The sequence below is a fragment of the Spirillospora sp. NPDC000708 genome (genome assembly GCF_040299565.1).
Taxonomy (GTDB): domain Bacteria; phylum Actinomycetota; class Actinomycetes; order Streptosporangiales; family Streptosporangiaceae; genus Spirillospora.
In genome coordinates, this window is sequence record NZ_JBEPCJ010000009.1 from 1 (window position 1) to 176391 (window position 176391).

The 176391-nt window shown below is 73.1% G+C and carries 142 protein-coding genes and 2 pseudogenes; 63 read left to right on the forward strand and 81 right to left on the reverse strand.

The window, feature by feature from the left end; genetic code table 11:
* From ABT299_RS09165 to ABT299_RS09180, 4 genes are all read left to right on the forward strand, one after another.
* The coding region (locus ABT299_RS09165; RefSeq protein WP_500250297.1) for a hypothetical protein at positions 1-414 on the forward strand (414 nt) is incomplete at its 5' end.
* A gap of 36 nt (positions 415-450) precedes the next feature.
* Positions 451-669 carry a hypothetical protein gene (locus ABT299_RS09170; protein ID WP_190853079.1) on the forward strand — a complete coding sequence of 73 codons (219 nt, stop codon included), beginning with the start codon at positions 451-453 and terminating at the stop codon, positions 667-669.
* A 113-nt stretch (positions 670-782) separates the two neighbouring features.
* Positions 783-2066 (forward strand): MFS transporter, encoded by a 1284-nt coding sequence (locus ABT299_RS09175; RefSeq protein ID WP_500250298.1) that lies wholly within the window; start codon positions 783-785, stop codon positions 2064-2066.
* 60 nt (positions 2067-2126) lie between these two features.
* The gene (locus ABT299_RS09180; RefSeq protein WP_500250299.1) at positions 2127-4181 is read left to right on the forward strand and encodes a hypothetical protein; all 2055 of its coding nucleotides are present in this window, start codon (positions 2127-2129) and stop codon (positions 4179-4181) included.
* Positions 4182-4199: 18 nt separating this feature from the next.
* On the opposite strand, the gene ABT299_RS09185 is transcribed toward ABT299_RS09180, so the two are convergent.
* A complete protein-coding gene (locus ABT299_RS09185) occupies positions 4200-5792 on the reverse strand; it encodes an MFS transporter (RefSeq protein ID WP_500250300.1) in 1593 nt (530 codons plus the stop codon).
* Positions 5793-5948: 156 nt separating this feature from the next.
* On the opposite strand from ABT299_RS09185, the gene ABT299_RS09190 reads away from it, so the two are divergent.
* From ABT299_RS09190 to ABT299_RS09200, 3 genes are all read left to right on the forward strand, one after another.
* A complete protein-coding gene (locus ABT299_RS09190) occupies positions 5949-6542 on the forward strand; it encodes a helix-turn-helix domain-containing protein (RefSeq protein WP_500250301.1) in 594 nt (197 codons plus the stop codon).
* Positions 6543-6671: 129 nt separating this feature from the next.
* Complete coding sequence (locus ABT299_RS09195) at positions 6672-7568, forward strand: class I SAM-dependent methyltransferase (protein WP_500250302.1); 897 nt, start codon at positions 6672-6674, stop codon at positions 7566-7568.
* 66 nt (positions 7569-7634) lie between these two features.
* Entirely contained in the window at positions 7635-7793 is a 159-nt protein-coding gene (locus ABT299_RS09200) for a helix-turn-helix transcriptional regulator (protein WP_500250303.1), read from the forward strand.
* Positions 7794-7885: 92 nt separating this feature from the next.
* Here ABT299_RS09200 and ABT299_RS09205 read toward each other — a convergent pair whose 3' ends face one another.
* Both ABT299_RS09205 and ABT299_RS09210 read right to left on the reverse strand, forming a co-directional pair.
* A complete protein-coding gene (locus tag ABT299_RS09205; protein ID WP_500250304.1) occupies positions 7886-8377 on the reverse strand; it encodes a pyridoxamine 5'-phosphate oxidase family protein in 492 nt (163 codons plus the stop codon).
* Between the two features lie 303 nt (positions 8378-8680).
* Positions 8681-9082 carry a roadblock/LC7 domain-containing protein gene (locus ABT299_RS09210; protein ID WP_190853094.1) on the reverse strand — a complete coding sequence of 134 codons (402 nt, stop codon included), beginning with the start codon at positions 9080-9082 and terminating at the stop codon, positions 8681-8683.
* 231 nt (positions 9083-9313) lie between these two features.
* Between ABT299_RS09210 and ABT299_RS09215 the strand changes: the two genes are divergently transcribed.
* The 5 genes from ABT299_RS09215 to ABT299_RS09235 all read left to right on the forward strand — a co-directional run bounded on the left by ABT299_RS09215 (position 9314) and on the right by ABT299_RS09235 (position 14079).
* Entirely contained in the window at positions 9314-11848 is a 2535-nt protein-coding gene (locus ABT299_RS09215; RefSeq protein WP_500250305.1) for a sensor histidine kinase, read from the forward strand.
* Positions 11845-12261, forward strand: a complete 417-nt coding sequence (locus tag ABT299_RS09220; RefSeq protein ID WP_190853098.1) for a roadblock/LC7 domain-containing protein — start codon at positions 11845-11847, stop codon at positions 12259-12261. The genes ABT299_RS09215 and ABT299_RS09220 overlap by 4 nt, the downstream gene beginning before the upstream one ends.
* Positions 12262-12268: 7 nt before the next feature.
* Positions 12269-12637 carry a DUF742 domain-containing protein gene (locus ABT299_RS09225; RefSeq protein WP_190853100.1) on the forward strand — a complete coding sequence of 123 codons (369 nt, stop codon included), beginning with the start codon at positions 12269-12271 and terminating at the stop codon, positions 12635-12637.
* Complete coding sequence (locus ABT299_RS09230) at positions 12618-13226, forward strand: GTP-binding protein (RefSeq protein WP_190853102.1); 609 nt, start codon at positions 12618-12620, stop codon at positions 13224-13226. The genes ABT299_RS09225 and ABT299_RS09230 overlap by 20 nt, the downstream gene beginning before the upstream one ends.
* Before the next feature lie 88 nt (positions 13227-13314).
* Positions 13315-14079 (forward strand): glucose 1-dehydrogenase, encoded by a 765-nt coding sequence (locus ABT299_RS09235; protein WP_387025292.1) that lies wholly within the window; start codon positions 13315-13317, stop codon positions 14077-14079.
* 19 nt (positions 14080-14098) lie between these two features.
* Here ABT299_RS09235 and ABT299_RS09240 read toward each other — a convergent pair whose 3' ends face one another.
* From ABT299_RS09240 to ABT299_RS09280, 9 genes are read right to left on the reverse strand one after another with little or no spacing between them, the layout of a single operon-like run.
* Positions 14099-14842, reverse strand: coding sequence for an SDR family NAD(P)-dependent oxidoreductase (locus tag ABT299_RS09240; protein ID WP_387025290.1), 744 nt, complete (start codon positions 14840-14842; stop codon positions 14099-14101).
* Positions 14839-15816: an amidohydrolase family protein gene (locus ABT299_RS09245; RefSeq protein WP_500250306.1), complete on the reverse strand. Its 978-nt coding sequence runs from the start codon at positions 15814-15816 to the stop codon at positions 14839-14841. The genes ABT299_RS09240 and ABT299_RS09245 overlap by 4 nt, the downstream gene beginning before the upstream one ends.
* 25 nt (positions 15817-15841) lie before the next feature.
* The gene (locus tag ABT299_RS09250) at positions 15842-16858 is read right to left on the reverse strand and encodes an ABC transporter permease (protein ID WP_387025286.1); all 1017 of its coding nucleotides are present in this window, start codon (positions 16856-16858) and stop codon (positions 15842-15844) included.
* A gap of 2 nt (positions 16859-16860) precedes the next feature.
* On the reverse strand, positions 16861-18411 hold the full coding sequence (locus tag ABT299_RS09255; protein ID WP_500250307.1) for a sugar ABC transporter ATP-binding protein: 1551 nt from the start codon (positions 18409-18411) through the stop codon (positions 16861-16863).
* Positions 18408-19586, reverse strand: a complete 1179-nt coding sequence (locus tag ABT299_RS09260; RefSeq protein ID WP_387025282.1) for a sugar ABC transporter substrate-binding protein — start codon at positions 19584-19586, stop codon at positions 18408-18410. The genes ABT299_RS09255 and ABT299_RS09260 overlap by 4 nt, the downstream gene beginning before the upstream one ends.
* Positions 19583-20470 (reverse strand): SMP-30/gluconolactonase/LRE family protein, encoded by an 888-nt coding sequence (locus tag ABT299_RS09265; RefSeq protein ID WP_500250308.1) that lies wholly within the window; start codon positions 20468-20470, stop codon positions 19583-19585. Before ABT299_RS09265 ends, ABT299_RS09260 begins: the two co-directional genes overlap by 4 nt.
* Positions 20467-21978, reverse strand: coding sequence for a bifunctional 3-(3-hydroxy-phenyl)propionate/3-hydroxycinnamic acid hydroxylase (locus tag ABT299_RS09270; RefSeq protein WP_500250309.1), 1512 nt, complete (start codon positions 21976-21978; stop codon positions 20467-20469). Before ABT299_RS09270 ends, ABT299_RS09265 begins: the two co-directional genes overlap by 4 nt.
* Before the next feature lie 29 nt (positions 21979-22007).
* Positions 22008-22931 carry a VOC family protein gene (locus ABT299_RS09275; protein WP_500250310.1) on the reverse strand — a complete coding sequence of 308 codons (924 nt, stop codon included), beginning with the start codon at positions 22929-22931 and terminating at the stop codon, positions 22008-22010.
* Positions 22931-23791: a fumarylacetoacetate hydrolase family protein gene (locus ABT299_RS09280; RefSeq protein ID WP_500250311.1), complete on the reverse strand. Its 861-nt coding sequence runs from the start codon at positions 23789-23791 to the stop codon at positions 22931-22933. Before ABT299_RS09280 ends, ABT299_RS09275 begins: the two co-directional genes overlap by 1 nt.
* A gap of 117 nt (positions 23792-23908) precedes the next feature.
* On the opposite strand from ABT299_RS09280, the gene ABT299_RS09285 reads away from it, so the two are divergent.
* Together ABT299_RS09285 and ABT299_RS09290 are read left to right on the forward strand one after the other, a co-directional pair.
* On the forward strand, positions 23909-24601 hold the full coding sequence (locus ABT299_RS09285; RefSeq protein WP_387025273.1) for an FCD domain-containing protein: 693 nt from the start codon (positions 23909-23911) through the stop codon (positions 24599-24601).
* Positions 24598-26580 (forward strand): acetoacetate--CoA ligase, encoded by a 1983-nt coding sequence (locus tag ABT299_RS09290; RefSeq protein ID WP_500250312.1) that lies wholly within the window; start codon positions 24598-24600, stop codon positions 26578-26580. Before ABT299_RS09285 ends, ABT299_RS09290 begins: the two co-directional genes overlap by 4 nt.
* 79 nt (positions 26581-26659) lie before the next feature.
* On the opposite strand, the gene ABT299_RS09295 is transcribed toward ABT299_RS09290, so the two are convergent.
* Positions 26660-27325, reverse strand: a complete 666-nt coding sequence (locus tag ABT299_RS09295) for a TetR/AcrR family transcriptional regulator (protein ID WP_387025269.1) — start codon at positions 27323-27325, stop codon at positions 26660-26662.
* 133 nt (positions 27326-27458) lie between these two features.
* Between ABT299_RS09295 and ABT299_RS09300 the strand changes: the two genes are divergently transcribed.
* Positions 27459-28079, forward strand: a complete 621-nt coding sequence (locus ABT299_RS09300; RefSeq protein ID WP_500250313.1) for an NAD(P)-dependent oxidoreductase — start codon at positions 27459-27461, stop codon at positions 28077-28079.
* Between the two features lie 194 nt (positions 28080-28273).
* Here the strand turns inward: ABT299_RS09300 and ABT299_RS09305 are convergent, their stop codons facing one another.
* A complete protein-coding gene (locus ABT299_RS09305; RefSeq protein ID WP_500250314.1) occupies positions 28274-29215 on the reverse strand; it encodes an AraC family transcriptional regulator in 942 nt (313 codons plus the stop codon).
* Positions 29216-29339: 124 nt separating this feature from the next.
* Here ABT299_RS09305 and ABT299_RS09310 point away from each other — a divergent pair, with 124 nt between their 5' ends.
* Positions 29340-29738, forward strand: coding sequence for a Dabb family protein (locus ABT299_RS09310; protein WP_387025263.1), 399 nt, complete (start codon positions 29340-29342; stop codon positions 29736-29738).
* Here ABT299_RS09310 and ABT299_RS09315 read toward each other — a convergent pair.
* Both ABT299_RS09315 and ABT299_RS09320 read right to left on the reverse strand, forming a co-directional pair.
* On the reverse strand, positions 29672-31009 hold the full coding sequence (locus ABT299_RS09315; RefSeq protein ID WP_500250402.1) for a nucleotide disphospho-sugar-binding domain-containing protein: 1338 nt from the start codon (positions 31007-31009) through the stop codon (positions 29672-29674). The two genes, ABT299_RS09310 and ABT299_RS09315, sit on opposite strands and share 67 nt — an antisense overlap.
* 60 nt (positions 31010-31069) lie before the next feature.
* Positions 31070-32059, reverse strand: coding sequence for a glutathione S-transferase C-terminal domain-containing protein (locus ABT299_RS09320; RefSeq protein WP_433153634.1), 990 nt, complete (start codon positions 32057-32059; stop codon positions 31070-31072).
* Between the two features lie 178 nt (positions 32060-32237).
* Here ABT299_RS09320 and ABT299_RS09325 point away from each other — a divergent pair, with 178 nt between their 5' ends.
* On the forward strand, positions 32238-33302 hold the full coding sequence (locus ABT299_RS09325; RefSeq protein ID WP_360741297.1) for a glucose-1-phosphate thymidylyltransferase: 1065 nt from the start codon (positions 32238-32240) through the stop codon (positions 33300-33302).
* The gene (rfbB, locus tag ABT299_RS09330; protein ID WP_500250315.1) at positions 33299-34264 is read left to right on the forward strand and encodes a dTDP-glucose 4,6-dehydratase; all 966 of its coding nucleotides are present in this window, start codon (positions 33299-33301) and stop codon (positions 34262-34264) included. The genes ABT299_RS09325 and rfbB overlap by 4 nt, the downstream gene beginning before the upstream one ends.
* Here rfbB and ABT299_RS09335 read toward each other — a convergent pair.
* Positions 34218-35234 carry a Gfo/Idh/MocA family protein gene (locus ABT299_RS09335; RefSeq protein WP_500250316.1) on the reverse strand — a complete coding sequence of 339 codons (1017 nt, stop codon included), beginning with the start codon at positions 35232-35234 and terminating at the stop codon, positions 34218-34220. The two genes, rfbB and ABT299_RS09335, sit on opposite strands and share 47 nt — an antisense overlap.
* Before the next feature lie 211 nt (positions 35235-35445).
* On the opposite strand from ABT299_RS09335, the gene ABT299_RS09340 reads away from it, so the two are divergent.
* A complete protein-coding gene (locus tag ABT299_RS09340) occupies positions 35446-36891 on the forward strand; it encodes an NDP-hexose 2,3-dehydratase family protein (protein ID WP_500250317.1) in 1446 nt (481 codons plus the stop codon).
* A 24-nt stretch (positions 36892-36915) separates the two neighbouring features.
* Here ABT299_RS09340 and ABT299_RS09345 read toward each other — a convergent pair whose 3' ends face one another.
* Positions 36916-38784, reverse strand: a complete 1869-nt coding sequence (locus ABT299_RS09345; RefSeq protein WP_500250318.1) for a multicopper oxidase family protein — start codon at positions 38782-38784, stop codon at positions 36916-36918.
* Positions 38785-39034: 250 nt separating this feature from the next.
* Between ABT299_RS09345 and ABT299_RS09350 the strand changes: the two genes are divergently transcribed.
* Positions 39035-41785, forward strand: a complete 2751-nt coding sequence (locus tag ABT299_RS09350; RefSeq protein WP_500250319.1) for a helix-turn-helix transcriptional regulator — start codon at positions 39035-39037, stop codon at positions 41783-41785.
* Here the strand turns inward: ABT299_RS09350 and mhpA are convergent.
* The 8 genes from mhpA to ABT299_RS09390 form a co-directional block, all read right to left on the reverse strand.
* Positions 41769-43367, reverse strand: a complete 1599-nt coding sequence (gene mhpA, locus ABT299_RS09355) for a bifunctional 3-(3-hydroxy-phenyl)propionate/3-hydroxycinnamic acid hydroxylase MhpA (RefSeq protein WP_500250320.1) — start codon at positions 43365-43367, stop codon at positions 41769-41771. The two genes, ABT299_RS09350 and mhpA, sit on opposite strands and share 17 nt — an antisense overlap.
* Complete coding sequence (locus tag ABT299_RS09360) at positions 43364-44191, reverse strand: arylamine N-acetyltransferase family protein (RefSeq protein ID WP_500250321.1); 828 nt, start codon at positions 44189-44191, stop codon at positions 43364-43366. Before ABT299_RS09360 ends, mhpA begins: the two co-directional genes overlap by 4 nt.
* A gap of 3 nt (positions 44192-44194) precedes the next feature.
* The gene (locus tag ABT299_RS09365; protein WP_500250322.1) at positions 44195-47284 is read right to left on the reverse strand and encodes a type I polyketide synthase; all 3090 of its coding nucleotides are present in this window, start codon (positions 47282-47284) and stop codon (positions 44195-44197) included.
* Positions 47281-52434 (reverse strand): type I polyketide synthase, encoded by a 5154-nt coding sequence (locus ABT299_RS09370; protein WP_500250323.1) that lies wholly within the window; start codon positions 52432-52434, stop codon positions 47281-47283. Before ABT299_RS09370 ends, ABT299_RS09365 begins: the two co-directional genes overlap by 4 nt.
* A 10-nt stretch (positions 52435-52444) precedes the next feature.
* The gene (locus ABT299_RS09375) at positions 52445-65524 is read right to left on the reverse strand and encodes an SDR family NAD(P)-dependent oxidoreductase (protein ID WP_500250324.1); all 13080 of its coding nucleotides are present in this window, start codon (positions 65522-65524) and stop codon (positions 52445-52447) included.
* 128 nt (positions 65525-65652) lie between these two features.
* On the reverse strand, positions 65653-66330 hold the full coding sequence (locus tag ABT299_RS09380; RefSeq protein ID WP_500250325.1) for an HAD-IA family hydrolase: 678 nt from the start codon (positions 66328-66330) through the stop codon (positions 65653-65655).
* A complete protein-coding gene (locus ABT299_RS09385) occupies positions 66323-67432 on the reverse strand; it encodes a Gfo/Idh/MocA family protein (protein WP_500250326.1) in 1110 nt (369 codons plus the stop codon). The genes ABT299_RS09380 and ABT299_RS09385 overlap by 8 nt, the downstream gene beginning before the upstream one ends.
* The gene (locus ABT299_RS09390) at positions 67429-68580 is read right to left on the reverse strand and encodes a DegT/DnrJ/EryC1/StrS family aminotransferase (RefSeq protein ID WP_500250327.1); all 1152 of its coding nucleotides are present in this window, start codon (positions 68578-68580) and stop codon (positions 67429-67431) included. Before ABT299_RS09390 ends, ABT299_RS09385 begins: the two co-directional genes overlap by 4 nt.
* 190 nt (positions 68581-68770) lie before the next feature.
* Between ABT299_RS09390 and ABT299_RS09395 the strand changes: the two genes are divergently transcribed.
* The 5 genes from ABT299_RS09395 (at position 68771) to ABT299_RS09415 (ending at position 74814) form a co-directional block, all read left to right on the forward strand.
* Entirely contained in the window at positions 68771-69202 is a 432-nt protein-coding gene (locus ABT299_RS09395; RefSeq protein WP_433153592.1) for a type II 3-dehydroquinate dehydratase, read from the forward strand.
* Positions 69199-70098 carry an ROK family protein gene (locus ABT299_RS09400; RefSeq protein WP_500250328.1) on the forward strand — a complete coding sequence of 300 codons (900 nt, stop codon included), beginning with the start codon at positions 69199-69201 and terminating at the stop codon, positions 70096-70098. Before ABT299_RS09395 ends, ABT299_RS09400 begins: the two co-directional genes overlap by 4 nt.
* Complete coding sequence (locus ABT299_RS09405; RefSeq protein WP_500250329.1) at positions 70082-71131, forward strand: 3-dehydroquinate synthase family protein; 1050 nt, start codon at positions 70082-70084, stop codon at positions 71129-71131. Before ABT299_RS09400 ends, ABT299_RS09405 begins: the two co-directional genes overlap by 17 nt.
* Position 71132: 1 nt before the next feature.
* Positions 71133-71930 (forward strand): shikimate dehydrogenase family protein, encoded by a 798-nt coding sequence (locus ABT299_RS09410; RefSeq protein ID WP_500250330.1) that lies wholly within the window; start codon positions 71133-71135, stop codon positions 71928-71930.
* A 79-nt stretch (positions 71931-72009) separates the two neighbouring features.
* Positions 72010-74814 (forward strand): ATP-binding protein, encoded by a 2805-nt coding sequence (locus ABT299_RS09415; RefSeq protein WP_500250331.1) that lies wholly within the window; start codon positions 72010-72012, stop codon positions 74812-74814.
* On the opposite strand, the gene ABT299_RS09420 is transcribed toward ABT299_RS09415, so the two are convergent.
* Positions 74805-76232 carry an MFS transporter gene (locus tag ABT299_RS09420; RefSeq protein WP_500250332.1) on the reverse strand — a complete coding sequence of 476 codons (1428 nt, stop codon included), beginning with the start codon at positions 76230-76232 and terminating at the stop codon, positions 74805-74807. The genes ABT299_RS09415 and ABT299_RS09420 overlap by 10 nt on opposite strands.
* A 155-nt stretch (positions 76233-76387) precedes the next feature.
* Between ABT299_RS09420 and ABT299_RS09425 the strand changes: the two genes are divergently transcribed.
* On the forward strand, positions 76388-76945 hold the full coding sequence (locus tag ABT299_RS09425; RefSeq protein WP_500250333.1) for an NADPH-dependent FMN reductase: 558 nt from the start codon (positions 76388-76390) through the stop codon (positions 76943-76945).
* A 64-nt stretch (positions 76946-77009) separates the two neighbouring features.
* Here ABT299_RS09425 and ABT299_RS09430 read toward each other — a convergent pair whose 3' ends face one another.
* The 10 genes from ABT299_RS09430 to ABT299_RS09475 form a co-directional block, all read right to left on the reverse strand.
* The gene (locus ABT299_RS09430; protein ID WP_151595713.1) at positions 77010-77414 is read right to left on the reverse strand and encodes a TIGR03618 family F420-dependent PPOX class oxidoreductase; all 405 of its coding nucleotides are present in this window, start codon (positions 77412-77414) and stop codon (positions 77010-77012) included.
* 50 nt (positions 77415-77464) lie between these two features.
* Complete coding sequence (locus ABT299_RS09435) at positions 77465-78349, reverse strand: SDR family NAD(P)-dependent oxidoreductase (protein WP_500250334.1); 885 nt, start codon at positions 78347-78349, stop codon at positions 77465-77467.
* A complete protein-coding gene (locus ABT299_RS09440) occupies positions 78346-79554 on the reverse strand; it encodes a macrolide family glycosyltransferase (RefSeq protein WP_387025226.1) in 1209 nt (402 codons plus the stop codon). Before ABT299_RS09440 ends, ABT299_RS09435 begins: the two co-directional genes overlap by 4 nt.
* Positions 79555-79603: 49 nt before the next feature.
* Positions 79604-81277 (reverse strand): hydantoinase B/oxoprolinase family protein, encoded by a 1674-nt coding sequence (locus tag ABT299_RS09445; protein ID WP_500250335.1) that lies wholly within the window; start codon positions 81275-81277, stop codon positions 79604-79606.
* Positions 81274-83394 (reverse strand): hydantoinase/oxoprolinase family protein, encoded by a 2121-nt coding sequence (locus ABT299_RS09450; RefSeq protein ID WP_500250336.1) that lies wholly within the window; start codon positions 83392-83394, stop codon positions 81274-81276. The genes ABT299_RS09445 and ABT299_RS09450 overlap by 4 nt, the downstream gene beginning before the upstream one ends.
* A complete protein-coding gene (locus ABT299_RS09455) occupies positions 83391-85028 on the reverse strand; it encodes an ABC transporter substrate-binding protein (protein ID WP_500250337.1) in 1638 nt (545 codons plus the stop codon). Before ABT299_RS09455 ends, ABT299_RS09450 begins: the two co-directional genes overlap by 4 nt.
* Before the next feature lie 35 nt (positions 85029-85063).
* A complete protein-coding gene (locus ABT299_RS09460; protein WP_500250338.1) occupies positions 85064-86746 on the reverse strand; it encodes a dipeptide ABC transporter ATP-binding protein in 1683 nt (560 codons plus the stop codon).
* Positions 86743-87648 (reverse strand): ABC transporter permease, encoded by a 906-nt coding sequence (locus ABT299_RS09465; RefSeq protein WP_190853196.1) that lies wholly within the window; start codon positions 87646-87648, stop codon positions 86743-86745. Before ABT299_RS09465 ends, ABT299_RS09460 begins: the two co-directional genes overlap by 4 nt.
* A gap of 5 nt (positions 87649-87653) precedes the next feature.
* A complete protein-coding gene (locus ABT299_RS09470; protein WP_433153561.1) occupies positions 87654-88628 on the reverse strand; it encodes an ABC transporter permease in 975 nt (324 codons plus the stop codon).
* A gap of 95 nt (positions 88629-88723) precedes the next feature.
* Positions 88724-91477 (reverse strand): family 78 glycoside hydrolase catalytic domain, encoded by a 2754-nt coding sequence (locus tag ABT299_RS09475; protein ID WP_500250339.1) that lies wholly within the window; start codon positions 91475-91477, stop codon positions 88724-88726.
* A gap of 201 nt (positions 91478-91678) precedes the next feature.
* On the opposite strand from ABT299_RS09475, the gene ABT299_RS09480 reads away from it, so the two are divergent.
* Both ABT299_RS09480 and ABT299_RS09485 read left to right on the forward strand, forming a co-directional pair.
* Complete coding sequence (locus ABT299_RS09480) at positions 91679-92698, forward strand: LLM class flavin-dependent oxidoreductase (protein ID WP_500250340.1); 1020 nt, start codon at positions 91679-91681, stop codon at positions 92696-92698.
* 83 nt (positions 92699-92781) lie between these two features.
* A complete protein-coding gene (locus ABT299_RS09485; protein WP_500250341.1) occupies positions 92782-93237 on the forward strand; it encodes a winged helix-turn-helix transcriptional regulator in 456 nt (151 codons plus the stop codon).
* Positions 93238-93255: 18 nt separating this feature from the next.
* Here the strand turns inward: ABT299_RS09485 and rfbH are convergent, their stop codons facing one another.
* The 3 genes from rfbH to ABT299_RS09500 all read right to left on the reverse strand — a co-directional run bounded on the left by rfbH (position 93256) and on the right by ABT299_RS09500 (position 95680).
* On the reverse strand, positions 93256-94560 hold the full coding sequence (gene rfbH / locus ABT299_RS09490; RefSeq protein ID WP_500250342.1) for a lipopolysaccharide biosynthesis protein RfbH: 1305 nt from the start codon (positions 94558-94560) through the stop codon (positions 93256-93258).
* Between the two features lie 168 nt (positions 94561-94728).
* The gene (locus tag ABT299_RS09495) at positions 94729-95235 is read right to left on the reverse strand and encodes a GNAT family N-acetyltransferase (RefSeq protein WP_500250343.1); all 507 of its coding nucleotides are present in this window, start codon (positions 95233-95235) and stop codon (positions 94729-94731) included.
* Between the two features lie 34 nt (positions 95236-95269).
* Positions 95270-95680 carry a winged helix-turn-helix transcriptional regulator gene (locus ABT299_RS09500; RefSeq protein ID WP_190853210.1) on the reverse strand — a complete coding sequence of 137 codons (411 nt, stop codon included), beginning with the start codon at positions 95678-95680 and terminating at the stop codon, positions 95270-95272.
* 47 nt (positions 95681-95727) lie between these two features.
* Between ABT299_RS09500 and ABT299_RS09505 the strand changes: the two genes are divergently transcribed.
* Positions 95728-96597 carry an MBL fold metallo-hydrolase gene (locus tag ABT299_RS09505; RefSeq protein ID WP_500250344.1) on the forward strand — a complete coding sequence of 290 codons (870 nt, stop codon included), beginning with the start codon at positions 95728-95730 and terminating at the stop codon, positions 96595-96597.
* Positions 96598-96613: 16 nt separating this feature from the next.
* On the opposite strand, the gene ABT299_RS09510 is transcribed toward ABT299_RS09505, so the two are convergent.
* Both ABT299_RS09510 and ABT299_RS09515 read right to left on the reverse strand, forming a co-directional pair.
* The gene (locus ABT299_RS09510; RefSeq protein WP_500250345.1) at positions 96614-97990 is read right to left on the reverse strand and encodes an NtaA/DmoA family FMN-dependent monooxygenase; all 1377 of its coding nucleotides are present in this window, start codon (positions 97988-97990) and stop codon (positions 96614-96616) included.
* Positions 97991-98003: 13 nt separating this feature from the next.
* A complete protein-coding gene (locus ABT299_RS09515) occupies positions 98004-99092 on the reverse strand; it encodes an LLM class flavin-dependent oxidoreductase (protein ID WP_500250346.1) in 1089 nt (362 codons plus the stop codon).
* Positions 99093-99332: 240 nt separating this feature from the next.
* Between ABT299_RS09515 and ABT299_RS09520 the strand changes: the two genes are divergently transcribed.
* The gene (locus ABT299_RS09520) at positions 99333-100550 is read left to right on the forward strand and encodes an SfnB family sulfur acquisition oxidoreductase (protein WP_500250347.1); all 1218 of its coding nucleotides are present in this window, start codon (positions 99333-99335) and stop codon (positions 100548-100550) included.
* On the opposite strand, the gene ABT299_RS09525 is transcribed toward ABT299_RS09520, so the two are convergent.
* The gene (locus ABT299_RS09525) at positions 100547-101554 is read right to left on the reverse strand and encodes an LLM class flavin-dependent oxidoreductase (protein WP_500250348.1); all 1008 of its coding nucleotides are present in this window, start codon (positions 101552-101554) and stop codon (positions 100547-100549) included. The genes ABT299_RS09520 and ABT299_RS09525 overlap by 4 nt on opposite strands.
* Positions 101555-101620: 66 nt before the next feature.
* Here ABT299_RS09525 and ABT299_RS09530 point away from each other — a divergent pair, with 66 nt between their 5' ends.
* Positions 101621-102931: an LLM class flavin-dependent oxidoreductase gene (locus tag ABT299_RS09530; protein ID WP_500197801.1), complete on the forward strand. Its 1311-nt coding sequence runs from the start codon at positions 101621-101623 to the stop codon at positions 102929-102931.
* A gap of 47 nt (positions 102932-102978) precedes the next feature.
* Here ABT299_RS09530 and ABT299_RS09535 read toward each other — a convergent pair whose 3' ends face one another.
* The 10 genes from ABT299_RS09535 to ABT299_RS09580 all read right to left on the reverse strand — a co-directional run bounded on the left by ABT299_RS09535 (position 102979) and on the right by ABT299_RS09580 (position 116365).
* On the reverse strand, positions 102979-104409 hold the full coding sequence (locus tag ABT299_RS09535) for an NtaA/DmoA family FMN-dependent monooxygenase (RefSeq protein ID WP_500250349.1): 1431 nt from the start codon (positions 104407-104409) through the stop codon (positions 102979-102981).
* On the reverse strand, positions 104406-106103 hold the full coding sequence (locus ABT299_RS09540) for a dipeptide ABC transporter ATP-binding protein (protein WP_500250350.1): 1698 nt from the start codon (positions 106101-106103) through the stop codon (positions 104406-104408). Before ABT299_RS09540 ends, ABT299_RS09535 begins: the two co-directional genes overlap by 4 nt.
* Positions 106104-106143: 40 nt before the next feature.
* Positions 106144-107025, reverse strand: coding sequence for an ABC transporter permease (locus ABT299_RS09545; RefSeq protein WP_500250351.1), 882 nt, complete (start codon positions 107023-107025; stop codon positions 106144-106146).
* Positions 107022-107978 carry an ABC transporter permease gene (locus tag ABT299_RS09550; RefSeq protein ID WP_500250352.1) on the reverse strand — a complete coding sequence of 319 codons (957 nt, stop codon included), beginning with the start codon at positions 107976-107978 and terminating at the stop codon, positions 107022-107024. The genes ABT299_RS09545 and ABT299_RS09550 overlap by 4 nt, the downstream gene beginning before the upstream one ends.
* Positions 107979-107980: 2 nt before the next feature.
* Complete coding sequence (locus tag ABT299_RS09555) at positions 107981-109603, reverse strand: ABC transporter substrate-binding protein (RefSeq protein ID WP_500250353.1); 1623 nt, start codon at positions 109601-109603, stop codon at positions 107981-107983.
* 14 nt (positions 109604-109617) lie between these two features.
* A complete protein-coding gene (locus ABT299_RS09560; RefSeq protein WP_500250354.1) occupies positions 109618-111012 on the reverse strand; it encodes an NtaA/DmoA family FMN-dependent monooxygenase in 1395 nt (464 codons plus the stop codon).
* 67 nt (positions 111013-111079) lie between these two features.
* Positions 111080-112279: a GNAT family N-acetyltransferase gene (locus tag ABT299_RS09565; RefSeq protein WP_500250355.1), complete on the reverse strand. Its 1200-nt coding sequence runs from the start codon at positions 112277-112279 to the stop codon at positions 111080-111082.
* Positions 112276-113619, reverse strand: a complete 1344-nt coding sequence (locus tag ABT299_RS09570; protein ID WP_500250356.1) for an acyl-CoA dehydrogenase family protein — start codon at positions 113617-113619, stop codon at positions 112276-112278. The genes ABT299_RS09565 and ABT299_RS09570 overlap by 4 nt, the downstream gene beginning before the upstream one ends.
* A gap of 37 nt (positions 113620-113656) precedes the next feature.
* The gene (locus ABT299_RS09575) at positions 113657-114790 is read right to left on the reverse strand and encodes an LLM class flavin-dependent oxidoreductase (protein ID WP_500250357.1); all 1134 of its coding nucleotides are present in this window, start codon (positions 114788-114790) and stop codon (positions 113657-113659) included.
* Between the two features lie 42 nt (positions 114791-114832).
* A complete protein-coding gene (locus ABT299_RS09580) occupies positions 114833-116365 on the reverse strand; it encodes an APC family permease (RefSeq protein WP_500250358.1) in 1533 nt (510 codons plus the stop codon).
* 402 nt (positions 116366-116767) lie between these two features.
* Here ABT299_RS09580 and ABT299_RS09585 point away from each other — a divergent pair, with 402 nt between their 5' ends.
* The gene (locus ABT299_RS09585) at positions 116768-117241 is read left to right on the forward strand and encodes a flavin reductase family protein (protein WP_190853242.1); all 474 of its coding nucleotides are present in this window, start codon (positions 116768-116770) and stop codon (positions 117239-117241) included.
* A 98-nt stretch (positions 117242-117339) separates the two neighbouring features.
* On the opposite strand, the gene ABT299_RS09590 is transcribed toward ABT299_RS09585, so the two are convergent.
* Complete coding sequence (locus ABT299_RS09590) at positions 117340-117894, reverse strand: TetR family transcriptional regulator (RefSeq protein ID WP_206699809.1); 555 nt, start codon at positions 117892-117894, stop codon at positions 117340-117342.
* 134 nt (positions 117895-118028) lie between these two features.
* On the opposite strand from ABT299_RS09590, the gene ABT299_RS09595 reads away from it, so the two are divergent.
* Positions 118029-119024: a zinc-dependent alcohol dehydrogenase family protein gene (locus tag ABT299_RS09595; protein ID WP_500250359.1), complete on the forward strand. Its 996-nt coding sequence runs from the start codon at positions 118029-118031 to the stop codon at positions 119022-119024.
* 78 nt (positions 119025-119102) lie between these two features.
* Here the strand turns inward: ABT299_RS09595 and ABT299_RS09600 are convergent, their stop codons facing one another.
* Together ABT299_RS09600 and ABT299_RS09605 are read right to left on the reverse strand one after the other, a co-directional pair.
* The gene (locus ABT299_RS09600; RefSeq protein WP_500250360.1) at positions 119103-120122 is read right to left on the reverse strand and encodes a CU044_5270 family protein; all 1020 of its coding nucleotides are present in this window, start codon (positions 120120-120122) and stop codon (positions 119103-119105) included.
* Positions 120119-120808, reverse strand: coding sequence for an RNA polymerase sigma factor (locus ABT299_RS09605; protein WP_500250361.1), 690 nt, complete (start codon positions 120806-120808; stop codon positions 120119-120121). Before ABT299_RS09605 ends, ABT299_RS09600 begins: the two co-directional genes overlap by 4 nt.
* A 325-nt stretch (positions 120809-121133) precedes the next feature.
* Between ABT299_RS09605 and ABT299_RS09610 the strand changes: the two genes are divergently transcribed.
* From ABT299_RS09610 to ABT299_RS09620, 3 genes and pseudogenes are all read left to right on the forward strand, one after another.
* Entirely contained in the window at positions 121134-121631 is a 498-nt protein-coding gene (locus ABT299_RS09610) for a hypothetical protein (RefSeq protein WP_387025159.1), read from the forward strand.
* A complete protein-coding gene (locus ABT299_RS09615; RefSeq protein ID WP_500250362.1) occupies positions 121628-124885 on the forward strand; it encodes a tetratricopeptide repeat protein in 3258 nt (1085 codons plus the stop codon). Before ABT299_RS09610 ends, ABT299_RS09615 begins: the two co-directional genes overlap by 4 nt.
* Positions 124886-124896: 11 nt before the next feature.
* Positions 124897-125731 (forward strand): annotated as a pseudogene (locus tag ABT299_RS09620) (MFS transporter).
* An 11-nt stretch (positions 125732-125742) separates the two neighbouring features.
* Here the strand turns inward: ABT299_RS09620 and ABT299_RS09625 are convergent.
* The 3 genes from ABT299_RS09625 to ABT299_RS09635 form a co-directional block, all read right to left on the reverse strand.
* Positions 125743-126144 carry a hypothetical protein gene (locus ABT299_RS09625; RefSeq protein ID WP_500250363.1) on the reverse strand — a complete coding sequence of 134 codons (402 nt, stop codon included), beginning with the start codon at positions 126142-126144 and terminating at the stop codon, positions 125743-125745.
* A gap of 122 nt (positions 126145-126266) precedes the next feature.
* The gene (locus ABT299_RS09630; protein ID WP_500250364.1) at positions 126267-126752 is read right to left on the reverse strand and encodes a PH domain-containing protein; all 486 of its coding nucleotides are present in this window, start codon (positions 126750-126752) and stop codon (positions 126267-126269) included.
* A 177-nt stretch (positions 126753-126929) separates the two neighbouring features.
* Positions 126930-129176, reverse strand: coding sequence for a hypothetical protein (locus ABT299_RS09635; protein ID WP_500250365.1), 2247 nt, complete (start codon positions 129174-129176; stop codon positions 126930-126932).
* A gap of 265 nt (positions 129177-129441) precedes the next feature.
* Between ABT299_RS09635 and ABT299_RS09640 the strand changes: the two genes are divergently transcribed.
* Together ABT299_RS09640 and ABT299_RS09645 are read left to right on the forward strand one after the other, a co-directional pair.
* Positions 129442-130011 (forward strand): sigma-70 family RNA polymerase sigma factor, encoded by a 570-nt coding sequence (locus ABT299_RS09640; RefSeq protein WP_190853265.1) that lies wholly within the window; start codon positions 129442-129444, stop codon positions 130009-130011.
* Entirely contained in the window at positions 130004-131128 is a 1125-nt protein-coding gene (locus ABT299_RS09645; RefSeq protein WP_500250366.1) for a hypothetical protein, read from the forward strand. The genes ABT299_RS09640 and ABT299_RS09645 overlap by 8 nt, the downstream gene beginning before the upstream one ends.
* 66 nt (positions 131129-131194) lie before the next feature.
* On the opposite strand, the gene ABT299_RS09650 is transcribed toward ABT299_RS09645, so the two are convergent.
* On the reverse strand, positions 131195-131386 hold the full coding sequence (locus tag ABT299_RS09650; protein WP_500250367.1) for a hypothetical protein: 192 nt from the start codon (positions 131384-131386) through the stop codon (positions 131195-131197).
* Positions 131387-131586: 200 nt separating this feature from the next.
* On the opposite strand from ABT299_RS09650, the gene ABT299_RS09655 reads away from it, so the two are divergent.
* Both ABT299_RS09655 and ABT299_RS09660 read left to right on the forward strand, forming a co-directional pair.
* Complete coding sequence (locus ABT299_RS09655; protein ID WP_500250368.1) at positions 131587-131727, forward strand: hypothetical protein; 141 nt, start codon at positions 131587-131589, stop codon at positions 131725-131727.
* A gap of 104 nt (positions 131728-131831) precedes the next feature.
* A complete protein-coding gene (locus ABT299_RS09660) occupies positions 131832-132854 on the forward strand; it encodes an LLM class flavin-dependent oxidoreductase (RefSeq protein ID WP_500192277.1) in 1023 nt (340 codons plus the stop codon).
* Between the two features lie 35 nt (positions 132855-132889).
* Here ABT299_RS09660 and ABT299_RS09665 read toward each other — a convergent pair whose 3' ends face one another.
* Entirely contained in the window at positions 132890-134158 is a 1269-nt protein-coding gene (locus ABT299_RS09665; RefSeq protein ID WP_500250369.1) for a barstar family protein, read from the reverse strand.
* 43 nt (positions 134159-134201) lie between these two features.
* Here ABT299_RS09665 and ABT299_RS09670 point away from each other — a divergent pair, with 43 nt between their 5' ends.
* Complete coding sequence (locus ABT299_RS09670; protein WP_500250370.1) at positions 134202-134669, forward strand: DUF6624 domain-containing protein; 468 nt, start codon at positions 134202-134204, stop codon at positions 134667-134669.
* On the opposite strand, the gene ABT299_RS09675 is transcribed toward ABT299_RS09670, so the two are convergent.
* Positions 134642-135391 (reverse strand): SAM-dependent methyltransferase, encoded by a 750-nt coding sequence (locus ABT299_RS09675; RefSeq protein ID WP_500250371.1) that lies wholly within the window; start codon positions 135389-135391, stop codon positions 134642-134644. The genes ABT299_RS09670 and ABT299_RS09675 overlap by 28 nt on opposite strands.
* A gap of 670 nt (positions 135392-136061) precedes the next feature.
* Here ABT299_RS09675 and ABT299_RS09680 point away from each other — a divergent pair.
* Positions 136062-136739: a DUF4328 domain-containing protein gene (locus ABT299_RS09680; protein WP_500250372.1), complete on the forward strand. Its 678-nt coding sequence runs from the start codon at positions 136062-136064 to the stop codon at positions 136737-136739.
* A 129-nt stretch (positions 136740-136868) separates the two neighbouring features.
* On the opposite strand, the gene ABT299_RS09685 is transcribed toward ABT299_RS09680, so the two are convergent.
* Positions 136869-137618 carry an SDR family NAD(P)-dependent oxidoreductase gene (locus tag ABT299_RS09685; RefSeq protein WP_433153458.1) on the reverse strand — a complete coding sequence of 250 codons (750 nt, stop codon included), beginning with the start codon at positions 137616-137618 and terminating at the stop codon, positions 136869-136871.
* Between the two features lie 23 nt (positions 137619-137641).
* The gene (locus ABT299_RS09690; protein ID WP_500250373.1) at positions 137642-138556 is read right to left on the reverse strand and encodes an NADP-dependent oxidoreductase; all 915 of its coding nucleotides are present in this window, start codon (positions 138554-138556) and stop codon (positions 137642-137644) included.
* 150 nt (positions 138557-138706) lie between these two features.
* Between ABT299_RS09690 and ABT299_RS09695 the strand changes: the two genes are divergently transcribed.
* The 5 genes from ABT299_RS09695 (at position 138707) to ABT299_RS09715 (ending at position 144045) form a co-directional block, all read left to right on the forward strand.
* Positions 138707-139267: a MarR family winged helix-turn-helix transcriptional regulator gene (locus ABT299_RS09695; RefSeq protein ID WP_500250374.1), complete on the forward strand. Its 561-nt coding sequence runs from the start codon at positions 138707-138709 to the stop codon at positions 139265-139267.
* A 664-nt stretch (positions 139268-139931) separates the two neighbouring features.
* A complete protein-coding gene (locus ABT299_RS09700) occupies positions 139932-141161 on the forward strand; it encodes a hypothetical protein (protein WP_500250375.1) in 1230 nt (409 codons plus the stop codon).
* An 85-nt stretch (positions 141162-141246) separates the two neighbouring features.
* Positions 141247-141915 carry a hypothetical protein gene (locus ABT299_RS09705; RefSeq protein ID WP_500250403.1) on the forward strand — a complete coding sequence of 223 codons (669 nt, stop codon included), beginning with the start codon at positions 141247-141249 and terminating at the stop codon, positions 141913-141915.
* Positions 141916-142185: 270 nt separating this feature from the next.
* Positions 142186-143061: a helix-turn-helix transcriptional regulator gene (locus tag ABT299_RS09710; RefSeq protein ID WP_387025127.1), complete on the forward strand. Its 876-nt coding sequence runs from the start codon at positions 142186-142188 to the stop codon at positions 143059-143061.
* A gap of 132 nt (positions 143062-143193) precedes the next feature.
* A complete protein-coding gene (locus ABT299_RS09715; protein ID WP_500250376.1) occupies positions 143194-144045 on the forward strand; it encodes an oxidoreductase in 852 nt (283 codons plus the stop codon).
* A gap of 283 nt (positions 144046-144328) precedes the next feature.
* Here ABT299_RS09715 and ABT299_RS09720 read toward each other — a convergent pair whose 3' ends face one another.
* On the reverse strand, positions 144329-144724 hold the full coding sequence (locus ABT299_RS09720) for a VOC family protein (protein WP_387025123.1): 396 nt from the start codon (positions 144722-144724) through the stop codon (positions 144329-144331).
* Between the two features lie 85 nt (positions 144725-144809).
* Positions 144810-145610 (reverse strand): helix-turn-helix domain-containing protein, encoded by an 801-nt coding sequence (locus ABT299_RS09725; RefSeq protein ID WP_500250377.1) that lies wholly within the window; start codon positions 145608-145610, stop codon positions 144810-144812.
* A gap of 185 nt (positions 145611-145795) precedes the next feature.
* On the opposite strand from ABT299_RS09725, the gene ABT299_RS09730 reads away from it, so the two are divergent.
* On the forward strand, positions 145796-148066 hold the full coding sequence (locus ABT299_RS09730; RefSeq protein WP_500250378.1) for a catalase: 2271 nt from the start codon (positions 145796-145798) through the stop codon (positions 148064-148066).
* 227 nt (positions 148067-148293) lie between these two features.
* Positions 148294-149169 (forward strand): YhjD/YihY/BrkB family envelope integrity protein, encoded by an 876-nt coding sequence (locus tag ABT299_RS09735; RefSeq protein ID WP_190853301.1) that lies wholly within the window; start codon positions 148294-148296, stop codon positions 149167-149169.
* A 75-nt stretch (positions 149170-149244) separates the two neighbouring features.
* Here the strand turns inward: ABT299_RS09735 and ABT299_RS09740 are convergent, their stop codons facing one another.
* The 4 genes from ABT299_RS09740 to add form a co-directional block, all read right to left on the reverse strand.
* On the reverse strand, positions 149245-150165 hold the full coding sequence (locus tag ABT299_RS09740) for a cyclase family protein (protein ID WP_500250379.1): 921 nt from the start codon (positions 150163-150165) through the stop codon (positions 149245-149247).
* A gap of 260 nt (positions 150166-150425) precedes the next feature.
* Positions 150426-151076 (reverse strand): TetR/AcrR family transcriptional regulator, encoded by a 651-nt coding sequence (locus tag ABT299_RS09745; protein WP_500250380.1) that lies wholly within the window; start codon positions 151074-151076, stop codon positions 150426-150428.
* A 40-nt stretch (positions 151077-151116) separates the two neighbouring features.
* Complete coding sequence (locus ABT299_RS09750; RefSeq protein WP_500250381.1) at positions 151117-152172, reverse strand: LacI family DNA-binding transcriptional regulator; 1056 nt, start codon at positions 152170-152172, stop codon at positions 151117-151119.
* Complete coding sequence (gene add / locus ABT299_RS09755) at positions 152169-153203, reverse strand: adenosine deaminase (protein ID WP_500250382.1); 1035 nt, start codon at positions 153201-153203, stop codon at positions 152169-152171. Before add ends, ABT299_RS09750 begins: the two co-directional genes overlap by 4 nt.
* A gap of 120 nt (positions 153204-153323) precedes the next feature.
* Here add and ABT299_RS09760 point away from each other — a divergent pair, with 120 nt between their 5' ends.
* From ABT299_RS09760 to ABT299_RS09785, 6 genes are all read left to right on the forward strand, one after another.
* Positions 153324-153947, forward strand: coding sequence for a hypothetical protein (locus ABT299_RS09760; protein ID WP_500250383.1), 624 nt, complete (start codon positions 153324-153326; stop codon positions 153945-153947).
* A gap of 107 nt (positions 153948-154054) precedes the next feature.
* Positions 154055-155008, forward strand: a complete 954-nt coding sequence (locus ABT299_RS09765; protein ID WP_387025105.1) for a nucleoside hydrolase — start codon at positions 154055-154057, stop codon at positions 155006-155008.
* A gap of 11 nt (positions 155009-155019) precedes the next feature.
* Positions 155020-155628 (forward strand): response regulator transcription factor, encoded by a 609-nt coding sequence (locus tag ABT299_RS09770; protein ID WP_500250384.1) that lies wholly within the window; start codon positions 155020-155022, stop codon positions 155626-155628.
* Positions 155629-155746: 118 nt separating this feature from the next.
* On the forward strand, positions 155747-157720 hold the full coding sequence (locus tag ABT299_RS09775) for a serine hydrolase domain-containing protein (RefSeq protein WP_500250385.1): 1974 nt from the start codon (positions 155747-155749) through the stop codon (positions 157718-157720).
* 10 nt (positions 157721-157730) lie between these two features.
* The gene (locus tag ABT299_RS09780; RefSeq protein ID WP_500250386.1) at positions 157731-157931 is read left to right on the forward strand and encodes a hypothetical protein; all 201 of its coding nucleotides are present in this window, start codon (positions 157731-157733) and stop codon (positions 157929-157931) included.
* Positions 157919-159352 (forward strand): M1 family metallopeptidase, encoded by a 1434-nt coding sequence (locus tag ABT299_RS09785; protein WP_500250387.1) that lies wholly within the window; start codon positions 157919-157921, stop codon positions 159350-159352. Before ABT299_RS09780 ends, ABT299_RS09785 begins: the two co-directional genes overlap by 13 nt.
* 935 nt (positions 159353-160287) lie before the next feature.
* Here ABT299_RS09785 and ABT299_RS09790 read toward each other — a convergent pair.
* From ABT299_RS09790 to ABT299_RS09805, 4 genes are all read right to left on the reverse strand, one after another.
* Positions 160288-160770 (reverse strand): hypothetical protein, encoded by a 483-nt coding sequence (locus tag ABT299_RS09790; RefSeq protein WP_500250388.1) that lies wholly within the window; start codon positions 160768-160770, stop codon positions 160288-160290.
* A gap of 317 nt (positions 160771-161087) precedes the next feature.
* A complete protein-coding gene (locus ABT299_RS09795) occupies positions 161088-161729 on the reverse strand; it encodes a hypothetical protein (protein ID WP_500250389.1) in 642 nt (213 codons plus the stop codon).
* Between the two features lie 63 nt (positions 161730-161792).
* Positions 161793-162239: a hypothetical protein gene (locus ABT299_RS09800; protein ID WP_500250390.1), complete on the reverse strand. Its 447-nt coding sequence runs from the start codon at positions 162237-162239 to the stop codon at positions 161793-161795.
* Positions 162240-162367: 128 nt separating this feature from the next.
* Positions 162368-162859 carry a winged helix-turn-helix transcriptional regulator gene (locus tag ABT299_RS09805; RefSeq protein ID WP_139578314.1) on the reverse strand — a complete coding sequence of 164 codons (492 nt, stop codon included), beginning with the start codon at positions 162857-162859 and terminating at the stop codon, positions 162368-162370.
* Positions 162860-162953: 94 nt separating this feature from the next.
* On the opposite strand from ABT299_RS09805, the gene ABT299_RS09810 reads away from it, so the two are divergent.
* Positions 162954-163451: a tautomerase family protein gene (locus tag ABT299_RS09810; protein WP_500250391.1), complete on the forward strand. Its 498-nt coding sequence runs from the start codon at positions 162954-162956 to the stop codon at positions 163449-163451.
* A gap of 145 nt (positions 163452-163596) precedes the next feature.
* Here the strand turns inward: ABT299_RS09810 and ABT299_RS09815 are convergent, their stop codons facing one another.
* Positions 163597-163773: a hypothetical protein gene (locus ABT299_RS09815; RefSeq protein ID WP_241755276.1), complete on the reverse strand. Its 177-nt coding sequence runs from the start codon at positions 163771-163773 to the stop codon at positions 163597-163599.
* A gap of 820 nt (positions 163774-164593) precedes the next feature.
* Between ABT299_RS09815 and ABT299_RS09820 the strand changes: the two are divergent.
* The 3 genes and pseudogenes from ABT299_RS09820 to ABT299_RS09830 all read left to right on the forward strand — a co-directional run.
* Positions 164594-164845 (forward strand): annotated as a pseudogene (locus ABT299_RS09820) (alpha/beta fold hydrolase); the annotation flags it as partial.
* Positions 164846-165132: 287 nt separating this feature from the next.
* The gene (locus ABT299_RS09825; protein ID WP_500250405.1) at positions 165133-165324 is read left to right on the forward strand and encodes an alpha/beta fold hydrolase; all 192 of its coding nucleotides are present in this window, start codon (positions 165133-165135) and stop codon (positions 165322-165324) included.
* A 411-nt stretch (positions 165325-165735) separates the two neighbouring features.
* Positions 165736-166395, forward strand: coding sequence for a hypothetical protein (locus tag ABT299_RS09830; RefSeq protein WP_500250392.1), 660 nt, complete (start codon positions 165736-165738; stop codon positions 166393-166395).
* 1369 nt (positions 166396-167764) lie between these two features.
* Here the strand turns inward: ABT299_RS09830 and ABT299_RS09835 are convergent.
* The gene (locus ABT299_RS09835; RefSeq protein WP_500250404.1) at positions 167765-168619 is read right to left on the reverse strand and encodes a LysR family transcriptional regulator; all 855 of its coding nucleotides are present in this window, start codon (positions 168617-168619) and stop codon (positions 167765-167767) included.
* Positions 168620-168729: 110 nt separating this feature from the next.
* Here ABT299_RS09835 and ABT299_RS09840 point away from each other — a divergent pair, with 110 nt between their 5' ends.
* Positions 168730-169122: a tautomerase family protein gene (locus ABT299_RS09840; protein ID WP_500250393.1), complete on the forward strand. Its 393-nt coding sequence runs from the start codon at positions 168730-168732 to the stop codon at positions 169120-169122.
* 569 nt (positions 169123-169691) lie between these two features.
* On the opposite strand, the gene ABT299_RS09845 is transcribed toward ABT299_RS09840, so the two are convergent.
* The 4 genes from ABT299_RS09845 to ABT299_RS09860 all read right to left on the reverse strand — a co-directional run bounded on the left by ABT299_RS09845 (position 169692) and on the right by ABT299_RS09860 (position 172037).
* Positions 169692-170030, reverse strand: a complete 339-nt coding sequence (locus ABT299_RS09845; RefSeq protein ID WP_500250394.1) for a protease complex subunit PrcB family protein — start codon at positions 170028-170030, stop codon at positions 169692-169694.
* A 152-nt stretch (positions 170031-170182) separates the two neighbouring features.
* Positions 170183-170884, reverse strand: coding sequence for a hypothetical protein (locus ABT299_RS09850; protein ID WP_500250395.1), 702 nt, complete (start codon positions 170882-170884; stop codon positions 170183-170185).
* A gap of 14 nt (positions 170885-170898) precedes the next feature.
* On the reverse strand, positions 170899-171471 hold the full coding sequence (locus ABT299_RS09855; RefSeq protein WP_500250396.1) for a carboxylesterase family protein: 573 nt from the start codon (positions 171469-171471) through the stop codon (positions 170899-170901).
* 89 nt (positions 171472-171560) lie between these two features.
* The gene (locus ABT299_RS09860; RefSeq protein ID WP_500250397.1) at positions 171561-172037 is read right to left on the reverse strand and encodes a MarR family winged helix-turn-helix transcriptional regulator; all 477 of its coding nucleotides are present in this window, start codon (positions 172035-172037) and stop codon (positions 171561-171563) included.
* A gap of 54 nt (positions 172038-172091) precedes the next feature.
* Here ABT299_RS09860 and ABT299_RS09865 point away from each other — a divergent pair, with 54 nt between their 5' ends.
* Together ABT299_RS09865 and ABT299_RS09870 are read left to right on the forward strand one after the other, a co-directional pair.
* The gene (locus tag ABT299_RS09865; RefSeq protein WP_500250398.1) at positions 172092-173084 is read left to right on the forward strand and encodes a quinone oxidoreductase family protein; all 993 of its coding nucleotides are present in this window, start codon (positions 172092-172094) and stop codon (positions 173082-173084) included.
* A 480-nt stretch (positions 173085-173564) separates the two neighbouring features.
* On the forward strand, positions 173565-174893 hold the full coding sequence (locus ABT299_RS09870) for an outer membrane protein assembly factor BamB family protein (protein WP_500250399.1): 1329 nt from the start codon (positions 173565-173567) through the stop codon (positions 174891-174893).
* Here ABT299_RS09870 and ABT299_RS09875 read toward each other — a convergent pair.
* A complete protein-coding gene (locus tag ABT299_RS09875) occupies positions 174868-175146 on the reverse strand; it encodes an NUDIX domain-containing protein (RefSeq protein ID WP_500250400.1) in 279 nt (92 codons plus the stop codon). The two genes, ABT299_RS09870 and ABT299_RS09875, sit on opposite strands and share 26 nt — an antisense overlap.
* Positions 175147-175459: 313 nt before the next feature.
* Here ABT299_RS09875 and ABT299_RS09880 point away from each other — a divergent pair, with 313 nt between their 5' ends.
* Positions 175460-176167: a hypothetical protein gene (locus tag ABT299_RS09880; protein ID WP_500250401.1), complete on the forward strand. Its 708-nt coding sequence runs from the start codon at positions 175460-175462 to the stop codon at positions 176165-176167.
* Positions 176168-176391: the final 224 nt, after the last annotated feature.

The window sequence follows — 176391 nt, forward strand, 5'->3', positions numbered from 1 at the left end:
GTCGCGGCGGACGAGGTCCTGGACGACCCGCGCGGCCTCGCCCGGCTGTTCGCCGAGGCGATGGACGCGGCGGCCGGCCGCGCGGGCGCCGCCGGCGCGGTGGACGTCACCGTGCAGGTCTGGGAGGCCGGCCACGGCGTCCCCGCGGAGGCCCGGCCCGCCGAGTGGGCGGGCTGGTGCTACCTCGCCGCGACCCCGGCGCCCGCCGCCCACGAGTCGGGATGCCTGGCGCTGGCCGACCCCCGGCCCGCCAGCGACCAGACGGCCGTGCCCGGCCTGCCCTGGGGCCGGGCGATCCTGGCCCGCCCCGCGCGCGGCGTCATGGTCGTCGCCCCCGGATGGCTCACCACCTCGGTCGTTCCCGTGGAGAACGGCCAGCGGCTCATCGTCGCGATCGCTGCTTCGGCCCGGTAACACCGCCGGACCGAACGTCCAGAAAGGAAACGCACCATGGCACAGCCCACCGAACGCGCCGCCACCAGCCTGCGGCTGGCCGGCCCGGCGCTCGGCCTCGGCCTCGAGGAGACCGACGTCGACGCCTACCTGGAGGCCGCCCGCTCCGGCGCCATCATCCCCGAGACCAGCTGCGACAAGGGGATGCAGGACAACCACGCGCTGCGCACCGCGACCAGGACCAGCCTCCCGGCCGCCGAGCTGCAGTCGGCCTGACCGGCCCGTTCTCCGACGGCCCCGGTCCCATCGCGCGACGATGGGACCGGGGCCCTCCCACGTCCGCCGCGCAGAGAGGTGACCACTGTGAACGCCGATCCAGGGAGCAGCCGGTGAGGACCACCCCGCACCTCCCCCGCCGACTGGCCGGGGCCTTCGCCCTGGCACGCGGGAACCCGGCATGGAGGCGCTACTTCGCGGCCCGCTGGGTCTCGGTGACCGGGTCGACGGTCGCGCCGATCGCCGCCGCCTACGCCGTGCTGGGCATCGGCGGCGGCGCCACCGGCATCGGCCTCGTCCTGGTGGGCGGCCCGATCGTGTTCATGGCGATGTCCCCGGTCGGCGGCGTCGTCGCGGACCGGTACCCGCGCCGGACGGTGCTGGCCTGCTGCCAGTACGCCAGCGCCGCCGTCCAGGGCACCGTGGCAGTCCTGGTGCTGACCGGGTCGGCGTCGGTGCCGTCGCTGGCGGCCTTGCAACTGCTCCAAGGCGCCATCGCGGCGTTCTTCGGCCCCGCCGCGCGGGGCCTGCTGCCGCAGCTGGTGGACAAGGAGGCGCTGCCCGACGCCAACGGCCTGGCGCAGATCTCGAACAACATGGTCGCGATCGGCGGGCCGCCGATCGCCGGCGTCGTGATCGCCTTCAGCGGCCCCGGCTGGGTGCTGGCGTGGGACGCGGCCTCGTTCCTGCTGTCGGGCCTGCTGTTCGGCGGCCTGGCGGTGCCGCCCGTCCGGCCGCGCCCCGCCGCCCGCTTCCGCACCGAGATCGCCGAGGGCTGGCGGGTGCTCGTCGGCCTGCGCTGGGTCGCGGCCATCGCGCTGCTCTCGGCGACGTCCTCGGGCCTGTGGGCGGCCTCGATCACCGTGCTCGGGCCGGTGTGGGCGGCCGACCGCTATGACGGGGCGGTGACCTGGGGGCTCTTCGGCAGCGCGCTGGGCGCGGGGCTCGCCGTGGGGTCGATCACCGCGGTGCTGGTCCGCCCGCAACGCCCCGGCCTGGTCTGCTGCCTGGTCATGCTGCCCGAGGCGGCGCTGCTGGGCGCCATGGCCGCGGGGCTGCCGTTCCCGCTGGTCGCCGCCGCCGCCGTGGTGTGCGGCGCCGGGGGCACGCTGGAACTGGTCGTGTACCAGTCGGCACTGGGCGCGTGGCTGCCCGAGGAGCACATCAGCCGCGTCCAGTCCTTCATCGCCCTCATCGGCACCGTCCTGGTGCCGGTCGCGATGGTCGGCGCGGGCCCCGCCGCCGAGCTGCTGGGCACGCCGGTCGTCCTCGGCGGCTGCGCGGCCGTCGCGCTGCTGGCCGCGGCCGCCGCGTACAGCATTCCCGACGTCCGCGCGCTGCGCGCCGCGCCCCGGCCCGTTCCGGTTCCGGTCACATCCGACCGGGCCGCGGACTGAACCCGGGCGGGATCGTCGCCGTGCCCTAGACGTCAGCGGTCTCGCACCGGGGGTAGGGCTGTGAGGACATCGCCAGGGCCGCGTCCGGTCGTCGCAAGCGACGGCGACCTGGACGACGGCGGTACGGAAACCGGGACGGCGGCCTTGCTGGCGGCCGAACACGCGCTGCTGGTGGACGGCGACCCGTGGACGGCCCGCGGCCGCTTCGCGGCGGCCTACCGCCAAGCGGAACGCGGCGGCGACCCGGAGATGCTGGCCCGCGCGGCGCTCGGCCTGGGCGGGCTCTGGGCGCAGGAGCAGCGCACCGTGGCGGACGCGGCGGCGACCCGGACCCGGCAACGCGCGGCGCTGGGCCGCCTGGACCCCCGGTCCGTGCTGGCGCTGCGCCTGCGCATCAGGCTGACCGCCGAGCAGGCGTACCGCACCGGAGAGCCCGGCCCGATGCTCGCGCGGGTCGCCGAGGCCCGCGCTTCCGGGGACGGCGTGGCGCGAGTGGAGGCTCTCACGCTGGCGCACTACTGCGCCATGGGCCCCGGGCACGGGCCGCTGCGGCTGGAGCTGGCCCAGGAGCTGATCGGCGAGGCGTCCGGGACGGGCCGTCCCGGCGACCTGCTGGTGGGTCTGCTGCTGCACACCGTCGACCTCTTCCTCGACGCCCACCCGCACGCCGCCCGCAGCCTGGCCGAGCTGCGGGAGCACCTCGCGATCCATGACCATCGAGCCGTCCGGGCCGTGGTGGAGGTGATCGAGGTGATGCTCGGCATCCGCGCGGGCCGGCTCGCGGCGGCCGGCGCCCTGGCCGACGAGCGGGCCGAGCGCGGCGCCACGGCCGCGGGCGTCAACGCCCGGGCGTGGTACGGCGGGCAGCTCGGCACGATCCGCTGGTTCCAGGGCCGCATCGCCGAACTCCGGCCCATGCTGTCGGACCTGGTGGACTCGCCCACTCTCAGCGAGACCGACTACTCCACGTACGCGTCCCTGGCGCTCGCCGCGGCCTCGGGAGGCGACCGCCCCCTGGCCACGAGCATGCTCGCCCGACTGAGCGGCCGCGGTCTGGCGGCCCTTCCGCAGGCGGCGACCTGGCTGCTGACGATGTACTGCGTGACCGAGACGGCCTGGCTGCTCAGGGACCCCGCGGTCGCGGCCGAGGCGGCGGCCCTGATGGCGCCGCACGCCCGCCTCCCGGTGATCGCGGGGCACGGGATCACCTGCCTGGGCTCGCTGCACCACTGCCTGGGGACGGCCGCGCTGACCACCGGCGACGCGGACGCCGCCGCCGGGCACCTGCGCGCGGCCCTCCAGGAGAACCTGTCGCTCGGGCACCGGCCCGCCACCGCGCTGTCGCGGGCCCGGCTCGCCCAGGCGCTCGCGCTCCCGGGCCGGTCGCAGGACCTGGCCGAAGCCGACGCGGAGCTGGCCGCAGCGGTGAAAGAGGCCGCGGAACTGCACATGCCGCTGCCGCCCGGCACCGAACGAGGCACCGTACGCCTCCAGGACGGCGCCGCTGGCGCACCCGGCGCACCCGGCCGAGCGGCGCCGGTGGTGTGCCGGCGCGACGGCAGGCGCTGGCACATCGAGCTGGGTGGGCGGACCGCAACCGTCGACCACTGCGTGGGCCTGGAGCACCTGGCGGTGCTGATGGCCAACCCGGGCCAGGAAATACCCGCGGTCGAACTCGCGGCCGGGCAGGGCGCGGCGAGCCCTGTTCCGGCAGGCCAGCCGCTGCTGGACGAGGCCGCGAAGCGCCAGTACAAGAAGCGGCTGGCCGAGTTGCAGGACCAGGCCGACCGTGCCGACCTGGCCGGCGATCCGGACCGCGCCGCAGAACTCCTGCGCGAGCGGGACTGGCTCATCGCGGAGCTGGCGTCGGCCACGGGTCTGGGCGGCCGAACGCGCCGGTTCGCCGACGACGAGGAACGAGCCCGGATCGCCGTCGGGAAGGCGATCCGGCGTGCCCTCGACCGCGTCGCCGCCGCCGACCCGGCCCTCGGTGCCGAGCTGCGCGCACACGTGCGGACCGGGTTGCGGTGCTGCTACCTCGGCCCCCGACCAGAACCGCGTCAGCGTGCGGCGCCCTGGCGGGCTCACCGTGACATGAGGCGCACCATCACCTGACGCCCGGCTCCTGTGCGGTCATCGCGCGGCGCCGCCCTCGGCGGGTTCCGTCTCGTCCGCGACCGCGGCGGGTGTGCTCTCGGGACCGCGAAGGGCGATGGAGAAGAACAGGACGCCCATGATGGCCGCGCCTGCCCACATGGCCTGCTGCCAGCCGTCGACGAAGGACTGCCGGGCCGCGTGGATCAGGTCCTGTGCGTGCGGACCTGCGCTGCCCGCCGCCTCGACGGCGTTGGCGACGCCTTGCCGGGCGGTGTCCGCGGCGCCCTGAGGGACGCCGTGCAGCCTCTCGTCGATGGCGTCGCGGTAGCCGGCGGACACGAGGGCGCCGAGCAGTGCGACGCCGAGCGCGGTGCCGAATTCGCGGGTGACGTCGTTGAGGGCGGAGGCGACGCCCTGCTTCTCGCGCGGCAGGGAGGCGGTGATGGCCTCCGTGGACGGGGTCATCGACAGGCCCATGCCGAGGCCCATGGCGAGCAGGCCGGGCAGGAGGGGCGGATAGCCGCCGCCGGCGGAGACGAACAGGGCCATGAGCGCCATGCCGGCGCCGGCCGCCCCGATGCCCACCGCCATGGTCGCGCGGGCGCCGATACGTCCGGCGAGCGCGGGGGCCAGGCCGGAGGCCGTCATCATCATGACGGCCATCGGCATCATCGCGACCGTGGACTGCAGGCCCGACCAGCCGAGCACGGCCTGGAAGAACGGGAAGAGGACCACGCCGATGCCCGCCTGGACGCCGAAGACCACCAGCAGCGTGATCGAGCCGCCGGCCAGGCCCCGCTTCCGGAACAGCCGCACGTCCAGCAGCGAGGCGTCGCGGCGGTGCAGCTCCCAGGCCACGAAGCCGATGGCGGCGATGAGGCCGACGGCGAGACCGATCAGCGTCGCGGGGGCGGTCCAGCCGCGTTCGGGGCCTTCCTGCAGGACGAAGATGAGCCCGACCACGGCGACCGCGGAGGCCGCCGCCCCGGCCGTGTCGAAACGGTGAGCGGAGGTTTCGCGGGAGTTGGGAACCGATGTCAGCGTCATGGCCAGCGCCGCGAGGACCAGGACCACCGGCAGGGCGAACAGCCAGCGCCAGTCGGCGACGTCGACGAGGAGCGCGGCCAGGAACATGCCCAGGACGCCGCCGCCTCCGGCGACACCGGTCCACACCCCGATCGCCTTGCCGCGCCGTTCTTCGGGGAAGGTCGAGGTGATGACGGCGAGCGTGATCGGCATGATCATCGCGGCGCCGGCGCCGCCGGCCACGCGCGCGGCGAGCATCACCTCCGCCGTCGGGGCCAGGCCCGCGACGACGGTGGCGATGCCGAAGACGCCCAGGCCGGCGACGAGCATGGGCTTGCGGCCCAGCCGGTCGCCCAGGGCGCCGAGCGGCAGCAGCAGCGCGGCCAGGGCGAGGGTGTAGACGTTGATGATCCACAGGATCGTGCTCTGGGAAGCGCCGAATTCCACGGCCATGTGGGTCTGCGCGACGTTGAGCCCGGTCACCGAGGCGATGACCGCCATCAGGGCGAGGGACACGGCGATCAGGATCGTGCGCAGCCGGCGCGCGTCGGGGACGTCTCCGCCGCCGGCCGGTGCGGCCTGCGCGGTCTGGTTCATGCTCATGGGTTCCTCTCGAAACGGGCGTGCCGAGTCGGCGCCGGAGCAGTGCCGGTCGCCGAGCGAAGGAAGAGGTCGGCGCCCGGGCATGGCCTCGGGCGTCGCGGACCGTCCGCAGACGACGCTAAGGCCGGCTTGCATTCCAGGCATACGATGTTGCCTATGACGCAAGAAGATGGAGATCTGGACAGCCTCGTACGCAAGCGCATCCGCGCCTTGAGGGTGGCGCAGGGCTGGTCCCTGGAGGAGCTGGCCGGCCGCGCGCACCTCAGCCAGTCGTCGCTGAGCCGCATCGAGAACGGCCGGCGCCGCCTCGCGCTGGACCAGCTGGTCACCCTCGCCCGCGCGCTGGACACCACGCTGGATCAGCTGGTGGAGACCGCCACCGACGACGTGGTCACCAGCCCGACGATCGACAGCGTCCACAACCAGATGCGCTGGACCATCAAGGCCAGCCCCGGGATGAGCGTGGTGCGGCAGCGCATGACCGAGCCACCTCACGAGAACCCGGCGCGCATGCGCGCTCACCCGGGGCACGAATGGCTCGTCGTCCTGTCCGGCACGGCGGTCCTCATGCTCGGCCACAGCCGCATCCGCCTCGAGACGAACCAGGCGGCCGAGTTCCCCACGATGACGCCGCACGCCATCGGAGCGGACTCGGGCCCTTGCGAGATCCTGGGCATCTTCGACCGCGACGCCCGCCGCGGCCACCAGCGCGACGCCGGCGGCGACAGCGCTCAGCGCGCTCCCGAATGATGGCGCGGGGCCACGTCACGGCCTGCGCAGCGGCGGCCTCTTGCGCCTCGGGCAGCGACAACGGCCAACGTCTTGCCTGTACGGCAAGGTTTTGTGCCGGAGACGCATGACCGTCTTAGTGTGAAGAGAATGAACCGACCACACACGCACGCCACCCACCATGGCCCTTCGCACGATCACCACCACGACCACGGATCCGACGGCCTGGCGGAGATCCTCGACCTGGACGCCGAGGTCCTCGCCGAACACACCGCGTCCATCACCGCATGGCTGCCGCTGCGGAGCAGCCCACGCCGCATCGTGGACCTGGGCTGCGGCACGGGCGCGGGGACCTTCGCCCTCCTCGACCGCTTCCCCGACGCGCACGTCACCGCCGTCGACGCGTCCGCCGAACACCTTCAGCGCCTGCGCACCAAGGCGCGCGCCCGCGGCGTCGACGAGCGCGTGCGCACCGTGCGGGCCGCCCTCGACGAAGCCGTCTGGCCCGACCTCGGCTCACCGGACCTGGTATGGGCGTCGGCCTCGATGCACCACATGGCGAACCCCGACCACGCGCTGCGCGCCGTCCACGACGCCCTCGCGCCCGGCGGCCTGTTCGCCGTCGTCGAGCTGGCCGGCCACCCCCGCTTCCTGCCCGAGAACGCTCCCGAGGGCAGGCCCGGTCTGGAAGAACGCGCCCACGCCGCCGCCGACCGCCTCCAAGCCGAGCACATGCCCCACCGCGGCGCCGACTGGGGCCCGATGCTGGCCGCAGCCGGCTTCACGGTCGAGGGCGAACGCACCATCACCGTGGACATCGCAGGCGCGCGGAGCGAGGTGATCGGCCGCTACGCCCTGAGTGTCCTGCGGCGGATCCGCGACGCCGTCGCCGACACGCTCTCCCCCGAGGACCTCACCGCGCTCGACCGGCTCCTCGACACCGGCGGCCCGCACGGCATCCTGCGCCGGGACGATCTGGCGGTGCGCACCGAGCGCACCGTCTGGGCGGCCCGCCGCGTCAGCCGCGCGGGAACGCGAGGCGGATAGGCGCGGCGGGTCACGGCCGCGAGCCGGAGGTCGGTGGGCCTTCCGGCGGCGGCTCGTGATCGGTCTGTGCTGGGCGTCCTGGTGCACGCCGGTGCCGCCGCCCATGCCGACCTGCGGACCGCCGATCCGGCCACCGCCACCGTCACCGGTATCGCCGCCTGCTGGGGCTTCCTGCACGCGGGACGGTTCGCCGCCGTCTACAAGGCCGTCTACGGAGGGCCGTGAGCGCGTCGAACTGCCAGGCCGACAGGAGGTGGCCGGAGCGTTCACGACGGACCGGGTCCAGGAGAACCGGTCGAGAGGTGGGGAGGGGAGCCTCAGGCGCGGCGGAGGGTCCGCAGGCCCTGGTCGGGCCGCCAGAGATCCATGACCATGGCGGGGCCCTCGATCCGGGTGAGGACGACCTCAGCGATGTCCGCCGTGAAGAAGTGGGACTCGCTGAAGGAGTCCGGGGCCAGCCCTCGCGCGGTCAGCATCGCGCCGATCCGCTCGCGGTCGGCGACCTCCACCGCGCAGCCGGTCACCTTCGCGTCGCCCGGCGCCGTCGCGGGGTCGTCGGCGCTCAGGATGACCGGCGGCCCGTGCAGCGCGAAGCGCGGGTCGCGCTGCAGGTCCCGGGCCTTCAGCGCGCCGGGCATCGACCCGAACCACAGGTCGTCCCCGACGAAGTACGCCTCGATGCCGCTGACCCGCGGCGTACCGTCCTTCCGCAGCGTCGCCAGGGTCTTGTGCTTGTGCGCCTCGAAAGCGTCCCTGACCTGGGCGGCGAACTCCGGCGCCGATTCGGTGACCTCATGCCAGCGGGCCAACGAGCCCTCCCATCCATCGCATCCGTCACAGGAGGCGCCCAGCCTGCCATCCGGGTCCGACAATCCGACGCGGGGCGCTCCCCCCGCACGGCATGCCGGCCCGATTCGCGTCTTCCCCTCGGCTCGGATAAGACGCGCACAAGCATTTCCTTGGCGAAAATCGCCGATAAGTGTGCGGCAGGTCCACGCAAGCCGACCCGGCTGCTCATGAAATTCGGCCGAGGCCATTCGACGGCATTACCAGAAGCCCTGCCGCCGCACTCAGAGGCTCACCGGGAATCCCGCGGGCATGAGATGACCCACTCAGTTCAGGCGGGGCCTGGAGGAGAGGTGCTCGCCGACCTGGTTGACCAGGAGGGTCATCTCGTAGCTGATCTGGGCGGGGTCGACGTCGGCGCTGCTCAGCACGGTCAGCGACGCGCCCTCGCCGGCCGCGGTGACGAAGAGGAAGGCGTCGCTCATCTCGATGATCGTCTGATGGACCTCGTTCGCGCCGAACTGGAGCCGCGCGCCTCGCGCGAGGCTCTGCAGCCCGGCGGCCAGGGCGGACAGGTGTTCGGCGTCGTCGGGGGTGATGCCGGAGGACGCCCCCATCAGCAGGCCGTCCGCGGACTGCACGACGGCCCTGGTCACCTGGGGTACGCGTTTGACGAACCCGTCGATCAGCCAGTCCAGCCGGTCGGTCGACGCGTCGCGCGGTGTCATGTGGCTTCTCCTCCTGGGCGGTTGACGCGGTGACATCGTGCCACCCGGCGCACCCGCCCTCAGCCAAATCCACCAGAGTGTGAAATATGACCCGAAAACGCCGCGCAAGATCAAAGTGATGGCTATGGTGTCACGGACCTCGTCCCGACCGGACCGTCACCGACGCTTGAGAGAAACGAACATGAATGAGCTGAACAGCCGCGTCCGCCCCGCTCACCTCCGTTGCGGCCAGTGAGGGCCGCGCGCCGGCGCTCGTTCCGGTTGTCGCTGTACGGCATGCTCGTCGTCCCGGTCGTCTCGCTGATCACGCTGTGGGTCTTCGCGGCGCAGAGCACCGCGTCCGAAGCACTCCACCAGCGCAACATCGACACCGCCAACGAGGTCTACGGCGACGCCGTGCAGCCGATGCTGGTGACCGTCGCCCAGGAGCGCCAGGAGTCGGTGGTGTGGCTGGCCGGCCGCGGCCGGCTGCCGCGCACGTCGCTGGACGCCGTCCGCAAGAAGGTCGACGGGACGATCGTCCAGATGAACAAGGCCGCGGACTCCGGCAGGTTCCGCGGCACCCTGACCGGGCCGATGAAGCAGCGGCTGTCGGTGCTGATCGGCAAGCTCAACACGATCGCGAAGGTCCGCGGCGAGGTCGACTCCGGCGCGCTGACCAAGCTCGACGCGTTCAACGCCTACAACGACATCATCGACTCCCACTTCCGGTTCATCTACCTGCTGGTCGCCGACAACGGCTACCAGCAGGCGTACCACCTGACCGGCATGTCGCGGGCGATCGAGCTGAGCGGCCGGGAGGCGACGCTCGTCGGCGGCGTCCTCGTCGGCGGCGGCAAGATGACCCCCGCCGAGTACGCCGCGATCAACCAGCTGGTGTACGAGCGGCGCTACCTGGAGACGACGAGCCTGTCGGACTTCACGCCCGCCAACGGCGCCCCCTTCCGGCAGGCGCTGGCCTCCCCGCCGGCCACCGCCTTCACCTCGGTGGAGGACCGCATCCTCGCGGCCGGTCCCAAGGGCCGGCTGACGATCCCGCCCGCCACCTGGGAGCAGGAGTCGAAGGGGTTCATCGGCGCGCTGGACGGCGCGCTGCTGAAGTCCCGGACCGTGCTGGCCGGCGACGCCAAGAAGACCTCGGACCGGACGCTGTGGAGGCTCGGCCTCGTCGGGGGCCTCGGGCTGGTCGCGGTCCTGCTGACGCTGTTCCTCGTGATCCGGTTCGCCCGCCGCATCGGCCGCGACCTGCTCGGCCTGCAGAGCGCCGCGCGGACGCTGGCGGAGGAGCGGCTGCCGGGCCTGGTCGGCAGGCTCAGCCGCGGGGACGAGGTGGACGTGGCGGTCGAGGCGCCGCCGCTCGAGGTCGGCAAGACGGCCGAGGTGGCCAACGTCGCCGACGCGTTCTCCAGCGTCCAGCGCACCGCGGTCGCGGCCGCCGTCGGCCAGGCCGACCTGCGCAAGGCGGTCAACCAGGTGTTCCAGAACATGGCCCGGCGCAACCAGTCGCTGCTGCACCGCCAGCTGGCCATGCTCGACACGCTGGAGCGCAAGGCGTCCGACCCGGAGGCGCTCGCCGACCTGTTCGCCATCGACCACCTGACCACCCGCATGCGGCGGCAGGCCGAGGGCCTGGTCATCCTGTCCGGCGCCGCGCCCGGCCGCGGCTGGCGCCACCCCGTCGGCATCGTGGACGTGCTGCGCGGCGCCGTCGGCGAGATCGAGGACTACTCCCGCGTGGACGTGGTGACCTCGGCGCAGGAGGGGATCGTCGGCGCCGCGGTCGCCGACGTCATCCACCTGATGGCCGAGCTGATCGAGAACGCCGCCGCCTTCTCGCCGCCGAACACGCCGGTCGAGGTGGACGCCGGGCTCGTCGGGCAGGGCTTCGTGGTGGAGATCCAGGACCGCGGCCTCGGCATGGCGCCCGAGAAGCTCGCGGCCATCAACCGGCGGCTGTCCCGCGAGCCGGAGTTCGACCTGGCCGACGGCGACCAGCTCGGGCTGTTCGTGGTCACCAGCCTGGCGTACCGGCACGGGATCAGGGTGGTGCTGGAGCCGAACGCCTACGGCGGCATCAAGACGATCGTGCTGCTGCCGCACTCGCTCGTGGTCCCCGCGGACAGGATCGGCCGGGACGCTTCCGAGGACGCCCGCGCCGCGGACGCGCCCGGCGCGGACCCCGCCCACGCGAACGCCCCGGCCATGGCGGCCGCCCACCCCGGGCCGCAGGACCCGGGCGCCTACCCGGCGCAGCCCGCCGCAGGGACCGGCGGGTTCACCGGAACCGGCCCATTGCCCGTCACCGGAACCGGCCCCGTGCCCGTCACGGGTACCGGCCCCATTTCGGTCACCGGGACCGGGCCCCTGCCGGTCGCCGGGCACGTCCCGCCGGGCCACGCGCAGGACTCCGGCGGACGGCACCGGTTCGGCGGAGAGGAGCCGGGCCCCGGAGAGGGACCGTCCGCTCCCCCGCCCGCCGCCCCGCCGCCTCCCGGACCGGTGCCGGACGCGCCGGGCTCGCAGATCGGCGGCACCCACGCGGGCATGCCGCGCCGCGTCCGCCGCGCCAATCTCGCGCCGCAGTTGCGCGACACGCCCCCGTCCCCCCGCGACAGCGGCGAGCAGCAGCGGCCGCCGGGACGCGGCACCGGGCGCTCGCCGGAGCGCGCCCGCTCGGTCATGACGTCCATGCAGAGCGGATGGCGGCGCGGACGGGTCGAGACGTCCGGGCCCATCCGGCCCGACGAGGGTGAGGAGAACCGATGACGCCGGCGCCGATGACGGACCGGGAAGTGCAGCGGCTGCTCGACGACATGGTGCTGCGCGCCGGCCCGGTGCGCGGCGCGGTCGTCCTGTCCAACGACGGGCTGCTGGTGGCGTCCTCCACCCGGTTCGGCCGGGAGAACTCCGAGCACCTGTCCGCGCTGGTCGCGGGCGTCCAGGGCCTCGCGCGCGGGGCGTGCCGCAGGTTCGGCGGCGGGCGGCTGCTGCAGACCTTCATCGAGATGGACACCTACCTGGTGTTCATGGTGCCGGCCGGGGAGCACGCGTGCCTCGCCCTGGTCGGCCCGCCGCACGCGGACGCCGGCACGATCGCCTACGAGATGACCGAACTCGCCGAGCGGATCGCCGAGCGGCCCCCGGCGATCGCCCGGCTGTCGGGTCCGAGTACGAGATGAGACCCCGGTGAGCAGCGACCGCTGGCTTGACGACGACGCGGGGCCGGTCGTGCGGCCCTACACCGTCACCCGGGGCAGGACCCGGTTCCGCGAGGACGGCCTCGACCTGATCTCCGTGCTGGAGGCGACGGGCGTCCCGGTGTCGCGGCGGATGCGGCTGGACCCCGAGCACCGCACCCTGCTGGCCCTGTGCCGCCGCCCGATCACGTTCGCCGACCTGACCTCCGAGATCGACCTGCCCGTCGGGGTCGTCCGCGTCCTGGTCGACGACCTGCGCGACGAGAACCTGCTCAGGGCGCTGCGGCCGACCAGCACCGGCGACATCCCTGACGAGCTCGTACTAAGGAAACTGCTCAATGGACTACGTGCACTCTGACGCCGCCGTCCGTGACCCGGCCCCGGCCGGCGGCCGGCGGCCGATCGCCGCGAAGATCCTCGTCGCGGGCGGGTTCGGGGTCGGCAAGACCACGATGGTCGGTTCGATCAGCGAGATCCGGCCGCTGCGCACCGAGGAGATCCTCACCGACCGGAGCGTCGGCGTCGACGACACCAGCGGCGTCGACGGGAAGATCAGCACCACCGTGGCGATGGACTTCGGCCGCATCACGCTCCCCGACGACCTGGTGCTCTACCTGTTCGGGACGCCCGGCCAGCACCGGTTCTGGTTCATGTGGGACGAGCTGGCGCTCGGCGCGCTCGGCGCGGTGGTGCTCGCCGACGTGCGCCGCCTCGCCGACAGCTTCGCCGCGGTCGACTACTTCGAGGACCGCCGCACCCCCTTCGTCGTCGCGGTGAACTGCTTCGACGGCGCCGAGCGCAAGGACCCCGAGGACGTCCGCATCGCGCTGGACCTCGAGGACCGCGTGCCGCTGCTGATGTGCGACGTGCGCGACCGGGAGTCGGCGAAGCGCGTGCTGATCACCGTGGTCGAGCACGTCCTGGCCCAGACCGCGGCCCGCTCCTGAGCGACCGCGCCCGGCGGGACCGTCCCGCCCCGTGTACCGGACGGGCGGCGATCCGCCGCCCGGTCTTCCCCTGGAGAAGGAGAGCGACATGAGTGAAGTGCTCGAAGGCAAGTCCGCGCTGATCACCGGTGCCGCGCAGGGCATCGGTGCCGCGACGGCGCGCCTGTTCGCCGCGCGCGGCGCGCGCGTGGTGGTCGCCGACGTCAACGAGGAGGGCGGCAAGGAGACCGTCGCCGCGATCGAGGCGGACGGCGGCGAGGCGGTCTTCGTCCGGGCCGACATCACCTCCGGGGCCGACGTCGAGGCGGCGGTCGCCGCCGCCGTGCGCTCCTTCGGCCGTCTCGACTGCGCGGTCAACAACGCGGGTATCGAGGAGCAGGGCTCGGCGCTGCACGAGATCACCGAGGAGGCGTGGGACAAGCTCGTCGCGGTGAACCTCAAGGGCGTGTGGCTGTCCATGAAGTACGAGATCCGGCAGATGCTCGCGCAGGGCGGCGGCACGATCGTCAACATGGCGTCCGTGGCCGGGCTGGTGGGCCTGCCGCTCGGCATCTCGGACTACTCGGCGACCAAGGGCGGCGTCGTGTCGATGACCCGCACCGCCGCCATCGAGTATGTGAAGCAGGGCATCCGGATCAACGCGGTCTGCCCCGGGGTGGTCCGCACCGCGCTGCTCGCCCAGGCGATCCAGGGCGGCATGTTCACCGAGGAGCAGGCGGCGGCGCTGCACCCGTCGGGCGTCCTGATCGACCCGGAGGACGTCGCCGAGACGTTCGCCTTCCTGTGCTCGGACGCGTCCCGGCACATCACGGGCCAGTCGATCGCCGTCGACTGCGGCATGTCCGCCGGCTGACCGGCGGCGGGCTCCGGGTTCAGGCACGTCGCCCGCCGTCGATCGACATCGCGATCCCGGTGACGTAGGTCGCGGCGTCCGAGCAGAGCCAGACCGCCGCGGCCGCCACCTCCTCCGGTGCGGCCAGCCGCCCGAGCGGGGTGGCCGCCGCCTGCCGCTCGATGATGTCCGTCCCGGCCGCCCATCTCTCGAACCCGGGGGTGAGGGTCGGGCCCGGGCAGACGGCGTTGACCCGGATGCCGTCGGCCGCGTAGTCCACCGCGGCGACCTTGGTGAGCCCGACGATGCCGTGCTTGGCGGCGACGTATGCGGGAGCGTTCGGGATCGCGGCGAGGCCGCCGTTGGAGGCCACGTTCACGATCGCACCGCCGCCTTTGAGCAGGGGCAGTTCGTACTTCATGCACAGGAACGTTCCCGACAGGTTGACGCGGACGACGCGCTCGAACTCGTCCAGGGTCATCTGGTCGAGCGGCCTGCGGGACGACATGCCGGCGTTGTTGACGGCGTAGTCGAGACGGCCGTAGGCCGTGACCGTGCGTTCGACGGCCGCCCGCACGGAGCGTTCGTCGGCGATGTCGACGGTGGAGGCGACGGCCTGCCCGCCGGCCTTCTCGATCATCTCGGCGGTCTCGGCGGCCGTGCCCTCGTCGATGTCGAGCACGGCGACCGCGGCGCCGTTCCCGGCGAGCGCGATCGCCGTGGCGCGGCCGATGCCGCTGCCGGCGCCGGTGACCAGTCCCGCCTTCCCGGAGAGGTCGATCATGCCGCTCCCCCGTCCAGCCCCAGGACGCGGCGGGCGTTCAGGTGGGCGATCTTCTCCTTGACGGCGGCCGGCAGGTCGGCCTTCTCCACGGAGGCGACCGCGGCGGCCGTCTCTTCGAAGGGGTAGTCGATCGAGAACATGACGGCGTCCTCGCCGGCGGTCAGGACGGCCGCCTGGACGGCCTCCGGTGCGAGGACACCGCTCGTCGTCAGGAGGATGTTGCTCCCGATATAGGCCGAAGGCATGCGTTCCAGCGGTTCCTCCACGTTCAGCGTGGCGTAGCGGCTGTCGAGCCGCGATTTCTGGAACGGCAGGAACTCGCCGAGGTGACCGAGGATCAGCGTCGCCTCGGGGTGCCGGTCGAAGACTCCGGCGTACACCAGCCGCATGGCGTGGCCACCGGTCTCGGCCTGCCAGCTCCAGCTGGCGCCGTACATCTCCGGCCTGCCGGCCATGACCCGCCAGTCGTCCAGCGGTACGGAGCCGGGGTGCAGGTAGAGCGGCACCCCGAGTTCCTCGAAGGCACTCCACAGCTCGTCGTAGGAAGGGTCGTCCAGGTAGCGGCCGTGGGTGTGGTCGTTGACCAGCGCGCCGCGGAATCCCAGCTCGCGGACCGCGCGGGTCAGCTCGGCCACGGCCGCGTCCGGGTCCTGGGTCGGCAGCGCCGCGAACCCCTGGAACCGGGCGGGGTGTGCGGCGACCACCTCCGCGAGGAAGTCGTTGGCGAAACGCGCGTTGTCGCGCGCCGCGGCGGGATCGGTGTCGGCCTGGATCCCCGGGACGGTCAGCGACAGCACCTGGACGTCGATGCCATTGGCGTCCATGTCGGGCAGCCGGTGCCGCTCGAAGTCGACGAGGGTGCGGCCGCACATCTGGGCGTAGTCGCTCGTCACGCGGATGCGCATCTCGGCGGCGGGCTGCCGTGCGGCGAGCTCGGGAATCGCGAACGCCTCTTCGAGGGCGATGTAGGTCATTGATGGTGCTCCCTTCCGTGGAGGGTCAGTTGGAGGCGGTGCGGCGGCGGACGATGGTGGCCAGCGAGACCGCGACGACCAGGGCGGTGCCGTAGAAGACGTTCTCGATCCAGCCGCTGTATCCGAGCAGTTGGAGGCCGAGGATGCCGGTGGCGAGGAAGTAGATGGCCACGAGCGTGCCGATCGGGTTGAACCGGCCCGGACGGACCGCCGCCGTGCCGAGGAACACCGCGGCGAACGCCGGCAGCAGGTAGGTCCCGGACGACGTCGGGTCGAAGCCGCCGATCGAGGCGACCAGCACGACGCCGCCGAGGCCGGCGAGGGTGCTGCCGGCGACGAAGGAGCCGATCCGGATCGCGTCGACGGGGACTCCGGCCAGCCTGGCCACCTCCCGGTTGGCGCCGACGAAGGTCATGTGGCGGCCCAGCGGTGTGAAGGTGAGGACGTACCCGATCGCCAACGCGAGTGCGATGCCGTAGTAGAAGCTGACCGGCAGGCCGAGGATCTCGTAGAGCGCGAGGTCGCTGAACCTCACCGAGAGGCCGGAGACGGTGGTCTGGGACGAGGCGAGCGAGGCGAGGCCGAGCAGCAGGGTGGAGCTGCCGAGCGTCACGATCAGTGCCTGGACGCCGACCTTGACGATCAGCAGGCCGTTGACCAGGCCGGAGAGCGAGGCGCACAGGACGGCCGCCGCGCAGGCGAGGGGGAGGCTCCAGTGGTGCAGCACGGCCAGCACCGGCACGAGGGTCGCGGACAGCCCCATCGTGGAGGCGATGGACAGGTCCAGCTCGCCCACGACGAACGTCATCATCGCGGCGAGCGCCAGGAAGACCAGCGCCTGCTGGGAGGCGAAGACGCTGTGGAAGGTGCTCGCCTGCAGGAACTTGCCCGGCATCAGGGCGGCGTACAGGGCGCACATCAGCGCCCAGAAGCCGACGATGGCGTACCTGCTGGTGAAGCGTCGCCAGTCGAAGGCCTCGCGGGAGAGGGCCGGGACGGATTCCGCGCGGGGTTCGCGGCCCCGGACATCGGTCTGCGGCATGGTCACGCCTTTCTGGGCGGCGGGGCGGTGGCGAGGCGGCCGGCGTAGACGGCCTCGACGATCGCGTCCTCGCCGGGCCGGAGGAGTTCGGCGACGACGCGGCCGGCGCCGAACACCAGGACCCGGTCGCAGACCGCCGCGAGGTCGGCCGGCTGGATGGAGGCGAGGAGGACGGCGACCCCGTCCCCCGCCGTGGTGGAGATGGCGTGGAGGATGTCCTCGCGCGCCCCGACGTCGACGGCCTGCGTCGGCTCGTGCAGCACCAGCAGGCGCGGCCGGCCGGTGAGCCACTTGCCGAGCATGACCTTCTGCTGGTTGCCGCCGCTGAGCTGCCCGACCGGCCGGGCACGGTCCGGGGGGCGCACCCCCAGCCGCTCGATGACCTGGTCGGCTTCGCTCCGCTGCCAGGCGAGGCCGGTCCACCACGGGCGGCCTTTCCGGCGCACCCTGGGCAGCGTGATGTTCTCGGTCACCGAGAGTCCGAGCGCCAGCCCGTCATCGATCCGGTGTTCGGGAATGAACGCGATTCCGGCGTCGATGCAGCGCCTGCTCGTCGCGCCGCGCAGGTCCAGCCGCCGCTCCCCCAGCCGGACGGTCCCGGCGGCGCGGCCGCGGGCACCGGTGATCAGGTAGGGCAGCTCGTCCCAGCCGGATCCCGCGACGCCCGTCACCCCGAGCACCTCGCCGGGGCGGACGTCGAGGTCGAGGTCGCGCACCACCGTGCCGGTCACTCCGCTGATCCGCACGGGCGGCGGTCCGTCCGCGATCGCGGTGCGGGCGTGCACCCGCCGCTCGATGTCGCGGCCCAGCATCCGGCGGGCGAGCTCGCGCTCGGTGGTGGACGCGGTCTCCACGGTGCCGTCCACCACGGCGCCGTCGCGCAGCACCGTGACCCGGTCGGTGAGCAGCATCACCTCCTCGAGGTTGTGGGAGATCAGCAGCGCCGACCCTCCGGCGGCGGCCACGCCGCGCAGCGTGCGGTAGAAGTCCTCCAGCGCGTCCTTGGGCAGCGCCCTGGTGGCCTCGTCCAGGACGATCACGCCGCTGCCCTCGCGCTGGTCGCGCAGGGCCCGCGCGATCGCCACGATCGAGCGGTCGGCCGGCCCGAGGCCGCCCACCATCGCGGACGGTGCGATGGAACGGGCTTCGAGCCGCTCCAGGATCTCGGCCGCGATGCGCTCCTCGCGCCGCCAGTCGATCGGCCGGGCCCAGCCGCGGGTGTGGAAGCCGCCCACCGCGATGTTCTCGGCCACCGACTTGCCCGGAACCAGGCCGAGGTCCTGGTGCACGATCGTGATCCCGGCCTCGCGCAGGTCGCGCAGCCGCGTCGGCGAGCCGAGCCGCCTGCCCGCCACGGCGATCCGGCTGCCGCGGTCGGGGGTGTGGAGACCGGCGAGGATCTTCACCAGCGTCGACTTGCCGGAGCCGTTCTGGCCGACGACGCCGTGGATCTCGCCTCGCCGTACCGTGAGGTCGACCTGGTGCAGGGCTCTGACGGTGCCGAAGGACTTGCTGAGCGAACGCAGTTCGAGCGGCGGGGCCGCCGGCGTCATTTCGCGCTCCACAGGCCGGCGAACGCCTGCTTGTAGCCGGTGGAGCCGAACCACTGGCCGCCGGCCTCGGCGGCTGCGGTCAGGTCGAGGCCGTCGACGTTCTGCTTGGTGAACACGCGGTTGAGGACCGGGTACGCCTTGGGCGGCGCCTGCCCGGCCAGCATGCGGAACACCGAGTCGGCCATCGTCCAGGCCAGGTACGGCGGGTTGGTGCCGGCCATCGCGAGCAGCCGCGGGTTCGATTTCACCTGCTGCACCGAAGCCAGTACGTCTCCGCTGCTGGAGACCTTGACCGAACGGGTCTTGCCGGCGGCCTGGATGCCGGAGACGGCCGCCGCGAGGTAGGTGTCGGTCTGGGGGACCACGTAGCCGATGCCGGGATCGCGGACCAGGGCGCTGCTCACAAGCGACGGGATGGTGCTCATGATGCCGAGGTTGACGCCCTTCACCGTGACGACGCAGCGCGGGCAGGCCGTCTTGAAGTAGTCGAGGGCGTGCCGCCCTTGGGCCTGGATCGCGGTCGAGGCGTTCAGCTGGAGGAAGAGGACGTGCGCCTTCCCGTCGGAATCGGCGATCACGGCGTCCGCCTCGCCCTCCACCGCGTCGAAGCCGTAGGGCTCGGGGTCGCCGAACGCGAACGCCTTGGACGTCGCGACTCCCCGCGGCTGCTCGGCGCCGGCGATGAGGACGGGGATGCCGGCCGAGCGAAGCTTCTCGTAAGCCGTCGATGCCAGCTCGTAGGGGATGTAGTCGGTGATGACGGCCGCCGGCCTCTGCTGCACCGCCTGGCCCAGGCAGGCGCCGAACCCGCTCGGGTTGCCCTGGCCGTCGCAGGTGTGGAGGCGGGCGCCGACCTTGGCCAACGCCTCCTCGAGGTTCTTCTGGACGAAGGGGAAGTGGCCGGCCTTGAGCGCGATCGGCACGTAGAAGACGGTCTTGCCGGCGACCTTGGACGTGTCGACGGGATCGCCGAGGTCCGGCGCTCCCGGGACGGGCCGCGACAGCTTCTCCAGATGCGCCTTGGCGGCCTTGGCCGCGCCGGAGGAGGCGCTGCCCGAGGCGTCCGATGACGCCCCGGAGGCGCCACAGGCGCTGAGTGCGAGCCCGGCCGCCAGGGCCAGCCCGGCCGCGAGGCTCCGGACCGGCCGGCGCTGCCCGGCGAAGGACGTGTTCATGCGGGTTCTTCCTGTTCCTCGATCCGGTGGACGTGCGGCCGGGGAGCTGCTCGGAGCGGGGCGAGCACGACGCGGGTGCGCACCTTCTGGGCGGCGATCGCCTCCATGAGCGGGCGCCCGCCGGTGTCGGCGAGCGTGACCAGCAGGTCGCCGCCGCCGTCGAGGCAGCAGGCGATGGGCAGTTCCGGCGAGGTGTCGATGGACTCCACCAGTTCGCCGTCCCGGACGCGGACCACGCGGCACCCCGAGGTGGTCGCCGCCCAGACACCACCGCCGGCGGCGGGCCAGATGCCGTCCGGGCGGGCGTCCGGCCCCGCCAGGGCCGCGATGTCGGCGTACGGCCGCGGAGCGCCGAGCAGGCCGTCCTCCCCGACGGTGAACGCGACGAGCCGCTGCCGCAGCGTCTCGGCGACCACGAGGGTCCGGCCGCCGTCGACCAGCGCCATGCCGTTGGGGAACTCGACCTGCTCCGCGGCCACCGAAGCCGTGCCGTCCGGCCGGACGAGGATGATCCGCCCCGGACGCGGCGCCTCTCCCCTGGCCGCGTCGAAGCCGACGTCGTCCACGTACAGATTGCCGGCGTCGTCGCCCACGACATCGCCCAGCGGCCCTACGCCGAGATGTCCGAGGTCGGCGTAGGGCGACCAGCCCGAACCGGTCCATACGCCGAGCCGGTGCGCGGACATGAGCGCGCCGACGAGGCGGCCGTCGGGCAGGAACCACAGCCCGTTCGACACAGGGGAGGTGTCCGTGGGCGTCCAGGAGCCGCTCGCGTCGGTCCACAGCCGCGACCCTTGGGTGTCGGAGAGCCAGAGAGCGCCCTCGTGCCAGCGCGGGCCTTCGCCCCACCGCATACCGGCGGCGTACTCCCGCAGGAGGCTCATGCCGTGACCCCGGCACGCAGCACCCGGCCGGCCAGCGCGCGGGTGGCCTCCTCCAGATCGGAGGTGCCGGCCGCCAGGGCATGGACATAGCGGTCAGGACGGACCAGCGCGACGGCAGCGCCGTGCGACGCCAGCCAGGCGGCGTAGTCGTGTCCGCCGCCCGGCAGCACGACCGCGTCCAGGCGCCGCCACAGGGCCCGCGTGGCGTCGTCGACACCGGCGATCACGCCGTCCGCGCCGACGACCGCGAAGCGGTAGCCCGTGACGTCGTCGAGGCGGGCCCCGTCGCCGTCGCGGGGCTGCGGTGCGAGCTGCCCGATGGCCCCCGCCGGCTCGTCGACCAGACCCGGGCCGAGCAGCGGCCGATGGCGCTCCAGCACCTGGGGCGCACCCGCCGGCGGCGGTACGTGGCCGTGGCCGAAGTCCTCGATCATGTTCGCCTGGCGCGCGGACTCCACGATGTAGGGGGTCACGTGCGGCGCGCGCTCGCTCTCGTAGGTGTCCAGCAGGGACTCGGACGCCTGGCCGCGCACCACCATCGCGAGCTTCCACGCCAGGTTCATCGCGTCGCGCAGACCCGAGCACAGGCCCTGGCCGAGCATGGGCGGCATCGTGTGGGCGGCGTCGCCGGCCACGAGCACGCGCCCGTTCCGCCATCCGTGCACCAGATGGGCGTGCCACTGATAGGCGTCGGTACGAGTGATCCGGTAGCTTCCCGGCGCGAGCCAGGGCGAGAGCAGCTCGTAGACCGAGTCGGGCCGCTCCATCTCATGGACGTCGTGATGATCGCCGAGCATGAACTCGAACCGCAGCAGCGGCGGGAAGAGCGGGCAGTAGGTGACGGGCAGGTCCTTCGCGCACCGGATGAAGCCCGTCGTCCTCGGCAGGCCGTCTGGGTGCTCGAACGGGTGGACGTCGATGATGAGCGACGTCTGCGTGCCGTGCAGGTCCTCGACCTCCATCCCCATGGCGTGCTGCACGAACGAGCCCGCGCCGTCCGCCCCGACGGCGTAGGAACCGCGGATCTCCTGGACACGGCCCGTGTCCCGCTCCTGGAGCCGCAGTGTCACCTGGTGGTCGTCCTGGTCGACGCCGGTCGCCTCCCAGCCGAGCCACAGCGCCGCGCCCTCGCCTCCGGCGAGCAGTCCGCGGAGGCGGGACTCGATGTCGGGCTGATGCGACTGGTAGTCCGTCGCCCAGCCCTGGTCGGACTCGGCGTCCGGGTGGGAGAACTCGAGGAAGGGGACACCGTCGGCGTCCTCGAGGATCCAGCCGCTCTGGCGCAGGTAGTCCTTCTCGAAGTCGGCGGCACCGAGCGTCTGCAAGGTCCGCATGGTCTCGTCGTCCAGGTGGGTGGCACGCGGGTGCTGGCACACGATGCGCTGCGGGTCGACCACCGCGACGGTGACGCCGCGCAGGGCGAGGAGGCGGGCGGCGGCCAGGCCGACCGGGCCCGCTCCCACGACGACGACGTCGTAGGAGTCGGGGCGCGTTGCTGGTACGAACACGGAGGGTCTCCTGATCTGGGCGAACCGGGTCAGCGGGGCGAGTGGGCGCCGGCCATCAGGGCGGCGAGGTCGTCCGGCTCCACGAAGGACGGCGGAGGCGGCGGCCCCCAGCTGAAGAGGCTCTTCGCCCCGTCCCATACCTCCGGCTTCCAGAGGGCGTCGTCGACGACGCAGTCCATGTCGGAGTAGTACTCGGCGAAATTGCCGGCGGGGTCCTTGAGGTACCAGAAGAAGTTGGAGCCGACGTGGTGCCGGCCGAGACCCCACACGTGCCGCTCCGGATGCCCGGCGAGCATCGCCGTCGCCCCGCGGCCGATCTCGTCGACATCGTCGACCTGCCAGGAGGTGTGGTGGACGAAGTTGACCGGCGCGCCCGACACCAGCACGTTGTGGTGATCGGTCGAGCAGCGCATGAAGGAGGCCACGCCGGGCACCTCGTCGCTGATCTTCAGGCCGATGCCCTCGGTGAAGAACCGCCGGCCGGCCTCCTGGTCGACCGATCCCATGACGACGTGGCCGAGCCTGCGCGGGCGCACCCGGCCCTCACGGAGGATCCCGGGCGCGCGGCCCGTGCCGCGGTCGGCGCGGCCCGGTCCGTTGTAGGGCGTCGCCGCGACCTCGGGCTGAGCGACGCGCGGCGACACGGCGACCTCGACGCGCACGCCGGTGACCGGCTCGATCGCGGCGACGCGGGAGTCCGTGACCTCCACGGCGAGGCCCAGCGCGCGGAGCCTGGACTCGACCGAGCGGACGTCGTCGGGATCGTCGGCGCCGATCGACAGCCCCGCCAGCCGCCGGGTCGGCGCCGGGACCAGCCGGAGCTGGCGGCCGCCGTCGGTGGTCGAGAGCCAGCCGTCCCCTTCCCGGGTGAGCCCGAACTCCTCGTAGTAGGCGGCCACGGCGCCGACGTCGGGAACGCCGATGGTGACCGAGCCGAGACGATGCAGTGCCATCAGGACTTCTCCTTGCTCGCGCCGGCGACGAAGCGCTGGTGCAGCTCGCCGATTCCCTCGACGTAGGAGACGAGCTCGTCGCCCGGCGACAGGAAGCGCGGCGGGGTGCGGGCGGCGCCGACCCCGGAGGGCGTGCCGGTGAAGACCACGTCGCCCGGGTAGAGGGTCGTCACCGCGGAGAGCCGCTCCACCAGGGCCTCGACGCCGAAGAGGAGCTGCGACGTGCGGCCCTTCTGGACCTCCTCGCCGTTGAGGGTGCAGCCGAGCCGGAGTTCCCGCGGGTCGGCGACCTCGTCCGGGGTGACCAGGAAGGGGCCGGTCGGGCTGAAGCCCGGGTACGACTTGGCGAGGCTGAACTGGGCGGGCGTCGCGGCGTGCTGCAGGCGGCGCTCGGAGAGGTCCTGGCCGACGGTGAGCCCGGCGACGTGCCGCCAGGCGTCGGCGGCGCGGACGCGGGTCGCCGCACGCCCCATCACGACCACCAGCTCGACCTCCCAGTCGACGGTCGCGGCGGGCAGGGCGACCTCGGTGACGGGACCGGTGAAGGACGAGACGAACTTGGTGAAGACCGCCGGCTCCTCGGGCGCCGCCAGACCGGCCTCGGCGGCGTGGTCGCCGTAGTTGAGACCGATGGCGAAGACCTGCCTGGGGGCGGGTGACGGCGGGCCGAGATCGGTGGCGGCGAAACGGACCTGCGGGCCCTGCGGCGCACCGGCCGCCCAGGCCGAGAACTCCGGCCAGTTCGCGTAGAGGCCGCTGATCGACGGACCGAACCGTCCCCCGCTGGCCTGCGCGATGTCGATGCCGAGCGCGTCCCCGGTGACGAGGACGGCGCGCTCTCGGACATGGGCGATGCGCATGAACGCTCCTTGTGGTCGACAGGAGTGGCGTACACCACAAGATGATCCACCGAATATTCGTATGTCAAGAAAGATTCGAAAGTTGTACGGAACATCCGAACCTTCTAGGGTGGTGTCATGATCAGGCCAAGCAAGCCACGGCAGACGAGAACGGCCGAGGTCTACGAGCGCATCCGCGCCGACATCTTCGCCGCGCGCCTGAAGCCGGGTCAGCGCCTCAAGTTCCCCGACCTGTGCGCCGCCTACGAGACCAGCGTGGGCGTCGCCCGCGAGGCCCTCGTGCGCCTCGCCGCGGACCGGCTCGTGAGCGTCCAGGCGCACCAGGGCTACACCGTGGCCGAGCTCTCGATCGAGCAGCTCACGGACCTCACCGCCGCGCGGGTCGAGCTGGAACCGCTGACCTTCCGCAAGGCGATACTCGAAGGCGACGAGCACTGGGAGTCGGGCGTCGTCGCGACCCATCACCTGCTGGCGCTGCGCGAGCAGGCCGCCGGGGCGTCGAAGGTCCGCGACGACTCGTGGTACGAGGCGCACGAGGACTTCCACGCCGCCCTGCTCGCCGGCTGCGGCAGCCGCCGGCTGCGCGAGGTGACGCAGATGCTGCGGGCGGAAGCCGAGCTCTACCGGCACTGGGCCGCTCCCCTGGGCGCCGACGTCAAGCGCGACCTCGCGGGCGAGCACCGCGCGCTGGCCGATGCCGCACTCGCGCGCGACGCGGAGCTCGGCCCCGAACTGCTGCACCGGCACATCGCCTGCACCACCGAGATCCTGACCCGCGGGATCAGCGAAGGAACCGAGGTCGAAGCGTGAACGGCACCCCGACCCCGGCGCCGGCCTGGACGCCCGCGCCGGACGACCTGGAGAAGAGCCGGCTGGCCGACTTCGCGCGCTTCGCCTCGGCGCGCACGGGTCACCGCCTCACCGCGGACTACCGGACGCTGTGGGAGTGGTCGACCGACGACCTGCGCGGCTTCTGGTCGGCGGTCTGGGACTTCTTCGGACTGCCCGCGAGACCGGACGGCTCCGAGGTGCTCACCGACGAGGCCATGCCGGGCGCGCGCTGGTTCCCGGGCACCGAGCTCAACCTCGTCGACCAGGTCTTCAAGGACCGCGATCCGAACGGCGTGGCGCTGGTCGCCGCGACCGAGGACGGCGGCGAGGTCGGCCTGACCTGGTCCGCGCTCGCGACTCGGGTGGCGGCGGCGGCCGAGGGCCTGCGGCGGCTGGGCGTGAAGCGCGGCGACCGGGTGGCGGGCTATCTGAGCAACGGGCCGGAGGCGGTCGTGGCCTTCCTCGCGACGGCCGGCATCGGCGCGATCTGGGCGGTCTGCGGGCTCGACTACGCGCCCGCGGCGGCCCAGAGCCGGCTCGGCCAGCTCGAACCCCGGGTGCTCATCGCGGGCACCGGCTACCGGTACGGGGGCAAGGACGTCGACAGCGGCGACGCCGTCCGGCGGCTCGCCCGGTCGCTGCCCGGCCTGGCGGCGGTGGTGATCGTCGGGGATCCCGAGGCCGTGCCCGGCGCGATCGGCTGGGACGACCTGACCGCCGACGCGTCGGTCCCGCTGGAGCCGGTCCCCGTGCCCTTCGACCACCCGCTCTGGGTGCTGTTCTCCTCCGGCACGACCGGGCGCCCCAAGGGCATCGTCCACGGTCACGGCGGCGTCCTGCTGGAGCAGCTGAAGTGCAACGGGCTCCACTTCGACCTGCGCGAGGGTGACCGGATGCTCTGGTACACCACGCCCAGCTGGATGATGTGGAACGCGCTGGTCTCCAGCCTGCTCGTCGGCACGACGATCGTCTGCCTCGACGGGAGCCCGGGGTTCCCCGACCCGGACGCGCTGTGGGCGCACGCCGCGCGGCTGCGGGTCACGCTCCTCGGCACGAGCCCCGCCTACGTCGGCGCCTGCCGGAAGGCCGGCGTCGACCTCTCCCGGCACGACCTCTCGGCCCTGCGCACCGTGGGCATCACCGGCTCGGCGTTCCCCGCCGACGGCTTCCGGTGGCTGAACGCGCAACTGCCCGACGGCGTGCGGATCGTTTCCAGCAGCGGAGGGACCGACGTGGTGACGGCGTTCGTCGGCGGCGCGCCGAACCTGCCGATCTGGGCGGGCGAGCTCTCGGCACCCCTGCTCGGGGTCGCCCTCGCCGCCTTCGACGGCGAGGGCCGGCCGGTGCGCGACGAGGTCGGCGAGCTCGTCGTGACCAAGCCCATGCCGTCGATGCCGGTCTCATTCTGGAACGACCCGGACGGCGGCCGTTACCGCTCCGCCTACTTCGACACCTATCCCGGTGTGTGGCGGCACGGGGACTGGATCACCATCACCGACCGCGGCTCGGTCATCATCCACGGCCGCTCCGACGCCACCCTCAACCGCCGGGGCGTCCGGATCGGAAGCAGCGACATCTACGCCGCCGCGGAGTCCATCCCGCAGGTCACCGAAGGTCTGGTCGTCGGCCTCGAACAGGACGACGGCGGCTACTGGATGCCGCTGTTCGTGACGCTCGCCGACGGCGTCGAACTCGACGACCCGCTCCGCGCGGCCATCGGCGACGAGATCGCCGCGCGGGCGTCACGGCGCCACGTGCCGGACGACATCATCGCCGCGCCGGGCGTCCCGCACACGCGCACCGGCAAGAAGCTCGAGGTCCCGGTGAAGCGGATTCTCCTGGGCCACCCGGTGGCCGACGTCGTCGATCCGACGAGCGTCGATCATCCCGAACTGCTGGAGTGGTACGCCGAGGTCGGCGCGCAGCGTCGCGCGCGACGCGACCGGTCGGCCCTCTAGGCGACGCTGCGGCACCGCCGTGCCGGACCTGCCGCCCCTCCCACCGCGCTCGCACCCTCGGGCGTGGTCCCGGTCGGGTTCACCGGCGCTCGGCGTTCTGGGCCAGGAGGGCCGCGATCTCGGCCGCCGGGCGCGCGGTGTGCAGGCCGATCAGGTCGGCGAGCAGGCCGTCCAGCGGCGGCCAGGGGATGTTCCCGTGGTCGTTGTAGAGGGTGATCAGACCGTGCATGGCGGTCCAGAGCATCAGGCCGGCCTGCCATTGCTCCTCCGCCGTCCGGGTCCGGTCCGTACCGGTGACGGCCGCCAGGGACGCGACGACGGAGTCGAGCAGGTCGGCGCCGGCACTGTGGGCCGATCCGGGGAGCAGGTCGGCGGGCATGCGGCTGCCGAAGAGCGTCCGGTAGTGACCGGGCTGCTCGACTCCCCAGTGCACATAGGCCCCGCACCGGGCCACGAGGTCGGCCAGCGGGTCCGGGGCCGTTCGGGCGGCCTCGCTCATCAGCAGGGCCAGCTCGTCGTAGCGCAGCCGCAGCACATGCTGGATCAGCGCGCCGAGGTCCGGGAAATGACCGTAGATGCTGGCCGGCGCCACCCCGACCTCGCGCGCGACCTGCCGCAGCGTCAGCGTCTCGGGGTGGTCGGACGCGGCCAGGAGCCTCGCGGCGGCCTCCACGAGCTGGGCGCGAAGGACCTGGCCCTGACCCCGCGGATTGCGCCTGCGGGTGGCGGCCCGCTCCTCGGACACCCTGTCCTCCCCTGACCGGCGCGAACGATCGGCAACGCCTGCTCACCTTACCCGGCCGCCCGGTTGACAACCGTTGACCAACAGTTGTTCACTTAGGTAACCAACACCTGTTCAGTTAAGGAGCTCGTCCATCATGCGCATCGCTGTACTCGGCGCGTCCGGCAAGGTCGGCCGCCTCCTCGTGGACCAGGCGATCGAGCGGGGCGGGCAGGTGGTGGCCCTCGTCCGCGCTCCGGACCGCTACGAGGTCCCCGCGTCCGCGAAGGCGGGGCGGATCGAGGTCCGGCACGCGGACGTCTTCCAGCCGGAGGGCTTCCCGGACCTGGGCGACGTCGACGCCGTCGTCTCGGCGATCGGCATCGGCAAGGGCGACGGGCCGGGCGCCCTGGTCGCCGGAGCGAAGGTCCTGGCCGGCGCGCAGGTCCGCACCGTATGGCTGGGTGCCCTGGGCTCGGGCGTGTCGACCAATGCGGGCGGGCGGATCTACCAGGCGATCATGCGTCTGGCGGTGGGCAAGGAACTCGCCGAGAAGGCGGAGGCCGACCGGATCGCCCTGCAGGCGGGCGCCGCGGTCTTCCATGCGCCGGACCTGAAGGGCGGGCCCATCAGCCCCGCCCGCCACATCGTGCCGCTCGCCGACCTGCGACGCCCTTTGCTGCCGCCCAGGATCTCCCGCGCTTCGCTCGCCTCCCTCATGCTGGACGAGGCCGAGAACGGCCGTCACGCCGGAGGCATCGTCGTGCCTCTCCCGTGAGGCCGCAGCGCTCTCAGCCGGTGGCCCCGGCCCAGATGTCGCAGTGATGGTCGCGGGTGAACGTGGTGACGGCCCGGTTCCCTGGGAGGTCAGGCGCTGTATGGGTGACCGTCCGCGAGCTGCTCCCCCGCCCCGCGACGAGCCTGCAGAGAACCGACTGAAGTCCTTCGGCCGCGACAGCGGGCTCTGGGCGGTCAGCGGGGTGATGGCGAAGCGTGAAGTGCGGGCTTGCGGCGGTACTGGCCCGGCGGGACGGTGAACGCGCGTTTGAAGGCGTTCGCGAAGGCGTATTCGGAGCCGTAGCCGACGCGTTCGGCCACCACGCTGAGCGGTGAATCGGAATCGCGGAGCATCCGGGCCGCCACGGTCAGGCGCCACCAGGTCACGTACGCCAGCGGTGGCCGGCCGACGAGCGAGGTGAAACGCCGGGCGAACGCCGCCCGTGACAGGCCCGCGCGGGCGGCCAGTTCCGCGACGGTCCAGGGCTGGGCAGGGTCGTCATGGATCGCGTCGAGCGCCGCGCTCACCGAGGGGTCGGCGAGGGCCGCGGCCCATCCGGTCGTCCCGCCGCATGCCGGCTGCTCCTCGAGCCAGGTGCGCAGGACGTAGACGAGCAGTGTGTCCAGAAGCGAAGGCACCACCGCGGCGGCGCCCTGGCGGGGCTCCTGCAGTTCGGCGCCGAGCAGGTCGACCGCGGCGCGCAACCGGGAATGACGGCCGACGCCGGCGGGGATGTGGACGATGCCCGGCAGTTCCTCCAGCAGGGGGTGCCCGCGGTCCGCGTCGAGCTGGTAGGCGCCGCACAACACCACCGCGCTCGGCCGGGCGGAAGCGTCGTGACCGGTGGGCGCCTGATGGTCCTGCGACGGGGAAGGGAGATCGACGAATCGCGCGGTGGGGGCGTCGGTCAGGCCGTACTCGCCTCCGCGCGGAAGGAACAGCACGTCCCCGGCGCCGAGCGCCACCGGGTCGCCGTCCGGCGGGATCAACCGGTAGGACCCGGCGAGCACGACTTCGAAGCCGGCGGTCCCGGGCGGGATCCGGAACCGCTGCCCCCAGGGCGCATGCCGTTCCACGCGGGCGGAACGGGGGTCCCCGGTGCGCATGACGGCGATCACGTCGCTCAGCACGTCCACACGGTGAGGCTAGCTGGAAAGACGATGACGTATGAGAACGAGACCATGGCGCATTGGTCGTCTCGTGCGATCGGCCTACCGTCGTGATCACATCAGCGAAGGGACGGCCGAAGTGATCGTGCTCATGCTGCGTTTCAGTTTCCAGGCGGGGACCACGCCCGAGCGGAAGGAGTCCGTGCTGGCCGCGATGAGGCGCACCTCCCAGGTGGAGTCGACCTCGTTCTCGTTCGTCGGAGCGGACCTGGGCGACCCCGCGGAGGGCTATACGCACGGATACTGCGTCGCGCTGGAAGACCTCGACGCGCTCGACCGCTACATGTACGACCCGGTGCATCTCGAAGGCGACTTCGAGATCCTGCCGTACCTGTCGCGGCTCACCCAGGTCCGGCTGTCGGACGGCGCCGATCCCGGCCTCAACGACAAGATCTTCGCGATGCACCGGAGGAAGCTGGCGGCCTATCCCGAATGGGACCGCCTGCTCAGCACGGTCCCCGGCGGCGGCGCCCCACCCGTGCGCGCCTGACGCGCACCGGGCGCGGCCTCGGCCGCTCGGTCGCCGCCGGCCCCGTCACCGGCTCCCCGTGCCGCGATGTTCTCCAGAGTGCCGACGAGCTGGGCCGGGGTCGGCTGGGCCAGCATCTCCTTGCGCAGTCCGGCGGCGGCGTCGCGGTACGCGGTGTCGGTGAGAAGGTCGTGCAGGGCCGCCCGCAGCGCGTCGGGGCCGGCCTCGTGACCGGGCAGGTGGCGGCCCGCGCCGGCGGCGGCGACCCGGCTGCCGGTGGCCGCCTGCTCGGAGGCGAACGTGGTGGTCAGCTGCGGGACGCCCGCCCACAGCGCGGTCATGGCGCTCCCGCTTCCGCCGTGATGGATCACGGCGGAAGCACCCGGCAGGACGGCCCGCAAAGGCGCGTTCTCGGCGACGCGGACGCCGTCCGGCACGGGGCCGAGGGCGGCCGCGTCCGCAGCGGTGGCCAGGACGATCACCTCGCAGCCCAGGCCGTCCACCGCCCGGAGGATGTCCGGGAGCAGGTAGGAGCCGGGTCCCGCGGTCGCGGTCAGCGCCGTCGACCACGTCACGCAGACGCGCGGGCGGCCGGGCGCGGGCGGTTCGATCGCCCAGCGCGGGACCGGCGCGGTCCCGTTGAAGGGGACGTAGCCGAAGCGCACGCGCTCGGCCGTGGTCGGGGGCGCCAGCGACGGCGGGCAGGGGTCCAGGACGCGCTCGATCATCTCCGGGGCGAACGCGGCCAGGCCGTGGCGCACGAACGACCCGCTGTGGTCGGTCGGGATGATGCGCATGTGGTCGGGTTCGCGGGTGCCGACCGGGCCCCACAGGCACAGCGCCGCCGGCACGCCCGTGACGCGGGCCGCCACCAGCCCCTCCAGGCTGCCCGGGTCGTGCAGGACCAGGTCGGGCCGCCATGCGCGGGCGAACGCGACGGCCGCGTCGAAGCCGCGCGCGGCCCGCTCCGCCAGAACGGGGGCGACATCGTCCCGGAAGCCGGCGGCGTCGAAGTCGGCGAGATCCCTCAGGGGTTCCCCGGTGAGGGGGTGCGGGGGCGGCCACGGGTAGGGCCGCTTCCCTTCGACGGCCTCCCTGTAGGCCTGCAACCGGAGCCTCGTGATGACCTTCATGCCGTCGAGCACGGGCACCGGGAGCAGGCCCGTCCGGCCGACCGCCGCCGTCTGGTCAGGCGTGCACAGGACCCGCACCTCGTGACCCGCCGCCTGCAGAGCCCAGCCGAGGGGGACCATCGCGGAGTAGTGGGTCGCCTGTGAGGACACGGTGAACATGACCCGCACTCGAGGCTCCTCCGTTCGCCCGTCGGGGGTGTCGGGTCCGTCCGGCGACGCTCATGCGGCGAGGCGGTGGCGGTCCTGCGGCTCGTCCCAGTCGGCCCGGTGGGGTTCGACGTCGATGCGGGTCACGGCCGGGTCCAGGAACGGCGGGCCGAGGTGGGTGAAGGCGCTGAAGTCGGTGGTGTCGCGGAAGGCGGGGAGCGTGTAGAGGTCGCGGGCGTAGGGCCACAGGTGGGGGAAGTCGACCAGCCGCCGCTCACTGATCTTGGCGAACGGGTTGTAGGTGAGGTCGAACCGCGCCAGCGTCACCCAGAAGCGCACGTCGGACTCGGTGACCGAGTCGCCGAACAGGAAGCGCCGGGTGGACAGCCGCTCGTCCAGCCGCTCCAGGGCGGAGATCACGCGGCCGCGCAGGTCGGCGTAGGCCTCGTCGGAGGCGGCGCCGGCGACCCGGTAGTTGCCGTCGTTGAAGTTGACGTAGATGTACTCGTTCAGCTCGTCGATGTCGCCGCGCAACTCCTCGGGGTACAGGTGGACGTCGGGATCGCCGTACGCCTCGAACTGGGTGCCGAGATCGATGGTGATGTCGAAGAAGTTGTTGCTGACGATCCGGCCCGTCTCACGGTCCCACAGGACGGGTACCGACACGTGCCCCTCGTAGCCGGGCTCGGTCGCCTCGTAGGCCTCGCGCAGGAACCGGAAGCCGTTGACCGGGTCGGCGCCGCGCTTCTCCCGGAACGCCCAGCCCCGCCCGTCGCGCTCGTCGTCGACATACGAGAGCGACACGACGTCCTGCAGCCCCTTCAGGATCCGGACGATCGCGGTGCGGTGCGCCCAGGGGCAGCGGTGCGAGACGTACAGGTGGTAGCGCCCCGGCTCGGCCTTGTATCCGCTGGAGCCGTCGGCGGTGATGCGCCCCTGGAACGGGTAGCGCGGCCGGTTCCAGCCGCCGTTCTCCACCTTCAGCGCGGTCGCCCCGTAGACACCGTGCTTGTCCAGGTCCACAGGGTCGGCATACACGGCACCACCGGTCGTCGCGGTCATCGGACGGGCCTCCAAGGGGTTCGAGGAGATGGAACGGGAGCAGTGGTAGCGAATCACCGGCCCGGACGAGCAGTCAATTGTTCCTACCGTTTAAATGGGGAATGCGCCCGCCCTTCTAGGGGTTCCGGGGTGGACGTCAGGGGCCGGAGCATCGGCGCCTCACCCGACGATGGGCACCATGAAAGCCCTGGTCCTCTCGGGCGGGTCCGGAACACGGCTGCGCCCCATCACGCACACGTCCGCGAAACAGCTCGTGCCCGTCGGGAACAAGCCGGTCCTCTTCTACGGGCTGGAGGCCATCGCCGAAGCCGGGATCACCGAGGTCGGCATCGTCGTCGGCGAGACGGAAGCCGAGATCCGGCGGGCGGTCGGCGACGGCTCGCGCTTCGGCCTGCGCGTCACCTACCTGCGGCAGGAGGCGCCGCTCGGCCTGGCGCACGGGGTCCTCATCGCGCGCGACTTCCTCGGCGACGAGGACTTCCTGCTCTTCCTCGGCGACAACTTCATCGTCGGCGGCATCGCCGACATCGTCGCCGGGTTCCGCGCGAGCCCGGCCGACGCCCGGCTGCTGCTCACCGAGGTGCCCGACCCGGGCCGCTTCGGCGTCGCCGAACTCGGGCCGGACGGGCGGATCGTCGGCATCGAGGAGAAGCCGCAGCGCCCGAAGAGCGACCTGGCGCTCGTGGGCGTGTACCTGTTCGGCCCCGCGATCCACCGCGCCGTCCGGGCGATCGCGCCGTCCGCGCGGGGCGAGCTGGAGATCAGCGACGCCGTCCAGTGGCTGCTGGACGCCGGCCTGGACGTGCGGTCCACCGTCATCACGGGTTACTGGAAGGACACCGGGAACGTCGATGACATGCTGGAGGCCAACCGCACCGTCCTGGAGGGGCTGGAGCACGGCGTCGAGGGCGAGGTCGACGGCGACACCGAGATCATCGGGCGGGTGCGCATCGCCTCCGGCGCGATCGTGAAGGGGACCCGGATCGTGGGCCCCGCGATCATCGGCACCGGCGCCCGGATCGTGGACTCCTATATCGGACCGTTCACCTCCATCGGCGACGGCGTCCGCGTCGAGGACAGCGAGATCGAGTACTCCATCGTGCTCGACGGGTCCACCATCCAGGGCGTGCGGCCCATCGAGGCGTCCCTGGTGGGCCGCGCCGTCGAGGTCACCCCCGCCGCGCGCACCCGCGCCGCCCACCGCCTCGTCCTCGGCGACTACAGCCGGGTGCGGATCGCATGACGAGGATCCTGGTCACCGGCGGCGCCGGGTTCATCGGGTCGCACTACGTCCGTCGCCTCCTCGGTCCCGACGGCCCGGGGGACGTGTCGGTCACGGTGCTGGACGCGCTCACCTACGCGGGGAACCTCGCCAACCTGGCCGCCGTCGAGGGCCGTCCGGGCTTCCGGTTCGTGCACGGCGACATCTGCGACGCCGGGCTCGCGGGCCGGCTGGTCGCCGAGCACGACGAGGTCGTGCACTTCGCGGCCGAGTCCCATGTGGACCGGTCGATCGCGGCGGCCTCGGCGTTCGTGCGCACCAACGTGCTCGGGACGGGCACGCTGCTGGACGCGGCGCTCCGCTCGGGTCTGCGGACGTTCGTGCACGTGTCCACCGACGAGGTCTACGGCTCGGTGGACGCGGGAGCGACGCCGGAGACCGCGCCGCTCAGCCCCAACTCGCCCTACGCGGCGTCCAAGGCCGCCGCCGACCTGCTCGCGCTGTCCTACCACCGCACCCACGGCCTGGACGTGCGGGTGACGCGCTGCTCCAACAACTACGGTCCGTACCACCACCCGGAGAAGATCATCCCGCTGTTCGTGACGCGGCTGCTGGACGGGGGGCGCGTCCCGCTGTACGGCGACGGCCTGAACGTGCGGGACTGGCTGCACGTGGACGACCACGCGCGCGCCCTGGAACTGGTGCGCACCAAGGGGGCGCCGGGCGAGGTCTACAACATCGGCGGCGGGACGTCCCTGACGAACCGGGAGCTCACCGGCCTCCTCCTCGAGGCGACCGGGACGGGCTGGGACAGGGTCGAGCGCGTCCCCGACCGCAAGGGGCACGACCGGCGGTACGCGGTCGACGACACCAGGATCCGCGCGGAGCTGGGCTACGAGCCGCGGACCCCCTTCCTCGAGGGGCTGGCCGCGACCGTCAGCTGGTACCGGGAGAACCGGCGCTGGTGGGAACCGCTGGTCTGACCGGCCCGCCCGCGCCGGCGGCGCGCCGGCGCACCCGGTCCACCAGCCGCGCCTGCTCCACCACCGCCTCGCCCTCCAGGACGGAGGGCACACCGTCGCGGACCCGGTCGACGAAGGACGCGACCGCGCCGGCGAAGTGGTCCTCGGCGGGGAGCGTCAGCTCCTCGACGTGGTCCTGGCGTTCGATCCGCACGACCGGGCGGTGCGCCGCCGACGGGGTGAAGGCCCAGGTCAGCTCGGCCCGGCCCGCGCTCCCCCACAGCGCGTACCGGGACCGGTAGGCGTGCTCGACGCCCCAGGTCAGGTGGGCGGTGCGGCCGGACGGGTCGGCCAGCAGGGCCGCGCCCGCCACGTCCACGCCGCGCGCCTCGTCGACCCGCAGGTGCGCACCGCGCACGTCCAGAGCGGTCCCGAGGTGGAGGAGGGCGGCGCGCAGCGGGTAGACGCCGACCTCCGCCAGCGCGCCTCCGCCGAGGCCCGGGTCGTAGAGGTTGCGGCCGTCGGCCGACGGCGGGAACGCGAACTCGGCGGTGAGCGTGCGCGGCTCCCCGATGGCGCCCTGCGCGACCAGGTCGCGGAACCGGGCGTGCTGGGAGTGGCACAGGAACATGAAGTTCTCCAGCAGCGCCAGCCCGCGCGAGGCGGCGAGCGCGACGAGCGCCTCGGTCTCCGCCGCGGACGCCGTCAGCGGCTTCTCCGCCAGCACGTGCCGCCCGGACCGGAGCGCCCGCCCGACCCACTCGGCGTGCAGGTGCACGGGCAGCGGCACGTACACCGCGTCGACGTCCGCGCGGTCCAGCAGCGCCTCGTAGCCGTGCACCGGCTCGCCGCCGAACCGCCCGGTGAAGCGCGCCGCCTTGGCCGGGTCCCGGCTCGCGATCGCGGTCAGCCGGACGCCCGGATGGGCCGCCAGCGCGGGGAGCGCCCGCCTCCAGGCGATGTCCGCGCAGCCGATGACGCCGATTCTCAACGGTCCAGAATTCACTGAACACCTTTCCTTTGCCCACCTCGTCAATTCAGGACGAGGCTAGGCACGGCAGGCGGCGACGTTACCCCTGACATGGCATTATCGCCCCCGGACGACCCCCCTGAACACCCCCTGTCAATTATTCCGCGGCACCCGCGAATGGACCGGCATCGGCATATTGGAATCCTTGCCGCGACCATTTCCAGGAGGAGCGATGTCGGGGATCATCACGGCGTTGACGGCCGACCACCGGAGGGCCGTGCGGATCGCCGAGTCGGCCGGGGCGGCCGCCGGGGCCATGACCGGGGAGCAGGTCCGCGCATGGTTCGCCGAGCGCCGCCGCGGCGACGTCTCGCGGGTCGACCGGGTGCCGCTGGACCGGCTGGAGCGCTGGGGCACCGATCCCGGCACCGGCGACATCCGCCACGACAGCGGCCGGTTCTTCACGGTGACGGGCCTGGCGGCCGAGGTCCCCGGCGCCGCGGTCCCCGCGTGGACGCAGCCCATCCTGCTGCAACCGGAGATCGGCATCCTCGGCATCCTGGCCAAGGAGATCGACGGCGTCCTGCACTTCCTCATGCAGGCCAAGAACGAGCCCGGCAACCCCGAGGGCGTGGAGATCTCGCCCACCGTGCAGGCGACGCGCAGCAACTACATGCGCGTGCACCAGGGCGCCCCGGTCCCCTATCTCGACTACTTCCGCGACACCCGCCGGCACCGCGTGATCGCCGACGTGCTCCAGTCGGAGCAGGGGGCCTGGTTCTTCCAGAAGCGCAACCGCAACATCATCGTCGAGACCGACGACGAGGTGGAGCCGCTGGAGGGCTTCGCGTGGCTGACGCTCGGCCAGCTCCACCGGCTGCTGGCGGACGACACGGTCGTCAACATGGACGCCCGCACGGTGCTGTCGTGCCTGCCGTTCTCGGGCGTCGGGCTGTCGTCGTCCTCCCCGTCCGGCGAGCAGGAGTTCCGGCGGTCGGTGCTGCGCTCCTGCAGCGAGGAGTTCGCGGGGCTGCACGGCATCGGCGACATCCTGAGCTGGATCACCGAGTCCCGCAGCCGGCACGAGGTGCTGGCGCACCGCGTGCCGCTGCGCGAGGCCCGGCTGTGGCACCGCGGCGAGGAGGCCATCGAGCACGAGTCCGGACTGTTCTTCCGGGTGATCGGGGCCAGTGTGCGGAGCGGGCACCGCGAGGTCTCCCACTGGCACCAGCCGCTGGTGGAGCCGATCGGGGTCGGCGTCAACGCGTTCCTGGTGAAGCAGGTGGACGGCGTGCTGCACGCGCTCGTCCACGCCGGCGTCCAGCCCGGCTATCTCGACGTCCTCGAACTCGGCCCGACCGTCCGGTGCACGCCCGGCAACTACGCCTGGCTGCCGGACGCGGCGCGGCCGCCCTTCCTGGACGACGTGCTGTCCGCGCCGCCCGGCCGGGTCCGGTTCTCGAGCGTGCTGTCGGAGGAGGGCGGCCGGTTCTACCACGCCCGCAACCGCTACACGATCATCGAGGTGGACGCCGGGTACGCGCCCGACCCGGGCCCCGACTACCGGTGGCTGACCCTCCACCAGCTCGTCGGGCTGCTGCGCCACAGCCACTACGTCAACGTCGAGGCCCGCAGCCTGGTCGCCTGCCTGCACAGCCTGGCGGGCCGGCCGGAGTGACGCCGGGCCGGCCCGCCCGGGCGGTCAGCCGTGGTGGTGGCCGAGGGGCGAGGCGGGCCGGGCCGCCGCCCGCATCTTGGCCGCCATCGCGGTCTGGACCGTCTTGGGCGCCACGACGAACGGGCGCATCATGCCGTGGTCCTCGTGTTCGAGGATGTGGCAGTGGTACACGTAGTTCCCCGTCCCGCCGTGGAACCGCCCGGCGACCGCCACGTGCTCGTGCTCGTCCATGCGGATCGTGTCCTTCCACCCCTGCTCGTCGGGCCCGAGGCCCTTCGGAGCGCTGTAGGTGGCGGTGTAGGTGTAGATGTCGTTGGCGGTGTCGGACGTCACGGCGACCGTGTAGGTGTCGCGGGCCAGCGCCTGGAACGACACCAGGTGGATGTGCATCGGGTGGTTCGGCCCGGCGAGGTCGATGAAGTTCCAGACCTCCCAGCCGTCGAGGGAGACGTGGAACGTCACGGCCTCGTCGAAGGTGCTCGCCGCCTTCCGGTAGGTGGTGCTCTTGCCGTCCTTGACGATGGTGACGATGCGGTCGCCCTTCTGCGGGACGTAGCCGGCGGGCGTCTCGGCCAGCTCCCACATCTCGGGGTGGCCGCTGCTCGTGCCGTCATGGGTGGCGGTCGCGACGTACCGCTCCGTGTAGCCGGCCGGGACCTTCGCCGCGGTCAGCCGGGTGAACGTGGGCGACAGCTTGGCCGGCAGGGCGAAGGGGTCGGTCACGGCCGTGCCGCCGACCCGGAACTGCATGACCTCCGGGCCGAGCGGCGAGGTGACGGTGTCGGTGTTGGACAGCCGGAGCCGCGCGCCCCTGAACGCGGCGAAGTCGATCAGGATGTCGGCGCGTTCGGCCGGCGACAGCGTGAGCCGGTCCAGCTTGGCCGGGGCGCCGAGCAGCCCCTGCTCGGTGCCGATCTGGACGAGCGCGCCGGTCACCGGCGTGCTGGTGCCGTCGGCGTTCTCCTTGCTCAGCTCCAGCGTGTAGGTGCGCCCGTTCGCGCCGTTCAGGACGCGGAACCGGTACCAGCGCGGCTCCACGTTCAGGTACGGCCAGATCTTCCCGTTGACGAGGTTGTAGGGGCCGGCGAACGGCAGCGAGACCCGCCGGCCGTTGGTGTCGTAGTAGCCGACCTTGTGCAGCAGCCGCCCGTTGAAGGCGTCGTCGGCGTCGGTGTCGAGGTTGCGGTCCGCGATGATCAGCGGGATCTCGTAGGCGCCGGACGGCAGCCCCAGGGCGCTCTCCTCGGAGTCGCGCACGAGGTAGAGGCCCGACAGGCCGGCGAACACGTTGAAGGCGGTGATGTCCATCGCGTGGTCGTGGTACCAGAGCGTCGCGGCCCGCTGGGCGTTGGGGTACTCGGCGGCCTGGGCCTGGCCGTAGGAGATCCCGTTCTTGGGCCAGCCGTCGCTGTCGCCGCTGATCTCGCCGCCGTGCAGGTGGGTGACCACCCACGGGGCGAGGTCGGCGACGTCGGGAAGCGGCTCGGCGCCGCCGCGCCCGGGGCTGAGGATCGAGTCGAGCCCGGTGAAGGGGACCTCGACGGCGGTCACCGGGAACGTGCCCTGGATGCGGTTCTGCCAGCTCACCTTGACGCGCCGGCCGCGCCGCACGTCGATGACCGGCCCGGGGTAGGCGCCTTCGTAGCCCCAGACGGGCGTGTCGGGCAGTTGCGAGTGCAGCTTCACGGTGCCGGCGCGCTGCCGGAGGGTCAGCGCGGTGTCGGGCTTCAGCACCGCCGGGATGGGCAGCGGGTCGGCGAACTTGGCGAGGTCGGCGGGAGCCCCGCGGAACACCCGGGAGGCGGCGGCTAACGCGGACAGGTTCGCCTGGACGGTGACGGCCACGCCGATACCGGCGGCCGATCCGGCGATGAACTGACGGCGGCTGGGCATGGGGGGACTCCTCTGCGGGCATGGGCGGCGCAGCCGATCCTTCGCCCGCGCCGGCGCCGGCTCCATCGGCGGGCCGGAATTCAGGGGTTCGCGCGCCGGCCTCTCGGGTTTACGGCGGCCCCGACAGTGGAAGAACGTGCGCGTCACGGGTGAACCGGAGCGGGCCGGCCGGCGTCCCACCCCGGGATTCGGTCGTCCGATAGGCGGGCGATTGCCGGGCAGTGGGCGGGCGTCTTCGATCATCGGATCCGTGGTCGCACTGGTGGAACGAGACGAACAGATCCAGCAACTCGACAGCCTGCTCGCGGACTGCACGGCGCGCCGCGGCCGGGTCGCGCTCCTCGAGGGGCCGATCGGCACCGGCCGGACCGCGCTGCTGCGCGGGCTCGCCGAACGCGCCGAACGGTCCGGATTCCGGTGTCTGCGCGCCTCCTGCTCCCCCGCCGAACAAGAACTCCCCTACGGCGTCGCCGGCCAGCTCCTGCGGGACGTGCCCCGGCCGGAGGACCCGGACGATCCGTCCGGCCGCCTCCTGGAACGGCTCGCGGCGACGGCGGACGCCCCGGACGCCGGCCCCGCGTCGCCGCACGCGGTGCGCACGCACCACGAGCTCGTGCTGGCCCTGCTCGGGCACGCCGAGCGCGAGCCGCTCCTGATCACCGTGGACGACCTGCGCTACGCGGACGTCCCGTCCCTGCACCTCCTGCTCCACCTGGTCCGGCGGCTGGCGTCGGCGCCCGTCCTGGTCGTGCTCGCCGACGAGCCGGTCCCGCGGCCGCGGCACCTGACGTTCCTGGCGGAGCTGTTCCGCAGGCCGGAGCTGCACCGGCTGCGGGTTGGACCGCTGTCGCCCGCCGGGACCGCCCGCGCGGCGTCCGGGCCGTCCGGCGCCCCGCCGGCCCCGGCGGCGGACCTGCACGCGATCAGCGGCGGCAACCCGCTGCTGCTGGACGCGCTGGCCGAGGACGTCAGGGCCGCCGGCGCTCCCCGCGCGGAGGGGTACGGGCTGGCGTTCCTCGGCTGCCTGCACCGGGGCGATCCCGCGACACCGGCGGTGGCGCGAGCGCTGGCGGTCATGGGCGAGGACGCGAGGCCGGCTGAGCTGTGGCGGCTCGTCTCGCTGAAGCCCGAGGACGGCGAGCGCGCCCTCGGCGCGCTCAACGCGGCCCGGCTGCTGGACGGCGGCCGGTTCCGCCATCCGGTGGCGCGGGACGCGGTGCTCGACGACCTGGCCCCGGCGGAGCGGGCCGAGCTGCACCGCCGCGCCGCGCGCCTGCTGCACGACCAGGGCGCGGCCGCCACCCGGGTAGCCCGGCACCTCGTCCACGCCGACCACGCCCAGGAGCCCTGGGCGGCGGCCGTGCTGTCCGAGGCGGCCGAGCACGCACTGCTCGACGGCCGGACCGAGGAGGGGGCGCGCTTCCTGCGCCTGGCGCACCGCGGCCTGTCCGACGAGGGGGAGCGCGCCGCGGTCCGGACGCGTCTCGCCGGCGCCGAGTGGCAGACCGCGCCGGCGTCGGCCGCCCGGCACCTGGCCCCGCTGGTGACCGCGGCCCTCGGCGGCCGGCTCGGCCTCGCCGACGGGCTGGCCCTCGCCGGCCGGCTGCTCTGGTTCGGGCGGGGCGAGGAGGCGGTGCGGGTGCTGGACCGGCTGCGCGCGGACGCCCGCGCCGAGGGCGGCGGCCTCCGGGACGCCGAGGTGTGGCTGGCCTACGCGCACCCGCCGCTCGCCCGCGACCGGCGCACGCCGGTGCTGGCCGCCGAGAAGGCCTTCGCCGTCCCGGCCCTCGGCGGCGACCCGCAGCTGCACGCGGCGGCGATCCTGGCCGACGGGCTCACCCGGCGCCGGAGCCACGCGGTGGCGGGCCGCGCCGAGCAGGTGCTGCGCGACCTCCCGCTGCACCCGCGCAACCCGTGGACGGTCGAGGCGGCCCTGCTGGCCGTGCAGGTGCTGCTGCGCGCGGACCGGCTCGACGCCGCTGCGGCGTGGTGCGAGGCGCCGTCCGGTGAGGGGCGGGACGGCGAGGCCGGGGGCGGCGGCACCCAGGCGGCGTTCTTCGCGGCGGCGCGCGCGGAGGTCGCGCTGCGGACGGGCGACCTGCCGAGCGCGCTGCGGGAGGCGCGGGAAGCGCTGGCGCGCCTCAGCCCCAAGTCATGGGGCGTCGCGATCGGGTACCCGCTCGGCACCTGCGTCCTGGCCGCGACGCGCGCCGGCGAGCACGACGAGGCCGCCAGGTGCCTGGCGCTGTCGGTCCCCGAGGCGATGTTCAAGAGCCGCCACGGCCTCTACTACCTGTACGCCAGGGGCCATCACCACCTCGCGTCCGGCCACGCCCACGCGGCCCTGGCCGACTTCCTCAGCTGCGGCGAGCTGATCCGCGGCTGGGGCCTGGACACCGCCGGGCCGGTGCCGTGGCGCACCGACGCGGCCGAGGCGTGGCTGCGGCTCGGCAACCGCGACCAGGCCCGCCGGCTCGTCCGCGAGCAGCTCGCGCGGACCGACGGGCGCGGCCCCGCGCTGCGGGTCCTCGCCGCCGCGAGCCCGGCCGGGCGGCGGCTGCCGCTGCTGACCGAGGCGGTCGACCTCGCCGAGGCGTCGGGCGACCGGTTCGAGCAGGCCCGCGTCCTCGCCGACCTCAGCCGCGTCCACGCGGTGGGCAACCGGCGGCGCGCCCGCCTGCTGCTCCGCCAGGCCCTGCACGTCGCGAACATGTGCGGGATGCGGCCGCTCGCCCGGGAGCTGCTGTCGGTGCAGGCCGACCTGGGCGGCGCGGAGGCGATGGCGGACGGGCTGGAGGGCATCGCGTCGCTCACCGACTCCGAGCGCCGGGTCGCGTCCCTGGCGGTGGTCGGCAACACCAACCGGGAGATCGCCGCGAAGCTCTACATCACCCCCAGCACCGTCGAGCAGCACCTCACCCGCATCTACCGCAAGCTCGGTATCCGGCGCCGCAAGGAGCTGCCCGCCGACCTGTGGGCGGGGCTCAGGAAGACCGGCTGACCGCGCCGCCCGCGTCGAGGTCCGTGCCCGCGCCGGGGTCCGTGCCCGCGCCGAGCCCGGCGAGCAGTTCCTCGACGAGGGCGTTCGCGGCGTTCCGGTCGGCGGCCGTCCCGAACAGGTAGAAGTCGGGGCGGACGAGCGCCGCGACCGCCCCGGCGCGCGCCAGGTACGGCAGGTGCACCCCGTCGAGGTCGGACGCCGCGTCCAGCCGCACGAACCGCGTGCCGAGCCGGGCCAGGGCCGCGGCGAGGGCAGGGTCGAGCAGCTCGCCGGGCGGTTCGGTGGTGAGCAGCACGAAGCCGGGGGCGCCGGCGACCTCGTCGAGGAGCCCTTCGCGGCCGCCGATCCGGACGCGGCCCTGCGGGGTGAGCCCGCCCGCCGCGCCGCGCGGGCCGCCGCCGGCGTCCCGGGCGATCAGCCCCCGGGTCAGCGGGTGGACGGCCGACGGCGGCGGCGCGGCGAGGCCCCGCTCCCGGACGCCGATCATGACCTCGTCGCGGTCGCGGGCGGCGGCCGGGTCGGTCTGGCAGATCACGCGGCCGAGGTCGACCGACATGGTGACGGCGTGCCGGACGTGCTCGCGGCGCTCGTCGGTGTAGGTGTCCAGCAGCGCCTCGCCGGCCCGGCCGGCGAGGACGAGGTCCAGCTTCCAGGCCAGGTTGGCCGCGTCCCGGAACCCCGAGCACATGCCCTGCCCGGCGAACGGCGGCATCAGATGGGCCGCGTCGCCCGCGATGAGGATCCGGCCGGCCCGCCACCGGTCGACGTACCGCGCCTGGAAGGTGTACACGGCGTGCCGCTCCAGCGTCGCGCTGCTCTCGTCGATGCCGAACAGCGCGAGGAGGCGCCACACGTTCTCGGCGCGGCCGAACTCGTCCGGCGGTTCACCGGGCAGCCGCATGAACTCCCAGCGGCGGTGGCCGGGCCCGGCCGAGACGGCGGTGCGCGGCCGCGCCGGGTCGCAGACCTGCAGGTTGTTCGGGACGAAGCGGCGCGGCTCGTGCAGCCGCACGTCACAGGTCAGCCAGTCGTCGAAGAACCGCAAGTCGGTGGCAGTGGCGTCGAGGGCGTCGCGCACGATGCCGTTCGCCCCGTCGCAGCCCACGACGTACCGGGCGGTCAGCACGCCGCCCTCGGGGCCGTCGACGGTGACCTCCACCCGGTCGCCCTCGTCGCGCAGGCCGGTCACGCGGTGGCCGCGCAGCACGCGCAGCGTGGGCTGCGCCGCACCGCGCGCGGCCAGGGCGGCCTCGATCCCGGGCTGGTACATCGAGAGCGAGTCCGGCCATCCGGACCAGCCGCGCTCGGCCACGTCCACCTCGAACAGCGTCGCGCCCGCCCCGTTCGTCCAGACGTAGTCGCGGGACGGTTCGGCGACGGTGCGCAGGGCCTCGCCGATGCCCGCGGCGGCGAGGATGCGGGCGGACTCGCCGTCGAAGGACACCGCCCGCGGCATCGGGTAGGGCTCCGGCCGCCGCTCCACGACGGTGACGCGGTGCCCGCGCCCGGCCAGCAGCGTGGCCGTCACCTGCCCGACGGGCCCGTACCCGACGACGAGGACGTCGGTGCCCGCCCGGCTCACCGCCCGCTCCCCGCGGCGGTCGCGCCGCTCGCGTTCGCGGCCGTCGCGGCGGCGGGCGAGCCGAGGATCTCGGCGACGACGCGCTCGTGCTCGGCCGGGTCGGTGAGCACCCGGACGGTCTCGTGGCCGTCGTCCACGGTGAGCAGGCGTTTGCCGATGAGGACGCGCTGGCCCGTGGCGGAGGACCGTCCCCGCACCAGGATCCCGGCTCCGGCCAGCGCCCGGGCGAACGCCTCCAGTTCGGCCGAGGGGTCCTGCCATTCGGCGAGGTCGCGGGGCTTGTCGCGGAACCGGTACACCGGCTGCCAGGTCCCGGACCGGCCGCTGCGCTCGACCACGTGGTAGCCGTCCGCCGGGACGACGCGGAACCGGTTGCCGTGCTGCCGCTGCACCTGGTCGGTGACGCGCAGCGGCTCCAGGTAGGACGGGCCGACGAAGCCCACGTCCACGAGGTACAGCTCGCCGTCCAGGCGGGCGTGGTTGAAGACGTGCTCCAGGTCGGGGCCGAACGATCCGTCCATCTGCCGGATGCCGGCGCCGAACACGCCGACGTCGAAGCCCAGTTCCTCCAGCAGGGCGCGGAACAGTCCGTTGAGCTCGTAGCAGACGCCGCCGCGCCGGCCGACGACGATCTCGTCGAACGCGGTGTCCAGGTCGATGTCGACCCCCGCCCACAGCGCGGTGCCCCGGCCCGCGTTGAGCGCGCTGTCGTACGGGAAGGTCCGCAGGTGGCGGTGGTGCAGGGAACGCAGCGTCTCCAGCGTGGGCGCGGCCGGCCCGCGATGGCCGAGCGCCTCCAGGTAGGTGCCGGCGTCGAAGCCCATGGGTCAGTCCTCCGCGGTCTCGGCGGGTGCGGTCTCGGCGGGTCCGGTGGCGGTCAGTTCGGCCAGCAGGTGGTCGGCCAGCTCGGCCGGGGTGGCCCGATCGAAGATCAGCATCGGGGGGAGCTCCAGTCCGGTCGCGGCCGAGAGCCGGTTGCGCAGCTCCACCGCGGTCAGCGACACGTATCCGACCTCGAAGAACACGTCTCCGGGCGCGAGCGTCTCGGCGGGCGGCCGCCCGAGCACCGCCGACGCCTCCGTGCGGACGAGGTCCAGCAGCGCGTTCCGGCGCCCGTCCTCGTCGAGCTCTTCGAACCCGTCGAGCGGGGACGGCGCTTCCTCCGCTTCCTCCGGAGGGGACGGGGCCGGGCGGGCGGGGGCGGTGGGCGCGGATTCCAGCCAGTAGTGACGGTGCTGGAAGGCATAGGTGGGGAGGTCCACGCGGGGCCGCCCGGCCAGGGACGCCGACCAGTCGACGCCGCCGCCGCGGACGCGCAGTCCCGCCGCGGAGAGCAGGAACGTCCGGAGCCCGCCCTCGCCCCGGCGCAGCGTGCCGGTGACCGCGGCCGCGGCCCGCCCGGCGGCGTCCTTGATCTCGGCCGCCAGTACCGGGTGCGCGCCGACCTCCACGAACGACCGGAAACCGTCGTCCAGGAGGGCGCGGGCGGCGGCGTCGAACCGCACGGTGCCGCGCAGGTTGCGGTACCAGTAGGCGGCGTCCAGCCGCGTGGTGTCCAGCCATCCCCCTTCGACGGTGGAGAAGAAGGGGACCTGGGACGGCTTTGGGGCGAGGCCGTCCAGGAGATCGTGTAGCTCGTCGCGGATCGCCTCGACGTGCGAGGTGTGCGAGGCGTAGTCCACGGGGATCCGGCGGACCCGCACGCCCTCGTCCTCGCAGGACTCGATGAGATCGGCCAGGGCGCCGGCGTCGCCGGCGACGACGACCGACGCGGGCCCGTTGACGGCGGCGATCTCCAGGCCGGGCGCGAGCCGCGCGGCGACCCGGTCCTCGGGCAGCGCGACCGACGCCATGCCGCCGCGTCCGGCCAGGCCGCGGGCGATGGCCTTGCTGCGCAGCGCCACCACGCGCGCCGCGTCCTCCAGCGGCAACGCCCCGGCGACGTGCGCGGCGGCGATCTCGCCCTGCGAGTGCCCCACCACGGCGTCGGGCACCACACCGAACGACTCCCAGAGGCGGGCGAGGGCCACGTTCACCGCGAAAGAGGCGGGCTGCACCACGTCCACCCGCTCCAGCGGGCCGCGCAGTTCCTCGGCGAGCGACCAGTCCACGTACGGCTTCAACGCCGCCTCGACCTCCGCCAGAGCGGCGGCGAACACGTCGGACTGGTCGGCCAGTTCGGTTCCCATGCCCGCCCACTGCGTCCCCTGGCCGGGGAACACCAGGACCGTGCGCCCCTCGACGTCCGCGACGCCGGTGACGATGGTCGGTGCGGGCTCTCCCGCCGCGACCGCGCGCAGCCCGGCCAGCGCCTCGTCGCGGTCGGCCGCGACGACGACGGCGCGGTGCGCGAGGGAAGCCCTGCCGGACGCCAGCGAGGCGGCGACGTCGGCGGGTTCCAGCGCGGGACGCTCCCGGAGGTGGGAGGCGAGCCGCGCGGCCTGTGCCCGCAGCGCGTCCGCCGTCGCCCCGGAGATCTCCCAGGGCCGGGGCGCCGGGCCCGCGTCCGGCGGCGGGGCCTCGTCGGTGCTCACCGGCGCCTCTTCGATGATCACGTGCGCGTTGGTGCCGCTGACGCCGAAGGACGACACCCCGGCCCGGCGGGGACGTCCCGGATCGGGCCAGTCCCGCGGCTCGGTGAGCAGCCGGACCGCGCCCGCGTCCCAGTCGACGTTCGTGGACGGCGCGTCCACGTGCAGCGTGGCGGGCAGCGCGCCGTGCCGCAGCGCCTCGATCACCTTGATGATCCCCGCGGCGCCCGCGGCGGCCTGCGCGTGCCCGATGTTGGACTTCAGCGACCCCAGCCAGAGCGGCCGGTCGGCCGGGCGGTCGCGGCCGTAGGCGGCGAGGAGGGCCTGCGCCTCGATCGGGTCGCCCAGCGGCGTGCCGGTCCCGTGCCCCTCGACGGCGTCGACGTCGGCGGGCGCCAGGCCCGCCGCGTCCAGCGCCGCGCGGATCACGCGCTGCTGGGACGGCCCGTTGGGGGCGGTGAGCCCGTTGGAGGCGCCGTCCTGGTTGACGGCGCTGCCGCGCACCAGCGCGAGCACGGGATGGCCGTTGCGGCGGGCGTCCGACAGCCGCTCCAGGAGGAGGACCGCCGCGCCCTCGGCCCAGCCGGTGCCGTCGGCGGCGTCGGCGAACGCCTTGCAACGACCGTCGGGCGCGAGGCCGCGCTGCCGGGAGAACTCGACGAAGGGCGATGGCCGCGCCATGACGGCGACGCCGCCCGCGAGCGCGAGCCGGCACTCGCCGTCGCGCAGCGCCCGCGCCGCCAGATGCACGGCCACCAGGGAGGACGAGCAGGCGGTGTCGACGGTGAGGGCGGGCCCTTCGAGCCCGAACGTGTAGGAGACGCGCCCGGACACGACGCTGCCGGACGTCCCCGTCCCGAGCAGCCCTTCGAGGTCGTCCGGCACCTCGGCGAGCCCGGCGGCGTAGTCGTGGTACATGACGCCGGTGAAGACGCCGACGCGCTCACCGCGCAGCGCCGTGGGCGCGATGCCGGCGCGTTCGAGCACCTCCCACGAGACCTCCAGCATGAGGCGCTGCTGCGGGTCCATGGCGAGCGCCTCGCGCGGCGAGATGCCGAACAGCGCGGCGTCGAAGGCTCCCGCGTCGTGCAGGAAGCCGCCCCGCCGCACGTAGGAGGTGCCGGGACGGTCCGCGTCGGCGGCGAAGAGGCTGTCGAGGTCCCAGCCCCGGTCGCCGGGGAAGGGCGAGAGGCCCTCGCGTCCCTCGGAGACGAGCTCCCACAGGTCCTCGGGTGAGGCGATCCCGCCGGGCAGGCGGCACGCGGCCGCGACGACGGCGACGGGGTCGGCGGCGGCGGTGCCTCTCAGCCGGTCGTTCTCCTCGCGGAGCCGCTCGTTGTCGACCAGCGCGGCACGCAGCGCGCGGACGACCTTGTCGTCGGTCATCGGTTCCCTCCCAGAGCCCGTTCCACCAGGTCGTCCACGTCCATCTCGGCGATCGCCGCGGCGATGCCGGCGGTCTCGCCCGCCCCGCCGGGCGGTTCCGGCGCGAGCTCCTCCAGCAGCCGCCGCGCCAGGTCCGCCGGGGTCGGGTGGTCGAAGACGAGCGTGGCGGGGAGCCGCACCCCCGCCGCCCTGGCGAGCCGGTTGCGCAGCTCGACCGCCGCGAGGGAGTCGAACCCGAGGTCCTTGAACGCCCGCGCCGCGCCGACGTCGTCCGGGGCGTCGTGCCCCAGCACGGCGGCCGCGTGCCGCCTGACCAGGTCGAGCACGGTGCTCGTCCGCTCGGGGGAGGACAGTCCGGCGAGCCGGTCGGCGAACGACGCGGCGGGCGCCCCGCCGGTCGGCGGCGCGTCCCGGCGAGGCGCCCGGACGAGACCGCGGAGCACGGGCGGCAGGTCGCCGTCGGCGGCGAGCGAGCGGAGCGCGGCGGCGTCGAACCGCGCCGGGACGACGACGGCGTCCCCGGCCGCGAGGGCGGCGTCGAACAGCGCCAGCCCTTCGGCCGTGGAGAGCGCCCCGAGGCCGCCGCGCGACAGCCTGTCCAGCGCGGCGCCGCCGAGATGGCCGGTCATGCCGCTGGCCTGCGACCACAGTCCCCATGCGAGCGACACGGCGGGCAGGCCCTCGGCACGCCGCATGCGGGCCAGCCCGTCGAGGAATCCATTGGCCGCCGCGTAGTTGCCCTGCCCGGCGTTGCCGAGCACCCCGGCGCCGGACGAGAACAGCACAAACGCCGCCAGGTCCAGGTCGCGGGTCAGCTCGTGCAGATGCCAGGCGGCGTCCGCCTTCGGCCGGAACACCGGGGCGAGCCGCGACGGGCCGAGGTCGTCCAGCAGGGCGTCGTCCAGGACGCCGGCGGCGTGGACGACGGCGGTCAGCGGATGCCCGGCCGGGATCGCCGCGATCACCTCCGCCAGCGCCTCCCGGTCGGCGGCGTCGGCCGCCGCCACGGTCACCTCGGCGCCGGCCTCGCGCAGCTCCGCGTACAGCTCGGTCGCGCCGGCGGCGGCGAGGCCGCGCCGGCCGACCAGGACGAGCCGGCGGACGCCGTGCTCCCGCACCAGATGGCGCGCGACCAGGCCGCCGAGCGTCCCGGTGCCGCCGGTGACCAGGACCGTGCCGTCCGGATCGAGGGACGCCCGGCCCGTCGCGCCGGCACCGGCGTGGGCGAGCCGGGGCGCGTGCGCGCGTCCCGCGCGCAGCGCGACCTCGGGCTCACCGGAGGCGACGAGGCGCGGCAGCAGATCCCCGGCCTCCTCCCCCGACTCCGCCTCCACCAGCACGATCCGCCCCGGCTGCTCGCGCTGCACCGCGCGCACGAGGCCGCGGACGGCGGAGGCGGCGAGGTCGTAGGGCGCGTCGCCGGTGAGCACCGCGACCGGTCCGCCGTCGCGGGCGAGCCGGTCGCGCAGGAAGGCGACCGCCTCCGCGGTCAGCTCGCGGGCCGCGCCGGGGGTCCAGCCGCCGCGGTCGGTCAGGTCGAGGACGTCCTCGCCCGGGACGGGCGCGGCGGCCGCGCCGGGAAGGGCGACCGGCACCCGGTCGATCCGGTGGAGCAGGTCGTGCGCGGGCGTCAGCCGGCCGGGGTCCACGTCTCGGAGCCGCAGGGAGTCGATGGAGGCGACGGGCTTTCCGTCCCGGTCGGCGAGGGTGATCGCGTATCCGGACGCCGGGCCCTGGAAGGTCGCGTGCACGCGCAGCGCCGAGGCGCCGGGCGCGTGCAGGCGCACGCCGGTCCAGGCGAACGGCAGCGGTATCCGCCCGTTCGCGGGAGGGGTCGCGCCGAGCAGGCCGGTGGCCTGGAGCGCGGCGTCCAGCAGGGCCGGGTGCAGGCCGAAGCCCCCGGCCTCGCTCCCGCCGGGCAGCTCCACCTCCGCGAAGACCTCCTCCCCGCGCCGGTAGGCGGCCCGCAGTCCCTGGAAGGCGGGCCCGTACTCGTAGCCCTCCGCGGCCTTCCGCTCGTAGAAGTCCTCGACGGGGACGGGTTCGGCATCCGCGACCGGCCACGGGAGCCGCTCCGCGACGTGGATCCCGTCGGACAGCCGGCCCGTGGCGTGCCTGGTCCAGCCGCCCTGGCCGCGCCGCGCGTGGATCGCCACGTCCAGATCGGCGACCACGACCCTGATCTCCACGTCGTCGTCTCCTGGAACGGTCAGCGGCGCCTCGATGACGAGCTCGTCCAGCGTGGTGCGACCCGTCTCGGCGCCGGCGCGCAGCGCCAGCTCGACCAGCGCCGATCCGGGCAGCACCGTCGTGCCCGCGACGGCGTGGTCGGCGAGCCATCCGTGGTCGCGGAGCGAGAGGCGGCCGGTGAGGACGGCGCCGTCGGGCAGCGGGACGGCGGCGCCGAGCAGCGGGTGCCGCGCGTCCTCGATCCCGGCGGCGGTCAGGTCGCCCTGGCCGCGCCCGCCCTCCAGCCAGTAGCGCCGGTGCTGGAAGGCGTAGGTGGGCAGGTCCGGGCGCCTGTGCGGGCCGGGCCCGAACGCGCGGCTCCAGTCGACCGCGACCCCGGCGACGTGCGCCTCCCCGGCCGAGCGCAGGAACCGGTCGAGGCCGCCGTCGTCGCGGCGCAGCGTGCCGACGGCCACGGACGGTTCCGCGACGATCTCCGCGATGCCCGGTACCAGGACGGGGTGGGCGCTGACCTCGACGAACGCCTGGAACCCGTCGCCGGCGAGGGTCTCGACGGCGTCGGCGAAGCGGACTTGGCGCCGCAGGTTGCGGTACCAGTAGCCGCCGTCGAGTTCGGTGGTGTCCAGCCATCGTCCTTCGACCGTGGAGAAGAACGGGATGTTCGACGCTCGCGGAGCGATCCCGTCCAGCAGATCCGCCAGTTCGCCCTGGATCGCCTCCACGTGCGAGGTGTGCGAGGCGTAATCCACAGGGATCCGGCGCGTTCGCACGCCCTCGGTTTCCAGCGCCGCCTGGAGGGTGTCCAGGGCCTCCGGTTCCCCGGCGACGACGACCGAGGCGGGCCCGTTGACCGCGGCGATCTCCAGTCCGGGCGCCAGGCGGGCGGCGGCCTCGCCAACCGGGAGCGCCAACGACACCATGCCGCCGCGTCCGGCAAGGCCGCGCGCGATGGCCTGGCTCCGCAGCGCCACCACCCGCGCCGCGTCCTCCAACGACAACGCACCGGCGACGTGCGCGGCGGCGATCTCGCCCTGCGAATGCCCCACCACCGCGTCAGGACGGACACCGAACGACTCCCACAACCGGGCCAGGGCCACGTTCACCGCGAACGACGCCGGCTGCACCACGTCCACCCGCTCCAGCGGGCCGCGCAGCTCCTCGGCGAGCGACCAGTCCACGTACGGCTCCAACGCCGCCTCGACCTCCGCCAGGGCGGCGGCGAACACCGGGGACGACTCGGCCAGCGCCACGCCCATCGCCGTCCACTGCGCGCCTTGCCCGGGGAAGACGAAGACGGTCTTGCCGTCGGCCTCCGCCGGACCGGCGGACTCGACTTCGGCCAGGGCCGCGATCGCCTCGGCGCGGTCGGCCGCCACCACGACCGCCCGATGCTCCAACGTTGCCCGCCCGGTCGCCAATGCATGCCCGATCTCCGCCGGGGCGAGGTCGCCGTGCTCGCGCAGGAACGACGCGAGCCGCTCCGCCTGCGCACGCAGGCCCTCGGCCGTCCGGGACGAGAGGAGCCACGGGACCGCGCCGGGTGCCACGCCGTCCCCCGCCTCCGGCCGGGGCTCTTCGGCGGCCTGTTCGATGATCACGTGGGCGTTGGTGCCGCTCACCCCGAACGACGACACCCCGGCCCGGCGCGGCCGGTCCACCTCGGGCCACGCGCGCGCCTCGGTCAGCACGCGGACGGCACCGGTCTCCCAGTCGACCTGCGTGCTCGGCGCGTCCACGTGCAGCGACTCGGGCAGTAGGCCGTGGCGCAGCGCCTGCACCATCTTGATCACACCCGCCACGCCCGCCGCCGCCTGCGCGTGCCCGATGTTCGACTTCAACGACCCCAGCCACAACGGCCGGTCGGCGGGACGGTCCCGGCCGTAGGTCGCCAACAGTGCCCGCGCCTCGATCGGATCGCCCAGCCGCGTCCCGGTCCCATGTCCTTCGACGGCATCGACATCGGCGGCGCTCAGACCCGCGTTGGCCAGCGCCTGCCCGATCACCCGCTCCTGCGAAGGCCCGTTCGGCGCGGTCAGGCCGTTGGACGCGCCGTCCTGGTTCACCGCCGAACCGCGCACCACCGCCAGCACCTCATGACCGTTGCGGCGCGCATCCGACAACCGCTCTAGGACGAGCACCCCGACGCCCTCGGAGAGGCCCGTCCCGTCGGCGGTGTCCGCGTACGCCTTGCAGCGACCGTCCGGGGCCAGGCCGCGCTGCCGCGAGAAGTCGATGAACACCTCGGGGGTCGCCATCACCGCCACTCCCCCGGCCAGGGCGAGCGAGGACTCCCCCGACCGCAGCGACTGCGCCGCCAGATGCAACGCCACCAGCGACGACGAGCACGCGGTATCGACCGTCACCGCCGGCCCTTCCAGACCGAAGGTGTAGGACACGCGGCCGGAGGCGACGCTGCCGGAGTTGCCGATGCCGAAGTAGCCTTCGAGTCCCTCCGGGAGGGCGCCGAGGTTGTCCCGGTAGTCGTGGAACATCAGTCCGGTGAAGACCCCGGCGGGCGTGCCGCGCAAGGAGGTCGGGTCGATGCCCGCGCGCTCCAGGGCCTCCCACGACACCTCCAGCAGCAGCCGCTGCTGCGGGTCGACGGCGAGGGCCTCGCGCGGCGAGATCCCGAAGAGCGCGGCGTCGAACCCGCCGGGCTCGGCGAGGAAGCCGCCCTCCTTCGCGTAGGTCCGCCCGGTGCGGTCGGGGTCGGGGTCGTAGAGGTCGTCCGGGTCCCAGCCGCGGTCGCGGGGGAACGGGCCGATCGCGTCGCGCCCTCCGGCGACCAGCCGCCACAGGTCCTCCGGCGAGGCGATCCCGCCCGGCAGGCGGCAGGCCATGCCCACGATCGCGATCGGCTCGGTGCGGCGCGCCTCGGCGTCGTGCAACCGCCGGCGGGTGCGCTGCAGGTCGGCGAGGGTCCGGCGCAGGTACTCGCGCAGCTTCTCGTCGTTCGCCATGTGCCTTTCCTCAGCCCTGTCCGAGTTCATGGTCGATGAGCGCGAAGAGCTGGTCGTCGGTCGCCGCCGCCAGGTCGGCGCCGGGCTCGGCGGGCCCGGCCAGGCGGGCGGTCAGCGCGTCGAGCCGCGCGACGATCCGGTCCCGGAGCGCGCCGTCCTCGGGCGGCTCGCCGAGCGCGCGTTCCAGCCGTTCCAGCTCCGCCAGCGCGGGCGGGACGGCCGCGCGCGGTGCGACGCCGAGTTCGGCGCGCAGGTGCTCGGCGAGCGCGGCCGGGGTGGGGTGGTCGAACACCGCGGTGGCCGCGAGCCGCACATCGGTCGCCTCGGCGAGGCGGTTGCGCATCCGCACGGCCGTGAGCGAGTCGAATCCGGCGTCCTTGAACGCCTGGTCCGCGCGCAGGGTCTCGTCGGCGGGCAGGCCGAGCACGTCCTCGGCGGCGGCGCGGACGATCCCGACCAGCTCGCGCCGCTGGTCGGGCTCCGGCAGCCGGGCCAGCCGGTCGGCCAGGGGCTCGCGGGCCGGCTCCGCCGCGTCGTCGGTCGTGGTCGCGGTGGCGGTCCGGCGCGGAGCGGTCCGCACCAGGCCGCGCAGCAGCGCGGGGAGCGTGCCCTCGCCGGCCCGGCCGCGCAGGGCCGCATGGTCGAGGCGAGTGGGGACGAGCACCGCCTCGCCGTCCACGCGCAGCGCCAGGTCCAGGAGCGAGAGCGCCTCGTCGGTCGGCAGCGCCAGTTGCAGGCCACGGGCCAGACGGTCGCGGCCCTCCTCCCCGAGGCGGCCGGTCAGCCCGCTGGCCTGTTCCCAGAGACCCCAGGCCAGGGAGAGGGCGGGCAGCCCCTCGGCGCGCCGGAGCCGGGCCAGGCCGTCCAGGAACCCGTTGGCCGCCGCGTAGTTGCCCTGCCCGGCGTTGCCGAAGATCCCCGCGCCCGAGGAGAACAGCACGAACGCGGCGAGGTCCAGGTCGCGGGTCAGCTCGTGCAGGTGCCAGGCGGCGTCCGCCTTCGGACGGAACACCGCCTCCACCTGCTCCGGGCTCAGCGACGCGAGCACCCCGTCGGCCAGCGCGCCCGCCGCGTGGACGACGGCGGTCAGCGGATGTTCGGCCGGTATCTCCGCGAGGACGCCCGCCAGCGCGCCCCGGTCGGAGACGTCGGCGGCGACGATGCGCACGTCGGCGCCCGCCGCGCGCAGGTCGTCCGCCAGTTCACCCGCGCCCGGGGCCGCCGGGCCCCGCCGTCCGGCCAGCACCAGGTGGCGGACGCCGTGGGAGGCCGCCAGATGGCGGGCGACCAGCCCGCCCAGCGTCCCCGTGCCGCCCGTGATCAGCACGGTGCCGTCCGGGTCGAGCCGGGGCGGCTCCCCGGTGGCGCGCGCACGGGCCAGGCGGGGCGCGTACAGGCCGCCCTCGCGGACCGCGAGTTCCGGCTCCCCCGAGGCGACCGCCGCGGGCAGCAGCGCCCGCGCGGCGCCCGGGTCGTCGGCCTCCACCAGCGTGATCGGGTCCGGGACTTCGAGCCGGGCCGTGCGGACCAGGCCCGCCACGGCGGCGCCCGCCGGCCCTCCGGCGGTCAGGACGGCCTTCGGCGGGTCCTCGGCGATGCGCCGCATCGCCCGGACGACAAGGTCGCGAGCCGCCTCGGCGGGCGGCCCCGCCGGGACGCCGGTGAGGTCCAGGACGTCGCCGGCCGCGAGCGGCGCCGCGTCCGATGCCGCCTGGACCCGCGTCCACGTGATGCGGTGGAGCGCGTCGGAGTCCGCGCCGGCGGCGGGCAGGGCCGCCGGCCGGAGCACCAGCGACCCGATCTCGGCGACGGGCCGGCCCGACCGGTCGGTGATCGCGAAGGTGACGGCGTCGTCGCCCGCCCGTGCGGCGCGCACGCGGAGCGCGGTGGCGCCGGTCGCGTGGAGCGCGACGTCGTTCCAGGCGAACGGGAGGAGCGCTCCGCCGCCGGCCGGACGCGGCGCCGCGCCGAGGTTGGCCGCTTGCAGGGCGGCGTCCAGCAGGGCCGGATGCAAGGCGTAGCCCTCCGCCTCGACTCCGTCGGGCAGTTCCACCTCCGCGAACACCTCGTCCTGGCGCGTCCAGGCGGCGCGCAGCCCGCGGAAGGCCGGACCGTACTCGTACCCGCGTTCGGCGAGACCGGCGTAGAAGGAGTCGACGGCGGCCGGTTCGGCACCTTCCGGCGGCCACTGCGAAGGCGCCGGCGCGGCGTCGGGGACGTCCGCCGAAACGCGGCCCGTGACGTGCCGCGTCCACGGGCCGTCCGGTTCGCGACGCGAGTGGACGCTCACGGGGCGCCGCCCGGACCCGTCCTCCTCCCCGACCGTGACCGAGACGCGGACGGTCCCGTGCTCAGGCAGTTCCAGCGGCGTCTCGATGACCAGTTCCTCGATGGTCGCCGCCCCGGTCTCGGCGGCGGCCTGGAACACCAGTTCGTTGAAGACCGCACCCGGCAGCAGCACGCGTCCCGCCACCGTGTGATCGGCGAGCCAGGGGCGGCTTCCCAGTGACAGCCGGCCTCCGGCGATTACGCCTCCGGTGTCGGGGTCAGGAGCGATGGTGTCCAGAAGGGAGTCGGCCTCCTCGATCCAGTAGCGGCGGCGCTGGAACGCGTACGTCGGCAGCGGCACCCGCCGTCCACCACGAGGCACATGGACCGGCGACCAGTCGACGGCCACGCCGCGGACCTGGAGTTCGGCGAGGGAGAGCAGGAAGCGCCGCAGGCCGCCGTCGTCGCGGCGCAGCGTCCCGGCGGCAACCGACGTGCGCTCGTCCACGAGTTCCTGCACGCTCGGTACCAGGACGGGATGGGCGCTGACCTCGACGAACGTCCGGAACCCGTCGCCGGCCAGCGCTTGGACGGCGTCGGCGAAACGGACTTGGCGCCGCAGGTTGCGGTACCAGTAGCCGCCGTCGAGTTCGGTGGTGTCCAGCCAGCGCCCTTCGACCGTGGAGAAGAACGGGATGTTCGATGCTCGCGGAGCGATCCCGTCCAGCAGGTCCGCCAGCTCGGCTTCGATCGCCTCCACGTGCGAGGTGTGCGAGGCGTAATCCACCGGGATTCGCCGCACCCGCACACCCTCGGCCTCAGCCCGAAGAATGAGGTCGTCCAACGCATCCGGCTCACCCGCGACCACCACCGACCCCGGGCCGTTGACCGCCGCGACCTCCAACCCACCCGCCAACCACGACGAGACCGCCTCCACCGGCACCGCCAACGACACCATCCCGCCACGCCCCGCCAGACCACGCGCAATCGCCTGGCTCCGCAACGCCACCACCCGCGCCGCATCCTCCAACGACAACGCCCCGGCCACGCACGCCGCCGCGATCTCACCCTGCGAATGCCCCACCACCGCGTCAGGACGGACACCGAACGACTCCCACAACCGGGCCAGCGCCACGTTCACCGCGAACGACACGGGCTGCACCACGTCCACCCGCTCCAGCGGGCCGGTGAGCGCCTCCTCGAACGACCAGTCCACGTACGGCTCCAGAGCCGCTCCCACCTCCGCCAGCGCATCGGCGAAGACCGGCGACGCGCCGGCCAGCTCGTCCGCCATCCCGGCCCACTGCGCTCCCTGGCCGGGGAAGACGAAGACGGTCTTGCCGGTGACGTTCGCCGTCCCGGTGACGGCGGCCGGTGCGGGAGCGCCCTGGGCCAGCGCTTCGAGTGCGGCCACGGCCTCCTCCCGGTCGGCCGCGACGACGACCGCGCGCTCGTCCAGCGCGGCGCGGGCGGTGGCCAGGGCGTGCCCGATCTCGGCAGCCGTGAGGTCCCCGCGGTCGGCGACGAACGAGGCGAGCCGCGCGGCCTGCGCCCGCAGCGCTCGCGCGCCGCGCGCGGAGACCGGCCACACCACGGCGGCGGGCTCCTCGTCCGGAGCGGAGGCGTCCGCGCCGACGCCGGGGGCCTCTTCGATGATCACGTGGGCGTTGGTGCCGCTCACCCCGAACGACGACACCCCCGCCCGCCGGGGCCGATCGGCCTGGGGCCAGTCGCGCGCCTCGTCCAGCAGCCGCACGCCGCCCGCCGACCAGTCGACCTCCGACGTCGGCTCCTCCGCGTGCAGGGTCCTGGGCAGCGCGCCGTGGCGCAGCGCCTGCACCATCTTGATCACGCCCGCCACGCCCGCGGCCGCCTGGGTGTGACCGATGTTCGACTTGACCGACCCCAGCCACAGCGGCCGGTCGGCCGGGCGGTCCTGGCCATAGGTCGCCAGCAGCGCCTGCGCTTCGATCGGATCGCCCAGCCGCGTGCCCGTGCCGTGCGCCTCCACGGCGTCGATCTCGGCGCCCGTCAGGCCCGCTCCGGCGAGCGCCTGCCGGATCACCCGCTCCTGCGACGGCCCGTTCGGCGCGGTCAGGCCGTTGGACGCGCCGTCCTGGTTGATCGCCGAGCCGCGCACCACCGCCAGCACCTCGTGGCCGTTGCGGCGCGCATCCGACAACCGCTCCAGCACCAGCACGCCGACGCCCTCCGACATGCCGAAGCCGTCGGCGGACTCCGCGAACGCCTTGCAGCGCCCGTCGGCGGCCAGCCCGCGCTGCCGGCTGAAGCCGATGATGCCCTCCAGCGTGGACATGACGGACACCCCGCCCGCCAGCGCCAGCGAGGACTCCCCCGACCGCAGCGACTGCGCCGCCAGATGCAACGCCACCAGCGACGACGAGCACGCCGTGTCGACCGTCACCGCCGGCCCCTCGAAGCCCAGCGTGTAGGACACGCGGCCGGTCAGAACGCTCGCCGCGTTCCCGGTGACGAGGTATCCCTCGTCCGCCCGGCCGCGCGCGCCGCCGGTCCCGTAGTCCTGGCCGTGCGTCCCGACGAAGACGCCGGTGGGCGTTCCGCGCAGGGACGTCGGGTCGAACCCAGCGCGTTCCAGGGCCTCCCACGACACCTCCAGCAGCAGCCGCTGCTGCGGATCCATCGCCAGAGCCTCGCGGGGGTTGATGCCGAAGAAGCCCGCGTCGAAGTCCGCCGCGCCGCGCAGGAAACCGCCGCCCCGCACGTAGGTGCCGCCTGGCGCGTCGGGATCGGGGTCGTGGACGCCGTCGAGGTCCCAGCCGCGGTCCGTCGGGAAGCCGGTGATAGCGTCGCCGCCCTCGGCGACGAAGCGCCAGAGGTCCTCGGGCGAGTCCACGTCGCCCGGGAAGCGGCACGCCATGGCGACGATGGCGATGGCGTCCCCGTCCGGGCCGGCCGTGGTGGTCGGCGCCGCTGCTGCCTCGGGCGCCGTCCCGGACAGTTCGGTTCGCAGCCGCTCGGCGAGACGGGCGGGTGTCGGGTGGTCGAACACCAGGGTCGCGGGCAGGCGGAGGCCGGTGGCCTCGGACAGCCGGTTGCGCAGCTCGACCGCCGTGAGCGAGTCGAGACCGAGGTCCTTGAAGGCGCGTCCGGGCTCGACGGCGTCGGCGCCGCTGTGCCCGAGCACGGCGGCGGCCGTCGCGCGGACGACGCCGAGCAGGTCGGCGGGCGCGACCGCTTCCGGGCCGGCGGGCGCCGCCGCCTCCGGCCGCCGGGGCCGGGCGGGTGCCAGGGCGCGCAGCAGCGGGGGCGCCTCCCCGGCGGCGTGGACGGCCGCGAGGTCCAGCCGGATCGGCACCAGCGCCGGCCGGTCGCTCTCCAGCGCGGCGTCGAACAGCGCCAGGCCCTCTTCGGCGGTCAGCGGGCGCGTACCGGAGCGGGCCATCCGCGCCAGGTCCGTGCCGGAGAGGCGGCCGCCCATTCCGGCTGCGCCGCCCCACAGCCCCCACGCGAGGGAGACCGCGGGAAGGCCCTGCTCGCGGCGGTGCCGGGCGAGCGCGTCGAGGAAGGCGTTGCCCGCCGCGTAGTTCCCCTGCCCGGGACTGCCGAACGTGGAGGACGCCGACGAGTACAGGACGAAGGCGGCCAAGTCGAGGTCTCTGGTGAGGTCGTGCAGATGCCAGGCTCCGTCCACCTTCGGCGCTAGGGCGGCGTCCCATTCCTGCGGGCCGAGCGAGGCCAGGACGCCGTCGGCGACGACCCCGGCCGCGTGCACGACCCCGGTCAGGCGGTCCGCGACCTGTTCGACGATCTCGGCGAGGGCGGCCCGGTCGGCCACGTCGGCGGCGACGGATCGCACCTCCGCCCCGAGATCGGACAGTTCCACGATCCATTCGGCGGGGGCGCCCGTCCGGGACAGCAGGACCAGCTCCGCGACGCCGTGCGCCCGCACCAGATGCTCGGCGACGAGGCGGCCGAGACCGCCCGTCGCGCCCGTCACCAGCACGGTCCCGCCGGCCAGCCGCGACCGCTCCGGCGGGGCCGGGAGCGGCGCGCGGGCCAGCCGCGGCACGAGGACGCGCCCGTCGCGCACCGCGATCTGCGGTTCTTCGGGGATCAGCGGCAGCGCGGCGGCGACCGGCCCCTCGCCGGGATCGTCGGTGACCAGGGACGCGAAGAGGCCGGGGTGCTCGGACTGCGCGCTGCGGAGCAGGCCCCGCACCGCCTCGTGCACCGGGTCGTCCGGCGAGGTGACCACCAGGAGGCGGGCCGACGCGGCGCGCGGGCCGTCCGGCCAGTCGCGCAGCAGGCGCAGGGTCTCCCACCCCACCGCGCGGACGCGCTCGGGCAGGGGCCGCCCGGCGTCACCGCTCCCGACGCGGTGGACGACGACGTCCGGCGCCGCGTGCCCGGCCTTCCCCGCCGGGACCCACGCGACCTCGAACAACCGGTCGCGCACCCCGCCCGCCGCGAACCGGCCGGGGTCGAGCGGGCGCAGCGCGAGCGACTCGACGCCGACCACGGGGACCCCCGACGGGTCCGCCGCGCTGATGGCCACGCTGTCGGGCCCGGTCGCGGTCAGGTGGACGCGCAGTGCGCGGGCACCGGTCGCGTGCAGGCGCACGCCGGACCAGGAGAAGGCGAGGCGCGGCCGGTCGGGGTCGGGCAGCAGCGCCGCGGCGGCGATCGGGTGCAGGGCCGCGTCGAGCAGCGCGGGATGCAGGCCGAATCCGTCCGAGTCGGCCTCCTCCGGCAGCCGGAGCTCGGCCCACGCCTCCCCGTCGCCCGCCCAGACGGCCTGGACGGCGCGGAAGGCGGGACCGTACTCGACGTTGAGGCTCTCGTAGAAGCCGTCGAGGTCGAGAGGGCGCGCGCCGGCAGGCGGCGGCCAGGGGACGGCGGCGCCCGGCCGGTCGTCCTCTCCGAGCGTCGCGGTGGCGTTCTCGGTCCACTCCCCGTCGGGTCCGCTGCGGGTGTGGACGCGGACGGACCGCTCCTCCACGCGGACCTGGACGTCGAGCGCCCCGCCCTCGAGCAGCACGATCGGCGTCGAACCGGTGAGCTCGGCGACGGCCGGGGCGCCGCGCAGGGCGCCGATGTGGTGGAGGACGTCCAGGAGCGCGGTGCCCGGCAGCAGCACGGCCCCGGCCACCCGGTGGTCGGCGAGCCAGGGGTGGTCGCGTTCGGTCAGCCGCCCGGTGAACACCGCGCCGCCGGAGCCGGCGAGCGGGACGACCGCGTCGAGCAGCGGATGGCCCGCGGGCTCGGGCCCGGCCGCCGGGCCGCGGGCGGGTAGGAGCCAGTACCGCTCGCGCTGGAACGCGTACGTCGGGAGCGCGACCCGCCGCGGGTCGGATCCGGCGAAGACGGCCGTCCAGTCGACCGGCACGCCGCGCACGTGGAGTTCGGCGAGGGAGAGCAGGAAGCGCCGCAGGCCGCCGTCGTCGCGGCGCAGCGTCCCGACCGCTACGGACGGCTCCGTGACCATCTCCGCGATGCTCGGCACCAGGACGGGATGGGCGCTGACCTCGACGAACGTCCGGAACCCGTCGCCGGCCAGCGCTTGCACCGCATCGGCGAAACGGACTTGCCGCCGCAGGTTGCGGTACCAGTAGCCGCCGTCCAACTCAGCGGTGTCCAGCCAGCGCCCTTCGACCGTGGAGAAGAACGGGATGTTCGATGCTCGCGGAGCAAGCCCGTCCAGCAGACCCGCCAGCTCGGCCTCGATCGCCTCCACGTGCGAGGTGTGCGAGGCGTAATCCACCGGGATCCGCCGCACCCGCACACCCTCGGCCTCAGCCCGAACCACCAGATCGTCCAGCGCATCCGGCTCACCCGCGACCACCACCGACCCCGGGCCGTTGACCGCCGCGACCTCCAACCCACCCGCCAACCACGACGAGATCTCCTCGACCGGCACCGCCAACGACACCATCCCGCCACGCCCCGCCAGACCACGCGCAATCGCCTGGCTCCGCAACGCCACCACCCGCGCCGCATCCTCCAACGACAACGCACCCGCAACACACGCCGCCGCGATCTCACCCTGCGAATGCCCCACCACCGCATCAGGACGGACACCGTGCGCGCGCCAGACCTCGGCGAGCGCCACCATGACCGCGAAGGCGACCGGCTGCACGACGTCCACGCGGTCCAGCGGCCCGCGCAGCGCCTCGGTGAGCGACCAGTCCACGTGGGCGGCGAGCGCGTCGGCGCATTCGGCCAGCCGGGCCGCGAAGACGGGGGACGTCTCCAGCAGCTCCGCGCCCATGCCCGCCCACTGCGTCCCCTGCCCGGGGAAGACGAACACCGTCCTGCCGTCGACGTCGGCGACGCCGGACACGACGGTCGGCGCCGGCTCGCCCGCCGCGAGCGCGCCGAGGCCGGCGAGCGCCTCGCTCCGGTCGGCCGCCACGACCACGGCGCGGTGGTGGAGCGCGGCGCGGGCGGTGGCCAGCGAGGACCCGAGGTCGGCCGGCCGCGTCTCCGGGCGCGCGAGCATGTCGTCCCGCAGCCGCTCCGCCTGCGCGCGCAGCGCCGGGACGGCACGGGCGGAGACCGGCAGCACCACCGCCTCCGGATCGGGCGCCAGGGCATCGCCGGCGGGCGCGGCGTCCGGCCCCTGTTCGATGATCACGTGGGCGTTGGTGCCGCTCACCCCGAACGACGACACCCCGGCCCGGCGCGGCCGGTCCACCTCGGGCCACGCGCGCGCCTCGGTCAGCAGCCGCACACCGCCCGCCGACCAGTCCACCTGCGTGCTCGGCGCGTCCACGTGCAGGGTCCGGGGCAGCACACCGTGGCGCAGCGCCTGCACCATCTTGATCACACCCGCCACGCCCGCCGCCGCCTGCGCGTGCCCGATGTTCGACTTCAACGACCCCAGCCACAACGGCTGATCGGCGGGACGGTCCCGCCCGTAGGTCGCCAGCAGCGCCCGCGCCTCGATCGGATCCCCCAGCCGCGTCCCCGTCCCATGACCCTCGACGGCATCGACATCGGCGGCGCTCAAACCCGCGTTGGCCAGCGCCTGCCCGATCACCCGCTCCTGCGAAGGCCCGTTCGGCGCCGTCAGACCATTTGACCCACCGTCCTGGTTCACCGCCGAACCACGCACCACCGCCAGCACCTCATGACCATTGCGGCGCGCATCCGACAACCGCTCCAGCACCAGCACGCCGACGCCCTCGGACCAGCCCGTCCCGTCGGCGGCCTCGGCGAACGCCTTGCACCGGCCGTCGGCGGCGAGGGCGCCCTGGCGGGTGAACTCGACGAACGAGGTGGGCCGGGCCATCACGGCCACTCCCCCGGCCAGGGCGATCGAGGACTCCCCCGACCGCAGCGACTGCGCCGCCAGATGCAACGCCACCAACGACGACGAGCACGCCGTATCGACCGTCACCGCCGGACCCTCGAAGCCCAGCGTGTAGGACACGCGGCCGGAGGCGACACTGCCGGAGTTGCCGGTGCCGAGGTAGCCCTCAAGGTCGGCGGGCACCTCGGCGAGGTCGGTGGCGTAGTCGTGGTACATCAGGCCAGAGAAGACCCCGATGTCGCGGCCCCGCAGGGAGGTCGGGTCGATGCCCGCGCGCTCCAGGGCCTCCCACGACACCTCCAGCAGCAGCCGCTGCTGCGGGTCCATGGCGAGGGCCTCGCGCGGGGAGATCCCGAAGAAGCCCGCGTCGAAGTCACCGGCGTCGTGGAGGAATCCGCCGTGCCGGGTGGCGGTCCGCAGGGAGTCGACGTCCCAGCCGCGGTCGGCGGGGAACTCCGTGATGGCCTCGGCGCCGTCGGCGACGAGCCGCCACAGGTCCTCCGGCGAGGCGATCCCGCCCGGCAGTCGGCAGGCCATGCCCACGATCGCGACGGGCTCGCCGGACAGGGCGTGCGGCACGGCCGCGTCCCGGGTGGCGGGCTCGGCGAGCAGCGCCGACCGCAGGTGGCGTGCGACGGCCAGCGGGGTCGGATGGTCGAAGGCGAGCGTGGCGGGCAGCGGCAGCCCGCAGGCGGCGGCCAGCCGGTCGCGCAGGGCGACGGCGGTCAGCGAGGTGAGCCCGAGGTCGCGGAAGGCCGCGTCGGCCGGGAGGTCGCCGCCGGCTCCGAGCAGGTCGGCGACCGCCGTCCGGACCAGGTCCGTCAGCAGCCGGTCGCGGTCGGCCGGGCCGGGCAGGTCCAGCAGCCGGCGGCGCAGGTCCGCGGCCGCGCCGTCGTCCGCGGCCACCGGACGGGCCGGGGCTTCGATCAGATCGCGCAGCGGGGCCGGGACCCCGTCGGCTCGCACCGCCGCCGGGTCGAGGCGGAAGGCGGCGAGGCAGGTCTCCTCCGAGGCGAGAGCCGCGTCCAGCGCCGACATGCGGTCCCGGGCCGTCAGGCGCCCGACGCCCGGCGGCGGCGGACGATCGTCGCCCTCGACGGGCCCCAGGGCCAAGGACAGCGCGGGCAGCCCGTCGGCCGCGCGGCGGCGGGCCAGCGCGTCGAAGGAGGCGCCGAGGGCGGCCTCCTCCTCCCCTTCGCGCCCCGCGGCTCCGAGCAGTCCCGTGGCGGGCGAGAGCAGTACGAACGCGTCGAGGTCGTGGGCCGCGGTCAGCTCGGAAAGGTTCACCGCCCCCGCCCGGGCGGCCTCGGGGTCCCGTCCGCCGGGCGCGTGGACGACGGCACCGATCGGGCCGCTCGCGGCGAGCAGTGCGACGAGGGCGTCCCGGTCTGCGGCGTCGTCGGCGATGGTGGCGACATCGGCTCCGTGGGCCACGGCCAGGTGGCGGGCCACGGCCGCGCCGAGTTCGCCGTCGGCGCCGGTGACGAGCACGGTCCGGCCGGCCCCGATCGGACCGCGCGGGGCCGCGTCCGGCGGCGCGGCGGCACGGACGGCGCGCGGCACCAGGAGGACCCCCGAGCGGACGGCCGCCTGCGGTTCCCCCGCGGACAGCGCCTCGGCCGCCCACCGCTCGGCGTCGGCCCCGGCGTCCAGGTCGAGCAGCGTGAACCGGCCCGGGTACGCGGCCTGGACGCCGCGCACCGCCGCCCACACGTCCGCCTGGGCGCGGTCGACCGCGGTGCCGGCCCCCTCCACGGCGCCCGCCCCGCGGGTGACGACGACCCGGTGGGCGCCCGCGTCGCCGTCGCCCGCCGCCCAGGCCGCGAGCCGGGCGGAGAACTCGCCCGCGTCCGAGTCCGAGTCCACCGAGGTCACCACCAGTTCGGGCCGCGCGTCTCCCATGCCGGAGCGACCCGGCACCGAGGGAAGCGGGATCCAGTCCAGGCGGAACAGCGACTCGTGGCGTCCGCCGCCCATCGCGCGCAGCCGGGCGGGACGCTCCAGCAGCAGGCGGCGCGCGACCTTGCCGGAGGCCGTGCGCGGGACCTCGGCTATCTCGTACAGCTCCTCGGGCACCTTGAAGTAGGCGAGGCGCTCCCGGCAGGCGGCGAACAGCGCCTCGGGGTCCAGGCCCTCGGGCCCCGGCACGACGAAGGCCACCGGAACCTCTCCGAGCACCTCGTGCGGACGGCCCGCCACCGCGACGTCCGCCACGCCGGGCCGCCCCCGCAGGACCTCCTCCACCTCGCCGGGGTGGATGTTCTCCCCGCCCCGGATGATGAGTTCCTTGATCCGGCCGGTGATGGTGAAGTAGCCGGCGGCGTCGCGCCGGGCCAGGTCGCCGGTCCGGTACCAGCCGTCGCGGAACGCCTCGGCGGTCTCCTCCGGCCGGCCGTGGTACCCGACCATCACGCTCGGGCCGCGGACCCAGACCTCGCCCTCCTCCTCCGCCCCGACGTCGGCGCCGGTCTCGGGATCCACCAGCCGCACGCCGAGCCCCGGCACCGGCAGCCCGCACGACCCCTCGACGCGGGCGCCCGTCGGCCAGTTGATGGTGATCGACCCGCACGTCTCGGTGCTGCCGTAGGCGTCCAGCAGCGGCGCGCCGAACGCCTCCTCGAACGCCCGGCGCAGCTCCGCCGTGGTGACCGCGCCGCCGACCAGGCACATGCGCAGGTGCGGCGCCGTGAAACCCTCCTCGCGCGCGGCCCGGACGAGATGGTGGTACATCGTCGGGACGCCCGCGAGGAAGGTGATGTCGTCCTCGCGGAGCGCGCCGAGCACCTCGCCCGCGCTGAAGCCGTCCAGGATGCGGGCGGTCGCGCCGACCGCGGTGACGGCGAGCACGCACGCGATGTGCGAGAGGCTGTGGAACAGCGGCAGCGGCCACAGCACGCGGTCGTCGGCGGACAGGCCGGGGACGGGCACGTAGCAGGCGGCGACCGACCACAGGCAGTTGCGCTGGGTGGAGACGACGCCCTTGGGCCGCCCGGTGGTGCCGGAGGTGTAGAGCATCCACGCCGGCTCGTCCAGGCCGAGGTCGTCGCGGGCGGGCGTGCCGGGCTCGGTGCCGGCGAGCGACTCGAAGGGCACCGCCGCGGGCAGCGCCTCGGGCGGCGCGTCGCCGGTGACCACGACGGCGACGTCCGGCCGCCCGGCCAGCACCCGGGCCAGCGGCGCGGCGTGCGCCGGGTCGGTGATCACCAGCCGGGCGCCGCTGTCGTCCAGCAGGTAGGCCAGCTCGGCCTCGGTGACGCGCGGGTTCACCGGGACGCCGATCGCGCCCGCCCGGACCAGGGCCAGGTAGCCCTCCACCGTCTCGACGCGGTTGCCGAGCAGGAGGGCCGCGCGGTCGCCGGGCTGCAGCCGGCGTTCCGCGAGATGGCCCGCGAGGCGCCGGGTCCTCGTGTCCAGCTCGGCGTAGGTGACGCCGCGCCGGGCGTCCCGGAAAGCGATCTTCCGGGGCGCCCGGCGGGCGTGCTCGTCCAGCAATTCGGGCAGTGGCCGAATCAGCTCCGTGCGCAGCATTCCGGCGCATCCCCCAATGCGAAGGTGACGGTGCGGAACCGCCCGCAAGAAATGTGCCGGCGGCTGCGCCCAGTCTCATCAAGGAATGGTCGGGACAATCCCCTAACCGCCCCCCTAATGGTCCTTACTCACGTCCGGACCGGGGGACGGGGCGGGGTCAGCAGGCCGAGCAGGTCGGCAGGGCTGCGCAGCACCGCGTCAGGCCGTTCGGCCAGCAGCGGCGCGGGGTCGCTCTCGCCCCACAGCGCGGCGATCGCGCCGACGCCGGCGGCCCGCGCGCTGCGCAGGTCGGTGACGGCGTCGCCGACCATCACCGCCTCGTCCGGGCGGGCGCCGAGCAGGCCGAGGGCGCGCTCGACGATGTCGGGCGCGGGTTTGGGCCGTGCCACCTCGTCCGAGCCGATCACGTGCTCGAAGTACCCGGCGATGCCGAGGACGGCGAGCAGCGAACGCGCCCGGGGCCCGCTCTTGCCGGTCGCGACGGCGAGCCGCAGGCCGCGCCGGCGCAGCCCGGCCAGCAGCGGACCGACGCCCTCGAAGACGGTGACCTCGCCGGCGAGCCGGTAGCTCTCCCGGACGAACGGCTCCTCGATCTCGGGCGGCAGGCCCATGATGCGCATGATGTCGGGGAAGTAGCGGCCGAGGTGCCGGCTGTACTCCTCGAAGGGCGCCGGGCCGTCGCCCAGCACCTCGGCGTAGGCCGTCTGGAACGCCCGGCGCATCACGTCGAAGCTGTCGACGATGACGCCGTCCAGGTCGAAGATCACCGCGCGCACCGCGGGGCGGCCCGTGACGGCGTCAGACATGGCCCGCCCCCGCCGCCACCGGCGTCCGGGCCGCGGGCCGGGCCGAGTCGTACAGCCGGCCGATCGCCGCGATCATCTCCCGGGCGCGCGCGACCGCGGCGCCGCGGCGCCCGGGGTCGGCCAGCAGGGCGGGCAGCTCGTCCAGCTGGCGCGAGTACTCCGCGCCGATCGGCTCCCGGGGGACGGGAACGGGCCGGGCGACGCCGTGCCGGGTGCGGACCAGCGTGGGCTCCTCCTGCCGGTTGGTGCTGAACCCGAACGTGCAGCGCAGCGCGGCCGTCCCGGCGGCGCCCTCCACGGTGATCGCGGTGACGTCGCGGGTCTCGTGCGACGCCCAGCTCGCCCGCAGCGCCACCGAGACGCCGCGGTCGGTCACCAGGAACCCGCGCGCGGTGTCCTCGACGTCGCCGGCGGCCGCGGCACCGTCCGCGGCGGGAGCGCCGGGCCCGGCCTGCTTCCACCGCGCGCGGCGCGAGGGGTCGTTGACGAAGTCGGACGAGACCGTGCCGAGCACCCGGTCGAAGGCCGTGGGCCCGAGCAGCGGCTCCACGGCGTCGAACAGGTGCCAGCCGAGGTCGAGCAGCGCGCCGCCGCCCGCCTGCTCGCGCCGGACGAACCAGCTGCTCGCCGTGGGCACGCCGTGCGCGCGCACCCAGGACAGGTCGACGTGGCGGATCGGGCCGAGGCCGGCGGCGACGTCCAGCAGCGCCCGGACGTCGGCGCGGTACCGGGCGGCGCTGCCCGCGAGGAGCACCGCGCCGCCCGCCAGCTCGGCCTCCTCGAGCCGGTCCGCCTCGGCGACGCTGAGGCAGACCGGTTTCTCCAGGAACACCGGCACGCCCTTGGAGAGCAGCCGGGTCGCGACGGGTGCGTGCAGGTGGTTGGGGACCGCGACCACCGCCAGGTCCACGGTCGCGGGGTCGAGCTCGTCGACCGTCGCGAGCGCGACCGGCGCGCCCGCCGCGGCGCGCGCGGCCGGGTCGGGGTCGACGACGGCGGTGACGGTGTGGCGCTCGTGCTCGCGCAGCCGGGGCAGCCAGATCCGGCGCCCCGCCCAGCCGAGCCCGACCAGGGCGACGCGGACGCGCGCGGGGCCGCTCATGCCGCCCTCACCGCGTCGGCCACGATCTCGGCGACCCGGTGGAGCTGCTCCTCGGTGCCGAGCAGCGTCCGGTGGTGCAGCCAGATCCCGTCGCCGGTGAGCGCCTCGGCGTTCGGGCAGCGCGCCGCCAGCTCCTCGGGCGTCGCGTCCGGCGCGCCGGTCTCCCAGAAGGCGGCCGTGCGGTAGACGGCGCGGAACACCACGAAGGCGGGCACGCCGCGCGCCACGAGCGCGTCGACGAGCGCGTCGCGGCGCTCGCCCGCCAGCTCCGGCACCCGGAACATCGCCATGTAGTGCGGCACCCGGTCGGCGCGGACGTCCCGGTCCTGGGGCACGACGCCCGGGATCTCGGCCAGGAGCCGGGCCAGCACGGGCGCGCGCCGCTCCCGCGTGTCGATCTGCTCGTCCAGGCGGCTCAGCTGGGCGCGCAGCACCGCGGCGGAGAACTCGTTCAGGCGGAAGTTCGAGCCCGAGGTCCGGTGGTGGTAGCCGCGGTCGTCGCGCGGGCGCCCGCAGCTGTGCCGCAGGAAGCCCTCCTCGTAGGAGTCGCGGTCGGGGAAGGTGACCGCGCCGCCCTCCCCCGCCGTCATGAGCTTGCCGTTCTGGAAGCTGTAGGCCGCGATCGTGCCGAACTCCCCGACGCGGCGGCCGTTCCAGCGGGCCCCGTGCGCGTGCGCGGCGTCCTGGACGAGCGGGACGCCGCTGTCGGCGGACAGCTTGGCCAGTGCGTCCATGTCGGCGAGCTGCCCGGCGATGTGCACCGGCATGATCGCCCGGGTGCGCGGCCCGACCGCCGCCGCGGCGGCCGCCGCGTCCAGGTTGTAGGTGCCGGGGTCGATGTCCACCGGTACCGCCACCGCGCCGAGCCGCTGCACGGCCTGCGACGAGGAGATGAAGGTGAACGCCGGCACCAGGACCTCGTCGCCGTCGCCGATCCCGAGCACCTGCAGGGCCAGTTCCAGCGCGTGCGTGCCGTTCGTCACCGCGAGCGCGTGCGCGGCGCCCTCGTGCTCGGCGAACTCGCGCTCGAAGGCGTCGACCTCGCCGCCGCCCATGCGCCACCACTGGCCCTGCTCCAGCGCGCGGACCAGTCCCGCGCGTTCCCGCTCGTCGTACTGCGGCCACTCCGGCAACCCGATATCACTCATGTGCTCCACATCCTCCGCGTCATGCGTTCCGACCGTTTCGCAAACCGTCCCCAGCGGGGATTTCTTCGGCACGGTACCCAAGCGAGGAGGGCATTTCCCATCCCCTATCGCACCCCCTATATTTCCCTTGCCCGAATGTCGCACGGAGATTCTCCGCGCCAAATGCGCAGCGCATGTTATAACGGCGGACGTGCAGTTGCTTTTGCTGAACGGACCGAATCTGGGGATTCTCGGGCGCCGGGAGCCGGAGATCTACGGGACCGACACGCTGGCCGACATCGAGGCGTCCGTCCGCGCGGAGGTGGCGGCGCGCGGCTGGGAGGTGGTGCCGGTGCAGCGCGAGTCGGAGGGCGCGCTGATCGAGACGTTGCACGGCCGGTGGGACACCGTCGGCGCGATCGTGAACCCGGGCGCGCTGATGATCGCCGGCTGGGGGCTGCGGGACGCGCTGGCCGCCTATCCGCGCCCGTGGATCGAGGTGCACCTGTCGAACGTGTGGGCGCGCGAGTCGTTCCGCCACGAGTCGGTGCTGGCTCCGGTGGCCGACGGGGTGATCGTCGGGCTCGGCGCGCTCGGCTACCGGCTCGCCGCCCGCGCCCTGCTCGCGCTGGTGCCGGAATGACCCGCCTCGGGATCGACGTCGGCGGGACCAAGGTCGCGCTCCGGCTGGCCGCCGCGCACCGGCCGCCGCGCGACGCCGCGTTCCGCTGGCCGGCACCGGCGGACCCCGCCGAGGACTGGGCGGCCTTGGCCGGGGAGGTGGCACGGCTGCGCGCCGGGGCGGACCCGCCGATCGCGGCCGTCGGGGTCGCGCTGCCCGCCGCCGTCGACCCCGCCGGGCGCGTCACCGCCTGGCCCGGCCGCCCCGCCTGGGTCGGTCTCGACGTGGGGGCGCGGCTGCGCGCCCTGTTCCCCGGGGCCGCCGTGCGCTGGGCCGACGACGGCGACGTGGCGGCGCTCGCGGAGGCCGAGCGGGCGCGGGCGCGGAACGCGGTGTACCTCGGGGTCGGCACGGGCGTCGGCGGTGGCGCGGTGCTCGACGGCCGGCCGGTGCCCGGATGCGAGGCCGGCCACCTCGTGGTCGACCGGTCGGCGCGGGACGAGCGGTGCGACTGCGGCCGGTTCGGCTGCGTCCAGGCCGCCGCCTCCGGTCCCGCGATCCTCCGGCGGGCGGCCCGGCTGCGGGGTTCGCCGGTCCCGTTCGCCGGGCTCCGCGACGGGCTGGCGGACGGGGCGCGGTGGGCGGCGGCCGCGCTGGAGCCGGCATGGGACGCGCTCGCGGCCGCCGTCACGGGCCTCGGCGAGCTCCTGCGTCCCGAGATCGCCGTGATCGGCGGCGGCGTCGCCGCGGGGCTGCCCGGCTTCACCGAGGCGGTCGCCGAGCGCGTCGCGGGATACGCCCGTCCGGGGTTCGCGCCGCCGTCGGTGCGGCCCGCGGAGCTGGGCGCGCTGTCGTCCCTGCACGGAGCACTGCTGCTGGCGGAGCGGGAGGAGGCCCGGAGTGACCGGACGGGATGAGGGGACGGCCACGGCGTCACGGTGCGTGGACGTGGCGCTGGGCGAGCGTTCCTACCAGGTGCGCATCGGGGCCGGGGTGCGCGCCGCACTCCCCGGCGTCATCGCCGGGATCGGAGCGCGGCGGGCCGTGGTCGTCTCGGCCAGGCCCGCGGAGTGGGCGCCCGATCCCGGGGTGCCGTCCACGGTGGTCCCCGTGCGCGACGGCGAGACCCACAAGACGCTGTCGCAGGTGGAGGAGCTGTGCCGGCGCTTCGCCGACCTCGGGCTGACCCGCGCGGACGCGGTCGTGTCGTGCGGCGGGGGCACCACCACCGACCTGGTGGGCCTGGCGGCGGCGCTCTACCACCGGGGCGTCCCCGTCGTGCACCTGCCGACCTCGCTCCTGGCGCAGGTGGACGCGAGCATCGGCGGCAAGACGGCGGTGAACCTGCCGCACGGCAAGAACCTCGTCGGGACGTACTGGCAGCCGCGCGCGGTCCTCTGCGACACCGACTACCTCGCGACCCTCCCCCGCCGCGAGTGGACCAACGGGTACGGGGAGATCGCGCGCTGCCACTTCATCGGCGCGCCCGGCCTGCACGGGCGTCCCGTGGAGGAGCAGATCGCGGCGAGCGTGGCGCTCAAGGCGTCGGTGGTGGCCGCCGACGAGCGCGACGCGGGGCGGCGGCACCTGCTCAACTACGGCCACACCCTGGGCCACGCGCTCGAACGCGCCACCGGCTACCGGCTGCGGCACGGGGAGGCGGTGGCGATCGGCACCGTCTACGCGGGGCGGCTCGCCGGCCGGCTCGGCCGGATCGGCCCGGCCCGCGTCGCCGAGCACCATGCCGTCGTCGCGGCCTTCGGGCTCCCGACCGGCCTGCCCGCGGACGCCGACCGGGACGCGCTCGTGCGCCTGATGCGGCTGGACAAGAAGGCCGCGGACGGGCTCGCGTTCGTGCTGGACGGCCCGCGCGGCGCGGAGCTGGTGACGGGGGTGCCGGAGTCCGAGGCCGCCGCCGCGCTCGCGGGGATGCCGGCCGGAGAGGACTGACATGGGGCGCATCACCGGCACGACCCGGCTGCTGGCCGTCCTCGGCGATCCGGTCGAGCAGGTGCGGGCCCCGGCGCTGGTCAACCCGCTGCTGGAGCGGCTCGGCCGGGACGCCGTGCTGGTCCCGGTGCACGTCCGGCCGGCGGACCTCGCCCCGGTGGTGGGCGGGCTGCGGCGCGTCGGCAACCTCGACGGCCTGCTGGTCACCGTGCCGCACAAGATCGAGATCTGCCGGTACGCCGACGAGCTGGCCCCGGCGGCCGCGTTCACCGGCAGCGCGAACGCCCTGCGCCGCGAGCCGGACGGCCGCTGGCACGCCGACAACTTCGACGGCGTCGGCTTCGTCCGCGGGCTGCGCGCGTGCGGCCACGACCCGGCGGGCCGGCGCGTCTCGCTGGTGGGCGCGGGCGGAGCGGGCGCCGCGCTGGCGGCGGCGCTGCTGGAGAACGGGGCGGCCCGCCTGTCGGTCTGCGACACCGACGCCCGGCGCCTCGGCGCGCTGCTCGCCCGCCTCGCCGCACGCTGGCCGGGCCGCGCGTCCGGCTCGGCCGTCCCCCGGGTCGAGGACGCGGACATCGCCGTCAACGCCACCCCCCTCGGGATGCGCGCGGGCGACCCGCTGCCCTTCGACCCCGCCCTGGTGCCGCCGGGCGGGGTGGTCGCCGACATCGTCATGAGCCCCGCCGAGACGCCGCTGCTGCGGGCCGCGGCCGCGCACGGCCGAGCGGTCCATCACGGATCCCACACGCTCGATCACCAGCTGGAGTGTTACGCGTCCTACTTCGGCCTCGGGGGTTGACCGCTTCCAATTGCAGCCAATATCGATAGAATTAGTATGAAATACCCGCCAAGACGAGACGGTCGACAGGGGGACCCCCTTGCGATTCAGCCTGCTCGGTCCGCTGGAGGTGGTGCGGGACGGCCGGCCCGTCCCGCTCGGAGGGGTCAACCAGCGCGCGGTCCTGGGCTATCTGCTGCTGCACGCCGGGACCGTGGTGTCCACCGGCGACCTCATCCGCGCCCTGTGGCACGATCCCGTGCCCCCCACCGCGCGCAAGATGGTGCAGAACGCCGTCGCCGGAGTGCGCCGCGCGCTCCCCGCCGACGGCTCCTGCGCGCTGGAGACCGCCTCGCCCGGATACCTGCTCCGCCTCGACCCCGGCCTCATCGACGTCACCCGTTTCCGCACGCTGGTGGAACGGGGCCGCGCCGACTTCCGCGCGGAGGCGTGGGAGCCCGCGGCCCGGCGCCTGCGCGAGGCCCTCGCGCTGTGGCGCGGCCCCGCGCTGGCCGACGTCATCGACTCCGTCACCGCGTGGCCCGAGCTGACGGTCCTCGAGGAGGCGCGGCTCGCCGCGCTGGAGGACTGCCTCGAGGCCGAACTCGCCCTCGGCCGCCACCACGAGCTGATCGGCGAGATGACGTCCCTGGTCGACGAGGAGCCCGCGCGCGAGCGGCTGTGCGGCCTGCTGATGCTGGCGCTCTACCGGGGCGGGCGCCAGCGCGAGGCGCTGGCGGTCTACCAGGACCTCCGCGACGTCCTGCGGGACGGCTTCGGGCTGGACCCCGGCCCCGAGCTCAGGCGGCTGGAACGCGACATCCTGAACCAGGACCCGCGGCTCGCCCTCGCGCGCGGGACGGCGCCCGGCATCGCGGGCGGCACGCTTCCGGAGGGCGCGGCCCCCGGCGCGGCGGGTGCACAGGGCGCGGCGGGTGCGCAGGGCGCGCCGGACCGCCCCGCGATCGCGCCGCCGGCCAGGACACCGTGCGGCAAGGCCGCCGACGCGCGCGACCGGGTCCCCGGCGGCGGTCGCGCCGGCGACGCCGAGCGCCCCGCCTCCGAGCGTCCCGTCTCCGAGCGCAAGCGGGCCAGCGTGCTGCTGGTGCGCACCCGCGTGGACGTGGTGCACGGCTCGTCCGAATGCGTCGACGAGACGCTCAACGACCTCGCCCGGATCATCGCCGAGGAGGCCCGCCGCTTCGGCGGGGCCGTGCGCGAGACGCTCGGCTCGGTCCGCCCCGTGCTGTTCGGCTTCCCGCGCTCGCACGAGGACGACCCCGAGCGCGCCGTCCGCACGGCCCGCGCCGTCCGCGCGCGGATCGACGACCGGGTCGCGGCGTTCCTCGGCGTCCGGATCGCCGTCGCCACCGGCGACGTCCTCGCGACCTACCGGGACGAGCACGACCCGTCTCCCGCGCAGCTGGCGGGGACGGTGCCGCACTCCGCCGAGCGGCTGCTGGCCCACGCGCCGCCCGGCGGTATCCGGGTCTGCCCGGTGACCGCCCGCGCCGCCGGCCTGCACGCCGCCGCGCCGGAGGACGACCCGGCCGGCGGCGTCCCCGTCGCACCCGGGCACGGACCGCTGCCGTGGACGCCCGTCCCGGCGCGCACCGGGCCGCTGGTCGGCCGGGACCGGGACCTGGAGATCCTCCGCGGCCTGCTCGGCGACGTGCGCCGCAGGCAGCGCCCGCACCTGGTCACCGTCCTCGGCGAGCCCGGCATCGGCAAGAGCCGCCTGATGGCCGAGTTCGCCGCGGACGTCCCCGGGTCCGTGCTCGTCGGCCGCACCCCGCCGTACGCGGGCGGGGTCCTCGCCCCGCTCGCCGACGCGGTGCGGTCGCGGCCGGACGGCGCCGAGACGGCCCGGCTGATCGAGCGCCTTCCCGCGGAGGCCGGAGCGGCCGCCTGGCGCCGGCACGTCGCCGACCTCGCGCTGGACGGCCCCCTCACGATCGTCCTGGAGGACCTGCACCGCGCCGGCACGGTCCTGCTGGACCAGGTCGAGGACCTGACCGAGCAGCTCGCCCGGGTGCCGGTCCTCATCGTGGCGACCGCCCGGCCCGAACTGCGGCAGCGCAGGACGCGCTGGGGATGCGGGAAGCGCGACGTCACCACGCTCACCCTGGACCCGCTGTCCGACGAGGAGGCGCGCGCGCTCCTGCCCCGGCCCGCCGACCCCGCGATGCTCACGCTGGTCGGCGGCAACCCGCGGCACGCCGAGGAGTACGCGCGGGCCGTGCGCGGGTACGCCGGCGACGCCTGCCACGGCGCCTACGACGGCGCCCCCGTCCCCGGGCCGCTGCGCGCCCTCGTCGCCGCCCGGATCGACACGCTCCCGCTCCCCGAACGGGCCGTCCTGCGGGACGCCACGACCTTCCCGGAGAGCGGGTTCCGGGCCGAGGGCGTGGCCGCCGTCTCCGCCCGCACCATCGAGGAGACCGCCGAGACCCTGCACGCCCTGGAGCGCAAGGACTTCCTCGTGCGGCGGCCGTCGGACCGCTCCGGCGCGCCGGAGTACGCCATCCGGCAGCCGCTCCTCCGCGAGGTCGCCCATGCCCAGTTGCCGCGCAGCCAGCGGATCGCCCGGCACCGGCGCGCCATCGACTGGGTCGACACGCTGCCCGCGGACCAGGCCGACCTCCTCGTCCACCACTACCGGCTCCTCGTGATCCTCAACTCGCCCGACCTGGCGTACGACACGGCGCGGCAGGCCCATCACGCGCTCCTCGCCGCCGAGCGCCGGGCCGCCGCGGCAGGCGCCCACGACACCGCCGCCCGGTGCCGGCGCGCCGCCCACGACCTGCGCCGCGGGCGTGCCCGCGCCGCGCCGTCCTGGGCCGCCGCGTTCCACCGCCCGCTGCCCCGGCGCGTGGACGGGTCACCGGTCGCCACCTACCGCTGAGCCGCCGCCGGGCCGCCCCGCGACAGCAGCAGGGCGATCACCAGCGCGAGCGCGAGCAGCACCGCGCCCGCGGCGAAGCCGATCCGGTACCCGTGCGCCAGCGCGGCCGGCCCGTCCGCCGCTCCGGCGTGCCGGGTCCCGGCCGCGGCCAGCGCCGCCATGCCCGCGAGCCCCAGCGCCCCGCCGACCTGCTGCGCGGTGCCGATCACCCCGGAGCGGACCCCGGAGTCGGCGGCGGACGCGCCCGTCATGGCGAGCGCGGTGGCCGCCGGCAGGACCAGGCCCGCCGAGACGCCGAGCGCCAGCATCGCGGGCAGCACGTCCACCGCGTAGGTGCCCGACGCCGGTGCCCGCGCCAGCCAGCCGAACGCCAGGATCCCGGCGGCGAGCCCCGCCGGCAGGACGCGGCCGACCCCGAAGCGGACGATCAGCGGCTCCGCGAGCGCCAGCGAGGTCGCCCCGATCACGGCGGACGCCAGCAGGTAGGCGAGCCCGGTCTCCAGCGGGTCGAGGCCGAGCACCTCCTGGAGGTACAGCGTGACCAGGTACTGGAAGCCGAACATCGCGCCGACGAACAGCGCCTGCAGCGCGTTCCCTCCCGTCCAGGCCCGCGAGCGGAAGACCGCCAGGTCCAGCAGCGGGGCCGCGGCCCGCCGCTGGCGGAGCACGAAGCCCGCGAGCAGGGCGAGCCCGGCCGCGGCCGGCACGGCGGTGACCGCCGCGCCGGAGCCGCCGGGTCCGAGGGAGCCGATCGCGAAGACCAGGAGCATCAGCCCGGCGGTGACCAGCGCCGCGCCGAGCAGGTCGGCGCCCGCCGCCCAGCCGATGCCGCGGTCCGGGCGCAGCGTGCGGCGGCCGAAGAGCAGCAGCAGCGCGCCGATGGGCACGTTGACCAGGAACATCCACGGCCACCCGAGCAGCTCGGTGAGCAGCCCGCCGCCGAGCGCGCCGACCGACCCGCCGCCCGCCGCGACGAACGCGATCACCGTGATGGCCCGGACCCGCTCCCGGCCCTCGGGGAACAGCACCACCGCCATGCCGGTGATCACCGAGCCCGCCATCGCGCATCCGACGCCCTGCACGAACCGCGCGACCACCAGAGCCGTCGCGCCGCCGGCCGCGCCGCACGCCGCCGAGGCCGCCGTGAACACCGCGATGCCGCCGAGGAAGACCCGCCGCCGCCCGAGCAGGTCGCCGAGCCGGCCGCACAGCAGCAGGAGCCCGCCGAAGGCGACCAGGTACCCGTTGACGACCCAGGACAGCTGCGCGCCGGCGAGGCCGAGGTCGGCGCGGATCCGCGGCAGCGCCACCGCCACGCCCGTCCCGTCGACGATCAGCATCAGCTGCCCGGTGGCGAGCACCGCCAGGGCGGGCCAGGGGGAGCGCCCGGTCCGTACCGCGGTCTCCGCGACGTCCATCCCGCCTCCCATTCTTTTGCCGTGATCGTGCCACCCGGAGCCGCATTCGAAAAGAAGGAACATCGATGTAACCACGGGAAGGAAAAGTGCCTTCTTCCGCCCTTCTCGGAGAGTGGTGAAGGATGGACCCACCCGAAGCACAGGGAGTGGAAGAAATGACGAAGATCGCCATTATCGTGGGCAGCACGCGGCCGGGCCGGATCGGGCGCCCGGTGGCCGAGTGGGTGCACAAGGTCGCGGCCGGGCGCACCGGGGCCGAGTACGAGATCGTCGACCTCGCCGAGCAGGGCCTGCCGCTCTACGACGAGCAGATCCCCGCGGCCGTCGGCCAGTACGCCGGCGAGCACACCAAGCGCTGGGCCGGGATCGTCGCCGGGTACGACGGCTTCCTCGTCATCACGCCGGAGTACAACCACGCGCCGCCCGCCGCGCTGAAGAACGCGTTCGACTTCGTGCACGCCGAGTGGGCGAACAAGGCGGTCGGCTTCGTCGGTTACGGCGCCGTCGGCGCCGCCCGGGCCGTGGAGCAGCTGCGGCTCGTCGCGACGGAGCTGAGCGTGGCGTCGGTGGCCGCGCAGGTCACCCTGCTCATCCCGGGCGACTTCCCGAACTACCCCGAGTTCGCCCCGCAGGAGTTCCGCGAGGCCGAGCTGGAGCGCGTGCTGAACCAGCTGGAGTCCTGGTCGAAGGCGCTGGCCACCGTCCGGCAGTGAGCCCCGCACGGCGAGGGCGGGCGCCCGGTCGGGCGCCCGCCCTCGCCGTCGTACGGCCCGGACGTCACTTCGCGGGCTCCGGCGGGAAAGCGATGACCTTGTGCGGGACGATGCGGACGACCACCCGCGAGACGTCGTCCACGTCGTGGACCTCGTCGAGGTACTTCAGCGTGAGCTCGTCGGCCAGCTCCTTGCCGCCGCCCTCCAGGACCTTCGCGGTGCCGCGGATCTCGATCGAGGTGACCGGGTTCTCGATGTCGAACACCGAGAGGTTGACCCGCGGGTCGCGGGAGATGTTGCGCTCGGTGCGGCGGCCGGCGTGCGTCACGAACAGCAGGGAGTCGTCCTCGTCGCGCTTGATCAGCACGATCGAGGAATGCGGGCTCCCGTCCTCGTTCACGGTGGCGACCACGGGGAAATTCTTGTTGTCGACGAATGCCCGGGTCTTCTCATCGAGTTTCTCAGCCATGCGGCAAAGGTATATTCGGGAACGGTCCCCGGGCTCCCCTGATCACCCCCCTATTCCCCCGGTCCGGGAGGGGCGGCGTCCAGCCACCGGCCGATGACCGCGGCGGCGGCCGAGCCGTCCACGTCCGCGAGTTTCCGCGCGACGAGGAGGCGGGCGCCGGCGGAGGTCTGGCAGCGGAACGGCGGATCAGCGGACGCCAGGAGATCGGCGATCGCGGAGGCGACCTCGGCCGCCGTCTGGGCGGTGGGCAACCCCGGCAGCGCGCCCTGCCCCGCGGCCGCGTGGTCGACGTACTGCCGCAAGATCCGCTCGTACGGCCCGGCCCCGGCGAAGACGCGCGCCCAGTCCGTCTTCCGGACGGCGTCCGTGTCGATCGGACCCGGCTCCACGACCGACACCGCGACCCCGACGCGCCGCGCCACGGGCGCGAAGCCTTCGAGGATCCCTTCGAGCGCGAACTTCGACCCGGCGTAGGCCTCCTGGAACGGCAGCCCGAGCACGCCCGCGACGCTGCCGACCGCGATGAACCGGCCGCCGCCGGCGCGCAGGTGCGGGAGGCCGCTCTTGAGCAGCTTGACCGGGCCGAACACGTTCACCTCGAACATCCTGCGGTAGCTCGCGAGGTCCTCGTTCTCGAACGTGTCGACGCCCGTGACGCCCGCGTTGCTGACGACGGCGTGGAGGCCGCCGTGGCGGGCCGCGACGCCGTCCACGAACGGCGCGATCGACGCCTCGTCGGTGACGTCGAGCTCGGCGACGTGGATCTCGGCGCCGGACCGGGCGGTCAGCGCGTCGAGGCCCGCGACGCGGTCGAGGGAGTGGACGGCCGCCACGACCCGGAAGCCGCGCTCGGCGAGCGCGACGGCCGTGCTCGCCCCGACCCCCGACCCGGCGCCGGTGACGATCACCGCTCCGGCGGGCGGCCGCGCGGTCACGACGCCGCCTTCCGCGCCGGGACGCCGAGACGGGCCTCGATGACGTCCGCCGCGCGCCGCGCGCCCCCGGCGGCCCGGGCGTGCGCCTGGAGCTCCAGCATCCGCCGGACCACCGCGGCGTCCGACGCGACCGCGGTCGCCTCGGCGACGAGCCGGTCCGCGTCCAGCTCGGCGGGGTCGATGACGCGGCCCGCGCCCAGCTCCACGGTCCGGTCGGCATACGGGAGGAAGTCGGCGGCCGGAGGGACGATGACGACCGGCGTCGCGGTGTACCAGGCCTCGACCAGCGAGCCGCTGCCGCCGTGGGTCACGAACACGTCCGCGTGCTCGAGGACGCTGACGTTGGACGCCCAGCGGTGGACCTCCACGTTCGGCGCGAGGCCGGCGAGCCGCTCGACGTCCGCGTCATCGAGGCCGTCCCCCACGGTCACGACGACGTGCCACGCCGTCCCGGCGAACGCGCGGGCCACCGTCTCGAAGAATCCGGCGTCGCCGTTGCGGACGCTGCCCAGGGACACCAACGCCACGCGGCCGGCGCCCGCCGGCGGGGTCCAGGCGCCCAGGAAGTCGCGCTTCTCGACGCTCGGCCCGACGAACACGACCTGCTCGGGGTCGAAGGTCTCGTGCTCGGGCTGCATGCGGGGCGGGACGAACGAGATCGTCAGCTCCCGGACCCGCCGGGTGCTCCACAGGAAGTCCTCCAGCCGGTCGCCGAGCCCGAACCCGGCGAGCGCCTCGGCGATCTCCTCGACCGGGTCGGCCAGCCGGTGGCCGGGCGCGAGGCGCTCCATGTGGTCGAAGTAGGAGTAGTGCTCGTTCGACACGACGCTCGGGGTCAGCAGGACGGGCGGCAGCCCCCACAGGCCGGACAGGAGGCGTCCCGCCTGGAAGGCCGCCTCGTCGTAGGCGACGGCGTCGGGGCGCTCGTCGCCGAAGTGCTCGCGCGCGGCGCGCAGGATCTCCAGGTTCTCGCGGAAGAACGCGCGGGTGGCCGCGGCCGGGTCGTCCTCGGCCAGGCTCGCCAGAGGGTTCAGGGAGGGATAGGTGACGACCTCGGCTCCGAAGCGCCGCACCCGGTCGGCGGGGCCGCCCGCCACCACGTAGGTGATCCGGTGACCGCGCCGGACCAGACGGTCGACGAGGTCGAGCTTCGGCAGCACGTGCCCGTTGGACGGGATGTCGAGGACGAGGAGGTGCAGGGTCATGGCGATGCTCCGATCCGCCGCCGCGCGGCACGTCAGGCGAAGAGGCACGTCAGGGGGAGAGGCCGTACACGTCCCGGGCGGCGGCCTCCGACACCAGGCCGTCGCGGACGTCGGCGAGGACGGCTTCGCGTGACCGCTCCCGGGGATCGCCGTAGCCGCCGCCACCGGAGGTGTGGATCTCGATGACGTCGCCGCGCTCCAGCACGAGCGTGCTGTTGGTGCGCGGCACCGTGACCCGCCCGTCGCGGTGCCGCACGACGCCGCGGTTCGCCGGAGCGGGCAGGCCGCCCGCCAGGCCGTACGGCACCGTCTGCTCCAGCGCGCCCGAGCCGATGCAGACGACGCGGACGCCGTCCTGGTCGATGCGCCACCGCGAGAACCCGCCGAGCCCTCCGCGCCACCGTCCCGCGCCCGCCGAGTCGGTCGCGAAGCCCTGGTGCAGGATGGTCGCGGGCGCGGCGAGCTCGTGCAGCTCGACGTCCACCTCGCGGCCGCCGCCCATGGCGACCGGCGGCCCGATCGCGTCCCATCCGTCGAACCCGAGGACGGCCCCGGAGCCGCCCTTGAGCGCGCCGGTGGCGCCGAACGGCCGGCCGGTCCGCTCGTCGATCCCGACGGCGGCGAACGCGTACCCCCGGCACCAGCCCGCGTGGGTGAGCGCCGGGTCGGCCTGGGCGAGGGCCAGCCACACCGCTTCCACGATCGCCTCGCACGCGGTGATCGTGCACAGCGTGGTCGCGGCGGGCTCGACCGCGTGCGCGATCGTGCCGGGGCGGGTCAGCACGTCGATCGCCGAGAGGGCGCCGCTGGTGCGGCGCTGCGCGGGGTCGGTCACCGCGAACAGCGCGACGAGCGCCGAGGCGACGGTGTTGGCGCGGGTCGAGTTCGCGTACCCGGTCACCTGCGGGTCGGACCCGGTGAAGTCGAAGACGGCGCGCTCCCCCGCCACGGTGAGCCGGAGCCGCACCGCGATCGGCTCGCGGTGGTGCTCGCCGCCGTCGTCGAGGTGGCGGACGGTCTCGTACACCCCGTCCGGCCAGCGGGCGATCTCCGACCGCATGTGCCGGGCCGCGGCCGCGAGCTGGAACCGCACGGCCTCCAGGACCGGTTCGACGCCGAACGCGTCGAGCATCGCGACCAGCTCGCGCTCGCCGAGCGCGGCCGCCCCGATCTGGCAGTGCAGGTCGCCCTCGACCGCGTCGCGGAGCCGGAGGTTCAGCAGGATCAGGTCCCAGACGTCGTCCTGCCGCACGCCGCGCCGGTACAGCCGGACGGGCGGGATCCGGAGCGCGTCCTCGTAGCAGTCGCGGGCGCCGGGGTTGTAGCCGAGCTCGCCACCGCTGCCGCCGACGTCGGCGTGGTGGCCCTTGGTCGCGGTCCAGAAGCGGAGCACGCCGCGGTGGAAGACCGGTTTGAGGACGGTCACGTCAGGCGGATGGTTGTTGCCGTGGTACGGGTCGTTGAGCACGAAGACGTCGCCTTCGCCGACGTCGCCGGCGAACTTGGCGAGGACGCCCTCGTAGGCGCTGGGCAGCGACCCGGCGAGGACCGGGATGAAGTCCTTGGTGGCGATCCACGCGCCGTCGGCGTCGAAGATCCCGGTCACGAAGTCGCGGCTCTGGAACGCCGCGGACCGGCAGGACCGCAGCATCGCGTCGGCCATCCGCGCGGCGATGGCGTGCAGCCGGTTGTCGACCACCGAGGCCAGGATCGCCGCCGTCACCGGACCGCCTCCTTCACGCCGCGCAGCGCGGCCAGCACCTCGGCCCGTTCGCGGCCGGCCGCGAACATCAGGGTCGTTCCGCCTGCGGTGACCTCGTACGCGAACCCGGGCGGGACCACGATGGTCGTGCCCGAGCCGGCCAGCAGCGCGGGCCCGTTCTGACGTTCGTCCACCGGCACCGCCTCCAGGCTCCGGACGGGCACCTCCTGGAAGGCGCCGTCGAACCAGGCCCGCTGCGTCCCGTCCCCGCCCGGCCGTGCGCGGGCGGTCGCCGGAACGCCCGTGGACGGGGGCGAGGGGGTGGGCGCGCGCGCTTCCAGCCGGAGGTTGACCAGTTCCGCGGGCGCTTCCGGCTGCGCGAAGCCGTACAGCCGTTCGTGGCTCTCGTGGAAGGCGGCCATGAGCCCGTCCAGCGCCGCGGCGCCGTCGCGGGTTCCGGGCGGGAACGCCACCGTGACCTCGTGGACCTGGCCGACGTACCGGACGTCGGCCAGCCGGGTGAACCGGAGGTCCGCCGGCGCCGGCCCGCCGGCCGCCGAATCCGCCTTCGCACGCTCCTCCAGCCCGGCGAACGCGGCGGCGACCTCGTCCGGGCCGGCTCCGGTGGCGCGCGGGTCGCGCCCGCGCCCGAGCAGCGTGTGCACGTAGTAGCGGACCAGGTCGGCGCGGAGCATGCCGCGGGCGCACAGCACCGAAGCGCCCGCCGGCACCACGACCAGCGGGATCCCCAGGTCGCGGGCCAGCTGCACGGCGTGCACGGGCCCGGCGCCGCCGGCCGCGACGAGCGCGAGCCGGCGCGGGTCCAGCCCGTGCCGGGCGATCACCAGCCGCAGGCCGTCGGCCATCTCCGCGTCGACCGCGCGGCGGACGCCCGCCGCCGTCTCGACCGTCCCGAGCCCGAGGCGCCGCCCCAGGTCCCCGATCGCGCGGCCCGCCGGCTCGGCCGACGGTTCGAGGCCGTCCCCGAACCCGCCCGCGAGATGCCCGAGGAGCAGGTCGGCGTCGGTGACCGTCGCGTCCCGGCCGCCGCGCCCGTAGCAGGCCGGGCCGGGGTCGGCCCCGGCGCTCGCCGGGCCGACGCGCAGCAGGCCGCCCGGGGTCGTCCAGCCCACCGAGCCCCCGCCCGCGCCGATCGTGGCGATGTCGAGCATCGGCACCGAGACGGGGTGGCCCGCCGGTTCGGCCCGCGTGGTGATCCCGGTGGCGCCGCCCGACGACAGGCTGACCTCGAAGCTCGTGCCGCCCATGTCGATCGTCAGGGCCTCGGGCACCCCGAACTCGGCGACGACGCGCGCCACGGCGGCGGGCGCGCCCGCCGGTCCCGACAGGAGCGTGTCCACGGCGCGCTCGGCGGCCCGGTCCAGATCCACGACCCCGCCGTTGGACTGGACGATCAGCACCCGTCCTGCGTGGCCGAGGTCCGCCAGGCGCCGTGCCAGCCGGTCCAGGTGGTCGCGCAGCACCGGGCCGACGTAGGCGTTCAGCACCGCCGTCGAGGTGCGTTCGTACAGCCGGACCTCGGGCGCCACCCGCGACGACACCGACAGGAACGTCCCGGGCAGCTCCGCCGCGAGGATCCCGGCCGCCCGCCGCTCGTGCGCGTCGTTGAGGTAGGAGAAGGCGAAGGCGACGGCGACCGCCTCGACGCCGGCCTCCCGGAACCGCCGCGCCGCGCGCCGCACGCCCTCCTCGTCCAGCGGCACCGTCACCTCGCCGGTGCGGTCCACCCGTTCCCGGACGGTCTCGATCAGGTGGCGTGGCACGAGCGGCGCGGGCGGCGCCGACCGCGACTCGAACTGCTCGGCACGCGCTCCCTGCCGCGCGAGCAGGACGTCGCGCAGGCCCTCGGTCGCCAGCAGCCCGGTCCGCGCGCCGGTGCCGGTGACCAGCGCGTTGGTGGTGATGGTCGTGCCGTGGACGATGACGCCGGTGCGGGCGAGCAGCCCGGCGAGCGGCAGCCCCGCCTTCTCGGCCAGGCCGCCGAGGCCCGCGACGACCCCGTCCGCCGGCTCGTCCGGCGTGGAGCCGGTCTTGTGGTCCAGCTCCACGCCGTCCGGGCCGAGCAGCGCCAGATCGGTGAACGTGCCTCCGACGTCCACGGCGATGCGGTAGGTCACGACAGCCAGACGTCCTGCAGGGTGGGCAGCCGGGAGTCGGCGTCGAGGGCGAAGCCGTGCACCTTCTTGCCGACCGCGACCACGGCGGTGTCCTCCACCAGCGGCGTGTACAGCCCCTGGGAGATGATGCGCTGCTGGGCGTCGGCCAGGATCTTGGCGCGGGCGGCCTCGTCGGTGGTGGTCGCCTGCTTCGCCAGCAGCGGCTGCAGCGGGGCGTCCTGGACGTTGTAGAAGTTCGGCGGCGCGGTGCTGAACGTGCCGAGCAGGCTCACCCCGGCGTCCAGGCCGCCGGCGACGCCGGACAGGAACAGGTCCCACTTGTGCGCCTTCAGCGCCTCCACCGACTGGGCCGCGGTCGCGAGCTGCGGTTTCAGCTCCACGCCGATCTTCTTGTACTGGGCGGTGACGAGCTCGACGAGCGGCTGGTCCCACGGGTTGCCGCGGTCGAGCCAGCCCAGGGACAGGGTGAGGCGCTTGCCGCCCTTGGCCCGGATGCCGTCGCCGCCGGGAACCCAGCCGGCCTTGTCGAGCAGCGCAGCCGCGGCCTTCTGGTCCGGCTTGAGGAGCGCGCTCTCGTCGGCGTGGCCGACGACCGCGCCGGTGACGACGCTGTTGGGCACGCCCCACTCGGGGGTGAGCAGCGTGTCGCGGATCTGCCCGGTGTCGACGGCCTTCACCAGCGCCTGCCGGACGGCCGCGTCGTCCAGCGGCGGGCGGTCGGCTCCGGTCACCACCAGGCCCTCGGCGAGCCGCGGGTTGCGCTGCGCGACGATGGAGAACCCGGCCCTGCGGACCGGCGCGATGTCGGAGGGGTTGAGCGCGCCGGCGAGCTGCACCTGGCCGGTCTTCAGCGCGCCGGTGCGGACGCTCGGCTCGGTGATCACCTTGTAGACGACCTTGTCGAGGTAGGCGTCCCCGTCGTGCTTAGCGGTCCGCGGGCCCCAGGCGTAGCCCTTGCGCTTGGTGAGCACCACCTGGCTGTTGCGCGTGTACGACTGGAGCACGAACGGCCCCGTCCCGACGATCTTGTCGAAGCGGTCGGCGACCGGCAGCGCGAGCGTCTTCGGGGCGAGGATGCCGAAGGCGGTGCCCGCCGCCCAGAGCGGCCACGTCGGGTACGGCTTGGCGAAGTGCTGGACCACCGTGTGCTCGTCGGGCGCGTCCGTCCCCTTGTAGCCGCCCTGCTCCAGCAGCGAGACGGACGTGGAGCCCGCGGCCTTGGCCTTGTTGGCGATGACGTCGTCGAAGTTGTCCTTGACGACCTTCGCGGTCAGCGGCGTGCCGTCGGAGAAGGTGACGCCGCTGCGCAGCTTGAAGGTGAACTCCGTGGCGTCGGCGTTGGCCTTGAAGGACTCGGCGAGCCAGGGCACGGGCTTCTTGGTGGCCGGGTCGAGCGCCAGCAGCGAGTCGACGATGGGGCGCGAGACCTCCCGGACGAGCGGCGTGACGGCGCGCGGGTCGATGCTGACCGGGTCGCCGGCGAGCGCGACGGTGAGGGTGCCGCCCGCCTTGGGCGGACCGCCTGCCTTGGAGCCCCCGTCCGACGAGCCGCCGCCGCACGCGGCCAGCAGCAGCGCCGCGGCCGCGGCGGCCGGCGCTATCTTGAATATTCCGACCGTTTTTATCTGGAACACGGTCCGGGTTCTCCTTGTCATGAGGGTCGGCCGCGTCAGCGGCGGCCGGGGATGGCGTCGAGCAGCTCCCGCGTGTGGCCGTGCCGTGCGGCCGCGAAGATCTCCTCGGTGGGGCCGGACTCGACGAGCCGGCCCCGGTGCAGCACGCCCACCTCGTCCGCGATGTGCCGGACCACCGCCAGATCGTGGGAGATGAACAGGTAGCTCACGCCGAGCTCGGCCTGGAGCGCGGCGAGCAGGTCGAGGATCTGGGCCTGCACGGAGACGTCGAGCGCGGACACCGGTTCGTCGCACACGACCAGCTCGGGGTTGAGCACGAGCGCCCGCGCGATGGCGACGCGCTGGCGCTGCCCGCCGGACAGCTCGCCCGGCCGGCGGCCGAGCACCGAGGCCGGCAGCGCGACGAGGTCCACCAGCTCCCTCGCCCGGCCGCGGCGCCGCGCCCGCGAACCTAGCCCGAAGGACGCCAGCGGGTCGGTGACGATCTGCTCGACCGACCGCCGCGGGTCCAGCGACGCGAACGGGTTCTGCTGGACGATCTGGATCCGGCGCCGCAGCAGGCGCTGCGCGGACCCCCGCGTCCCGGTGATGTCCTCCTCGCCGAGGAACACGCGCCCGCCGGTCGGATCGGCCAGCCGGAGGATCAGCCGCGCCGTGGTGGACTTCCCCGATCCCGACTCGCCGACCAGCCCGTAGGTCCGCCCCCGGGGGATCGTGAAGCTCACTCCGTCGACGGCCCGGATCGCCCCGGCGCGGCCGCCGGCGCGGGGCGGCCGGAACTCCTTGACCAGGTCCTCGACGCGCAGGACGGGCGCGTCCGGCCCGTCGCCCGTCTCCGGCGGGCGGGCGGGGCGCGCCTCGGCGAACGGGTCGCCGGGGGCGCCGCCGGGGATCGCGGTCAGCCGGACGCGGTGCCGGCGCGGCGTCCGCGCGAGACCGGGCGCGGCGTCGATCAGGGACCTGGTGTACGGGTCGCGCGGGTCGGACAGCACCTCCCCCGGCGTGCCCTGCTCCACGATCGCGCCGGACCGCATCACCAGGACGCGGTCGGCGCGCTCGGCGGCGACGCCGAGGTCGTGGGTGATCAGCAGCATGCCGGTGCCCGACTCGCGGACCAGCGCGCCGATGTGGTCGAGGATGCGGCGCTGGACCGTGACGTCGAGCGCGCTCGTCGGCTCGTCGGCCACGATGAGCCGGGGGCGCGCCGCGATGGCGATCGCGATGAGGGCGCGCTGGCGCATGCCGCCCGACAGCTGCGACGGGTACTGCCGCGCCTGGACCTCGGGGTCGGGAAGCCCGGCGTCGGCGAGCAGCTCCAGCGTGCGCGCGCGGGCGGTGCGCCGGTCCGCGCCTCCCGACAACCGGAGCGCCTCGGCGACCTGGGCGCCGATCCGCTGCACCGGGTTGAGCGACGTGCCGGGGTCCTGCGGGATGAGCGCGATCTCCCGGCCGCGCAGCTCGCGCCACCGGCGTTCGGGCAGTCCCGCGAGGTCCCGGCCGTCGAAGCCGATCCGCCCGCGGACGACGCGGGCCGACCGCGGCAGCAGGCCGAGCAGCGCGTACGCCGTCGTGGACTTGCCCGACCCGGACTCGCCGACGATCGCGACCGTCTCGCCCTCCCCCACCGCGAAGCTGGCGGATTCCACCGCGCGGACGGCCGAGCGGCGCGTGCGGTACCGCACCGCCAGGTCCTCGACCTCCAGGAGACGCGGGCTCATCGCGGTCCCGTCCTTTCACCGTCGAAGGCGCGCGACACCCGGTTGGCGGCCAGCACGGTCAGCGCGACCACCGTGCCCGGCAGGATGGACAGCCACCAGGCGCTGCCGAGGAAGTCGCGCCCCGAGGAGACCAGCGACCCCCATTCCGGCGTCGGCGGCTGGGCGCCGAACCCCAGGAAGCTGAGCGTGGTCACGCCGAGGATCGCCTCGCCGAACAGCAGCAGGGTGAGCACCCACACCGGCCCCATCGAGTTCGGCAGCACGTGGCGGAGCACGACGCGCGTCCACCGCGCCCCGCCCGTCCGGGCGGCCTCCACGAACCCGCTCTCGGAGACGCGCAGCACCTCGGCGCGCATCACCCGCGCGGTGCTGGCGATGGCGGCCACGCCGATGGCGATCCCGACGTCGACCGTGTCGCCCTTGCCGAGCACCGAGACCAGCATCAGTGCCAGCAGCAGGCCGGGGATCGCCAGCAGCACGTCGACCAGGCGCATGATCACCAGGTCGGCCGCGCCGCGCAGGAACCCCGCCAGCAGGCCGAGCACCGTGCCCGCGCCGAGGCCGATCACCGTCGCGAGCGCCGCCGCCGGCAGCGTCCGGCCGGTCCCGTGCACCGTCTCGGCGAACAGGTCGCGGCCGAGCCGGTCGGTGCCGAACGGATGGCCGGGCGACGGGGCGTGCAGGTGCGCGGCGGTGTCGACGGCCAGCGGGTCGCCGGGGGCGAGCAGCGCCGGCGCGACGGCCGCGACCACGACGAGGCCGACCCAGAGGAGCGCCAGGGCGAGCCCGGGGTCGCGCAGCAGGTGCGCCAGCGAGCGCAGCAGGCCGCCCGCGCTCCGCGGCGCGGGACCCGGCTCCGGGAAGCGCTCGCCGGCCGGCAGGGCGACGTCGGTGACCGACATCCCGCTCACCCCCGGCCCGCGAGGCCGGACAGCGCGAAGCGCCCGGCGGGGCGCCGCGCGACCGCGAGCCGCGGATCGAGGACCCGGTAGAGCAGGTCGACGGCGAGGTTGACGCTGACGAACACCAGCGCGCCCAGCAGCACCACGCCCTGCACGACGGGCAGGTCCTCGGCCGCCACCGCGCCCTGGGTGACCTGGCCGAGGCCGTTGCGGGAGAACACCGCCTCGACCACGATCGCGCCGGTGAGCAGCCCGCCGACGAGCAGCCCGGCCAGCGTCAGGGCGGGGAGCGCGGCGTTGCGCAGGACGTGCCGGACGTTCGTCCGGAGCGGCCCCGCGCCCTTGGCGCGGGCGACGGCCACGTAGTCCTTGCCGAGCTCGTCGCCCATGCTCTTCGCCAGGACCTGCCCGATGAGCGCCGCGGGCTGGACGGCGATGGTGACGGCGGGCAGCACCAGCCCGCGGAGCCCGCCCTCCCCGATCGCGGGGAAGACGTTCCAGGTGAAGGAGAGCCACTGCAGCAGGAGCAGCCCGATGACGAAGGCCGGGATCGCGACGCCGAGAGGCGGCAGGCTTAGCAGCGTCCGCCGGAGCCGGCGGGAGCCGGTCACGGTGGCCAGCACCGCCAGGGCCGTCCCGAGGAGCACCCCGAGGACGAGCCCCGCCCCCGCCACCGCGAGCGTCGGCGGGAGCGCCCGCCCGATCAGGGACGTCACCGGCTCGCCGGACTGGAGCGACCGGCCGAGGTCCCCGTGCAGCGCCCCGCCCAGTTTGGTCAGGTACTGCTCCATCAGCGGGCGGTCGAGGCCCATCTCATGCCGGAGCTGGGCGAGCTGCTCCGGTGTGACGCTGTTGTTGGCGCCGGCCGCGATCGCCGCCGGGTCGCTCGGCAGCGCGTACAGAACGGCGAACGAGAGCGTGTAGGCCGCCCAGAGCACGAACAGCCCTTGGAGCACTCGTCCGCCCAGAAACCGCGCCATCGATTCGAAGCCCTTCCTCCGCCGGCGGTTCCGGCGATTCCGATCCATGCCCAGGCTGCCGTGAACGGCAGATGCGGACCCCCTTCCGCGACCCCCTACGCCACCCCTGAATCGGCGGGCGCCGCCCGCGCGGCGAACGCATGGGCGCCGGGGCCTGCCTCCGCCCGCGTGCCGTCGGGGAGCACCACCTCGGCCGTCGTGCCGGGCGGGACCGTGACCTCCAGCGAGAAGCGGCCCCGCTCGGCGCGCCACCCGGCCTCGATCCGGCCGTAGGGGCAGTCGTATTTCACCTCGGCCCAGGTCAGGCCGCCGCCCGGCCGAGGCTCGACCCGGAACCGCCGGTAGGCGGGCAGCTCGGGGTCGAGCCGCACGCCGGCGACGTGGCCGTGCAGGAACTCGACGACGCTCGCCCGCGTCGGCATGTTCAGCGCCAGCATCGTGGCGCCGTTCGGGGCGATGCCGTCCCAGGTCTCCCAGAACGTGGTGCCGCCGTTGTCGATCACCGACATCCAGGACCGGGGCCCGGAGCGCAGCAGGAGTTCGTAGGCGAGGTCGAGGTGGCCGTTGTCGGCGAGGACGGGCAGCAGCAGATGCGTCGTCGGCAGCCCCGTGCCGGGCCGCGTGCCGGCGGCGCGGATCAGCTCCGCCAGCCGGTCCGCGGTCCGCGCCCGCAGCGCCTCGGGCACCAGGCCGTAGGCGAGCGCGCGCAGGTGCGTCGCCTGGGTGTCGCAGGCCAGCCGCCCGTCGGCGGTGATGAACTCGGCCTGCCACGCGGCGCGGACGTCATCGGCGAGGCGCCCGTACCGCTCGGCGTCCCCGGTCCGGCCGAGGACGCCCGCGATCCTGGACAGCAGCCGGGCCGACCGGTGGAAGTAGGCGGTGGCGAACGCCGCGTGGTCGCGGGACTCCATCTCCTCGACCACGGCGGCGGTGAAGGAGTCCAGGTCGGTGGCCCAGGTGGTGCGCCGTCCGCCGAGCGACGCCGGCCGCTGCGGCGACACCGGGCGCTGCGGCGGCGCGGGTTCGAGGTGCTCCCCGAAGTGGTAGCCGGTGTCCCAGAGGAACTCCTCGTGCGGTGCCGGGACGGGCCGCACCTCGCGCCGGTCGGGGTGCCTGCGGTCCCGCGCGATCCGGGCCACGCGGTCGACCCACGCGGTCATCGACGGGTACTGCCGCTCCAGCAGGCCGTCGTCGCCGTAGGCCCGCCACGTCTCCCAGGGCACCACCACGGCCGCGTCGCCGAAGCCCGCCTGGCCGTGCGGGATCGCGAACCGCGCCGTCAGGCTGCGCGGGCCGAGGGGGTCGGGCGCGTAGTTGCGCACCGTCCCGTCCTGCCACTGGTCGGCGGCGAGGTCCGCCAGCCACTTGGCGCTCAGCCCGGACACGTCGTTCAGCAGCCGGGCGCCCCGGATGTTCCACCCGAAGTCGGTCCAGCCGGCGAGCTCGCGGGTGATCTCGGCCGTCGGGACGTCGCACGCCTGGTTGCGGTAGGTCCAGTAGGCGATCTCGTGGAGCCGGTCGAGGCGCTCATCGCTGCACCGGAACCAGCCCGTGCGCGGGAGGTCGGAGCTCACCGCGACCGCCGTCGCGGCGTCGGCGGTGAGGGGGCCGGGATGCCCGTCGACGCGCAGGTAGCGGAAGCCGTGCCGGGTGTGCCGCGGCTCGAAGGCCGGGCCGTCCGGACCGGCCGAGACCACCCGGTCGGTCTGGATCCCGCGCGCCGGCGTGTACCAGTGCAGGGTGGCCTGCCCGCTGGCGGTGTTGACGTCGGTGCCGTCCGGTGTGAGCGCCTCGGCGTGCGTGAGCGACAGCACCGTCCCGCGCGGTCCGAGGTCGGTGAGCCGCACCCATCCGCCGAGGTTCTGGCCGAAGTCGATGATGTGCCGGCCCCGCTCCGGCCGGGTGATCGCGACCGGGCGCAGTTCCTGGAGCCGCCGCACCGGCGGAGCGGGCGAGGACACCAGCCGGGCCGCCGGGCGCTCGCGCACGGCGACCGGCGCCCAGCCGCCCTCGACCGGCCCGGGGGCGCTCCACCCGGCCGGCTCGTCGCGGAGGTCGGCGGCGACGCCGTCGAAGAAGTCGGCCGCCTTGACGGCCCCGACCGCCGACCGCCAGCGCGGGCCCGTCCCCGCCACCGTGGACGTCCCGTCCTCATGGTCGGCGTGCAGCTGGACCAGCAGCGCGGTGCGGTCGCCGAACCCGTCGGGAAGGCGGTGGTAGGAGGTCCGGCCGCGGAACCAGCCGTCGCTGAGGACCGCGCCGAGCACGTTGGCGCCGGCGCGGACCGCGGCGGTCACGTCGTACGCCTGGACGTGCAGGTGGTCGCGGTAGGCGGTGAAGCCGGGGGCGAGTTCGGCGTCCCCGACCCGTTCGCCGTTGAGGAACAGCTCGTACAGGCCGTGCGCCGTGGCGTACACCCGCGCCCGGACCACCGGGCGGTCGACCGTGAACTCGCCGCGCAGCAGGTAGCCGGGCCGGAAGCCCGCCGGCGGCACCTCGTCCTCCGCGGGCCCGACCCACGCGGCGGCCCAGTCGTCCGGATCGAGCAGGCCCATCTCCCAGGCGGCGGGCTCGGACCAGGCGCTGGTGCCGGCGTCGGTGCGGACCCGCACCGCGCATCGCACGGGCTCCCGCGACGCGAGCGGCGGGCCGCCGTAGGGGACGAACAGGCTGCGGTCCGACGCGACCCATCCGGTGTCCCACGGCCGGTCGCCCGCCCGGCCGCGGATCCGGTAGGCCCGCTGCGTCCGGGTCCCGGGCGGCAGCCGCCAGCTCAGCCGGGGCGACCGCTCGGTCAGCCCCAGCGCCGCGGGCCGGTGCTCCAGCCGCAGATCGGTCGGCGCGGACACACCCCACCCCCTTTCGGACCATTCCAGATCGCGTGTGCGCACAGGAAAGCACGGGACGGGGTGGTAACAGCAATGTTCCTTCTTCCGGCGCCGTCGCCCACCGCCTACGTTTGGCGACTGGAGAAAGGCGATCCGCCTTCAACTGAATCGCGGGCGCGCACGAATGGGAATACGGCGGTACCGATCGTGAAGTTCTTCGGGGTGGCTCCCATCCGTTTCCTGGATTCCGCGGGCGCGGACGAGCCCGCCGCGACGCGCGCGAGCTTCGGCCGCACGGTCGCCACCGCCCGGTACATGGAGGAGCTCGGCTTCGACGGCTTCGGGGTGGGCGAACGCCACCACTGGCCGTTCCTCTCCAGCGCGCCCCCGGTCGTCCTCGCCCACGTGGCGGCGCTGACCAGCAGGATCCGGCTGTTCACCGGGGTGACCCTGCTGTCGATGCTCGACCCCGTGCGGGTCGCCGAGGACTACGCGACCCTGGACCAGCTGTCCGGCGGGCGGCTGGAGCTGATCGTCGGCAAGGGCGCCGGGCCGGGCGGCGCGATGTTCGGCCTGGCGCCCGACGAGCAGCGCCCCGCCCTCGCGGACAACTTCCGGCTCCTGCACGAGCTGTGGACCAGGGACGAGGTCTCCTGGCCGGCGGGGCGGCGGCCGCGCCTGGACGGCGTGCGCACCCTCCCCCGGCCGCTGCGCGGGCGCCCCAGGATCTGGCACGGGAGTTCGTCGTCGGCGGAGTCGGTGGCCCTCGCCGCCGAGTACGGCGACCCCGTGGTGTTCTCCAACGCGGGCCTGTCCAGCGAGAGCGCCCGTCCCCTGGTCGAGCACTACCGCGCCGAATGGGCGCGGCGCGGCCGTCCCGCCGACCGGCTCTTCACCGGCGCGGGCACGCCGGGGTTCCTCGTGGCGAAGACCTCGCAGGCGGCGGTCGCCGCGTACCGTCCGGCCTACGAGCGCCTGGTCGCGATGCAGCGCGGCATCGGCGCCCGCCCGGCGTTCCCCACCGTGGAGGAGTTCGTCGCGCGCTCGCCGGCGCTCGTCGGCAGCCCCGAGCAGATCATCGACAAGGTGCACCGCCAGCACGAGGTGTTCGGCCACTCGCTCATCGTGGTCAGCGTCGACCCCGACGGCCTGTCGGAGCACGACCACCGGACCTCCCTCGAACTGCTCGCGACCGAGGTGGCGCCGGTCCTGCGCACCGCACTCCCCGATCCGCCCCCCTGACCCGCCCCTGCCGGGCGGGCATCGGTTGCCCGCACGGACGGGCGCGTGCGACGCTGAGGCGTCCGCACCGGGGAAGGGAACCGATGACAGCAGGATCTCGGCTGCCCGACGACGTCGAGCCCGACACGTGCGCCGCCTTCCGCGACGCCCTCGACCGGGTCGGCAGCAAGTGGGGAATCGCGATCATCGCGGCGGCGAGCGACGGGCCCATCCGGTTCGCCGAACTGCACCGGTCGATCCCCGGCATCAGCCGCCGCATGCTGACCCTCACGCTGCGCACGCTGGAGCGCGACGGGCTCATCACCCGCACCGTCCACCCCACCGTGCCCCCGCAGGTCGAGTACACCGCAACGGCCCTCGCCGAGGAGCTCTTCGCCTCCACCCGCGCCCTCTCGGCCTGGGCCGAGAACAACCACGCGAAGATCGCCGCCGCGCGCGCCGCCTACGACGGCGGCGAGGCCGCCCGGCAGGACGAGCACGCCGGGCAGGACGAGCACGCCGAGCCCGCGGCCCGGGTCCCGACCGAGCCGCGGGCGTGACGCGCGGCGTGCCGCGGGCTACCGCCGGCTCGTGACGAAGTCCCTGATCGTGCCGATCACGTAGTCGATCATCTCGTCGGTGAGGCCGGGGAAGACCCCGATCCAGAAGGTGCGCGCGGTGATGACGTCGCTGTTGGCGAGGCTCCCCGACACCCGGTACTCCCGGCCCCGGTAGGCGGGCTGCCGGGTGAGGTTGCCGGCGAACAGCATCCGGGTGCCGATCCGCCGGTCCTCCAGGTGGGCGACGATCTCGTCCCGGTCGAACGGCGCGTCGCCGGCGACGGTGATGACGAAGCCGAACCAGCTGGGATCGCCGCCGGGCGTGGGCTCGGGCAGCAGCAGGCCCGGCAGGCCGTCCAGGCCCTCGCGGAGCCGCCGCCAGTTGCGGCGCCGGGCGGCGCCGAACTCCGGCAGCCGCTTGAGCTGCGAGAGCCCCAGCGCCGCCTGGAGGTCCGTCGTCTTCAGGTTGTAGCCCACGTGCGAGAACGTGTACTTGTGGTCGTAGCCGTACGGCAGGTCCCCGAACTGCTGGGTGTAGCGCTTGCCGCAGGTGTCGCAGGCCCCCGGCTCGCACCAGCAGTCCCGGCCCCAGTCGCGCAGCGACTCCACGATCCGCGCGAGCCTCGGCCGGTCGGTGGTGACGCAGCCTCCCTCGCCCATGGTCAGGTGATGGGCGGGGTAGAAGCTCACGGTGCTGAAGTCGCCGAACGTCCCGGTCGGCCGCCCCCGGTACTTCGCGTCGACGCCGTCGCAGTTGTCCTCGACGAAGAAGAGGCCGTGCTCGGCGGCCAGCTCGGCCACCTCGGCCGCCGGGAAGGGGTTGCCGAGCGCGTGCGCGATCATGATGCCGCGGGTCCGGGGGCCGATCGCCTCGGCGACCCGCTCGGCCGTGGTGTTGTAGGTGCCGAGCTCGACGTCGACGAAGACCGGCACCATCTGGTTCTGCAGGATCGGGTTGACCGTCGTCGGGAAACCCGCCGCGACCGTGACGATCTCGTCGCCGGGCTTCAGCCGGTCGGCGCCGATCTCCGGCTGCGTCAGCGCGGTCAGCGCCAGCAGGTTGGCCGAGGACCCCGAGTTGGTCAGGTGGACCTTGCGGCGCCGCAGGGTCCGTCCCAGCTCCCGCTCCAGCGCGAGCGCGCTCGGGCCCGCGGCGATGCGCATGGTGAGCGCGGCCTCGACCAGCGCGACGCGGTCGTCCTCGTTCAGGTCGGCGCCCGAGGGCATCACGAGCGTCTCGCCCGGGACGAAACGCCGGCTCCGTTCCCTCTCACGGTGGTATTCGCGGACCAGTTCCAGGATCAGGTCCTGGGAGTCACCCATCATCGCCTCCAGGCGGCGCCACGAAGCACGCTCCTCGCCCCATCAAAGCGATGGACCGCGCTTCCGCGTCCCCTGTAGGCCCCCCTTATCGTCCGGATGAAACGCGAACGGTGAATTCGCCGGGGTACCGCAATCCGGCCGCCCGTCGCCGGTCGCGGGGCGGCACCGTCAGAGGGTTTTCTCCATGCAGATCGAGAAAGTCAGCCACTCGTACGGCGGAAAGACCGGAATACGGGTGTAGCCCTCGCGCTCGTACAGCCGGACGGCGTCCGGCTGCCGGTCCCCCGTCTGCAGGACGACGCGGGACGCTCCGAGGGACCGGGCGGCCCTCTCCGCCGCGGCCAGCAGCGCGGTGGCGGCCCCCGAACCGCGATGCGCGGGCGCGACGTACATCCGCTTCAGTTCGACGCCGTCGCCGTAGCGCCGCAACGCGACGTGGCCGATCGCGGTCCCGCCGGCGTAGGCGACGCCGACGTACACCACCTGCTCGGCCTCGACGCCGAGCGTGCCGTCCACCTTCCGCTCCGGGTCCGCCGCCGCGGCGAGGATCTCCGCGACCCGGTCGGCGTACCGGCTCTCCATCTCCGCCTGCATCGCGTCCCGCAGTTTCGCGGCGTCGGGATCGTCCCACCCGGTGGCGCGAACCTCGTAGCCCAGGTCATCCGCCATCCGCATCGGACATCCCCCAGAGGATCGAGGCTTTTCCAAGTTAATCAGTAGGAATATATGCCATCCGGGGCAGCTCGGCGGCGTGCTCGGCGGCCCACCGGCCCAGCGCGGCGAGCTGCTCGCGCAGCGACGCTCCCACCTCGGTCAGGGCGTACTCCACGCGGCCCGCCCTGCCGGGAGCAGGAGTGCGGCTCACGAGCCCCTCCTCCTCCAGCGTCCGCAGGGTGCGGGTGAGCACGCGGCGGCTGATCCCCTCGATGGCGCGGTCCAGCTCGTTGAAGCCGTGCGGCCGGTCGGCGAGCAGCCGGATGACCGCCGGGCTCCACTTGTCGCCGACGCGCCGCAGGACGCCCGTCACCGGGCACGCGCCGTACTCGGCGGCGGTGACGACGACCCCGCGCTCCACCGCTCCGGACGTCACCGGGCGAGCGGACGGCACGTCAGTGGACATGAAAGTTCCTTCTTCCGGTCCCGCCTGGGCGTCACGAAGATCAGCGTATGCGCACGTTCGACATCGGCGCGGTCTCGGTGACCCGGATCCCGCATTTCGAGAATCTGCCCCTGACCCCCGCCGAGCTGCTCCCCGGCACCGGCCCGGATCTCTGGGAGGCGAACCGCTCCTGGCTCGCTCCCGACCACTGGGACCCCGGCTCCGGCCGCGTCCGCGTCTCCGTGCACAGCTGGCTGCTGCGCAGTGCCGGGCGCACGATCCTCATCGACACCGGTCTGGCCCCCGACCCCCGCCAGGAGGGCGTGCCGGCCGGCGGCGACCTGCCGGCGGCGCTCGCCGCCGCGGGCGTGGCGCCCGGCGACGTCGACCTCGTGGTGTGCACCCACCTGCACGCCGACCACGTCGGCTGGAACACCCGCGAGGACGACGGCGGGCACGTCCCGTTCTGCCCCCGGGCCCGGTACCTCTTCTCCGCCGCCGACCTCGCCTTCTTCGCCCCGGACACGCTGGTGGAGGAGCCCGGGCGCAGCGCCGCCGTCCACGCCCGGTCGGTGGAGCCGGTGCTGCGTTCGGGGCAGGCGGTCGTCTGGGAGGACCACTTCCTCATCGACGAGAACCTGCGGCTCGACCTCGCCCCCGGGCACACGCCCGGGCACGGGGTACTCGCCGTGGAGTCCGAGGGCGAGCGCGCTCTGTTCGTCGGCGACCTGCTCCACACGCCCGTCCAGCTTCTGGCGCCGGACGCCTCCAGCTGTTTCTGCCACGACCCGTCCGCCGCCGCCCGGACCCGCCGCCGCCTCCTCGAACGGGCCGCGGACACCGCCGCGCTGGTCGTGCCGGCCCACTTCTGCGGGCCGGGCGCCGTCGAGATCGGCCGCGACGGGACGCGGTTCACGGCCCGCCGCTGGGTCCCCTGACCATCCGGGCCCCTTCCTACGGGTTCAGCGGCGGCAGGTCCAGGTGCTCGCGCAGCGTCTCGCCCTCGTAGGCGGTGCGGTACGCGCCGCGCTCCTGCAGTTCGGGGACGAGCTTGTCGACGATGTCCTCCAGCGCGGAGGGGATCAGGTACGGCGTGATGTTGAACCCGTCGACGGCGCGGGTGCGGACGTAGCGGACCCACTCGTCGGCGACCTGGGACGGCGTGCCGACGAAGGCGGGGTGCCCGGGCGCGACCTCCCGCGCCAGCTCCAGCATCGACAGGCCGCGCTGCTCGCTCTGCTCACGCCACCGGGCGATCAGCGCGTGCTTGCCGGTGCGCCGCTCGATGGGGATGGTGCCGCGCGACGGGTCGAGCTCGCCCTCGACGGGGTCGACGTCGGGAAGCGGCCCGTGCGGGTCGTACCCGGACAGGTCCGTCCCCCAGTACTGCTCGAAGAACGTGATCGCGCGCGGTGCGGACATCTGCTCCTCGCGCACCCAGCGGGCGCGCTCGCGGGCCTCGTCGGGTGTGTCGCCGAGGACGACGGAGGCGCCGGGAAGGATCCGCAGCGAGTCGGCCGAGCGCCCGTACCTGGCGAGCCGCGCGCGCAGGTCCGCCGCGTAGGCGACGGCCTTGTCGTACGAGGTGTTCGCCGAGAACACCACGTCGGCGCGGGACGCGGCGAGCTCCCGGCCGCCGTCGGAGTCGCCGGCCTGGAAGAGGACCGGCCGGCCCTGCCGGCTCGCGGGCACCGTGGCGACGGCGCGGAGGTCGACCAGGTCGGTGCTGCGGGCGACCTCGCCGATGGAGCCGGGCCGGGCCCAGCTCTTCGCCTCCCCGGTGGCGGCGACGGCGTCCGGTTCCCAGGCGTTCCACAGCGCGGTGACGGCGTCGACGAACTGGCCGGCCCTGTCGTAGCGGCGCTCGTGCTCCAGCCAGCCGCCGTGGCGGAAGTTCGCGCCGGTCCAAGCGTTGTCGGTGGTGACGATGTTCCAGCCGGCGCGGCCGTCGGACAGCAGGTCCAGGCTGGCGAGCCTGCGGGCCAGGTCGGCCGGGAAGTTGTAGGTGGCGTTCTGGGTGGCGACCAGCCCGATCCGCTCGGTGACCGCGGCGAGGGCGGACATCTGCGTGATCGCGTCGGGACGGCCGGCCACGTCCTGGTCGTGGACGCGGCCGCGGTTCTCCCGGACCCGCAGCCCCTCCCCGAGGAAGAACGCGTCGAACAGCCCGCGCTCCAGCAGGCGGGCGACCTCGACGAACGTCTCGATCGCGACGTGGTCGGCGGCGGCCGGATCGTTCCACACGAGTTGCGGGCCGACACCGGTGTAGAAGACGCCGAGGTGGACCCGGGCGTGCGGATCGTAGGGGGCGCCCGTGGCGGCTTCGGTCATGGTCGAGTTCCCCTCAGGAGGCGGCGGTGAACCTGTTCGCGGGGCGGGGCAGTCCGAGGGCGTCCCGCAGCCTCGCGCCCGTCGCGGGCGGGCGGTGCAGGCCGGCCGCCGCGAGGGCGGGCAGCACGTGCTCGGCGAGCAGGGGCAGGTCGGCGGCGAGGACGGCCGGATGCAGGCGCACCCCGTCGACGGTGCCGGCGAGCGACCGCAGCAGGCGGGCGAACCCGCCGGCGGACCCCACGTACCGGAACCGGCCGGTGTCCGGCCAGGCGGCGGACTCCTCCAGCCGGGCGGCGCGTCCGGCGGCGGAGGCGTCGGTCCCGCCCAGGACGGCCTCGATCTCGGCGAACGCCAGCGGGGCGCCGGCCTCCCGCGCCTCCGCCGCGCGTTCGGCGAGGGCGGCCGTGTCGTGCCCGCCGACGAGGGCGATGTCGGCGCGGGCTCCGAGGCCGAGGGCCGCCGGGGCGAGGACGACGACCTGCCCCTGCGGCGGCCGGGGCGTGATCAGCGGGCCCTTGACCGTGAACCGGGCCCCCGCGAAGTCGATGTGGTGGACCCGGTCGGCGTCCAGGAACCGTCCGGTGGCGGCGTCCTTGATGACGGCGCCGTCCTCCCAGGAGTCCCAGAGGAGCCGGGCGGCGTCGACGACGTCGCGCACCTCCCGCCGCAGTTCCTCCGGGGCGAGCGGGGCCGCCCCGATCGTCGCGAGCGACTCCGGGGCGTTCGCGGCGCCGACCAGCCACGCCGCCCGGCCGCGGCCGGCGTGGTCGAGGCTCGCGAGCTGGGTGGCGAGATGGAACGGCTCGGTGGTCGTCACGTGCAGGGCCGGCGCGAGGCCGATCCGCTCGGTGATCGTCGCGGCGAACGCCGCCCGGGTGCCGGCCTCCAGCCGCCCGGCGGCGTTGACGCCCGCGTGCGGCGGGACGGGCGCGTCGTCGAACGTGGCCAGCGTGAAGCCGGCGGCCTCGGCGGCGGCCACGCCGTCGCGCAGCGCTCCCGCGGTGAGGACCGCGCCGGGTGGTCGCCCGGAGTACCGCCATGCGGCCGGATGGGCGCCGTCGCCGTCGAGTTCGATGGCCGTCGGCAGGCGGGGTTCACTCATGCGGCACCCTCCGGTTCGCGGTCGGGAGCCGTCCTCCGCCGGGCGGCCCGAACCTCTGCGGGGAACAGTAGGCACGGCTCGCTGTTACCGTCAATACCTACCGTTAAAGTAGGAAATCACCACGGCCCGGCATGGACACCCCGCCCCCTCCCCCGACGGCACCCCTCCCGGAGGGTGCGGGCGATGGCCGCCTCGGCTAATTCCATGTATAACCGACCTAGTTAATAGGAAAGGATGACGATGACGAGTCCGACCACGACAGCGCCTCCGGCGCTCTCCGACGCCGCGGCGGTCGAGGCGGCGCGCGCCTATGCCGCCCGGATCGCGCCCGGAGCGATCGAGCGGGACCGCGAGGCCCGGCACCCGGCCGCCGAGCTGGACGAGCTGGCCGCCAGCGGGCTGCTGGCCGTCTCGGTCCCGCGCGAGCACGGCGGCGGCGGGGTCGCCGCGAGCACCGTCGCCGAGGTGTTCCGGATCATCGCCGCGGCCGATCCGTCGGTGGCGCAGCTGGTGCTCGCGCACTTCGTGCTGACCGCCCTGCTCGGGCAGGCCGGCACCGAGCCGCAGAAGGAGTTCTTCTACGGGCGGATCACCGCGGGTGCGCGGATCGGCAACGCGACCGCCGAGCGCGGCACCAAGCACGTCTTCGACCGGCTGACCGCGGTGACACCCGATCCGGCGGGCGGGTACCGGCTCGACGGCCGCAAGTACTACACCACCGGCGCGCTCGGCGCGCAGTGGATCGGCGTGGCCGCCTCCCTGGAGGGCGACCAGAACCTTCCGGTCACCGCGTTCGTGCCGGGCGACGCCGAGGGCGTGGAGTTCGCCGACGACTGGACGGCGTTCGGGCAGCGCGCGACGGCCAGCGGATCGATCGTGTTCACCGGCGTCCACGTCCCGGCCGAGCGGGTCCTGCACCTCGGGCCGGTGCCCGCCGACCCGCCGCCGCTGATCCTCGGCGCCTACGACCAGCTCCTGCACCTGGCCATCGACGTCGGCATCGCCCGCGCGGCGCTGGAGGAGGGCGCCGCCTTCGTCCGGGACCGCTCGCGCCCGTGGTTCGAGTCCGGTGTCGAGCGGGTGTCGGACGAGCCGCACGCAGTCCTGCGCTTCGGCCGGCTCACCACGCTGCTGCACGCGCTGGAGGCGCTGTTCGAGCGCGGCGGCCGCGCCGTCGACGCCGCACTGGCCGCCCCCGCGCTGACGGACGAGAACACCGCCGCCGCGTCGCTGGCGGTCGCCGAGGCCAAGGCGTACGCGCAGGAGGTCGCCGTCCAGATCGCCACCGACGTCCTGGAACTCGCGGGGACCAGCGCCGCCGACGCGAGCCACGGCCTGGACCGCCATTGGCGCAACGTCCGCACCCACTCGCTGCACGACCCCGCCCGCTGGAAGTACGTCCACATCGGCAACCACACCCTGAACGGGACGAACCCGCCGCGCTACCCGCTCATCTAGGGCTGGGGGACGGGGGCCGGGAACACGCCGGGGCCGTCGGGCAGCAGGTCCGCGGCCTCCGGCAGTCCCAGCCGGGCGCGCAACGGGCCCGCGGGGAGACGCTCGCCGGCGTGCAGCCCGCCGGCGAGTCCGATGGCCTCGCTCGGGTCGGAGCCGGTGGGACGCAGCACGATGCCGTCCGCCTCGGACGCGGCGGCGATCGAGGCGCGCACGTCGGCGACCGTCGTGCCCGGCGGGACGTCGACCACCGTGAACAGCAGGGGACGGCGGCCCGGATCGGCGAAGTACCGGCCGGAGGCCGCGTCGACCGCGGACCGCGCGCCGGACACGAGCCCCTGCGGGACGATCACGACGTCGGCCACGTCGGCGGCGGCCTCGAGTTCGTCCGCACGGTTCGCCCACCAGCCGACGACGGACGCGCCGTCGCGGGGCGCGGGGAGCGTCAGCGGGCCCGCGACCGAGTAGACGCCCTGGTGGTCGGCGCGGCGGATCCGGTCGCCGCGGGCGAAGATCCGCTGCTCGCGGTCGGCGACGATGGCGTCGTACGGCCAGGTCTGCTCGAGTTCGCGGGTCGCCGACGCCAGGTCGTGCGCCTCCTCGGCACCGGCGCGCCGGGTGAGCTCGGGGCCCTCGCCGCGAGCCCGGCCGGCGGCGGCGAGCGGATCGGCGACGCCCAGGACGAGCCCGGCCCGGCCGCGCGTCAGGTGGCCGAGGGAGGCGACCCGACGCGCGAGGTTGTACGGGTGGTCCCGCACCGGCGACGACGCGAAGAGGAACGCGGCGGTGGTGGTGCGGGCCGCGAGGACGGTCGCGAGCATGCTCGGGTCCACGGTGCGGTCGGCACCGGCCTCGGCGGGCGCGACGCGGTCGGCGCCGACGACGGTGAAGGCCAGCGGGGCGCGGTCGAGCAGCGAGGCGAGCGCGTCCTCCGCCTGCACGGCGAGCGCCTGATCGCCGGTCAGCGCCAGCGCGAGACGCGGCCGTGCGCCGTCGAGATCCGGCATGAGAACTCCTAATTTCCTATATTGTCGGTAGAGTTAGTAGAGTTTATGGCATCGAGGAGAGCGTCCGTGTCCCGACCCCGCACCGGCCATGTCCTGCTCGGCGTCAACGTCCTGGTCCTCGGCTACCTGCCCGCCGCGTGGCAGTCGCCCCGGCTGGGGCCGGACGCCTTCGTCGATCCCGAGTACTGGCGCACGATCGGGCGCCTCGCCGAACGCGGGACGCTCGACGCCGTGTTCCTCGCCGACGGCCCCGCGCTCGGCGACCCCTCCCACGACGCCAACGCGGGCCGGCTGGAGCCCACGGTCACCTGGGCGCACGTCGCGGCCGCCACACGCCGCGTCGGCCTGGTCGTCACCGCGTCCACCACCTTCAACGACCCGTTCGAGCTGGCCGAGCGGCTGCTGTCCCTCGACCTGCTCTCCGGCGGGCGCGCCGGCTGGAACATCGTGACGACCCGCGGCGCCGCGGCCGCCCGCAACTTCGGCCTGCCCGACGTGCCCGGACGCGACGACCGCTACGACCGCGCCGAGGAGTTCGTCGAGGCCGTGCTCGCGCTGTGGGAGTCCGCGCGCACCGGGGAGCCGGTCGACCACCACGGGCGCTTCCTCGACCTGGCCGGACGCCTGCGAGTGCCGCCGTCGCCGCAGGGCCGCCCCGTGCTGCTGCAGGCCGGCGGCTCCCCGAAGGGCCGCCGGCTCGCCGGCCGGTTCGCCGAGGGCGTCTTCGCCGCCGAGCTGACCAAGGAGGGCGCGATCGAGCACTACCGCCAGGTCAAGCGGAACGCCGTCGCGTTCGGCCGGCGCCCCGACGACGTCAGGATCCTGCCGGGGCTGCTGCTCAGCCTCGGCAGCACCGAGGAGGAGGCCCGGCGCCGCAGCGACGAGCTGCACGACCTCGGGCCGGCGTCCTACTCGGCGCAGTGGCTGTCCCAGGCGATCGGGTTCGACGCGTCCACCCTGCCGCTGGACGAGCCGTTCCCCGAGGAGGTCCTCGCGGCGCCCGCCGACCCGCAGACCTTCACCGGCAGCCTGGGGTTCCGCGAGTCGATCGTCGAGCAGATCCGCCGGACGAACCCGACGGTCCGCGAGTACCTGCGGCAGACCCGCTACACCGGGTCGGGGCACGCGGGGTTCGTCGGGACGCCCGAGCAGCTCGCCGACCACATCGAGGACTGGTTCCGCTCCGGCGCGATCGACGGCTTCAACCTCCAGCCCGACCGCCTCATCGACGGGCTGGAGGTCATCGTCGACGAGGTGGTGCCGCTGCTGCGCGCGCGGGGCCTCTACCGGCACGAGTACGAGACCCGCACGCTGCGGGAGCACTTCGGGGCCGCCTCGCCCACGCCCGGCCCCTCCGCGGTCGCCCTCCCCGCCTGAGCAGGCCGGCGGGGAGGGCCGGGCGCCGGAGGCGCCGGTCGTCATGGTCAGCCCTTCGTGCCGGTGGTGGTGAGGAGCGGAGGCGCCGCGGACGGCCGGCCGGCGAACGCGCCGCGGTAGCGCGCCGCCGGGTGGTCGGCGGGGAGCAGCGGCGACGGCGCGCCGGACAGCGCCTCGCGGAGCGTGCGGCCGGGCGCCTTCTCGCTGACGCGGCCCCGCTCGGCGAGGACGGGCGTCACGTACTCGCCGAACGCCCGGTAGTCCTCGATGGCGACCGCTCCGGCGATGTTGAAGCCGTCGAGCCCCGACTCGTCGGCGAGCGCCTCGAGCCGGTCGGCGACCGTCGCGCCGCCGCCGACGATGGGCCGCCCGTAGCCTCCGACGCCGTCCGGGGACCCGAACACGTCGCGGAGCGACCACGAGGTGCCGGGGACGTCCTTGGTCAGGCTCGCGAGGATCGACCGGTTGCTCTCGGTCTCGATGTACTCCAGCGGCGCGTCGAGGTCGTACTGCGCCCAGTCGATGCCGGTGATGGCGGAGAAGTGGGCGATGGCGCCCTCGACGCTGCGGTAGCGCTGGTAGTCGCGCAGCTTGGCGTGAGCGGCCTCGTCCGTCGCGTCCGCGATGACGGTGACCAGGCCGACGAACCGGATCGCGTCCGGCCCCCGCCCCTCCAGCGCCGCCAGCCTCCTGATCTCCTCGATGTTGCGGCGCAGCGCCACCGGCTCGATCCCCGCCACGAACACCACCTCGGCGTTGCGGGCGGCGAACGCGCGCCCGCGCGGCGACGAGCCCGCCTGGAACAGCACGGGCGTGCGCTGCGCCGACGGCTCGGACAGGTGCGCGCTGGGCACGGAGAAGTACTCGCCGGAGTGGCCGATCGCGTGCACCTTCGACGGGTCGGCGTAGACGCCGCGCTCCCGGTCCTTGACCACCGCGCCGTCGTCCCAGGACCCCTCCCAGAGCTTGTAGGTGACGTCGAGGAACTCCTGCGCGAGCTCGTAGCGCCGGTCGTGGGGCAGCTGGCGGTCGAGACCGAGGTTGCGCGCGGCGCTGTCGAGCTGGGACGTGACGATGTTCCAGCCGATCCGCCCGCGGGTGAGGTGGTCGAGCGTGGTGAACTTGCGGGCCAGCAGGTACGGCTGCTCGTAGGTCGTCGACACCGTGACGCCGATGCCCAGGGTGCTGGTGGCGGCGGCGATCGCGGACACCACCAGCAGCGGATCGTCCAGGGGCGTCTGGACGGCGTCGGTGAGCGCCCGGTCGGCCGAGCGCTCGTAGGTGTCGAGCTGGCCGAGCGCGTCGGCGAGGAACAGCGCGTCGAAGCCGCCGTCCTCCAGCACCCGGCCGAGCTCGACCCAGTAGCCGACGTCGGTGTAGTCGCGCGCCGCCGGCGAGTGGCGGCGCCACAGGCCGAAGGCGATGTGGCCCGCCGTGCTCATCTCGACGGCGTTGAGGATGAGCGGACGCGTGGTCATGAGATCTCCTTGGCTTCGTGCGCGGCGCCGATCGGGAGGACGGCGTCGAGCAGGGCGCGGGTGGCCGGATGGCGGTCCTCGGCGGACAGGTCGTCCACCGGGAAGGTCTCGACGAGCGACCCGCGGCGCATCACGCCGATGCGGTCGCAGACCGACTCGATCACCGCGAGGTCGTGGCCGATGAACAGGTAGGTGAGGCCGAGCTCGTCCTTCAGGTCGAAGAGCAGGTCCAGGATGCTCGCCTGGGTGGACACGTCGAGGGCGGACGTGGGCTCGTCGAGGACGAGCAGGTCGGGCTCCAGCGCGATGGCCCGCGCGATGCTCACCCGCTGGCGCTGCCCGCCGGAGAACTCGCGCGGGTAGCGGTCGGCGTGCGCGGCGTGCAGGCCGACCAGCTCCAGCGCGCGGGCCGTGAGGGCGGCGGCCTCCCGGCGGTTCGCGGCCTTCCCCAGCCGGACGAGCGGCCGGGCGATCTGGTCGCCCGCCTTGAGCCGGGGGTTCAGGGCGGTGGCCGCGTCCTGGAAGACGTACTGGAAGCGGCGCCGCAGGTCGCGGCGGCCCCGGGCGTCCGCGGCGGCGACGTCGGCACCGTCGAACAGGACCGACCCGGCGGTGGGCCGGAGCAGGGCGCCGGAGAGCCGGGCGAGCGTCGACTTGCCCGACCCGGACTCGCCGATGAGCCCGAACGTCTCGCCGCGCCGCACGCTCAGCGAGACGTCGCCGACGGCGCGGACCACGCTCCGGTGGCGTCCGGTCCCGAAGCCGCCGACGGCGAACTCCTTCGACACGCCCCGCAGTTCCAGGATCGCCTCGCCGGAGGACGCGCCGCCGGACCGTGCCCCGCCGGGCGGCGACCCGCCCGCGCGCCGGGCGGCGGGCGGGCGGCGGCCCGCGCCCGGCCGGCCCCGCCCGATCTCGGGCACCGACTCGATGAGCGACCGCGTGTAGGGGTGCGACGGCGCGCCGAGCACCCGCCGGGTGTCCCCCACCTCGACGATCGCGCCCTCGCGCATCACCGCGACGCGGGAGCCGGTGTGCGCGACCACGCCGAAGTCGTGGGTGATCAGCAGCACCGCCGTCCCGGTCTCGGCGGACAGGCCGAGCAGCAGGTCGAGGATCTGCTTCTGCACGGTGGCGTCCAGCGCGGTCGTCGGCTCGTCGGCGATGAGCAGGTCCGGGCCGGACAGCGCGGCGAGCGCGATCATGACGCGCTGCCGCATGCCGCCGCTCAGCTCGTGCGGGTAGGAGCGCAGGACGCGGTCCGGGTCGGGGATGCCGACCCGTTCCAGCCAGCCGCCCGCGACCCGTGCCGCCTCGCTCCGGGAGACGCCCAGGTGCAGGCGGGCGGTGTCGCCGAGCTGGCCGCCGACGGCGAACGAGGGATCGAGCGAGGTGACCGGGTTCTGGAAGATCATTCCGATGCCGGAGCCGCGGTGGGCGTTGAGCCGCCGCTCCGGCAGCCCGACCAGCTCGGTGCCGCGGAAGCGGACGCTGCCCGCGGTGACGCGGGCGCCGCGGGGCAGCAGCCCGAGGATCGCGGCGGCCGTCACGCTCTTGCCCGATCCGGACTCGCCGACGAGCGCGAGCACCTCGCCCTCGCCGATCTCCAGGTCGACGCCCCGCACCGCCTCGACCCGGGCGCCGGGCAGCGTGAACTCGACGCTGAGGCCCTGCACGGTGAGCACGGCGTTCATTTCCGACCTCCGGGGTCTCGTGGCGCGGTCATGGCCGGGATCACGGGTTCAGGACGTCGCGCAGGCCGTCGCCGAGCCAGTTGAAGGCCAGCGAGACCAGCAGGACGGCGGCGGCGGGGAACGTGGCGACGCCGGGGCTGCCGGTGACCAGCACCTTGGCGCCCTCGGAGATCATCCGGCCCCAGTCCGCGTCGGGCGGCTGGACGCCGAGGCCGAGCGCGCTGAGGCTGGCGGTGAAGACGATGTTCACCCCGACCAGGCTCGTCCCGTAGATCACGACGGACGAGGCGAGGTTGGGCAGCACCTCGGTGCACACGAGGGCCGCCTCGGAGGCGCCGAGCGAGCGCGCCGCCTCGACGTAGTCCTTCTCGCGCTCGACCCGGGCCTCGGCGAAGACGATCCGGGCGACGTACGGGACGGCGCCGAACACGACGGTCCCGGCCAGCACCCACGCGCCCGGCCGGACGACCGCGGCGAGCGACAGGGCCACCAGGATCACCGGGAACGCGAACATCAGGTCGACGAGCCGCATCAGCGCCCCGGACGCGCGGCGCCCCGCGAACGCGGCGAACAGCCCCACGGCCGTCCCCGCGACCAGGGCGGCCGTGACGGACGCGACGGACACGACGAGCGCGGTCCGGCCGCCGTAGACCAGGCGGCTCAGCACGTCCCGGCCCTGCTCGTCCGTGCCGAGCAGGTGCCCCGCCGATCCGGCGGGCGCCAGGACGCTCTCGGCGTCGGCGGCGTTCGGGTCGTGCGGCGCCAGCCACGGGGCGAGCACCGAGACCGCGACGACGACGGCGATCACGGCGAGCCCGAGCACGGCCTGCCGGTCGCGCGCGAACCGCGCGAGGGCGGAGCGCCGCGGCCGCGGCGGCGCCGTCCCTTCGGCGCCGGCGGTGGAGACGGTGGGCGCGCTCATGCGGCACCGTGCCTCAGCCGCGGGTTCAGCAGGTCGAGCGCGACGTCGGTGGCGAGGTTGACGAGCACGAACGTCACCGCGACCAGCAGCACGCCCGACTGGATCACCGGGTAGTCCGACGCGGCGATGGCGTTGAGCAGGACGCTGCCGATGCCCGGCCAGGAGAAGATCGTCTCGACGAAGACCACCCCGGTGATCACCGAGCCGACGGTGAGCCCGGTGATGTTCACGATCGGCGGCAGGACGTTGCGGCCGACGTGCTTGCCGAGGATCGCGGCGCGGCCGAACCCCTGGGACCGGTAGGTGCGGACGTAGTCCGACCGCTCGCTCTCGATGACCGCCGCCCGGACGAACCGCGCGATGATCAGCGTCGACACCAGCGACGCGGCGAACGCGGGGGCGACCAGGTGCAGCAGCAGGTCGCCGAAGCCGCCGTCGCCGCGCAGGTCGTGCATGCCGCCGGCGGGCAGCCACCGCCGTTCGACCGCGGTCAGGTAGATGATGATCAGACCGAGCCAGTAGATGGGCAGGTTGCTGCCGACCTGCACGAACAGCATCGTGACCCGGTCGGCGAGCCGGCCGTGCCGGATCCCCGCCACGAAGCCGATCGCGACCCCGAGCACGACCGTCAGCAGCGTGGCGCCGGCGACGAGCAGGAGGGTGTTGCGGAAGGCCGGGAACACGATCCCGGAGACGGGGCTGCGCAGGCTGAGCGAGACGCCGCCGCCGTGCGCGACCATGTCCTTCAGCCAGCTCAGGTACTGCGCCCAGGCCGGCCGGTCCAGCCCGTACGCCTGCCGGATCCGCTCGATCTGCGCGGGCGACATCTTCTGGCTGAGCGCGCCGCGGACGGGATCGGCCGGGCCCGCCTGCGAGATGAAGAACACCAGGAGGCTGATGACGAAGAGCAGCGGGACGACGTTCACCAGCCGCCACAGGATCCGACGCGCCATCGTCAGCTCGCCACCCAGATCCTGGACAGGTCGTAGTGGTCCTGCTGCGGCCAGACGAACCCGCCGACGCGGGACGAGACGGCGTAGTAGCGGTTGAACGACAGCAGCGGGAGGATCGTGGCGTCCTTGGCCCACGCCTGAGCGGCGTCCTGCCACAGTCCGGTGGCCTTGGCCGGGTCGGCGTTGTGCGCGGCCGCCTCGATCGCCTTGTTGGTCGCGTCGCTGGTGTCGGAGTACTTGTCACCGTCGTGGGCGACCACGCTGTGGTCGTGCGCGATCCGCACCCAGTTCGCCGCGACGTAGCCCCACTCCCCCAGGTACATCCCGTCGGTCGGGGTGAGGTTGGCGGTGCGGGTCCCGTAGGTGATCCACTCGAAGGACTCGACCTTCGCGTCGATGCCGACGGCCTTGAGGCCCTGCTGGATGAACTCGGCCGTGGGCTGCCCGGTCGTGTCGCTCAGGATCGTGAACTTGACCTGGCCGGGCCGGTAGCCGGCGTCGGCGATGAGCTTCTTCGCCGCCGCCGGGTCGTACGGGTAATCGACGGCGGAGGGGTCGTAGGCCTCGTTGCCCTGGTTGATGATCGAGGTCGCCGCCTCGGCGTAGCCCTTGTAGATCTTGGCGGCGAGTTGCCTGCGGTCGACGGCCTGGGCGATGGCCTGCCGGACGCGCTTGTCCCGCAGGTAGGGGTTCTGGAAGTTGTAGCTGTAGTAGATGATCTGCGGGACGTTCTTGTTCTCCGGGACGGTGAAGCCGGCCTTCTCCAGCGACGCCACCGAGTCCGGCGGGACGCGGCTGATGAGGTCGACGGCGCCGCTGCGCAGCGCGGCGACCCGGCTCTGGTCGTCGCCGACGGGCTTGAAGACCACCTTGTCGAGGTGGGGGCGGGCGCCCCAGTAGCCGGTGTTGCGCACCAGGGTCGTGTGGTCGCCGCGGACCCGTTCCTGGAAGGTGAACGGCCCGGTGCCCACCGGGTGGTCGGCGAGGCCGTCCTGGCCGTACTTCTCCAGCGCGGCCGGGCTGAAGATGCCGGACGCCGCGTTGCCGCTGTTCGGGATCTGCCGGAGGAAGTCCAGGAAGGGGTGCTTGAACGAGTACCGCACCGTGTGGTCGTCGACGACCTCGACCGACGCGAGGTCGCCGTAGACCAGCGACATGGTGGCGGCGCTGACCTTGTCGTAGTACTTGAACGCGGGGTCGGAGAAGCGGCGGACGTTGAACCGCACGGCCTCGGCGTCGAACGGTGTCCCGTCGCTGAACTTCACGCCCTGCCGCAGGGTGAACGTGTAGGTCCTGGCGTCGTCGCTCACCTTCCACGACGTCGCCAGCCTGGGCACGATCTTCGGCACGCCGGTGGGCGAGGACAGGTCCTCGTCGACGAGCGTCTCGTAGATGTTGCGGTCGATGCGCCAGGTCTCCCAGGAGTACTGGCGGTTCGGGTCGAACTGCGTCACCTCCTGGTACTGGCCGACGACGAGGGTGCCGCCGTCGCGGGGCCGGGAGCCCGCCGCGGCGCCGCTCCCCGACCCGCCGCACGCGGACAGGAGGAGGGCCGATACGGCGAGCGCGGCGGTCCACGCGAACGCGGCGCGCCGAGGGGGCGTGGACGAGCTCTTATTCTTCATTTTTCCTACCGTTTTTATCGAGTAGAGGCCGGTCGAAGGGCGCGATGGCGGAAGGCGGTGCCCGGATGGTCGTCGGGAAGCCGGGGGCCCGTGCCGAACAGCGCGTCGCGAACGGGACGCGGCGCGCCGCGCTCCCGCACCCGGCCCCGCCTGCCCAGCTCCGGGACGAGGTGCTCGGCGAGGTCGTCGAAGCTGCCCGGGGTCACCAGGTAGGCGAAGTTGAACCCGTCGACGCCCGTCCTCGCCGCGTAGTCCTCCAGCGCGTCGGCGACGGTGGACGGTCCGCCCACCAGCGCGTCCCCGCCGAACCCGCCCAGCCCGTCGACGTAGTCGCGCAGCGTGAGCCGCTCGCGGACGGCGGGGTCCGCGACGGAGGCCAGCACAGAGCGGCTGGCGTCGGTGTCGAACTCGCCGATCGGCCGGTCGAGGTCGTGCCCGGACCAGTCGACGCCGCTGAGCGCCGACAGCAGCACCAGGCCGCCGCGCGTGTCGCGGAACCGGCGCAGGTCGCGGGCCTTGGCCTCGGCGGCCCGGTCGTTCTCGTCCACGACCACGGTGACGGAGGTGATGAACTTGATGTGCTCGGGCCTGCGCCCGAGTTCCACCGCGCGCCGCCGGATGTCGTCGATGTTGCGGCGCAGCGCCTCGGGACGGGGGTCGGCGGCGAACACGAGCTCGGCGTTGCGCGCCGCGAACGCGCGGCCCGCGGCCGACGTCCCCGCCTGCAGCAGCAGCGGCGTCCGCTGCGGTGACGGTTCGACCAGATGGGCGCCGGGGACGGAGAAGTACCGCCCGGCGTGACCGATGCCGTGGACCCGGTCGGGGTCGGTGAAGACACCGCTGTCGCGGTCGCGCAGGACCGCGCCGTCCTCCCAGGATCCTTCCCAGAGCTTGTACACGACCTCCAGGAACTCCTGGGCGATCGCGTACCGCTCGTCGTGGCCGATCTGGCGTTCGCGGGCGATGATGTTGCGCGCCGCGCTGTCCAGCAGGGACGTGACGATGTTCCAGCCGATCCGCCCGCCCGTCAGGTGGTCGAGCGTGCTGAACTTGCGGGCGAGCAGGTACGGGTGCTCGTAGGTCGTCGACACCGTGACGCCGAACCCGAGGCGCTCGGTCGCGGCCGCCATGGCCGAGACCACGAGCAGCGGGTCGGTCACCGGGGTCTGCACGGCCCGGGCGAGCGCCTCGCGGGCGCTGCCCCCGTAGACGTCGAGCTGCCCCACCGCGTCGGCGATGAACAGCAGGTCGAACCCGCCGGCCTCCAGGCGCCGGGCGAGGTCGACCCAGTAGGACAGCTCGGTGTAGCCGGCGGTCCGGTCGTCCGGGTGCCGCCAGAGGCCGGTGTTGCCGTGCGACACGGTCGACATGGTGAACGCCGAGAGGATGAACGGGTCGGGCCGGGTCACGGCAGGTCACCGCCTTTCACGAGCGTCGGGACGGGGAGGGCGGCGCGCGCGCCGGGGCGTCCGGGCATCAGAAGACCGTGCCCGAGAACGGCAGCGTGTCGACCGCGAAGAGCGCGTCGATCCGCCGGACGGCGCCGGGGTCGTGGACGGCCACCCGCCCGGTCGCCGCCAGGTGCCGCCAGCGCGTCCCGCCCAGGTAGGCGGCCGCCAGCGTCGCGACGTCGGCGCCGAAGTCCGCGGGCGCGGACGTGCGCCGCACCCCCTTGGGCCCGATCTCGTAGGCGCCGTCGTTGCCGGGCAGCAGCGGGTCGCTCACCTGGAGCACCACCGGGTCCTCGCCGCCGAACGCGCGCGCCCGCAGCGCCGCCTCGACGTCGACCAGCCGCAGCCAGGTCTCGTCGCGGGGCGGGCCCAGCGCGACCGAGCGACGGTCGGTGACGGCCAGCGGCAGCGGGTCGTCCAGGGCCAGGGAGTCGAACGCGACGACGTCGATCAGGTCCAGCGAGAACAGGTGGCGCCACAGCCCGGCGCGCGCGCCGTCGTTGAGCGCGACGAAGTCGGTGACGGCCACCACCCGCTCGGAGCTGGTGAACCAGCCCGCCGTGTCCAGCGGATGGTAGATCGCGTACCCGTCGTCCACGCCGCCCGTGCTGTGGACGGCGACGTAGTGCGCCACCGCGTCGGACTCGCGGAGCCGGTGCTGCAGCCTCCACCAGCCGTCCGGCCGGTCGATCGCGCCGGTCCACGCGGCCCGCTCGTAGACGCCGGCCAGCAGTTCGACGGTGGCGGCCCCGTCGGCGAGCCGGACCTTCCCGCCCGCCGGGACCTCCGGACGCAGCCGCGCCCGGTCCAGGGTCACGCGCGCCGGCTGCGCCGACGACGCCACGCCGTACCCGAAGCGTTCGTAGATGACCGCCTCGGACGCGCGCAGCGTGGCGACGGCCTCGCCCCGGCCGGCGGCGTCGCGCAGCTGCCGCTCCATGAGCCGGCTGACGATGCCGCGGCGCCGGTGCGTCGGCAGCACGCCGACATGGGTCACCGCCGCGTGCGGGACGCGGGCGCCGCCCGGGACGACGAGCCGGCTGGTGTAGGAGTCGGCGCCGGCCACCACCTCGCCCCCGTCGAGGGCGCCGAGGTAGCGGCCCGCCTCCGTGATCTCCGTCGCGTCGACGTCCCGGAAGGGCAGGCCGACCATGGCCCGCAGGAAGACCCGGAACGCCGCGTTGACCTCGTCGGGCGCCGTCAGCGTGCGGAACTCGACGCTCATCGCTCCACGGCTTCCGTGCCGGTCGCGGCGGTCGTGCCGGTCGCGGCGGTCGTGCCGGTCGCGGCGGTCGTGCCGGTCGCGGTGTCCGCCGCCGCGCCCTGCGTGACGTCCGCCGCCTTGGCGAGGTCGGCGAACTGCCGGGGCCGCGGCAGCTCGCCGGTCAGGACGTGGCGGCCGATCTCGCGCTGCCGGTAGGGCAGCGGGTCGTGCGTCGTGTGCGTGCGGGCGTTGCGCCAGTAGATGTCGAGCCCGACCGCGTTCGCCGTGGAGCGCGCGCCGGTCGCCTGGTAGATGTTGTGGGTGACGTCCAGGACCGTCTCGGTCGTGACGGCCTTGGCCTGGTCGATGAGGATCGCCAGCCGCCCCCACCGCTCCTCGGTCAGGTCCGCGCCGAGCGCGAGGGCGGCCTCGAACTCCTCGCTCGCCGCGTCGGCGAGGGCGGTCGCGGCGGCGAGCGACGCCGACAGCCGGCCGAGCAGCTGCAGGTGGTAGGGGTCCTCGGTGACGTCCCGGCTGGCGGCCTCCGGCCAGGGCCGTCCCTTCTCCCGCACGTACCGCGCCGCCGCCGTGAGCGCGCCGTCGGCGATGCCGGCGTACAGGTGGGCGAAGATCAGCTGGCTGAACAGGCCGCGCAGGCCGTCGCGGCGCCGGTCGGCCGCGCCGTCGCCGAGCCCGGCGAGCACCTCGTCGGCGTGCGCGACGACCCCGTCGAAGGTGACGCTCCCGCTCGCGGTCAGCCGCTGGCCGAGGTTGTCCCAGTCGTCGCCGAAGGAGAGGCCGGGACGGTCGGGCGGGATGACGACGTTCACCGGCTCGTCGCCGTAGAGCAGCACGGTGATCAGGTCGGCGACGGCGACGCCGGTCGCGAACGTCCGCCGGCCGGTGATCCGGTAGCCGTCGCCGTCGCGCTCCACGGTGACGCCGGGGTCGCGCGGGTTGCTCACGCTGCCCTGGAACCAGCCCTCGGTGCCGACGCCCCGGGCGATGCGCTCCCGCTGCTCGGGCGTGCCGAGGATGTGCGTCCAGACCCCGTTGGAGTAGTGGTAGGTCAGCAGCTGCCCGATCGAGCCGTCCGCCGCGGAGACGATCCGCGACAGCTTGAGCGCCTGCGTCAGGCTGCCGCCTCCCCCGCCGAGCTCGCGGGGCGCCGCGAAGCCGAGCAGGCCGGCCTCGCGGAGCAGGCGCAGCTCCGCCACGGGGTTCTGGTTGGCCCGGTCCCGGGCGAGCGCGGTCTCGGCGAGCTCCGCGGCGACGCGTTCGGCCACCGAGGTCCAGGTGGCGAACTCCTCATCGGTGACACCGGCGTAGTAGGCGATGTCGACGGCGGGTCCTGCGGTCATGTCGGTCCTTTCGGGGTGTGAAGTGGTGGAGCCCATGTCAGGGCCGCGCCGCGGGCGCGCCGGCGGCGGGCGCGACGAGTCCGCGGCTCCGCAGCTCGGCGGCGGCGCCCTCGGCGAAGTGGTACGCCTCCTCCAGGTGCGGTTGCCCGGAGAGGATGAAGTGGTCGATGCCGAGGTCGTGGTACTCCTCGATCCGGTCGGCGACCTCCTGGTGGCTGCCGACGATCGCGGTGCCCGCTCCCCCGCGGACCAGGCCGTAGCCGGCCCAGATGTTCGGGTACACCTCCAGGTTCCGCCGGTCGCCGCCGTGCAGCGCGAGCATCCGGCGCTGCCCGACGGACTCGCTGGCCGCGAGCGCCTCCTGCGTCGCGCGGACGCGGGACTCGTCGATCCGGTCGAGCAGCCGGTCGGCCTCCGCCCACGCCTGGGCCGAGGTGTCGCGGCCGAGCACGTGGAAGCGGATCCCGAACGACAGCGTGCGGCCCGCCTCCTCGGCCAGCCCGCGCATCCGCTTCAGGCGTTCGGCGATCTGCGACGGCGTCTCGCCCCACGCCAGGTAGGTGTCGACGGTCCGCGCCGCGACCCGCTCCGCCGCCGGGCTCGCGCCGCCGAAGAAGACGGGCGGCGGCGTGTACGGCGCGAACGGGATCGCCGCCCCCTCGACGTCGTAGTGCTCGCCGCGGAAGTCGAACGGCTCCGCGGCGTCGGCGACGCCGCGGAAGACCCGCAGGAACTCCTCCGTCCGCTCGTAGCGCCGGTCGTGGTCGAGGTGGTCGCCGAAGCGACGCTGCTCCACCGAGTCGCCGCCGGTGACGATGTTGATCAGCAGGCGTCCGCCCGACATCCGCTGGAACGTCGCGGCCTGGTGCGCGGCGAGCGTCGGCGAGACCAGCCCGGGCCGGAACGCGACCAGGAACTTCAGCCGGCTCGTCACCCCCGACAGCGCGGCGGTCGTGATCCAGGCGTCCTCGCACCACGTCCCGGTCGGGGTGAGGACCGCCTCGAAGCCGAGCTGCTCGGCGGCGCGGGCGATGCCGCCGAGGTACTCGACGGTCGGCGGGCGGAAGCCGGACCGGACGGCGGACAGCGTCTTCTGCGAGCCGTCGCCGGAGCCGACGATGTCGCGGTTGTCGCCGTTCGTCGGCAGGTACCAGTGCAGGTGGATGGGCACGGTCTGATCCCTCGTTCTCGGTGGGCGGATGGTGGGCGCCGGTCACTCCGGCGCGCGCCGGGTGCGCCTTCCGGCGCGGGCGGCGTCGAGGATGCCGAGGGAGGCGAGGCGCTCCTGCTCGGCCTCCGACAGCGTCTGGATCGATCCCACCCGCGCGGCGACGTCCGGCCGTCGGGCGCGCAGCCACAGGTAGCGGGCGAGACCGGCGGCGATCAGCAGCGCGAACACGTACGGCAGGTACCGGTAGGCGCCCTCGGGAACCGGGACCAGGTTCTTGTAGATGACGTATCCGATGCCGAGGACGGCGAGGATCGACACCGCCAGGCCGGCGGGCGTCAGCGACCTGATGCCGCGCAGCCACAGCGGGGTGGCGATCGCCACCAGCAGGTAGGCGAAGAGGTAGGAGTAGCTGGACACGATGCTGACGTAGACGTCCCACTTGAACCGGCCGACGTCGCTGACGGTGCCGATCAGGCCGACCGCGAAGCCGACGAGGCTCACGAACGCGATCGCGACGTGCGGCGTGCGGAAGCCGGCGTGCACGCGCCCGAGCGCGCTCGGCAGCGCCCGCTCGCGCGCGAGGGTGAACAGGCTGCGCGCACCCGAGTTGATGACCGCCGAGGAGAACACGATCATCGCGGTGCCGAGCGACAGGTCGACGACGTAGGTCACCCAGTGGACGCCGGCGTTCCGCGCGACGACCGGCAGCGGGGTGCTGTCGGCGTCCAGCCTGTGCGGCCCCTGGAAGCCGAGCACCTCGGGGTAGGTCGCGATCAGGTAGACCAGCGAAAGGCCGATGACCAGCCGCAGGATCGCGCGTGGAACGTTCCGGTGAGCGTCCCTGGCCTCGTGGCCGAGCGACGCGGCGCTCTCGAAGCCGGCGTACGAGCCGACGGCGGTGACCGCGGCGATCAGCGTGACGCTGCGGCCGAGGTGGTCCAGGCCGAACTGGCCGGAGTCGACGTGCGCGCCGTAGTGGACGTACGAGGCGACCAGGATGACGGAGATCGCCAGCAGCGAGACGACCTCGAAGGCGAGGCCCGCCTTCACCGACAGGCTCACCCCGCGGTAGGGGATGAGGAACGCCACGGCCGACGCGAGCACGAGCAGCAGCACCTTGACCGCGAGGTGGTCGGTGTGCAGGCCGATCTCCTGCAGGAACGAGTTGAAGTACAGGACGGCGCCGAGCACGCCGCCGGCGGCGAACCCGATGTAGCCGATGATGAGCGCCCAGCCGGTGACGAAGGCCGCCGCCGGCCCGAGGCCGTTCCCGGCATAGGTGCCGAGCGATCCGGACGACACCGTCCGGCGGGCCTGCAGCGCGATCACCGCGGCGATGAGGTACGCGAGGACGCCGCCGACGATGGCGGCCCAGAAGGCGCCCTTCCCGGCGACGAGGAACAGCGAGCCGGGCACTCCGGCGATCGCGACGCTGGGCGCGGCGGCGGCCAGGCCCTGGGCGAAGACGCCGAGGCCGGACACGGCGTCCGCGCGGAGTTCCCCCGCCGGGGCCGCCAGGGCGGGCCGCGGGGACGGCGGCCGCTTTTCGTGCAGGGTCGATTCGTCTGTGGTCATGGTGAGGGGACCTCTCGGTGCTGGCCGGAGAAGGGGGTCGGCGGGCGCGCGTCATCGGCGCGCCGCGCACCTGGTGGGGACGGCGGCACGGACGGGGCTGGGAGCCGTATTACCGGGAGGTTCAGCGACAGCGCGAACCGAACAGGCGGCACAAGTCGAGGTACCGCCGACCGTAGAGGTCAGCTGCCTGGGACACGGCGAGGAGATTACCCTAAAACAGACCTGTTTAGTAGAGATTAAGGCCACTCCTTGATCGCTCGCCCACGCGCCCACCAGCGAGGAGGTGCGCCGGACCCGTATGGCACAGGCGGTCGCGGCGTTGACCGAAAGCCGACGAACCGTCACAATCTTCACTATGCGAGTAGGGATAGTAGGGAATACGCCGGCGAAGGGGACCTCACGATGACGACGCTCGGCTTGGAGCTGCGCCGCGTCTACGGCGCCTACCCGACCGGAGTGGCGGTGGTGGCGGGCCTGGTCGGCGGACGACCGGCCGGCATCGCCGCCAGCTCGTTCGTCCCGGTGTCCCTGGATCCGCCGCTGGTGTCGGTGTGCGTCGCCCGCACCTCCACGACCTGGCCGCTGCTGCGCGAGTCGCCGCGCATCGGCATCAGCGTGCTCGGCGCCCACCAGGAGCATGTGGGCCGGCGCCTGGGCGCCCGCACCGGCGACCGCTTCGCCGGTGTGGCCTGGCGGTCCACCGCCGACGGCTGCGTGCTGGTCGAAGGCGCGTCCGCCTGGTTCGACTGCGCCATCGAGCAGCAGGTCCGCTCAGGCGACCACGACATCGTCGTCTTCCGCGTCCACGACCTGGACGCGGCCGCGGACGTCCCGCCCCTGGTCTTCCACGCCAGCGCCTTCCGCAGGCTCGGCTGATCGTTCCGGGGCCGACCTGGAACGCTCCATCAGCGGTGCGGGAGCCGGCGGCCCGTCACCGCGAGGGACGCGTTCACCGCCGGCGGTTCACAGCGTTGCTAGGGGTTGCCCTGGAGTCCTGCAAGGAAGTGCTCCGCCGCGTCCTGGACTCTGGCCCGGTCCCCGGTGGCCAGGAGATCGAGGAGCAGACCGCGGATCGTCGCGATGGTGAGGGTGGCTTCGCGAGCGGCCGTCGACGGGTCGACGTGCGGGCCTTGCGCGTCGCACAGGGAATCCATCCAGTCGGCGACGACGTGGTCCAAGAAGTCGGAGAACTGCCGGGGGGCCTGGAGCGCACGACCGTAGACGGCGAAGAACAGCCGGAACTCCGCCTCCTGCCGCGGGTCGGACGTCCGCTCCCAGACCGCCCGCGCCGCCCCGGCCAGTCCGGGCCGGTGGTCGGCCGCCTCGCCGATGGCCGTGAAGATGCGCTCGCGCAGGCGCCCGAGGACGTCCTGGAGCATCTGGTCCTTCGAACCGAAGCGATGGACGAGCGTGGTCGGCGACACGTCGAGAGCGGCGGCGATGGGGCGCCATGAGAGGTCGTTGAACCCGTGCTCGACCGTGTAGTCCACCACGCGGTCGAGCAACTCGGCGCGTCGCCGATGGTCCACGGGCCGTCCTGCCACCGCCGCCTCCTGGTGATCCGGTTTGACTTAATAGAACGAACGTACAAAGAATGGAGCGGGGCCGGCAAGCGGCGGCACCGCGGAAGGTGACGCCCGCCCCGTTCAAGGAGAGTCGTCCTATGGCGCGAGTCGTTGTCTTCGATGAGATCGGCGGCCCGGAGGTCCTGCGCGTCGTCGAGGAGCCGGCCGGCGAACCGGGGCCCGGGGAGGTGCGCCTCAGGATCGAGGCGTTCGCCGTCAACCGGCTCGACGAACTGACGCGCTCCGGCGCCTCCCCCGTACCGATCCGGCTCCCTCACGCCCGGCTGGGCTGCGAGGGAACGGGCATCGTCGATGCCCTGGGCCCCGGCGTGGACGGGCTCGGCGTCGGCGACGCCGTCCTGATCACCGCGGTGCCCGACATGACGTCCAACGGCACCTATGCCGACTACACCGTGCTTCCGGCCGCGCGGGTCGTCAAGCGCCCTGCGGGCCTCACCCCCGCCAAGGCGGCCGCGCTCTGGGTCGCCTACTCCACCGCTTATGGCGCGCTCGTGGAGAAGGCCAAGATGCAGCCGGGCGACAACGTCCTGATCACCGCCGCCTCGGGCACCGTCGGCCTCGCGGCCATCCAGATCGCCAACCAGATCGGCGCCGTCCCCATCGCGGTGACCCGGCACACCGCGAAGAGGGACGAACTCCTTGCCGCGGGCGCCGCCGCCGTCATCGCCACGGACCAGGACGACCTCGCGAAAACCGCCTCCCTGCTCACGGGCGGCGCCGGGGCCGACATCATCCTCGACTCCGTCATGGGTCCCGGACTCGCCGACCTGGCCGCGGCGGCCAAGCGCTTCACCGGCACCCTCGTCACCGTCGGATGGCTCGACCCGCGGCCCGCGCCCTACCCCTCGAACGCCATCACCACCCACCGCTACATGAGCTTCGAGCACACCCTCGATCCCGCGGCCGTGCGGCGCATCGCGGCGTTCCTCTTCGCCGGCCTGCGCAGCGGCGCCGTGGACCCGGCCGTCGACAGGGTGTTCGCGCTGGAGGAGATCGTCGAGGCCCACCGGTACCTGGAGAGCGGCCGGCAGGCCCCCGGCAAGATCATCGTCACCACCGGCGCGTCCGGCTGACGGCACGGAGAGGGAGCCTGACCAGCGCCTGCCCCGCGACGAGCCGCGGTCGCCGACCATGCTGCGGCTCCCCCCGGGTCAGGCGGGCCGTTGCCTCGGCTTGTCGACCACGGAGACGCGCAGTTGGGCGCTGCAGCGCAGGAGGGTGCCCGCCTTGACGCCGCCGGGCAGGTCGCCGACCGCGGTGAGCCGGTCGCCGAGGTAGCGGTAGCTTCCGCGCGCCACGATGATCTGGAGGCGTTCACCCTGACCGGTACGGGCGAAACCGATGCCGTGCCGGCCCGCGTTGTCGACGGCGTCCTTGTCCAGGCGGACGCCCGGGACGCGGGCGAGGACGTCGTACAGCGCGGCCCGCAGGTCGCGCGGGATGTGGCCCTGCATCAGATCGGCGACCGTCTCGACGGCCGCCTGGTCCCGGTCGAAGTTCTGCAGGAAGGACTTCTCGTCGGCCTGCGCGTAGACGCGCGCGCGCAGCAGGGCCGGGTCGGTGGGCAGCGAACGGACGAATTCCTCGCTGTCGGGATCCCAGCCATGCTGGTCGGGGAACAGCGCGAGTTTCTCCTCGCGCCCGTTCACCTGGCGCACCACCATGGCCGGGTCGACCGCGCACCAGCCGTGGCGGCCGCCCGCGGCCTTGCAGTCGCGGATCTTCCCGCCGGTGGCGGGATACCAGCTGCGGATGTGGAAGCTCGTGGTCGGGTGCGGGGTGTCGGCGTCCTCGCCGGGGGCCCACATCACGCCTGCGCCGGGGACGCCCCGGACCGTCGACTCCACGTAGATCCATTGGCCGGGACGGGCGGCGGCGTCGGTCCCGGCGCGGGTGGCGGCGGCCGCCCGGCGCAGCACGACGGCGGCCTCGGCCGGCGCGGAGCCGTGCCCGCCGAGGACCGGCACGACACCGACCGCCACCGCGGCGGCCGCGGCGATTCCCCCTGCGAGCACCGCCCGGCGGCCCGGCCGCGGCAGCGCGGCGCGGCGGCCGGTCGGCCCGGCCTCCGGCCCGTCGGCGAGGATCCGGGCGAGGGCGCCGTCGAGCGACTCCCGGCTCGGTGCGGGCACGTCGGGCTGCGCCGCGCGCAGCATGTCCAGCTCGTTCACGGGGTGTCCTCCTCCGAGATCAGGGTGGGGTCGGCGCCGCCGAGCGCGTCGCGGAGGCGGCGGCGGGCGCGGTGCAGCCGGGACCGCACCGTGCCGACCGGGATGTCCAGGGCCTCGGCGACCTCGTCGTAGCTGAGGTCCGCCCACGCGACCAGCAACACGACGTTGCGGACGCGAGCGGGCAGCCCGGCGAGCGCCCCTGCCAGCGGACCGTGCAGGCTCTGCGCGGTGACCCGGTCGGCGACCTGCTCGCCCACCTCGTCACCGGACCGCGCGGCGGGGCCGCCGGCGGGCGCGGCGCGTTCCAGCAGCCGGTACGTGCGGACCTCGGCCGCCCGATGCCGGGCGATGAGGTTGGTGGCGATGCCGTAGAGCCAGGGCCGGGCGTCGGCGCGGCCGGGGTCGAAACGGTGCCGGCTCCGGAACGCCACCAGGAACGTCTCGGCCACCAGGTCGTCGGCGGCGTCCGGCCCGAGCCGCTGGGCGATGTAACGGTGGATGCGGGGCGCGTGCCGGTGGAACAGCGGCGCGAACTGCTCGGGTTGCGCCAGCGACCGCGCCATGAGGACCGCGTCCCCGGGTTCCCCGCCGGAGGGCGCGACCGGATCGGCGTCGACGGCACCTGACCCGTTCGGGTCCTCGGACGCGGCGGCGATGCACCGGTCCGGTTCGTCGATGAGAGTCACGTCCGTCCCCGCCGGGTCGTCGTTCTGTGCACTTTGGCCTCCTGTGCCGGGGATCCGTCATGGATGATTCCTCGCAAGCCCGGAACGGGTTCCCCTTGCGGCACATCGCTCGCGTCATGACGGCTCGGCGGCGCGTACGGTCGGCGGTGCCGGTCCACTCGGGCGTCCTCGTCGATCGCGACCGGCGGGGTTGCGACTGACCGGAAGCGGACGACGCGCGGGAGTACCGGTGAGAGGGGGCGAGACGTCCAATCGGCGTGACGCGCTTCCCGCGTCCTCGCCGGGAGAACCGGTCGGCGGGCGGGCTCGCTCAAAGGGGATATCGATGACGGACCCTCAGGACGCTCAGGCTGTGGTCGAGGCGCTCGCTCTCACCGGCGCCACGACGGTGGTGGCGGCGATGGCGACCGAGGCGTGGCAGGCGACCCGCACCAGAACGGCCCGGCTGTTCCACCGGCAGGGGCGGGCCGCGTCGGCGGTCGAGGCCCAGCTCGACGGCGACGCGGAACTCGTCCGGAGCGAGGACGATCCGGACGGCGCTCGGCGGGACCTCGTCGGGCCGTGGAAGCGGCGGTTCGCGGCGCTCCTGCGCGAGCTCCCCGAGTCGGAGGCCGACCTTCGCGCGCTGATCGACGACGTGAGCGGAGAGCTCCCCGTCACCCAGCGGGTCTGGCTGCAGAACAACACCGCCGACGATCACGGTGTCGTCAACGCGGTGCAGCACGGCAACCAGTACACCTTCTACATGGACGCGTCCGGCCCGGGACGGCCCGCGCAGGACGGGAGCGGCGCGGGTTCGGGTGATGGCGAGGCGGAGGCGTGACCGATCGCGGGCCGGACCCGACGGACCCGACCGGACGACCGGACCGCCCGGTGTTCACCCAATACGTCGCGGCGGCCGGTGATGGCAGTGTGAACGCGGTCCAGCATGGCGACCAGTACAACTACATCTACCGCGGCGCACCGCCCTACCGCGTGGAGCCGTTCCCCCTTCCGGGGCCTGCGACGGTCTTGCCCGACCTGGCGCGGGTCCCCAGCCGCCTGCTGATGGCCCGCCACCAGGTGGTGCCGTACTTCCCCCGGCCGGAACTGGACCTGCTGGAGGCGTGGCGGGAGGACGCCGGGACGGAACTGTCCGTGCGGCTCGTCCACGGCGAGGGCGGCCAGGGCAAGACGCGGCTCGCCGCCGAGTTCGCCGCGCGGTCGGCGGCCGCCGGATGGACGGTCGCCCTGGCGCGCCACGTCAGCGAGGTCGCCGCCGCGGACGGCGGCGACGTGCACCTCACGGTGCGGGCGCCCGGCCTCGTCCTGGTCGTCGACTACGCCGAACGGTGGCCGCTCGGCGACCTGGTCGCGCTGGTGCGCCGGCATCGCGACGCGGCCCGGGACCGGTTGCGGGTCCTGCTTCTGGCACGGCCCGCCGGCACCTGGTGGCAGGGCCTCGCGCACCAGTTCGCCAAGCTCGACGTGCCGGACGCCGAGGCGGTGCGGATGCGGGCGCTCCCCGGCGGGTCCGATGTGCGGTCCGCTATGTACGCCGCCGCCCGGAACCGTTTCGCGGAGATCTTCGACGTCCCGGACCCGGACGCGATCGCGGGCCCCGCCGATTTCGACGACCCGGGATTCGCCTCGCCGCTGACCCTGCACATGCGGGCGCTGGCCGACGTCGACGCCGCCTCACGGGGGACGGCCGCGCCCACCGGCGGCGATCAGGCCCGCCTGTCGTCCTACCTGCTGGACCGCGAGCACGACCACTGGCGCTCGTCCCATGACGGCGGGAACGGCCCCCTAGGGACACCGGCGGCGACGATGGGGAAGGCCGTGTACGTCGCGGTCCTCACCCGCCCGCTGCCGCCCGCCGACGCGGAAGCGGCGCTGGCGCGCGCCGGTGTCGCCGACACCGCGCCCGCACGCGAGGGGATCCTGCGCGACCACTCCTGCTGCTACCCGCCCGCCGATCCGGCGCTCCTCCTGGAACCGCTCTACCCCGACCGGCTCGGCGAGGACTTCCTCGCCCTCACCCTGCCCGGCGCCGAGGACGAGGCCGGCTACCACGCCACCGACCCGTGGACGTCCACGGCGCCCGTCCGGCTGCTCGCGCCGGACCGGGACGGCCCCGGCGCCCTCCCCTACACCCGGCAGGCGGTGATCACGCTGATCGAGACGGGCCGGAGGTGGCGCCGGGTCGCCGAGCACCAGGTCTACCCGCTGCTGCGGGACCGGCCGCGGCTGGCGCTGGAGGCGGGCGGCACGGCCCTGGCGTCCCTGGCGGAGTCGACGGAAGTGCCCGTCGGCCTCCTGGAGGCCATCGAGCCCCACGTGCCCGGCCGCCGCCACGTCGACCTGGACGTCGGCATCGCGGCCCTCACCCGGCGCCTGGCCGCCCACCGGCTGGCCACCGTCCGAGATCCCGGCCGGATCGCCGGCATCCGGCACGAGCTCGGCGTGCGCCTCGGCTACGCCGGACTGCACGGCGAGGCCCTCGAAGCCATCGCCGAGACGGTGGACCTGTACCGGCGCATGGCGGGCACCGATCCGGAGGCTTTCGAGCCCCTCCTCGCCACGTCGCTGAACGACCTCTGCGGGACGCTCCTGCAACTGGGCCGCCGTGAGGAGGCGCTGAAGGCCGTCCAGGAGTCCGTGGCCATCCGGCGGCGCTTCGCCGACGCGGACCCCGCCGCGTTCGAGTCCGGCCTGGCCACCTCGCTGCACAACCTCAGCCCGATCCTGCTGGCGCTCGAACGGCGGGACGAGGCGCTGGCGGCGACGCTGGAGGCCGTCGGGATCCGCAGACGGCTGGCCGAGGCGGACCCGTCCCGGTTCGAGGAGGATCTGGCGGCGACGCTGCAGCATCTCGGCGGCAACATGTGGAAGCTCGGCCGCCGGGAGGAGGCGCTCGCGGCCACCCAGGAGGCCGTCGTCATCCAGCGCCGGCTCGCCGGCGCCGACCCCTCCGCGTTCGAGCCCGGTCTCGCCGCCACCCTGAACAACCTCGGCACGACGCTGACCGCGGTGGGGAGGCGGCAGGAGGCGGCGGCGGCCGCGCGGGAGGCGGTGGACATCCGGCGGCGGCTGGCCCGCACGAACCCGGCCGCGTTCGAGCCGGGCCTCGCCACGTCCCTCAACAACCTCGGCATCGATCTGGCCGCACTGGGCCGGTACGAGGAGGCGTTCGACGTCGCCGTGGAGGCGGTGGCGATCCGGCGGCGGTTGGCCGCCGCGGACCCGGTCGCGTTCGAGCCCGACCTGGCCCTGGCACTGGGCAACCTCGGCACGAGGCTGGGGCAGCTGGGACGGTTCGAGGAGGCCCTCGACGCGGCACGGGAGGCGGTGGACATCCGGCGGCGGCTGGCCGAGGCCCATCCCCGCGCGTTCGAACCGGAACTGGTCAACTCGCTGAGCAACCTCAGCACGAGGCTGATCGAGTTGGACCGCTTCCAGGAGGCGCTGGGGCCGGGCCGGGAGGCCGTGGACCGGTACCGGCGGCTGGCCGAGGCGGCCCCCGGCGCGTACATGACGGACGTCGCGATGTCGCTGAGCAACCTCGGCGCCGTCCTCTCCGAGACCGGACGGAACAAAGAAGCGGCCGCGGTCACCGAGGAGTCCGTACGGATCTACCGCGACCTGGCCGAGGCGACGCCCGGCGCCTACCAGGCCGATCTCGCCGAGACGCTCAACAACCTCGCGGCGATCCTGGGCGAGCTGAGACGCGGACGTGACGCGCTGGACGCCGCCCGCGAGTCCGTCGACCTGTGCCGGCCGCTGGCCGCGAGCGATCCGGGGAGCTTCACCCGCTACCTCGCCATGTCCCTTTACACCCTCTCCGTGGCCCAGGCCCGGAGACGCGACTTCTTCGGGGGGTTCGCGTCCATCCGCGAGTCCGTGGCGCTGCACCGGGAGTTGGCCGAGGCCGTCCCGGACGTGTACTCGCCTCGCCTGGAAGCGTCGCTCGACGTCGCCAAGCGGATGCTCTGGATACTGCTGCGCTGGAAAGATGCCAGGCGGGTGCGCCGTCTGACGCGAGCCGGCGCCCTCGACGAGGCGGCGCAGACCGTCCTGGACCTGGCCATCCCGTGAACGTGACCACTATGTCGGGGCGCGCCCGCTCGGGGGCGCCCGGGGCGGCCGGACGCGGGATCCGGGAGGCCGGGGACGAAGGGTGGCGGTGGGCGCTCGCGTCCAGCGCGGTGCCGGCGGCGGTCGTGCTGCTGATGCGCGTCGGCGCGCCCGAGTCGCCCCGCTGGCTGATCAGGAAGGGTCGCGGCACCGAGGCGCGGGCCGTCGTGGACAGGTGGCTCGGCTCCAACGTGTCGCTCGACGAAGCGGCGGACACCGCCGAGCAGCGTCCCTGGCGGGACCCGTTCGGCCGCGCGATGTGGCGCCGGACCCTGGTCGGCGGCCTGTTCTGGACGGCGCTCGCGGTACCGAGCTTCTCCCTGTTCGTGTTCCTCCCCGACGTCCTGAACGCCTCGGACGTCCGCGACGAGTTCTGGGGCACGGTGCTGCCGCTCGCCTTCGCGGTGGTGGGCTCGCTGCTGGGGCTGGCCGTCCTCCCCCGGATCGGCCGCCGTCCGGCCCTGCTGTACTCGATGGGCGTGCTGGCGGTGCTCAGCCTGTGGGTCGGTCTCCTGCCGGGCCCCGCAACTGTTCCCGACCGCGCTGCGCGCCTCCGGCCTCGGTGTCACCGCGGCGATCAGCCGCGTCGGGGCGGCCGCCGGCACCTTCCTGCTCCCGGTGATGCTCGACCACGCCGGAGTCGGCGCCGTGATGGTCGCCACGGCCGCGACCCTGCTGCTGGGCATGGTCTTCACCGCCCTGTGGGCCCCTGAGACCAATGGCGTGAGCCTGGAGGAGGCCGGCGCCCCCTCCCGCGCCTCAGGTGCCGAGGACCGCGCGACGCCATCCGCCAGACCGGCACCGTAGGAGACGGCGTCCTAGGCGACCTTCGTGATCTTGCATTCGATGCCCGCGGGTCCGATCGGAGCTTGCGCCGCGGTGGTTCCGCCGAAGGTCCTCGAACCTCGAACCTCGAAGGTCTGCAGGCCGATCCGCTGGTGAGAGGCCGTGTCCAGAACCTCGACGGTGACCGCGTAGCGGGTCGCATTGCCCGTGATCGTGCCGCTGACCGTCACCGTGCCCTGCGATCCGGACGTGTTCACCTGGCATTCCACGTGGGTGCTGTAGCTCTTCGGGCCGAGGGACTGGGCGCTTCCTCCCTGCCCACCGATCAGGTACAGCACGGCGAACAGCCCCAGGACCCCCGCCAAGCCCAAGGCGAAGATCAAGTACTTCCTCCGCCCGGGGCGCGGACGCGAGCCGTGATCGTCGTTGGCCATGGTCCACTCGTGCGTCGGCATCGCTGTCCCGTCACCCTGTTCGATCCTGCTAGGCGAAAACTGCGCAGGTCAGCATATAGCTCAGGACGTGTGGCTTGATCTTGCTCAGCCTGGGATGGCCGCTACGGGCGGGGACGCGGGTGCTCTGCCGGGTCTGTAAGGCGCTCGTAGAGCCTCGCCAGGCCGGGCGGGGTGTAGGGCGGGGGCGTGGAGTAGCGCTCCCCGGAAGCCGGAGGAGCGAACACCCCGACCGGATAGAAGAAGATCCGGCGCTCGGCGTCGGCCGTGCGCAGGTACACCTCCCAGTAGCGCAGCGATGCGTGCAGGGTGATCTCGGTGACGTCGTCCCAGGCGTAGCGCCAGCGGCGCAGTGCACCCACGACCGTGACGCCCTGGTCGTCGACGATGGCGCGGCTGCGCAGCGCGCCGACGGCCGTCACGAGGGCCGCGGCGAGAACGGCCAGGAGGAGGATCGCGCCGAGCGTCTCCAGGTACGCCAGACCCCGGAGCAGTGCTCGCACCAGCAGGCCGGCACTGACGGCCAGGAACACCACCAGCGCCGTCATGATCAGCAGATAGCGGTGACAGCGCACGGTTCGTTGTTCCATGCGCCAGATGTCTAGCAGCTCAAGGACCGGTCGCACGAACCCGAGTCGCCGGCGGACGATGCCTGACCAGGCGGGTTCCGGATCCCGGGGCACCGATCCCCGTCTGCAGATGGCCCTCTGCGTGCAACGACCCACTGGTGCACGGTCATTGACGGGCACATCCTCCCGGGACGGCCCCTAGAAGGAATTCCGGAATTTTGCGACCTCCTTCGCGAACCAGTCGAGCCGGTCGGCAATGTACGAGGCGCACAGGTCCTCGACCACCGCATCGAGCAACGCCCGGTCGCGGTCCGCGCCGAGATTCGCCATCAACTCGCTCTCGTGCTTGTACGTCGCTCCGAAGTCGGCCAGAACAGCGAAAATTTCGAGGACGTCGCGCCAGAACACGGTGGGGTCGATGCCGGTGGCGCGCCAGTCGGTACAGGTGAAGCGCAGCATCGCGGCGGAGGCATCGTCGCCGAGTACGCCGTAGGAGTCGTCGCAACGGTGGAAGGCCAGCGAAGCGGCGGTGAGCCCGGCCCGGCGGACGGCCAGCAGAACGGGCGGATCGTCGGCGTGCTCGTCCTCCAGTTCGTTCAGCCTGTCGAACAGGGGGCTGACCTTCTCCAAGGCCGAAACGCCCCAGCCCGGAGCTTCGAGGTCGAACGGGGCGGCCGCGGAAAGTCGTTTATAAAACGGGCGCGGTGAGACCGGATACAGATCCCAGCTACCGAAGTGCGCCCGAACGATGTGCCGTTGGCTCGGGGTGTCGCGCATGGCGGGTGAATGGTCCTTGTCCCGGACACCCGTGCCCTTCTTCACCTTCGACCGTGCCTTGGTCAGCGTCTTGCGGTCGGCGGCCAGAGCACCGGCGAGGTCCGCGGTGGTTCTCCCGACGGCGGTGAGACGCTTCCTGAGGTCGACCAGGTGCGACCACATGCGCTCGGCGAAATCCCGGTTGGCGGGTTTCGCGAAGAGGCTCGCGTCGAGTTCGTCCCAGTCGCCGTTGTGGTCCGCGACGCACACGGCGCTGAACCACAGGTCCCAGTACGTCCACTCGGCGCCGAAGGCGGTGTTCCACACTTCCGGCCCGTAGACGGTGGGCTTCTTCGGAGTCGCGCGAATGGACTCCTTCTTTTCGACCGGCGCACTCCGGGTTTCGTGCACGGTGGCGAAGAAGTGGACGAGGGCGAGACCGTCGGCATCGGTCCCGGGCGAAGGGTACTTCTGGCGCCCTTTGACGACTTCCCAGTGCGGGGGCATGGTGCCGTAGGGGTCCTCGGAGTAGTCGAGGCGCCAGCCGTCGGGAAGGCCGGCGCAGAACGGCATGGCCAACTCGGCGAGGTCCCGGCTGGGGCAGGTCGGTCCGTTGGGCGTCACCGACCAGCCGGGGCGCGGCCGCCCACCGGAGGCGGGCATCGTCGTCTCGACCAGGGCGCAGTCGCGCCGGTGCCGGAGCGCGGCGTCCGCACGCGCCACCGGCCTGGGCGCCGCGATCTCCCGTTCGGCCAGAGCACGGAACTCGGCGCGGGCGGCGCCCGGGTCGGCGCCGGACAGCAACCGGGCGGCGAGGTCGGTGACCGGCCAGGTCACCAGGGCGCCCGAGTCCGCGAGGTACACCCCGGCCGCGCGGACGCCGTAGAGGTCGCCGGTGTCGAGCCACGCGTGCGCGACGAGGTGCCGGAGCCGCCGGGCCACCTCGGCCGCGCCGCCGAGGCTGACCGCGACCAGCGTGTCGCCGATCATCAGGTCGCCCTCCGCGAGCCCGTGCACGAACACGGGCTCGGCGACGCCCCGCATGGTGCCCGGCCCGCCCAGCCGGGCGCCCAGGGCGCGGGGCAGCTTCCGGACGAGGCCGACCAGCTCGCGCACCTCGTCCTCAGGGACGCTCCGGTGAATCTGCTCGACGGTGGCGTCCGCCTCCGGCAGCACACCCGCCTCGAACCGGGCCAGCATCAGGCAGAGCCGCGCCAGCCCCGTCTCCGCGCCGCCGATCACGCCGACTCTCGAGTGCGCGGCGAAATAGCGCCGGACGCGGTCGATCAGCTCGGACAGGACCGCTTCCACCGGGCCGGGCTCCGGCGGGCTGGATAACGCGATGAACGCTTTCCTCAGGTCCCGTTCCCGCAGGCTGTCGACCCACCCGTACGCAGTGGGCCGCATATCGGCGGCCGTTTCCCGGAAGGGCGGGACCAGTTGCGCGTGCGATGCGTACCGCCGCGCCATGCGGTCCGCCCACCCGTCGGGAACGACCGCCTGCAGTCCGCGCAGCGCGCGATACGGCGGCACCTGTTGCACAAGAGCGCCCATGCGCAGGGCAAGTGCCCGCTCGGCGTATTCGCCGTGTGCTCTGCCGGAACCGGCCGGCAACCGCGCGGCCACCGTCGGTGCCCCGGTGAACGCACGAGCGCACCATTCGCCGACGGCACCGGCGTCCAATCCCACAGAGCCCACCATCGCGCACCTTCCCTGCAGTGACCGGGAGCCATCGACTCTAGGGCCTGTCCGGTGGATCCCGGTGTTATGACCACCGCGGCCACGGCCGTCGAGAGCCACCGCGTCGCCGCGTCCCCTACGGCCGTCCGCACACAGCCGTGCGTCGTGGCCTCCGGCACCGTTCCCGGGCGAGCGGAGGATCATTTTCCTGTCTCTAGTGATATCGGGCCGGTTTTGCTCACTTCTCAGTGTGACGAGATTGGACGAGCGTGGCGTGAGCGGTCGGGAGCCTCGCGCCGAGCGCGCGGACCGGGGGTCGACCGAATGGTTCGACGAGCTGTTCGGCCGGTACTTCGCCCGCGTGTACGCCTACGCGGTGACGCGGGTCGGCGGCGCGCTCGCCGAGGAGGTGGCCAGCGAAACGTTCGTCATCGCGTGGCGGCGGCGCGACGTGGTGCCGGACGTCCCGCTGGCCTGGCTGATCGGCGTCGCGCGCAACGTCATCCGGGAGCAGTGGCGCCAGGAGGTGCGGCAGGACCTGATCGCCGCGGAACTGCATGCCTGGGCGGCGACCTCGCCGCCGGTCGCCGGGGACGTCGCCGAGCTGATCGTCGACCGGACCGTCCTGCTGCGGGCGCTGGCCGCGCTGCCCGAACGGGACCGCGAGGTCCTGATGTTGCTCGGCTGGCACGGGCTGTCGCCGCGCGAGGCCGCCGAGGTCCTGGGCTGTTCCCGGCCCGCGCTCGCCATGCGCGTCCACCGGGCGCGCCGCCACCTCGACCGCCACATCGACGACGCGGCGCGCGACGCGGATCCGGGAAGTGAAGGTGACACCGATGAGTAGGAAGACCGATCTGCTGGCGACGATGGCGGCCGTTCGGCCGGACCGGCTCGACCCGCCCGCCGATCCCGGACGGCTCGAACGCATCCGCGCCCGCGCGATGTCGGGACCGGAGCCGGGCCGGGTCCCCACCCGCGCGCCCGGACGGCGCGTCCGGTACGGCGGCGCCATCGTCGCGGCGGCGGCCCTGGTCGCCGGGCTGATCGTCGTGGCACGCACGACCGGCCAGGACACCGATCCGCCGTCGGCACGCCGAACCCTCCTCGCCGCCGCCACGACGCTCCAGCAAGGCGACACGGCGGCCGGACGGTACTGGACGGCCGACCTCAGCACCTACACCACGGCGAGCTACCTGGGCGACACCGCCGCGGGGCCGCCGCCCCCCACCGCGAAACCCCTGTACCGCTTCTCCTCGACGTGCCGCGCCCGGCTCTGGGCAGCCCGATCCGGGCGCGACACCAGCTGGCTCGTCGTCGATGCGGTCACCGACCGGAGGCTGAGCGGCGCCGACGAACGCGCCTGGCGGCGGACCGGCGCGCCGCGTCCCCGCACGTGCGAGATCCACGGCATGAGCGTCGGCCTGCGGACGGCCCCACCCGCAGCGCTCGCCCTGCAGCGCACCATGCGCACGACCCGACAGGAAGAACCGACCTATCCGAGCGCGGCGGGCGCCCCCATCACCCTCGATCAGATCGCCGCGCTGCCCACCGATCCCACGGCGCTCAAGACGGCGCTGGACGAGCTGTGGCTCGGCTCCACCACCCCGGCGACGGAACCGAAGGCCGGCCGGACTCCCCCGCCGGACGTCACGTTCCAGCAGATCACCGACCTGCTGGTCGGCGCCCCCGCGCCGCCCGCCGTCCAGGCCACCCTGTACCGCGTGCTGGCCGGCCTTCCGATCGACCGCAGCCATGGAACCGTCACCGACCGCCTCGGCCGCCACGGCGTCGCCTTCTGGACCGCCACCGGAGCCATGGACACCAGGCTGATCATCGATTCGCGGACGGGGCGCCCCCTCGCCGTGGAGAACCGCCTCGCGGGCGAGCTCGACGGGTACACCCTCGTCCGCCGTCAGGGCTGGACCGACACCGTCCCCACCCTGCCCGCCCACCGCCTCTGAGGCCAGGGCCGGTGTCGGCGATGGCCGCCCTTGCCTGATCGGGAGCGATGAGAGGCAGGATCCGGGTCAGGTGAGGGCCGGCAGGCTGACCGCGACGGCGGCGGTGTCCAGTCCGGCGATCTGGACGCGGCCGATCCGCTCGCGCAGGACGCCGCGGGCGAGCAGAACCGTCCCGGCCGGGTACAAGCCGACGATCACCGCCACGGCCGACAGGTCGCCGCTGCACGCGGCGAGCAGGAACAGCAGGTTCGCGATCAAGTCGAGCACCCCGGCGGCCGCCGACCAGCGGGGCGACTCCGCTACCGCCGGCGCCCGGTGCAGCCAGCTCCACCACGAGGCTCGCGGACGCCAAGGAGATCGGCGCACCCGTAGGCCAGCGAGCTGGTCAGCGCCAGGGCAACCGCAACCTCGCCACTCTGGTCCACCTGGCCGACACCCTCGGCATCTTCGTCCCTCTCATGCAAGGGCCGCCGGAAGACCGCGCCGTTCGCATCACCACCGCCGACCAGATCACCCACGCCTACAGCGGCTCCGGCACCGGTCCCTGCGACCTGATCACGACGGTGCAGCTCCCGCCCGGCCCCGCGCCGGCGCCCTGAGCAGGGGGGTTCCGCTGGGCTTGGTGTGCGACGGTCGATGATCGTGGCACGGCCGTGGTCAGGCGTGCTGGAATCTCGTGGGCGTCGGGATGGTTGACGACGGTGTGAAGAAGATCGGTTTTCTCTCGTTCGGTCACTGGAGTGACGGCCCGGGCTCGCAGACCAGGTCCGCGGCGGACGCGCTGCTGCAGTCGATCGACCTCGCCGTGGCCGCGGAGGAACTCGGCGCCGACGGCGCCTACTTCCGGGTGCATCATTTCGCCAGGCAGCTGGCCTCTCCCTTCCCGCTGCTGTCCGCGATCGGTGCGAAGACCTCGCGCATCGAGATCGGCACCGGCGTGATCGACATGCGGTACGAGAACCCGATGTACTTCGCCGAAGACGCCGGGGCCGCCGACCTGATCTCCGGTGGGCGGTTGCAGCTCGGCATCAGCCGGGGATCGCCGGAGCAGGTCATCGACGGCTGGCGGTACTTCGGGTACGAGCCCCCCGAGGGCGACACCGATGCCGACATGGCGCGCAAGCACACCGAGGTGCTGCTCATGGTGCTGCAGGGCAGGGGCTTCGCCGAGCCGAACCCGCGGCCGATGTTCCCCAATCCGCCCGGGCTGCTGCGCGTCGAGCCGCACTCCGAGGGCCTGCGCGACCGCATCTGGTGGGGCTCGAGCTCCAACGCGACCAGCGTGTGGGCGGCCAAGCTGGGCATGAACCTGCAGAGCTCCACGCTCAAGGACGATGAGACCGGCGAGCCGCTGCACGTCCAGCAGCGCAAGCAGATCGAGGCCTACCGGCAGGCGTGGAAGGACGCCGGGCACGAACGCACCCCACGTGTCTCGGTGAGCCGCAGCATCTTCGCGCTGACCAGCGATCTGGACCGCGCCTACTTCGGCCGGAGCGCCGACTCGGACGACCACATCGGGATGATCGACGAGAAGACCAGGGCGGTGTTCGGACGCTCATACGCGGCCGAGCCGGACGTGCTGGTCAAGCAGCTCGCGGGCGACGAGGCCATTCAGGCGGCGGACACGCTTCTGCTCACGGTTCCCAACCAGCTCGGCGTGGATTACAACGTGCACGTCCTGGAGAACATCCTGACTCACGTGGCACCCGAGCTCGGCTGGCGCTGAGGACGCTCCCGCCCCGGCCCATCGCGTGTCGATGTTCAGCGTAGTTCGACGTCGATGCCGTGAGCGGTGAGCATCTCCAGGAGTGTGTCGAGGGGCACCGCCGGCGCATGTCGGTGGCGGTCGGGGCCGGCGACGAGGTGCCGGCGGGCCACCGCCGAGTCGTGCCAGACCAGCCGGAAGGGAGCCGCGGCGCCCCACTTCCCGCTCAGGCAGTCGTCGAGGGCGTCCAGGTTCCAGCCGAAGTAGCCGCCTGGGCCGTTGATCGCCTCACCGATGGCGCAGTAGAAGCCCTCGATGTCGGTGACGAAGCGGCCGTCGAGGTGAAAGACGGTTCCTGCCCGCTGGTCGGGGTCGTTGTCACGGTGATGGGCCAGCGCCACGCCGGCCCACTCGTGCCGCAGCGTCCGGTCATAGCGCGCCCACAGGCTGCGTTCGGTGGGCCGACCGGTGAACCACAGGTCCACGATGTCGCGGGTCGCGGCAGGGTGCGGTTCGCGTGCGTCGGCGGCGATGGTGACGTCCAGGAGGTCGGGACCGAGCGCGGACGGGACGCTCGACATGACAGTGCCGGACACGTTGCCACCGACCAGACGTACCGCCGAACCGTCGGCGGCGACCGCTCCCACGTCCGCCGACATCCGGCGGCGGCGCAGCCCGGCCTTCGTCGTCTGGTGTGCCGCGGCGATCGCGGTCAGCAGCGGCGGCTCGGGCCGGCAACCGACCAGGGTGATGTGCGGTACCGGCGGCTCGGCGGGTTCCCGGAACAGGCCGGTGATGTCGGCGCAGACACCGCACGGCGCGCCATCCGGACCGCTCAACACCAATCCGGTGACGTCGTCAGGACGGGCGACACCGTCGGTGCGGTCCTGCACATCGGCCAGGCCCTCCAGGTCGATGTCGAGGTGTTCCGGGGACGTCTTGGACGGCCGGTGGCCCACGACCGTCACGTCCAGCAACTGCTCACCGATCCAGCCGCGCCGTGCCGCAGGGTCATCGGGTCTGGACGACAGCCATAGGTTGCCCAGCCACGCTCGTTCGGACCCCGCGGTGGTGGAGGCCGGCGAGTCGATCACCGAGGCGAGCGCGCCGTCCGGCACGCAGTCCAGGAGAGTGAAGCGTTCCCGCGGACGGGGCGGCAGGTCGACGAACAACCCGTCGATGTCGGCGCACAACGCCAAGGCGTCGTCGTCGGGGAACTGCGGTGTGCCGGTGAATCCGACGAGCAGCCAACGCGGTGGAAACCGCCGGTCCCACGTCCACCGCCGCTGCCACGGGTCGTCGGATCGGTCCAGGCGGTCGGTCATGACCCCCGACCGTACCGGGAGCCCGGAGAGGGATAGTGGGGTCGTGGATCGGAGACTGCGGGCGGATCTGCTGCGCCGGGCCGCGCGGGACCAGAGGGTCCGCGCATCGACCCCGCAGACCTCCCTCTCGCCTCTCAAGGCCCTGCGCTTCGTCTGGGTCGACGGCGGCAACACCGCGTGGCTCGACCGCGTCGTCCGGCGGCGGGGGTGGCCCGGGACCGCGCTGGTCGGGAGGGACGCGGCCCACGCCGCCTGGCTGCTCGCCCAGCACGCCGACTGGCGCCGGCGGGCGCAACGCCGTTTCCTGCGGGCGATGCGAGAGGCGGTGGAGCGCGGCGACGCCGATCCGAAGGATCTCGCCTACCTGGAGGATCGCGTCCGGGTCAATGCCGGCCTGCCTCAGCGGTACGGCACCCAGTACGGCATGTGGCCGAATAGGATGCAGAAACGCGCCGCCGCCTCGACGAACGGCGTGGCGTGGACTCAGATTTTGCGGCCGATGCCGCCGTAAAGCCATTTACCGACATCCTTGGCCGGCCTGTCCGCCTTATCGTCTTCGGGATTCCACGCGTCGATGGTGACCAGACCCGGATCGACGAACTCGAAGCCCTCGAAGAACAGTGCGATATCCGCCTTGCCGCGAAAATAGATGGGCGTCGGGGTGGCCGCGTAGGCAGCCTCGATCTGCTCGACGGCCGCCGCGTCGTGCCCTTCCGTCGTCACGTGCGTCGCGGCGAGATGGCTGCCCGGCGCCAGGGCGTCGCGCAGAGGCGCCATGACGCCTTCTCGCTCGTCCAGCGTGAGGAAGTGGGTCATGGCGATCATCAGAACGCCGACCGGAGCGGAGAAGTCGATCAGACCGGTCGTCGCGGCGTGCTCCAGGACGTCCGCGGGCCGGCGCATGTCGGCCTGGGCGACGGTGGTGAACTCGTTGGTCGCGAGCAGCGCGCGCCCGTGCACCAGCACGATCGGATCGCTGTCGACGTAGACGACGCGGGCGTCCGGGACGATCTCCTGCGCGACCTCGTGGGTGTTGCCGACGGTCGGCAGCCCGGAACCGATGTCGAGGAACTGGCGGATTCCCCGGCGCACCATGTACCGCACGGAGCGGCGCAGGAAGGAGCGGTTCTCCAGGGCCAGCTCGCCGATCTCCGGCATGGCCCGCGCGACCCGGTCCGCGGCGTCGCGGTCGACCTGGAAGTTGTCCTTGCCGTGCAGGTAGTAGTCGTACATGCGGGCGACACTCGGCCGAGTGGTGTCGATCTCCGGTGATGGACCGTCCTCGGGCACGAATGGCCTCCGCTCAAGATCAAACTGTTGTGCGTGTAGCATAGCCACGGTGCGGCAGGAGGCCAACTCCGTTGAGACGGCAGTGTCGGCATCCGACGCGCTGAGCAGGTGTCGCCACCGCCGGTGCGGCAGCGCCGCCAGCGGCGTCCACCGCAGTGAAACGACAAGCTGATGCTCCTGTACGCCGATCTGATGCCGCAGCACCAGAACTCTCGGCGCTCTTTCTTTACGGCTGATCGAGTCCCATGGTGGAGCCCCGCCGGCCCGTCGATTTCATCCGCATGGACATGGTTTTCGGCAGTCACATCGGCGGTGAGGCAGCGGTAGTTCGCCGCCCCCGGACGCAGGCCGTCGGCCCGCCGCTCAGCAGCTCGAGAAGGCACGTTCGGGGCCGTCGATCTCGGTCGGCAGCTCGGTTCACGTTCGGCCCGAACGAGAAACGCGACCCTCCGTAGTTGCGGTGAGCTACATCGGTTTCCGGAATCGGACGCGCCGAAATTACCGGCGGCCTGAGCCGTCACTGTCTTGTGATCTTCGTGCGGTTCCGCGCACCGGCCGCTTCTGCAAAGATCACTTTTCGTTTTTCCCCGGAGGCGAAAGGTACGGTCCACCCGTGACGCATCAGATCATCAAGCCGCCGCGGGCGGCGGCGCTGGCGGCGCTGGCCGGGCTCGCCGCGAACGCGCTGCTGCTCGCCGTCCTCGCCGGGACGGCGATCTGGGCGATCGCGCTGCTCAGCGGGGGCGGCGTCACATCGACGGCCGACCGGGTGTGCGACGTCCTGGCGGTCGGATCGGCCGCGGAGTACGGGCTGACCCTCCTCACCGCCGTCCCCGTGATCGTCTGGCTGTGGCGGGCACGGACGAACGCCGACGTCATCGACATCCCGGACGGGTGGGGCCGTCCGTGGGTGATCTTCGGCTGGTTCGTTCCCTTCCTGAACCTGCGCGTTCCGCGCGCCATCGTCGGCGCGGTGTGGCGCGCCAGCGCCCCGCCCGGCGCGTCGATCTGGCAGGTCAACGCGTGGTGGGCGACGTGGCTCGTCTATCTGGCGGGCGTCCGGCTGTCGTCGCGGCTGACCCTCGCCGGTACCGGAGGGCACATCGGCAACGTGCTCACCCTCTATGTGCCGGTCGCGGTGGACGGGGTGGCCGCGGCCGTGTTCGGCGCGCTGGTGGTGTGGCGGCTCACGCGTTTCCAGGAGGACCACGCCGTCCGCCTGGCGGCGGCCGTTGCGAGCGCGCCCGGTGTTCACGAACCCGCTCTTGGCGGTGAACCCGCACCGGCCTGAGCGGACGTCGGGTCCGGCGGTCGGTGATCGAACCCGCCGACGCTCTTTGCTCATCGCCCGTGTGTCCGGAGCGGCCCCGCACAGGACCGCTCCGGACAGCGCCGGGTTCAGCCGGCGGCCCCGGGGGGACTACTGCTGCTCGTCGCCGCCGTCGGCGAACAGTTCGCTGCCGGTGACGAAGCTGCTCTGGTCGGAGGCGAGGAACAGCACCGCGTTGGCGACTTCCTCCGGCCGTCCCGGACGTCCGAGCGGCAGGGCCTCGCCCAACTGCCGCACGAGGTCGTCGGCCGCGGCCTCGTCGGGGGCCAGGCCGCGCAGCCCCTCGGTCTCGATCGGGCCCGGCACGATCGTGTTCACCCGGACGCCCCGGTCCGCCAGTTCCACGGCCCAGGTGCGGGCGAACGACCGGATCGCGGCCTTGCTCGCGGCGTAGACGCCGAACGCCGCCGTGCCGCTGGTGGCCGCGGTCGAACCGGCCAGGATGACCGACGCTCCCGGGTTGAGCAGCGGAAGCGACTTCTGCACGGTGAACAGCGTGCCGCGCACGTTGATCGAGAATGTCTCGTCGAAGTGCTCGGGGGTGACGTCGGGCAGGGGCGCGAACGAGCCGCCGCCGGCGTTGGCGAACAGCACGTCGAGGCCGCGTCCGTGCCGGCGGATCTGCGCGAAGATCTCCTCGAGGTCGTCGGCGCGGGACACGTCGCCGCGCACTCCCCGGCCGTTGGCTCCCAGCGTCTCGACGGTCGCGTCGAGTTCGGCCTGGCGGCGCCCGGTGACGAAGACGAACGCGCCCTCGTCGGCGAACCGCTGCGCCGTCGCCCGACCGATTCCCGATGTGCCACCGGTGACCAGGGCGACCTTGTGGTCCAGCTGACCCATGATCGATGCTCCTCTCGAATGTCTCAGGCCCGCGCGGACAGCAGGACCTTGGTCCGCAGCCCGCCGGTCTCCAGCTCGCGGTGGATCCTCGCGGCGTCGGCCAGCGGCGCGACGGTCCGGGACCGCAGCGTGATCTCTCCCGTGGCCAGCGCCGTCATGACGTCGCGCAGCCGTTCGTCGATGCGCGGGCCGTCCGGTCCGGACAGCCGGACGCCGAAGTCGGCGGCATGCGGGTCGGACAGGGTGACCACCCGGCCGGGCCCGCCGGCCAGCTCGACCGCGGCACCGAGCACGCCGGCGCCGGACGCGTCGATGACCGCGTCCACCCGCCCGGCGGCCGCCCGGACGTTCGCCGCCAGCGCGGGACCGTAGGCGACCGGGGTGGCGCCCGCCTTCTCCAGGAGGGCGAAGTCCTCGGGACGGACCGCGGCCAGCACCCGGGCACCGCGCGCGGCCGCGAGCCGGGCGGCGATCAGCCCGACCGACCCCGCCGCCCCGACGACCAGCACCGTCTCGCCAGAGGCGACGCCGACCTCATCGACCACGCGCGCCGCAGCCTCCCCCGAGGCCGGTAGCGCCGCGGCGTCCTGCAGACCGACCTGCTCCGGCACTCGCACCCAGTGACGGGCCAGTACCTGCTCGGCGTAGCCGCCGAGTCCGGGGAGGAAGACGGCAACCGGGTCGCCCGGCCGAACGTCGTCCACCGACGGGCCGACCGCGTCGACCGTGCCGGCCGCCTCGAAGCCGAGGACCGACCCCGGGTGCGCGCCGAACGCGCCCTTCAGCCGCCCCGACCGGATCGCCAGATCGGTCGGGCCGACCCCGGCGAACGCGATGTTCACCCGGATCCGCCCCGGCCCCGGTGACCCGACCTCCATCTCGCTCGGGACCAGCACCTCGGGGGCTCCGTAGTCACTGAGCACGATCGCCTTCGTCATCACCGTCTCCATCCGCCGCCCTCGCGGCTTTACGTGATGTGTCACGCATGCCCTAACGTGATGTGTCACGTAAATAGTCCCGGCGCGTCCTGCGCACCTGGTTGGCTAACCTGAGCGCGACGCCGGTGATCTCGCAGAGGGGCAGGCCGCATGGCGAAGGCGAAGGACCGGCGGGACCGCGCGGACGGGTCGGCACCCCGCGAGGCCGGCGGTCTGACCGCCGAGCAGGAAGCGACCTGGTTCGCGTACATGCGGGTGGCGCTGCGCCTCAACTACGAGATCAACCGCGAACTGCAGGTCGACGGCGACCTCTCCCACCAGGACTTCCACGTCCTCAACGCACTGGCCGACTCCCCGGGCAGGCGACTGCAGCTCAGCGACCTGGCGATCCGGATCGGCTGGGAGCGCAGCCGGGTCTCCCACCAGGTGCTGCGCATGGAAGCGCGCGGGTTGGTCGAGCGCCGCCCGTCGAGCAGCGACGCCCGGGCGACCGACGCCGTGCTGACCCCGACGGGCGCCGCGGCGCTGCGCCGGGCCACCCCCGGACATGCCGCACTGGTGAAGCAGATGTTCTTCGACGGGCTCGACCCCGACCTGCTCGCGCCGCTGCACACGGCCCTCGACCAGATACACGAGCAGATCCTCGCCCGCGGCACGCTCCCGCGCCCCTCCGGCCGCCAGTCGCGCTGGACCAGCCCTGACCAGGACTGACCTCTCCCCTACCGGTGTCGACGGCACGCGCTTCGGACTCAGGGGACGACGCCGCCCCGGCGCCCTTGGCGACGGGAGGCCAGCCAGTGCAGGGCCTCGGCCCGGAACGGGACCTCGGCTTCGAGCTGCCAGAGGACGCCGATCCCGACGCCGAGGGCGCGCCGTTCAGGCTGGATAGGTCGGCTTACGTCTGGAAGGCGTCGTTCGAGCGGCTGTTCCTGCAGACCCCGGTGATGGTCGCCGAGAGCCGCCCAAGCCTGCGCGGCGTTCCGTCCGCTCGGCCTTGGCGCGCTCGGCCATGCCCTCGTACACATGCACCTCGTACGCGACGGCGGCCCCGAACCGCCACCAGCCCCCCGGCTGCCGCGACCCGGTAAAGGCCGCGCCCGCGAAGCGCACGCCGATCCTCCCGGCGACCTGTGCCGCGTCGACGATGGCCGACAGGGCTCCGGCGTCTTCGAGAAGGCCGTGCACACGCTCGCCGAACTTTGTGAATATGCCTCCGGGCGCCGATCACCGTTCAGCCAAGTCGTGACCGACCAAAAGGTGATAATCTTGCGTCCTCTACCGTCCGGAAGATCCGGGAACGGGGCAAACGGACCGGCAGGCATCCGGTCGGCTCTGCGGGTTCGTGTCCCAGAGCGCGAATGGCAGGTACAACTCAATGTCCACGACGGAACCAGCAGAAGCCTGCCTTGAGGATATTCGCACCATCTTGGTTGCGCCTTCGACGTTGCGAGACCATGACTTGATCCGGGACTTTTTCGGATCCATGATCACGCATGAGGATCTGGCTTCTGGTTCCCCCGACCTCGCACAGAAGAGCATCTACCTGTGTGGCGACGTATCCGGTATCAGCGGCCACCAACTGCAGACGGCGGCCCGGGTATTCGTTATCCGGGATCTTTCCCACGGGTATCACGAGGACGGTGACGAACCTTGGCCCCTCATCGACCTCGGTCGGGTTCCCATCCGCGTCCACGGCGCCGGCGTGTACTATCGGCGTTTTTTCGACCTCGACTCCGATCACTTCAACCGGATCCGTGCAGAGCATGAGTTCCAGTCCCTGACGGAGTCCACCAAACCCGGAACGGCCCATCGCAGCGGAATCTATCTGACGCCGGTCACGCGAAACGGCGACGAACTGCATTTCCGCCTGCTCCGGTGCTCAACGAATCTGTCCGGGCCGACCGAGGGCTTTCGCTCGACCGACAAGCGCATCGTCGAGGCACTGAACCGCGAGGCCGCCGCCGTCTTCCGGAACCAGGCACAGCTGAACCACGTCCTCGCTCAGATCTACCACAACACCCCTGCCACGGACGAGCGCAGGCAATCCAAGGCCAAGATCTCGGCGCATGCCGACAAGACCAAGGACATGCCCGTCAACGGCATCATGGCCTTCTGCACCTTCTATGACCGGCTCGACAAACTGCAACCTCTGGCCGAAGACCCCTTCGACTACGGCGTGAAGGGTGCGAGCGGTCTGACCAAGCTCCACTTTCGTCTCAAGGAGCCGACCGGAGAACGCGACGGGGTCGCGTTCCCTCCGCAGTTCACGGTGACTCTCTATCCCGGATCAGTGTTCTTCATGCCACTGTCCACCAACCGCCTGTACACGCACGAGATCCGCCCCTCGACGTTGAACGCCGAACTGCTCCCCACCCGCTTGGGATATGTGGTGCGCTGTTCGAGCGCCGAAGCCGTCCACAAGAACGGCTGCACATTCCTCAAACTCGACGGTGATCTGGTGAGGCTGGAGCCGCCCACCCAGGCAGGCATGAACGAACTGCGCAGACTGTATGCCGAGGAGAACAAGACTTCGTCCTTCATCGATTACGGCGACGCGTTCTTCTTCAGCATGAACACGGGAGACTACAGTGCCCCCCAGGTCTAGCATCTCGACTGAGATCCTTTCGTACGCCTTGCCGTCCGAAGGGAACCTCTTCGCAGAACTGTCAGCCTCGACTCGCTTGGAAGACGTGGGAAAGGGTCGGCGCGGCGCCGTGCTCACCAGGGTCGACGAGGCGGAAGGCGTGCCTCTCGTACGCACGACCACTCAATACAGCAGCCCGACGCAGCGTTTTCGGGCGGTCCACGAACGGCTAGCTCAACAGATCCAAGAACGTGCGGCGCTTCCGGTCGCCTTCAACAACGCTCTCATCGAGAGCTACACGAACGCTTACAAAACCATGAGCGGCCATTCCGACCAAGCCCTCGATCTGGCCGACGGGTCGTTCATCGCCGTCTTCTCCTGTTATCGGCACGCCGAAGCGAGCCCTTCGAGAAAGCTGATCTTCGAATCGAAGGGGGGCGGTGACGAGAAATTCGAGATCACCCTGGGCCACAACAGCATCGTCGCATTCTCCACCGACACGAATCGGCGACTCAAACACAAGATCGTACTGGACCCGTCCGCCCAGGCGACCGACAACCAATGGCTAGGCGCGACCTTCCGGACGTCAAAGACCCTCGTTCGGTTTCGTGACGGGCACGCATTGCTTCCGCAGGGTGCGCGCCTCACGTTGGCCGACGAAGAGCAGAGGCGCGACTTCTACCGGCTACGGCGCCGTGAGAACAACGAAACGGACTTCGTCTATCCCCCGCTGACGTACACCATCAGCGGGAGCGATCTGATACCGCCCATCTGAAGTGGGCAAGAACGCCGCGCTCACCGAGAAGTACATCCGCGCAGGTCAATCGGCATGTTCGTAACTCGTTGAGGATTCCGCCCAGATGCTGCCTTCTTCAGACGTGCAGATGGGCGATGTGGTCTGGCTCGGCGCTCGGCGCTCGGCGCTCGGCGCTCGGTGGAGACGTTCTCGGCTGGCCTTGCCGAGCCTCGCCTGACCCGGTGCGTAGTACTGGCGGGGCCAGCTACGCCCTTGGTGATCGGCCGGGCGGCTGAGCAGACTTGGGGCATGGGCAAAAACGACTTGGGCGACTTCCTGCGGGCCCGCCGTGCTGGACTCACGCCGGATGAGATCGGTCTGCCGGTCGAGTTCGGCGCCGGTCGCCGGGTCGCCGGTCTGCGGCGGAGTGAGGTCGCACAGCTGGCCGGGATGAGCACCGAGTACTACACCCGTCTGGAACAAGGCCGCGCCCGGCAACCGTCCGAACAGGTACTGCATGCCCTTTGCGACGCGCTGCGGTTCGATGACGTCGAGCGGCGGCATCTGTTCGCCCTCGCGGGCGCCACGGCCGGGCACAGGGACCGGGCCGAGCCCTCGTCGCGGCTACGACCGGCGCTGCGGCAGGTGCTGGAGTCGATGGATCTGGCTCCTGCTTTCGTCAGCGACCGGAACCTCACCGTCGTCGGCGGGAACACGATGTGGGCGTTGCTGTTCCCGGAGGTGGCCGAGCTGCCGCGCCGGGAACGCAGCATGGCGCGGTGGACGCTGCTGGATCCGCGTGCTCGCCTGGTGTGGCGCGACTGGGAACGCGTCGCCCGGGACTACGTGCACGGGTTGCGGATGGCCGCCGCCGCCCAGCCCCGAAACCAGCACATCGCCGGCCTGATCGGTGAGCTGATGATGCGCTCACCGGAGTTCCCGGCGTGGTGGTCGGAACACCGCGTCCAGGAACGCAGCACCGGCCTGAAACGCCTTCACCACCCTGTCGCCGGTGACCTGGAACTGCAGTACGAGATCTTCACCTCGGTCGCCGACCCGGGCCAATCGCTCGTGGTCTACAGCGCGCCGTCCGGCTCGCCGTCTCAGGAGCGCCTGCGGCTGCTGGCCAGCTGGGGCAGCGAACCCGCGACCGCGACCATCCGGGACACCGCCGCCGAGTCCTGACGACCGCCCGAACCGGGCGATCCGGCACCGACACCACCCAGCCAGCCAAGACCCCGCCATACCCGCGGGGTCGATGCCGCCGTGCCCACGCACGCCCCGCGGCCTGGCACTCGTCCACGAAAGGACCCTGTAGTGAGCAAGACATTCCTGATCACCGGCGTCAGCACCGGCCTCGGACTGGCCATCGCCCGACGCGCCCTGGCGGCCGGGCACCGGGTCGCGGGCACCGTGCGCACCGAGCAGCATGCGGCCGCCTTCCGGGCCCTGAATCCCGACCGCGCCCGGGCCTTCGTCCTCGACCTGTCGGACGCGGACCGGATCGAGCCCACGGTGCGGGCCGCCGAAGCGGAGCTGGGCCCGGTCGAAGTGCTCGTCGCCAACGCCGGCTACGGGCTCGAAGGCACCTTCGAAGAGTCATCGATGGCCGATGTGCGCCGCCAGTTCGAGGTCAACGTGTTCGGGACGGTCGCGACCGTCAAGGCGGTCCTGCCCGGCATGCGGGAACGGCGCGGCGGCCACATCTTCGTGATCACCTCGATGGGCGGGCACACCACCTTCCCCGGACTGGCGTTCTACGAAGGCAGCAAGCACGCCCTGGAAGGCATCACCGACACCCTCGCCCAAGAGGTCGCCCAGTTCGGCGTGCGGGTCACGGCCGTGGCCCCCGGCGCGTTCAAAACCGACTGGGCAGGTAGGTCACTGGTCCGCGCACCGCGCAGCATCGCCGACTACGACGCGCTGTTCGACCCGATCCGGGCCCGCCGCCAGGCCCTCGCGGGTCAGGGCATCGGTGACCCCGACCGCGCGGGCGACGCCATCCTCGCCCTCCTGGACGCGGAGAAGCCTCCCGTGCACGTCCTGCTCGGCTCGGACGCAGTACGCCTGGTCGCCGCCGGGCGCCAACGCGTCCAGGACGACTTCGACGCCTGGGAGGAACTCAGCCACTCCACCGACTCCACCGAAGGCGGAATCACCGTCGCCTGACTCCGGACGATCCACCAAGACGGCATGAGCGGAAGGCGTTCTGTGTCCGGCAGATGATGGGTGCCTGGTCCGTCGTCAGTCCCGCGTCTGCCGACCACGCCGGACTTCTCCTACTCGCCGCGAGGGCCGAGGCTCACCGACTGCGGCGGGCCTCGGCCTCGCGGACCTGCCCGCACTCGTGGCGGGCGGCGCCGCACAGTAGACGCAGCACCGGCACTGGACGGCGATCGTCCACACCCAGCGGGCAGGATGTCCTGAAGCGCGCGCAGCGGCCGGTGGCGGCTCAGCGCGGTTCACCGGTGATGATCCACAGGTGGCCGAACGGGTCGCGGACGCGGCCCGAGCGCTTGCCGTAGGGCCGGTTCTCGATCGGGACGACCACCTCGGCGCCATGAGCGACCATGCGCTCCCCGACCGCGTCAGGATCGTCGACCTCGATCTCCAGAAGGACCGGGGAGCCGCCGAGATCGCTCGGTGACAGCCATCCCCACGAGGCCACGGCCGGCGAGACGCGGAAGAACGAGCCGCCGACGCGGTGGTCGACCACGGCGGGCCTGCCGTCGTCGCCCGGCGGAGCGCGGAACACCTGCTCGGCACCGAGGGCGTCCCGGTAGAAGGCCGACGCGCGATCCGGATCGGGCACGATGACGCGGGCGAGGATGTCGATGGCTGCGCTCATGCGTCCAGCGTGGTGCCGGGCGAAGCCGGAGTCTTGAACGATTGGGAACGGATCGCACCAGGAACGGATCGCACCCCACATCTGATCACGGAGTCCGCGCGGCCAGACCTTCCACTCGCAGCCACTCGGTGGGGGTGCACCCGGCCATGGCCCGCCACTCCCGGGTGAAATGCGCCTGGTCGGCGAACCCCGACGCGGCGGCCACGGCCGCCAGACCGACCGTCCCGGTGCGTGCGGCGGTGACGAGTTCGCCTCGCGCGGCCTCGAAACGCAGGAGGCGCTGATACTCCTTCGGCGTCACTCCCAGTTCCTCGCGCACCGCGGTGCTCAAGTGGCGTCGCGAGCATCCCAGACGCCGGGCCGCCTCGTGCACTCGCCCGGTTCCCGACAGCGCCGCCAGCATCGCTTGCTGACGGTTCGCGTCGGCGTTCGCCCCCTGCTGAGCCAGAGCGGCCGCAAGAGCCTCGACGACCGCGGTCCGGCGTTGCGGCCACGTCCGGCAGGACGCCAGGCGTTCCGGCAGGGACGCCATCGCCGGGACCGCGTCGGCCAGCTCGACGAAGTGCCCCGCCAGCGCCGCCGCCGGGACGCCCAGGAGAGCCCCGGCTCCGATCGGGCTGAGCGTCAGCCAGACACCGCGGGTGCCGCCCACCTGCCGCAGCTCCGCCGCCTCCAGGTGGAGCCCTGCGACCACGGCCCGCAACCGCCGCCGGGAGGAGGGCCGCCCGAGCCAGGCGATCTCCATCGGGTCCTCGGGGATCGTGATCGACACCGTGGTCGAGGGGAGCCCGCGGTGGACACCGGCCGAGCCCGTGCCGAGATCGTAGGGGCTCAGCGTCGCCACGAACGGCGCCAGCGCCGCGGGCAGCTGAGGGGCGGACATCATGCTCACCACACTAGGTCGACTTCCGCGAGCCATCACGCCGGACGCGTCGCAGGTCGCGTCGGTGACCTCGCCCGGGCAAAGAGCTCGGGCCTTCGCCGGGCGGAACGCCCGAGCGTTTGATCTCGGACACGAGGAAAGAAGCAGGTCGACGACGGCGGCAGCCGTGACACCTCGAAGGGAGACTCGTGGAGGAGAAGAACCCGGTCAAGTCCGTGGTCGACAAGGTGGCGGACAAGGCCAAGGACGCGATGGCGCCGTCGGACGTCCTACCGGGCGCGCCCGGAAGCCGGCCGCCGCAGGTCGAGGAACCGACCGACCCGCGGAAGCCGCTGCCCCCCAAGGCCGACCAGGGTGCGCCGGAGCCGTTCACGGCGACCGGCCGGCCGACCGGCGCCCCCGCAGGAGTGCGCGAGCAGAACGGCTCCTACCTGACCGGCGCGCAGGGGCTGCGGCTCTCCGACAGCGACCACTCGCTGAAGGCGGGCCCGCGCGGACCCGTGCTGCTGCAGGACCACCATCTGCGCGAGAAGATCACGCATTTCGACCACGAGCGGATTCCCGAGCGCGTCGTCCACGCGCGCGGCGCCGGCGCGCACGGCGTCTTCAAGGGCTACGGGACGGCGTCCGGCGTCACCAAGGCGGCGTTCCTCGCCAAGGACGTCGAGACGCCGGTGTTCGTCCGGTTCTCGCCGGTCCTGGGGTCCCGGGGGTCGGCCGACACCGTGCGGGACACCCGCGGCTTCGCGACCAAGTTCTACACCTCCGAAGGGGTGTTCGACCTGGTCGGAAACAACATCCCGGTGTTCTTCATCCAGGACGCGATCAAGTTCCCGGACGTGATCCACGCCGGCAAGCCGCACCCCGACAGGGAGATCCCGCAGGCGCAGAGCGCCCACGACACCTTCTGGGACTTCGTGTCCCTGCACACCGAGGCGACCCATCACACGCTGTGGAACATGTCCGACCGCGGCATCCCCCGCTCCTACCGGACCATGGAGGGCTTCGGCGTCCACACCTTCCGCCTGGTCGACGCGGACGGCGGCACGACCCTGGTGAAGTTCCACTGGAAGCCCAAGGCGGGCGTGCATTCGCTGGTGTGGGAGGAAGCCCAGATCATCAACGGCGTGGACCCCGACTTCCACCGCCGCGACCTCGCCGACGCCATCGAGGCGGGCGCCTACCCGCAGTGGGAACTGGGGATCCAGACCTTCCCCGACACCCCCGAGCAGACCTTCGAGGGCATCGACCTGCTCGACCCCACCAAGATCGTGCCGGAGGAGCTCGCGCCCGTCCAGCCGATCGGCCTGCTCACCCTCGACCGCAACCCCACCGACTTCTTCGACGAGACCGAGCAGGTCGCCTTCCACCCCGGGCACCTCGTCCCCGGCATCGACATAACCGACGACCCCCTGCTGGCCGGACGGCTGTTCTCCTACCTCGACACGCAGATCACCCGGCTCGGCGGCCCCAACTTCGGGCAACTGCCGATCAACCGCCCGCACGCGCCGGTCAACGACATGCTGCGCGACGGCATGCACCAGACGGCCGTGCACTCCGGGGTCGCCCCCTACAAGCCGAACTCCCTGGACGGCGGCTGCCCCTTCTTCGCCGGCAGCGAGGAGGGCGGTTACGTCGAGACGCCGGTGCAGGTCCCCGCCGCGCGCAAGGTGCGCGAGGCGCCGGCCTCCTTCGCGGACCACTACAGCCAGGCCCGGCTGTTCTGGCTCAGCATGTCGCCGGTCGAACGCGAGCACATCATCGCCGCCTACACCTTCGAACTCGGCAAGTGCTACGAGCAGGCCATCAAGGAACGCAACCTGCGGGTGCTGGCCGAGATCGACCCCTACCTGTGCGAGCAGGTCGCCGCCGGGCTCGGACTCCCCGCGCCCAAGGCCGCCGGCGCGCTCCCCGACGTCCAGCCCAGCCCGGCGCTCTCCCAGGTGGGCCAGAGCTGGCCGACGGCCGGCCGCATCATCGGCATCGTCGCCGACGCCGGCGCGGACCTGGCGGCGGTGGCCTCCCTCCGGCAGTCGATCCTGGACGGGGACATGGTCCCCCTGGTCATCGCGCCGTCCGGCGGGCAGCTCGGCTCCGGCGAACCGGTGACCGTCCAGCGCACCTTCGCCACCGCGCGCTCGGTGGAGTTCGACGCGCTGATCCTCGCGGCGCCGGGCGCGCCCGGCGGCGACGCCTTCGGCGCGCGGGACGCCAAGGCCGGCAACGGTCCCGTCGACGCGGGCACCGACCCGCGCGTCCTGCTCCTGCTCGCGGAGGCCTACCGGCACGCCAAGCCGATCGGGGTCCTGGCCGCCGCCCGCCCCGTCCTGCCTGGGGCCGGGATCCCGCAGGACGCGCCCGGCGTGCTGGTGAACGACGACCCCGCCACCGCCCTGCGCGGCGTCGTCGAGCTGCTCGCGCTCCACCGCGTCTGGGAACGGTTCCCCGCCCCCGCCTGACCGGCAGGCTCACCACGTCGGCAAGTCCCGCCCCCACGTCCCGCGAAAGCAGGCCGTGGGGGCGGCCCGCGACACAAGCCGACAACGGATGTGGGCCGGCGCGCGATTCACCCCATTCGGAGGAGATCCGCGGTCGGACCGCCCGCACTCCGGCGGCGGCGCCGGGCGCGGCGAGGTGCGTATGCTGGCTGGTAGGTGGCGGTGCGGTGCCAGGGAAGGTCTGCCACATGAGCGCCGAACCGTCCGGGGTTCACAAGCTCGGACCGCCGCCCCGACCACGGCGTCGCGCCCTCCACCGGGCGAGCCGGGAGTGGGCCGTCCCACGCCTGAAGGGGATCAAGGAGAACCCCCTGTGGACCCGGATGACGGCGGTCGACTTCTTCGGCAACTCCATCCAGCTGGCCGCGCTGGCGGTCCTGTGCTTCTTCCCGTTCCTCATCGTGATCACCACGGCGGCCGGCCAGGACACCGCCACCGTCGTCACCCGCTGGCTGGGCCTGGACGAACCGGCCTCGCACGCCGTGGCCGGCCTGTTCACCGCCACTCCCGCCACCGGATCCTCGACCGTGATCAGCGCATGCCTGCTGATCCTGGGAGCCCTGGCCGTCGCAGGAACACTGCAGGGCTGGTACCGGCGGGTGTTCGACCTGCCCGGCCGCGGGCTGCGGGATCTGGGCGCCCAAGGCGCCTGGCTCGCCGGCCTCCTCGGCTACGGCGCCGCGCACGCCGCCCTCGGCTGGGCCCTCGGCCCTCTCGGCCCCCTCGTCGGACCGATCCTCCAGGGGCTGACCGGCCTGGCGCTGGCGGTCCTGTTCTGGTGGTGGACGATGAAAGTCCTGCTCGGGAAAGCCGCCGACTGGATGGCCCTGCTGCCCTCGGCACTGGCCACCGGCCTGTTCTGGGTGGGGCTGGGAGCCTTCTCGTCCCGCTTCTTCTCCGACGAGATCGTCTCCAACAAGCAGAGCTACGGCTCCATCGGCGTCGTCATGGTCATCATGTCCTGGCTGGTCGCCGTCGGCGTCGTCGTCCACCTCGGCTCCATCGCCGGCCGCCTGTACAGCGAACGCCACGCCCATGCTCCCCGCCAACGGCACCGCGACTGAGCAGAACCAGCCCGGTGGGTCCTCCGGGCCGCAGACGGTGAAGGGTGCCGGCACCGTCGGGCGCGCGTCCCGCGGTCAGAATGTGGCGATCGGGTTGACCGGGCTGCCGGACGTACCGGCGAAGCGGACCGGCGCGACGGCGAGGTGGAAGTCCCACTGACCGAGCTCGGCAGCCGTCGCCGCGCACGCCTCCAGGTCGCAGTTGTCGAGCAGCCACAGGCCCATCGCGACGAGGCCCACGGTGTGAACCGGCATCGCCATGTCCTCGTACCCCGACGGCTGAACGTCTTGGGGGGTGTCGGCGCCGATCAGCGCGACTCCCCGTTCATGCAGCCAGGGCAGGCAGGACGCATGCCAGCCGGCCTGCGTGAAACCGCCGGACGCACCGGCCTCGTGCCGGGCGCGGCCATGGCCGGTCCGCAGCAGTACCGCGTCGCCGGATCGCACCCGCACACCCTGGCGACGCTCGGCCTCCTCGAGATCGCCGGGAAACACACCCTCACCCGGTTCCAACCACGGCACATCGCGGACCTTCGCGATGTCCAGCAGGACACCACGCGTGACGATCCCGTTCGCCGCCGCCGTGACGGCCCCCCACGCCGACCCCGTCGCGGCGTCGACCAGCGAATGCGACCGCCCGTTGTACATCGTGCCGTCCCAGAAGATGTGGCATGGCGAGTCGACGTGGGTGATGGTGTTGCCGTGGAACAGGATGCCGAGCCGCTCGTTCGAATAGCCCCAGCGCCGGTCGTTGCGGAATCCGGGCAGCGGCATGTTCTCGACGCCCGGCATGTCGGCGAAGCACGGGCACGTCGTCGTCGACCGCTCCATCTCTTCCGGTACGGAAACCTCCCATGCGCACGACACACTCCTGCCGTGGCGCACGGCCCGCGCCGCCGCCAGCCGGACGTCGTCGGTGATGTGGTTCAAAGTGCCGAGCTCGTCGTCGTCACCCCACCGTCCCCAGTTCGACAGCGTGTCGAAGTACCTGAGCACGTCATCCTGTGTAGGCATCGGTCGCTCTGCCGTCATCCCAGCATCGCCCCTCCGGTCAGCTCCTCCGAGTGCGTCAACATCATTCCTCTCCTTGCCGGCGATCAGCAGCCCGCCGTGGCCACACGGACAGCGCGCCAGGTGATCCCACCGAGTCAGGCACGGCGAGTTTCGGCCTTGGCGGTGATGTAGGCGTCGCGTGCCTTTGCCATGTTGGATCCGTTCAGGCCCGCAGGGAGACATCCGGTGGGGCGCCAACTGGCTCAAGGGGTTCGCGGGGGCATGCTTCGGCCGGGTTCGGCGAGGTAGAGGCTGAGGCCCTTCCAGCAGAAGTCGGTCATGTGCCGCGCCGCGTCCTCGATGCGCACCTGCGGGTGCCGGGTCCGCCACTGGGCGAGCCGCTCGCTCGCGCCGATGATGATCTCGGTGAACGCTGCGATCGCCTGCTCGCCGATGTGGGGAGCGAACGCCGTCAGCGCCGCGGAGATCAGCGTGCCCTGCTGGCGGCGGATCGCCTCGACGGCGTCCACCGTCTTCCAGGACCCGTCGGTGGGCCTGCTGAGCATCATCGCGAACGACCTGCTGTGTTCGTCGGCGAACGCGAAGTAGGCGACCATCGCGTGCCAAAGGACGTCCTCGGGCGTGGAAGCGGCGGCCATGGCCTTCTGGGTGACGTCCAGCAGTTCGGCCTTGGACCGGTCGACGCACGCCGCGAACAGTCCGTCCTTGGAGCCGAAGTACTCGTACAGCATCGGCTTGGAGACGCCGCACCGCTGGGCGATCTCATCCATCGAGGTGCCCTGGTAGCCGCGGTCACCGAACACCTCCTCCGCCACGTCCAGCATCTGCCGTTCCCGGTCGGCGCGCGACATCCGGCGGTGGCGTCGCGGCGGACGCGGTACGGCGGCGCTCACAGCGGACTCCTGACCGCCGCCCCGGAGGTCGCCCGGCGGTTCATCGAGGGGGTGGACGGTGCGGAGGGGCGGTGGAAGCGCGCGGCACCAGGGTCATGGGGAGGGGACGAGGCGCGGTGACGTGGCCGTCCATGGTGCGCAGGAGCGTCTGGAGGGCGACGGCGCCCAGTTCCTCGGCGGGTGCGACGACGGTGGAGAGCTGGGGTGTCGCGGCCTCGGAGAGCAGAGTGCCGGCGAAGCCCATGATCGACAGTTCGCCGGGGACGGGGATGCGCAGGTCGTGGGCGGCCATGAGCGCCCCGGCGGCGAGCAGGTCGTCGTCGCAGAACAGGGCGGTCGGCCTCGGTGTCAGGGACAGCAGCTGATGGGCGGCGCCGCGGGCGGCCTGCAGGCTGAAGCCCGCCAGCACCTCCGGGCTCTCGGTGGCGGTGATACCGGCCTGGTCGAGTTCGCGGCGCCATCGGGAGGCTCGGGCCTTGAAGGTCGTGGACGGCAGGTCGGTTCCGAGGTGGGCGATCCGGCGGTGGCCGAGGTCGAGCAGGTGCCCGACCGCCGCCGAGGCGCCCTGCCGGACGTCGAGGAGGACGCTGGTGAACCCGTCGGCGACGGCCTCGATGAGGACGGTCGGTCCGGGAGCGTCGGAGAACGGCGGCTCGATCCCGAACAGCATCATCGCGTCGATGGCCGCGGCGTTGAGGGCCTCCACGGCGGTGAGCTGCCAGTTCCTCTCGGGTCCCGGCTCGATGAGCGCGACGGTGATCCCGTCCGCGCGCCCGGCCCGTTGTGCGCCGCGCAGTACATGGCCGAGGAAGGGGTTGGTGATGTCCGGCACCAGGAGGCCGACCGTCCGGGTACGTCCGGCGCGCAGGGTGCTGGCGGAGGCGTGCGGGCGGTAGCCGAGCTGCCGGGCGGCGTGCCGGACGCGCTGCTCCACCTCGGCCGAGACCCGGCCGGCCGCCTTGCCGGAGAACACCAGCGACACCGTCGACTGGGACACGCCGGCCAGCTCGGCGACCTCGTGTCCGGTCGGACGGCGGTGTGCGCCGCCCGTGCCGCCGGGCGAGCGGCGGGATGGGCCGGTGTGGCTGTCGGTCATGGCGCGGCGATCTTAGCCGGAGGCGCAGGCGGGCAGGCGGGTGCGGTGAACATCCGCATCAGCTCTTGCCGGAGGCCGGCGCCGGCGAAGGACGCTTGGACGGCGGCGAGGTTGCAGCGGGCCAGGTCGTCGGCCGTCCAGCCGAACGCCCGCCGGAGGCGTTCGTACTCCCGGTCCAGGGTCACATTGGCGACGGTGCGGGCGTCGGTGCTGATGGACAGCGGGACACCGGCCGATCGGAGCCGGTCGACCGGGTGGTCGGCGTAGGACGGCAGCAGCCTCCCCATCGTCTGTACGTTGGACGTGGGGCAGACCTCCAAGTGGACGCCGCCGGCGATGAGGCGTTCGACGGTGCGCTCGTCCTCGATGCTGCGGACCCCGTGCCCGATCCGCTCGGGGCCCAGACGGTCCAGGACGTCGTTGACGCCGTCGGCGCCTCGTGACTCGCCGGCGTGCGCCGTGATCCGGACACCGTGCTCGCGCGCGTGGTGGAAGGCGGCGACGTGCGCGTCCAGCCCGAATCCCGCTTCGTCGCCGGCGAGGTCGAACCCGGTGACCACGCCGCCGTCCAGCCGGTCGGCGGCCAGGCGGACCGTGGCCATGCTCGCGTCGGCGTCGAAGTGCCGAAGCGTGCACAGGATGACGCTCGCCCGCACTCCCGTCGCCTCGCTCGCCTGGGCGACCGCGGTCTCGACCTCCTCGACGACACGCTCGGGCCGCATCCCGCCCGCCGTGTGCAGCAGCGGCGCGAACCGGATCTCGGCGTAGGCCACGTTGTCGGCGACGAGCTGCGCGAACAGGTCATCGGTGACCAGGCGCAGTGCCCGGGGCGTTTGCATGAGCTGGACGATCCTGGTGGGCCTGGTGAGGAAGTCGACCAGATCCGCGCATCTGGCGGGGGCGACGTAGTCACGCAGGTACTCGGTCAGGGACGTGCCCGGCCGTAGTGCGGCGACGCAGGCGTAGCTGACACAGCAGTCCAGGTGCAGATGCAGCTCGGCCTTGGGCTGCGAACGGGGCAGGACCTCCACGGGCGGCTCCCTCCGGATCTGGTCATGCAACGTATTACATCATCTGCTGACAAGCCAGCGTTGACGGACGTCATACGTTTTACTAGCGTCCTTGCCGTTGACCGATCAAGGGGGCCGTCAATGCCGATCGCCAGGGACCGCAAGGGTGTGCTCGTACTGGTCGCGAGCATGGGCGCCGTCATGGTGGCGGGCACGGTGGCCGGTGCGGTGGCCGCCCTGTCCCCGGGCGGTGTCTCGGACGGCGGCACAAGGCCGTACCAGCTCGTCGTCCCGGCGACCGCCGCGGGCCTGCCCCTCGACCGGAGCCAGACCGAGGCGTACGGCACCGTCGACATGGAGCTGTCCGATTACAGCCGGCAACGGTACGAGGCGGAACTGGGCGGCGACATCACCGGCCGCCCAGTAGGGGCCGTCTACGCCGACCCCGCCGATGACAGGCTGGTCGTTTTCCGTGGCCTGACCGGCAGCGGGCTCTCCCCGCGCAAGTTGAAGCGCGGCATGGCACGGTTGCAGCGCGAGGCGGGCTTGCCGGGTGTCCATCGCGAAGTGAATCCGGGCCCTCATGGTGGTTCGGCCATATGCACACCGCCCGCGCACGACATCGCCTGCGTTTCGATGACCTCCACGACCATCGTCTTCATCGAGTTCGCGCCGGCGGAGCCGGCCGAGACGTCTCCGATCCGTCCCGAACGGGCCCTTGAGATCCTCCACGGCGTCCGTGCCGCGGTGGAGCAGCCCGCCTGACCAAGGCTCCCTGCGCACTTGGGCGATCAGAGCCATGGCCGCAGCGAACACGCCATCAGCCACACCCGGTCCTTCGGGACCGCATCACCTTCTTGGGGAACGCCGCCATGCGGCCTTTGATCATTGACACCGACACCGGCTCCGACGACGCGGTCGCCCTGGTGCTGGCCGCCGCCAGCGGCCTGGCCGACGTCCGCGCGGTGACCACGGTGGCGGGCAACGTGCCGCTGGAGACCGGCACCCGCAACGCGCTGATCTCGTTGCAGACCGCCGGGCGCCCCGACATCCCGGTCCATGCCGGCTGCGCGCGCCCCATGACGCGCGCCCTGTCCAGCGCCCAGCACGTCCACGGCCAGGACGGCATGGGCGACATCGGCCTGCCCGACCCCGTCACGGTTCCTCGGGCGGCACACGCGGTCGATGTCCTGCTGACGCTGCCCCGAAGGCTCCCGGGCGAACTCACGCTGGTCACCCTCGCCCCGCTGACCAACATCGCCGCCGCTCTGCTGCGCGACCCGGAGCTGCTGTCGAGGTTCCGGCACGTCTACTGCATGGCCGGTGCCGCCGACATGGCGGGCAACGTCTCGCCCACCGCCGAGTTCAACGTGTGGGCCGATCCCGAGGCGGCCCGGGTCCTCACCCAGGCCGCCACCCCGGACAAGGTGACGTGGATCGGCTGGGACGTCTCCCGCCGGGACGCGGTGATGACCCCGGCCGATCAGTGCCGGCTGGAGCGGATCGGCACCCCGCTGGCCTCGTTCGCCCATCGCATCAACCGCACCGTCGCCGACTGGGCCCGCGACGTCACCGGCCTGCCCGGCTACGACCTGCCCGATCCGGTGGCCATGGCCGTCGCCCTCAGACCCGACCTGGTCACCGAGCAGGAAGAGGCGCACGTCGACATCGCGCTGGACGGCCTGACCCGCGGGCAGATGGTCATCGACCGGCGGAGGACGGCCCCGCCCCCCAACCTGACCCTGGTCCGCCGCGTGCACGAGGCCGGATTCAAAAGGCTGCTCTTCGACACCGTCGCCGCTCCCCTGCCCCGGCTGATCGGATAAAGAGGACGGACGTGATTCGGGTGTTGCTGGCCGAGGACATGGAACTCATCCGAGGAGCCCTCGTCGCGTTGCTGGGCCTGGAGAGCGATCTGGCCGTCGTGGCCGAGGCGGCGTCGGGGGACGCGGCGGTGGCGCTGGCGCTGGCGCACCGTCCCGATGTCGCGGTCCTCGACGTGCGCATGCCCGGCGGCGTCGACGGGCTCGCGGCGGCCGCGCTGCTGGCGGAGCGGCTTCCCGAGTGCCGGGTGCTGATCCTGACGTCCCTGGACCGTCCGGAGACGCTGCGGAAGGCACTGGCGGCCGGAGCCCGCGGGTTCATGCTCAAGGACGAGCCGCCGGCCAAGCTGGCGGACACGATCCGCCGGGTGGCGGCCGGCGAGCACGTCCTCGATCCGCGGCTCGCGGCGGAGGCGCTGACGAAGCGGCCGAACCCGCTGACCGACAGGGAGGTGCACGTCCTGCGGCTCGCGGCGGACGGCGCGGATCCCGCGGAGATCGCCTCGGCGCTCCACTTGTCGAAGGGGACGGTGCGCAACTATCTGGGCGCGATCGTCACCAAACTGGACGCACGCAACCGGCTCGACGCCGTCCGGATCGCCACCGAGGCCGGCTGGCTGTAGGACGAATGGCCACCGCGAGGCGAGATCGTACCCGCCCGTCCTGTTCGTGCGTTCCGCACATGAGAACCGGGCGGCAGACACTGGTCCGGTCCCTATGCAGGTCGGCACTGTGATCATCATGAGACCGACGATCGCCCGCTGGGCGGCCATGGCGCTGGCCTCGGCCACGGTCCTCGGCTTCGCCCTGCCTGCACAGGCCCTCGCTCCGCCCCCGGCGGCGCTCGCACGACCGATCGTCCCGCCATCCCGCTCCACCGACCTCCCCGGGCTCACCGGGCTGGTGGACGGCATCGTCCGCCGGCAGCTCACCGACGACAAGATCCCCGGCGCGGCGGTCGTGGTGGTCTCGGGCGGCCGGACCGTTCTCGCCAAGGGATACGGCACCGCCGACGCGGCCGGGAAGAGGCCGGTGACCCCCAAGACGGGCTTCTTCACCGGGTCGCTGGCCAAGCTGTTCACCACCACCGCGGCACTGCAGCTCGTCGACGCCGGCAAGCTCGATCTGCGCGCCGACGTCAACCGCTACCTGACCACCTTCAAGATCAAGAACTCCTACCCGGGGCGGCCCGTCACGCTGGAGCACCTGCTGACCTACACGGCGGGCTTCGACGATGACATCGTCGGGCTCGCGAAGGCCGACCCAGCCGACGTCGGTTCGCTGGCACGCAGTCTCGCCGACCGGCAGCCCCGCCGCGTGCGGCCACCCGGCACACGTGTCGCCTACGACAACTACGGCATGGCACTCGCGGGACACCTGGTGGAGATCGCGTCCGGCCGGCCGTTCGCCCAGTACGTCGAGCAGCACATCCTGAAGCCGTTGGGCATGACCGCGACCAGCATGGCGGTGCCGCACACGGCGGAGCTGGACGCGAGCCTCGCCGGCGCGTACCGCCCGAACGGGGACGGCTACGCCACCGTCAAGGGCCAGTACGGGCCGTGGACACCGACCGGAACGGGGCCGGTCACCACCCCCGCCGACATGGGCCGCCTCATGCTCGCCCAGCTGAGCAACGACCCGCGCCTGGGCCGCGACGTCGCGCGGCGCATGCAGCAGCAGCACTACGCGCAGGACCCCCGGATCCCCGGCATGGGCTATGTGTTCGAGCAGCGGCCGCGCAACGGGCACCGCCTCGTCTACAAGGACGGTGACGTCCCAGGCCACCACAACGTCATGGCCCTGCTCCCCGACGACCGCACCGGCATTTACGTCGTCTACAACGGCGACGGCGTCGGCACCACCGCCCCATGGGACGGCCAGAGCCTGGTCGACCAGATCGTCGACCGCTACTTCCCGGCCACGTCGCAGGCCCCGCCGGCCCTCGCCACCAAAGCCGAGGACCTCAAGGGCCTTGCCGGCACCTACCGGTCCACCCGCACGAGCAGGACGAGCATCATGAAGGTCGCGTCGCTGTTCGCGGCGCCGTCCGTCCAGGCCCATGGTGACGGGACCCTGACGACCACCGGACTCTCCCCCGACCCGGACGACACCACCCAGCGCTGGGTCCGGATCGGTCCAAGGCTCTTCCAGGAACGCGGCGGCCAGGCCCGCATCGCCTTCACCGGCGACGGGACGCTGACCAGCTCGATGAACCCCTCCGAGGCCCTGGAAAAGCTCGCCTGGTACGACACCCCGACGCCGCACGTCATCCTTCTCGGTCTCGGCGCGCTCGCGTTCCTTGTCTGCTTCCTCTTCTTGCCGGTCAAAGGGCTGGTGGGCGTCGCGCGGCGCCGGTCCCGCACCGGCACCCCTCCCGAGCCCGCCGGCCCGCGGGCCGCGAAACTGCTCGCCTGGGTCACCGCCGCGATCGTGACGGGCTTCACCGCCGCGGTGGCCGTGACCGTGTCCGACCCGAACGTGCTCATGGAACTCACCGCACTGAACTCACCGCGGTTCGCCGCGCTGCCGTTCGTGGCCACGGCCGGTCTGCTGTTCTCGATCGCGGTCACCGGCGCCGCAGTAGTCGCCTGGGTCCGCGGCTGGTGGGGATGGACGGGCCGGCTCTCCTACACGCTCCTGGTGGTGGCAGCCGTGGCCTTCTACAAAGTCGCCATGACCTACAACCTCCTCGCGCTGCCGTTCCCGACCAACTGAGCGAGGCGCTATGACCGCCGAAGAAGTACTTCCGATCCATGAACGCGGGCCGACCGACGGGCCGGCCGCGTCACCGCCCTGCCCGGCGGGGGTGCGGGCCCGTCCTGTTCGCATGATCGACGAACTCGGCCGGAGCGATGCTGATCAAATTGACTGTTTCGACAGCCTTTGTGTGATTTTCGAGGGAGAGGTCATTCGATGGGACTTGTGAAGCCTGCGCGGATCACTGCGGCCGCCGCCGTCGCGCTCGGGCTGTGCGTGCCGGCCGCGAACGCCGACGTCCGGTACGAGCCCGGTGCGCCGGGGCTGGGCGACCCCTACTTCCCCGATCTCGGCAACGGCGGTTACGACGTCGGCGACTACCACCTGAAGACCGCCTACGATCCCGCCACCGACCAGCTCATCGGCGAAACCACGATCAGAGCGACCGCCACCCAGAACCTGTCCCGGTTCAATCTCGACCTCTACAAGATGAACGTCCGATCGGTCCAGGTGAACGGCCACCGCGTCCCGTTCGCCCGCACCGGCGAACGCGAACTGGAGATCACGCCGCGCCGGGGATTGCGGAACAGGAGCCGGTTCACGGTGGTCGTCCGCTACGACGGCGTCCCCGAGACGCTCGGCGGCCCGATCGGGTTCGACCTGCCGTACGGGTTCCTGCACACCAACGACGGCGCGACGATCGTCTCCGAGCCGAACGCCGCGTCCACGTGGTTCCCCGCCAACGACCATCCGCGCGACAAGGCGTTCTTCACGATCGAGACGACCGTGCCGCAGGCTCTCCAGGTGATCGGCAACGGCCGACTGGTCAAGCGGTGGCGCGCCGACGGCAAGGACACCTTCGTGTGGCGCGAGGACCGCCCTATGGCGACCTATCTGGCGACCGGCTCGATCGGACGGTTCGACATCTCCAGGACCACCACGGGCAAGGGCATCCCGCAGCTCGACGCGGTCGATCCAGGTGTGGCGTCCGACCCGGGCTCGGTCGGCACTCCGGCGTGGACGGCGCGGGCGACCGACGAACTGGCCGACTACTTCGGTCCCTACCCGTTCACCACGACCGGCTCGATCATCGAGAACAACAACCTTCCGCCGCTCAACGTCCCCAACGCGCTGGAGACGCAGACCCGTCCCACCTACGAAACGCCGCCCGTCGAGAAGGGCGTGGTGCACGAGATCAGCCACCAGTGGTTCGGCAACAGCGTCTCGGTCGGCCGCTGGAGTGACACCTGGCTGAACGAGGGCTACGCGGTCTGGACGGAGAAGTACTGGGCGGAGAAGCACGGCGGCCAGTCCGCGCAGGAGGCTTTCCAGCAGATCTACGCCGACCCGCCGCCCATGCCGCCCGGCCGCCCCGGGTTCTGGGACCTCGCGATCGCCGACCCGTCCCGCGACCAGATGTTCCACCGCTCGATCTACCTCCGCGGCGGCATGACGTTGCAAGCGCTCCGGCACAGGATCGGCGACGAGCGGTTCCTGCGGCTGACCCGCACCTGGCTGGCCGAGCACAAGTACGGCACGGCGACCACGGAGGACTACGAAGCGCTCGCCGAACGGATCTCCGGGCAGGACCTCCGCGAGTTCTTCCGGGTCTGGCTGCACTCGCCGGGCAAGCCCACCTGGGATCGCTGAAGGCGTCGGCTCCGATGCCACGCCAAGCGAGATCATCTTCCACGGCCTTCGGTACGTGGCCCACAGGCCGCGGGGCGCTCGTGACCGACGAGCAGGCCCAAGACCAACCGTCGCGTGGGAGGCCCTGCGCTCCCGGTCGAGCGATTCACGGTCGCTTGTACACGGTCACGACGGCGGCGCCGAACGGACCCCGGATGAGCGCACTGCCGAGCACCTTCACGCGCGAGACCCGCGATCGAGGTGGGACGGCTCGGGCCAAGCGCCGTCTCCCAAGCGAGAGGCCAACGTCCCGCCGCGAGTAGACAGTTCATCCGCCACCAGCCTCAGCGGCGCATCCAGTTGAGCGGTCACCAACCTCAACGGCGGCCCCGTCTCCTCGGGGCGGCTCACGCCCGTGTTCCAGGGCCTGCTGGTGGAGTACAGGCTGCCGCCGGTATGGCTGCACCACTTGCGGCGCAGCGCCGCCACGCTGGCGCGGCGGCGAAGGTTCGGCGCCGACGACCATCTACCCTCGAGGGCGACCCGCCGCCGCCCGTGCTTCTGGCTGGTCCATCGCAGTACTCGTTGCGTATTGGTGAGCGTCCGCTCCGCGTCCTGTGTCGTCCTCCGCAGAAGGACCAACTGAACATCGCGCCTGCGTCCAACGCCGAGGAAGGAGCCGGACGCCTGATCGCTCTTGCCGCCGGTCAGATGGCCAGGCGCGCAGGAGCCGGCGAGGCGTGCCTGACGCCTGCCGTTCGTGGCCTCGGGGCGGCCCCAGGCGGGCCGCCCGGTGGTCAGGCAGCCTCGAAGGCGGCCGCCATCAGGACACCTTGATCACCGCGGCGACCTCGCCGCCCTCGACCAGCGAGGTGACGTAACGGCCACCACCCTGACCGACATGCGGGCATCAGCGCGCTCGGCTGCCCGTCAGCCGCGCCTCCCCCTTCCGCACCTCAATTCCCCTGCCTCTCGGATCGCTTGTTACTGCGGTAGCGGGTGATCCATGGCACGATCACGGCGGCCGCCAAGGCCATGAATAGCATGACCTTTTCACCCGTGGTGAAGCCTCCCATCACGGAGGCCACCAAGGCCGCCGCCGCACCGACGGTGACGCCGAGAGCAGGCCACCACGAACCATTGAACATCACTCGAAAGCCCAGTGCGCACACCGCAAGCCCCCACAAGAAGACTCCGATCATTACTGCAATAAAACTATCCATTCCTTCGTCCGGCACTCCGCAGGAGCGCTGGCCGCGGCGGTTGTAATGATAATCGCACCCAGCGTCGATACTCCCTGCGATCCCCCAACTCAACAGGAAGGTGGTACCGGTCAAGGCGACCACGATCAACCACCCGGCGGCGACGGATGGAAGCCATTTTTCTCCGGGCAGGAGCTTCCGGGGCGACAGACGGCCGTTCTGGTCGGCAAGCGGCATGATGCTCCTCTTTCTCACGTGGTGCACATCTCGCACCCAGTTCGCCCTTCTCGGACGTGCCACCCTTCGCGACCGTTCCCATTTTCAAGATCGTCGTACTTGAACACAGAAAGTCCGGTAACGACTGCACTACTCTAGGTTCGAAAACGTGTGGGTCGCCGTGCACGTGCTGGCCGAGTGCGCATTCAGCCGACTCGCACGCGAAGATGGTGCGCGCGGCGCGGCCGAGTTCTTCGGGTCCTTGATAGGTGGGGTGCTTGGGGCTGTCGTGGATGAAGCACCGCAGCGCATGCTAGGCCCCCGCCGTGTCGAGCCCCTCAGCCAAGCCACTGCGGCTGCCCCCGGAGTTTCAGCGCCGCCACCGCCCGCTCGCGCAGCTTCCGGACGGCGTCTTCGGTGTCCTGATCGGCCTGCCCGTAGCGGTCCGGACCGGCAAGGATCGCGTCCGCCAGCGCCTTCAGCACCTCCCGCGGCACCTCCGCCCGCCGGTGGGTGTCGTACAGCGCGAAGTCGATCGGTCCCGTGTCGGTTTCGACTCGGAAACGCGCGATCCCCGGGACCGTCACGATCCTCGCTCGTTGGAACGCCGGGTTCCACTGCCGGCCCCGCCGGGGCGGGACGTCGTCTATCACGACGTGCGCGGTCGCGAGGTCGCAGCTCCGCAGCCCGGCAGGCATGCGGGCGTGCAGGACCGTCCCGTCCAGCCACACCCCGGGATGGGCGAACCGGCGGCGCAGGCGTGACACCGCCGGCCACACCACGGCGATGGCGATCAGCACGGCCACGCCACCCGCCCAGGCGGCGACACCCGCCCGCGAACAGCTCCCCCTCGTCACGCCGCCGGTGAAGGCGGCCCCCAAAGCGGCCGCCATGAACGCTCCCACGGCCAGCCCGGCGATGGCGCCCGCCTTCCGCGCACCGGTGAGGCCGTTCAGCACGACGACGATCCCGGGCTCCACGCGGCGACCTCCTTGTCAGCGGAAGGACGAATCGATCAGCGCCTCCCGCGCCCCGGCGAGCGATTATGCCGCCATTTTTCTGAACTGTGCCAGCTGCGGGACGACGTCGGCGAGGGTCGTTTCCACGTTGACGAAGGTCACGCCGTCCCCGGCGACGCCGACGAAGTCGTCGCGGCGCCGGGGGCAGAACAGGTCAGAAGGATCGGCCGTGGATGGGCACCTGTTGTTGAGGGCGGGGATGAGCTTTGGTGTTGCCTCGAGCTGTCCACAGAACCGGGGCAACATCAGTCGCCGCGCGCGGCCTCGACGCCCTGATCTCCTTTGGACAGCGCTCACGAACCGAACCTTGTCGATGAACACCTCGGGCGGCGAGCCCCAGCCGGCCTCAACCATTATCTGCGGTCTGCGCCAGGCCACGTTGTTGGCGACGGCGGAAGAGGAGATGCCCTCCATCTCCTGCTCAGCGGCAAAGCGGTGAAGATCCGGCGCGCCGTATGCCGCTGCTTGCACGGGGCGTCCAGGTCCGTCCACAGCATCCGCTCGATCACCGCTCGAACGGCTCCAGCCGAGAGGACCGCCGCGGCGGCGGCTTCTTGGCGCGGAGCGGGGAACGCAGAGGCCAGTGCCTTCCTGGGACCTCAGGAGCTTTCCACGAAGCGTGCGCCCGGCCCGGGCGTGCGGCAGACGTCTTCCGGGGCGAGGTGGCTGTGCCCCGCAGCGCACTCGAGGACGACCTTGACCGGCTCGTCGCAGGAGCTCGCATCGTCGACGGGCCGGTGCCGGACGATGACCGACGGGCCCTGCGGGTCGGCGAGGTACGTGTCACCCCATTCCAGGAGCGCCACGAGCGTGGGCCGCAATGCCCGGCCCTGCTCGGTGAGCTCGTAGGCGAAGCGCTGCCGATCCCCGGGCTCCTGATAGGGCACGCGGCGCATCACTCCCGCCGTCACCAACGTCTCGAGCCGAGTCGCCAGGAGATTTCTGGCGATCCCGAGGCGAGAGTGGAACTCTCCGAACCGACGCGCGCCGTCCAGCGCTTCACGAACGATCAGCAGCGACCAGCGCTCCCCCACCACCGAGAGGGCGCGGGCCACCGAACAGTTCACCGGGTCGATTCGCCGCGTCTCCATGGGGCGAGTGTACGCATCTGGGTTTACAAGCTGTACTTAGCCCTCGTAGGCTCCGGCCTGAGTTGAAGAATTAAACTCAGCGAGGAGATCGACCATGCCCATGCTCGACGTGTACATTCCCAACGGCGCGCTCCGGCCGGACGCCGAGGCGGCGCTGCTGAACCGCATCACCGAGATCCTCATCCGCAATGAGGGATTCGACCCCGCCGACCCGGTGAGCCGTTCCGTCTCCTGGCTCTGGCTGCACCGACCGGCCGGCATCTACGTCGGCGGAGAACCCGCGGACGCACCTCGCTACAAGGTCGTCCCGTCCGTCCCCGAGGGCCAGCTCGACGAGCAGAAGCGTGCGAGTGTCATCGCCGAGGTCACCGAGGCGATCCTCGACGCCGAGGACGGCGCCTGGCCGCGTGACGCCAGCCGGATCTGGGTTTTCCCCACCGAGATCCCCGAGGGTCACTGGGGCGGCCGGGGCCAGATCAGGCCACTCGCAACGATCCTCGCCCGACTCACCGGCGACGACACCAAGCGGGCCCGTACGCTCGCGCGTGAGCGGATCGCTGCCACCCGAGCCGAACACGCCCGCCTGCCCTGATGGATGGCGAACGAAGTGGGGATCGATGCGGCCGGTGACACAGTCGTGAGGATCAGCCCGATTCAGGCGACGTCGGCCTTGGCCACCACCTCGCAAAGGCGTTTGTCGGCGGCGTGCTGGTTCCGTCAGATGATGTAACGGCGGATCATGCCGCCCTGCTCTTTGTGGTGGCGTGGTCGGTGCCGTCCAGGGTGAAGTAGCGCAGGGCGGTGAACTGGGCCTCGACGCGGTTGAGCCAGGAGCTGCTGGTCGGCGTGTAGGCGAGTTCGACGCTGTTCGCCGCGCCCCAGTCGCCGACGCGGCTGTCCTGCTTCGTGGTCAAGCGGGGAGAAGTTGTCAAGCACGAACGCGGTGCGGTGGTGGCCAGCTCACCGCTGGTGGCTTTCTCATCAGTGTTCCGGTACCCGGTTCGGTCGCCCCCTCATTCTTTCGGCATGGGTAACGTGCAGGAGCAGGAGACTGACATCGGGGCTGGCCGGGGTTTCGACGCGCATGCCGACGGCGGTGTAGGCGGCGATTTCGGCGGCGGGGCAGAGGGTGCGGCGGCAGGAGCGCGAGGCGCAGGCGACCAGGAACGGTTCTCGTCGCGACCGCCGTCGGCAAAGAAGCCGTCGCTTGGGTGGCAGAACTGGGGCGCCCGGCGTTGCGGACCACCTCCCGAATGGTTTTGGCGTCACGGTCGCGGCGGGTCCGCCAGCGGCCGTATTCGAAAACAGGAATGTCTCCGACCTGCTCGGTGAGAACGGACAAGCTGTCCTCTCCTGCGCATGCACGGCCACCAGAGTCAGGTGGCGACGTGTTCAACCGGGTGCCTGATGGTGCAGGCTCCACGCAGTTGGAAGCTTGGGTGTTCGCGAGAGCGCCGATCCGGGACGGTATGAGAAGTCGGACGGTGCCGTCGGGCCGGGGCCAGCGGTGGGGCGGCGGGCGAGTCCGCTCTCGTTTGCGGCGGCCGGCGCTGGGCAGCCCGCACACAGGGATGATCAATATGACCGGGTTCGTCCGGACAACGAACTTGGACATTGGCTACGAGGCGAGCGGGCCAGAGGGCCGGGCGCCCTTGGTGGCCGTGCACGGCTGGCCCGACGATCCACATTGCTGGAGCGGGGTTGCTGCTGGCTTGGCATGATGCCAGGTACCGGGTGTACCGCCCGTACCTGCGGGGCTTCGGGCCGACCCGTTTCCGCTCTGATGGCAAAATGCGCAGCGGCCAGATCGGTGCGCTCGGGCACGACCTGGCCTGCTTCCTGGAGGCACTCGACCTCTATCAGGTCTCGCTGGTGGGGCACGACTGGGGTACCCGAGCCGGCTACGTGGTCGGAGCGCTGTTTCCCCAGCGGGTCGCCCGCCTGGTGGCGATGTCCGCCGGGTACGCCACCAACCGAGCCGATGTGCAGTTGAGTTGGCCGTTGCCTCATGCCTACTGGTCCGAGTGGTTCGTCGCCACCGAACGCGGTCGGCGAGCGATACACGAAGACCGCCGCTTGTTCGCCCGCTATTTGTGGCCCTCCTGGAGCCCGGAATGGGAATTCCAAGTGGCGGAGTTCGCCCAGGCGGCGGACGCCTGGGACAACGACGACTGGCCGCACATCACCGCGCACGCCTACCTGCACCGCTGGGCGAAGCCCAAGGTGACCCCAGCTATGACGACATCGAGCGTCGCCTGCTCGAACCCGCCCCGGTGCGGGTGCCGACGCTGGTCCTGCACAGCGCCCGCGACGGATACAACCTGCCCGAGACCTCCGCCAACAAGAGCGCGCTGTTCACCGCTGAGTACGAACGGATCGCCCTGCCTGACGCCGGGCACTTCCCGCCCCGCGAGACACCCGACCAGGTAGCCGACCTGATCTTCAGCCACCAAGGCGGCGGGTGAGGGTTGCCAAAAAGGTTAAGCGGACTGCAGTGAAAACAATGCAATTTGGCTTACTTCGGCCGGTGGTAGTGCCTCCAACCCGACCGCCGAAGCGCCCGAGGACGAACAACGCTCGAAGTGCCCGTGCAGGGCGGCCGCCCAGGTGGGGCCCGGCGGATGTGGTCGCCCGGAAACCATCGATGGCACTTGCCATGAATCCGCCTGAACCTGATCCCGGCGGTGACTCGCACCGGGGCCGTGACCGTCGCGCACCGCCCGCGTTGGCTGGTGCCGATAACGGAGGAGGAGCCAAAGGGCCGGCGGGCATCCGGGTCCCTGCCCACCTCGCGGATCGGCCAGGTTGAGCAGGTCCGCTCATGCCGATGAGCGGTCTCGCGGGATTCCTAGAGTGGGACTGCCATCATCGATGGCATGAACGATTGGGAGCTGTTCCTCCAGGAGGTGTCCTGGTTCCTCCAACCCGGAGAGAGCGTCGCAGTGGGCGAAGCGCAGCCGTGGACCCGCGGATCGGACGAAGACCTGCCTCAACTGTCCGCGCTGCTCGCCTCGGCGACTCTCACCCCCATCCGCGTCGAAGGCACTGCCTACGAGTTGCTCGCATGGGGACCCCCGGACGATCGACGAGGATGGCTCTGCCAGCCGCCGGAGAACGCGGGCGGCGGGTCTGTTCCGAAGACGCACGAGAGCTTCTGGAAACTCTGCGGCGGGATCCTCGAAAGATTCGGTGGACCCACCACCTGGTGGAGCAATCAGAACGAAGTGCTCACTGCTGATGCGACGCAGGTACAAGTCGCGGACGTCCTGGCCGACTATGCGTGGCTCTGGGAAGGCGACGGCCTGAAGATTTCGATCAACCCGAATGAGTATTACGCCGTCGCGATAGAGGCGAACGGGAATCTGACTCTGGCGCATCGTGAGAACGGTCGGGTGCTTCTGTTCGCCCCGGATCATGCGTTCAAAGATGTCACACCGTTGGAAGGCTTTCCGCCATACTCTCTGCTCACGATCGACAATGTGCCCGACCTGGCTACCTGGATAGAGGCATGCGCTGCAACCTGGCGACATCGGTAGGCCCACCGTCAAGAACCGCCGGCGTCTCGCGTCGCCTCCTAGACTGTGCGCGCTGACCAGGTTCCGGAGGATTACCTCGCCATTCGGCTTCCTCATGGACGGTTTGAGTCTTCCTGAGTCGCGCGACAACGCGCCTGACCAGGCGCTCTTCCGCGAACGAGACGCCAAGGAAGAGGTGCGCAAGAAAAGCAGAACCAGCCCGTGGGGGACGCATGCTACGGTATCCCCGCTCGTCCGTCAGGCAGCCGCCTGGTCCAGCCCTTAAGAACTGTCGCCGCCCTCTTCTGTCGCATATAGCTCCGGTTCAGAGCTCGGCGACCCGGTGGCGGCAGGGCCAGCACGGTATCGCCGTGGCCGACCAGAGTAGGAAGCCGCAGGTCGGTCGGCCCGCCATGGCTGATCAGGCACTTTCCGAACTGGTGGTGCTCGCCTACCGTTCCTCTTGGTAGCGGCGAGTGAGCCGTCTGATGATGGCCTCGCCTACGGCGGCGGGCAGGTAGCCGGCTTCTGGGTGTGACTCGCTGTCTTCCCATTCGGGGATGTCTACCTGCACTGGATCCGCCCCACAGGTCACCTGTGCCTCCCAGCCCTCGCTCCGCAAGGTGGCGGCGAGTTGGAGCCAGGACGCTTGGTGCTGCTGGTGCCACCGCCGTCGAGCTTCATCCATGAGGTCATGGTGCTGGACCGACAGGTGCGCTGACCACCTACGTTTACTGGGTCCGACGACACGCTGCTTGATCTTCGCGACGCTGGGGACCCGAGGCCTCATTGCCGATGGCGATGCGTTCGTTGTTCGAGGGTGAGGTCTGGATGGCAGAGCCCACTGGACTGATCCGCATTTCGGCACAACGGCCACCGTTCGCTCTCCTGTGAGGCGAGTCAGCAAGGCCACCCACAACAGCATCCGTCCAGCCCTCACCCGCACGCTCGGCATTTGTGCACCACTTGCATCGACCCGGCCAGTCACGCTCTGCACCTTGCGGCCAAGCCAACTTCGGGAGCGGGTCGCCGGAGAGCCGTAGGATCCCGGGATGAGTAATGATGAGTGGAATCACATGATCCGTTCGGCGAAGCAGGGCGAGTCCGGCCCTTGGACGTGCCCTGAGTGCGACGAGTGCGCCGTCGAGTTGGGTCAGCGTTTCAAGCAGCGCCACGTAGTAGAGTACACGCTGATGTGCCTCGCCTGCCAAGCAGAGGTCGTTGCACCTGCCTGAACTCGCCCGTACAAGGCGTGCCAGCAAGAAGCGTGCATGAGCCCCGGACCGCGTTGATCCTGCCGTAATTCGGTTGGTCGATGCTGGGCGGCTTTCCCGTTCCGACGGCGCGGCGTTGGGCAGGAGCCGATCCCACAACCACACGGTGGTGGCGATCAGTGTCCTGCTGTGGCGCGCAGGGCGGAGGCGAGGGTGCGCAGCGCCCTGCGAGCGGCCGGCTCGGACGGCCGTGATTCCAGGACGACGCTGCGAGTGGGCAGCGGGGGGAGGCCGAGTGATTCGCCCATGTCCATGGCGCCGGGCGGGGTCACGCGCGGGCTGAGCGCCGCCACGGCCAAGCCTGCCGCCGCGGCCGCACCGATGGTCGCGATGCCGCCGCCCACGAACGCCTCTTGCCAAGCGATGCCCGCTTCGTTCAGCGCGGTCACCGCCATCTGGTGCACATGGCATGACTCGGCCTGCAGGGCGAGGCGCAGAGGCTCGCCGGAGCGGTGTTCGAAGTCGGATGAGGCCATCCAGCCGAAGGACTCCTCCATCAGGACCTCACCGTCGATGCGGCGGCCCTCATGGCGCAGCACGATGGCCGCGTCCAGCGCACCGCTGTCGAACAGGTCAAGGAGCTCCCACGAGCTGGCGATCCTCACCTCCAGCGTCAGGTCTGGCTCCGCTCGCCCTATCTGGCGCAGGAGGTGGGGCAGTTCGGTGCCGACGACGTGGTGGCTTATGCCGATCGATAGGCGTTGCCGCTGGACGCCGAACGAGCCCAGCGCGCCCGCGTGGGCGGCCAGCAGTTCACGTGCGGGCCCGAGGAAGGCGGCGCCGTCGTGCGACAGGCGGACCAGGCGGGGCGTACGGTCCAGCAAGCGGCGGCCCAAGGCGTCCTCCAGCCGCTTGATCTTCAGGCTCACGGCGGACTGCGTGGAGTCCATCGCCTCCGCCGCGCGTGTGAAGCTCTTCATCTCGGCGGTCAGCACGAAGGCCTGCACAGCGTCCAGGGCGAGCATCTTCATCGTCACACCAACCATTGGAATCTTTAATGACTGAAATATCTTAAGATGACTTTTTTGAATGACCAAGCGATGGCTACGCTGCGAACCGTCCCGAGGAACGGAGTCTGACCATGCCCTTGGTCCAAGTGTCGTTGCGGCGAGGCAAGTCCGCCGAGTACCACCAAGCCCTCTTCCAGGGCGTCTACCGCGCCATGCGTGAGACCTTCGACGTGCCGGAAGACGACCGCTTCATGACGATCACCGAGCACGACGCCAGCACGTTCAGCGTCAGCCCCACCTACTACGGCGTCGAACGGAGCGACGATGTGGTCATCATCCGGATCACCGCCAACAACACGCGCGACCTCGTCCAGAAGCAGGCGCTCTACCTCCGCATCGTCGAATTCTTGGGGGCGAACCCCGGCGTGCGCCCCGAAGACGTGTTCATCAATCTTGTGGAGGTACTGCCGGAGAACTGGTCGTTCGGCCATGGCATCGCGCAGTACGCGGTGCAGCAGGGCTGAAGGGAACGGTTCGCTCCGCGCCTTCTGCGTTCCGGCGACATGTGACGGCGCCATATGGCACCGTCACCGATCGTGGACAGTTTTGACATATCACCGGAGCCCGGTCAGTTGGACAGGCGGCCGGGATAAGCTAGAAACCGGCAATAGCGATCTTGCATCCAGGCCATGTGACATATAAAGCAGCCGAGTCGCCGGTACCGTATCGGACGGTCGGGGCCGACTCCTGCAGATGCCGGTTGGTGCGACAACTAATCGAGATTCAGTGTCACAACCCCAGCAGAACGCACTCGCTGGAGGCCACCAGTCACGTGGCGCCAACTTCCGCGGTCAAGCGATCCGCCTGATCTTTCCCGAGAAATGCGGCGCCCCCTATACGGCAACTGGTCGACGATCTACGCTCGATTCCGCGTCTGGGCATGCCAGGGAATCCTCGAGGATCTGATGAATGCGATGATTGAATCAGCAGCCCGGAACTGCCGTGCCGTGCTGGCCAGATTCGTCTCCCTTGGCGGCAACACCGACAGCGACGACGGCTGCGCCCTCACTGACCCCGCCGATGCCCTGAGTCCTCAGTCGTCCGGCAGACCACAGTCGCCGATCTCCCCTTGCCAGACGTCGATCGTCACCTCGACTTCGCCCTCGAACGGAGGCGTCGTGACCGCGTGGACAGGATGGCTGACCATCTCGAAGGTCAGGTCCCCCGGCTCGGTCTCCACGGCATGGACCATGAGCACCGATCCCCGCACGCCAATCCGGTCGATCTCCAGGTCGTAGCCCATCGTTGGACGAAATCCCAGCGCGGCGAGAACCACCATGCCGACCGACCAATCGACCTCCGGCGAAGGCGGGGGCACCCACTTCGTCTTGGGGTCGACCGGCCATTCTTTGGACACCGCTGAGTCGGGCATCCTGCGGGTCGTCACACGGGGCCAGAGCTCGTCCCACGTCTTCTGATCCCGTATGACCAGGTGGCAGGGCTCTACCAGCCCCGACGACGTTTCTTGGACGAGAGTCTCGAACGGGACTTCGCGCACTCCAATGCATCATCCATGGCGCCACCTCATCGCGCACTCCACCTTTCGGGCCAACGATTTTTCGTCGGGCGCCGCGGTGCGATCAGCACTTCATGCGGTACGGGGCGTCCTGTGTGGAAGGCGGCCCGTTGCTCGACGACGGTGGCGCCGATGACAGTGCCGGTACCGGGGCGTGAGGGAGCTGGCCCGACACCTGGACGAGCGGGCCCCTGCGCACGCCTTGGATGAGTGGCGGCGGAGGGCGCCCAGGCCGCGTGCATGCGGGCGGCCAGGTCCGTCGGCGGCTCGTCCGGCCCGAGGATGGCGCCGGGGCCGCGGAGGGACAGCAGTCCGGTGACGTCGGAGACGAACGCTCGACGGCGTGGAAGGCCTCGAGTTCGCCGCCGAGGGCGTTCGAGCGCCACGCGAACGAGGAGCGGTAGGTGGCGCCGGACGTGCGCGTCGACCGGTCGCCGGGTTCCGGCGCCGAACAGGGCGTCGCCCATGATGGCGGAGCGCAGCTCTCCGGCGGAGGCGTGCGGCCTGGCCCTGCGGTAGGCCTCGACGAGCGGGGCTGGCCGCGTGTGCGAGCGCGCGGCGGTGGCGTCCACATCCGCCGCCGTCGAGGTGGACAGGTTCCCGAAGGGAGCCAGGTAGAGGTTGTCCTCCTCGGTGTTGGTGCCCGCCAGCAGGTCGACGTCCGCTCCGTCGCCCGCGGCGACGGCCTCGGCCGGTTGCCGGTCGAGCACGATGCTGAACGGACTCAGCCCGATGAGCGGGTCGGTGTGCGCCTCGGTCCGCGGATCGATGCCCGGCAGTTCGCCCGTGACCTCGACGAGTGGCCCGTCGGGGACGGCGGCGAAGGCGCCTGCGTGCGGCTCGACTCCCGGGGCGCGGCGCGGGTCACGCGGGCGGCCTGCTCGGGTGTGAAGGCGCCCAGGCCGCTGCCGCTCTGCACGATCGCGCGCCGGCACAGCCGCCGCCGACCGGCGGACCCGGCCTCGGGCGAGGTCAGCACGCCGCCCACGGTCGTCGCGCCCGCGGACTGGCCGAGCAGCGTGACGCGGTCGGCGTCGCCGCCAAAAGCGGCGATGTTCTCCCGCACCCAGCGAAGAGCGGCGATCACGTCGAGCAGGCCGCGGCCGGCGGGCGCTCCGGGCAGATCGAGGAAGCCCTGGACGCCCAGCCGGTAGTTCAGCGTCACAAGGACGACCCCGTCGCGGGCGAAGGCGGCGCCGTCGTAGATCTCCGAACGGGTGGAGCCCGCCACGAAGCCGCTGCTGTGCACGAACACCGTCACGGGCAGGCGCGCGCCGCTGGCCTCCGGGGTCCTCAAGCAACTGCGCGCCTCACTCGACCGGCACGTTGCCAGTGACCCTGGTAGCGGTGAGGGCCGCAGGTCAGTGACCTGACCGTCGAGGGAGCTCAGGTGGCGGGCTTGGTCCCGGACGCGGAAGAGGACCGCGGAGTCTGCTCGATCAAGATGGCTGTCGCACGTTCCAGCAGTTCGCAGAAGGCGGCGTGTTCGGCGGGGGTGAACGCATCGGTGAGCGCACGCTCCAGCACGATCACCTCTTGGTAGGCGCGGTCCAGCAGCTCGCGGCCCGCCGCGGTTTGGTTGGCGATCATCACCTTGGCGTGCACAGGGGACGGCTCGCGGGTGATGAGGTTCTTGTTCTGCAGGCCGGTGAGCACGGTGGCCATGGTCTGCTGGGTGACGCCGCAGGCACGGGCGAGTTGGGCGCCGGACATGCCGCCCTCACGGACGAGCACCAGCAGCACCGTGTACTGCGTCATGGTGAGCCCGTGCCTGCGCAGCACCGCCTCGTGGTGCCCCATCAGCGCCTGCTCGGTGCGCCTGATCCGGGTGCACAGATACTCCTCGACCGGGATCTCCGCCATCACACACCACTTTCACAATTCACTGTGTTGACTCAGCATCCTGATACTCCTACCGTGGTCGACTATCAGGATACTGAGTCAACTCAGGAGGCTTCAATCATGAAGGCTGTCGTGCTCGGCACCGACGACCGGTTCCACCTCACCGACCTCGACGAGCCCACCCCCGGCCCCGGCCAGGTGGCCATCCGAGTCGCCTACGCTGGAATCCAGTACGGCGACGTGCTGGTCCGCAATGGCCACTTCCCCGTGCCCCGCCCGTTCGTCCCCGGCTTCGAAGCCGCCGGGCACATCATCGCAGTCGGTGACGGCATCGACCCGGCCCGCATCGGCACACCGGTCACCGCGCTGACCAGCGCCGGCGCCTACGCCGAAGTCGTCATCGCACCCGCCGTGCTCACCCTTGAGGCCACCGGCCTGGACCCACGGGTCGCCGCAGGCTTCGGCTGGATCACCCCCACCGCCTACGACCTGATCAACACCGTCACCCGCGTACGGCCCGGCGACCGCGTGCTCATCCACGCCGCCGCGGGCGGCGTCGGCACCCTGGCCGCCCAGTTCGCCAAGGCCGCCGGAGCCGCGGCAATCGTCGGCATCGTCAGCAACCAGGACCGGGCCGACTACGCCGCACCATTCGGCTACGACCAAGTGCTGATGCGCGAGCAGTTCCCCCGAGCACTCGCCGACGACCAGTTCGACGTGATCCTCGACCCCATCGGCGGCCCCACCCGCCACGCCAGCCTGGAACGCCTCGCCCCCCACGGCCGACTGGTCGTCTACGGCAACATCGCCACCTTCGAGCCCGTCGAAGTCTCCGCCAACGACCTGCTCACGCAGGGCAAATCCCTGCTGACCTACAACAGCAACCTACTGAGCCAGACCCACCCCGAACGCCTCGCCGCCAGCGCTCACCAGGCCTTCAGGCTCCTGACCGACGGCCAGGTCCACATCGACATCACCGCCGAATACGAACCGGCCGACCTCGACACGGCCATCGAGCGACTCGCCAACGGTGCCGCGCGCGGCAAGACCATCCTCCGAATCACCTGACCGCAACCCGCAGACACACCAACTGGAAGGCCGCCCCACGCATAAACCCGAAGGCGGCCTTTCGTCACGACACCCACCGCGCGCCGATAAGCGACCGCACCCCTCACCTGCCACAACGAAGACTGGGATCGCCACCTCAAGTTCCGCGATGCTCGAGGCAACCTCCCGCGCTGCTCTCCCTGATCACCCCGATCAACGCCGACAAGCGCCTCAATGTGGTCGTCCGCGACCCCAGCAGCTCCTACCAGCCCGGCAAGTTCGCCGCCCTGACCAACCGAGTGGACAGGCCCCGGGTCGGTGAAGTCGGGGCCATCCCCGTGGTCCGGGCTTCCACGCGCGGCGTGGCGTATCGCCGGGTGACTCCGGAAACGCCGATCGACCTGTCCGATGAAGGGACGAGTGCGGTCGTCCGACGACCATGCCGGTGCACGCGGTCTCCCGTACCGTTCTCGACGGAACTGACCGGAAGGAGCCTTTCTCATGGATGAGGACGAGCAGTCCCCGTCCGCGGTGGCCGGGCCGGCGTCCGCGCCCGTCCGGACGCCACGGCGCAGATGGCCGGCGAGGACGATCGCCGCGTTGGGGGGCGTCCTTGCGGTGGTGCTCCTGGCGGGCGCGGGCCTGTGGTGGTTCAGCCCCTGGGAGCGCATGACGGGTCTGCACGGTGCGCCGCCGAAGGCGGTGGACGACGTGCCGTCCGAGGGGGCGCGGTACTTCGGGGACGTCGTGGATCCGGTGCTCGCGGCGGGCGCGGTGGTGGAGAAGCACGGTCGGGGGGTGCGGGCCGTCGACCTGGCCGGCGGCCGCACGTGGTGGAACCTGAGCAGGCCGGGGCGGGTGAGCGTCGCCTCGGTGTGGAAGGTGGACGGCAGGCGCGTCGCCGTCGTGTGGAGCGACCGCCGTCTCACCGTCGTCGACGTGCCGTCCGGCCACCGCACGCATGTCGAGCTGCCGAACCGGTCCGCGGCCGCGCACCTCATGAGCACCGAGAAGGTGCACGTCGAGGCCGGCGGGCTCACCGGCCCGGACGGGCGCCTGCTCGTGGCCGCCGTCCAGGACCGCGAAGTCGATGCCTACAACGCCGCGTCCGGCCGGCGGGCGTGGACGCGGCAGGCGCCTCGAAACTGCTTCTACCGGGACGCGGTGCAGGACGGCATCGAGGTCCAGACCGGGTTGCTGTCGTTGGACGTCGACTGCTTGGAGTACGGCGGCCAAGCGGCGGACTACACCTACAGCACCTTGCTCGCCCCGTCCGGTCAGCCGCTCCAGGGCTTCGAGCATTTCCCCGGCGGTTCGCTGCTACCGGCCGGGGACCACGAGCTCCTGCAGGACAAGCAGGACGGCGACGTGAGAAGTCACGGCTACCGGCTGATCGACTCACGGTCGGGACGGCCGTTGTGGCGTGTCGACCAATGGTCGTCCTCGGGCGGGCCGGACGCCGTGACCGCGGCCGCCGGCCTGGTGGTGGTCACCGACCAGGAAGGCGGGAAGGTCGCGTTGTACCGCGCCATCGACGGGCGACTGCTATGGCGGCGTGAACTCGGCGACTCGGTCGTCTTGCAAGCCGGCATGGTGATCGCCGGCCAGGTGCGCGTCATCGAGAAGGAGCCGCGTCCGATCAAGGTGCTCACCTTCAGTGCGACAGGTGGGGACGCAGGGCAGCAGGAACTTCCGATGTTCGAGGGCGCCGGTTTCCCGACGCTGGCTGGAGGGGCTTACGGCACCCTCGTGGTCGCGGACTCCAACCCCGAGCCCAACGGCGGCGAACGCCCCTCCGTACTTCTCACAGGCGGCCACCGATCACGGTGATCGGCATTGGAAGGCGCGCCGTCGAGACCAAGCCCCCACCGGGGCGCGGGAGGTGAACGAGCCCGGTCGCCACGCTGTCGGCGGGCAGGAGCGGGCCGGCTGGACGGGCCAGTCCCACTTCTTCGTAGATCTCCCTGGCGCATGCCAGGTGCGGCGGTTCGTTGTCCTCCGCGACACCGCCGGGCAGGCCCCAGTCGGGGCGGTAGTGCGTCTTCACCTGCAGCACGTGCCGCTGCGGACCGGTGAGCAGCATGCCCGTAGCCCCAGGCAGCAGGCGGGCAGTTGCTCGAACCAGGTGGTGGGGTCCGTCCATGGCACCGGGCGATCGTGGCTTCCCGGCCGCTGATCGCCTCCACCGTCGAGACGGTGCGCACCTGGCGGACCCGTCCACCATGACCCTGACCATTGACCGTAAGCGCTTTGTAATCGCGGATGGGCATCATCGTCACCATGCCGCTACGGAGGGAGCAGCGCGGATGAGTGCGGCTGGAACGCCGGGCCCATCTCAGGTGGGGAGCGTGGGCAGGGGCTGCCAGTTGGTGGCATTGGCGCTGATCGGAGCGGTCGTGTTCGTCGCCTGGAGGGCGTGCGCTCCGGAACAGCCCGAGCATGCGCCACCGCTGCTGGTCGGAACCGCCAAGCCGGGCGCCACGCGCATCGACCCGGGAACGGTCGGCCGGCCGGACGGCTTCGTCGACGGAACCGGCTGGCCGGACGCGTGCGCGTTCCTCAGCGACGCGGAGATCCGGGCCGTCCTGCCGCAGGCGGTCCGGATCCAGAGGACGGGCGGCGAGGTCAGGCTGAGCACGATGAACGCGTTCGACGCCACAGGCGGCCCCCTGACCGCGCCACGTGGTGGCTGTACGTACAAGTTCGAGCTGCCCGGGCTGCATGGGGTCGTCATCGGAGTGGCGGAGGAGATCGACGCGCGTCCCGAGGTCGTGGACATGAACTGGTCGAACCTGGTCTCCCACCGGAATGACGTGCCCGGCGCCCTCGGCGCCGAGAACTGCGCGGCGGGGATCATGGGCCAGCCCATGACCTGCCGAAAGGGCCAGCTGGCCTATGACGTGAGTTTCGACCTCCTGCAGGCCTACTCCACGACCGCACTGCGCGGCCGCAAGCTGCACGTAAGGCACGGCGGCAGATCCACCGCCTTTGATCTCGACGACGACAGAAGCGCCCTCGGCCGCTTCCAGAGCACTGTCGTCGAACCGGAACTGGCCAAGACGATCAACGCGAAGATCGTCAAAGCCGACCGGGCCCGGCCTTGACCGCTGGCGCGCAGGCCCTCCACGACCCGCGCGGTCGACTCCACGCCGCGGGTTGATCGTTCCGCCCATGTCCGGACGATGACCCCGCGCAACGAACGTGCCCAGACGCGGGGCAGGGCCAGACTCCTCCTAGGCCGTGTCTCGAAGTCGGGTGTGTGACGGTGTGTCGTGATCTCTAAGTAGTGAGGTCTCCGGTAGATGGGTTCATCGACGAAGAAGAACCT

Excerpts from the sequence above, each read along its gene's own strand:
- ABT299_RS09170 (WP_190853079.1), top strand. The coding sequence starts at position 451 with ATGGCACAGCCCACCGAACGCGCCGCCACCAGCCTGCGGCTGGCCGGC.
- ABT299_RS09185 (WP_500250300.1), bottom strand. The coding sequence starts at position 5,792 with ATGAGCATGAACCAGACCGCGCAGGCCGCACCGGCCGGCGGCGGAGAC.
- ABT299_RS09190 (WP_500250301.1), top strand. The coding sequence starts at position 5,949 with ATGACGCAAGAAGATGGAGATCTGGACAGCCTCGTACGCAAGCGCATC.
- ABT299_RS09195 (WP_500250302.1), top strand. The coding sequence starts at position 6,672 with ATGAACCGACCACACACGCACGCCACCCACCATGGCCCTTCGCACGAT.
- ABT299_RS09210 (WP_190853094.1), bottom strand. The coding sequence starts at position 9,082 with ATGACACCGCGCGACGCGTCGACCGACCGGCTGGACTGGCTGATCGAC.
- ABT299_RS09220 (WP_190853098.1), top strand. The coding sequence starts at position 11,845 with ATGACGCCGGCGCCGATGACGGACCGGGAAGTGCAGCGGCTGCTCGAC.
- ABT299_RS09230 (WP_190853102.1), top strand. The coding sequence starts at position 12,618 with ATGGACTACGTGCACTCTGACGCCGCCGTCCGTGACCCGGCCCCGGCC.
- ABT299_RS09235 (WP_387025292.1), top strand. The coding sequence starts at position 13,315 with ATGAGTGAAGTGCTCGAAGGCAAGTCCGCGCTGATCACCGGTGCCGCG.
- ABT299_RS09240 (WP_387025290.1), bottom strand. The coding sequence starts at position 14,842 with ATGATCGACCTCTCCGGGAAGGCGGGACTGGTCACCGGCGCCGGCAGC.
- ABT299_RS09245 (WP_500250306.1), bottom strand. The coding sequence starts at position 15,816 with ATGACCTACATCGCCCTCGAAGAGGCGTTCGCGATTCCCGAGCTCGCC.
- ABT299_RS09250 (WP_387025286.1), bottom strand. The coding sequence starts at position 16,858 with ATGCCGCAGACCGATGTCCGGGGCCGCGAACCCCGCGCGGAATCCGTC.
- ABT299_RS09255 (WP_500250307.1), bottom strand. The coding sequence starts at position 18,411 with ATGACGCCGGCGGCCCCGCCGCTCGAACTGCGTTCGCTCAGCAAGTCC.
- ABT299_RS09260 (WP_387025282.1), bottom strand. The coding sequence starts at position 19,586 with ATGAACACGTCCTTCGCCGGGCAGCGCCGGCCGGTCCGGAGCCTCGCG.
- ABT299_RS09265 (WP_500250308.1), bottom strand. The coding sequence starts at position 20,470 with ATGAGCCTCCTGCGGGAGTACGCCGCCGGTATGCGGTGGGGCGAAGGC.
- ABT299_RS09275 (WP_500250310.1), bottom strand. The coding sequence starts at position 22,931 with ATGGCACTGCATCGTCTCGGCTCGGTCACCATCGGCGTTCCCGACGTC.
- ABT299_RS09280 (WP_500250311.1), bottom strand. The coding sequence starts at position 23,791 with ATGCGCATCGCCCATGTCCGAGAGCGCGCCGTCCTCGTCACCGGGGAC.
- ABT299_RS09285 (WP_387025273.1), top strand. The coding sequence starts at position 23,909 with ATGATCAGGCCAAGCAAGCCACGGCAGACGAGAACGGCCGAGGTCTAC.
- ABT299_RS09300 (WP_500250313.1), top strand. The coding sequence starts at position 27,459 with ATGCGCATCGCTGTACTCGGCGCGTCCGGCAAGGTCGGCCGCCTCCTC.
- ABT299_RS09310 (WP_387025263.1), top strand. The coding sequence starts at position 29,340 with ATGCTGCGTTTCAGTTTCCAGGCGGGGACCACGCCCGAGCGGAAGGAG.
- ABT299_RS09315 (WP_500250402.1), bottom strand. The coding sequence starts at position 31,009 with ATGTTCACCGTGTCCTCACAGGCGACCCACTACTCCGCGATGGTCCCC.
- ABT299_RS09320 (WP_433153634.1), bottom strand. The coding sequence starts at position 32,059 with ATGACCGCGACGACCGGTGGTGCCGTGTATGCCGACCCTGTGGACCTG.
- ABT299_RS09325 (WP_360741297.1), top strand. The coding sequence starts at position 32,238 with ATGAAAGCCCTGGTCCTCTCGGGCGGGTCCGGAACACGGCTGCGCCCC.
- rfbB (WP_500250315.1), top strand. The coding sequence starts at position 33,299 with ATGACGAGGATCCTGGTCACCGGCGGCGCCGGGTTCATCGGGTCGCAC.
- ABT299_RS09340 (WP_500250317.1), top strand. The coding sequence starts at position 35,446 with ATGTCGGGGATCATCACGGCGTTGACGGCCGACCACCGGAGGGCCGTG.
- ABT299_RS09345 (WP_500250318.1), bottom strand. The coding sequence starts at position 38,784 with ATGCCCAGCCGCCGTCAGTTCATCGCCGGATCGGCCGCCGGTATCGGC.
- ABT299_RS09360 (WP_500250321.1), bottom strand. The coding sequence starts at position 44,191 with ATGGGCTTCGACGCCGGCACCTACCTGGAGGCGCTCGGCCATCGCGGG.
- ABT299_RS09365 (WP_500250322.1), bottom strand. The coding sequence starts at position 47,284 with ATGACCGACGACAAGGTCGTCCGCGCGCTGCGTGCCGCGCTGGTCGAC.
- ABT299_RS09370 (WP_500250323.1), bottom strand. The coding sequence starts at position 52,434 with ATGGCGAACGACGAGAAGCTGCGCGAGTACCTGCGCCGGACCCTCGCC.
- ABT299_RS09375 (WP_500250324.1), bottom strand. The coding sequence starts at position 65,524 with ATGCTGCGCACGGAGCTGATTCGGCCACTGCCCGAATTGCTGGACGAG.
- ABT299_RS09380 (WP_500250325.1), bottom strand. The coding sequence starts at position 66,330 with ATGTCTGACGCCGTCACGGGCCGCCCCGCGGTGCGCGCGGTGATCTTC.
- ABT299_RS09385 (WP_500250326.1), bottom strand. The coding sequence starts at position 67,432 with ATGAGCGGCCCCGCGCGCGTCCGCGTCGCCCTGGTCGGGCTCGGCTGG.
- ABT299_RS09390 (WP_500250327.1), bottom strand. The coding sequence starts at position 68,580 with ATGAGTGATATCGGGTTGCCGGAGTGGCCGCAGTACGACGAGCGGGAA.
- ABT299_RS09400 (WP_500250328.1), top strand. The coding sequence starts at position 69,199 with ATGACCCGCCTCGGGATCGACGTCGGCGGGACCAAGGTCGCGCTCCGG.
- ABT299_RS09410 (WP_500250330.1), top strand. The coding sequence starts at position 71,133 with ATGGGGCGCATCACCGGCACGACCCGGCTGCTGGCCGTCCTCGGCGAT.
- ABT299_RS09420 (WP_500250332.1), bottom strand. The coding sequence starts at position 76,232 with ATGGACGTCGCGGAGACCGCGGTACGGACCGGGCGCTCCCCCTGGCCC.
- ABT299_RS09425 (WP_500250333.1), top strand. The coding sequence starts at position 76,388 with ATGACGAAGATCGCCATTATCGTGGGCAGCACGCGGCCGGGCCGGATC.
- ABT299_RS09430 (WP_151595713.1), bottom strand. The coding sequence starts at position 77,414 with ATGGCTGAGAAACTCGATGAGAAGACCCGGGCATTCGTCGACAACAAG.
- ABT299_RS09440 (WP_387025226.1), bottom strand. The coding sequence starts at position 79,554 with ATGACCCTGCACCTCCTCGTCCTCGACATCCCGTCCAACGGGCACGTG.
- ABT299_RS09460 (WP_500250338.1), bottom strand. The coding sequence starts at position 86,746 with ATGAGCCCGCGTCTCCTGGAGGTCGAGGACCTGGCGGTGCGGTACCGC.
- ABT299_RS09465 (WP_190853196.1), bottom strand. The coding sequence starts at position 87,648 with ATGTCGGTCACCGACGTCGCCCTGCCGGCCGGCGAGCGCTTCCCGGAG.
- ABT299_RS09470 (WP_433153561.1), bottom strand. The coding sequence starts at position 88,628 with ATGGCGCGGTTTCTGGGCGGACGAGTGCTCCAAGGGCTGTTCGTGCTC.
- ABT299_RS09485 (WP_500250341.1), top strand. The coding sequence starts at position 92,782 with ATGACAGCAGGATCTCGGCTGCCCGACGACGTCGAGCCCGACACGTGC.
- rfbH (WP_500250342.1), bottom strand. The coding sequence starts at position 94,560 with ATGGGTGACTCCCAGGACCTGATCCTGGAACTGGTCCGCGAATACCAC.
- ABT299_RS09495 (WP_500250343.1), bottom strand. The coding sequence starts at position 95,235 with ATGCGGATGGCGGATGACCTGGGCTACGAGGTTCGCGCCACCGGGTGG.
- ABT299_RS09500 (WP_190853210.1), bottom strand. The coding sequence starts at position 95,680 with ATGTCCACTGACGTGCCGTCCGCTCGCCCGGTGACGTCCGGAGCGGTG.
- ABT299_RS09505 (WP_500250344.1), top strand. The coding sequence starts at position 95,728 with ATGCGCACGTTCGACATCGGCGCGGTCTCGGTGACCCGGATCCCGCAT.
- ABT299_RS09510 (WP_500250345.1), bottom strand. The coding sequence starts at position 97,990 with ATGACCGAAGCCGCCACGGGCGCCCCCTACGATCCGCACGCCCGGGTC.
- ABT299_RS09515 (WP_500250346.1), bottom strand. The coding sequence starts at position 99,092 with ATGAGTGAACCCCGCCTGCCGACGGCCATCGAACTCGACGGCGACGGC.
- ABT299_RS09520 (WP_500250347.1), top strand. The coding sequence starts at position 99,333 with ATGACGAGTCCGACCACGACAGCGCCTCCGGCGCTCTCCGACGCCGCG.
- ABT299_RS09525 (WP_500250348.1), bottom strand. The coding sequence starts at position 101,554 with ATGCCGGATCTCGACGGCGCACGGCCGCGTCTCGCGCTGGCGCTGACC.
- ABT299_RS09535 (WP_500250349.1), bottom strand. The coding sequence starts at position 104,409 with ATGACCACGCGTCCGCTCATCCTCAACGCCGTCGAGATGAGCACGGCG.
- ABT299_RS09540 (WP_500250350.1), bottom strand. The coding sequence starts at position 106,103 with ATGAACGCCGTGCTCACCGTGCAGGGCCTCAGCGTCGAGTTCACGCTG.
- ABT299_RS09545 (WP_500250351.1), bottom strand. The coding sequence starts at position 107,025 with ATGAGCGCGCCCACCGTCTCCACCGCCGGCGCCGAAGGGACGGCGCCG.
- ABT299_RS09550 (WP_500250352.1), bottom strand. The coding sequence starts at position 107,978 with ATGGCGCGTCGGATCCTGTGGCGGCTGGTGAACGTCGTCCCGCTGCTC.
- ABT299_RS09555 (WP_500250353.1), bottom strand. The coding sequence starts at position 109,603 with ATGAAGAATAAGAGCTCGTCCACGCCCCCTCGGCGCGCCGCGTTCGCG.
- ABT299_RS09565 (WP_500250355.1), bottom strand. The coding sequence starts at position 112,279 with ATGAGCGTCGAGTTCCGCACGCTGACGGCGCCCGACGAGGTCAACGCG.
- ABT299_RS09570 (WP_500250356.1), bottom strand. The coding sequence starts at position 113,619 with ATGACCGCAGGACCCGCCGTCGACATCGCCTACTACGCCGGTGTCACC.
- ABT299_RS09580 (WP_500250358.1), bottom strand. The coding sequence starts at position 116,365 with ATGACCACAGACGAATCGACCCTGCACGAAAAGCGGCCGCCGTCCCCG.
- ABT299_RS09585 (WP_190853242.1), top strand. The coding sequence starts at position 116,768 with ATGACGACGCTCGGCTTGGAGCTGCGCCGCGTCTACGGCGCCTACCCG.
- ABT299_RS09595 (WP_500250359.1), top strand. The coding sequence starts at position 118,029 with ATGGCGCGAGTCGTTGTCTTCGATGAGATCGGCGGCCCGGAGGTCCTG.
- ABT299_RS09610 (WP_387025159.1), top strand. The coding sequence starts at position 121,134 with ATGACGGACCCTCAGGACGCTCAGGCTGTGGTCGAGGCGCTCGCTCTC.
- ABT299_RS09625 (WP_500250363.1), bottom strand. The coding sequence starts at position 126,144 with ATGGCCAACGACGATCACGGCTCGCGTCCGCGCCCCGGGCGGAGGAAG.
- ABT299_RS09630 (WP_500250364.1), bottom strand. The coding sequence starts at position 126,752 with ATGGAACAACGAACCGTGCGCTGTCACCGCTATCTGCTGATCATGACG.
- ABT299_RS09645 (WP_500250366.1), top strand. The coding sequence starts at position 130,004 with ATGAGTAGGAAGACCGATCTGCTGGCGACGATGGCGGCCGTTCGGCCG.
- ABT299_RS09655 (WP_500250368.1), top strand. The coding sequence starts at position 131,587 with ATGCAAGGGCCGCCGGAAGACCGCGCCGTTCGCATCACCACCGCCGAC.
- ABT299_RS09665 (WP_500250369.1), bottom strand. The coding sequence starts at position 134,158 with ATGACCGACCGCCTGGACCGATCCGACGACCCGTGGCAGCGGCGGTGG.
- ABT299_RS09675 (WP_500250371.1), bottom strand. The coding sequence starts at position 135,391 with ATGTACGACTACTACCTGCACGGCAAGGACAACTTCCAGGTCGACCGC.
- ABT299_RS09685 (WP_433153458.1), bottom strand. The coding sequence starts at position 137,618 with ATGGGTCAGCTGGACCACAAGGTCGCCCTGGTCACCGGTGGCACATCG.
- ABT299_RS09690 (WP_500250373.1), bottom strand. The coding sequence starts at position 138,556 with ATGACGAAGGCGATCGTGCTCAGTGACTACGGAGCCCCCGAGGTGCTG.
- ABT299_RS09695 (WP_500250374.1), top strand. The coding sequence starts at position 138,707 with ATGGCGAAGGCGAAGGACCGGCGGGACCGCGCGGACGGGTCGGCACCC.
- ABT299_RS09700 (WP_500250375.1), top strand. The coding sequence starts at position 139,932 with ATGTCCACGACGGAACCAGCAGAAGCCTGCCTTGAGGATATTCGCACC.
- ABT299_RS09710 (WP_387025127.1), top strand. The coding sequence starts at position 142,186 with ATGGGCAAAAACGACTTGGGCGACTTCCTGCGGGCCCGCCGTGCTGGA.
- ABT299_RS09720 (WP_387025123.1), bottom strand. The coding sequence starts at position 144,724 with ATGAGCGCAGCCATCGACATCCTCGCCCGCGTCATCGTGCCCGATCCG.
- ABT299_RS09725 (WP_500250377.1), bottom strand. The coding sequence starts at position 145,610 with ATGATGTCCGCCCCTCAGCTGCCCGCGGCGCTGGCGCCGTTCGTGGCG.
- ABT299_RS09735 (WP_190853301.1), top strand. The coding sequence starts at position 148,294 with ATGAGCGCCGAACCGTCCGGGGTTCACAAGCTCGGACCGCCGCCCCGA.
- ABT299_RS09750 (WP_500250381.1), bottom strand. The coding sequence starts at position 152,172 with ATGACCGACAGCCACACCGGCCCATCCCGCCGCTCGCCCGGCGGCACG.
- ABT299_RS09760 (WP_500250383.1), top strand. The coding sequence starts at position 153,324 with ATGCCGATCGCCAGGGACCGCAAGGGTGTGCTCGTACTGGTCGCGAGC.
- ABT299_RS09765 (WP_387025105.1), top strand. The coding sequence starts at position 154,055 with ATGCGGCCTTTGATCATTGACACCGACACCGGCTCCGACGACGCGGTC.
- ABT299_RS09775 (WP_500250385.1), top strand. The coding sequence starts at position 155,747 with ATGAGACCGACGATCGCCCGCTGGGCGGCCATGGCGCTGGCCTCGGCC.
- ABT299_RS09780 (WP_500250386.1), top strand. The coding sequence starts at position 157,731 with ATGACCGCCGAAGAAGTACTTCCGATCCATGAACGCGGGCCGACCGAC.
- ABT299_RS09785 (WP_500250387.1), top strand. The coding sequence starts at position 157,919 with ATGGGACTTGTGAAGCCTGCGCGGATCACTGCGGCCGCCGCCGTCGCG.
- ABT299_RS09790 (WP_500250388.1), bottom strand. The coding sequence starts at position 160,770 with ATGCCGCTTGCCGACCAGAACGGCCGTCTGTCGCCCCGGAAGCTCCTG.
- ABT299_RS09805 (WP_139578314.1), bottom strand. The coding sequence starts at position 162,859 with ATGGAGACGCGGCGAATCGACCCGGTGAACTGTTCGGTGGCCCGCGCC.
- ABT299_RS09810 (WP_500250391.1), top strand. The coding sequence starts at position 162,954 with ATGCCCATGCTCGACGTGTACATTCCCAACGGCGCGCTCCGGCCGGAC.
- ABT299_RS09830 (WP_500250392.1), top strand. The coding sequence starts at position 165,736 with ATGAACGATTGGGAGCTGTTCCTCCAGGAGGTGTCCTGGTTCCTCCAA.
- ABT299_RS09835 (WP_500250404.1), bottom strand. The coding sequence starts at position 168,619 with ATGAAGATGCTCGCCCTGGACGCTGTGCAGGCCTTCGTGCTGACCGCC.
- ABT299_RS09840 (WP_500250393.1), top strand. The coding sequence starts at position 168,730 with ATGCCCTTGGTCCAAGTGTCGTTGCGGCGAGGCAAGTCCGCCGAGTAC.
- ABT299_RS09845 (WP_500250394.1), bottom strand. The coding sequence starts at position 170,030 with ATGCCCGACTCAGCGGTGTCCAAAGAATGGCCGGTCGACCCCAAGACG.
- ABT299_RS09860 (WP_500250397.1), bottom strand. The coding sequence starts at position 172,037 with ATGGCGGAGATCCCGGTCGAGGAGTATCTGTGCACCCGGATCAGGCGC.
- ABT299_RS09870 (WP_500250399.1), top strand. The coding sequence starts at position 173,565 with ATGGATGAGGACGAGCAGTCCCCGTCCGCGGTGGCCGGGCCGGCGTCC.
- ABT299_RS09875 (WP_500250400.1), bottom strand. The coding sequence starts at position 175,146 with ATGCTGCTCACCGGTCCGCAGCGGCACGTGCTGCAGGTGAAGACGCAC.